Consider the following 227625-nt stretch of genomic DNA (forward strand, 5'->3'; position numbering starts at 1 on the left):
CATGGAACGCCTGCTGAGTGGCGAGCTCAGGCTGGACCGGCGTACGGCCGTCCCGCTCGCGCGCCGGTACCTCGGCGACCTGGCGGCGGCCCGCCACAAGCTGAGCCTGGACGTGCGGCAGAGCCACCCGACGGGGGTCCCGTACCTGCCCGTCACGAAGGGACACACCCGGGAGGCCTTCGCCGACCTGCTGACGCGTTTCTTCCCGGCCGACACGTTCTCGTCCTCGGACACGGCGGCACACCGGATGATCAAGATGCTGGCGGAAGTGCGCCGCATGCGCAGGCATCCGGACAAGATGGCGATCCCGGACCACTATCAGAAGGGCATGGGCATCAGCACGTTCCAGCGGACGTCGCTGCACACCGCCGAGGCCCCGGGCAAAGAGGTCGAGCTGCTCGACCAGGTCGCCGAGGCCGTCAGCGCGGTCGCGCCCAAGGCGCTGGCCGACGATCCGGCGCTCTGGCGCGCGCTCTACGTCGACTTCGGCGGCAAGCGCTGGTGGGGAAAGATGACCAACATGCTCGGCCCGGAAGGCTATTCCAAGAACTTCGGCGACTTCACGGTCCGGGTCACGGCGAGCTTCGACGGCGATCCGGTGCTCCTGCGCCACCTGTACGCCCACGGCCAGATCCTTCAGCACTACACGTACGAGCAGGAGGACGTCTCCCAGAGCAAGAACGTCACCTACGAGGGATCGATCACCGGAAGCATCGCCAAGAAAGGCATTCCGACCCCCTTCGGCCACACCGACGGCAGCGCGCACGGCACGCTCAAGTCCCACCGCTCGCACACCTCCAGCGGCGGCCACACCCGGCAGAAGACCCGGCTTCAAGGCGAGGGAGTGTTCAGGAACGCCGAGCCGGTGATCGAGCACGGGCTCACCCTCAAGGTCGAGGTCGTGCGCAACTCCGTCGACATCCGGGCCGCCCTGGAGGGCGCGAAGCGCCGCCACGAGGTCACCCTGAGCGGAACGGCCGAGCGGGTGCTCCCCGCCGGAATGGCAGCGAAGGCCGGCACGGTCTCGACCTCCCCGGTCGGCCCCGCGGACGCGCGCCGGCTCGTGCCCCCCGCGAAGTCCAGCCCGGAACGGGTGCGGATCGACACGCTCCCCGACGCCATCATCGACGAGCTCGTCCGTCACAAGGTGCTCAGCCGGTCCGAGGCCCGCTCGCACCGGGCCGAGATCGTGAAGGTCACGACCGGGGACTCGCTGACCGCCCGCTTCGAGCGGACGACCGACGCGAACGGTCACCGCATGATCACCCTCCAGGTCGGCAAGGACAAGGTCGTGGAGGTGTGGGTACGGTCCAACCTCTCAGAACCCAAGATCGTGGCCGCCAACCTGAGCGAGACCGAGCTCCGCGACGTCAACCGCCAGCTGGAGCAGGCGAGGGACGAGGCCGATCGCAGCCACCTGGGCCCCGCGACCCACACCTACGGTGGCGGCCCCGACACACTCGGCGTCGGCGCGGAGCTCTCGTTCCACGCGCAGAAGACGCAACACCGCTCCGTCAGCGGCGGTAACCGGAATGAGACGAGCACCTTCGAGAAGGGTTCCGCCCACAAGGTCGAGTTCCGGGTCGACAGTGACATCGCGTTCGTCGTGAAGAAGATCGAGTCCCTCGACCAGGCCGAGGTCGTCGGAACACCGGTGCGCATCGCGCACGCGGCCACCGGCAGCGCGACCCTCACGCTGTTCGGGCACGAGCTGGACACGATGCTCTCCCGGGCCGAGGCCGGGGCGCCGGACCGGCCCGCCTGGAGGTCCGACGAGCCCCAGTCCGCCAAGCCGGGCCGGCGCCGCCCGCACGACCTGCAAAAACTGCTGGACAAGGCCTCGGGCCAACCCGGCTTCGACCCGGCGATGCCGCACCGCGCCGTGGCCGAGGTCCTCAAGGCCGACGGCGCGCGCGCCGGCGTGCCCGTCCGCCTGCGGGCCCACTTCGACCGGGGTGCGCCCAACGCCCAGGTCAACCACGCACGCCTGCTGGCCCGCGAGCTGAACACCGAGGTCCACCTCGACGTCCGCAACACCGACGGCACCGTCACCTCCTACTCGGCGACCTTCGACGGCGAGCTGCACATGCCCTCCGACGAGGGTTTCGCGGCGCGTTTCAACACCCTGCCGAACGACCTCATCGTCCAGGCCGACCGTTTCGGCCTCGACCTGCATGCGCTGGACCTTCGAACCCGATCGCAGGAGGGCACCTTCGCCGACAAGGTCAGGGACGAGCTGAGGCGGCTCGCGATCCCGGGCCACGTCCAGGACCAGCCGGGCTGGCCGACCCAGTCGCCCCCGGACGAGTCCGAGTGGCACGGTCAGAGCTACATGGGCGCCAGCTCGGTCTGACGCCTCTCCGGGGAGGACGCGGGGCGGGCCGGCGATGGTCACCACCGACCGTAGTACTACGCCTCGTAGTACTACGATGGATAGCATGGGGGATGTGAAGGGTCTGGGAGAGCTTGAACGTACGGTCATGGAGGTCCTGTGGCACCGCGAGCACGGTGCCACCGCGCGTGAGGTGAGCCGTGCGCTCGCCGACGATCGCGACCTTGCGCACACCACGGTGATGACGGTGCTCGACCGGCTCGCCAAAAAAGGTTTCCTCGTACGGGAGCGCGAAGGGCGCGCTTGGCGCTACCGTCCGATCGCGACCAAAGAGGCGTACGTGGCCGAGCTCATGCTGGGCGCGCTCAGCATGACCGGTGACCGCGACGCCGCCTTGGCGCATTTCGCACGCTCGGTGTCCGGTGACGAGGCGGAGCTGCTCCGCCGCGTCCTCGATGAGGTGGAAGGGACATAACCGGGATGACCGGCACGGCCCTGCTCGCCCTGGTCGCGACCGGGAGCGCCCTGGGGGCGCACCTGCTGACCCGCGCCCGGTGGACCTGGCGCACCCCCCGCACGGCGATCGCGCTGTGGCAGGCCCTCGGCCTCGCCTGGGGTCTCGCCTCCATCGGCACCCTTCTCGGCTTCGGCGTCGCGCCGTACGGTGACGGCATCGTCGCCGGTGTCGGCCGTTCCCTCAGCGACCCCCGGCCGCTGTCCTCGATCCATCTGGCCGCCCTCGCGGCCGGCCTGCTGCTCGCTCTCATGCTTCTCGGCGTGCTGATGGTCGCCATCGCCGGCGTCGTCCGTGCCCGCCGGCGCCACCGGGCCCTGCTCGCCCTGGTCGCGCACGGCGACCCCGAGGTGCCCGGCACCCTCGTCGTCGACCATCCGGTCGCCGCCGCCTACTGCGTTCCCGGCGTCCGCTCCCAGGTCGTGGTCAGCGCCGGCACGCTGCAGCTGCTCGGCCCGTACGAACTGGCCGCGGTGCTCGCGCACGAGCGGGCGCACGCCCGCGAGCGGCACGACCTGGTGCTGCTGCCCTTCACGTCGCTGCGCCGGATGCTCCCGCAGTCGCGCACGGTCGCCCGAACGCTCGACGCGGTCGAGCTCCTCATCGAGATGGCGGCCGACGACCGCGCCCGGCGGCACCGCCCGGCCAAGGAGCTGGCGACGGCGCTGCTGCGCTTCGCGTCGGCCGGTGCCAACCCGGCGCCCGTGGGCACGCTCGGCATCATCGGCGCCGACGAGACCAATCCGATCCTCGTCCGCGTCCGGCGGCTGCTCACCCCGGCCCCGCTGCCCCGCCCGGTGCGCGGCGCGATGCTCGCCGGCGCCACTCTGGTCGCCACCCTTCCCTTGATCCTCTACGCCATCCCGGCCTGAGCCGCCGCACCCCGCGGCGGCTTGCGTAATCACTGATTACATCGATAATTCATCAGGAGTTGAACCCAGCACCGTACGGTCTCTCGCGGTAAAGCACGGCGTTTCGGTCACTTCGACCGCGCCGCGAAGAACCGGAAAGGTGTAGTGGGATGATTCGCAGAAGACTGGCGGCTCTGGGCGTTGCCGTCGGCGCGACGGTCGCAATGGCCGGCGCGTTCGTGAGCCCGGCGTCGGCCGACCCTCAAACGGTGGTTTTCCAGCAGGACGACGGAAGCTTTGGGCAGTGCATCGATGACAGCTTCGACAACGGGCTCCGTGCGTTCCGATGCAACAACACCGACTATCAGGCATGGGTGGTGACCAGCCTGGACAGCGGGTGGCAGACGCTCAGGAACCGTAATACCGGCCGCTGCATCGACGACAGCATCGACTATGGGCTCCGCGCCGTTGATTGCAACGGGCTGCCCTACCAGAATTGGCATGTCCATGAGCAGGTTCCCCCCGACTTCGTCGTCATGGAGAACGACGCCACCCAGCGGTGCATAGACTTCAGCGCTCAGTATGGGCTCCGCTCCTTCGCGTGCAACGCCGGACAGCCCTACCAGAGATGGTTCGAATACGGCTGGTAAAGCACCGAACGCATTTCCGCCGACCGGCGCGCCGGCCTTCGTGACGCCTCCACGGAACCTTTGAGGGCCGGCGCACCGGTTCAAGCTCGGGGCGGAGAGCCTCTCCCGGCCACACGCTCAGCGCAGGCGGGGGTCGGTGATGCCGCCGGGGGAGGCAAGGCCGGTGACATCCCAGCCCGCGTGGCCCGCGCCGGCCTGGTAGGCGCTCTCGTAGAAGGAGAGCACCGCCGCGCGCGGATCGGGTTCGGCGCGCGCGTCGTCGTAGCGGAGGACGGCCAGGTGGCCACCGCGCTGCTCGATCCACCGCGCGGACGCGGGCAGCAGCGGCTCGGCCGCCATCCCCTCGGGCTCCGGCGCGGTGTAGCAGTAGAACGCCGGCTCGGGAAAGCCCTCGTCACCGAACCAGAACCCGGAGCTCACCACCTCGCGGGAGTAGGCCTCACGCGTCACCGGATCGGCCTCGGCCGGCTGGTCCACGACTCGGTCGGAGAACCTCGTGCAGGCGATGTCGAAGGTGTGCCAGAAGTGGTGGACCGGGCTGACCTTGCCCGAGAAGCGGGCGGCGAACTCCTCCAGCAGCAGGTTCACCTGGCTGAGCACCTGCCAGTAGCGCGTGACCATGACCGGGTCGTAACTCGCGTGCTCGGTGTCCTCGGCGAACGGCCGGACGGAGTCGGGCAGATCGAACGGGTGCGGGTGAGCCAGGTCAACGTGGACGCCCACGCTGTCCAGCGCCCGCATCGTCTCCGTGTAGAAGGAGGCGACCGACCGGCCGGGCAGCGCGAAGGACACCGCCCGTCCGTCGACGGTGCTGACGCGCAGCCGGTGGCCGACGAGGTCGAAGTCGATGGTGAAGATCGGGTTGCCGTCCGCCTGGCCCATCGGACGCGTCGTCAGGCCCTGCCCGGTGAGGTGGAACGGCACGCTCCACCAGTGGTTGCGCCGGACGCCGGAAGCGAGGCGGATCTTGCCGACCACCTGGGCGTACCGATGGAGGGTCTCTTTGGTGTCGTGCCAGCCGGCCAGTGGCATGGCGGGAAAGGTCTCCATGGGGCGGTCCTTCCCCGCCACGGGTCAGCGCACCGGTTCGAGCTCGCGCTCGGCCGGCCGAGGGCTGGGCGGGGACGGGCGGCGGCCGGGGAACCACCAGTTGGCGTGGCCGAGCAGGCTCATCAGGGCCGGGACGAGCACGAGGCGCACCACGGTCGCGTCCACGGCGACGGCCGAGGCCAGGCCGATGCCCATCATCTTCACCATCGAGTCCGGCTGGCCGAGGAAGCTCAGGAAGACGAAGATCATGATGAGCGCCGCCGACGTGATGAGCCGGGCGGTCGAGCCGATGCCCTTCACGACGCTCTCGTGCGGGTCGCCGGTGCGCAGGTACTCCTCGCGCACCCGGGACAGCAGGAACACCTCGTAGTCCATCGACAGCCCGAAGATCAGCGCGAACATGAACAGCGGCACGAACGACACGATCGGCATCGGCTGGTCGAGGCCGATCAGGCGAATGCCCCAGCCCCACTGGAAGACCGCGGTGACCACGCCGTACGAGGCGCCGATCGACAGCATGTTCATCAGCGCGGCCTTGAGCGGCACCAGCACCGAGCGGAACGCGATGACCAGCAGGATCAGCGCGACGCCGACCACGACGACGACCACGTACGGCATGCGCTGCTTGACGATCGTGGCCATGTCGATGATCGCGGGCGACTCGCCGCCGACGTAAGCGCGTGCGCCCGGGTGGGCCTTCACGATCGGCGGGATCACGTTCTCGCGCAGGTTCCGTACGAGGTCGGCGGTTGCCGCGGTCTCCGGCCGCGACGCCGGCACGACGGTGATGATGACGCTGTCACCGGCGACGACCATGTTGTCCACCGCGGCGACGTCGTGGACGCCGCGGAACCGCCGTTGCAGCTCCTCGCCGAGCCGCCGCGCCTGCGGGTTGGGCGCCGGCCGGTCGTCGGGGCTGACGTTCAGCCGCCCGCCCGGCTCGCGGCGCAGCGCCGACCAGCCCTTCGCCGTCTTGGTCGACTCGTCCGCCTGAGGCGGATGCTCCGGCGAGGGCACGGACGCGACCACGGCGAACGGGCTGTACCAGCCGGGCCCGAAGTTCTCGGCGGTCACGTCGTACGCCCGCCGCGCGGTGTTGGAGTGCGGCAGGGTGCTGTCGGCCATGATGCCGAAGCGCAGGCTGAGCACCGGGGTCGCGAGGAAGAGCAGGAAGGCGGTCGCGGCGATCGCGTACGGCCAGGCGTTGCGGTCCACGTGCCGGCCCCAGCGCTCCCAGCGGTGGGTGGACTTGTCCGGCCGCACCCGCGGCAGTTTGTACCGGTCGATGCCCGTGCCGAGCGCGCCGAGCACCGCGGGCAGGAGGGTCAGCGCGCCGGTCACCATGAGGAGCACGGCGATGGCGCTGGCCAGGCCGATGATGCCGATGAAGGTGATGCCGGAGAACCACAGCCCGCAGATCGCGAACACCACCGTGCCGCCCGCGAAGACCACGGCGTGCCCCGATGTCGCCAGCGCCCGCCCGATGGAGGCCTCCACGTCCATGCCGTCGGCGAGCTGCCGCCGATGTCGCGTCACCACGAACAGCGAGTAGTCGATGCCCGCGCCGAGGCCGAGCATGGCGGCCACCATCGGCGCGGTCGGATGCACCTGGACGAGCGACGCGCCGAAGTGGATCAGTGAGTACGCCACGGCGAGGGCCGCGAGGGACACCACGATCGGCACACCGGCGGCGAGGAACGATCCGAAGGCCAGCAGCAGTACGCCGAGCGCCAGGACGACGCCGACGCCCTCCTTGGGCCCGGCCTTGGGCTGGTTGAGGATCATGGAGGCGATGCCGCCGTAGTCGACGTCGACGCCGGCCAGCCGGGCCGGTTCGGTGGCCTCCTCCAGGGCGTTCATGTCCTCGGGCCGCAGGTCGCGTGCGGTGCCCTTGAGGTGGGCGACCGCGATGACGGCGTTCGGGCCCTTGGCGCCGCCCGTGCCGCCGTAGGGGTTCTCGACGGTGGCCACGCGCGGCAGCTCGCCGACCTGCTTGATGGCCTGGCCGACCTGCACCGCGACGCGCCAGTCGTTCAGCGAGACGCCGCGCTGCGGGTGGAAGACGATCGTCGTCGTGGGGCCGGTGACGTCGGGGAAGTTCTTGCGGAGCAGGTCGATCGACGCCTGGGTCTCGGTACCGGGCAGCCGGTCCTGCTGCACGAACGTGCCACCGCCGGCCACCCCGAGGACGACGGTCGCGAGCACGACGGCGGCCCAGACCCCGAACACCCACCGCCGGTTCCGGGCACAGAACCGCCCCAGCCGATCCAGTATCCGTGCCATGGTGCAAGGACAGCACGCCACGGAAAAACGTGCAATGGCTGCAACTTCGCATCGAGTGTATATATTGGTGAAATGGATCACATGGGGCTGAGGGAGCGGAAGAAGCTCCGCACGCGCCGGGCCATCGCCTCCGCCGCCCTGCGGCTGTTCGACGAGCGCGGCTTCGAGGAGACGACGATCTCCGACATCGCCGCCGCCGCCGACGTGTCGCCCCGGACCTTCTTCAGCTACTTCCCGTCAAAGGACGACGTGGTGTTCGCCGAGATGGACGAACGCCTGGCCGACATCCGCGCGCGCCTCGCGGAGCGCCCGAGCGACGAGACCCCGCTGGCGACGTTCCGGCGCGTGGCCGACGCGCTGGTCGAGGCCATCTCGGCCGAGGACGAGGACGGCGCGATCCAGGTCGCCCTCATCCGCGACCGCCCGTCCCTGCAGGCGCAGGCGCTGAAACGCTTCGCGGACGCGGAGGAGGGGTTCGTCGAGGTGCTGCGCGGCATCGCCCCGGACCTGGACGCGGTCACCGCGGCGACGGTCATGGGGGTCGCCTTCGGCGGCCTGCGCGCCGCGATCACCTACTGCCGGGCCGAGCGCTACGACGCCGACCGCACTCGCGAGGCGACCGCCCACGCCCTGGCCATCGTCGAAAAGGTGCTGGAGTCGGTCCCCGCCCTGACCCGCCCGGCCACCGACGGCCACTGACCGCCCGGCCACCGACGCCCGCCGACCGGCCAGCCACCGACGCCCGCCGACCGCCCGGTCACCGACGCCCGCTGACCGCCCGGCCACCGATGCCCGCTGACCGCCCGGGCGCCGACATCCATCGGCAAACGTGAAACTTACTCATGAGTCAGTTGACCCGTTACCAGCGCATTGCGGATAAGTAAAGAGTCCGGGTCAACCAGCCATACCCGCCATCCCGGACGAAAGGAGCCCTCGATGACCAGGTCCCTCGCCAGGCGTGTCGCGGCCACCTCCACCGTCATGGCACTCGGCGGACTCGGCGCGCTCGCTCTCCAGGCGCCCGCCCACGCCTCCGACTTCTCGGCCGCCTACACCTGCAGCATCCCGCTGTCGGGGTCGCAGACGGTCACCATCACCGGCACGCTGACCGCATCCCCCAACCCGTCGACCGTGGGCACCTCCACCCACTTCGCGCTGCACATCTCCAACCTGAGCCTGTCCTCGCCGGTCGCGATCAACTCCTGGAGCGCGACGGCCGCCCTTGACGTGACCGGGGCGCAGACCGCCTCGTTCTCGGTGACCGGCAGCGGCGGCTCGGTGCCCGCCAACCAGCCCATCACCGGCGACCTGAGCGGCGACTGGACGCCGACGGCGGCCGGTACGGACCAGGTCCAGGGCGGCAACGTCACGGTCAAGGCGTCGGTCTCGCTGCTCGGCACCCTGACCATCCCCTGCACCCCGAACAGCCCACGCCCGGTCGCCGAAACCCTAACCGTCAACTGACCCCGGACGGCCGGCCCCGCGACGACGGGTCGCGGAGCCGGCCGGCACGCACTCGCCGATTCGCGGACCACCGCGAGCCATTTCGGCGACCCAGGGCGCGTCTCAAAGCCCCGCTGACTTTGAGACGCGCCCCAGGCGTCTCCCGTCCCTTTTCGTCGAATGCGCAGGTCGAGCAGGTGCGAACAGCGCCGAACAGGGCCGAACACACTATTCATTGCGCCTTGGAAGGTCACCTGACTACACCTGTGACCAACCGATCGCGTCCCGCGAAAGGGACCCGAAAAGGAGACGCCGTGAACGTCGATCGAAAAGTACTCCTGCCCGTGTCGACCGCCGCTCTCGCCCTCGCCGCGGCCGGATTCGCCGGAGCGGGGCTCGCCGGGGACGGCGGCGAGCACGCGGCCGTGCACGCCGGCGCCGCTCCGGCGGCGGCCACCTCCGCCGTCGCCCCGCACAAGTGCGGCAAGACGCCGTCCAAGAACCTCCACCTCTCGCGCACCACGATCCTCAAGCGGGGCAAGAGCTGGGTCACGGCCAAGGTCCCGTACTCCCAGACCGGTACGCCGTACTGCAACTCGTACGGCCGCTACCGCAGGGACTGCTCCGGGTTCGTCTCGATGGCCTGGGGCCTGCACACGTCTTACTGGACCGGCAGCCTGCTCGGTGTCTCCAAGAAGGTGAGCAACGTCAAGAAGGTCGCCAAAGGTGACGCGCTCACCCACTACCCGAAGAGCAGCGCCCGCGGCCACGTCGCCCTCGTCGTCTCGAAGGGCGAGAAGGGCGTGTACGTCTACGCCGAGCCGCGCACCGGCAGCTACGCCCAGAAGCAGTACTGGTCGTGGAAGTACATCAAGTCGAACCACTACTACGGCATTCGCTACAAGAATGTGAAGTAGCAGGTCGGGTGGGGGCCGTTCGGAAAGCGGGGGCGGCCCCCATCACCGCCGTTCGAGGTCGGACTGGTAAAAATGACGGTCGCCGGAATACGACGCGATAGATTTCGTTTCGTGCCTTTAGACAACCATGCTCCGGACCCGCGCGATGCGACGTCACCCGCGGAGTTCGTCGAACAGTTGAGACGGCTCAAGGCATGGTCGGACCGGACCTACCGCCGCCTCGAGAAAGAGGCGGCCCGCCGCGGGCACGCCCTGCCGCACAGCACGATCGCCACGGCCCTGGCCCGCCGGTCGCTCCCCCGCACCGAACTCGTCGCGGCTCTGGTGAGCGCCTGCGGCTGCGACGAGGAGACGGTGGCCCTCTGGGTGGACGCACGCCGCCGGCTGAGCGCGAGTGAGGTGTCCGCGCCGTCCCCGGCCGATCCCGCGCCCGGCGCGGAGGCGGCGATCCCGTCCGCGGACACCGGCTCGCCCGGCACGGAACCGACGCGCCCGCCCGGCGAGGAGACGACGACTCCACCCGGCACGGGAACGGCCCGCCCACCCGGCGGCGAGACGACGGCTCCATCCGGTGCGGTGGCGGCTGCCGCGCGTGGGAGCGGCCGGGTGCGGCGGCTCGGCCGGCCGGCGCGGCTCGCGGCCGTGCTGCTGGCGGGGTTGCTGGTCGCGGGGGCCTCTCCCCATCCGCCGGACGTACGCCGGCCGGTCTCCCGCCCCTCGCGTCCCGATGGCACGTCCGCGCGGTTGTCGGCGAACGGCAGCCGCCTTCTTCCCCTCCCCGCCGCGTGGTGGCGCTTCGAGGAGACGGGCGGTCCGGCCGCGTGGGACTCCTCAGGCCATGGCAGGAACGCGACGATCGGCGGCGACGCGGTCCGTGCCGCGATGCCCGGCGGCGGGCACGCGCTGGCCCTAGCGGGGAACGGCCACGCCGTGACCCATGGGCCGGTGGTCCGGACCGATGAGGCCTTCACCATCACGGCGTGGGCACGCCTCGACGGGAGCGGCGACTGGGGCACGGTGGTCAGCGACCACGGCGCCGGCCGCGACGCCGACGTCGTACTGCTCGACTACGACGCCGATCATCGCGAATGGGCGTTCCTCATGCCCGACCGTCGCAAGGGCTGGGCGATGGGCGACGAGACGGTCTTCAGCGGTCGGCGGCCCGTACCCGGCCGATGGACCCACCTGGCCGCGGTCCACGATCCCGCCGGCCGGCGCGTCTGCCTCTACGTCGACGGCCGGCTGGAGGCCTGCCGTACGCGGGCCTCGCTCACGCGGGCGGCCGGTCCGCTCGACATCGGGCGCGCGCTGGCGGACGGCGAGCCGGTCGACGGCTGGCACGGCGCCATCGACGACGTACGCGTCTTCGCCGGCGCCCTCACCGGCGCGCAGATCCACGAGGTCGCGTCGGACCGCGCATGACCGCGGCCCCGCCCTCCGCGTCGCCGGCGAAGACGGACGAACGCCGCGCCGGCATCCGCGCCCGCGTCACGGACCGGCCGAGAACGCCCGGAACCCATGCCCTGCCGGGCGACGGGCGAGGGTTCCGGGCGGTCGCTCAGGCCGACCGGGCGTAGAAGAGGACCTTCTCGTAGTTCCATCCGTCGGCGACGTCGGCGTTCTTCTCCGCGTCGCCGACCGCGACCGTGTGCAGGCCGCTCTTCTGCAGCCGGTACACCGGGACCAGCCCGGTACCCGTGGCGCCGGCCACGTAGAACTTCACACCCTCGTCGGTGTAGCCGTAGTCGGCGACCGCCGAGTCGCGTTCGGACGTCGTGGTCGTGTAGAGCCGGTCGTGCGTCGTGGCGTTCTGCAACCGGTACACCGGGACCATGCCGTCCGCCTGCGTGCCGGAGGCGTAGAAGGCGGTGCCGTCGGAGACGTAGCCGTACTTCTGCACCGCGTTCGTGGCCTCGGTGCCGCTCGCGGTCAGCAGGGTGTCTCCGTTCTGCGGGTGGTGCAGCCGGGTGACGGGCGTGTCCAGGACCGGCGTGGGCGTGCCGGGAGTCGAACGGCCGGGCCAGGCGAGCGCGCCGAGTGCCACCGGGGTCCCGGACGACACGCCGATCGCGGTGGCGACGTCGGCGGGCAGGGCCGCGCCCGCGGTCTCCGCCGGGCTGCCGGGCACCACCCGGTAGTCGCCGCCGGCGGCGTCGGTGAAGTACGACGCCGAGCCCTCCTGGTAGAGGCCGTGCGCGTCGCGGCCGGTGGCCTGGAACGCCGGCAGGCTCGTATAGGACGTCCCGGCGGTCGCCGACTGCCAGTTGACCAGCGTCCCCGGGGCCGTGGCGCTCGCGCGGTAGTAACCGTTGTGATCCATCTGCGCGGCCGGGATCATCTGGGCGGCACCGACGCCGGTGGTCTTGTTGGCGACGGTGTCGAACAGCGCCGCGCTCTCGCCCGTCGCGCCGGCGAAGATGTTGTTGACCAGTGTCACGTCGGCGGTGTCGTACGTGACGCCGAGCGCCTGGTCCTCCGCCGTCGGGCAGCGGTTCAGGTCGTTGTCGCACGGCTCGGTCGGCCGCGGGTCCTCGGCCACCTCGATCGCCTGGGCGTTGCCGGCGAAGGTGTTGTTGTACGTCCGGACGTGCGCGGAGCCGCTGATCTTCAGTCCGTAGCCGCCGTTGCCGGTGCTGAGGTTGGAGGCGATCAGGCCGTGGGCCGACACCTCGTAGTACAGGCCGTGCTTGCTGTTGCCGCGTGCGACGTTCCGCAGCACCTGGACGTTGTTGCAGGCCAGGTCGCACCAGAAGCCGGTACCGGTGTTGCCGTCGAAGACGTTGTCGCGGACCACCGAGTCGCGCAGCCGGGTGGCCTTCATCCCCGCCCCGGTGATCGCGCTGGAGCCCATCCCGAGCCGCTCGGTGTTGTTGCCGTACACCTGGTTGTCCTCGACGGTCAGGTCGGTGGCCTTGTGCGTGAGGATGGCGTCGTAGCCGTTGCGCAGCAGCAGGTTGCCGCTGACCCGCATGCCCGACTGCAGGCTGAGGCTCAGCCCGCCCGCCGCGTTCAGCGCGATCGTGTCCTTCTCGAACACGGCGCCCTGGGCCTGCGAGATCAGCGCGGCGGCGCCGGTCGTCTCGTCCGGCGCGGAGGCGTAGTGGATGAAGCCGAGCCCGCGTACGACCGTCCCGGCCGCGCCGGCGGAGAGCTGGAGGGCGAGCTTCTTGTCCGCGACCTCCACGGTGTGGCCGGTGGGCGCGGTGCCGATGTACAGCTTGGAGCCCACGCTGTCGTAGTAGAACTTGCCCGCGCCGACCGCCGACTTGGCGGTGACCTCGGTCAGCGGCGTGCCGTCCACGAAGACCATCTCCGGGTCGGCGCCGATCGGGTTCGCCGAGGACAGGCCGTCGGGGTTCACGCAGTTGTGCAGGTCGGCGGCGGGCGGTGTGCCCGACTCGGGCTGGCAGATCGGCGGATCCCAGCCGTCCAGCCGCCAGGTCGCGCCGTCGGCGGTGAACCGGCTCGAAGCGACCACCGAGGCGCCGTTGAACCAGACCTGCTCGCCCGGGTACGGCTGCAGGGTCAGCTTCTTGCCGATGCTGCCCAGCGATTCACGGTAGGTGCCCTGACGGATGACGATCGTGCCGCCGGCCGACGCCGCGGTGACCGCCTTGTGCACCGTCTTCAGCGGATGGGTCTGGTCGCCGGCCGCCGAATCGTCGCCGGACGGGCTCACGAAGAGCGCGCCGGACGGAATCGGATAGTCGGTCGGAACGATCGCCAACGGCGGATCGGCCGCCCCCGCCGTACCGCCGAGCACGCCCAGGTCCGCGACCGCCAGGGCCAGGGCGAACACCAGCCTGCCTGCTTTCGGGCGCATCCGCGCCTCCCTCTCCCGGGCCGGCTCGACCCGAAAACTCATCATGATCACCGAGCCGGGACGTTAACAGGGTGAATCTTGTTCATTACGCCGAATAACCGAAGAACGGCCGGACGGTAACCGGCCGTAAAAAGGGGATGTACGAAAAGGCGCCGCAATTACGGCCGTTTTTCCGGTGCCGGCCGTTGCCCGGCGCCGCCCGGCCGTTCGGTCGTCGCCGTCATCCCTCGGGTGGCACTGCGGCTGCCAGGTATCGCGCGGCCTTCCCCGGCCCGGCCGCCGTGCTCAGGATCGACGCATGAACAGTGTCACCGGTCCTTCCGGAACCGTCTCGAACGTCGGCGCCGGACGGTTCCGTGCGGATGCGGAGCGCCTCGGCTTCGGACGGCGGTTCGTCAGTGCGGTCTCGTTCGGCTCGGTGCTGAACCCGGTCAACTCCTCGATCATCGCGATCGCTCTGGTGGCGATCGGCCACGGTTTCTCCGTGGGGCCGGACGCGACCGCGTGGCTGGTCTCCGTGCTCTACCTGGCCACCGCGATCGGCCAGCCGACGATGGGCCGGCTGGCGGACCGCCTCGGCCCCCGGCGCGTGTACCTGGCCGGGTCGGTGCTCGTGGCCGCCGGCGGCGTGATCGGCTGGGCCGCCGTGAGCCTGGGCATGCTGGTGGTCGCACGCGTGATCATCGGACTGGGCACCTCGGCGGCGTATCCCGCGGCGATGGCCCTGGTACGCCGCCAGTCCGTCCGGCTGGGCCGGCCGGCGCCCGGACGGGTGCTGGGGGTGCTGGCGATCATGGGTCAGGTCAGCATGGCGGTGGGCCCGGTGCTCGGCGGTGGGCTGATGGCGTTGGGCGGGTGGCGGCTGACGTTCCTGGTGAACGTTCCGCTGGGGCTGGTCAGCGCGGTGCTGGCCCTGTCGTGGCTGCCCACGGACGATCCGGTGGACCGCCGCGAGCCGCTGCGCGTGGTCCTCGACGCGCCCGGCCTGGCGCTGTTCGCCGGCGCGTTGACCGCCCTGATGGTCTTCATGATGGGTCTCGCCCACCCGCGCTGGTGGCTGCTGGTCCTGACGGTCGTGCTGTTCACCGCGCTGGCGGTGTGGGAACTGCGGGCGCGTGCCCCGTTCATCGACGTGCGGATGCTCGCTCGCAACCACGCCCTGACGGCGACCTACCTGCGCTACGGCGTGACGATGCTGATCACCTACTGCTTCGTCTACGGGTGGGCGATCTGGCTGGAGCAGAGCGCGGGCCACTCCGCGACCGTCGCCGGTGCGCTGATGATGCCGTCGTTCGCGACCGCCACCCTCGTCTCCCTGTTCGCCGCCCGCCGCCAGGCCGTGTGGGGGCTTCTGGTGGCCGGCGCCGCCGTGCTGACCACGGGCAGCCTGCTGTTGCTGGTCGTGGGCGCCGCCGCGCCGCTGTGGGCGCTGGCCGGGATCGGTGTCGTGTTCGGGGTGCAGAACGGGCTCAACATCACCGCCGGCCAGGCCGCGATGTACGCCCAGGCCCCGGCCGACCAGACCGGTGTCGCCGCCGGGCTGATGCGCAGCTTCATGTACGTCGGCGCGATCGCCTCGGCCAGTCTCATCAACCTCACCTTCGGTGGCGAGGCCACCGATCGGGGCCTGCACACCCTGGCCACCGTGCTCGTCATCGGCTCGGCGGCGCTGCTGGCCGCCACACTGCTCGACCGCACCCTGCGCACCGGGACGTGAGGACACCCCACGGCGTACAGTGCGCCGTCAGGTGCCGGGGTTCTCGGCCGCCGGGGCGGGTTCGGCGGCGGGCGGCGCGCCGCCGGCCGAGCGGGCCAGTTCGAGCAGGGCGCGGTGGTCGGCGGTTCCCGGCGCGGCCTGGTAGACGGTCATCCGCAGGCCGCTGTCGCCGAGATAGAGCGTCTCCGACTCCAGGGCGATGTCGCCGACCGCGGGGTGCCGGAACAGGCGGCGGTCACTGCCACGGGTGGCGATGTCGTGGAGCGCCCACAGGTCGGCGAATTCCCTGCTGTGCTCGCGGAGCTCCTCGATGAGGGCGGTCAGTTCGACAGCGCCGGGGTCCTCGCCGAGGAGCCGGTGTATCCGGGCGACGGTCACTCGCGCGAGCCATTCCCAGTCCGGGAACAACTCCCGGGTGACCGGGTCACGGAACAGATATCTGACCGTGTTGCGTTTCTCGGCCGGCCATTCGCCCAGGCCGACGTGCAGAGCCAGCCCTTCGGGATTGGCGGCGAGAACATCGCTGTACCGCGACAGGACATAGGCGGGGCACGGGCGAATGTTCTCCAGCAGCATCAGGATTCCCGGCCTGAGGGTGTGGTCCGGCCGGATCGGCGGTGGGTCCGCCCGCGCCGCGTGGCGCGCCAGCGCGTACAGATGCTCGTGCTCTTCCTCGTTCAGCAGCAGGGCCCTGGCGATGGCGTCGAGGACACCGTTGCCCGGGTTGGTCTCCCGGCCCTGCTCGAGCCGGTTGAGGTAGTCGACGCTGACGCCGGTCAGTGTGGCCAGTTCCTCACGGCGCAGGCCGGGGGTGCGCCGGCGGCCCGCGCCCGGCGGCAGCCCGACCTGTTCCGGGCGGATCCGCGCCCGCCGTGCCCGCAGGAACGCGCCGAGGCGGTTGTCGTTCTCTGCCACCGCACAAGTGTGGCAAATCCACCAGGGTGGCAGCGACGCTGCCAGGTATGACACGGCCTTACTCGGCGGATCCGCGGATCCCATCCTGAAGACGAAGCGGAGAACACGTTCGCAGGGAGAACACGATGACCTTCGATGCGCACAGCACCGCCGACGACGTGCTTCGGGGCCACGATCTGACCGGCACGGAGGCGATCGTCACCGGTGGCGCCTCCGGGCTGGGCGCCGAGACCGCCCGCGCTCTGGCCGCGGCCGGTGCCCGCGTCGTCCTCGCCACGCGCGATCGCACCCGCGGCGAGGACGCCGCCGCCCGTATGCGCGAGGCGACCGGCAACCCGGACATCGAGTTCCGCGCACTGCGGCTGGATTCGCTGGCGTCGATGGCCACCTTCACCACCGAATACCTGGCCACCGGCAGACCACTGCACCTGCTCGTCAACAACGCCGGCATCATGGGCGCGCCGTTCACACGCACCGCCGACGGGTTCGAGTCCCAGTTCGGCGTCAACCACCTCGGTCACTTCGCCCTCACGGCCGGGCTGCTGCCCGCGCTGCGTGCCGCGGGGACCGCCCGCGTGGTGTCGCTGTCCTCGCGGGCACACCGCCGCGGCGACATCGACTTCGGCGACCCCAACTACGAGCGCCGCCCCTACGACGCCTGGCAGGCGTACGGGCAGTCCAAGACCGCCAACGGCCTGTTCGCCGTCGGTTTGACCGCACGGTACGGCGACGACGGGATCACCGCCAACGCCGTCATGCCCGGCACGATCATGACCGACCTGATGCGGCACATCTCCCCCGCCGACCTGAAGGCCCGGGGCTGGGCCGACGAACACGGCCGGCCGCGCACCGACATGCCCGGGTGGAAGACCGTCCCGCAGGGCGCGGCCACCTCCGTGTGGGCGGCCGTCGCGCCCGAACTCCACCGGCGCGGCGGCCTCTACCTCGACAACTGCGCGATCGCCCGGCCCTGGACCGCCGACGGCGACCCGCCCCACGGCCACTACCTGCCGTACCTGCTCGACCCCGGCCGCGCCGAACGCCTGTGGAACCTCTCGGAGAAGCTCACCGCGTAGAACCGGGGCCGGCGGGCGGCGGCCGGAGTCAGTCCTCGATGCGGATGCGGACGCGGCGGAAGCCCCGGCCCTTGTTCTCCACCTTGGCGACGCGCAGCCGGCCGATCTGGCGGGTGGAGGCGACGTGTGTGCCGCCGTCGGCCTGGGTGTCCAGGCCCACGATGTCGACGATGCGCACCTCCTCCACCTCCGGCGGGACGAGGTTCGTCGCGGTGCGGATGATGTCGGGGATCTGGAACGCCTCCGCGCGGGGCAGCGTACGGACGTCGATGCGCCGGTCGGCGGTGATCTCGGCGTTGCAGGCGTCCTCGACCGCCTCCTTGAAGCCGGGCGGCACCTCGGGCAGGTTGAAGTCCATGCGCGCCACCCCGGGCTCCATGTTGCCGCCCGTGACGAGGCAGCCGTAGTCGCGGAACACGACACCGCAGAGAACATGCAGACCTGAATGTGTGCGCATGAGGCTGGTGCGGCGTTCGTCCTCGATCGCGCCGCGTACCGGAATTCCCGCAGGTGGCAGCGGGTCTCCCTCGACGGGAATCAGATAGAGCTCGTCGCCCTTGCGCACGCCGGCGATGCGCGTCTGGACTCCCTGCCACAGGAGAACTCCAAGATCGGCCGGTTGGCCGCCTCCGCCTGGATAAAATGCGGAACGGTCGAGGACGATTCCGTCAGGACCGGACGAGAGTACTTTCGCATCCCATTCGCGGAGTGTCTGGTCGGTCAGTTCAAGCCGGTGCGTCGTCGCCATAACAGGACCATAGGACGCCCGCTTGCCGGGCGCGGGTACAGGGGGCGGGATGAGACGACGCGTGCTGAACAGCGTCGCCGCCGTCACCGCTCTCCTCGCGACCGCGGGGTGCGGCGGTGCGGCGGGCAAGGCACGGGCCGACAGCGCCCCGACCAAGGCCACGCCGCGGCGCGCGCCGGTCGTGATGTTCCTCGGTGACAGCTACACGACCGGACGCCTCGGGCAGGTGCCCGAGCTGACCTACGCCGCCGACACCGCGCGCACGCTCGGCTGGCAGGTGATCCTCGGCGGCTACCGCGGCACCGGGTTCGTGGCCGAGGGCAGCGTGCACAAGAACTTCGCCGACCTGTTCACCGAGCAGCTCGCCTGGCGCCCGGCACCCGATCTGGTCATCGTCTCGGGCGGCCACAACGACCGCAACCACCCGCCGGCGACGGTGGCCGGCGCGGCCCGGCAGCTGCTGACGACGATCCGGCAGACCTGGCCCGACACGCGCATGCTGCTCATGGGCCCGATGTGGGGCAGCGGCGACCCGACGCGCTCGGTGGAGCGCATCCGTGACGAGCTGGCCAATGTCGCGAGCGAGCAGAACGTGCCGTTCGTCGACCCGCTGCGCGAGCGCTGGATCACCGGCGACCGCGTGCAGGGCACCGGCAACGCGCCGCTGTACATCCTGAGCGACGGGGTCCACCCGAGCACGGCCGGCGCCCGCTACATCGCCGGGCGCTTCGTGGCCGACCTCCGCGCGCTCAAGCTCGCCAGACCGTAGGACCTGTCCCAAGGCCTCGAGACGGGGCCCGGTGATCCGCGACGGCCCGGCTCACCAGGGCCCGTACGGCCCGGAAGAGGAGGACCCGCCCCGGCCGTACTGCCGGACCGCGGGGCGCACGTCGGCGAGGTAGACCGCCGCCGCGATGAAGCCGATGATCGGCAGCATCTGGATGATCGACACCAGCTGCACCGCGCCGGCCAGGCCGAACAGCAGCGCGATCCCCAAAATGATCAACCAGAGCTGCTTGGTGAGCTTGCCCGCGGCCGCGTACGCGCCGGCCGGACGGCGTACGGCGTCGATGAACGCCCACACCTCGATGACGAACGCGACGATCGCCACGGCCCAGAACAGGTAGGCCACGACACCCTGGGCTCCTCCGAGCACGGCTGAACTCCCTGTGGTGGACGGCGCCGGAACGCCGCGACATTGCTTGACAGGCCCCAGCGTATGCGTTTTCCCCGGCGGCACACCCGACTCGGACGAGGAATACGCGCGACGACCCGGACGGGACACCCCGTCCGGGCCGTCGTCGGTGACGTCTTACGGCGCGATCAGTTGCCGACCTTCTTGGAGGCGTCACTGGCGGCCCTGGTGGCCGTACGCGCCGTCTGGCGAGCGGAGCCGGCGGCCGAACGGGCCTTGCGGACCGTGGACTTGGCCTGCGCCTCGAGCTCCTGGGTCGCCTTCTGGCGGTCGACCCGGCTGACGATGCGCTTTCCGCGCTCGGCCAGACCGTCGTACACCTCGGCCGCGCGGGCGCCCACCTGGGTCACGTACGCGACGGCGGCGCCGGGCAGTTCCTTGGGGTCGGTCTTCTCCTGGAACCGGTTGATGCGGTCCGGCATCTCACGCAGCTTCTCGACCGCGTAGTCGCCGGCGCCGGCGGCGGCGTAGAAGGCCTTGCTGTCACGCAGCCTCTCGGTGATGGTCATGTGTTCGTTCCTTCCGTCGGTGGGGTCGTGCGGGTGGCGGCTTCGGCGTCCGGTGCCGCGGTGCTCCCCGTTTCGTTGCGGAACGACTCGTAGATGTCGAGCAGGACCTGTTTCTGCCTCTCCGACAGGCCCACGTCCGCACGGATGGCGGCCTGGACATCCGTGTCCGACTCGCGGTCATCGAGGATCCCCGCCTGGACGTACAAGGCCTCGGCGGAGATGCGCAGACCCTTCGCGATCTGCTGCAGGATCTCCGCGCTCGGCTTTCGCAGCCCCCGCTCGATCTGGCTCAGGTAAGGGTTGGACACACCCGTGGCATCGGCCAGCTGCCGCAGCGAGACCTTGGCCCGCTGGCGCTGCTCCCGGATGTACTCCCCGATGGAGCCGACTTTGGAAGTCGCCATGCCTCTACTGTGCGTCGCCGCGCTTGCTATTGCAAGCGCGGCTGCAAGCAGTGTCGCGTGAAACGAGTCACATCGCGTTGTGACGTGAGGCGGCGCGAGTCGCCTCACGCCGGTCCCTGGCGCCGAGCCGCCGCACGTTCAAGGTCTGGATCTTCGGGGGGTCCTCCGGCGTGAGCCGGATCTCGCAGCGCAGCGAGCCGCGCTCGCCCCTGACCTCCCAGACCGCGTGCGCCGGTGAGTCGGTGCGCAGCAGCGCGTCCGACGGCTCCAGCAGCGGGCCCACCTCCTCGACCAGGCTCTCGATCCTCGCCCGGCGGCGTGCCAGGTCGAGGTCCATCGCCACGTTCTCGGCCAGCCAGGCGGCGGCCAGGGCGCCGTCCCACTCACGCAGCAGGCGCTCGACGGCGGTCCTCGCCTCGGACGTCTCGGGCCACAGCGGCGCGGGGCCGCGCGGGTCGGCGGCCTCCGCCAGCACGGTCCGCAGCGCCTCCGCCACCTTCTCCGAACCGGAGACGTACCGCGCGTTCGTCAGCGCCACGACGCCGAGGCCGCTGTCCGGGTGCCAGCGCATGTGCGAGCCGAAGCCCGGGTATCCGCCGCTGTGCGAGACGACGGTCCCCCACTCCGGCTCGTGGTGGATCACCAGGCCGTAGCCGTACCCGACCGGGCCGTCTCCGGCCGGACGGGCCCGCTGGACCTGCTGCATCGCACGGCGGGACGCGCGGCTCAGCGGCCCGGGGTCCGCACCGTCGCGGGCCGGGAACGCGTCGGCGAGCCAGCGCACCCACAGCGCCAGGTCCTCGACCGTGCTGAACAGCCCGCCGATGGCCGAGAACACGCCCGGCTCGGAGAACGGCAGCGCCTCCCAGCGACCGTCGACGCGGACGTGCCCGGTCGCCACGCCGCCCGGCGCCTTCACCGACGTGTCGTAGCCGGTCGAGGTCAGCCCCAGCGGCTGGATCAGCCGCTCGCGCACGAACGTGTGGAAGCACTCCCCCGAGGCGGCCTCGACCACCCGGCCCAGCAGGGCGTACCCCAGGTTGGAGTACTCGTACGCGGTGCCCGGGACGCTGACGAAACGGACACCGCTCGTCAGGAGCCGCCCGAACTCCTCCCGGCTCATCGACTCCTGCCGGTCCGCCCACGGGTCGTCGGTGGGCAGCCCGGCCGACATCGACAGCAGCATCTCCACGGTGACCTGCGGGGAGTCCGACGTCGGCAGCCGTACGGCGGCGAACTCCGGCACGTGGCGGCTCACCGGGTCGGCGAGGCACAGCGCGCCGCGCTCGGCCAGCAGCATGACCGCGGCGGCCGTGAAGCTCTTGGACATCGAGGCGATGCGGAACGCCGTCGACGGCTCCGGACGCGGGCCTCCCTCGCTGATCACGCCGTGACCGCCCGAGTGCACGAGCCCCGTAGGGTCCACCACGCCGTAGCCGATCCCGAGAGCGGCGCCCTCGTCCACCACCGAGCGGAGCAGCGCGTCGACGTCTTCGGTCATCCATTCCCCTTCACGAAAGGTCCCCGGTCACGAAACGTCGGCGGCCGAGGCCGTCCAGGTGTTGCACGCCGACAGCACGCCGTGGCGATAGCCGCGGACCACCCAGCCGGCGTAGTGCCGCCCCGTACCATGGTCGCGCAGGTCGGGCCGTGACTCGTCGTCGCCGCGGGCACGGTTGTCGGCGATCATCGCCTCGTACTGCGCGCGGGTGATCGGCAGCGTGCGGCGCTCGGCGGACAGGAAGGCGCCCGCGAAGCACTGCGCCTGGAGTTCGATCCGCCGGCTCGCCTCGGTGCGGGCGTCGGTGCCGCCCGCGGACATGAGTTCGTGGCCGTACTCGAGGATCCCCGCGTCCTCCTGGACGTGGTGGCCGTACTCGTGCGCGATGACCCGCGCGTACACCGCGTAGTGCGACACCGGCTCGCCGCCCGCGGTGTCCACGACGTTGCTCAGGCCGACGTACATCGTGTCGTTGGCCGGGCAGTAGAACGCCGACGCGCCGGGCGCGGGGTAGGAACCGCACGGGCTGCTGCCCGGCAGGCTCCAGAAGACGCGCTGCGGCGCGGTGAAGCCCGGGACCCCGGCCTTGGCGAACTGCCGCTCCCAGACCTGGTCGAGGCAGTCGGACAGAGTGTCGAGGAAGCGCAGCATCGACGCGTCGTCGTGCTCGGCGATCTTGGGTAGCCGGCACTCGACCCGGGGCAGGGTGCCGCTGACGTAGAGCGGGCTGGTGAGCGCGGCGGATCTGCTGCCCGACCGCAGCCGGGTGCCGTCGCCCTTGTCGCCCGCCTTCGAGCCGGTGCCGGCCAGCGAGTACCCGAGGACCGCGACGACGAACAGCGCCGCGACGCCCCCCAGAGTGGCAAGGACCACGCCTGTCGCCGTGCGTCTCGGCCGACGGGCCGGCCGGCGGTAACCGTAGTCCGGTGCCTGCGCGGACGGCACGTAGGACGCCGGGCCACTCTGCGAAGGCGATCGACGAGGATCTGCCACTCGCTTCCGTCCCTCCTCGCGGCCGTCCCCGCCGTGCCCCGGTCCCGTACTGGGCAGGAGGCGACCGCGACCAGAATCATCGCATAGCAGGGAAAAAATGCATCACGGCCTCCCCACGCAGGTCATCCCTGTTTAGGCCGGGCGTTCCCCGGTACGCTGTGCGCCCATGCTGGTACGGATCCGGCTCCTCACCGCCGTCGCCGCCGTCGGCGGGCTCCTCACCTGCGCGGCTCCCGCGTACGCGGGCCCGTCGGGTCAGGTCGTCTCCGACAACGTCACGCTGACCTCGACGGCCGACGGCGTCCTGCACGCCAAGGAGACGGTGACGTTCGAGGGCACGGGGGTGAAACGCTCCTTCGTCCGCCTCAAGCACGTCGACGACCGCCGCGACCGGCGGTTCGACCTCGGTGACGTCCACGGCGGCACGGTGACCGTCGACGGCGACCGTACGGTCCTCACACCGTCGGGCGGCGGGGGTCCGGGCCGGCGCACCGTCACGCTGACCTACACCGTGCACGGCGCGATGACGCCGCTGCGGGGGCGCCAGCAGCTCGACTGGGTCGCGGCGGGCGGCTGGAACGTCCCCGTGGCCCAGACCCAGGTGACCGTCGAGAGCGGCGCCGCCGTACAGGACCTCAACTGCTTCGCCGGCGAGCTGGACAGCACGGTCGGCTGCACACAGTTCTTCACCAACCACTCGCACGTCCAGGCGGAGTTCCGGCAGGAGAACCTGCAGCCCGGCGAGTACCTGACCATCGTGATCGGCTACCCGCCCGGCACGACGTCCGGCACGCCGGCGTACGAGCAGCGGCACACGCTGGCGACGGCGTTCACGGTCAACACCGTCACGGGCGCGGCCCTGGTCGGCCTGCTCGTGCTGCTGCTCGGCGGCGTCGCCCTGCTGTACTCCACCCGCGGCCGGGACGCGCGCATCGTCAGCAAGAAGGCGGCCGAGGGCGACCACGCGCCGCTCGACCACGGGGAGTTCTCGCCGCCGGACGGCGTACGGCCGGGGCAGATCGGCACGCTCATCGACGAGCAGGCCGACGTCATCGACGTCACCGCCACGATCATCGATCTCGCGGTCCGGCACTACCTGCTGATCGAGGAGTTGCCCCGTGAGACGTACGGCCGGCTCGACTGGCAGCTGCGGCGGCTGAACCGGCCGGCCGACGAGCTGATGCCCTACGAACGGGTGCTCTACGACGCGCTGTTCGCCGGCCGCGACGTGGTCCGGCTGTCGGAGCTGGGCGGCACGTTCGCGGACCAGCTCGCGGCGGTGCGCGGCGCCCTGTACGAGGACGTCGTCCGGCAGGGGTGGTTCGCGCGGCGGCCGGACTCCGAGCGCACCCGCTGGACCACCGCCGGCACGACCCTCGCGGGTCTCGGCATCATCGGCACGATCGCCCTGGCGCTGTACACGAACCTGGCGCTCATCGGCCTGGCGCTGGTCATCGCGGGGGCGGCACTGGCCATCGGCGGGCAGTACATGCCCGCCAAGACCACGCGCGGGGCGACCGTGCTGGCGCACACGCTGGGTTTCCGCGCGTACCTGTACCGCGGCGAGACGACGGACGCGCCGTCGGGCGACCGGGTGGCGATGTTCTCGCGCTACCTGCCCTACGCGGTGGTGTTCGACTCGGTGGCCCGCTGGGCGGGAACCGTCGCCGACATCGGCGGCGAGGGCGAGCGGGCCGACAACCTCTACTGGTACGAGGGCCCGGCCGAGTGGGACCTGTCCAACTTCGCGGAGTCGATGCGGAGCTTCACGCTGGCGACGTCCGGGGCCATCTCGGCCTCGCGGCAGTTCAGAACTCTGTCCTGACTAAGCAGTCATAGTCCGGAAATATCCGGCTTTATGATGAGCTTACCTGCGCATTGTGTGACCTGGATGGTACGCCGGGATACTGGAACTGTAGAGGACCACGAGAGCGCCGATAGTCGATGTGTCTCGTGCCAATTCCCGGCAACCAAGGAGACGATGTGCGAAAGAAGTTCAGTGCCGCCGCCGGCCTCGTCACCATAGCGGCAGCCGGCGCCCTGATCGCGAGCACGCCTGCGTACGCCATGGAGGAAACCGCCTCGGTCGCACCCGCCGTGACCGCAGGCCTGGTCCCGGCCGGCGTTCAGCAGACGACCTCGACCAGCGCGCGTACGGTCGCCTCGGACCACCACCGGCGCCGCCACCGCCACCGCCGCCACCACCGGCGTCACCGTCGCCACCACCGTCACCACCGGCACCACCACCACCGTCATTACCACCACCGGTACTGACCCGGGGCGGTCACGGATTCGGCGAAACCGGGGACAAGGGCCGGCGGAAATTCCACGGGGTGTGAAAGGCGAACAACCCTCGGCCCTGCCGCACGAATCGGGCGGTTGATTCCCTCGGACCGGGCGCCGGTTCTCACGGCGCCCGGATCACCTTGACAAAGTGCCGGCGGTCAAGATTCCGCGTGCTGAAAGCCGACCGCGCGGATTTCGCCGACCACCGAATCGCCGCCGTGCACCGGCAGAGTGGACAGCTCGCCGAGCGCGCCGTCCACGCCCAGCGCCCGCAGTGTCGCCACCGTGGCCGGCGTACGGGCGCGCATCGCGCCGTCGTCGATCTTGACGGCGCCCGCGCGGCCGTCCGCGAGAGCGAACGCGTCGATGCCCTCCGCGCCGCACTTGACCAGCAGGCCCGGCACCGCGTCCATGAGGCGGCGTTCCTCCCGGTCGGTGCCCGAGGTCCACTCCGGGTACGCCCGCATCGCGTCCGCGACCCGCCGTTCCGGCGTGCCGGGATCGGCGAGGACCAGCGCGCGGAACGCGCGGGACAGCCCGGTCAGGCCGATCGCGAACAGCGGCGCCCCGCAGCCGTCCACGCCCGTGGCGACGACCTGCTCGCCGGTCAGCTCCTCGACCGTCTCGCGCACCGCGACCTGCAACGGATGCTCCGGCGACAGGTACGACCCGGTGGGCCAGCCGTTGACCACACAGGTCGCGAGCATCGCCGCGTGCTTGCCCGAGCAGTTCATCCGCAGCCGCGACTTCTCCCGTACGACGGCGAGCTCGATGTCGAGCGGCCACTGCGCCGGGCAGCGCAACGCGTCGGCCGTCAGGCCCGCCCCGGCGAGGATCTTCTGCGCGCCCTCGACGTGGAAGTCCTCACCCGAATGGCTGGCCGCCGCGAGCGCGAGGAGTTCGTTCTCCAGCCCGAGGCCGTGCCGCACCATCGCGACCGCCTGCAGCGGCTTGTTCGCCGACCGGGGGAAGACCGGTTCGTCCGGACCACCGAGGCTCAGCGCTGGGGAGCCGTCGGCGTCCAGGGCGATGGCGGAGCCGCGATGCCGCGACTCCACGAAACCGGAACGTTCCACCTCGACGAGGACCGGATTCATCTTCCCCCTTAAGAGCGTTGCGAGCCCGGCGGTGACTCGTGACGGCCGGGCTTCGCCTGCTGAACTCACCCCAGAGCGCCGGGTGAGCTGGGCATTCGCCGCAGCAGGGCGATATTCGAGCGAACATCAGCCTATCCGCCCAACGGGCCGGGGACGACGGCGCCGATCCGCGGAGGCTTCACGCGGCCTGGCGCCACCGTGCCTGGTCCTCACCCTCCTTGCGAACGCATTCCATCGGCGTTCCCGCACTCGTGACCCCCGTCGCACCTTCCGGCGAGCAGAACGCCCCCGGCGTGACGACCCGGGCGGACTCGGACGACGTCGGCCGGGTCGTGCTGGGGTGCGGCCGTGGCCTCCGGGACGTCGACGTCGTGGCCGGTGTGTGCCGTGTCCTCCGATGCGATGGCACGCTCGGCGACGATGCTCCGTCATGACGATCGGCCGGACTCCGCGGTACCGCCTCACCCGGCACTGATGGCCGGCTCGACGCTTCGAACGAAGGTGCCGACGAGGGGACGTCGTGTGCGGTCGCGGTCCCGTGCGTGACGACGCCCTGGAGCGCGACGCCGCACGCGACGAAGCCGGCCACCAGCGCTACTCCGACCACGGCCAGCGGCCACTTCCGCCGGGATCGCGCGCCGTGCGTACGCCCCGGGGGCGACGGGGACGATAGGTGGGGATCGCGGGGGCCGGTGGAGCGTCGCTCCGATGCGTCGGGCGGCCGCCTGGAGGCAGGCCGCGCTGGACCCGTCGGGACATACCGCTGCTCTGGGAGCGTGGACGGACGCGTCGGAGCGGACCGCTGCGGGGGCCCCTCGGGTGGCGTCGCAGTGTTCCCGTACGGCTCCATGGCATGCTCCGCCGCGAAGGCCGCGCCGTCGCCCAGAGCGGCGACCGCCGCGACCAGCGCCGCGGCGCTCGGCCGCCGCGCCGGGTCCCGGTTCAGCGCCGGACGCAGCAGGGGCAGCAGCTGCGGGGGAACTCCTTCCAGGTTCGCCCTGCCCTCCACGACGTTGCGGATGACGGACTGGAAACCGCCGGTCCCGTAGGGCGGGCGGCCGGTGGCGGCGAAGGCGACGGTGACCGCCCATGCGTGCACGTCCGTGGCGGGCGACGGCGGCGTGTCGTCGAAGACCTCCGGCGCCATGTACGCGGGGGTGCCGGTGACCATGCCGGTCTGGGTGAGCCGTGCGGAATCAGGGGACTGTGCGATCCCGAAGTCGATGACGACCGGTTCGCCCTCGACCATCATCGTGTTGCTCGGTTTGAGGTCGCGGTGGACGACGCCGGCCTGGTGGATCGCCACCAGGGCCCTCGCCAGGCCCAGCGCGAGTCGTCGCAGCGCGTCCCCACGCAACGGCCCGTCCTCGGCGACCACCTTGTCGAGCTGCCGGCCCTCGATGAAGCGCGTCACCACGAAGGGGCGGACGGCGGTCACGTCACCATCGATGACATCGGCCACGTGCGGGCTGCGCACCCGCCTCATCGTGTCGATCTCTCGCGCGAGTCGCTGCCGCGCCGTCGGGTCGGTCGCCAGTGCCGGCCTGAGCACCTTGATCGCGACATCCCGGCCGGCCGGATCGACCGCGCGATAGACCACTCCCATACCGCCGGACCCGAGCCGGGTGAGCCGACGGTAAGGTCCCAGCTTCTCCGGCGGAGCCTCTTCGTTGTTGACCATGGTCCGGACGACCCTACACAGAGTGGTCACCGACTCGCCCGGAGTGTTCGCTATGCGACTGATTTCAAGTTTTTTGTCGTTTGACGCAAATGATGCGCTATGTCACCAACGTCACGATTCCTTGACGCCAAGGAACGACCGCGCCTCCGCCGGCGGCATCGGCGTCCGCTGAGCGATCTTCGTCAGAGTCACCGCACGGTCGACGAGCTGGGCGTTGGACGTCACCGGCTGTCCCTTCGCGTACGTCAGCGTGTCCTCCATACCGACCCGCAGATGACCTCCGGCCGACAGGGCCGCGTACATCACCGGAAGGGTCGTACGGCCGATGCCCGTCGCCGACCACGTGGCGCCCTCGGGCAGTGCCGCGACCGCGGCCACCAGGGACCTGGCGTCCCCCGGCATGCCGCCCGGCACTCCCATGACGAGGTCGCAGTGGATGTGGCCGCCGTACGGCGCGCCGTAGGTGTCGAGCAGGCGGTGCAGCGCGGCGACGTGACCGAGGTCGAACAGCTCGAACTCCGGCACGACCTCCTTGGCCTGCGTGAGCTGGTACAGCTCGGCCATGAAGGGCCAGGGGTTCATGAACACGTCGTCGCCGAAGTTGACGGTGCCGCAGGTGAGCGAGCAGGCGTCCGGCATGGCGTCGAGGACCTTCAGCCGGTGCTCGTACGGGTCGGTGACCGCCCCGCCGGTGGACAGCTGCACGATCAGACCGGTGCTCTCCCGCAGGGCGGTCACCGTGTCGCGGAGCCGCGACGGGTCGAGCGTCGGCCGGGCCTCCGCGTCGCGGATGTGGACGTGGATGACGGCCGCACCGGCCTCCTCGCACTCCTTCGCCGTCTGGACCAGCTCGTCGAGCGTCACCGGGAGCGCCGGCGCGGCGACCTTGTCGGCCTCGGCGCCGGTGGGCGCAACAGTTATCAGTGTGCTGACCATGGACAACATGATTTCAAGCCAACACCCGAGTTGGCGAGAAAATCTTCGTAATTATCGCGTTGGGCGCGGATGAGGCAGAATGCGGTCCGTGCGAGCGGTGGTGCAGAGGGTGAGCCGGGCGAGCGTCTCGGTCGGCGGCGAGGTCGTCGGGGCGATCGACGAGCCGGGCCTCATGGTCCTCGTCGGCGTGACCCACGACGACACGCCCGCGCACGCGGCCAAGCTCGCCGCCAAGCTCTGGGGCCTGCGCGTCTTCGACGGGCCGCAGGCCGAGGCGTCCTGCTCCGACCTGGGCGCGCCGCTCCTCGTGATCAGCCAGTTCACCCTGTACGGCGACACGCGCAAGGGCCGCCGGCCGTCCTGGCTCGCCGCCGCGCCCGGACCGGTCGCCGAGCCGCTCGTCGACGAGGTCGTCGCGGCCCTGCGGCGCCTGGGCGCACACGTCGAGACCGGCCGGTTCGGCGCCGACATGAAGGTCACGCTGACCAACGACGGCCCGATCACCCTCATCCTGGAGATCTAGCGAGCCTTCCCGGTCAGTAACCTTTCTAACGAAAAAGCCAGATCTGACCGGCATCCGACGCTCCGCGCCGGATGCCGGTCAGAGACTCACGATGCCGACCACAGCGGTGAGGATGGTCACCAGGCTGGCGACCCCCGCGATCGTCAGGATGATCCGGTCGTTCTGCGCCAGCCGCGCGCGTACGTCGGGCGAGTAGACCACGACCCCGGTGTCGCGGTTCGGGTCCTGGGAGGTGGCGCGGGCGAAGGGGTTGGGCAGGCCGGCGGCACGCCAGATCGCGTCGTTCTTCATCCGCTGGTGCGCGGCCGAGCAGGCGAACAGCCTGCCGCGCACCGGCTCGTGGCAGACGAACCCCTGCCGCGTCATCACCCGGCACACGGTGGGGTTGAGCGCGAACTCGTACACGCACCACATCAGCAGAGCCAGGAGCGCGAGCCGCCACGCGCTCAGCAGCACAGAGGCGATCAGTAATGCCGCGATCGCCACCCACCAGACGTACACGGGCTCCCGCCACCGACGCCGCCGTCGCCCCATGTTCCCTTTCCTCGCCGAGGTCTCCGGCGCACCCTCCGGTGCACCATCCGACGAGAAGAACCTTCCCATGAGCGCCGCCCGTTATGATCTTGTTCTGCTGTGGTTTATCGGCATTATCGGCGACGAAGGTCAATCTTGACGGTAGATCCGGTATCCGGGGACACGATGATCTCCTGTGACGCCGCCACGCCTCCGGCGAGCAGCGTCTCCTCGACCGGGGTGTTCCGCTTCACCATGCCGAGTGCGACCGGCCCGAGCTCGTAGTGCCGGGCGGCGGAGCCCACGAACCCGACGGTGCGCCCGCCGAACTCGATCGGGTCGCCGTGCGCGGGCAGGTGGTCGACGCTCCCGTCGAGGTGGAGGAAGACCAGGCGGCGCGGCGGACGGCCGAGGTTCTGCACCCGCGCGACCGTCTCCTGGCCCCGGTAGCAGCCCTTGTCGAGGTGCACGGCGACGTCGATCCAGCCGGCCTCGTGCGGGATGGTGCGGTGGTCGGTGTCCAGGCCGAACCGCGGGCGGTGCGCGGCGATCCGCAGCGCCTCGTGCGCCCACAGGCCGGCGAGGCGCGCGTGCCAGTCGCGGTCGAGCGTGTCGCGCGGCACGATCAGCCCGTCGGTCGTGCGGAGCGCGTCCTCGGGCGGCGCGACGCCGGCGAGCGTGACGACGGCGTACGAGGCGGTCTCGTCGGTGACCTCGACGCGCATCAGGAACCGCATGCGGTCGAGGAACTCCGCGAGCGCCCCGGCCGTGCCGGGCTCGACGTGCGCCCAGACCGCCTCGCCGTCGTCGACGAGGGCCATGTGGTGCTCCACGTGCCCGTGCGGGCTGAGCAGGAGCGCCTCGGTGGGCGTGTGCGGAGCCAGCGACTCGAGGTGCTGGCTGGTGAGGCTGTGCAGGAACCGCAGCCGGTCGGCGCCGGCCACGCGTACGACGCCGCGGTTGCTCCGGTCGACCACGGCCGCGCCCGTCGCGAGCGCCCGTTGCTCGGCGGAGGGTTCGCCGTAGTGCGCCGCGACCTGCGCGTCGGGGGAATCGGCCGGTACGGCCCCGGGGGTGCTCAGCAGCGGGCTTTCCATACCCGAAAGACTACGTCTTGCGGCAGTCGCGGCAGCGCCCGTAGACCGTGAGGTGTTGCACGTCGGTCTCGAAGCCGAAGTCGTCCTCCAGGCGCTCGACCAGACCGTCCGCCACGGAGGGATCCACGTCGTAGACGGCCTCGCAGCCGCGGCACACGAGGTGGACGTGCTCGGCCTCGGCGGCGAGATGGTACGTCGGCGGCTTGTGCCCCAGATGGGTGTGCTTGACCAGGTCGAGCTGTTCGAGCAGTTCGAGCGTGCGGTAGATGGTGGAGATGTTCACCCCGCGTGCCGTGCGCTGCACCTCGGCGCAGATCTCCTCTGGAGTCGCGTGGCTCAGCGCCGTCACCGCCTCCAGCACGAGCTGGCGCTGGGGCGTCACGCGGTAGCCCCGCGCTCGCAGCTCCTTGTGCCAGAGTTCCGTCACGGATCGAGTCTATGCCGCCGCTCGGTACCGGTATGGAGGGAAAACCCACTTGCTTCGGTGCGTGCGCTGATCTAGCGTGCGGGATAAGCGGGAAAGGAGGTGGTCCGAAACTTATGCATAGTACGAGGACTCGTGAGGTGGCTGTCCGCTAGTCGCCGTCCCGCCTTCGCCTCCTCACAGGAGGTAGGCAACCGGCCGAGGACGCGGCCGGCGAAAACCAGGCAGACACCCGACCCCCGTGGCCGGTCGACCCAGTCCTGTCGACCCCTGCTCCGGCAGGAACAGCCCGGGGGTCGTCTACGTCTAATGCCGGTGTCGTGTGAGGGGGCCTCTCAGCCCGCCAGAGCCGGGTCGAGGGGGCCCCTCACACGACACCGACCGCTCCCTAGGCGACGCGCTTGAGCTGGGCGCTCAGGTGGGACTGCAGGCCCTGGCCCTCCGCCGCCATGTCGTAGGCGTAGCCGAGGTCCTCGCCGATGAGGCCGTACAGGCGGTGGCCCGCGGTGTATTCCTTGGCGGTCTCCGTGCGGGCGACGACGTCGGTGCGCAGATCGACCCGCGTGCTGATCGCCTCGCCGATGTAGATCTCGGCGATGCCGGTCGGGTGCGCGAGCACCAGCTCGACCCGTCCGCCTGAGTGGGCGCGCCAGTAACCGCTCTCCTGCGCCAGCGGCTCACCGAGTTCGCCCTCGTCGTCAAGGCGCCACGTGCGGCTCGTGTAGATCAGATACGGCTTGCCGATATGCCGGAACGAGATCTCCTGTCCGAAACGGAAGCTCTCGATGGTGGGGTAACCGCCGACTCCCGCGCCCTCCCAGTCTCCGAGGAGGAACTTCAGGGGCTCGAGGTCGGGGTGCAGCTCAGGCTCCATGTACGGCCAGCGTAGTCGGGTTTGCACGCGATAGCCTGATCAAATCCGCGATCAGGACTTCACCGGTGAACTGAAACCGATCCGGTCGGCGTCACGTCTGATCTTCCTATGGTCGAGGAGGACAACGGTTGTACGCGCTCATGACTTTGCTGTCCGCCGGACTCGAGGCGAGTGCCGGCGTGGTGTCGAAGAAGGTCGGCACGGCACGCCGGCGGCGGGCGATCCACAAGGCCGCGCCGATCACCGGTGACACCGCGGGCCTCCGCGAGATCAACGGGCGCGTCACGGCGGGGCCCGGCGGCCCGGTCACCGCACCGCTGTCCGGCCGCCCCTGCGCCTGGTACTCCGTGACGGTGTACGAGCGCTACCGGGCGTGGCGGCCCGGCCCGTTCGGCCCGACCGACGTCATCCGCGACGCCCGGGTCGCCCAGCAGTTCAGCGGGCCCCTGCACGTGACCGGCGACACCGCCGCCGTACGCGTGGATCCGCGCGGGGCCGCCCTGGAGCTCGGCGACCCGGTGTTCTCCGAGTTCGAGGACAACCCGAGCGGCGCGCTCGCCGCCCGCATCGCCGCGCTGCTCGGCGACCGGCTGCGCCCCCGGCACCGCGACCGCACCCTCGGCTTCCTCGTCGAAGAGCACGTCGTCGCCGTCGACGATCCGCTGTACGTCGTCGGCCAGGCGCGTACGGAGCTCGGTGACCTGGTGATCGGCAAGCCCGCGATGCAGCCGTTCATCATCACGCGGCCCTCGCCGATGCAGGTCCCCACCGGACAGGACTAGTCTGCCGGATATGGCACGATCACTCGTGATCAAGGTGACAGCGGGCGCAGAGGCACCCGAACGATGCAACCAGGCCTTTACGGTCGCGGCGGCCGCCGTGGCGAGCGGAGTGAAGGTGTCTCTCTGGCTGACCGGGGAGTCGTCGTGGTTCGCCCTGCCCGGCCGGGCCAAGGAGTTCGAGCTCCCGCACGCGACTCCGCTGGAGGACCTGCTCGACATCCTGCTCTCCGCCGCCCAGGTCACGGTCTGCACCCAGTGCGCCGCACGGCGCGACATCACCGACGACGAGGTGCTGCCTGGCGTCCGCATCGCCGGCGCGCCGACGTTCGTCGAAGAGATCACCACCGAGGGCGTGCAGGCGCTCGTCTACTGACGTCCACTGACGTCCCTCGCCCGGCGGATAGTGTCGCGGACATGACCGAACCACGCTTCATCGCGCTCGCGCCGCGCGACAGCGGCCACCGGACCGGCGTGGCGACCATCGCCCGGGATGGGCGCCTCCCGGCCCACACGCGTCATGGCTGAGGTCATCGCGCGGGACGGCACGTGGACGTTCGACGGCGAATGCGTGCGGATCGTGCCGGGACACGACCGAGGCGTGCACAAGCTGCGGCAGGCCGTGGGCGAGATCGCAGTACCCCTGCTCGCGGTCGCGGGTATCGCTCACGAGTCGGGCCGCAAGGGCGGCCGGCTACGGCTGCGGCTGCGCGATGGCGCCGACCCGTTCGGCCAGGCGGCGCGCGGGCAACTTCCCGATGCGGCCGACCCCTACCAGCTCGCCATGAGCACCGATCGCACCGGCGTCGCCGAGTACTTCGCCGACGAGGTGCGCAACGCCCTGCTGATCGAGCAGGTGCCGGACGGTCCCAGCGACCGGTACCTCCTGCCGGGGCCGCGCGTGCCGCTGACGGCATCGGCCGGCGACGGCACCGTGAGCTTCGACGGCACTCGGGTACGCCTGGAGTGGAACGGCTGGACGGAAGAGAGCAAGAAGTCGGCCGGGCCTCAGCACCTCTTGCTGGAGGACCTGGCCGCGGTGGAGTGGAAACCCCTCGCCGGCTTTGAGAACGGGCATCTTCGCTTCCGGCTCAGGGGCGCGACCGCGAACCCCCAGCCCAAACACGATCCGCACTGCCTGACGTGGGGAATGCGGGAGTTGGGCGGGACGACGCTGCTGATCGCCGCCGCGGTCGTCGCCCGCCTGCCGCACCCCTTCGGCGCTCCCCCGCCCGCCCCTGACGCACCGGCCGGGGTGGAGGCCGCCCCCGATGCCGGGCGCGGCGAGGATCCCGACGCGCTCCTGCGCAGGTTGCGTGAGCTCGGTGACCTGCACCGCGATGGGGTGCTCACCGACGAGGAGTTCACCGCCGCCAAGCGGATACTGCTGCGAGGCTCCCAGCCCTGAACGCTCCGCGAACCGCCCCCGGCCCCGGGGTGATCGGCCGACCGCCGGCGCGGGCGGCTCATCCGCCGGTGACGCACCCGGCCGGAGCGGGACGCCACATTCCGGCGTGCCCGCGCCGGGCCGCCTCCTCGGCGTCGCGCAGGACGGCCGCGCGCCCGGTGTCCGGTGGCACGGCGAGGGCGCGCGCGAACCCGGCCCGTACGAGCGCGGCGTTGACGAAGACACCCCGGGGCGTCCACACGTAGAGCAGCCGCCGTCCGTACCGGTCGCGCGGCCGGACGTCGCCGGCGACGCGTACGGCCCCGCCGGGCGGGGTCAGGCGGCGCAGCGCCCGTTTCGCCTCCGGGCCGAAGCAGTCGTGCCGCCGCCACGTCTCCGGCGCGTCCACTCCGATGAGCCGCGCCCGGCCCTGCCCGCGCAGGATCAGCGTGTCACCGTCGACCACGCGGGCCACGACCGCCGTCGTCGTCGCCGCCCGCTGCTGGAGCCGCCCCGGCGGGCCCGGGCCGCAGCCCGTGGCCAGCAGGCATCCGGCGGCGAGTGACTTCCTGAACACACCCTCGCACTCTGCCCGGTGCCACCGACGAAAAGCGTCAGGCGCCGAAGAACGGCAGGGCCGGGTCCTCGAAGGCGGCGGTGAACCGGTCGGGCCAGTCGAGCACGTCCTCCAGCCAGGCCACCCGCATCCGTTCGGCGGCGTACGCGATCCGCTCGGGCGGCTCCACCCCGATGCCCACCACGGCGAGGTCGGCCACGACGCTCGCGTGGTCGTCGTCGCCGAGGACGGCCGTGCGCACGGTAGGCCGGTTCGACGCCAGCGCCATCGACAGCGGGTGGCGCCGCAGCGCACGCACGCGGTGGCCGAACAGCGGCTCCGGCGGCTCTTTCAGGCCGGGCAGCTCGTAGTCCATCGGCGGGATCGGATCGTGCTTGTCCGGGACGCCGGGGCCGCGCGGGAAGAGCCGGCTCATCTCGTGCAGCCACCGCAGCTGCGGGATCACCCAGGCGGGTCCGGGTGACGCTTCCGGCCGCACGCCGTCCAGGAGCCGCTCGGCGACGCCCGCCACGCGTTCGGTGAGCTCCTCGGGCGCGTACGCCGCGCGCAGCGCGCCGGACCGCCGCCCGACGGCGCGGTCGAGCACGGTGGCGAGCAGGCACTCGCGGAGCCGTACGGGCCGGTCCGCCCAGGACCGGGCGAGCTCGTCCGGCACCCGCGGCATCGGGCGGTCGACGAGGTGGGACAGCACGAGGGTGTCCGCCCAGACCCGCAGCCACGCCCACTCGGCCGCGGAGGCGAGCAGGTCCGCCTCCCGCAGCTCGTACAGCGTGCAGGCACGGCCGTGGCGGCACTCGCCGCCGCAGGCGGCGGACCGGCGCCCGTCGAGCGGCGGCACCGGCCCGGGCAGGGCGCGCTCGCGGTCGCGCCCGAGCGGTACGCGGATCCGCAGCGGGCGGTCCATGCCGTCCGCGAAGACCGCCGCCACGCCCGGCGGCAGTGACACGACCTCGCGCGACTGGTCCTCGTCGAGATTCATCGCGGCGCCCACGAGCCGGCGGTCGTCGTGCGCGGGCAGCCGGTGCACGACCTTCAGCGCGGTGTTCTTGATGACGTCGGGGACGAGCTTGGTGGGGATCTGCTCGGCCACGACGATGCCCTCGCCGTACGCCCGGATCTCGGCGAGCATGCCCGCGAACAGCTCGACCGCGTGCGCGCCGGCGCTGCCCTCGCCGCGGTTGCGCAGCAGCCGGTGCGCCTCCTCGATCACGATGACGTGCTCGAGGTCGCGGGTGCCGCTCTCGCGGCGGGCGCGCAGCCGCAGGTGCTCGACGATCCGGATGATCAGCGTGCCCATGAGGAACGCCTTGTCCTCGTCGTTGGCGACGTCCTCGATGGCGAGCACGACGTTCTTGCCGAGCAGGCCCTCGATGTCGGCGGGGTGCCCGCCCTCGAAGAACCGGCCGGCCGAGCCGATGCGCAGCGACCGCAGGCGTACGTCGACGAAGCCCTTGACGTCGGCCATCAGCTCGTTGCCGTACCCGACGTCGCCGATCACCTGGAGGGCGGCCTTCTGCAGCTGTTCGAGGGTCGGCACGGCGGGCTCGATCGCCGAGCCCGGGCGGCCACGCCCGGTGACGACGTCCCAGCCGTTGGCCTCGTACACCCGCTGCAGGGCCTGGGACATGATCTGGGGAAACGGCTCCTCGGCGTCGAAGGCGGCCTGGAACAGCGCGCGGACCATGTCGATGTGCGCCTGCACGGGATAGCCCGGCGCGGGCGCTAGAGGGTTCACGGACAGGGGCACCGCGTCCGGGTCGGAGGGGTTCACCACGGTGACGGGCGCGCCGATCCGGCCCGCCATCGTGGCGTACTCCGACTTGGCCGGCTCGATGGCGAGCCACGGGATGCCCGCCTCGGTGAGCTGTTCGAGCAGGTGGCGTACGGTCTGGGACTTGCCCGCCCCGGTCGAGCCGGTGACGAAGACGTGCCGGTTCAGTGTCTGCAGGGGCGCGGTGAACGTGCCGACCTGGCGGTCCTGCCCGTCGAGGACCGCGCCGAGCGCGAGGCTCTCCTCGGCGGCACCGGCCACCTCGGAGGTCACGTCGAAGTAGCCGGCGTCCAGCACCCGCAGGCCGGGCACCTCACGGCGCGGCAGCCCGGCGAGGGCGGCCAGCGCGCCCGCGGTCGCGACGAACGGCGAGCGCAGGTCCTGGTCCTGCGTGTCGACGTGCACGGCCTCGTGGAAGCGGACGGCGCGCTCCCCCGACCGCAGGCGGTACGGATGGTGGCTCATCTCGACCGATCCGACGAGGACGGGCGCGATCTGGTCCAGCTCCCGCGCGGACTCGGCGCCGGCCAGCACGCGCACCCGCCACAGGCCGGCCTCCTGGAAGGCCTCCAGCTCGGCCATCCGGCGTTCGAGGCGCTCGACCGCGAGCTCGTCGTCGCCGCGGCGCCGCACCTGCAGCTCGTACTGCAGGTCGGTGACCTCGTCCTTGAGCACCTGCTCGCCGCACTGCTCGGCGATGACCAGCCAGCCGAACGGCCGGCCCATGAGAGTGACCAGCGTGGACTCGAAGAGGCTGGGCCCGCCGTCCGCCCGCGTGGACATGAGCGGCGGCGCCAGCCGCGCGGGACAGCGGCTCCAGGTCATCGCGGCGGCGTCGGTGAGCCAGGCGTCACCGATCTCCACCCCGCGCGCGCCGTTGGGGAAGAGGAGGCCCTGCTGCGGTTCGGCGGACGGGGTGAGCGGCCCGGCGTTGGTGATGAGTTCGAGCGGCGCGCCGCCTCCGCGCGACATCCATCCGACGACGAACGGCCGGCCGCTCTGCGCCGCGGACAGGACCGCGGGCAACACCGTCACGAAATCCCACTCGGCGGATGCACCACGCGCCGGCGACAGAATCGCCTGAACGCGGTACCACGGCCCCTGAAGTCCCCCAGCAACCCCTGCCACGCATGCAGGTTTACCGCTCCGCGCCCGTTCGTGCCAGAGAAAGCCCGAACCGGGGCCCACCGGAGCGAAACCTCCCACGTCGCCGACCCACGGCTCCGCATTACCGGTCCTTAACTTTCTGTGATGAACCGATTGCGCTCCGCATTTACGGGGGCTAACGTTCTCGCTGTCCGCCCGGCACCACCCTCCCCCGACGGCAACGGCGCCCTCATCGGGTGAGTCCGCCGCGCGGTCCTCACCATCCCCGACACCGACCGAAAGGATCTCTTTTGATCAGCGAACTGGACGACGTCCGCCGGCGCCTGACCGCCGTGGAGGAGGAAACCGCGAGCCTCCGCGAGTGGAGGCAGCAGGCTCAGCACGTGACCGACCTGTTCGGGACGCTCGACAAGGAGCTGGCCGACCTCCGCGTCGCCGCCGGGCAGCAACGGAACGTCCTCAACGCGATCGGCATGACCCACGCCGAACACCACACCCAGTTCCTCCGGCAGGCCGACATTCTCGGCGGGCTGGTGCTTGAGGTCGGCGGCGTTCGCCGCACCCAGGCCGAGCATGGGCAGATGCTCAAGGAGCACAAGCAGATGCTCAGCGAGCAGGGCCGAATGCTGCGTGAGGTGCTCGACCGGCTGCCCGCGTAGAGGCGACCGACGGTCCGGGTGCCCGCCGGCGACGGCGGGCACCCGCTGTCGCCGCGTCAGCGCTTCTTCTTGCGGAAGTCCAGGCGCTCCGGGGGCGGGCCGAGGTTCGGGGTGGTGCGCGGGGAGCCGTCCGGTGGCGTGATATCCGGTTTGGCGTGGCGGGCACGGGTCGGGCCGGTGGCCTCTTCGTACTCCTGGATGTTGGCGGTCGGCAGCGTCATGATGCCCGGGTTGGCGTCCACGAGGATGATGCGGCGGCCCGACGGGTCGGGGTGCGTGAAGACCATGGCGGTCGGCGGCAGTTGCTGGAGCTCGTGGGGTTCGACCGCCAGCTCGCGCGAGCCCTTGCCGGCGTCGGCCGCCCGGGAGGTGTTCTGGCCCCACGCGGTCGCGCGGCCGATGCCCTCGGGAAGCTCGTCCTCCGAGGTGCCGGTGTCCTCGAACACCGTCGGCATGGAGCGGCCGACCGTGCTCACGTACGCGCCGCTCTCGGCGTCGGCCGCGACCGCCTCGCTCATCTTGTCGGTGAGTTCGGCGATCTCGAGGAGCTTGTCGGGGCCGATCTGCTCGGCGGCGACGCGGGCGTCCTCGGCGTTGCCGAGCCGCATGAACCCCACGGCGGCGTCGCCGCGGCCGAGCCGCTCCTTCACGTGCGGCGGGATCGACCGGTACATCAGCACCAGGCCGGTCGAGGTCGCCTCACACGAGTCGATGAGGCGGTCCAGCACGTCGCCGCGCAGCTTCTCCGCGCCGCACAGGATCAGCGTGTGCGCCCACGGCTCGCCCTGCTTGGAGGCGCGGAGCACGTGGGTCAGCGCGGCGGCGACGTACGTGCCCAGCACCCGGTTGGTGAGCACACCGGCGCGGCGGTCGGTGGTGATGACGCGCAGCCGGCTCGGCGGGAGCAGCGTCGGGTTGGATCCGAGCTTCTCCAGCTTGCGCAGCTGCGACTCCAGGGCCCAGGCGCGTTCGATGACGACGCGGTCGGCGGCGCCGCGCCCGAACATCGTGGTGATCTTCGCGAGCTCCTCGTCGGTGATGAGCCCGCTCCGCAGGTCGTCGCGCGGATCGCCCACCTGGGCGAGGGCGCGCAGGGCCGCGGTGATGCGCGGGATCGGGGCCCGGCCGCCGAACACGCTCAGCACCCGTTCGAGGATCGCGTTGTCGAAGGACAGGTCGCGGGTGCTGGACTGTTCTTCGCTCACGCTCACCACGAGGGAGAGCACGTCGGCGAGCTCTTCCGGGCCGAGGCCGTGCGTCAGGTCCAGTTGCGGAAGGTCGCCCGGCAGCACCCAGACGAGCGGCCGCTCGGCCTGGTCGTGTCCGAGCTCGATCAGCTCCTTGGCGACCGCGCCCTCCGACAGGTCCAGGACGGTCACCTGCGAGCCGCTGGCGAGCCGCGCCGCGCCCATCATGGTGACCATCGCCGACCACCCGGAGAGCGTGCCGCCGGCGACGTCCACGCGGCCCACGCCCTGCGGCACGGTGACGGCGTACCACTCGTGCTGCGACTCGAAGGCCTCGCGCCGGTGCTGCCATTCCTGGTACGCGCGGGCGTGCGCGGCGTGCGCCGCCTCCAGGCGGCGGCGCCGCTCTTCCTCCCGGCGCTCGTACCGCTCGTGCTCCTCGGCCAGCCGCGCGCGCAGCGCCTTTTCGCTCTGCCACATGGAGTAGCCGGTGATCGCCGCGACCGCCGCGCAGGCCACGAGGCCCGCGATGGAGAACGCCCACGGGAGCGTGCCGGTGAGCCCGGCCACGATGAACAGGAGCGCTCCCACTCCCGTGGCGAAGCCGACCATCCGCAGCGGCCGGTTGAAGAGGTTCTCCTTCTGCCGCTGCGAGGCCAGCCACTCGTGGTCGACCTTCTCCGACTCGGGAGGAGTCGGGCGTTTCGGTGGAGGCCCGGGGTCGTCGTGGACCTGGGCATAGCGCCAGCCGACGTAGACGCGGCCCGGTTGCAGTAACCGGGCTTCGCGGGCTGTCACATCGACCACGTCCCGTACTTCGTCGGCTTCACTAGGGGCACAGCGTAGAAAGCTTCGCGTGAAGTGGGGTGTGGTTTCAACCGACTAGAGGCGTTGTCGAGTGACCAGGAGTGGCATTACCGGACATATCGCGACAAATGGTAACAACCATCCCGCTACCCCTCACCACGGCGGCTGCTGGTATCCCTGCTGCTGAGGAGGCTGATTGTAGTTCGGAGGCACCTGGCCCTGCGGCTGCTGGTATCCCTGCGGCGCCTGCTGGCCGCCGTACCCGGGCTGCTGCGGGTATCCCTGCTGCGGATATCCCTGCTGGGCGTATCCCTGCTGCTGGGCGTATCCCTGCTGGGGATAGCCCTGTTGCTGGTTGTTCCACGCGGCGTAACCGGGCGGCGGCGCCTGCTGCTGCCACTGCTGGCCCGGCACCTGACCGTACTGGTTCATGTTCTTGCGCCGGGACCGGCGCGCGATCGCGCCGATGGTGGCCACGACGGCGAAGATGATCAGGTAGATGACGAGCCTGCTCGTCGCATAGTAAACGCCGTGTACATATGCGAGCGGCATCTGCCTCACCAATCTCCTGAGAACGGGAGCGTCCAGCCTGGAGGCTCACCAACGTGCCAATCGGACCGCCGGTCATCACGGTCGGTTCCCCTGATAACCCGCCTCACCGCGCATCGTACGCCGACACGGTCACGCGGTACATGCAGCGTCATTCTCCCGATAACCGCCGCACGAAGGGCGCGAACGGCCGACGTCTTTCCCGTCTGACCGCCAGTGGCCACCCGGATTCCGCGGATCCGGCCGGCCGAAGGACTACGGCGTCCCGTCCCGCCGCCATCGGGCACGAGGTCGCTCGATGACCTGCCGTTCAACGGTCGCCTCGGAGCGAGGATCAGCGCCAGTGCCTTCGGAGAAGCAAAGGGGCAGGGCGAACGTCACTCGCCCTGCCCGACATCGCGATATCGGTCAGCCGATGAGCGGCGGAGCCACGTCGTCGTCCGAACCCCAGAGATCCTCGTCCTCGGTCAACCAGGCGCTGCGCTCGCGGTCCTTGTCCTGCCCCTGCTGGCCGCCCATCATCGGCGGCATCATCGGCATGTAGCCGCTGCCACGGGCCGCGGCGCTCGTCGCCGCCGTGTTCGCGGCCGCCTCCTCGGCCGCGGCGGCGGCGGTGTTGACGGCCCCGCGTGAGCCGATGGAGTTGCCCGGCGTCGTGGCGCCCGTCCCGGTCTTGCCGAGGCCGCCGCCACCGAGGCCCGGAGTCTTGATCGAACCGGGTGTGTACGGCGTGAAGGGGTTGCCCAGCCCGGTGGTCGGCCCAGGTCCCAGGTTGGGGTTGGTGAGGCTTGTCCCGCCGCCGTCGCCGACGGTCGGCGGAGTGTTCAGGTTCGTGCCGCTCGTGTTGGGCAGAGTCGGAGTCTTGATACCGGACAGATCAGTTCCAACCGGGGTGTTCACACCATTCGGGTTGGTCGTGTTCGGCGTGCTCGGCATGTGCGGCGTACTCGGCGTGCTCGGCGTGCTCGGCATGTGCGGCGTACTCGGCATGTGCGGCGTACTCGGCGTGCCGGGGTTGCTCGGGTTGTAAGGCGTCGAGGGCGGCGCCTGCGGATGGTCGTGGTCACCCGTGTCCTTGGGCGGATTGTCGGGTGGCTTGGGAACCTCCGTGCCGGGCGGAAACGACAGGTTCAGCATGTACGGCAGGCCGTCGTAGGACGTGGCCACGTCCGTGTTGTGACTCTTGAGCTTCTTTTGCGCCCAGTCATCGCGGAACACCTTCATGGCCGCCTGCTGAGCCTGCCCGAGGTCGAGCTCATCCTGTTTGGTGTGGTTGGCACCCGCCAGCGCGGGGTACTTGTCGCGGTTCTGCGTCTTCCAATCGCCCTCGATGTAGACGCTGGTGGCCTTGTCCAGGGCATCGTCGTCGAACTGCTTCTTGAAGTTGGGCAGCACTTGATCGCCATGCCCCTGGATGGCGTATCCGGCCTGCTGAGCCGTTTCCATAATATCGTGGGCCGATTGCCAGAGAAGCGTGAGCTGACGCTGGGCCTCGGGAGCGGCCGTCGCTCCACCATTCCAGGCCTCGTTCAGTTCCCTCCCGACCTCCATAATGAGCTCGGTCAGGTTCAGACCCTGGCCCGGCCTTTTGCCCGGGGTCTGGCTGTAGTGCAGATTGGTGAGCGCGTTGTAGAAGTCGAGGAAATTCTTCCCCACCCCTGATACGTACTTCGGGTCGGCCGCGTTCGCGAATCCGGTGATCTGCACGGCGTCGTGCATGGTGACATCGTCGGCCGGCGCGTCCTGAGACTTCAGATAAGCCCAGTAGGACTCGTACTTCGACTCTCCCCCGCTGGCATCGACGGAGGTGACGTCGCTGACGTTGTAGCCGGGAAGCTTCGGCTTGTCGGTGGTCATCCCGGGTCACTTCCAATCGTTCGTCTGCTGAACCCGGTGCTTGTTGTCGTCTTCGGTGCTGTAGTGCTTCGACGCGGTATGGTCGACCTTGGTGATCAGGTCGGCCCAGGCGCCGAGAAACGCGGTGAAGCCATTCCGCAGATGATCGCTTGCCTGCTGGGCGTCACCGGCGAGACGCTGACCGGTCGGCGGCCCGAACTTGGCGGCGTCGATCCCGGCGCCCCCGTCCTTCGCCTTGGGCAGGTGGTCGATCGCCTTCAGCAGCGCATCGTGCGCGCTCCTGAGGTTACCCAGGATAGTGTCGAGTTTTTCCTTGTTATAGTTGGCCTGCTTATTCCAGTCCTTCTGGTTCTGACCAGCCTTGGGTTGCAGGCCCGGCCAATCATCGTTACCCCAGGGGTACTTCGGTCCGCTGTTATCGACGTGTGGCATACCGCTTCACTCCCAGGACTCCGTCCCGACTCGTACGGGAGGTGTTGCTATCAGGATTCCTCTTGTATTCGTCCATCAGCGGCCTCACCGCCCGTTCGTCTCGTCCGGCGGAAGGAACTGTGGTCGGCCGACGTGAGGTGACGGATCACCGGTCGGCGCGGTGGGCGGGTGAGAGGTCTGCGCGTCGGTGACCGGGTCACCCGATGACGACTGCGAACGCCGGCGCTCGGCTTCCTTCCGATGGCTCGACCTGAAGTACGAGACCAGGAGGACGCAGACGAACGCCAGGACCGCCACGATGGCGATCCGCCCCGCCCGGCCCGCTCCGGCCTGTTTCCCGCTCGCCGCCGGTGGCGTCGGAGCGGCCGTCGGCCGTCCGCCGTTGCGAGCCTGCCACGCGTCGAAACGCTCAAAGACCGGGTTCGGCTCGCTCGCCGCAACCGGATACTCGTTCTTCATCATCGCGTGGTAGATCCGGATGACCCCGTAACCCGTCGCGCTGTCCCTGCCGGGGTCGCCGACATCCTTGGCCGTCGCGGTGATGCGCTGGACGACCTCGCGAGCGGACATCCGCGGGTTGGCCGAACGGATCAGGGCCACTCCGCCGGCGGTCAACGCCGACGCCTGACTGCTGCCCCAGCCGTTCGGGTAGTACTTCCCGCTCTGCCCGACCCAGCCGACGTGCACGCCGGGCGCGGCGACCGTCACATAGCTCTGGCGCTGCGTGCTCTTCCACGGCTCTGCGTACTTGTCGATGGCGCCGACCGCGAGCACGCCCGGGCACGACGCCGGATACTCCGGGGCGTTCGCGGCGTCGCCCTCGTCACCGGCCGCCGCCACGATGACCACGTCATGCTGGATGGCGTCGGCGATCGCCCTCTTCACGAGGGTGGGGCACTCGTCGATCTCCTGGTCCGCGTCCGCGGCGAGCGAGATGTTGATCACCTTGGCGCCATGGTCGGTCGCGTACCGGATGCCAGCGGAGAAGACCTGCTCGGAGTCGATGGGTCCCGCGCTGTGCGACACACGGATCGGCAGCAGTTTGGCCTCCGGAGCCACGCCGGCGAAACCGGAGCGCCCCCCGCCCTGTCCGACGATCAAGGCGGACATCGCCGTACCGTGGCCGTCGTTCTTCTTGTCGAAGTCGGTACGGCCGTCGGTATTTTGACCTGTGGTGTCGCCACCGGGGAGCACCGCCCCGGCGAGCTCGGGAAGGCGGGCGTTCACTCCCGAGTCCAGCACGGCGACCGTCACACCGGCACCGCGCGTGACCTTCCAGATGTCGCTGATGGCCCACGGGGCGAACCACCATTCGTCGGCACGAGGCCTGGGCGTGACGGCACCGGCCGGCGAGGCCGACAACGCCGTCAGCGCGAGCGCCGCCGCAGCGGCGAGCAAACCTCTCATCGACCGTAGTGCCGAAACCACAACCATCTCACCCCCGCCCGGTCGCGGGTCTCATCCGACAGAAACGAAAGCGTGCCGCCATCGACCGGCAGATGGTCGCACGGCCTGCCGGCACCGGCCTTGTGGCGGAGTTCGGCACCGAGCCACCCGAGGTGGCCGGGGCCGATCCGCGGCCTCCCTTCAGCCCCTGTCCCACGTCGGCGGAGCCGGAAGCTCCACTGCACCATTCGACGGCGGCAAGGCATCCGGGGTTCCGGTACTCCTGAAGCATTGTCGCCCGCGACTCTCGTCCCCGCACCCCGAAGATGCCCACGGTATGACCGGCGGACCGTCGGGCCTCAAACCAGAAGTCGACCTCGACTGTCCAGCAGCCGAGGCCGATATTCCTGTCAGGCGCCCTGCCAGAGCCTCGCGTTGGCCAGCTCCGCCTCCGAGTAGTTCGAGTGAACGTCACGAATCGTGATGCCCAGGGCGTTGAGCGTGTTGGCCATGTCGTCGACCGCCCGTTGCCACTTGAGCATCGTCTGGCCGTACTCGTTGTTCGCGTTACCGATCCAGTCGCCCAGCAGCTTCTTCAGATCCTTGTCGAGGTCGCCGAGCTCATCGGCCACGCCTCGGTAGATCAACTCGAAGTCGGCCTGAGCCTGCTGCATGCCATGGAAGTTGACACTGGTGTAGTCGTCGCTGCCAGCGGTCATTTCAAGCCTCCAGTCTTATCCGTCAGCGGATGGTGCTGATCAGATGGGGTGGGTCACTGAGCGGTTCCAGCGTGGTTGACGTTGTTGTTGATCAGCTGGTGCACCCGGTTGACGATGTCGGTCTGCTGGTCGCGGCTGCTCTCGTAATGCGCCTTGGTGTGGATGAGCTTCTGGTGCATCTCCGCGAGCGCCTGCAACTGCTTCTGGAAATCCTGGTTGAACTCGTCGAAGACGCTCTGGAACGACCGCGAGGCCTTGCTGTCCCAGTTGGCGGCGAGTTCGGCCGCGTGCCCCTGCAGCCGGACCTTGAGACCGTTGATGATGTCGTGGGCGTGGTCCAACCGGGTGGCCGCCTGGGTGGCCTTCCCAAGATCGATGGCTTGGCCGGTGGTCGGGTTGATACCCGTGGTGGGAGCCATGGGATACCTCCATGAGAGACAGGCAACGTGCGGCCCGACGCTCGTCACCGCCCCATTTCCAGAGGCGGCTTCAAGCCCACCGTGACCGCCAAAACATGGATCACCATACGAGACATTGCAGCGACCTGTCCAGTAGATATGGAAAAGTCAATGCTTATCGCCAACGCTACGTAATTGTTATCTTCGAGAAACCAGGGCGCAAGACAGCGGACGCCGCCGCCCGTCACCCACCTGACCTGGGGTAAGACAATGGTTGCATGGCTTGCTTGGGATCCAGCATGGGCCCTTCTGGGATCAAGTGGAGGAGGTTTCCTGGAACCGGAGCGACCTTCTTCACGTCGAAGCCGAGTTTGGCCGCGATATCGCTGGACGGAACGGCGAACCGCAGCCCCTGATCCGTCAGTACCGAGTACGAGCTGATCGACTTGACCTGGCCGGGTGCGGGCAGCAGGCCGAGGAGCGCTCCGTCTCCCGGCGGGAGCACCACCTGGTCCACCACGCCCTTGGCCGCGCCGGCGCCCGGCGAGGCCGAGGGCGGCCCGGCCGGTGTCGGGACGGTGCCGCCGACCGCCACACGCGCGTCCTGGCTGCCCGACGCGGTGTCGGAGTAGACGACGCACAGCGGTGTCTTCGCGTCGTAGGACACCATTTTGGGCATCGCGTCGGGCAGGGCGTCCGCGGAGACCTTGTCCGTCGAGCGCTGCATGGCGTTCGCGGTCGCCGGCGCGATCGGGACGGCCTGGACCTGACCTCCCTTGTAGGCCTTCCGGCTCTCCGGGTCGTTCTGCAGGAGCACGCCCTCGGTCTCCTTGATGGGCGCGAGCCCGTCGCTCATCAGGACGTACCAGCGATCCTGGCCGCCGACCGCGCGCGCGACGTAGATCGTGCCGACCGCCGCCTTCCCCCCATCGGGACCGGTGACCTCCGTACCGCGGTTCGGGATGGGGGGCGGCGCGAAATCGGGGCCCGCCGGCACGGCGTTCAGCCAGGTCGCGGAGACCTCCGGAGGATGGTCGGTGCCGCTGAGCGGGCGTACCTCCTCGGTGGGCAGCTTCATCCGCTGGTTGCGCCAGATCACCCACGACGCACCCGGACCGTGGACGATGACGGCCTGCCCGTCGTTGAGCGACTGCCCGCCGACGCCACTACCGACCACGAGGGAGGCGTACGAGACGGTGCCGCCCGTGGCGTTGTCCGTACTGTGCCCGCATACCGACCACGGCCCGGTCACCTGGTGGTCCGCGGTGGGAAGGGAGTCGGGCGCGCCGAGGATGCCGACCGGCTGCGCGCGGTCGTACTTGGCGAGCGACGACTGCGAGACCAGTTTGCGCTTCACGTCGTTGGTGCCCAGGATCAGCCGGGCGGACGCGTAGTTCGCCACCGGGTACATCTTCTTGTCCTGCTGGCTGTAGATGTACTTGGTGCCGGTCTCCTTCTCGATGATGAGCGTGCCCGGCTCCTCCAGGCCGGTGGCGCCACCGGGCGACAGCAGGCCCCAGACGCCGAAGCCGGCGACGATGAGCACCGCGATCATCAGCCCGGCGAACGCCGAGACGGTCATCCGGCGTGTGGGCGGCTCGGGAAGGTCGGGCTCACCCGCGAGAAGCGCCATGCCGACGCGTTGCAACATCAGACGATGCGCCTGGTACAAGTCACGGCGGCTCTGCACCGGCACCTCCCGATATTTCAAACATTGCGGAACCCCCGGTCCAGCACCGTAATCTAATGGGCATCCGAGAAGTAATGGAACGTGTCGGTCCAGCGGGTGGAGGACGGATGAGCACGCAGTACAACCCCATCGCGGCTTTGCTCAATCCGACCACGACCACCACGACCAACGCGCCCACCACCACGGACACCGGGACCCAGGGGACGGTCGGCTACGACGTCGCGGCCGGAAAGCACGCGACTCAGGCGCAACTCGGCATCGACTCGAGTCCGGACGCACTCATCACCATCGACGGGCACAAGGTCGCGGCCGGCGACAACGGCCTCAGCATCGACGTCGCGCCGGACGGCTCCGCCCACGTCGTTCACGGCCCTCAGGATCCGACGCAGTCCCTCACCCAGGCGAACGACGGCCGGTCCACCCCGTACACACCGGTGGGGTACAACTCGACCGGGCAGGGGCAGGACGGCGGGCAGTACGCCGACGGGACCCAGCAGTACGCCGACGGGAGCCAGACGAACGGCACGCAGCCGACCGGCCACGGCACGCCGCTGACCGGGCAGTGGAACCAGACGGGCATGACCCAGGACGGCACGCAGCCCGCCGGCTACACCACCCAGCCGGCGAACGGCAGCGGCGACGGGGGCCTCACGAGCGGGCAGTACTACCCGGCCGGCAGCACCCAGGACCCGTCGCAGGACACCACCCCGATCGAACACCTGCAGGGCATCGGCGACCACGCGGCCAAGGTGGACCTCGCACTGCACGGGCCGAACTCCAACCTGCCGGACCCGGTCATTCACACGAAGGCCGACGGCAGCCAGGACATCGTGATCCCGAAGGGGCCGGACAACCCGCACGCCATCACCCTGCACGTCCACCCGAACAAGGACGGCAGCTTCGACCTCACGGTCCCCAAGAGCGACACCAACCCGCACGAAGTCAAGATCCACGTGCAGCCCGACAAACACGTGGATCTGAACATCACCCAGGACAAAGACGGGCATATCAAGATCGATGCCCACGACCATCCCGCCGACCAGCAGGACGACTGGTCCGGTCTCCAGGGGCCGGCGGGCCAGAACCCCGGTTACGGCAACGGAACCCCCGTGCCGGGCCAGGGGGACCCGCAGGACGGGTCGGGACAGCAGCCCGGCACCGACGGCCTGCCGCAGACGCCGGACATCCCGACGCCTCAGACGCCCGGCGCGGGCTCGCCGAGCGGCGGTGGCGGCGGGATACCGAGTGGCGGTGTACCTAGCAGCCGCACGCCGAGCGACGGCAAACCCAGCAAGCCCGATAAGCCCGCGCAAACCGTGGACACGGGCAGCATGGATGTCGACGGGCAGACGATCCAGAAGCGAGGATCGGATCTTGCGGCGGGTCCGGTGAAGACTCTGAACACGGCGCTCACACACGCCCAGGGCATCAATGTCGGGTTTCCCGGCTTCGGAATAATAGGCAGCCCGCTGCAATCCGTATATTCGTCGATGTCAGAGTCCGCCGCGACAGAATTGCAGCAGGGAAGCCTCACCCTGAGCGCCAACTCGCAGGGCATGGCGGCAACCGGCAAGGTGTACACGGACACCGCGCAAATCACCAACCAAAGAGTTCAGGATACACCTGGAGCAGGGAGTTAGGCGCGATGGGCATGAGCTGGCGAGACGGACTGGCAGCGCCAAGCATGATTGGCTTTCTTGGCTCGACCTTCGCAGCGGGAGTGGTCCCGGCAGCCATTCCGATCGCCACTATGGCCGGTACTCTCATCTCCGACCCGGGTCAGATTTTCCATGCCGGAAACAGGCACGGGGAAGTGGCGAACACCACCGGACAGGCCAAAGACGACACAGATAAAATCATTGATGATAAAACGGGTTTCCAAACCACTGCGGCGCGCACCGAGTTCGACAATCGCATGAAGCAGTACACCAAGGCGCTCGGGGACACCAAGGACCAGCACAGCAACCTCAACACGATAATGAACGTCCTCGGCGGCTTGTGGACGGCGGCGGGCGCCGCATCGGCCGCGGTCGGCACGACCCTCGCGCTCCTGGCGACCGAGGTCATCTCGACTTCCTGGATCCCCGGCGTGGATGCGGCAAGTTTCGCAGGAGCCAACGGTGCCGCCGGAGGGCTGAACGGCGTACTGAGAACCGTATTGCAAGGCCTCCGGGCGATAATCGGCAAGCTCAAGGACCTACTCGGGGCATTCATGAAGCTCTCGGGCTCGAGAAAACTACTATTCGGCGGCTTGGCGGTCGGCGGCATGTACTTCAAGCCGCAGATAACCAAGGCGGCGACTTCGATCGTGCCGGGCCACAAGACCGTGACCTGGCCGTCGGACAAGCAGCCCTCGCAGGACACTACGACACAATCGCAGGGCACTTCACCGCAGAGCACTCCGACGCAGCCCGTTTAGCGTCTCCCCCGAGCCACCCCGCACGCGGGTCACAACCCGAGCTGCTTGCTGATGCGCGAGAGCTCGGCCATCGCCTCGTCCAGCGACCGGTCGAACATCGCTGCGGCCTGCTCGACCTTTTCCTGAGCCGCCTTCTGGTTCTCCTTGAACGCCAGCGGATTGGCGTCCGCGCCGTAGGTCTCGGTCATGAGCTCGTTGAGCTGACCGTGCAGGTCGGCGTTGGCCTCGTGGATCAGTGTCTTGAGGGTTTCGGCGAACGTCGCCGCCGGCATGCGCATGGCGCGTGGGTCGATGTCGATGTCGGTGACGCCGTCGTTCACCGTGCAGGTCACCTTGATCCTGCGGTCCTTGCTCTCCGCGTGCCCCTTGAGGTCTGCGGAGCGTTCCTGCAACTCCTGTGCCTTCGCTGAATAGTCCTCCGAGATCCGGAGGAGCTTGTCGATATCCAGATTGGCCAGGTCTCCGAACTCACTCATGCTGTGACCCCCTTTCACCGGAATTATGGAGGAAACCGGGTCCCGGCACCACCGGCTACCAGAGAGACGGCTTTCTCCCGGTGTCAACCTCCGATACCGCGCACCTTCGAGTAGATGTCCAGGACGGCGAGGGCCAGCGGCATGAGCGCGATGAGCGCGAACATGTCGATGATGTCCCCGGCCCGGCCCCAGAAGGGGCTGGGCCGGTGGCCGGGCAGCCACATCGCCATGGTCAGCGCGATGGCGGCGACCGCCAGTATCCCCGGCAGCACCAGTGCGATGACCTCCACGGGCGTGGCCCGCAGCGAGAGCGCGACGTCGAGCAGCCCGAGCCCGCCGAGTCCCACGATGAGCATCCAGGCCCGTTGCGAGCGCCCGCGGAAGATACGGGCCCGCAGCAGCAGGGAGAGCGACAGCACGGCGGCCATGATCGGCCCGGACCTGCCCGGGGCGAAGACCAGGAACACCAGCGAGACGGCGGCCACCAGCGCGATCCCGGCGACCAGCCCGGTGGCGAACCGGTCGGCGACGCCCGCGCGGCGCAGGAGCTTCTTGCCGTCGATGACCGTCGCCTCGCTGCGCAGGTCGTCGGCGCTGGTCGGGATCGGCGGCAGCGGCAACCGGGCGAGGCGGAACGACACGGTCGGAATGAGGGCGCACAGCGCCATGACGAGCACGACCGCGCACGCGGCCACGCCCGCCGGATCGGCGCCGTTGAACAGCAGGGTGACGGCGGTGGCGATCGTGCCCACCAGACCGGCGAACCCCACGCCGACGAACCACGGCAGGCCGTCGGCCACGCCGAACCCCGCGAGCACCGCGATCACGGTCGTGGCGGCGAACGCCGCCAGCAGGTGCGGGCCCCCCAGTGCCGCGAGAGGCAGGTGCGTACGCGCGGGCGCGAGAAGGCCGGCCAGGAACCCGTACGGAAGCGCGGCGCAGCCGAGAGCGGCTCCGCCGATGGAGTCCCCGACCGCCCGCGAAAGCGTCACGCCCATCGTCACGAGCACGAAGGCGACGAGCGCCGACGCGATCGCCGCGGCGTGCCACTCTCCGGACCGCAGGATCGGGACGACGCCGAGGACGAGTGCCAGGGCCCCGGCGACCAGCCCGAAGCGGCGTGTCGTCTCGGGACGCCAGCGATCGGCGCGGTCCTTCTTTCCCGTCGCGACCACGTCGGCCACGTCGTCGTAGACGAGCTCGGGAATCAGCGTCATGCGCGGACGGAAATACAGCACCTCGCCGTCGCGAACATCGAGTTGGGCCAGGCTGAGGCCGTTCTCGAAGGGGGGGCCGTCGAGCCGCTGCAGCACCCATCCGGAATGGGCGAGACCCGCGTCGGCCAGGTCGCGTCCCGCGGCGCGGAGCAGCGTCGGCAGCATCTGGACCAGCGGAACCTCGGCCGGCAGCGACAGGTCGATCCGCCGATCCGGCGCGACGATCGTGATCCGGCACAAGTCGGCTCCGGCTCTCGGGCTCACGGTCTCCCCCATCGGCGAATTCGTACGGAACATGGTGAACCGGCTTTATAGGATGGCGGCTACTGACGCTTTATGCCAGCGGCCCGTGGAGGTACTCCGTTGAGCACGGTGATCGTCACCAGACAGGAACGCCGGCCTCCGCCGGAGCTGCCTCGCGGTGAGATCCTTCTCGAGTCGCCGCCGGAAATCCCGGAAACGCAGTCGGCGGGTTTCCAGGCGCTGATGACGTACGTCCCGATGCTCGCGGGCGGCGGGGCGATGGCCTTCATGCTCGTGGTGCCCGGATCGAACCCGATGATGTTCCTGTCCTCGGGCATGATGTCGCTGTCGATGATGGGGATGATGCTCGGCCAGATCACCCGCGGCACCGGCGACCGCAAGCAGCGCCTCAACGGCGCCCGGCGCGACTACTTCCGCTACCTGGGGCAGGTTCGCCAGAAGGTCCGCCGTGCCAGCGCGCAGCAGCGGGAGGCGCTGGAGTGGAACAGCCCCGACCCGGCGTCCCTGTGGTCGCTGGTGATGAGCGCGCGGCTCTGGGAGCGCCGGCCGAGTGACTCCGACTTCGGCAACATCCGCATCGGCAGCGGCCCGCAGCGGCTCGCGATCCAGCTGATCCCGCCGGAGACCAAGCCGGTCGAGGACCTCGAACCGATGACGGCGGGCGCGCTCCGCCGGTTCGTACGCGCGCACTCCACCGTGCCGAACCTGCCCATCGCGGTGTCGCTCGCCTCGTTCGCACGCATCCTGCCCGTCGGGGAGCCCCGCGCCGTACGCGAGTTGGTGTACGCCCTGGTGGCGCAGGCGGCGTCCTTCCACTCCCCCGACGACCTGCGCATCTCGGTGTGCGCGTCGGCCGACCGGATGCCGATGTGGGACTGGATGAAGTGGCTCCCGCACACCATGCATCCGGAAGACACCGACGCCGCCGGCCCGGTGCGGCTGATGGCCAAGTCGATCTCCGAGCTGGAGCAGATGCTCGGGGCCGAGCTGAAGGACCGCCCCCGGTTCACGCCCGGCCTGTCGGCCGATGACCTGCCGTACCACATCGTCATCGTGGACGGCGGGGCCATCAGCATGGACAGCCAGATCAGCGCGGACGGCATCGACGGCGTCACGGTCATCGACCTCACCGGCGCCATCGCGCCGACGCCCGAGTCGACCATGCTCCGGCTCGACGTACGCCCCGACCGGCTGAGCATCGTCAAGCGCGACCGCACCGGCAAGGACGTCTTCCAGCGCCTGGGCAAGCCCGACGCTCTGGAGATGGGATCCGCGGACGGTCTCGCACGGCAGCTGTGCCCGCTGCGCGCCAGCGGCGCGAGCGAGCCCGAGCAGAGCGCGCTGCACGCGAACCGCACCCTGACCTCGCTGCTCGGCATCGGCGACCCGACTCGTCTCGACACCCGCGTCCTGTGGCGCCCGCGGCCGCCGCGCAACCGGCTCCGCGTCCCGATCGGCGTCTCCGCCGACGGCCGGCCGGTCGAGATGGACATCAAGGAGTCGGCCCAGGGCGGCATGGGCCCGCACGGCCTGGTCATCGGGGCGACCGGTTCGGGTAAGTCCGAGCTGCTGCGCACCCTGGTCCTCGGCCTCGCGGTGACGCACTCGTCCGAGGTGCTCAACTTCGTCCTCGTCGACTTCAAGGGTGGCGCGACCTTCCTCGGCCTCGACGGTCTCCAGCACGTCGCGGCGGTCATCACCAACCTGGAGGACGAACTGCCGCTGGTCGACCGCATGTACGACGCGCTGCACGGCGAGATGGTGCGGCGGCAGGAGTTCCTGCGGGCGGCCGGCAACTACGCCTCGCTGCGCGACTACGAGACGGCGCGCGAGCGGGGCGCCCAGATCCCGCCGATGCCGACGCTGTTCGTGGTGCTGGACGAGTTCTCCGAGCTGCTGTCGGCCAAACCGGAGTTCGCCGAGCTCTTCGTGATGATCGGCCGCCTCGGACGATCGCTCGGCGTGCACCTGCTGCTCGCGTCGCAGCGGCTGGAAGAGGGCAAGCTCCGCGGCCTCGACACCCACCTGTCGTACCGCATCGGCCTGCGCACCTTCTCGGCCATGGAGAGCCGCGTCGTGCTCGGTGTGCCCGACGCGTACGAGCTGCCCTCACAACCCGGCAACGGCTACCTGAAGTTCGACACGACCGGCATGACGCGGTTCAAGGCGGCGTACGTCTCCGGCACCTACAAGCCGGAGGACGGCGTGGAGGAGGGCGGCGGTCCGCGCGTCGTTCCGCAGATCGTGCCCTTCATGCCCGACTACCTGGCGCCGCAGGTGATCGCGGATCCGGAGCCGGAGCACACCCACGACGCGAACGAGTCGAGCGTCGAGGACAGCCTCTTCGACATCGTGGTCCGGCAGCTCGCCGGCCAGGGCCCGCCCGCGCACGAGATCTGGCTGCCGCCGCTCGACGACCCGTCAACGCTCGACCAGCTGATCCCCGGGCTCCAGGCCACGCCGGAGCAGGGCTTCACCTCGCCCGGTTGGGAGGGCCGGGGCCGGCTCTGCGCCCCGGTCGGCATCGTCGACCGCCCCTTCGACCAGCGGCGCGATCCGATGTGGGTGGACCTGAGCGGCGCCGCCGGGCACGTCGCGGTCGTCGGCGGCCCGCAGAGCGGCAAGTCGACGATGCTCCGCGGCCTGATCGCCTCGCTCTCGCTCCTGCACACGCCGCAGGAGGTGCAGTTCTACTGCCTCGACTTCGGCGGTGGCACGCTCTCGTCCCTGGCGGGACTGCCGCACGTCGGCGGCGTCGCGTCCCGCCTCGACGGCGACCGCGTCCGGCGTACGGTCGCCGAGATCAGAACCCTCCTCACCCAGCGGGAGCGGGAGTTCACCGAGCGGGGCATCGACTCCGTCGCGACGTACCGCCGGCTGCGCGCCGAGGGCAAGGTGCCCGGCGACGGGTTCGGCGACGTCTTCCTGGTCGTCGACAACTGGCTGCTGCTCCGCCAGGAGTTCGAAGCGATCGAGAGCGGTATCACCGACCTCGCCGCGCGCGGCCTGGGCTTCGGCATTCACGTGGTGGCCTCGACCAACAAGTGGTCGGAGTTCCGGATGAACATCCGGGACCTGTTCGGCACCCGTGTGGAGCTGCGGCTCGGTGACCCCTACGAGTCGGAGATCAACCGCAAGCTCGCCGACAACGTGCCGCACAACTCGCCTGGGCGCGGGCTGACCCGTGACGGCCTGCACTTCCTCGGCGCGCTACCGCGTGTCGACGGCAGGCCGACCGCGGACGATCTCGCCGACGGGGTCCGGTCGTTCGTGGACACGGTCGCGAGCGCGTGGAACGGCCCGGCCGCGCCGCCCGTACGCCTGCTGCCCGCCAGGCTCGAACTCACGACGCTGCCGCCCCCCGCGGCGTCCGGCAAGCGGATCCCGATCGGCATCGACGAGGACACCCTGTCGCCCGTCATGCTCGACTTCGACAACGACGCGCACTTCGTCGTCGTCGGCGACACCGAGTCGGGCAAGTCCAACATCCTGCGGCTCATCGCGGAGGGCATCATCGCGCGCAACACGCCGGAAGAGGCGCGGCTGATCTTCCTCGACTACCGGCGTTCGCTGCTCGACACCGCCGACACCGAGCATCGGATCGGGTACGCCGCGGCGAGCACGTCCGCGACCTCGCTGCTCGAGGACGTGCACGGCGCGCTGGTCACCCGGCTGCCGACCTCGGACCTGACGCCGGAGCAGTTGCGCAACCGGTCCTGGTGGCAGGGTTCGGACCTCTACCTCATCATCGACGACTACGACCTCGTGGCCACGTCGAGCAACCCCCTGGCGCCGATCGTGGACCTCCTTCCACAGGCCCGCGACATCGGCCTGCACGTGGTGCTGGCCCGCGCGATGGGCGGCGCCGGACGCGCGATGTTCGACCCGGTGATCCAGCGCATCAAGGACATGGCCAACCCCGCTCTGATTCTGTCCGGGAACAAGGACGAGGGCGCCCTGTTCGGCAACGTGCGGCCGACTCCGCTGCCGCCGGGCCGGGGTCACTTCGTCGAGCGGCGCACCGGCAACCGCCTCATCCAGACCGCGTACGTCGGGGGCGACGAGGAAGGCTGACCCGCCGCGTAAGGGAACCGGTCGCGGCGGAGTCCTCCGGGCGGGACCGCGGAGACCGCGGGGAACCCCTGCCCTGCCGCGAGGATTCGGTAGGGACTGTCAGGTGTCGTTGGCGTCGGAGCCGACGGAGCGGCGGCCGGGTTGCCAGCCCCGGCGGCGGCCCATCGGGACGAACACGCCGGCGGCCACCGCGATGACGACCGCGCCCAGCGCGGCGCCCGTCACCACCAGGGCGACCGAACGCGTCCGCCGGTCCGGAGGCTTGCGGTAGGCGATCTGGATCGCGTGCCCGCTGCCCGGCTCCGTGGCACCGGGCGGCGCGCCGGCCGAGCCGGAGTCCTCACCCGGCAGCAACTCTGTGACCGCCTGCCATGGATTGATCATGCCGGCTCCGGAACCGACACCGGCCGAGCCGTTGGCCGTGGCCTCGATCCTGGCCTTGACCTGCTTGTAGTTGAGCTTGGGATGGTAGGCGCGGACCAGAGCCGCCGTGCCGGAGACGAACGCCGCGGCGAAGCTGCTGCCCTCCTCGTTCGGCGCGTAACCGCCGGGCCAGGTGGTGGCCACGGCCTGGCCCGGGGCGCTCACGCTGACCTTCGTCGTGGTGTTGGAAGTGTCGGCCACGGCACCGCCGGAGGTGAGCGAGCCGACGCCGATGACGTCCGGGTATTCGGCGGGATAGGCGGGGCCGACCGTGCCCCTGTTCTGGTCGGTGACGTTTCCGGCCGCGGCGACGACGACCGCGTCGCGCGACTGCGCGTACTTGACCGCCGCCTTCAGATCGGGGGTGTCCGGCGCTTGCACCGAGACGTTGATAACCTTGGCCTTCAGCGCCGCGGCCTCCCGGATCGCCTTGGCGAGGTTGGGGTCGGAGCCCTGGATGTGCTCCTGATTGGTGAACTTCACCGAGAGCAGGCGCACGTCCGGCGCGACACCGACGAACGGCACGTTCTGCGATCGCCGGTCCTGGGCGGCGATGATCCCGGCGACCGCGGTGCCGTGCCCGATGCAGTCAGTGGTCCTCGTGTGCGTGAGGTCCACCGAGGTCACGCGCCCGGCGAGCTGCGGGTGGGTCACGTCGATGCCGCTGTCGACGACCGCGACGGTGACGCCCTTGCCCTTGGTCATGTTCCAGGCCCGGGTGAAGTCGAGCTGTTGCTGCGCCCACGGCTCGGTGGTCAGCGACGCGACCGCCTGCGGCGGATTGCACTGGATGGTCGGGGAGGGCGCGACCGTGGGCGTGGACTTGGCCGGCGGCTTGCGCGACTGCGTGGCACGGGGGCTGGTTCTGGGCGTCGGTTTGAGCGCCACGGCGGGAGGTGCGCTGGTGAACGCCACGAGGCCCAGGGCTCCCGCGACGGCGAGGCCGCCCAGCTTCACTGCCCTCACGCATCCCCCTTCAGCCGGTCCGAGTCCGGTACCCGCCGGTGGGTCAGGTACAGCACACCGGCAAAGGTGGCACAAAAGGTGATGTTACTGCGAATGGTCGCACGAAATACGGCGCGAATTCGACGCGCGATGGGCTCGCCCCGACCGGTCCGTACGAGCGGCTCACCCGGCCCGGACGAGCGCCTGGTGCCTGCGCTGCAGGAACGTGCGTTCGGACGCGTTGCCGGTGCGGGCGATCGCGGCTTCGTACGCCGACGCCGCCTCGGTGCGCCGGCCGAGGCGGCGGAGCAGGTCGGCGCGAATGGCGTGGAAAAGGTAGTAGCCGTCGAGGTCGAGGGCGTCGACGAGGGTGAGCGCCGCCCGCGGTCCGTCGACCTCGGCCACCACGACGGCACGGTTGAGAGCCACGACCGGGCTCGGGGCCAGCGACAGGAGGTGGTCGTACAGCCGCAGGATCTGCGGCCAGTCGGTGGTGGCCGCGGTCGGCGCGTCGCTGTGGACGGCGTTGATCGCCGCCTGGACCTGGTACGGGCCGGGCCGGTCGCGCTGAAGACATCGCCGGACGAGGGCCTGGCCTTCGGCGATGAGGTTCCGGTCCCACCGGCCGCGGTCCTGATCGGCCAGGAGCACCAGCTCGCCGTCCGCGGTGGTGCGGGCGGCCCGGCGCGACTGGGTGAGCAGCATGAGCGCGAGCAGCCCCATGACCTCCGGTTCGTCGGGCATGAGCTCGGCGAGAAGCCGTCCGAGGCGTACGGCCTCCGCGCAGAGGTCCGCCCGGACGAGCCGCTCGCCCGAACTCGCCGTGTACCCCTCGTTGAAGACCAGGTAGATGACGGCCAGAACGGCCCGCAGGCGGTCGGGCAGGTCGGCGTCGACGGGGACACGGTAGGGGATCCGCGCGTCGCGGATCTTGCCCTTCGCGCGGGCCAGCCGCTGGGCCATGGTCGGCTCGGACACCAGGAAGGCGCGTGCGATCTCCGCGGTGGTGAGCCCGCCCAGCAGCCGCAGGGTCAGCGCGACGCGCGCCGCCGGGGCGAGCGCGGGATGACAGCAGGTGAAGATCAGACGCAGCCGGTCGTCGCGCACCGGGCCCTCCTCGGACGGTTCGCCGGAGCTGTGCAGCAGCGCCGCCTGGGCGTGCCGGTCCGCACGGGAGGCCTCCCGGCGGAACCGGTCGATCGCCCGGTTGCGGGCGGTGGTGACGATCCAGCCCGCCGGGCTCGGCGGCACACCGGTGGCCGGCCACCGGCGTACGGCCTCGGTGAAGGCTTCCTGGACCGCCTCCTCCGCGGCGCCGATGTCACCGAAGGCGCCGGTCAGCACGGCCACCGCGCGCCCGTACTCCTCGCGGAAGACCCGCTCGATCACCGCCGTGGCCACCCGTGGCGCGTCAGCCACACGATCCGTCCCGCAGCGGGGTGACCTCGATGGGAAGGGTGGTCGCCCCGGCCAGCTTGCGGCCCCACTCCAGGGCTGCGTCCAGATCGGGCGCCTGGATGACCGTGAACCCGCCGAGGTGCTCCTTGCCCTCGATGTACGGGCCGTCGGTCGTGAGCGTCTCATCACCCTTCCGCCGCACCACGGTGGCCGTGCTCGCAGAATGCAGGCCGGCGCTGAACACCCAGGCGCCGGCCGCCTTGAGCTCGGCCTTCACGGCCTCCACCTCCCGCATGATCGGCTCCAGGTACTCGGGCGGCGGAGGGGCGTCCGTGTCGGGCTGGTAGATGGCGAGCAGGTAGTGCTTCACGATGATCCTCCCTGTGTCACCGCCGGCGCCGTGCCGGCCTCACCCTCCATACGAACGGTTCGGCCCGGATTCGACACCTCGGTGTGTCGACTTCGCCGCGGCCCGGCGAGGACCGGCGGTCGCGGGCAAGGCCATCTCCCCCTTACCGCGCCGGAGCCCCCGGACACAAAGCCGCTGTAGGTTCCGCATGTCTGCTTTATGCTCGATACTCCATGTCCGGCCGGAATGCCGCCGGGAACCTGCCCTACGAGTTCAGCGTCCCACTTGTTCGTGCCGACGACGAGCGAGTGAACCCGGAGGTAATGGATGAGCGCCGAGCCTGACGCGCCCCTCGGCATTCCCGGTGACGACTACACACGGCGCATCGAGCAGCTGAAGGAGATGCGGCGCGAACTCGCCGAGGTCGGTGCCACGGCGAAGCGACCCGACGGGCTCGTCACGGTGGTCGTCGGATCGCAGGGGCAGGTCAAGGACATCCGGCTCGACCCCCGCGTCTACCGGAAACTCGACAGCGGCGAACTCGCCGCCGCCATCATGGAGCTGATCTCCCAGGCCACCGCCGAGGTCTCCGAGCAGATGAGAACAATCATGATGCCCTTCGTCCCGGGCGGCGACTCGAACGACGGCATGGACCTCACCGGCTTCCTGCCGAAGGCGGAGGACGCCGAGGACACGAGGCCGCGGAATGGATGACGGGACACGCGCGTCGCTGCACCAGATCGAGGACCCATGACCGAGCGAAGCGAGGGAATCGAAGACGCGCCCCTGTGGTCACACCCTCCGACGCAGGAGGACTCATGACCGAGCGAACCAACAGGAACGGCGCGCCTGGCCCTTATCCCGGCGGAGAGGGGCCCATCAACGTCTACTACGACCAGCCGGTGGCGCCGCGCCCGCCCGCCGAGGCGAAGCCGCGCCGGCGGCTGCGGGTGACGTTGATCATCATCGGGGTCCTCGTGGTGCTCACCGCGGTGACGGCCGCGGCCGGGGGGTTGCGGGCGCAGCCGAATGGGCCGGTCCAGAGCGTCGCGGGGCGCACCGTGAACCAGGGGTTGTTCGACATCCAGATCCTCGACGCGCGCTCCGGGCGGATGAAGCTGAGCTCCTTCGACCCGGTGGCCAACCTCCTCATCGTGCGGATGCGGGTCACCGACCTGGGCGACAAGTCGTACGGCGTCGGCTCGTTCGTCGAGGGCATCACCGCCGAGCCCAAGCCCGGCAAGTACGCCGAGCCCGACCTCATGGACACCCAGGGCGACGTCAACGGGCAGGTCACCAGCGAGATCCATCCGCGGCTGCCCGTCGTCGTGCAGGTCGTCTGGAAGCTGGGCAACGCCACCGCGCCGCGTACGCTGACCGTGGCACTGCGCCTGTGGGAGTACGGCCAGAGCTTCACCACCGACGAGTTCTACTGGAGCGTGACCAAGCAGTCCCCCATCAAGGCCGAGGTGAAGGTGCCGGTACGCCTGGGAGCGACGTCATGAGCGCGGCGCGGAAGGCCGTGGCGGCCGTGCTGACGGCCGGCCTGGCGGCGCTGACGATGTGGCTCTACACCGTCAAACCGCACATCGAGGACCGCCTCCAGGACCCCCTGCTGAGCAAGGGACGCATCGGCGCGGCCGTCGACACCCCGGACTTCAGCGTGAAGGTCGCCAAGGTCGACGTGGCGAGCGCGATCAGCAAGCCGTCGTTCCTGGGCACCAAGGGCAAGGTGATGAAGAGCCTTGGCCTCTTCGTGATCGTGCAGGCCCAGATCAAGAGCAACAAGAAGCCGTTCACGCCCGGCCACGTGCGGCTGGTCACGCGCGGCGGCGTGACGTACGACGAGAGCGGGCGGGCGGACCTTCCGGACAACAGCAGCGGGTTCCAGCCGATGCTGTGGGCGCCGGCGACGTACATCTTCGAGATCCCCAAGGACCGGCTCGCCGGCGCGCGCATCGTGATCGGGACCGCCGACCTCTACAACAACCTGAGCGGTGAGACATCGATCGACCTGGGCATCGACGGTGACCGGGCCGCGCGACTCGCCGCCCATCCCACCCCCGACTACGCGCTGAAGACCTCATGACGTATGACCCGATGGAGTGGACGATACGGGATCCGCTCGAAGAGACGGTCCCGGATCCGGTCGAGCGGCGCCGCCGGCTGAGCAACGGCACGCGGCGGGCGATCGAGGTGGCGGGGGTGATCCTGCTCGTCCCCGGGTTCCTCACGGTCCAGTGGATCGACACCGACCACCAGTCGCGGGGGTACCAGACGAGGGAGCGCGTGACCGTCGTACGCCGCGGCGGCACCGGCACGCTCGGACGGGTGCGGCTGCGGCTGCTCGGCCGTGACACGACCGGGTCGGCCAAGAGCACCGGTGCGCCGGCCGGGTCCGTGCACCTCAAGCTCATCGTGGACGCGCAGCCCCTCGACGCCCAGGGCGTCAAGCAACTGTCGGCCATCGCCTACACGGTCCGCGACCGCGCGGGGCACGTGTGGTCGGCCGGCGGGGAGACCGATCCCGACCGCGAGCCGACGGCCGGCACCGTGTCGCAGGTGTCGGTCGGCGCGACCGTGCCCGCGAACCTGGTCAGTTCGGTTGTACTCGAGGCCCGGCCGGGCGGACTGCAGACGCGGAAACCGTCGGAACCGACGCCGGTGTTGCGCTTCGCCCACTGACCCGGGTGACGACCATGTCGAACGCCGCGGCCATCAGGCAGACACGCAGGATCTGGTGGAGGAGCTCGGCGAAGAAGTAGATGACCTGGAGCGTCGGCATCCAGTAGGCGATGGGGTGCGGCCCGAGCAGGTAATAGACGCCGCGCTGGAGCAGGAGCGCACCATCGTCCAGCCCGGCGAACAGGACGCAGAACACCATGAACGGCAGCAGGCCCGAGCGGAAGACCATTCGGAATCCGTAGACGGTCGGGAGCCACTTGTCGCGCCACTCGCGCGTGATGACCTCCCACGGCGTGTGCGGCCGGTCCATGCCGCTGGCCGACGCGAGGCCGCGGCCGACCCTGCCACGGCCGAGCTGGGTCTCCTCGTCGGCGTCCACGCCGAGCACGACGCCGGCGATGACCAGCCAGACGAGACCGCCGAGCACCGCCTCCTTGAACGAGGGCCACAGCGCGTCGAACCAGCCGAACGCCGGTCCGGTGATCTCTCCGAGCCAGTGCCAGAAGACGCGGCCCGTGATCCAGTCCGTCAGGCCGTTGCGGGCCTTGTTGACGCTGAAGATCCCGAACAGCGTCCAGTTCACCTCGAACAGCGCGATCGCGATGCCGCCGAAGCGCGGCCATCGCGGCTCGACGAAGCGCTCGGCGATGAACTTCAGCACCAGGAAGGCCGCGGTCAGCCCGATCGCCACCCAGACGTGGTGATCGAGGGCGACGGTCAGCTTCATCGCCTGGATCTGGCCGAAGACGCCGCCCTGCGCGTTGCCCCGGCCCGCCGCCGACTGCTCGAAGTCCTGGGCGTCCTGGGAGTACCAGCTCCAGGCCAGATAGAAGATCATGAACGGCAGCATGGCGCGCGTGACCGCGTCGAGGATCGTCTCCTCCTCCGCCGCCGTCCAGGAGGTGAGGGACTCGTCGAGCTCGCGCTTCTTGACCCCGGGCAGGCCGTCCTTGACGCTGTGCAGCATCGCCACGGTGACCCCGAGCGTGACCATGACGATCAGGCTGATGACGAAGATCGGCACGGACGCGTGATGCATCCCGAAGTGGTAGCCCCCGAGGAACAGCAGATAGCGCAGGACCTGGCCGATCGTGAACCAGAGCGCCAGCGGCACCGCGAAGCGCCCGGCCAGCCGAAGCGTGGTCCAGGGCAAGGTCACGGGGGACGAGCGCAGCACAGTACGCGATCGTAGCGGGTACTCCCTGGTCACCCGGGTCACGATTTCACGTGATTTGAAGTAAAAGATCCCGCCGTCCGGGCGGACGGCGGGATCTCGTCGTGCTGTCGGCGTCTAGATGGCGACCTTGACGTTGGCGACCTCACCGGTCTGCGCCGTGACCGCCGAGTCGATGCTGACCCCGCCCGGCGCGAGCACGCGCACGGTCCAGTCACCGGGCGCGGCGAAGAACCGGAACACGCCCTCGTCGCTGGTCACGACCTCGCCGGTGAACTCGCCGGTCGCGTCGAGCAGCCGTGCGTACGCGCCGGAGACGGCGTCGCCTCCGCGTACGACGGTGCCCTGGATGACCGCCTCGTTCGTCAGATCCACCGTGGCGGGCAGGCTCGCCGTCTGAGCCGGTGCCCCGCAGCCGTCCGTCATTTCGCCTCCCCCAGCTCGATCGGTACACCGACGAGCGATCCGTACTCGGTCCAGGATCCGTCGTAGTTCTTCACGTCCGGCAGGCCCAGCAGCTCGTGCAGGGCGAACCAGGTGTGGGACGACCGCTCGCCGATGCGGCAGTAGGCGATCGTCGGCTTGGACAGGTCGACGCCGGCCTCCTCGTACAGCGCGCGCAGCTCGTCGTCGGAGCGGAACGTGCCGTCGTCGTTGGCCGCCTTCGACCAGGGAATGTTGCGGGCCGTCGGAATGTGGCCACCGCGCTGCGCCTGCTCCTGCGGCAGGTGGGCCGGGGCGAGCAGCTTGCCGGTGAACTCGTCCGGCGAGCGGACGTCGACGAGGTTCTTGTCGCCGATCGCGTCGACGACCTCGTCGCGGAGCGCGCGGATCGCGGCGTCCTGCTCCTTGGCGGTGTAGTCGGTCTTCGGCCGGGACGGCGTGTCCTGGACGAGGTCGCGGGAGTCCAGCTCCCACTTCTTGCGGCCGCCGTCGAGGAGCTTGACGTTCTGGTGGCCGTAGAGGCGGAAGTACCAGTACGCGTACGCGGCGAACCAGTTGTTGTTCCCGCCGTAGAGGACGACCAGGTCGTCGTTGGCGATGCCCTTCTCCGAAAGAAGGTTCTCAAAACCGGTCTTGTCCACGAAGTCGCGGCGTACCGGGTCCTGCAGCTCGGTCTTCCAGTCGATACGGACGGCGCCACGGATGTGACCCTTGTCGTACGCGCTGGTGTCCTCGTCGACCTCGACGAGGACGATCCCGGGGTCATCGAGGTGCGCCTGCACCCAGTCGGCGTCGACCAGGACGTCGGAGCGGCTCATGCTGTTGTCCTCCTAGTTGGAGTGGCATTACGGGTCTTACGGGCACTCGCGGCATGGTCACGAGCCGGGCGAACTCCGTATCAGGACGTCGCTCGCCCAGGGGTGAGCCGGCGGATGAGCAGATAGGCCTCGCAGCCCAGACACAGCCCGAAGGCGGCGTTAAGGAAGGCCGCCACCAGCGCGAACGCGGTAGCGATCATCCCCAGCGCCGGGATACCCAGGGCGTACCCGACCACTCCTGCCAGGGCGAACACCGCACCCACCCCCTGCGCGAAGCGGGGCGGGGCCTCCGGCTCGAGCTCCGTGGGCGGGCCGAGCCGAGGGCGGACGAGCGCCCGGTAGATCAGGCCGTACGGCGCACTCCGGAGACCGAACAGGACTCCGACGAGGAACACCACGGCCTGAACCGCCAGCAGCAGCCAGCTGCTGGTCACCAAGACGACGATCAGGACGATGGATGTGAGAACCGCGGCGAAACGCTGGCCTCTAGGGTCGACCTGCATCGGAAGATGCTCCTGATGACGGCGGCGAGTGAGACGGGCTACGAGAGGGCCAACCAGCTCAGGCCGTACGACAGAGCGCCGTCGCGACGCGGCAGAAGTCGACCGCCCGCCGCTTGGTCAGCAGCTCTGTCCAGGATCGCACGACACGATAGTAAGCGGCGTCTCGCTCCGCGTAAAATGCCGTCTCGCCGATCGAGATCACAATTTCCCCACCGACCTGCGACGTCGGCGCCGAGGGATTCATCGTGGGCAACCGCTCAGGCGACGGCTTCGCCGAGGGCGGCGACGATGTCCGCCTTGCGAGGAAGGCCCGAGCCGCGGCGGACGATGTGCCCGTCGGCGTTCAGAATGAACACGGTCGGGGTGCGCAGCACGTTGAGGCGGCGAACCAGGTCCAGGTGCGACTCCGCGTCGATCTCGATGTGGGCCACGCCGTCGACCAGGCCGGTCACCTCGGTCAGGACCCGCCGGGTCGCGCGGCACGGAGCGCAGAACGCCGACGAGAACTGCACCAGCGTCGCCCGCGCGCCCAGCGCCGCACCCAGCTCCGTCTCGCCGAGACGCTCCACCTCGCCGTCCTTCCGCTCCGGGCTCTCGCGCAGCACGCCGTTGCGCCTCCGCCACACCACGCCGAGCGCGGTGGCGGCGGCGAGTGCCGCCAGCGCGACGTAAAGACCGATCATCACCTACTCCAAGGAGTGTGCCGCCCCCGGCATTCCCTCAGAGTTTCACGAGTACCAGCCGCCGTCCCTCGGTGGTGAGCACCTCGACCGACGCGAGGTCGTTCTCGTGGATCATCGACGCGCCGGCGAAGCTGGCGGAGCCGCCCATGTACTGCACCTCCCAGCCGCCGGCGATGTCCTTGCGGCCCTTCTTGTCCGTGGCGACCAGATGGCAGTGGGAGCCCTGCGGCGCGCCGCTCACCCGTACGTTGAACGCCGTGCCCCACAGCTTGGGCTGCAGGTCGATCCGGGCGCGGACGCCCGTGGCCGGGTCCTTGGCGCTCACCGTCCGGATCGGGGCGGTGGTCGTGGCCGGCGGACGGGGCGGGCGCGGGGAGCGTTCGGCGACGGTGCCGCCGCCGCTCCCCACCATCGCCCGGATGCCGACGCCGACGATGACGATCAGCGCCGCCGCGGCGGCGATCCACAGGGCGCGTTCCCTGCGGCGCCGGGCGCGGTTCTCGTTCGCGGCCTTGCTCAGGACCGACTCCAGGAGCTCCGCGGGTGGCGGGGTGAGCTGCTCGATCTGCTCCTCGGTGACCCGCCCCAGCATGGCGGGCAGGCCGGCCAGCGACGCGAGCTCGTCCCGGCAGCGCCCGCAGACGCTCAGGTGGGCGTCCACTTCGGCGCGTTCCGCGGGCTCGATGGCGCCGAGGACGTACACACCGAGCGACAGCCGCAGCCGCGAGCATTCGGTGCTCGATGTCATGGCGCCAACCCCCGTTCTTCCAGTGCGAGTTTGAGCGCGCGCAGCGCGTAGTAGGACCGCGACTTCACCGTGCCGGGCGGCACGCCGAGCGTCGCCGCCGCCTCGGCGACGGACCGTCCCCGGTAATAGGTCTCGATGAGCACCGCCCGGTGCTCGGGGCTCAGGTCGGCGAGCGCCTCGGCGAACGTCCACGACTCCAGCGCACGGCCGATCTCATCGGTGGCCGGAACGGCCGCGAGCCCGGCCTCACCGGTCTCGGGCGGACGCGACCGGCGCGCCCGGTGGGCGTCGAGGACGAGGTTCTTGGCCACCGTGAACAGCCACGGCCGGATCGGCCGGCCGTCGAGCGCCTCCGGATGTCGCCACGCGCGCAGCAGCGTCTCCTGGACCACGTCCTCCGCCTGGTGCCGATCGCCCTCGGTCAGGCGCAGGACATAACCCAGGAGCGGCCCCCCGTGTTCGGCGTACAGGGCGCGGAGAAGGCCCTCGTTCGCAGTCGGTCCCACACCTCAGACACGTACCAAGACGCCGGTAGGTTCACCATAAGGCGCTTGATTCCGGACCGCTCCAAAAACGATCGGCCCGGGCGGGCCGGATCTCACGCGATCGGGAGCACCGGCGAGCGCGGGAGCCCGCATCCGGGGTCAGTGCTGCTCGGCGAGGCTCTCGAGGTTGACGTGCTGTCCCGTGGTCGTGACGCGCAGGCCGTCCGGCTGGACCTCGACGTCGCTGATCGTGGTGTTCGCCGGGAGGCCCTTCACCGGCAGGGTGAAGGTGAAGGCCTGCTGGACCAGCGTGACGGGAATCGCCGTGCCACCGGCGTCGACCGTCTGCGGCACCACCCGGATCTTACGCCCGGACGGCCGCACGGACACGGTGGCGCTGAGCGTACGGCTGATGCCGAGGACGGTGACCGGACCGCGCACCTGCAGCGCCTTGCCCTTGGCCGAGACCTTCATCCCGTGCGGCGCCTGCTTGTTGACGTCGTCGTAGGAGACGGTCGCCGTGGTGGTCGCCGTGTCGGCCACCATCTTCGAGGCGTCGCCGTGGAGAGCGTCGGACAGCGGCGCGTCGACGCCCTTCAGCGTGACCTCCGTATCGGTCAGGTGCACGCCCAGCTGGGTCACGTCGCCGACGTTGATGTCGATCTCGCCGTACCTGCCGTTCAGCGCCTGGTTCAGGAACGGGAAGCCCTTGATCTTGACCTTGGGCTTGTGGTCGAGGTCGTACTGCGACGCGGCCTCCTTGGCTATCTGGTCCTGCGCCACCCACAACCCGATCCGATCGGCGGCGATGACCAGCCCGATCAGCAAGATCAGGAAGATCACCAGTACCTTGCGCATGTCTCTCCCGTCGCCGATTCGTGATCACATTACCGGCGCCCCGGGCCCCGGCGAGTCACCTCCGGTAATGACGTTCGCGGGGGCGGGATCGCTCCACCGGGTTACTCGCGTGCCCCCGGTCAGACCGTCGGTGGGATGTCGCGGACGCCGCGCGCTCCGCGGCGGCTATCCGCCGGCGAACGGAGGCAGGACCTCGACCGTGGCGCCGTCGGGCAGGAGGACGGAGGCCGGGTCGCGGGTGCCCGCGGGGTCGCCGTCGACGAGGAAGGAACAGCGGGCGAGCACACGCTGGAACTCGTCGCCACGGCCGGCCGCCGCGGCCGTCAGCGCCTCCCCCAGTGTCGCCGCGTCGTACGGCTCCTCGGCCACACCGGCCGCCGCCCGCGCGGCCGCCCAGTATCTGATCAGGCCCTTCGCCATGGATGCCCCCTTTTTATGGTCTACACCACTCGGTAGTGAGCTGCCGTCGGTCATTGGATATCCTCCCGTAGTAGGGATCCGGGCAGCGCTGCCCTCGGGTCCTCGACGTCTTTTTGGGGGCCGCCAAGCGAGGAGGCCGTATTGAGCACTCTGCTTCTGCTGACGAACGTGCTCGAGCCGTCCGATGAAGTACTCCCAGCACTCGGACTGCTGCTGCACTCGGTCCGCGTGGCTCCTGCCGAGGGGGTGGCGCTGATGGACGCGCCCCCGTCCGACGTGGTGATCGTTGACGCTCGCCGCGATCTCGCGCAGGCCAAGAGCCTGTGTCGGCTGCTGCGCACCACCGGACTGGACGTACCTCTGCTCGCCATCGTGACCGAGGGCGGTCTCGCGGCGCTCACCCCGGAATGGGGTCTGGACGACGTGCTGCTCCAGACGGCGGGCCCGGCCGAGGTCGAGGCCCGGCTGCGGCTGGCCGTGGGGCGCACCACGGCCGCCGAGCCGGACGACGTGCCCGGCGAGATTCGCCGCGGCGAGCTCACGATCGACGAGGCCACCTACAGCGCCCGGCTGCGCGGACGCGTGCTCGACCTGACGTTCAAGGAGTTCGAGCTGCTGAAGTACCTCGCGCAGCACCCGGGCCGGGTCTTCACGCGGGCCCAGCTGCTCCAGGAGGTCTGGGGCTATGACTACTTCGGTGGCACCCGCACCGTCGACGTGCACGTACGACGACTGCGAGCGAAACTCGGCCCGGAGTACGAATCGCTCATCGGAACGGTCCGTAACGTCGGTTACCGGTTCGTCCCCGACCACCGCGCCGAGGAGGCGCCGGCGCCCCACTGACCGTCGGCGGCCCTGCGCCGACCGGGGTACCGGACGGTTTCCTCAGAGGTCCTTCAGGCACAGCACGTACTTCGGGTGGTTGAACCAGACCGCGTACGTGTAGTCGGTCGAGTCGCACTTCTTGATGTCGGTGGTGCCGTCGATGCGGTCGACGATCTTGTAGCGACCCGGGGTGCACGCCGAGATCACCAGACGCGGTTTCGCGGGAGTCCCCGTGTTCTTCACGCACTGTCCCGGCTGCGGGTCGAACACCGGCGCCGCCGTCGACGGCGTGTCGGACGGCGTCTCGGAGGGCTCCGGCGGCGGGCTGTAGGCGGGCGGGCTGTAGGCCGGGGGCGTGAGCGTGGTCGGCGGACTGTACGAGGGCGAGGCCGCCTTCGGTTTCTCCGGCTTGCCGGACCCGTACATGAACGCCAGACCGATCCCACCGCCGATGAGCAGCACGAACACCACGATGACCACGATGACCACGACACCGCCGCTCTTCGGCCCGGGCGGGTCGGGCGGGTCGGGCGGCGGTGGTCCCCATTCAGGCGGCCTCTGCGGACCCGACGGGCCTTGAGGGCCGGACGGGCCCTGCGGGCCGGACGGGCCCTGCGGCAGCGGTGGGCCTTGGGGTCCAGACGGGCCCATCGGACCGGAGGGGCGTTGTGGGCCAGGCGGCCCCACTGGGCCCGGAGGCCAGGATGGCCCAGGTGGCCCCGGCGGGCCGGGCGGAGGACCGAAACCCGGACCCGAAGGCCCGCCGTACGGCGGCTGCGGGGGTTGCACAGAGACCCACTCCCCAAAGGGCGCGCGTTGATTCCGGGGTCGATCGTAGCGACTGTGAATCCCTACGATCCGCGGCAAAGCGATCGGACGAACAGGTTTGTTCTTTCAATCGCGAAGCCGCCCTGTTCGCCGTCACCGCGGCCCGTGGCCACCCTCCCCCGGCGGTGGCCACTCTTGTCCAGGTGGCGGCCCGTATCCCTGGGACGCGTACGGAGGGGTCTGCGGCCCGTACGAGCTCTGTCCGGGCGGATACGGGTATCCCGGCGGTCCGCAGGGCGGCGGCGCCGGCTTGCCACCGGCGCGGAACCGGGCCCACAGGAGCGTCAGGGCGAACACCGCGAGGATGAGCAGCAGCGGCAGTACGTAGATGAGCAATGACACTCCCGGCTCAGGCTTCCTACTGCTGGCGGTAGGGGCCGTAGGGGAAGGCGCCGGGCGAGGAGTCCTCGTGCTCGGGCTGACCCGGGCGGCCGTACGGGTCGTGCTCGTACGGGCGGCCGTACGGGTCCCGCCGCTCGGGCCGGGCGTAGGACTCCGGCGGAGGGGGCAGGTAGGCGGGTCGCGCGGGCGGCAGGGCCGGCGGGCTCTCCACCGGCGGCAGCGCCGGCTGCCCTCCGTACGGCTGGGACCGAGGCTGCGGCGGCCGCGCGGGCGGCAGGGCGTGCTGGGAGCGTGCGGCCGGCGGCAGGGCGTTGCGAGGCTGTGCGGCCGGCGGCAGAGCACTCTGGGACCGCGGAGCCGACGGCAGGGCGTGCTGGGGCCGCGCGACCGGCGGCAGGGCGTGCTGGGGCCGTGGGGCCGGCGGCAGGGCGTGCCGGGGAGCGGGCCGCTGCTGCGCGGGGCCGTGGCTCTGGGCGGACGACATCGAGGCCGGTGCGGGCGGCGGCTCGTAGTACCCCCACGGCTCCGCGTACGGCACCGGCTCGTCGAAGTCGTCCTCGAAGGGCGCGTCCGCGAGCGCGGCGGGTGAGATCCACCGGCGGCCCATCAGGGCCAGCACGATCACGAACAGCAGCACGCCGACGGGCACGGCGAGCAGCCCCGCCATGATCGGCATTCCGGGATCGCCCACGACGACCGCCTTCCGCGCGCAGCCAGTGCGCCCAGATGCTATGGCACCGGACCACGCTCACGGGAGGAGGCGCATACACCCTGAAACCACATCGTGACAGGAGACCTCGGAACAGGCCCCGCGAACCCGGCTATGTAGGCTCCGGGCATGAGCCTGGTCGTACGGAACGAACTGACGGACGACGAGGTGGCGGCGGTCCTCGCCCTCACCGCGGAGGCCGCCCGCGCCGACGGCGTGCGGCCGGTCGGCGAGAGCGCCCTGCTGCGCCTGCGGGACGGCGGCGGCGCCGTCCTCGCCTACGACGGTGACGCGCTGGCGGGCGTGGCCGTCCTCGACGGCGACGCGGGTGAGCTCACGGTGCACCCGGCGTTCCGGCGGCGCGGGCACGGCCGCGCGCTCGTCACCGCGCTGGCCGGTCAGGTGGAGACGCTGAACGTCTGGGCCCACGGCGAGTTGCCCGGCGCCATCGCGCTCGCCGAGGCGGTCGGCTTCGAACGGTTCCGTGCCCTGTGGAAGATGGAGCGCCCGGCCGGTGCCCCGCTGCCCGAGGTCGCCCCACCGCCCGGCGTACGCCTGCGCACGTTCACGCCCGGCCGCGACGAGGACGCCTGGGTCCGCGTCAACGCCCGCGCCTTCGCCCACCACCCGGAGCAGGGCCGGTGGACGCGCGCCGACCTCGAACGCCGCGAGCGCGAGCCGTGGTTCTCCGCGGAGGGCTTCTTCCTCGCCGTGCGCGACGACGCGGCCGAGGACGAGGCCGGCGGCGGGCTGCTCGGCTTCCACTGGACGAAGGTGCACGACGACGGCCCGATCGGCGAGGTGTACGTGGTCGGCGTCGACCCGTCCGCCCAGGGGCTCGGGCTGGGCCGCGTCCTGACCGTCACCGGGCTGCGGCACCTGGAGAGCAGGGGCCTGCCGGCGGTCATGCTGTACGTCGACGAGTCGAACACCGCGGCCACGGCCCTTTACACGAGGCTCGGCTTCGAACTCCGCTCGACCGACGCCATGTACCGCAACTCGCGGTCAACCAGGTAGTCACCGGAGCGTCACCAGCCCCGACGCGCCCGGATGTGGGGCCGTTAACCGTACGGTCGCCTCACGTAACACCTACTTTTCCCAGACATCACACCTGAGTTCATTCCGCGTTCACCTAGATCAGAGTGAGTGGACACCTCTTCTCCTTAGCGTCGGCATCGACGGTGGTCCCAACCTGGACAAATGCCCGGCGGGCCGCCCAACTACCTTGAGGAGAAGTTTCGGTGAAGATCGGCACACGGCTGGCCGCCCTCGGCGGCGTGGCCCTTGCGGGTGCGCTCTCGCTGACCGCGTGCGGTACGGACGACAACGGTGGGAAGACCACCGCCGCCAGCGGTGACTGCGTGAAGTCCACGGTCAACGCGGCCGGGTCCACGGCTCAGGCGAACGCCATGAGCGAGTGGATCAAGGGCTACCAGCAGAGCTGCCCCGGCTCGAACGTGAACTACAACGGCAGCGGCTCTGGGGCGGGTGTCCAGGCGTTCACCGGTGGCCAGGTCGCCTTCGCCGGCTCGGACTCGGCGCTCAAGCCCGAGGAGCACGGCCCCGCCGACGCCCGCTGCAAGAGCGGCAAGGCGCTCGACCTGCCCATGGTCGGCGGCCCGATCGCGATCATCTACAACCTCAAGGGCGTGGACGGCATCCAGCTGTCGCCGAAGACGCTCGCGAGCATCTTCGCCGGCAAGATCAAGACCTGGAACGACCCGGCGATCGCCAAGGACAACTCCGGCGTGAAGCTGCCGGCCACGCCGGTCAAGCCGCTGCACCGCTCGGACGACTCGGGCACGACGGACAACCTCACCAAGTTCCTGCTCGCCACCGCACCGGACGTCTGGAAGTTCGAGGGCGGCAAGACCTGGCCGTCCGCGGCCGGCGGCCAGGGCCTCAAGGGCTCCGACGGCGTCTCCACCGGCGTCAAGCAGGGCGACGGCACCATCGGCTACGCCGAGCTGTCCTACGCCACCAACGGCAAGCTGCAGACCGCCAAGATCCAGAACGGCTCCGGCCAGTACAGCGAGGTCAGCTCCGACACCGCCTCCAAGGCGATCGCGGGCGCGCAGGTCTCCGGCCAGGGCAACGACCTGTCGCTGACGCTCGACTACAAGGCCAAGGACGGCTACCCGATCGTCCTGGTCACGTACGAGATCGTCTGCGAGAAGGGCCTCCCCGACGAGCAGGCGAAGTTCGTCAAGTCCTTCCTCACCTACACCTCCAGCCAGCAGGGTCAGTCGATCCTGAGCGGCCTCGGGTACGCGCCGATCCCCGACGCGATCCTGACCAAGGTCCAGGCGGCCGTGAAGGGCCTGTCCTGACCGAGACGGTCTTCGAGCCGGCGCGGATCGACCGCGTCGGCTCGGCGGCATACCCAGCCCCGAGAACGAGGAGTGCGAACGAGTGACCAGCGAGACCCTTGAGCAGGGCGCCACCGGCGCCCAGAGGGGACGGGGACGCAGGATCAGCACCGGCCGCCTGGGGGATCGCCTGTTCGGCATCTCCGCCCGCGGTTCCGGCATCCTGCTGCTCCTCATCATCGCGGCGATCGCGGTGTTCCTCATCGCGAAGGCCGTCCCGGCTCTGAAGGCGGACAAGGCCAACTTCCTCACCTCACAGGAGTGGAGCCCCGACGCGGCCCAGCCGCGGTTCGGCATCCTGCAGCTCACGTGGGGCACGCTGCTGTCGTCCTTCATGGCGCTGATCCTCGCCACGCCGGTGGCGATCGGGATCGCGCTGTTCATCGCCTTCTACTCCCCGCGCCGGCTGGCGTCCGGCCTGGGCTACGTGGTCGATCTGCTCGCCGCGGTGCCGAGTGTGGTGTACGGGCTGTGGGGCCTGCAGTTCTTCGTGCCGAAGATGGCCCACGTCGCGAACTTCCTGCACGACCACTTCGGCTGGATCCCGCTCTTCGGCGGCGACAGCGTGGGCGGACAGTCCATCCTGACCGCCGCCATCGTGCTGGCGATCATGATCCTGCCGATCATCTCCTCGATCTCGCGTGAGGTGTTCCTCCAAGTGCCGCGGGCGAACGTCGAGGCGGCCCTGGCGCTCGGCGCGACCCGCTGGGAGGTCATCCGGATGGCCGTGCTGCCGTTCGGCCGCTCCGGCATGGTCAGCGCCGCGATGCTCGGCCTGGGCCGGGCGCTCGGCGAGACCATCGCGGTCGCGATGGTGCTGTCCACGGCCGCCGGCATCTCGCTGCGGATCCTCAAGCCGGGCGGCAACACCTTCGCCGCCAACATCGCGAACACCTTCGGCATGGCCGGGAACATGGGCCGCGGCGCGCTCATCGCCTCCGGCCTGGTGCTGTTCGTGATCACCCTCGTCGTCAACATGCTCGCCCGGGCCATCGTCGCCCGCCGCAAGGAGTTCGTGTGAGTTCCCTCAACCAGCCCACGCTGAGCGGGGTCTCCGCCGGTCGCAAGGCCAAGGACCGGATCGTCCAGGTCTTCGTCTACGTCGCATTCCTGCTCGCGGTCATCCCGCTGCTGTCCGTGCTGTGGACGGTCCTGTCGAAGGGCATCAAGCGGTTCGACCCGGAGTTCTTCACCCACTCCCTGAACGGCATCGGCGCCAACGACGTCGGCGGCGGCGCGTACCACGCGATCATCGGAACCGTCGAGCAGGTGCTGCTGGCGAGCGTCATCGCCATCCCGATCGGGGTGCTGACCGCCGTCTACCTGGTGGAGTACGGCCGGGACAGCAGGCTGGCCAAGCTCGTCAGCTTCTTCGTGGACGTCATGACCGGCCTGCCCTCGATCGTGGCGGGCCTGTTCATCCTGGCGTTCTGGCTTCTGCTGCTCGGCTTCAGCTTCTCCGGCTTCGCCGGCGCGCTGGCGCTGTCGATCCTGATGATGCCGACGGTCGTCCGCGCCGCCGAGGAGATGCTCAAGCTGGTCCCGAACGACCTACGCGAGGCCTCGTACGCGCTGGGCGTGCCCCGGTGGCGGACGATCTGCTTCGTCGTGCTGCCGACGTCCTTCACCGGCATCATCACCGGCATCATGCTGGCCATCGCCCGCGTCATGGGCGAGACGGCTCCCCTGCTGCTGACGGTGTTCGTGACCTCGGCGATCAACAACAACCCGTTCCAGGGACCGCAGATGGCCCTGCCGCTCTTCATCTTCGACCAGGCGGGGCGGCCGAACGACGCCGCGATCAACCGGGCGTGGGCGGCCGCACTCACCCTGATCGTGATCATCATGCTGCTCAACCTGGTGGCGCGCGTCATCGCCCGCCTGCGCAAGCCCGTTTCCCGATAGGAGTAGTGCCCCCATGGCCAAGCGGATCGAGATCTCCGGGCTGAACGCCTACTACGGCAAGACCCGGGCCATCGAGGACATCTCGATGACGATCGAACCCCGCTCCGTGACCGCGTTCATCGGCCCCTCCGGGTGCGGCAAGTCGACACTGCTGCGCACGCTGAACCGCATGCACGAGGTGATCCCCGGCGCGCGGGTCGAGGGCAAGGTGATGCTCGACGACCTCAACCTGTACGGCTCGGACGTGGACCCGGTCGCGGTCCGGCGCGCGGTCGGCATGGTCTTCCAGCGGCCGAACCCGTTCCCCACGATGTCGATCTTCGACAACGTCGCCGCGGGCCTGAAGCTGAACGGCGTCCGCGGCCGGAGCCGGCTCGGCGAGATCGTAGAGAAGTCCCTGCGCGGCGCGAACCTGTGGAACGAGGTCAAGGACCGCCTGAACCGGCCCGGCGCGGGCCTGTCCGGCGGGCAGCAGCAGCGGCTCTGCATCGCGCGGGCGATCGCGGTCGAGCCGCAGGTGCTGCTCATGGACGAGCCGTGCTCGGCCCTCGACCCGATCTCCACCCTCGCCATCGAGGACCTGATCGCGTCGCTGAAGGACCAGTACACGATCGTGATCGTCACCCACAACATGCAGCAGGCCGCCCGCGTGAGCGACACCACCGGGTTCTTCAACCTGGCCGCCCAGGGGCAGCCGGGCCGCCTGATCGAGATCGACGATACGAACAAGATCTTCACGAACCCGAGCGAGAAGGCCACGGAGGACTACATCACCGGCCGCTTCGGGTGACGTGCGCAGAGAAGGTGTCCGGACGGAGCCCCAGGAGAGGCGAGGCGACGAGCGAGCGGAGCGGCCGGTGAGGGACGAGCCGTCCGCGTAGCGAGTGAGGAGCCGAGCCCGACCATCGTTGCGCACCGTCCGGACACCGGCGTACGCGCGGTGACTCACAAGGGGAGACCGGGAGCCGGGACCGACCGGCATCCGGCGTTCCGTCCCGGATGCCGGTCGGTGGAACGGGCTTCAGTGGAACAGGCTGATGATCCCGTACGCGATGGCGGCGACGATGCCCGCGGCCGGGATGGTCAGGATCCAGGCCACCACGATGTTGCCGGCGACGCCCCAGCGCACCGCCGACAGCCGCTTCGTGGAGCCGACGCCCATGATCGCCGCGGTGATCGTGTGCGTGGTGGAGACCGGCGCCTGCCAGATGAAGGCCGTGGCGTACAGGACACTGGCCGCCGTGGCCTCGGCGGCGAAGCCCTTCGGCGGGTCGAGCTCGATGACACGCCGGCCGAGCGTCCGCATGATCCGCCAGCCGCCGGCGTACGTGCCGAGGGACAGCACCGCCGCGCAGACCAGGATGACCCAGACCGGCACATGGGAGTCGCCCGCGTCCTGGTAGCCGGTCGTGACCAGCGCGAGCACGATGATGCCCATGGTCTTCTGCGCGTCCTGGAGGCCGTGTCCGAGCGCCATCGCCGCCGCGCTCAGCGACTGGGCGATGCGGAAGCGGCGGCCGACCCGGCCCGGGTAGGAGTTGCGGAAGATCCACAGGAAGCCGGTCATCACCAGGTAGCCGAGGATGAGCCCGATGATCGGCGACAGCACCATCCACAGGACGACCTTCTTGAGCACGTCCGCCCACAGGACGCTGCCGGACGCCGCGAGCGCGGCGCCGATCAGCCCGCCGACCAGCCCGTGTGTGGACGAGGACGGCAGGCCGAAGTACCAGGTGATGAGGTTCCACACGATCGCGCCGGCCAGCGCGGCGGCGACGATCGTCAGGCCGTGCAGGTCCTTGGGCGGATCGATGATGCCGCTGCCGACGGTCTTGGCCACTCCCGTGCCCAGGAACGCGCCGACGAGGTTCATCACGGCGGCCATCGCCAGCGCCGCGCGGGGGGTCAGCGCGCGGGTGGAGACCGAGGTGGCGATGGCGTTCGCCGCGTCATGGAAGCCGTTGGTGTAGTTGAAGAACAACGCGATGGCGACCACGACGATGAGAGCCGTCAACTCCACTCTCGCGTGTCCTTCCCCTCGATGGCCACGTCGGCCCGGCGCGCGGTCACGATTCCTTGACCGCGATGGACTCGACGGTGTTGGCCACCTTCTCGAAGGCGTCGGCCGCCGCTTCGAGCTGGTCGACGACCTCCTTGAACTTCAGGACGGTCAGCGCGTCGTACTCACCGCCGAACAGCTCGGCGAGGAGACGGCGGTAGACCTGGTCGCCCTGGTTCTCGAGACGGTTGATCTCGATCCAGTACTCGCTGAGGTTCTTCATGCCGCGCAGGCGCGGCATCGCCTCGGCGGTGAGTTCGGCGGCGCGTTCGAGCACCTCGACCTGGTCGACGACCTCGCCCGGCAGCTCATCGATCTTGTAGAGCACCACGAGGTCGGCCGCCGCCTCCATGAAGTCCATGACGTCGTCGAGAGAAGACGCGAGCCGGTAGATGTCCTCTCGGTCGAAGGGCGTGATGAAGCTCTCGTTGAGCCTGCGCATGATCGCGTGAGTGAATTCGTCGCCCGCGTGCTCGCAGGCGCGCATCTTCTCCGCGATCCCCTCACGGTTGCCGCCGTCGCTGATGAGCTCCACGAGCAACCTGGCGCCGGTGACCAGATTGTTCGCGGAGTCCGCGAACATGTCGTAGTAGCTGTCCTCACGCGGCGTGAGTCGGAATCGCACGTCCTTCTCCTGAAGTGCGGGAACAGTCCGGAGAGGATGGTACGGCTAACCAGCAGGAAAGCGAACCTTCGCCCCCACGCTACCGACCGCATGCTCCTCAAGGGGGCACGTTCATCCTGGTCCGAGGTGATCACTGACCGTGCCCGCGTGCTTTACCCCGAATAGTGTGAATCAAACGATCTGTTGCCAGTTACCCCACAGGGGTATACGCTGCGGCTCATGCACGGCTACGCGAAGGACAAGGACGCCTACCTGACCCGCCTGCGGCGGATCGAGGGTCAGGTGCGTGGTCTCCAGCGGATGGTCGCTGACGATGAGTACTGCATCGACGTTCTGACGCAGGTCTCGGCGGTGACCCGTGCGCTCCAGTCGGTCGCGCTCGGGCTGCTCGAAGACCATCTCGGCCACTGCGTGGCGCAGGCCATCGACGAGGGCGGCCCCGAAGCGGAGGCGAAGGTCAAAGAGGCCTCGGCCGCGATCGCCCGACTCGTTCGTTCGTGAAAAAGCTCACATTCCGCCGCGGTCGCCGTGGCCGCCTCCGTGCCCCCACGGAGACTTCCGACCACGGCGGCCCTCACGACTGGGCTGTGTGACCGATCCCGAGCACCATGTCGATCTCGTCGACCGTCAGCGGCCGCTCGGCCGAAGCGACGGCACTGAGCATCTCGGAGTAGAGCTCGATCTCATCAAGCGCGACCCGGTCGTGGACGCGCAGATCCACATTTGCTTGACGCACCGCGTCCACCTCCGCTCGTCCCCACCTGCCATCGAGGCTACGCGTCACCGACCGATCGGGACATGACCCAAGAGGGCCATTCGGCGGCCATCTCCCGAGTGGTCCCCATGGTCTAGTCGCATGGTTCTTCCTCGTACGGGCCCCGGCGACCCGTACGACGTGCTCCGGCCGCCGGCACCGACGATCTCGTCGACCCCCACGGCGAGAACGCACCGTGCGGCACGCCGCGCCCTAGGCGTGAGGCGGGCGGCGCCGGTCGGGGTGGAGCTCGTGCAGCAGCTGCCCGGCCTGGGAGTCCGGCAGGTCGCCCACGCTCAGCCGCGCCACCGCCGCCGGGTCGACGCGCGACCCGGAGAGCCGCGCCGCCTGGCGGGCGACGATCTGGTCGAACAGGCGGCGTACGGTGTCGGCGAACGCGAACTCCGGGTACCTGCGCATGCCGGCGAACCGCTCGATCAGTTCCACCCGCAGCTCCTCGTCGAGCATGTAGAGGTCGCGCTCGGCCAGCCGGGAGAAGAGCTGTACGAGCTGCCGCTCGGTCGGCTCGCCGAACTCGATGATCGCTCCGAACTCCGCGCGGAAACCGGGGTTGGCGAGCAGGAAGCCCTCCATCTCGTCGGGCAGGCTCGCGCAGATGACCATGAACTTGTCGCGCCGCTCCCGCATGAGGCGCGACAGCTCCTCCACCGCGGCCGGCATGCGGTCCAGCAGGTAGGCGTCCTCGACGAACAGGACGCCGCCCATGGCCCGGTCCACCGACGCCGCGACCTTGGCCGCCGTGTCGCCGACCGCGAAGTCGCGCGCCCCGCACACGACGAGCTGCCCGGTGTCGAGGAGGTTCAGCGCCGCGTAGATGCCGCCGATCAGCCCGGCGACGGTCGCCTTCCCGGTGCCCGGCCGGCCGAGGAAGATCAGATGACGGCTGGGGTTGCCGGACGGGAGCCCGCGGACGGCCCGGTCGGCGGCCATGCGGGCCTCGGCGACCAGCCCGCCGACGGTCCGCTTGACCTCGTCCAGCCCGACCATCTCCTCGAGCCCACGCAGGTAGCCGTCCACGTCACGAGGAGGCCGGAGCGCCGGCTCGATCTCCTCGGCCACCCCGACGAAGTCGACCGGCACGAGGACCATCCGGTCACGCGGGGCGCCGGCCCGGTCGATGTGCCGGGCGACCGCGCGGTCGAGGTACGCCTCGACGAGCCGCGCGCCGACGAGGTCGCCGTGGCCGGTGAGCCGCGTCAGGTCCGCCCGTACGACGTCGAGCCCGGCGGCACTGATCGTCACCCGCCGCTCGTCGGCCAGGACGTGTAGCAGGGCCATCCGGGGCTGGGTGTTCGTCAGGTCGGGCAGCCGGAAGACCTGGAAGACCCGGGTCAGCTCGGCGGGCAGCCGTTCGTACGAGGCGGGGTCGCAGGTGGCGATGAGCGCGGCCTTGTTCTCGCGCGCGCCGGTGACGGCGGCCACGACCCTCGCGGGATCGGCGGCGTCGAGGACGGCGCGGTCCAGCCGCTCGAACAGCAACGGCGGCCCGGCGCCGCGCAGGATCGCGGTCACCGCCGTCACGTGGTCGCCGCGCAGCTCCGAGCCGTCGGCCGTACGGACCGAACCGTCGCCCACCCCGGCACCGGCGAGCGTACGGGCGAGGAGCCGGGTGAGCCGCCGCTGCCCGGTGTGCGGATCTCCGACGATGAGCAGCGCCAGGGGCCGGCCGGACCGGGGTCCGCGATACAGCCCGTTGAACAGCTCGGTCGCGTCGTCCGCCCCGCACAGGAACCGGATGCCGAACCGCTCGACCACCTTCGGCATCGGCGCCGGAGGGGGCGGCGGGGCGATCTGCTCGACGGGGCGCTCGGGCATCGGCGCGCTGCCGAACAGGTCCGCCTCCGACATGATGCGCGTCCCGGGCCGTTCGGCCGGCTCGGGCTCCTGCTGCTCGATCATGCGGGTACGCGGCGGCCCGGGAGACACGGGTGAGGGCGGCAGGACGATGGGGATGGACCCGGCGTCGGCGCGGGTACCGCCGATCCAGTCGAGGTAGGTGGCGTTCTTGGCCTGCTCGATCGCGTCCAGGCTGGTGGCGTGGTTCACGTGCTCTTCGAGCGAGTCCATCATGGTGACGCCGAGGGCCTGGTCGTCGACGGTGTCGTCCTCGCCGTCCTCGACGGTGGCGTCGTCCTCGACGGTGGCGTCGTCCTCGACGGTGGCATCGTCCTTTTTGGCGCTCGGATACTTCGGATACTGAGGCACCCGGGGATCCGCGATCGTCTGCCCGTGGAACGAAACGCTCGCGAAGACGCCGGGCCGTGGAGCCGGGGAACCGTCGCCCGCGGCAGCGTGAGCGGCGACGGCCCCAGACGCGGCCGTGGAGGCGCCAGGAACCTCGGAGGCCTCCGCAGCCACAGGAGCGACGGAACGGCCCTCAGAGGCCTCCTGGACGGCCTCGTCGGCGTCCTTGGTGCTGCCGGTGCCGCCGGTGCCGTTGGTGTCTTCGGTGTCGCCGTCGCCGGTGGTCTTGGTGCCCTCAGTGCCCTCAGTGTCGTCGGTGTCGTCGGTGTCGTCGCCCGTGCGCCCGGCGCCGGCGGTACCGGCGACCGGGGAGCCCACAGCACCGCCGCTCTCGGCACGCGTCTCTTCCGGCACGGCGGCCGGACCATCGGGCGGAGAAGACGCACCTTGGTCCGCCACGTCGCGCGCGGCGACCGGTGAGTGCCCGGCGCCGATCCCTTCGGCCGGAGACGACATCCGGACCGCGGACGGCGAGCCCTCGCCTTCCTCACCGGCATCGGCCCGCACCGCGCCCGGGTCACCGCCGACGGCGGCGTCTCTCCCGCCGACCCGATCCTGCGCCGACGCGCCCTCGCCCATCCCCGGCCCGCCAGATGCCGCCGTGCCTTCCCCCGTTTCCGTCTGCGCTGCCGACGGCGACCCTGACAGGGCGTCCTCACCACTCGAAGATCCGGCGCCGGACGCCGCCTCGACGCCCTCGGCAGGCGACGCGCCCTCCTCGTTTCCTACGGGCGTCCCGGCCTGCGATCCGGTGCCCGGCACGGAGCCTTCCGGTTCGCCGCCCTGCTCCGCCGGCGCCGGGGAAAGGCCTGCCGCGGCCTCACCCGCGCCCGCCTCCGCCGGGGAGGGGGACACCGACGGACCGGTACCGGCACCTTCCTCGTACGGCTCAGGCGACGAGTAGGTCGCATCCCCGCCGGGCCCCGCCTGGGCGGCAGGCTGCCGTCCTTCCGCGTCCGCACCGGCCGCCGGCCAGGCCTGCGCCGCGATCGGTGGAGTCAGACCGCCCGCCGGGGAATGCTCCGGGCCCGGCTCGGTCGATGGCGCGGAAGTGGCCGGCTCAGCGGGCCGAACCTCCGCATCGGACACGCCGGAGTGCCCGCCGCCTGCCCCCGACCATGCCTGAGGTGTGGGCGGCGACGCGGGTCCATCCGTACCGGGGTCGTTCGCACCGCCCTCCGCGCCGGTCGCGGGCGGCCTCGGCCCAGCCTCGCTCGATGGGCCGGAAGTGGACAGATCAACAGGCCCGGCCTCCGCATCGGACGCGCCGGGATGTCCACCGTCCGTCCCCGGCCACGCCTGCGTCGCCGGAGGCGAGCCACCCACGCCACCCGGCCCCTGTCCCATACCCGAACCGGGGTCGGTACCCGGCCACGCCTGGGTCGCCGGAGGCGAACTTCCCGCGCCACCCGGCCCCTGACTCTCGCCCGAACCGGGGTCGGTACCCGGCCACGCCTGGGTCGCCGGAGGCGAACTTCCCGCGCCACCCGAACCCTGACCCACACCCGAACCGGGATCCGTACCCGGCCACGCCTGCGTCGCCGGAGGCGAACTTCCCACGCCACCCGAGCCCTGATCCGTGCCCGGCCATGCCTGGGTCGGCGGAGGTGGGGGCGGCTGTGGGGCGGGATCGGTGCCGGGCCAGGGCTCCGTTCGTGGAGGTGCCGGCGGCTCCGGGGTGGGAGGCGTCGGCGCGGCCGGGCTCGGGTCCGCGCCTTCGGCGGCGGACCAGGCCTCGGTCGGCGGGGGGCGGGACGGTGTCTCGCCGCTGCCCGCTCCCGGCCATGACGCCGGTGCGTCTTCCGTACCGGGCCAGGCCTCGGTTCGCGGCGGTGTGCTCGCGGGGAGGTCGGACGCTCCCTGCCACGCCTCGGTCGCCGGTGGCGGAGCGCCCTTGGGCGTCTCGCGTGCGGGGGTGGCGGGCCAGGGCTGGGCTCCGTCCCACGCCTCCGTGGCGGGAGGCGGCGCGCTCGCCGTGCCGGCACCCCCAGCGCCGCCGCCCGCCTCGCTCGACGCGGGTGACGCCCAGGCCGGGGCCTGGCCCGGCGGGCCGGTCGGGGGCTGCTGGGCCATGGGTACGCCCGGCGTCTGTGGTGACGCGGCCGGGTTCGCGGGGTACTGGTGCGCGAGCGGGGCGATGCCCGGGGTGTGGGAGACCGGCTCGGACGCGGTCGCCGACGTGGCGCGGGTCGGGCCGATGATCTCGGCCAGGACCGCCACCGAGGACGGGAAGCCGCGTGGCCGGGCCGGGATGCCTCCCCCGAGGCGGCACCACGCGAGGTCCGCGGCGTACATCGTGGCGAGGAGCGTGCTGCGGACGGCCGGTTCGGTGGCCTCCATGCCGTCGCGCAGCGACCGCGGCAGCCGGTCGCCGTCGGGCCAGAACGGGCGGAGCGGATGGTCGCGTTGGATCAGCATCGCCCGCATGGCGTCGCTGACCTGCGGGTCGAGCCAGCCGATCACCTGGCCGGAGACGTCCTGGCGCACGACCGCGAGATCGGCGGCGAGCAGGGCGGCGGCGATCAGCCGGGGCTCGACGTAGCCGCGCGAGGCCGGGTCGCCGGCGATCGGGGCGACCGCGAGCGCGAGGTCGTAGTAGGCGTTGCGGAAGTGTTCGCCGGCCGAGGCCTCGACGCGCAGGGCGGGGGCCAGGGACGGCGGGCAGCGGGTGAGCCACTGCTGGACGACGGCCTGGTCACCGTAGGACAGGGCGCCGTAGTCGACCGTGGGGTTCTGCAGGGTCACGCCGAGCATCGCGATCAGGGCGTCGGCGCGCGGCTGGAACCGCGAGTCCTCGCGCAGCGCGCCCGCCATCGCCCACATCGTGCGGAGGATGACCACCGCCGCGTCGACGCGGCCGGAGCGCAGCCGCTCGGTGTAGAGGCCGACCAGCGCCTCCAGCGGCGGCGGCGTCAGCCAGCGCGGGCCGTCGATGTCCGGCAGCGGCCGTGCCCGGTAGGACGACCACAGTGCGAGCATCTGCGCGTCGAGGCGCGCGTCGAAGACCGGAGCGGTGGCGCACCACAGCATCACGCCCCAGGTGACGGCGACCGTGCTCGGGACGCCGGAGGAGAACAGCCCCCACCAGTGCGGATAGTCGTGCGTCGGAAGGGCGGCGGCCGACTCGACGGTGGCGCGTACGCGGGAGGTCACCTCGGGCCGGATGCCGGCGTCGACGAAGGCCAGCGCCGACGGCGGCGCGTACGCGAGGTCGGGGCCGGTCGGGACGACGTGCGGAGGGACCGGCGGCACGGGCATGCCCTGCTGGAGCGGGCGCGCGGACCCGCGGGTCATCGCCAGCTGCGGCGGCGGGCAGAGGTGCCACTGGGCGTCGGCGGGGGTCAGGCGGTACCAGCGGCCCCAGGCGCCGAAGATCCACCACGAGCCGTCGGGGAGGGCGAGCATGCGGCCGGCGATGAGGTGCTGACGCTGCTGCGGCGGTGTGCCGGACCACCAGCCGGAGGAGACCATGGCACGGATGTCCCGCTCGGCCACCGCAAAGGGATCATGTGCGGCGGACGAGGGAACATCCCCATATGCCTGCCCCCAGACCACCACGCAATGGTAAACGGATCACCAGCGTGAAGGCGATCACGAGTAATTTTCAGATCCAGCGGGCCTCGCGGTGCACGCGGGTCTTCTCGACGTACGCGCCGGGGGTGTAGGCGAGTACGGCACGGTCGTCGCCGGTCAGCTCACGTACGACCTTGCCGGGCACGCCGGCGACGAGGACTCCGGCCGGGATGGTCTTTCCCGGGGGTACGACCGCGCCCGCGGCGACGAGCGAGCCGGCGCCGATCCGCGCGCCGCCGAGCACGATCGCGCCGATGCCGATGAGCGATCCGGTCTCGATGTGCGCGCCGTGCACCATCGCCTTGTGCCCGAGGCTCACGCGGTCTTCGAGCACGGCGGGCTCGCCGGGGTCGGCGTGCAGGCAGGACAGGTCCTGGATGTTGCACTCCTCGCCGACGAGGATCTCCTCGTCCTCGCCGCGCAGCACCGAGCCGTACCAGACGTTGGCACGTGCGCCGAGCGTCACGCGGCCGACGACGACCGCGCCGGGCGCGACCCACGCCTCCGGGTGGATCTTCGGTTCGTGTTCGCCGAGCGCGCCAAGGAAGAAGTCAGCCACGGTGGTCGAGTCTAGAAGCGACCGGCAGGGAACCGGCGATCCACCCCCGGCGGCGGACGGCGCGGGGGGGTTCGTCCGAAACATCGCCTCCGGATGGACGGGTTCTGCCTCCCGAAACGGCCATTTGACGATATAAATCGTCTGCAAACCCCCGGCACGCGACAACGGAGTGTCACCGATTCTTACCAGACGCCGCATTCCCCTTGCGCGAAGGGATGGAAGCGTCGAGAGTCGTCCAGGACCTACCTTCAACCCCTTGGGCCTATGAGCAACGAAGCCGAGATTCTGCCAAACCTCCTCCGGGAGGAGTCGTTCGAGATCGTCATGCGCGGCTACAACCGCCGCCAGGTCGACGAATACATCGCCCGCACTCGTAACCAGATCCGCGAGCTTGAGGCACGGCTGTCCCGGGCCCTCGACGAGGTCGAGCGCACCCGCCGTGAGATGGCCGAGGTCCGCGAGAGCCGCCGGCCCACCGGTGACGACCTCAGCGAACGCCTCCGCCAGATCATCAACCTGGCCGAGGAAGAGGCTCAGTCGAAGCTGGGCGACGCCGACCAGAAGGTCAACCAGATCCGCCAGGAGGCCGAGCGGGAGGCCAAGCGGGTCGTCGACGAGGCCCAGGGCAAGTCCGAGCGGACCGTCGCCCAGGCCCAGGAGAACGCCAACCACATGCTGGCGGCGGCCAAGCAGGAGTCCGAGCGCATCCGGTCGAGCGCCAAGCAGGAGGCCGACCAGCTGCTCCTGGACACCCGCAACGAGGCCGAGCGCACCCTGACGAGCGCCGAGCGCCGCGCGTCGGCCATCAACGAGGACGCCACGGAGCGGCTGACCCAGCTGACCCGGCAGCACTCGCAGGCGCTGGGCCGGCTCAGCGAGATCAGCGAGACGCTCTCGGTGCTGCTTCGCGCCGAGGAGAGCGCCGGTCCGCTGGAGAAGATGGTCGAGGAGATCGCCAAGGCCTCCCGCCACGACCGCCAGGAGCGCCCGGACCACCAGCCCGACGCGCCCCGGGCCCATGCCCAGCCGCAGGCACCGCACCCCCAGCCTCCGCAGCAGCCGCCGTTCCCGCCGCAACCGGTTCCGCCGCAGCCGCACGGCCAGCCGCAGGGGGCGCACGCGATGCCGCCGGCGAACATGCCGGAGCCGCCGCACGTGATCCCGATGCCGCCGGCCGGCGAGCCCGCCGAGTGAGCTCCCGCATCACCCCGGTGGCCTCTCGGCCGCCGGGGTGATCGCCTGGTTCGGTGTTCGCGCCGCGGGCGCACTAAGGTCTTGATTTCGTGGGAGCTGAACGACGTCGCCGCCCGGGCCCGGGCACGGTACGCCCGATCCGTTACATGGGCGATCCCGTGCTGCGCGTCGAGTGTGACAAGGTCACGACGTTCGACGCCGACCTGAAGCGGCTGATCGATGACATGTTCGCCTCGATGTACGCCGCCGACGGCGCCGGTCTCGCGGCGAACCAGATCGGGGTGTCACTCCAGGTCTTCGTCTACGACTGCGCCGACGACGCCGGACGGCGGCACGTCGGGCACGTGGTCAACCCCACGCTCGTCGCGGCCGACGGTGAGCTGCTCGACGACGACGAGGGTTGCCTGTCGCTGCCCGGCCTGCGGTTCGCCACCCCGCGCCACGCGCACGCCGTGGTCGAGGGCGTGGACATGACGGGCAAGCCGCTGCGCATCGAGGGCACCGGCTACTTCGCGCGCTGCCTCCAGCACGAGTCCGGCCACCTCAAGGGCCAGCTGTACGTCGACACGCTCAAGGGCGCCACCCGCAAGGAGGCGCTGCGCGCCGTACGCTCGGCCACCTGGAGTTCGTGAAACCGGCCGGAGAAGGTTGAGCCGGAACTAGTCGTCGAACCGGCCCGAGCGGCCGCGCTTGAGCTCGCCTCGGCGGCGTTTGTTCTCCAGGCGGCGGGCCTGCACTCGGCGGCTCGGTTTGGTCGGGCGACGGGTCTTGGGCGGCGGCGCGGTCGCCTCGTTGAGCAGCGCCGCCAGGCGTTCCTTGGCCGCCTCGCGGTTGCGCAGCTGGGAACGGTGCTCTTCCGCCCGGACCGTGAGCACGCCGCCCACCAGCCGGCCGCTGAGACGGTGCAGCGCGCGTTCTCTGTACGGCTCCGGCAGCGCGGGCGAGCCCGCCACGTCGAAGGACAGCTCGGCGGCGGTGTCGCTCGTGTTGACGTGCTGCCCGCCCGGCCCCGACGAACGCGAGAATCGCCAGCTCAGCTCGGAGTCGGGGATCACCACCGAGCCGCGGACACGCACTGGGCCGGACATAGCTCCGATTATCCCCAGTCCACGCCCCGGATGTCGTCCGCTTTTCCCGCCCGGCGCGTCGCGACGTACCCAGTCGTGACGTACCCAGGCGTCCTCCGGCATCCCTCGGACGCGCTCTGGCCAGCCAAGCAAGTGGTTACTTACAATGAGGCAATGTTCCCCGACGACCTCGCGACCGGCGGCGTGCCGGGCGGTCGCCCGGCTCACGGCGCCACGAGCGACGCCCCCGGTGACGCGACGGCCGGCTACGACGGCCTCTTTCGCGACGACGACCTGATCCGCATGATCGGCCGCGAAGGGTTCCTCATCGCGGCGGGCGGCGCGGCCTCGCTCCTCCAGACCGCCCATCCGAAGGTCGCCCAGGGCGTCTTCGACCACAGCTACACCGCCGAGGACCCGTTCGGCCGCCTGCGCGGCACCATGCAGTGGGTGTACGCGGTCGGCTTCGGCACCCGTACCGAGGCCGAACGGCTCAGCCGGATCGTCCGCGGCATGCACGACCGGGTCACCGGGCCCGGCTACAGGGCGAACGACCCGGAGCTTCAGGTGTGGGTTGCCGCGACGCTCTTCGCCACGGCCGTGCACGCGTACGAGCTGCTCTTCCGTCGTCTCTCCGATGACGAGCGGGCGGCCTACTACGAGCAGACCAAGATCTACGCGACCATCCTCGGCTGCCCGTACGCCATGATGCCGGCGACCTACTCCGACTTCCGCGCGTACTACGCCAGGACGCTCGCGTCCTTGCGGATCAGCGACGCGTCGCGGGCCGTCGCCCGCCAGGTGCTGCACCCGCGCCTGCGGGGCGGCGCGCTGAACGAACCCGGGCTGGCCGCGATCCGCCTCATCACCGCCGGGCTGATGCCCGAGCCGATCCGCCGGCAGTACGGCTGGCGGTGGGACCGGGCGCGGCGGGCCCGCTTCCACCTGCTCATGTCCGCCCTGCGGCTGGTGTACCCGCGCCTGCCGCTGCGCGTCCGTACCTTCCCGCGCGACCACTACCTGAAGGACCTGCGCCGGCGCATGCCCAAGAACGTCTGAGGACGGCCCGGAGCGGGCCGCCCTCAGGCAGAGACGTTAGAGCCCGCGCGGGCTCTTACTCGCCGGACCAGGACGGACGGCGCTTCTCCGCGAACGCGGCGGCGCCCTCCACCGCGTCCTTGGACCCGAAGACCGGGTTGATGATCTCGCCCTGCTTGGCGAACTGCTCCGCGCTGTCCCAGTCGGGCGACTCGACGATGACACGCTTGGTGGCCGCGAGGGCGAGCGGCGCGTTCTCAGCGATCTTGGCGGCCAGCTCGCGCGCCGTGGCCAGGGCCTCACCCGGCTCCGCGATCCGGTTGACCAGGCCGAGCTCGGCCAGCCGCGACGCCGGGTAGTGGTCGCCGCTCAGCGCCAGCTCCATCGCGGCGTGGTACGGGATCCGCCGCGGGAGGCGCAGCAGGCCGCCCGCGCCGGCGACGAGACCGCGCTTGACCTCCGGCAGCCCGAACTTCGCCTCCGAGGACGCGACGATCAGGTCGCACGCCAGGGCCAGCTCGAACCCGCCAGCCAGGGCGTACCCCTCGACGGCGGCGATGATCGGCTTGGCCGGCGGGCGCTCGACGATGCCGCCGAAGCCGCGGCCCTCGGCGAGAGGGCTGTCCCCGGTCAGGAAGCCCTTGAGGTCCATGCCGGCGCTGAACGTGCCGCCCGCGCCGGTCAGCACGAGAACCGACACGTCCTTGCGCGCGTCGAACTCATCCAGCGCGCCCGCGATGCCCTTGGCGACCGCGCCGTTGACGGCGTTCCTGGCCTCGGGGCGGTTGATCGTGATGACGGCGACGCCGTCGCCGACCTCGGTCAGAACTGCATCCGACATGGCGCGGACCTCACTTGGGCTGGAAGCGGATACCGCCGTCGAAGCGGACGGTCTCGGCGTTGACGTAGTCGTTCTCCACGAGCGAGCGCACCAGGTGGGCGAACTCCGAGGCCCGGCCCATGCGCTTGGGGAACACCACCGGCGCGGCGAGCTTCTTCTTGAACTCCTCGGCCTGCTCGCCCTGCCCGTAGATCGGCGTGTCGATGATGCCCGGGCAGATGGTGTTCACGCGGACGCCGATGGCGGCGAGGTCGCGAGCGGCGGGTACGGTCATGCCGATGATGCCGCCCTTGGAGGCGGAGTAGGCGACCTGCCCGGTCTGGCCCTCGATGCCGGCGACGGACGCGGTGTTGATGACCACGCCGCGCGTGTTGAACTCGTCCAGCGGCTCGGTCTTGGCGATCGCCGCGGCGCCGATGCGCATGCCGTTGAAGGTGCCGATGAGGTTCACCTCGATGACCTTCTTGTACGACGCGAGGTCGTGCGGCGAACCGTCCCGGCCGACGGTGCGCGACGCCCACCCGATGCCGGCGCTGTTCACCACGACGCGCAGCGGCGCGCCGGTGGCGACGGCGGCGTCGACGGCGGCCTGCACCTGGGCCTCGTCGGAGACGTCCACCTTGACGAACACACCGCCGATCTCGTCGGCGATGGCCTTCCCGCGGTCCTCGTTGAGGTCGGCGATGACTACCTTGGCGCCATGTGCGGCCAGGTCGCGTGCGGTGGCCTCACCCAGCCCGCTCGCGCCGCCGGTGACGATGGCTGCAGCTCCGTTGACATCCATAAGCAGGAGGTTACCGGAGTAGACCGAACCGCATTCTGGTGACGTCGATCACTCGGCGGCTCACCCGACGACGCGGACGTCCGGGGCGTGACCGTTCCAGGTCGCGAACAGGCTGGAGCTTTGGAATCCCTTGGTGAAGTCGACCCGCAGCCAGCCGTCGCCGTGCCAGGTCCGCATCTCGTATCCGGGGTTCGGGGTGGCCGAGACGAGACGCGCCGCCGTCGCCGTCACCGACAGCACGACCTTGCCCCCGTGGATGGCATAGGTACGGTCGCGCGGCGTCGGCGAGGGGGCCCGCGACGGCGTCGCGACGGTGGAGGAGTCGGAGGGCGGCGAGGCGGTCACCGGCGGCGGGGTCACCGGTTGCCGCCCGCCCACGAGAGGCCGGGTGGCGGGCGGTTCACCGAAGACCGCGTTGTGCAGCACCGGACGGGCGCCGAACCAGACGAGCAGGATGGCGAGCGCGGTTGCTCCGCCCCACACGGTCACATAAGTCATCACACGCCGCACGGGTGCCATGGTGCCCCTTAGGCTACGGAATATGGCGAATGTACTAGTCGTCGAAGACGACCAGTTCGTACGCTCTGCACTCATTCGTGAGCTCACCGAGCGCTCCCACACCGTCCGCAGCGCGAGCACGGCGCTCGACGCCCTGCGCGAGGTGTCGCAGGACGCGCCGGACGTCGTGGTCCTCGACCTCGGATTACCGGATCTGGACGGAGCCGAGGCGCTGAAGATGCTGCGCGCGGTCTCCGACGTCCCCGTCGTCGTGGCGACCGCCCGCGACGACGAGACGGAGGTCGTCCGGCTGCTCAACGCGGGCGCCGACGACTATCTCGTCAAACCCTTCTCCGCCGAGCACCTGATCGCCCGGCTGTCCGCCGTCCTGCGCCGCGCCCGCGGCCGGTCCGCTCCCCCGCGTACGTGCCAGGTGGGCGGGCTGCGCGTCGACCTCGAGGCGCGCGAGGCCTTCCTGGACGGCACGCCGCTCGACCTGACCCGCCGTGAGTTCGACCTGCTCGCGCACCTGGCGTTCCGCGCCGGTCAGGTGGTCTCCCGGCGCGAGCTGCTCACCGAGGTCTGGCGCCAGTCGTACGGCGACGACCAGACGATCGACGTCCACCTGTCGTGGCTGCGCCGCAAGCTCGGCGAGACCGCCTCCCGCCCCCGCTACCTGCACACCGTACGCGGCGTCGGCGTGAAGCTGCTGCCGCCCGCATGAGCCCGTGACGAGCATCGGATGAGCCGCCTATGAGACGGTCCCTCGCACTCGTGTCGGCCGCCGTCACGTCGATGGTCGCACTCGCCTTCCTCGTCCCGCTCGGGCTCATGGTGCGGGAGATCGCCCGCGACCGCGCGCTCGCCGACGCCGAACGGCAGGCGGGCTCGCTCGCCCCCGCGCTGGCCATCTCCACCGACCGCGCCGCGATCGAACGAGCGGTCGCGAGCACCCAGGCCGGAGAGGCCGGCCGGGTGGCCGTGCACCTGCCCGGCCGCGCCACGATCGGCACCACGCACGCGCACCTGGCGGACCTGCAGACGGCCATGGCGCGGGGCCGGTCGTTCTCGGCGCGCGCGGCCGGCGGCTACGTGCTGCTCCAGCCGGTCGCCCTGGACCAGGACCGGACGACGGTGGTCGAGGTGTACCTGCCGAAGGAGGACCTGACACGCGGGGTGCGGTCGGCCTGGATCGTGCTCACCGGCGTGGCCGCCGCGCTCGTCCTCGGTTCCGTGGTGGTCGCCGACCGCCTGGCCGCCCGCGTCGTCGGCTCCGCGCGCACCCTCGCCAAGGCGGCCACGATCCTCGGCGGCGGGGACCTGCGGACCCGGATCGACCCGCAGGGACCACCCGAGCTGCGCGAGGCCGGCCGCGCCTTCAACACCATGGCCGACCGGGTCGAGGCGCTGCTCGCCGCCGAACGGGAACTGGTCGCCGACCTGTCCCACCGGCTGCGCACCCCGCTCACCGCTATGCGCCTGAACGCCGCCGCCCTCGGCCCCGAACCGGCGGCCGAGCAGACCCGCCTGGCGGTCCAGCGTCTGGAGGAGGAGGTGGACCGGATCATCGGCGCGGCTCGCCGGCCGAAGCAGCAGCGCGCGCTGTGCGACGCCGCCGAGGTCCTGCGCGACCGGATGGAGTTCTGGTCGGCCCTGGCCGAGGACCAGAACCGCGACTGCGAGCTGGTGGGCGCCGAACACCCGGTGGCGGTCCCGGTCGCCCGGGGCGAGCTCAGCGCCGTACTGGACTCCCTGCTCGGCAACGTGTTCCGGCACACGCCCCAGGGGACGGCGTTCGTGGTGACGCTGTACGAGGGCGTCGGCCGGGTGGTCATCCTGGTCGCCGACGCCGGCCCCGGGATCGACGACTCGGACACGGCCCTGCGCCGGGGGGCCAGCGGCGGCGGCTCGACCGGCCTCGGACTCGACATCGCGCGCCGCATGGCCAAGGCGGCGGGCGGTGACGTGCGCATCGACCGCTCGACGCTCGGCGGCGCCCAGATCCAGATCTGGCTCCCGGCGGCGGACGCGCGACGGCTGTGAGCCGCGTCCGCTATGTCTCACTTAGATCCTCCTTAACGGGACCTTAAGGAGGCGGACGAAGGCCGCCGGCGGCCCTAACGTGAGGGACGTTCACAAGGGCTGTTCCACATCCGGGGAGGTGCGTCGGCGATGAGCTCCCCCAGGGCAAGCGCTCACCCGCCAGAGCGTTCGCCGCGTCGTCGCCGACGCACCTCACAGTGAAACCTCCCGAGCCGTACGCGACCCCCCGTCACCGCACGGCCTCCCGAGCCAACCCGGATACCCGCCCCCGGGGGCGGGCCCTGCGCTGACCCACGCACGGCCCGCCCCCCTTTCACGCCCGCTCCGCACAGTCACGCTCGCGCCGTTCCGCCGCGAACCGTGCTTCGTCGCTCGATCAGAGCGCGACTCCCAGACGTCGGACAGGCCGCCCCTTTTCGGGGTATTTGACCGAACAAATACCCGCGCACCCGAAATAACGACGCTCGACGTTCACCCAGGTCAGGGAATGGTTCATAACCATCTGCAATAGGGCGATTACCCAGTGGAACCATCCCGGTGACGTAGTTCGGTTGCGTCAGCCGGGGGAGGGTTTTCCGTACCCCGCGCCCGACGATCGATGGTGTCAGCCCGCACGAGCCTCGGCTGGAGAACCCCGGTTCTCCGAGCATCGATCTGCCAAACGGGGGCACCCAAATGCACGAGCCGGACTCTGTCCAACTCACCGACGGCATGCAATCCGGCGCGGTCCTGCACCACCTCGACGCCGCACGCCACCGCGCTTCCTGGCCGACGGTCTCCGCCGTCATCCCAACGCTCAACGAGGCCGAGAATCTTCGATGGCTCTTGCCCCGGCTCTCCGGGGTGAACGAGATCATCATCGTCGACGGCGAGTCCGACGACGGCACCACCGACATCGTCCGCAAGCTACGCCCGGACGCCGTCCTCATCGAGCAACCCCCCATCGGCAAGGGCGCCGCGATGCGTGCCGGCTTCCAGGCCGCCACCAGCGACGTGATCGTCTCGATCGACGCCGACGGGAGCATGGACCCGAAGGAGATCGATGCGTTCGTCGCGCTGATCTGCTGCGGGTTCGACATCGTCAAGGGTTCCCGCTACTGCGTCGGCGGCGGCTCGGACGACCTCACCCTCCTCCGCCGGGCCGGCAACCTGTGGTTGACCCGGCTCGCCAACGTTCTCTACGGCGTGCGCTGGACCGACCTGTGCTACGGCTACATCGCCCTGCGCCGCTCGGTGGTCGACCGGCTCGGCCTCGAGGCCGACGGCTTCGAGATCGAGACCGAGCTGTGCGTCAACGCGATCACCGCCGGCCTGCGCGTCGCGGAGGTGCCGAGCCACGAGCTCGACCGCAGGTCGGGCGAGTCGAAGCTCAACGCGCGCCGCGACGGCCTGCGGGTCCTGCGCACGATGATGCGCGGCCGCCGCACGCCCCCGCCCCCGGTCCTCCCCCGCTACGAGCCCGGTTTCGAGGAGGCGGGCTGATGAGGATCGAGGTCATCCGTCCCGAGGAACTCGGCGAAGCCGAGCTGCGCCGATGGCGCGGCCTCCAGGCCTCCACCCCCACCCTCGCCAACCCCTTCCTGTCCCCCGAGTTCACGCTGGCCGTGGGCCGGTTCCGCGCCGGCGCGCGGGTGGCCGTGCTCAGCGACGGCGGCGGCGTCGCCGGCTTCTTCCCGTACGAGCGGCACGTGCTCGGCATCGGCCGGCCGATCGGTGCCGGGCTGACCGACTGCCAGGGCCTCATCGCCCCCTCCGACCTGGAGTTCGACGTACGCGCTCTGCTGCGCGCCTGCCGTCTCTCGGTGTGGGAGTTCGACCATCTGCTCGCCGAGCAGACCGCCTTCGCGCCGTACCACGCCGAGACCCGCGCCGAGCCCGTCATGGACCTTCGTGAGGGCTTCGCGGCCTATGCCGACGAAGCGCGCGGACGCTCGCCCAAGACGATCAAGACGGTGCGCTACAAGGAGCGCAAGCTCGGCCGCGAGGCCGGCGAGGTCACCTACACCTTCGCGGAGACCGACCCGGCCGAGCTGCGGCGGCTGATGGCGTGGAAGTCCGCCCAGTACCGCCGCACCGGCCGTACGGACCGGTTCGCCGAGGCGTGGATCGTCGCGCTCGCCGAGCACCTGCACGCCACCGGCACCGGCGTGCTCAGCGTGCTGCGCGCCGGCGGTCGCCCGGTCTCGGCCCACCTCGGGCTGCGTACGGGCAGCGTGATGGCCGGCTGGTTCCCCGCGTACGACACGGAGTTCGCCAAGTACTCCCCCGGCATGATCGGTCACCTGCGGATGGCCGAGGCCGCCGCGGAGGCCGGCGTCACGCAGATCGCGATGGGCCGCGGCGGACGCGAGTACAAGGACTGGCTGAAGAACGGAGAGTTCCCGATCGCCGAGGGACGCGTGGCCCGCGCCTCGGCCGCCGCCGGGCTGCACTGGGTCAAGGGCACCCCGGTGCGCCGGGCGCGCAGCGCCGTCCTCGCCCATCCCGCCCTGTACGCACGGGCCGACCGGGTGCTGAAGACCTACGCGCGGCTGCGTGGTCACACCGGGGACGCGGCGTGAAGATCTCCGTGGTCATCTGCGCCTACACCGAGAAGCGGTGGGACGACGTGCTGGCCGCCGTCGCCTCCGTACGGGCCCAGAGCCTCGCGGCGCACGAGGTGATCCTCGTGGTCGACCACAACCCGGCGCTGCTCGGCCGGCTCCGGCCGGCGCTGCCGGACGTGAAGGTGATCCCCAACTCCGGCCCGCAGGGCCTGTCCGGGGGCAAGAACACCGGCGTCGCGGCGTCGACCGGCGACGTCGTGGCCTTCCTCGACGACGACGCCGTCGCCGAGGCCGGCTGGCTGGCCGCGATGGCGAGCGGGTACGACGGCGCGAACGTCGCCGGGGTCGGCGGCCTGACCCTTCCCAAGTGGGACGGCGCGGTTCCGCGCTGGTTCCCCGAGGAGTTCGCCTGGGTCGTCGGCTGCACCTACCGGGGCATGGTCCGCGGGCCGATCCGCAACCTCATGGGCGGCAACGCCTCGTTCCGGCGCGAGGTCTTCGACGTGGCCGGCGGCTTCCGCAGCGGCATCGGGCGCACGGCGAGCGGACGGCCGCTCGGCTGTGAGGAGACCGAGTTCTGCATCCGCCTGCGGCAGGCCGCGCCCGAGACCGTCCTGCTGTACGACGACAACGCGGTGATCTGGCACCGCGTCCCGGCCGAACGCGCGCGCTTCGCCTACTTCCGCAGCCGCTGCTACGCCGAGGGGCTGTCGAAGGCGCTGGTGACGCGGAGTGTGGGAGTCGGCGACGGCCTGGCCAGCGAACGCCGGCACGCCATGGTGGCGCTGCCCCGTGGCGTCGTCCGCGGGCTGCGCGCGGCGGTCACCGGCGACCCGTCGGGGCTCGGTCGCGCGGCCTCGATCGTCGCCGGACTGACGTTCACGACGTTCGGCTACGCCGCCGGGTCGCTCCTGGCGCGCGACGGCCATCCGCCGTCGATGAGCATCCGCACCGGCCGGGGGGGCCGGCGCGAACGGGAGGCACAGTGAACGACGCGACACGAGCCGGCGCGGTGCCGGTGCTGATGTACCACTCGATCGGCGGCTCCGACCGGCTGTCGGTACGGCCCGAGGCGTTCGCCGAGCAGATGGCCTGGCTCAAGGAACACGGCCACACGCCGCTGCCGTTCGGCGAACGCACGCGTCCCGCCGTACGCCCCGTGGTGATCACCTTCGACGACGGCTACGCCGACTTCCACGAGCACGCGCTGCCGGTGCTCGAACGGTACGGCTTCGCCGCGACGCTGTTCGTGACCACCGGCTGGCTGAACGACGCCGGGCGCCACGCCGCGGGGGCGCCGCCCGGCCGCATGCTCACCTGGCGGCAGACCGCCGAGGTCGCCGCCGCCGGCGTGGAGATCGGCGCGCACGGGCACAGCCACGCGCAGCTCGACCAGCTCGGCGAGACGGCGCTGCGCGACGAGCTGCGGCGCAGCCGCGGGCTCCTGGAGGAGCGGCTCGGCCGCCCGGTGCACGCGATGGCCTACCCGTACGGCTACTCCAGCGCGCGGGTCCGCCGCGAGGTACGCGCGTGCGGCTACACCTCGGCCTGCGCGGTCGCCAACGCGGTCATGACCGGACGGGACGAACGATTCGCCGTGCCCCGGCTGACCGTACGCGCGACGACCTCTCTCGACGGGTTCGAACGGGCCCTGCAAGGCCGGGGATTCCGTACCGACCACCTGCTGACCAAGGGGTACGCCGTCGTACGCCGGTCCCGGTACGCCGCCCGGCGGTTGCGGGGAGTCGCGTGACGCGGCCGCGGGTCCTTGCGCGTTCCCGGGAGGACACCAGACTGAAGCGCATGATGGCGCTCCGGGGTGAGCTGTCCAACCCGCTGTTCCGCAACGCGTACGCCCTCATGATCAACGGCGGCCTGACCGGTGTCCTGGGGCTCGGCTACTGGCTCCTCGCCGCGCGGATCTACGACCCGGCCGAGGTCGGGCGGCAGTCCGCGCAGAACCAGGCGATGATGTTCCTCGGCGGGCTGACCGCGCTGAACTTCATCCTCATGCGGTTCATCCCCGAGATGGGCCCGCGCACCCGCGCCCTGGCGCTGCGCACCTACCTCGCCGGCGTGCTGGCGGCGGCCACCCTCGCCGTGGGGTTCCTGCTGACGCTGCGCTGGTGGGGCCCGTCGTTCTCGCGCCTGGCCACGCCGCGCCACGGGCTGTTCTTCGTACTGGCGGTCGTGTCCTGGAGCCTGTTCACCGCCCAGGACGGCCTGCTCACCGGGCTACGGCGGGCGACGTGGGTGCTGGGCAAGAACACCCTGTTCGCGTGCCTGAAGATCATGCTGCTGGTGGCCCTGGCGAGCTCGTTGCCGGGCGACGGGATCACGGTGTCGTGGGTGGTCTCCGCGGTGGCGGTGCTGCTGCCGGTCGAGGCGCTCGTGCAGCGTCGGCTCATCCCCCGGCACGTCGAGGAGACGAGCGGCGACCGGCCGATCCCCTCGGGCGGGCAGATCGGCCGCTACCTCGCCGGTGACTACACCGGCACGCTCTTCTACTACGCGCTGTGCAACCTCGTGCCGGTCGTCGTCGCGACCACGCTCTCGGCCAGCGACAACGCGTACTTCTACATGTCCTGGGTGCTCGGCGCGACGGTCGACGTGCTCGCTGTGAACATGGCGATGTCGCTGACGGTCGAGGGCGCCTTCGACGCCGACGGGCTGGCCGTCGCCACCCGTTCGGCGATGCGGCGGATGGCGCTGATCCTCGTGCCGATCACCGCGGTGATCTTCTTCGCCGCCGAGCCCGGCCTGTCGCTGTTCGGTCCCGGCTACGCCGAGCAGGGCGCGCCGCTGCTTCGCCTGCTCGCGCTCGCGGCACTGCCGAAGGCGCTGATCGAGCTGTTCATCGGGGTGCTGCGGGTGCAGCGCCGGACCCGCCTCATCGCCCTGCTGCAGGCCGTGCGCTTCGCGGGCGTCCTGGCGCTCGTGCTCCTGCTCAGCGACCGGCACGACGTCGCCGGTCCCGGGTACGCCGTGCTGGCCGTCACCGTCGCGATCGCCGTCGCCGTGCTGCCTGCGCTGCTGCGCGCCGTCAAGCCGATCCCGGCCGCGCCGGTCGCCCTGCTGGAGGACGAGGACGACACGCTCGCCCAGCCCGTGCCGCTCGCCCAGTCGGGCGCCTCCGTGAGCATCGTGCGGGACGAGCCCGGCGAGCCCGGCGACGTGCCGGAGTCCGCCGAACCCGCGGGCCGGCGGCCGTGGGGGGCGTTGATCGCCTGGGCGCTGTTCCTGACCGGCCTCGGCCTCTACTGGGTGCCGCTGCGCCACGTGAACATGCTGCGCATGGACGGGTACGGCCTGGTGTCCGTACTCCCGATCGCGACGTTCGTCGGCGGCGGGCTGCTCGTCGCGGCGTTCATGTTCACACTCTGGCTGCGCCGCCAGTACCGCGTGCTGCTGTTCCTCCAGCTCGTCGCGATCATCGTGTCGCTGCACGGCCTGGCGCCCGCCCTCGAGACGTACGCCCGGCCGGAGACGGCCTGGCAGCACAACGGCTTCGTGGAGTACATCAGCCGTACCGGCGCCGCCGACTACGCACTCGACGCGCGGTTCAGCTGGCCGGGCTTCTTCGCGCTGATCGCCTTCGTCACGCGCGCCGCCGGGATTCACAACATCGAACCCCTCCTGCACTGGGCGCCGGTGGCCAGCCAGCTGCTCTACCTCGCGCCGATGTACCTCATCCTGCGCGTGATGCGGGCGAACTGGCGCGCGCAGTGGCTCGCCATCTGGCTGTTCGCCGCGGCCGACTGGGTCGGCCAGGACTACTTCTCGCCGCAGGGCTTCGGCTACCTGCTGTACCTGGTGTTCATCGGCATCCTGCTCAACTGGTTCCGGCCGCAGGCCCGTCCGGCGGCGTGGGCGGCGGGCGGCGGAAAACTGCGCTCGTTCGTCCGCGGTCCCTTCGCCCCCGGCGAGCGGCCTCCCGCCGCGAGCTCGGTCGGTGAGCGTACGGTCCTGCTGTTCGTGCTGGTCGCGGTGTTCGCCGTCACGACCGCCAGCCACCAGCTGACCCCGTTCCTGATCCTGTTCGTGTGCGGCGCGCTCGTGCTCGTACGGCGGAGCACGCTGCGCGGTCTGCCGATCCTGCTCGGCGTCATGGCGGCCGCGTGGGTGAGCTTCATGGCCACGGCGTACTGGGCCGGGCACGTCGGCGACCTGTTCTCCGGCATGGGCGCGCTGCTGTCGAACCTCACCGGCGGCGTCGCGGGCCGGGTCAGCAACGGCAGCGAGAGCCTCGCGACCGTCCAGACCGGCCGGATCCTGATCGCCGCCACCGTCATGATCGTCGCCGCGCTCGGCCTGTTGCGGCGGCGGCTGCGGCGGATCGACGACCGGGTGGCGCTGGTCCTGCTGGCCGTGCCGTTCCTCGCGGCGGGCCTGCAGAACTACGGCGGCGAGATCGCCCTGCGCGTGTACCTGTTCGTGATCCCGGGCGCCTGCGTCCTGGCGGCGTACCTGTTCTTCCCCACGACGTTCACCGCCCCGCGCCGTACGCTCGCCGTGCTCACCGCGACCGTCTGCGGGCTCCTCATCGCCGGCGGGTTCCTGTTCGTTCGCTTCGGCAACGAGAACTTCGAGGAGGTGCACCCGGCCGACGTCCGCGCGTTCAACACGATGCTGAAGGAGACGCCGCGCGGCATGATCAACGTGGTGTGGCTGGCCGACCCCACGGACGACGCCGGATACTTCCCGATGATGCCGTGGGGCGCCACGAAGATGGAGCACTTCGACTACTCCGCCGTGAAGGCACCGGCCGACCCGTCCGACCTGACGGACATCGTGCACGCGCTGCTGGACCGGCCGGGCGGCTACTTCATCACGACGCGCGGCAACGAGGCGTACAACCACTTCAACTACGGCCTGCCGCTGTCGTACGCCGACCGGATGCGCGCCGCGCTGGCCTCCTCGCCGCAGCTGCGCCCGGTGACGGTGAGCGAGGACGCGGCGGTGTACGCGCTGCGCCAGCCGCCGCCGGGAGCGTCAGCGCCGCCGGCCAGGGCCCCGCACTTCGGCGTCCGGCACACGACGTGGACCCCGATCGGCCTGTGCGCTCTCCCGCTGCTGATCGTCATCCTGGTCGCCCGCGAGGTGCTGCGGATCCGGATCCGTCCCGGCGAGACGTGGCGCCTGCAGCCACTGACGGTGTGGTCGAGCTTCCTGGTCATCGTCCTCGCCGTCGTCATCGTCGAGCGATTCCTGATATTGGGGTAGTGATGCGCGCTCTGCTGCTGCTCGGCACTCTCGCGGTCGCCGGCCTGACCGGCGCGGCCCTCACGCTGGCCGGGGTACGGTCGCCGGTGACCGGCCCGCTGACGCTGGTCTTCGTCCTGTTCACGCCGGCGTTGTGCGTGGCGCTGCTCCTGAGCGGCCTGGACCTCCTCGCCCGCGCGATCGTGGCGGGCACGGCGTCCCTGGCGCTGGCGGGGGCGATCGCCGAGGTGATGCTGGTGACCGCGGGCTGGTCGCCGCGGGGTGGCGTCGTCGCGACCGCGATCGCCTGTGCGGCCCTCGGCGTCGCCGCCGTCGTGCTGCGGCGTCGCGCCCGGCCGGTCGAACCCGCCATCGCCCCGCCTCCCGGGGAGCCCGCTCACGAATCCTGACCGCCCGGGAGTCCCCTTCTCTCGGCGATTCCCATAACGCTCATTTTCGGACATTGTGCGCTAGCTCGTACGATAAGCGGCTAGATCTCTCATTTCAGCAATTCGCTGCCCTTTGTTGTCATCTTACCTTGTGATTATCTTGCCGAGAAAGGGGCGGGGAATGCTATAAAGCACGGCACCGTTCCTGGACATTCAGGGAGTGCCGGTTCGTGAGGGCCATTGTGCCATTCCGACCAAAAAAGGAGACCGACGTGCTGAAGAAGACGTGCGCCATCGGTGGTCTGCTTCTCACCACCACCGCCGGCGCTCTGCTTACTAGCTCGCCCGCGTCTGCTCAGGTTCCAACATGGGGCGGCGGTGGCTGCTGTGGCGCACACAGCTCCTTCCGTCACTTCTCTCGGCATCACAACCGCAACTGGAACGGCAACGAGAACTCGAACCTGAACCACATCCGGCTCCGTATCCACAACCGGAACAACAACGTCGCCGTCGCCACGAACGGCCGCGATGGCCGCCGCGATGACGGTCTTGGCCTGGGCCTCGGCGGCGGGCTCGGCCTCGGGGGCCTCGACGGCTGACACAGGGACGACGGACGCCGCTGTCACTCCAGCCGCGTCGCGACTCTTCGCATGAAGTGGCCGACCGGCCACTGAGTCGCCAAGTCGCCCGCGAACATCGGGCGCCGGGGTGACGACTCCGGCGCCCTTCGCTCGCCACCGCGAGCGACCGGACAGCCGATCTCGGCGGTAAGGGGGCGGACGTGCTCACAAGGACAAAGGCCTCTCTCCCGCCGGCCGTCGCCGCAGCCGCCGGCGCTCCGCTCACGAGCGCACCGGTGTACGCCCTGACGAATCTTCTCCAGGGCCGGTACGACCACGATCGTCACAGTCATCGCTCACACGGCCGGGACCGGAACCCGAACCGCGACCGGCACCGCCCCCGGATCCTCATCCGAACCCACGAATACAACAGCAACGGCAACCGGGCTCGGACCGTGATCGCCCGGCCCTGCCGTCGAGAAGTCCGGCCCGGAATGCCCGCCGGGGACACGGCCCCGATCGCGGGAGACCGCCCGAGAGCCGGCACAGGCGCCCCGGCGCGGAACGCGGACACGACCGCGGGCCGCGCGGACAGCGGGACCGCAGGCGTGGCCGCGGGCCACCCGGGCAGTGCGACCGTGGGCACGGGCGCGACCCCGTGTCACCCGGGCGATGGGGCCCAAGGGCGACCGCGACGCGCCTCAGCGGTGGGACCGCAGGCGCGGACGGCACACGCCCCGGCACCGCCGGCGTAGCCGCGGGTGCGGGCAGCACGGGCCCGGGCGCCACCAGCGCGGGCGGCGCAGGTGTCGGCCGGGGACGCGACGGCGCGCCTACCGGCTGAGCAAAGCTCGGCGAGCCAGGAGAATCACGCGCTCCGCCGCACTCGCCGCCCGGACGCCGACTTCATTTCATAAACTCCTGCAAATCTCGCTCAACCCATAGAATCCGCGTATATCGGGCGCCGGAGTAAATACTCCGGCGCCCTCGCACTTAGCGCTACGTAAGCTCTTTATAAACATCATCTTACCCGTCGATTATCTTGCCCAGAAATCACCGGGGAATGTTAGAAAGCGCGGCACTCCCGGAAAGATCCGAGAGCGGCTATTCGCGAGATTCATCGCACCGTTCCGACATAGAAGGAGATCGAACGTGCTGAAGAAGACGGCCGCAGCTGCCGGCCTGCTGATCACCGCAACCGCCGGCGTCCTTGTCACCTGCGCACCCGCGTTCGCCGCACCGGCGCTCGCCGGGCACTCCCAGACTCACCTGGTGATGAACCACAACAGGAACTGGAATGGGAGCGAGAACGAGAATCTCAACCACATCAGGCTTCGCCTCCACAACCGCAACAACAACGTCGCCGTCGCCCGGACGCGCGGCAACAACCGCCGTAACGATGGCGCTGAAATCATCAATCCCACGATGAACGGCGGCTGAGATCAGCACCACTAGGGACAAGTCGGATATCTCGGGGTAGCAGTCCGTGCATTCGCGGGCCGCCCCGGCCGGTTAACTCGCCCGCCTCGGAATTCGGGCACGGGCGCCACTTTCCCACGCTCTCTTCGGCTTTGGCGGTTCGCACATTATTTACCACGCATCAAGCGTGACCGCACTATCACCGGAGCAGGAGGGAACGAAAGAAGAAGCGGCACTCCTCGCGCCAAACAAGAGTGTCGGCCCGCGAAAGCCATCGCACCATTCCGAGAAAGAAGGATATCGACCATGCTCAAGAAGACGCTCACGGCCGGCGGTTTTCTTACCGTCACCGCGGCCGGGGCCATCATCGGCAGCAGCCTCCCGGCGCTCGCCCAGGCTCCGATGTGGGGTGGTGGCTGCTGCGGCGCTCACTCCCGCAGTCACATCTTCCATCACCACCGCAACCGGAACTGGAACGGGAGCGAGAACGAGAGCTTCAATCGAATCCGGCTCCACATCAACAACCGGAACAACAACATCGCCGTCGCGACCACGACCGGGCCCCGCCGGGATCAGCTCAGCGATCTGCTTGGTCGGTCCGGCATGGGCGACCCGCCTGGTGGTGGGGGCGGCGGTGGCGGTGGCGGCGGCGGTGCCCGTGGCGGTAACGGCGGCGGTGGCGGTAACGGCGGCGGTGGCGGCGCTAACGGCGGTGGCGGCAACGGCAGCGTCGGAGCACCCAGCAATGGCAACATCGGAGCGCCCGAATACAGTACCGGCGACGCATCCGGCGACAACCGCGGCCGCGGCGAAGACCGCGGGCGCAATGACGACCGCGGACGCGGCGAAGACCGCGGGCGCAATGACGACCGCGGACGCGATGACGACGCTGGACGCAACGACGACGCCGGGCGCAACGACGACGCCGGACGCAACGACGACCGCGGACGCAATAACGACCGCGGACGCAACGACGACGCCGGACGCAATAACGACCGCGGACGCAACGACGACGCCGGACGCAATAACGACCACGGGCACGGCAAGAGCGCCGGACACGGCAAGGGCCGTTGACGCGGCGATCCAGCGCCTAGGAAAGCCGAAGCCCTCCGGTCAGCCGTTCAACATCTAACCGATTCTCGATCTTTATCACCTCGTACACAGCAGCCTATTGCTGCGTACCCAGTCAACGTGATGGCGGATAAAGCTCTCCAATACGCCGGAGCGCTGGTTCGCCAAGAAGCCATCACGCCATTCCGATAACAAGGAGATACGACATGCTCAGCAAGACAACCCTGGCCAGCGGTCTGTTGGTCGCCACGGCGGCCGGCGTCGTGATGACAAGCGTGCCTTCGTTCGCGCAGGTCCTCACGGGCGGCTGCGGCTCCTCCTGCTCCTCATTCGGTCACGGCAACCGGAACAGAAGCTGGAACGGAAGCGAGAACGAGGGCTTCAACCACGTCCGGCTCCACCTTCGCAACCGGAACAACAATGTCGCGGTCGCGCGCACTCGGCAAGAGGACCAGCGTCCGATTATCGTGGAGCAGCAGCAGGAGAAGGGCAAGTAACCGGTTCTCGAAAACCCGTAGGAAAGCGACCGGACGACGGCCGCATGTACGATTCCGTTGATGCCCGGTCACCAGGTCACCGCCGGCCAGTCTGATCGTCGTGGCCGGTGCCCACCAGAGGCATCACGATTTGACCGCACCGGCAGCTCGGCGCGGCATATCTAAATCGATGGGTCATCACATACAGGGCGCCGGAGGCTCACTCCGGCGCCCTTCAATTTATTCCCTATCGCTCTTTGTTGTCATCTTACCCGACGATCATGTTGCCGCGAAGACGCCTGGGAATATTAGAAAATGCGGCGCTCATCGGAACAATAGGAGCGCCGGCTCATGAGGCTATCGCGCCATTCCGATCAAGAAGGAGACCTTAAGGTGCTTAAGAAGGAAAGCATCGTCACCGGGTTGCTGATCGCCGCAGCCGGCGGTGCCGTCGCCACCAGCGTGCCTGCGTTCGCGTCGATGCCCGCGTGGGGCGGTGGCGGCTGCTGCGCCAGCTCGCACTCCAGCTTCTTCCACCACGCCCGGAACCGGAACTGGAACGGCAACGAGTCCGACAACCTCAACCACATCCGGCTCCGCCTCCACAACCGCAACAACAACATCGCGGTCGCGCGCAACGACGAAGAAGACCGGCGCCCGCTCATCATTGAGCGCCAGCAGGAGAAGGGCAAGTAATCGAGATCTGACGGCGGAACGACCGACGTAGCTGTCACACAGCCTCGTCAGTGACTCACGCCAAAAAGGGCGGCCATGCGCCGCTGAGTCGCTAAACCGCCCACGTGGAATGGGCGCCGGGGTAACAACTCCGGCGCCCTTCCCGGAGCCTATCGAAAGGGCGCCTTCATCAAGGTGCTGATTCACGAGCTCAAGGGCGGATCGAGCAATAAGGAGAACCGACGTGCTGAACAAGACAAGCGCCTATATCGGCCTGGTGATCGCCACAGCCGCCGGCGCCCTGCTCGCAAACTCGCCCGCGAATGCTCAAGTCGATCTCGTGCGCGGTTCGCATCACCATCGTCATCATTTTCGTTTTCACCACCGCTCACACAACCGGAACTGGAACGGAAACCACAACCGTCCCCGCATCTTCATCCGGATCTACATCTACAACAAGAACAACAACCGTGCGATCGCGATAGCGCGCCCGGAGCGCGGACGCTTCGACGGCGACCGGATCTCAGGACGGCGCGACCCGGGTGACCCAGGCGGTGGCGGCGGAGGTGGCGGCGGCGGAAGTGCCCGGAGCCGTGACGCCCGCGGTGGCGGGAGCGGCGACGCCCGCGGTGGCGGGAGCGGCGACGCCCGCGGTGGCCGGAGCCGTAACGCCCGCGGTGACCAGAGCTACGGAGCCGGCAGTGGCCGGAGCGTCGGGGCCAGGGAGGGAACCTCTGACCGTTCGACGAGCCGGGGTGACGCTTACGACCGGGGCGCGGCCTCCAGAGACGACGGCGGCTCACGCGCCAACGATCGGCAGAACGCCCCGCGTGACTACCAGGGTGCCACCGGCGCAGGCAGCCGGGGCAACGACGAGAGTTTCAGCGACGGTACTCCGACGTCATGACGACGCCCCGCGCCGGCGAACGACCGGCGCAGACTGAGGAGCACCTACACCTGACCAGCTGATGTTCGGGCGCCGGAGACCGACTCCGGCGCCCTACTCGATGTCTCGTTCTCCGCGTCCGCCGATGGGGATGGACGGCTCGCGAACGGGCTTAGGCGGAGACGCCCCGGGCCGGATCGTCGGCCTCGGAATCGCCGTGCGGAACGAGGACGCCCGTGTCGCCGACCGCCTTCGGATAGAGCAGGACGGCGAGCACGCCACCGATGAGGGCGCCGACGAGCTGGGCGAGGACGAACGGTCCCACCGAACCCGGAGCGATGCCGGTCGACGTGTCACTGAGGGCCCGGGCGATGGTGACGGCGGGGTTGGCGAACGAGGTCGACGACGTGAACCAGCCGGCCGCGCCGATGTAGACGCCGACCGCCGCGGGGGCGAGGTTCGTACGGCCTGAGCGGGCCAAGGCGAAGATCAGGGCCACCAGGCCCGCGGTGGCGACCACCTCTCCCAACCACAGGTGTCCGCTGAAACGGTCCTTCGACGAGGCGCTGACCGGCCGGAGCGCGAACATCACGTTGGCCAGGATCGCGCCACCGATCCCACCGGCGATCTGGACCGGCAGGTAAACCAGCAGGTCCAGGCCGGACAGGCCACCGCGGGTCTTACGGTCCAGCGCCCAGTCGATGAGGGAGACGACCGGGTTGAAGTGGGCACCGGACACCGGCCCGAGGAACAGGATGAGCGCGGTCAGCCCGGCCGCGCTCGCTGAGGCGTTCTCCAGCTGTGCCAGACCCGGGTCGGACGACAGCCGTGCGGCCATGATCCCCGAGCCGATGACCACCGTGACCAGCAGCCCCGTACCGACGAACTCGGCCAGGGCCCGCCGCCACAGCCCCCCGCTCACCGCACGCCTACCATCGCCGCCACCTCAATGCTTGCCCAGGAGGTGCAGACTGAGCCAAAGCGTCAGCACCCCGACGATCAGACAGGCCGGCACGGTCAGCACTCCGAGCCGCAGGAAGTCCCGTACGTCGGGCGGGTGGTCGTGCGAGCGGAGGAGCTGGCGCCACAGAAGCGTGGCGAGGGAGCCGACATAGGTCAGGTTGGGACCGATGTTGACGCCGAGCAGAACGGCCAGCACCAGAGTCGGTGAGTTCGAGACCAGCGGCACGAGGACGAGCGTCGTCGGCAGGTTGTTCAGCATGTTGGCGAGGATCGCGGCGATGATCGTGACGGTCAGCAGTCCGAGGAAGCTCCCGTGGTGCGGCACGATCCGGGCGACCAGTTCGCCCGCGCTGCTCCGCCGTACGGCGAGCACGACCAGGCCGAGTGCGATCACGAACAGCAGGAAGGCGGGATTGGCCGCGACGGCCATCGACTTGACCACGCTCAGGCGCTCGCCGGTCCGCAGTCCGCGCAGCCGCCGGACGGTGAGCACCCCGGCACCGGCCAGTGCGACCAGGCAGGGATGGATGCCGAAGGGCTGCAGCAGGCCGAAGCCGAGCAGGGTGAGGACGAGCACCACGATCGCCACCGTCGGTGCCTTCGTGCGCACCAGGGTCGACGAATGCTGCCGGGCATCGAGATCGGCCGCGAAATACCAGCGGAAGATCAGATATTCGACTCCGACGACCGCGAACCACGGGGCGATCATGAGCAGGCTGTAGTCGCCGAAGCTGAGACCGCTGGCGGAGAACGCCAGCAGGTTCGTCAGATTGGAGACCGGCAGCAGCAGCGACGCCGAGTTCGCGAGGTGGATGCACGCATAGACGTACGGTCGCGGCCGGACGCCCGCCGTGGCGGCCGTCGCGAAGATGACGGGAGTCAGCAGGACGACCGTGGCGTCGAGGCTGAGCGTCGCCGTCACCGCCGCGGCTATCGCGAAGACCCTGGCCAGCAGGCGTTGCGGGGAGCCTCGGCTCCAACGGGCCGCCACGGCTCCGGCGTAGGCGAAGACGCCCTCGCGATCGGCCAGGTGGGCGAGGACGAGTACGGCCGCGAGAAACCCCACCGTCGGCCCGAGCGCACCCATCTCCCGCCAGGCCGCATGCGTCGGCACCAGCCCGAACGTCACGACCAGGACCGCCGCCGGCGCTGCGGCGGTGGCCTCCGGAAGACCTCCGGGACGGGCCACGACGAAGCCTAAGACCGCTATCAGGAGCACGATGGAAATCGCGGTGTTCATGTCGACCTCACGATCAGTCTCTGGGTCTGATGAATGCACCTGTCGCCCGAGCGACTCAAAACCACGGTCTTGAGGCGATCGCATTTGATGCGGGCAGGCTCGTACGCACTCTGGGCGTATTGAATGAGACGTCTGCACGATTTTCAGTCACGACGCTCAACGGAGCTCTTAATGAGTTCGAGCCGAGCACCCGTTCGACTTACGCCGTGACCACAGAGCTCTCCGGCGATGAACGTCCGTTTCTCTCCGTCTGATCGCCACACCCGTCCAATGGATGGCGATCCTCAGCATGTCCTCCAATGATTCTCAGGCTCCGCCCAAGTCTCTCACCTGCGAAGATCCTTCGAAACGGGATGCCCTACCTCACGGAAAGCGCATTACCTCCGCCGCGCCGATCGGCCGGATCGCCGAACGGCGCCTTCTCCGCGAAAACCGGCCATGGACGCTATGTCGTCTTATAGCACGCCACGCGGATCCCCGATCCGCCACATAGCTCGGATATCGACCAGGCAATCAGCCACCGAAAAGCGACAAAAGGCGCGCTCTCCACAGGCCCTGCCGACAACTTTCAACCCGCCGTTTTATTTAGCCGGTGATGCCGCCCTGACTGATTTGGTCATGCACTTGTCGACAGTTAGTCATCTCGCCACCACGGCAAACGCGACCCGACGGATCGCTTCGAGCGATACGCCCGCGACCGCGGAAGATGATCGACGACACGCACGGGACCACGACGGCCGGACGAGCCGCGACCGACCCCGGCGATCACACCGCGAGAAGCCGCGACGGAGCTCGGGGCGGCTCATAATATCCACTTAGGTCAGGGGATTAATAGCCACTAAAAAGCCCCCGGCGACACACTATGCCCCTTTTGTTATAACATGTACACCTCTTGCGTTCGATTATTTCACGCGTTCGCTTGCTTTCGCGCCGATTGATGTCAAATTGAAGGTATGGCAAGGCAGGGCGAGTGATCGACCGCAGACCGGGCATCTCCCCCAGGCCGGCCGGCCACATGACGGGTTCGTCGATTGTCATTCTCGGAGCGCAGATGACTCACTGGAAAGCGCCACGTGAATCCGAAAATCCCGGCCCCCGCCCCGGACAGGTCCACGTCGGACCACCCCGCAAGCAACCTCCACCGCACTTCAAGACCTACGAAGGGCTCGAACACATCAGCCGGCAGCTCGAAGAGCTGGCCGACCAGGTGAGACGGCTGGCCGATGAGATCGCGAACCTCAGACTCGGCGGAGGCGAGGAATGAAGTCACGGGAGACGGCGGCAAGGTTCCTGTCCTATGGGCGTTCGCTCATCCTGTGGATCGCCTGGGTGCTGCTCCTCGCGATCTGGGTCTCGACGCTGCTGCGGCACCTGGACGAACACGACTCGACTCCCCTGCTGCTGGCCGTGACGACGGTCGCCCTCCTCGTGCTCCTGTCCTTCGCGGAGGGCATGGAGCTGGCGGTCGCGGACCTGCTCGACAAGGACGCCTCTCAGGTCAGTGACCGGCGAACGCGGGAACTCCTGAGCGCGATACAGCGGCGCTCGGGTTTCTTCTTCGCCCAGCGGCAGGTCTTCGTCGTGCTCATCGTGTCGTTCGCCAGCCTGGCGACCTCCTACGACTGGATCTATGTCCCGTTCTACGGCGAAACCCGTAATCACTCGGTGACCTTCTGGTTCAGCCTGTGCTTCGTGACGCTGACCGTGCTCTGGTTCTCCCAGGTCACCCCCAAGAGGCTGGCGGTCGCGAACTCCGAGGCCTTCCTCGGATACAGCAAGTTCGTGTGGACCGCGATCCGGGCGATCTCCCTCCTCGGCCTGCCCGGCCCCACCGACCAGCTGTTCGGGCTCGCCCGCAGGATCACGCCGTTCCGTCACGAGAGGATGCTGCTGCCGAGCAGGTCCGCGCACTACAACACCTCTGCCCACCTGTACGGCTTCGCCCTGGACAAACTGTCGACGAACCTGTCGATCGGGCGGAGCGGAGCGGCCACGATCCGCAAGAAGTTCCTGATCCTGTTCCTGTACGGACGCCACGCGCACGTGTACGGATACGTCGACAGCAACTCGATGTTCAGAAAGCCGCCGGTCATCACGCTGAAATCCATGCACGTGCTGCCGACGCCAGAGCGCCTGGAGTCCATGACCGGCACGCTCGATGCGATCTTCGACGAGGACACCAGTGCCCTCAACCGGCTCGGTCTGAAGAACAGGATCTCCGAGTGGGTCGGCAGTGTCGACGTGTCGATCGAAGAATCGGACTGGGAGGGAAACGGCCAGCACGCGATCTGGCTGATCCAGGGGCAGCCCCTTCCGGAGAGCTGCTGGCCCGAGGCCGAGGACGACATGCCGGTCCGCCCCCTGGTGGCCTTCCTGTACGAGGTCGAGGCCGAATCCGACACGGGGGCGTTCGCCGAGCTCGATGGATGCTACATGTGGCAGGAGACCATCGGTCTGCCCTGCCGGGAGTACGACATCGCCGTCGTGTCCGACCGCGAAGCCGACCTGGGCATCGCCATCCGTGAATGCAGAGTCGCCCTGGTCGGCCCCGGTACGGAGATCCCGGAGGAGACGGTGAAACTCACCCGCACCGCGGTCTCCGGAAAAGACCGATTGCGAGTCATCTACCCCGTCCAGGGGGCGGAGTACTCACTTTTGTGGTGGGAATTCAAAAGAGAATCGGAGAACTCCTGGTGATCGTAGCTGGGTGAACGCCCCGTCAGCCGCGGAGATCCTCGTCGTGAGAGCTCCGCAGGAGCCGGGCGAAGACCCCGTCGGACGACGCCAGTTCGTCATAGGTTCCCTGCTCCGCGAGCCGGCCGTCCTCGAGTACGCAGATCCGGTCCGCGCTCCGCAGGGTGTCGAGCCGGTGGGCGACCTCGATGATCGTGATCCCCTCGAGCTCCTCGATCGCCCGTTGCACCGCGCGTTGTGACTCGTTGTCCAGTGCCGAGGTCGGCTCGTCGAGGAGGAGCAGGTCCGGCCGGCGCAGCAGCGCGCGGGCGAGGCAGATGCGCTGCGCCTGGCCGCCCGAGAGACTGTCGCCCCGCTCGTGCACGAGCGTCTGGTAGCCGTCGGACAGGTTCTTGATCACGTCGTGGACGTTGGCGCGGCGCGCGGCGTCTTCGACCTGCGAGGGTATGACCTCGTCTTCGAGGCCGAACACGATGTTGTCGTAGATCGTGCCCCGGTAGAGGAAGTAACGCTGGCTCACGTAGCCGACGCGTCTGGCCAGTTCCGCCCGGCTGTAACTCGACAGCGGCACGCCGAAGAGCTCGATGTCGCCGACATAACCGTGCTGGAGCCGGTCGATTATCTTCAGTAACGTCGACTTTCCGCAGCCGGACGGTCCGGCCAGCCCGACGCGCTCACCGGATCGGACGGAGAGGCTGACGCCGTCGAGCACTCGGCTGCCGTCGCCCCCCGGGTAGGAGAACATCACGTCGCGCACCTGCACGACCTCGTCGCAGAACGCACCGGCGTTGGGCCCCTTCACCCCTGCTCCGACCGGTACGGCCTCACGGGCGGCTTCGCGCACGACCGCGCGGCGGTTGCTCACGCTGAAGCTGACGTCCTTGGGCCGATCGAGCAGGTTGGCGAGGTCGCGCGCCTGCTGTCCGCTCTCGGCGGCCTCGTCCAGCATGCGGTGAAGGTCGCGCAGCGGAGCGATGATGTTGTTGAAGAGCAGCGCGTAGGCCAGCACCTCGCCCGGCCCCAGCCGGCCGACCGTCACGAGCCCGATCGCGAAGCTGAGGACGAGGACGTACCACAACGCCTCGTTCGCGTATTTCGCGGCGTCGAACCATGCCATCGCGCGGTGGTGCCGCATCTCGGCGCCCCGCAGTTCGCCCGCCGAGACGGCCACGCGCGCGCTGAAGTAGTCCTGCGCGTTGTAGGCGCGCACGGTCTCCAGCGCGGGGAGCAGCTCGACGACCTGGCCGTCGATCTCCTCTTTGTGGTTGCGGACCGCGACGCGTATGCCGGCCTGGCTGTGGATCTGCCATCGGACCAGGAGCAGCCCGGTCGGGATGACGCACGCCATGACCAGCGCCACGCTGACATTGCGGCTGAAGGAGATCGCCACGGCGGCGAGCGCCAGAGCCCCGGTCGGCAGGAAGTCCATGAAGCTCAGCTTCAACAGCCTGGTCGAACCTTCGATGCCGCGGTTGATCCGACCGTAGATACCGCCGATCTTGCCCTGCTGAACGTAGCTGAGGTCCTGGTGAAGGACGTGCTCGTACGCCAGCTCGCGAGTATCGCGTTCAAACGCCGTCGAGACCGACTCGACGAGCTGTCTGCGGATGACCTGCAGAAGCTGTGTTATCAGCAGCACGGCGGCGACGGTGATCAGTCCGGTGAGGAGAGCCCGATGGATGACGTGCGGTTGTGCCACGACCTTGTTCACGAGCTGGCCCAGCACGACGGGCACGATCGCGGTGAGAAACGCAGAGGCCAGCATCGCCACCGCTGCCATCGCGAGGAAGACGCGCTGCCTCACGTGCAGCTGGCACAGCGCACGCCAGGCGAGCCGAGCCGCGCTTATCTCCGGTGATCCTCTACTCTTGCGCATATAAATGCTCCCCTCAAATGCGATACATAATGAGCACATATATGACGGCGACTATGAATTGAATCGATGCGTTGAGCAGGCCCCATGGCAGGTAGGCGCGTGCCGTGAACGCGACCGGCCGTCCGCTGTCGTCCCGCAGCCCGGCGCTCTGGACCTTGCGAGCGATCAGCGGCCCGGCGGTCGCGGACCACAGGAGGGCGCTGGAACCGGCGCAGATCGCGCCGGCGAAGGCCACGGCCAGCAGGTTGCCCTTGCCCGCGAGCACCGCGCCCGGCGCTACCAGGGCCTGGCAGAGCGGCAGCAGCGTGGCCGCCGTCGGCCCGGCCGACAGGAAGGCGGTCATGACCGCCACGACCGCCATGAGCGCCACGATCATCAGCGTCGGCGTGTGGAGATGGTCCTGGAGCAGGCGCGCCAGGAACTGGAGGAGCCCCGTCGTCGACAGATAGGTCGCGCCGGCCAGGAACGCACCGATCTTCAACGCGGGATACAGATCCGCGGCGTCCACGCGTGCGGCCGACCGCACCCGGGGAGCGACGACCGAGCCGAGGGCCGCGCCCGCCCACGCGACGACCCACGGCGGTACGGAGTGCAGGAAGACCCAGCCGCCGAACATGCCGGCGAGAACGGCGAGGAGCGCGAGCAGCGAGCGCTTGTCGACCTGCGCGTGCCGGTACCGCGCCTGCAGCAGGACGACCCCCGCGTCCTGAAGATCGGTGTCCGCGCCGGCCGCTCCCGCCCTCGGCCGCAGCAGGGCCAGGTAGAGGACCAGGAGCGTGCCGGCCGTCAGGATCGCGAACAGCGGGAACGCGAGCGCCAGGTACGCGTTGAAGCTGGTGATGCCCGACGCGAGGATCGTCAGTGCCGGGAAGTCGCCGACCGGCGTGCTCGCACCCGCCAGATTCACGACCGTCATCACGCAGGCGAAGTATCCGACGAGGTAGCGACGGTCCACGCTCAGGGTGCGCAGGAGCACCAGGAGGATGGGCAGAACCAGCCCGACGTGGGTGAGGTTGTTGCCCATCGCACACGTCGCGATCAGCACGATCACGCTGGTGACGAGCGTCATGCCACGGCTCGCCCGCCCCCATCGGGCGAGGCGTACGGCGAGCGCGCTGGCCACACCGGTGCCGATCACCATCGCCGTGTAGAACTCGAGTGCGATGAAGATCGCCAGAATCTCGAACGGGAAGCGCCGCGCCGCGTCGGCCACATGACCGATGTGAGCCGCCGAGAGCCCCGCGATGACCACCGTGACCACGGCGAGCGGAAGGAAGGGGTTCTCCACAAGAGCCGAGAACCGTCCGCCCTGCGGCGAGGCGCTCTGCGGGTGCGGTTGCCGTTCCGATGGCAGAAGGGTCACCGTCATGACGCTCGCCTTCCACTCTCCAGATCCGTCGGAGCAGAGGAGTACACGTGGGTGAAGTACTTGTGCGTCCAGATGGCCGGCCAGCCGGCGGGTACGGCGGCCGGGTCGCCGTCGGTGGGATCGATGAGCACCACCTCACCGCGTACACGACTGTCGAAGTAGCTGAGGAGCGGGCGCACGGCAGGCGCCACGTAGCTGAGGCCTGACACGTGGAGTCCAAGCGTGAGGAGAGCCGGGCAGGACCCGCGAGGCGTCGGGAGCTCGGGCGCCATCACCACGTTGGCGTCGAGCCCGCGAGGGATGTTGCCGCGGACGCCGGACGCGACCTCGTTCGTACATCCGGCGTCGAGCCAGATCGTCACGGGCGGCGGTGCCGGCGCCGTGTCGGCGAGGGCCTCGAGCAGTACCTGTTCGGGACCGGCCACCAGGAGGTGACCGATCCGGCAGTCCGCCATGAGCTTGGCGAGCACGCTCGTGATCCGGGTACGGAAGTCGCGGCCGGCGGTGGGATGCGCGGGAAGGCCGATCTGGGGCCTTCCCTGCAACTCGTAGGCCACGGTGAACGGTCCCAGGTGTTGAACGTGATCGACCAGGCTCTGGGGAACAGACGTGGCCGGGAACATCAGAACGTCGCCGCGTTGTCAGGTGGGCGCTCCTGCTTCGGGCCCTCGTGCCCGTTGGCCTGCCAGCGCTCGAGCTGAAGCCGGACGAGCAGGTCGACGATCACGCGCATCTCGTCCGGGGCCCGGTCCAGCACGAGGCGCGCCGTGTGCGCCACGTCCTCATCGCCGAGGACGGCGACCAGTGAGTCGAAAGACGGGCCCGGATATCCCCATGGCGCGCCGGGATGGGGATGAGGGTGGGGATGCGAATCGTACTGCGGCGGGTGTACGTGGCGCGGAAACTCGTGAGGCGGCGGGTAGCCGGGCCCTTGCTGCGACGGACGAGGCATCATTTCTCCTCACATGGCGGTTTTACATACTGGTTCGCTGATATCACTGAATGTTATTCATGCGTCAAGGTGGCTGTCAACCTGATGCGCGCTTTTGTCAATTGATTGACAAGGCTTTTGTTCGCCACGATATCGCCAACTCACGGTGAAGTTTTGTTGGGAATTATCTAGCGGCGAAATGGCCGTACGGGACGTTGGCCGTGGTGGGGCGGAGCGGCGGCACCGCGGTGTGCGCCCGGGTCGTCAGAACGTCGGCTCGTCCTCGGCGCCGGGGACGCGTCGCCCCTGGTCGGCGACTGTTCTCTGGTCGAGCTGGAGCCGGATGAGCAGGTCCACGATCACGCGCATCTCGTCGGGCGCCCGATCCAGCACGAGCCGTGCGGTGTGGGCGGCGTTCTCGTCACCGAGCACGGTGACCAGCGATTCGTGCGACAGCCCTGGATAGCCCCACGGCATGGCCGCGCCGGGGTGTGGATGAGGATGAGGATCGTGCTGCTGCGGGTGGACGTGACGCGGACGCATATGAGGCGGAGTAAAGCCGAACCATCGCTGCAACGGACGAGACATCATCACTCCTCAGATTGTCGATCCTCCTCGGTTGCCGGTGTCACTGACGGTATGGCCGCTCACCGCTCCTGCCAAACCACCGAAGACATCCATTAGCAGATTGACAATCTCTTCTCTTGCCATGTTGCGCTCAGTCAGAATCGGGTTACTGTTGAGAAAACACGGGGGTGAGGAAATGAAGTCCGAGATGTCCGAGTGGGTCACTGTCGTCGGAGCCGCGTTGCGCGAACGGAGGGTGAGCAACAACGCGGCGGCTCAGATGGTGGGTGTCAGCCCGGCGACGTTCGCCGCGTGGATGAGCGGGGCCACGCGGCCGAACGTCGAGGCCCTGCCGGCGATCGCCAAGGTCTCGGGCCTTGCGCTGTGGCGCCTGCACGAACTCGCCGGTTACCTCCCGGAGAACTACTCCCCGGCCGTCATGGCCACGCAGGCGATCGAGTCGCAGCAGCGCCTGTACGCGGACGTGCGGCGGTGGTCCGAGCAGGCGCTCACCGCCTCCGGTCTCGGCGCCGCCGCCCGCGCGGCCGGCCTGATCCTGCAGCGGGACCCCGGCTGGCAGGTGACCATCCGGCCCGAGCTCCGCGGCATCGAGCACGCTCTCGCGCCGCACACGGTGATCGGGCTCGAGCGGTCCCGGCCCAGCGGCGAGTCCCTGCTCGCACTCCGGCAGAAGATCGAGAACGACCTCGGCGCGGCCTTGGCCGCCCTGGGTGTCATCTGGCGTCATCACGACGTCCCCGGCTGGCGGGAACGCCCGGCCCTGCTGCTGGAGGTGCCCGAGGACGAGCAGACACGCGGGCGGGGGCTCGCCCCGATGACCGACTTCCCGAACACCATCGTCACGCTCGGGATCCCCTGGACCCACGCGGAGCTCGTCGGCTCGCTCATCGCGGACGCGATCGACTACGGCTACCGCAACATGAAGACCGACGCGTGCGCCGAGGCGGGCCTGCTCATGGGGGCCGACCAGGAGACGGTCGGCCGCGCCGCCGCACAGATCTTCACGGCCTCGCTGCTCCACCCTCGCAGCCGGCTGCTCGACCGGATGGTCTGGTCGTGCGCCTTCCCGGACGCGCTCACCGACGTGCCGCAGCTCCTCCCCCGCGCCGACCACGAGACGTTCGTCATCTACGTCCGCGTCGGGCCGCAGCTCGTCCAGCGCTCGGCCGAGGTCTCGGGCTATGACCCCGACAAATGCCTGCTGACCGCGAAGAAGCTGGAGAGTGCCTGCGAGGAACTACCGACCCAGCGCGGCATGATCGTCGACATCTCCGACGCCAGGGTCTTCAGCGACAACGACTTCGAGCTCTTCCAGCACCGGATGACCGATGCGGCCGTCGACGCCGCCCTGACGTGCCTGCGTCACCTCCTCCAGGTCCGGAACCTGCCGGAGCCCAGGAAGTGGCACGGCTACCTCGGCCGGATCTGAGCGCGGCGAGCGCTCGGCGGGCTCCGCTGTCCAGTGAACGCCGCGGGCTCCGCGCCCTGCCGGACGGGAGCCCGCGTCGTCACGACCGATGCCCTGGACGGACCGCCTCGCTCAGCCGAGGTCCAGGACGCCGAAGAGTGAGGAATGGGCGTCGGTCCAGACCGGACCGCCCGCCGGCGGCGCGTGCCATCGCCAGGACTTGGCGCGCAGTGGCCGTAGGTCGGCGTCCTTGCGCGCGATGGCGACCCAGCGCGAGTGGTAGTAGATCTTCTGCGGATCCTCGGCGCCGGTGCCGGTCATCGACACCAGGCCGGCCGCACGAGCGGTGGCCGCCAGCATGGGCGCGAGGTCAAGGCTCCGGTTGGTGACGTTGAACGCCAGCACGCCGCCCGGCGCCAGCTTGCGCATGTACAGCTGAAGCGCCTCGTACGTCAGCAGGTGCGGCGGCACCGAGTCGGACGTGAACGCGTCCAGGACGATCATCCCGTACGACCCGTCGGGCACCTTCTCGAGCTCGAGCCGTCCGTCGCCGATGATGGCGTTCACATCGGCCTGGCTGTCGCTCAGGTAGCTGAACCAGTTGGAGGCGATCTTGAGGACCACGGGATCGATCTCGTAGAAGTCCATCGTCTGGCCCTTGTGCCCGTACGCCGCCATGACACCGGTGCCCAGGCCGACGATGGCCACGCGACTGCTGTGTTCGCCGTACGCGGCGAAGAGATCGCCGAACGGTCCGGAGCGCCCGAAGTAGGCGACCGGAGTGGTCCGCAGGGACCCGCCCGTGAACTGGAAGCCGTGCACCGTCGAACCGTGGCCGAACATCCGCCGGCCGCTGCCGTCCATGTAGACGTGGTAGTTACCGAAGAAGGTCCGCTCCCGGATCGAGTCCGTCGGCATCCGGAACCACAGGAGCAGCGCGGTCGACAGCGCGACGCCGATCGCCATCATGCGGGGCCGCCGTATCGCGAGGACGCACCACGGGATGCCGACCAGCAGAGCCACGGGGATGAACGAGGACGCGTCCAGCCGGAGAACGATCGTGGCGGCCAGCAGGACGAGAGGTCCGGCGAGCACGAACGCCTTGACCGACGCGGCCAGTCCGGGCAGGGCCCAGCGCGTGGGCGCGTCCGACTTCCGCAGCAGGATCGGCAGGAGCGCGAGGCTGGTCACCACGAGCGGGAACTCCGCCGTCCAGTTGAAGAGCACCGGGGCGACCAGCGTGTTGAACGCCCCACCGAATGCGCCACCGAGCGAAACGATCAGGAAGAACTCGGTCAGCCGGCGCGGGTCCGGCCGGTCCTTGGCGAGAAGGCCGTGACAGGCCAGTCCGGCGACGAGGACGAGCGTCAGGGCGAGCAATATCCCGATGAAGTCGGGACCGATGATGTAGAGGGTCCACGGAATCACCGCGGCGGAGAGCGCGGCGACGGTGACCATGTACTTCAGCCAGCGGTGCTTCTTCGACCCGAAGGCGACGATGAACGTCGCCAGGTAGAGCGCCAGCGGCACCACCCACATCAACGGCACCGGAGCGATGTCGGTCGAGATATGGGTGGTGGCGCCGAGCATGAGGGACGACGGAATGAAGGCCAGGCCCAGCCAGCGCATTCGGCGCCGCCAGGTGATCTTCTCGGCCACCGCCTCGGCCGCCGTCTCACTCTCGGCCGGCGTTTCCGCGGGCGCCCTGGACGTACGGAATCGGATGACCAGCACGCACGCGACCACCAGGACGACGAATACGCGATAGCCCAACGCCCACCAGCGCGCCTGAGCCTCCAGATCCGCCGCGGGTTCGATGACGAATGGATAGGCGAGTAGCGCGAGCATGCTGCCGACATTGCTGGCGGCGTAGAGGAAGTAAGGGTCTTTGGACCGCGGCAGGCCGGCCCAGGAATACCAGCGCTGGATCAGCGGGCCGATCGTGGACAGCACGGTGAACGGCGCGCCGACGACCGCCGTCAGTACGAGCAGCAGCCACAGGGCGACCGGCGCCGATCCACCCTCCACCGACCAGCCGGGCAACGACATCGGCAGCACCAGCAGAGGCGCCACCACCAGCAGGATGTGAACCAGGGGCTGCCAGCGAGCGCCGAGCAGCCGCTGCGAGAGATGCGCGTAGGTGTAACCGAGGAGGAGCGCGACCTGGAAGAACAGCATGGAGGTGTTCCAGACCATCGGCGATCCGCCGTAAATCGGCAGCAGCATTTTCGCTACCATCGGCTCCACCGTGAACAGCAGACTCGCAGCCACCAGTGTCGTTAAGGTGAAGACCACGATCGCGACGCCGACGGGCCCCCGTCTGGGTGGCGCCCCCTTCGTGACATCGAGGTCTGGCTTGATTTCGGCTACGCTCATAGCTGTTCTCCCAAGGCGGCCTAAAGAATTCGATGCGCCGGGCCGCGACACTGGCGGGTGCGTGCGTTTTTTCGCGTTCAATTCTGCACAGTAGGCGCTGCAGCTTCCGCTATTCCCCTGCCTCGCTCGGCGGAAACTCATCTGGACAAACGTGACATCGGCCCGCTCCGAGGCGGATGACCTTTATCGCAAGACGTACTGCGACATAACGCCGAAGTCACACATTCGACTACTCTCCCGCACCCGGAGCCGCGCCGCCGAGCGGCACGGCGAAGCGCACTTTCGTCCCGATATCTAATGACACATACGCTCTTTGCGCTCATCTTACTTGGCGATTGTCTTCACCGACGAGCGCGCGGGAATATTAGAAAGCGCGGCGCGCAGATATACGGCATTAATTATCGACCATGTCTTCTTTGTGGCCGCCTTACTCGTTCCATATTTTGCCGCGATGGGGCCGGGGAACATTTCATGACGGGCGCTCTCAATAACTTACGGGAGTGCCTGTTCGTGAGAGCCATCGCTCCAATTCCGAACAGCGAAGGAGACTTACCGTGCTCAAGCAGATCATCGCGGCCGCCGGTGTCCTGGCTTCGGCAGCCGCCGGGACCGCCCTGCTCAGTGGAACCGCGTCCGCCCAGACTCCGGCGTGGGGCGGCTGTTGCGCCAGCTCCCACCGGGCTTTCGGCGGGGCGAACCGCACCAGGAACTGGAGCGGTAACGAGAACGAGAACCTGAACCACATCCGGCTGCGGCTGCACAACCGGAACAACAACATCGCCGTCGCCCGTCCGGGCGGCCGTGGCGGTCGCGACACCGGGCTCGGCGTCGGTACGACCACCGGCGGCGGCCTCTGATCGGACCGGCCTTGAGAGCGGCCGAAGAGGCCGTCCCGGCACAGTGCGACGGAACACGCCCCAGGGAACGCCTCCCTGAGCGGTCGAGTCGCCTGGCAGAAAGGTGTGGCAGAGCCATCGCTCTGCCACACCTTTTTCGTCTGCCGCCCGGCGAGCACGGCGTCGCGACGACGCGAGAGAACCGCCGGGCAACGCCCGCTCCGGCGCTCCGCCCCGTCCGGGACCTCCCGGCAGAGTGACGCGAGCCGCCACTGCCGAACCGCCACCCCATCCCCCGGCACCGCCCCGCCGACCGGCCCGCGCCACCACCAAGCCGCCAGCCACCGGCCCGCCGAACGCCCCCGAACCCCCCACCGTCGACCCCCGGCACACGCGATGCGAAATCGTTACACCACACCCCCAAATCCGCCGATTTCACCACTCTTTGTCGGCGTCTTACCCCGTCATATCCACGTCTCGAAACTGGCCGGGAATGTACGCCATGGCGCCCAAATCGGGCATCACTGGCCTTCGCGCCATTTCTCGCAAGAAGGAGACGACGTGCAGAAGAGGACATACGCCCTTGCTGGTCTGGCCGTTGCCGCAGCGGGCGGCGTGTTGATCACTGGCTCTCCCGCGTACGCCGGGGCGCTCGTTCAGGGTCATCGGCACCACCACCACTATTCGAGCCACCGCAACCACAACCGGAACCTCAACTTCAATCGCAACCACAACCGGGTCCTCGTGCGGGTGAACGTCCGCAACCGCAACGTCAACACGGCCTGGGCCGGCGGCGGGTTCAACCGAGGGTTCCGCGATTTCGACCGCGACAGCGACTTCGGTCTGTTCCGTCACCGCTGCCGCTTCGGCTGCGGACGATTCGGCTTCGACGACGACTTCGGCCGCGACCGCGACCGCGACGATGACGACCGCGGCGACAACATCATCGTCGGCAACGACTTCGGCGCGCGGCGCTAGGGCGTGTCTCAAAGTCCCCGTCCGTAGCGAGCGCAGGCGTCGCGTCGCAAGGCGGAGGAGGGAGTCAGCCCGGGTTTGGCTGGCGCCTCTTCCCGGGGTCCCCGCGGAAGCGTGCCGGGCGGCGGAGCCGTTCGGCACGGTTTCGTGGGGTGGGGACGACAACGCGGCGAGGCGGCGTCTGGACGCCGCGCAGTAGGACAGCGGGGCTTTGAGCTACGCCCTAAGACCAGGGCCCGTCTCGACGTTCCCATCCGGGGGCGGTGAGACGGGCCCCTGAGCGGCGGACGCGGCATCCTGAGCGATCGCGTCGGCGACCCTGGTCAGGAACGGTCGCAAAGACCGCCGGGTCGCGGAGCCGCCCAGAGTGGACCGGGTGCGGGGATCACCCCCTCACCCGGTCTCGCTCGTCCGGCCGCCGGACCCGTCCCAGCCCCCGTCCGGCGAGGCGGGCGTCTGAGGCGCCCGGCGGACGGCTACGTACGGTACGGGAGGCGTTTGATGCCGTTGTCGAAGTTGGACAGCAGCAGCTCCGGCTCCCCCGCCGCGCGGATGCCGGGGATCCGGGTGAACAGCTCACGGAACATCGCGGCGAGCTCACGCCGGGCCAGGTGCGAGCCGAGGCACACGTGCGGGCCGGGCCCCCCGAACCCGACGTGGGGGTTCGGCTGACGGGTGATGTCGAACCGGTCCGGCTCGGCGAAGACGTCTTCGTCGCGGTTCGCGGACAGGTAGAACAGCACCACCTTGTCGCCCTTGCGATAGGTGTGGCCGTTCATCTCGTAGTCGCGGGTCAGCGTCCGCCGGAACTGGATGATCGGCGAGGCGTAGCGCACGATCTCCTCGATCGCGCCGCCGACGCGGCGGTCGAAGTCGGCCAGCAGGATCGCCCGCTGGTCGGGATGGTCGGTGAACAGCTTCAGCCCGTGCGCGATGGCGTTGCGGGTCGTCTCGTTGCCCGCCACCAGCAGCAGGTCGAAGAAGGCGCCCAGCTCGCGCACGGAGAGCCGCTCGCCGTCGACGTCGGCGGTGACGAGCGCCGAGATGAGGTCGTCGCCCGGCGCCTGGCGGCGTTCGCGACCGAGCTGGGCGACCAGGCGGTGCAGGTCGACGATCGCCTTGACGTTGGCGCCGAAGAGCCGGAGCGTACGGACCCGCGCGACGTCACCGCGGACGCCGGAGTACTCGGTCATGGCGTCGACGCAGGCGGCGACCAGCGCGTGGGAGTGTTCGGGGACGCCCATCATGGCGCAGATGACCTTGATGGGCAGGCGGGCGGCCACGTCGGCGACGAAGTCGCCGGACCCGCCGCGCAGGACGTCGTCGACGATCTCGGTGGCGGTCTTGGCGATGTGCTCGTCGATCTGCTCGAGCCGGCGCGGGGTGAACGCGCGGGACACGATGCGCCGCAGCCGCGCGTGCCGCGGGTCGTCCATGTTCACCATCGGACGCCCGAACAGCAGGGACACCCACGGCGGCGGCTCGGGCGAGGTCGCGGCGGGCTCGCTGCTGAACACCTTGGCGTTGCGGCTCGCGTGCACGACGTCCTCGTGACGCACGAGCGCGTAGAAGCCGCGGCCCGCCCGTACGAAGGGGATCCGCTGTTCGGCGAAGAAGGCGGGCCGGTCCCGCGCGCGCAGCCGGGCGAACACGCGCAGCCGCTCCTCCGGGGGCCGGGCCCAGAACTCCAGTGTGGCGAGATCGTCGCTCATCGGACCTCATCGCGTAGGGGTGTCAACTGGTTGGACGCCGGTGGCCGTGGGGGCGGTCACGCGCGGCACCGGCCGGATCGCGCCACTCTCGGCGCCGATGCCCACACGCGACCTCACGGGTCGGCCGGGAGAGTGTCCCGGCATCCTCTTCGGTGACTCATCAGCATCGCGTAATCACCGAGCGTTGCCAAGCACTGGTCACGGGCCGGTCTCCCGCGCGGCTCTCCGGCGACCGGTCAGGCGACCACGACGCGTACGCGGGGCCAGGCGTTGTTGACGTAGCCGCCCGGGTTCCACAGAGAGGCGGCGGACTCGGGCTGGCAGGCGCCGTCGGTGTCCCAGGCCCTCGCGACGAGGGTCGACTCGCCCACCGGCAAGTCGAGGACCGCGCGCCACAGGCGCCACGCCCACCGCCCGTACGCCGGGTCGAGGTCGGCCTGGCGCCAGGAGAGACCGCCGTCCGAGGACACCTCCACCCGGTCGACACCGCGGTCCTCGCCGCCGAAGGCGTACCCGTGCACCATGACCGGCCCGGCCGGCAGCACCGCGTTCTCGCCGGGCGCCAGGATGTCGGAGCCCGGCGCGACCGGTCCGAGCGCGCCACTCTCGGGCAGCCGGTACGCGACGGACTGGAAGTAGTTGTCCGAGGGCCGGTCGCGTACGGTCACCCCGGTCACCCACTTCACGCTGCGGGCGCCGACGTACCCGGGCACGACCACGCGGACCGGGCCGCCGTGCACGGCCGGCAGCGGACGGCCGTTCATGGTCCACGCCAGCAGCACCTCGCCGGCCGTGGCCTTGGCCAGCGGGATCGACCCGCCGTACGCCTGCGGCGGCCGTGCCTCCGGGGAGACGTCCGGCGCGGTGAACTCCACGTGCGCGGCGTCCGGCCGCGTCACCGCGTGGGCCAGGACGTCCGCCAGGCTGACGCCGGTCCAGCGCGCGGTCGAGATCGCCCCGGAGCGCCAGGGCGTCTTGCCGGGGATGGGGCGCACCGTCTGGAGGCCGACGCGCCGGTTGCCCGCGCACTGGAGGGTCGCGACGACGTCGCGGCGGGGGAACCGGACGTGCAGATCGTCCAGCGACAGCGTCATCGGGTGCTCGACCAGGCCTCCGACCGACAGGCGCCACGCGTCCGGGTCCAGGGTCGGGATGGGGCCGTGGCCGCGGACGAAGAAGGTGTCGACGGGGGTCAGCGTCCGGCCGGCGAGCGCTTCGGGCGGCGGTTCCGCGTTGTACGGCTCCGTGTCGTGCGTGATCATGTCGTCGCGCTTGCCCCACGGCGCCATAGGACACCCCTCCCTCAGCGGAGATACCCGAGCCGGCGGGCCGGAGAACGCGGGCTCTCGACGTGATCGTCGCAGGTCAGAGGGCATATTGGGGTCGCGCGAAGCTATCTGGACGTGTAATGTCCAGGTATGCGCATGGGCGAGGGAGTGGAGTGGTCACTGCACTGCCTCCTCACGCTCGGCTGGCTCGAGAGTGACGAGCCGGTGCCCACGGCGAAGCTCGCGGCGGTCTTCGAGCTTCCGCCGGCCTATCTGAACAAGCGTCTTCAAGCGCTGGTCCGTGCGGGCGTGCTCAGCTCGACCCCCGGAGCCCATGGCGGGTTCCGGCTCGCCCGATCCCCCGAAAAGATCACCGTCATGGAGGTCGTGGCGGCGATCGAGGGCGCCGAGTACGCCTTCCGCTGCACCGAGATCCGGCAGCGAGGCGCGGGGAAGGGCCGGCCGCAAGATTTCCAACGACAGTGTGTGATCACCACCGCGATGCGGAAGGCGGAACTCGCGTGGCGGCGCGAACTCGCCTCCCACACGCTCGCCGACCTGCTGGCGGCGGCGCCGGGCGTGGCGGCCGAGCGGACCCGCGACTGGTTCGCCTGCGTCGACTGACGCCGTCGCACGGGGGTCGCACGGGTACGAGGAGAACTTCCGATGTCCTGTATCTCGTCTTCGCCGAGCCGGTCTCCCGGCCGCGGCCTGGCGGCACCGGGCGAGCTGAGCCCGACGCTGGTCCTGGTCCTCGGCACGTACGCCGTCGGCGCCGACGCCTTCGTCATCGCCGGGTTCCTGCCGTCGATCGCGGACACGCTGCACGTGTCCACCGCCGAGGGCGGCCGGGCGATCACCGTCTTCGTGCTCACCTACGCGGTCCTCGCGCCGGTGCTCTTCGCCACGACCGCACGCGTCCCGCGCCGGGTGCTCCTGGCCGGCGCGCTGGTCGTCATCGGCCTGGCCAACCTCGCCTCGGCGCTGGCGCCGACCCTGCCGGTCCTCATCGCCGGCCGGATGCTCGCCGCCGCCGGTGCCGCCACGTACACGCCGATCGCCGCCCAGGTGTGCACCACCCTCGTACGGCCCCGGGCTCGCCTGACCGCGCTGATCGTGATCATCAGCGGTATGGCGGTCGCCATCACGCTGGGACTGGCCCTCGGCGAGGTCGCCGGCCGCTGGCTCGGCTGGCGTGCCGTGCTCGGTACGGTGTCCCTGGTCTGCCTGCTCGCCGGGGCCGGCGTGGCGCTCACGTTGCCGTCGCTGCCCGGCCGGGCCCGCGCCCGCATGCGGCCGCTGCTCCGGCCCGGCCTGCCCGCCGTGGTGCCGATCGCCGTGCTCTGCGTCGCCGTCGCCTATGGCGTCTACGCCTACTTCGTCCCGCAGCTGAAGGCGATCGGCCTGCCGGACGCCGCCGCCGTGGTGGTGCTCTTCGCGTACGGGCTGGGCGCGATGTTCGCCAACTTGGTGACCGGGCTGCGCCGCGCCGGCGAGGAGCGCCGCCGCATCGCCCGTGAGCTGCACGACTCGCTGACGCACAACATCACGCTCATCAAGGTGCAGGCCGGTATCGCGGTGCACCTGGCCCGCCAGGGCGACGAACCCGTGCCGGAGAGCCTCCTGGCCATCGAGGAGGCGAGCGCGGAGGCCATGCGCGAGCTCCGCGTGGCCCTGCACCTGCTCCGCGACCCCGACAGCGAGCCCGCCGGCAACGGCCTCGACCAGCTGTCCGGCCTGATCGACCGGGCCTGCTCGGCCGGGGTGCCCACGGCGGTGACCGTCAGCGGTGAGCGCCGTCTGCTGCCCGGCGAGGTGGACCGTACGGCGTATCGCATCGTCCAGGAGGCCCTGACCAACGTCTCCCGGCACTCCGGCGGCGCGTCCGCGCTGGTGCGGATCGCCTACCGCCCGGACCACCTGACGGTGCAGGTGGACGACGACGGCCTGGCCAGGCCGGGCACGCCGCCCGAGCCGGGCATCGGCCTGACCGGCATGCGTGAACGGGTCGCCGCCCTCGGCGGCCGGCTGCACACCGGCCCCCGCCGTGACGGCGGCTTCACCGTCCAGGCCGAACTGCCCCTGGACGCCTCCGCCACGCCCGCGCGTACGCGGGTCCGCTGAGCCCTCTCCGCCGTTCGCCCATCAGCGAACGGAGTGCGCGAATGTCCGGGACAACGTCGTAGCCTTGATCGGGTGATTGCGGCATTCGGCGAGCCCACCGGTCAGGGCATGGTGCAGATCGGTGAGCTCCTGATCGCCCTGGTCCTGTCCGCCGCGATCGGCGTCGAACGCGAGATCCGGCAGAAGAGCGCCGGGCTGCGCACGCACACGCTCGTCGGCTTCGCCTCCGCGCTGATCATGCTGGTGTCCAAGTACGGCTTCACCGACGTGCTGGACGGTCACATCGTCCTGGATCCCTCCCGGGTCGCGGCACAGATCGTCTCCGGCATCGGCTTCATCGGCGGCGGGCTGATCTTCGTCCGCCGCGATGTGGTGCGCGGCCTGACCACCGCGGCGGCCGTGTGGCTGACCGCCGCCGTGGGCATGGCCGCCGGGGCCGGGCTCTGGCTGCTCGCGCTGCTCGTCACGGCCGGGTACTTCGTGGTCATGGTGGTGCTGACGCCGCTGGCGGCGCGCCTGCCCCGGTCCAAGTACGCGCCGGCGCTGCTACACCTCACCTACCTCGACCGCCACGGCATCCTGCGCCAGGTGATCGAGTACTGCACGGAGCACGGCTTCATCATCGGCCGGCTGTCCGTCGACCAGAGCGACCCCGCGTCCGGCACGGTCTCGGTGACGCTGGCCGTCCAGGGCGGCGGCTCGGTCAGCGGGCTGGCCACGAGGCTGTCGGAGATCGACGGCGTCCTCACCGTCTCCAGCGACGACACGAACGCCCCGCAACTCTAGGGACGGCCTCAGGCGCCGCTCACCTGGAGAGCCAGTCGACGATCTTCTGGGAGATCTCCTCAGGCCGCTCCAGGTGCAGGAAGTGCCCGGCGCCCTCGATCAGCTCGATGCGCGATCCCGCGGGAAGGTGCTGCTCGGCACCCGCGGAGACGTCGGCGCCGATGCACTCGTCGCCGGTGCCGTGCAGGTACAGGACGGGACACTTCCCGACGCCCTGTTCGGCCGCCTGCTGTTCGGCCGCGTACGCCGCGACGTGGACCGAGGGGTCGAACAGGGCACGGTAGTAGTTGATCGCGGCGGTGAGGTTGGCCGGCTCGCGGAGGCAGTCCTTGGTGCGGGCGATCTCCTCGGGCGCCTCCAGGCCGGGCGACCAGTCCCGCCACAGCCCGTCGATGAACGCCAGGTCGTTCATTGACACGGCGGGCTCGGCCAGTGGCGTCTGGAACAGGAACATGTAGAACGAGCGCTTGAGCTGGGTGTAGTCCAGGCCGAAGAAGCCGCCGTCGAACGCCGTTTGCAGAGGCGGTACGGCCATGGTGACGGCCCGGCGCCAGCGGTCGGGTGCGTGCGCCACGGCGCCGTAGACGGTGGGAGCGCCCCAGTCATGCCCGATGATGACGGCCTCGTTGGTGCCCCCCAGCACTTCGTGCAGCGCGTTGGCGTCGGCGACCAGCGCACCGATCTGGTAGGCGCCGTCGGAGGGAATCTCGGTGGGGGCGTAGCCCCGCATGAAGGGTGCGACTGCGTGAAAACCCGCGGCGGCCATTTCCGACAGCAGATTGCGCCATGAATGCGGAGAGTCGGGAAATCCGTGAAGAATGAGCGCGAGAGGCCCGTCCGAAGGCCCTTCTTCCAGGTAGCCGAACTTCAGGCCGTTCGCCGTAATGGTTGTCATTTGAGTCACGGACCGAAGATACTATTTCGGCTCACATTTTGCGGCCGATTCCGCCGTCCAGAAGCCACTTTCGGTTCTTCCGATCCTTGATCACCGCGGCGACCTCCCGGCTCGGCTCACCCAGCCTGTCGTTCGTCTCGTCCCAGGTGGGCACGGCGACGAGGTGAGGCACCTCAGGCCGCCAGTCCGTGACCGGGACCAGACCGGGCTCGAGGAGTTCGAGGCCGTCGAAGAAGCGCAGGATCTCGTCGTACGGCCGGGAGGTCAGCGTGCAGATGACCTCCCGGCAGATCGCCTCGACCGGGCGCCGGTAGGCCAGATCCTCCTCCGGATCCGGAATGGCGCAGTGGGAAAGGACCAGGTAGCTGCCCTGTGGCATCGCACGCTTGTACCGGGCCACGGCGCCGTACGGATCCTCGTCGTCGGTGATCCACTGCAGGACATTCGTTATGAGGATCGCCACCGGTTCGTCGAAATCGATGAGCTTCCGCAGCTCCGGGTGGTGGATGACCTCTTCCGGTTCGCAGAGGTCGCCTTCTATCATCTCCACCTTGCCGCCCACCGCCAGCAGCGCCTGCCCGTGGCTGACGGCCACCGGGTCGTTGTCGACGTAGACCACCCGGGCGTCGGGATCGATCCGGTGCGCCACCTCGTGCACGTTCTCCGCGGCGGGCAGCCCCGAACCGAGATCGATGAACTGGCGGATGCCGGCCACGCGGGAGAGATACCGCACCGCCCTGCCGACGAAGGCCCGGCCCTCCAATGCGGTCAGCGGCGCGAACGGGTAAACGGCCTTGATTCGCTCCGCGGCGGCCCGGTCCACGGCGAAGTGGTCCTTTCCCCCGAGAACGTAATCGTAGAGCCGTGCGGCGTTCGCTCGTGTCATGTCGACGGCCGCGCTCCGCGGTAGCGTCATTGACTGGCCTCCAAGAAAACGGCCGGGGCTGTCAAGCCGTTATGGCGCAGGATTTAACCGAGAGTATCGATATTTACCATTATATCGCGACGTTTATTACTCTGAGTATGTTTCGCCGGTTATGATGTTAGCGGACGGCAAACCCGCATGCCAGGCAACGAGAACAGTTCCCCTCGAAAGTAGGGCGAATGCGCAGGTACGCGTCCCGTACCACCACGACGTGAGCGCGACCCGGGCCCGGCGTTTTCGCCACGGCCAGGTGCGCCCCGGTGAGCCGGTCGGCGCCTCACCGTCGTGAGGAGAGGGCCTCTTCGGGCCGGCTCAGGTGGGCGTCGACCAGGCCGGTCAGGGCGCGTACCGCGGCGGTCGGCTTGCGTCTGCGGGGTGTCGCGAGGTGCAGCGACCACTCCATGCTCTCGTCCTTGACCTTGACCATGCGCACGGCGTCGTCGCCCCGGACCACGAACGGCGGGACGATCGCGACCCCGACGCCGTGCCGTACGAAACCGGCCGCGGCGTCGAGCGCGTCGACCTCCACGGCGATCCGGCGTTCGATCCGCGCGGCGGCGAAGACCCGGTCGGTGACCGCCCGGGCGGCGTGGCCGATCGGGAAGTCGACGAACTCCTCGTCGGCCAGGTCCGCGACGGAGACGACGCGCCTGCGGGCCATCGGGTGCTCGGCGGGTACGGCGAGGACCTGGGAAACGCGAACGAGCTCGCGTCCCTCCAGCTCCCGGTTGAGCGTGTCGGCGACGCCGAGGAGGCCGACGTCCACCTCGCCGCTGAGCAGGGCGGCGGCGATCCCCGCCGAACCGCCTGACTCCACCCGCAGGCTCATCTCCACCTCGGGGTAACGACGCCGGAAGTCGCCGGCCAGCCCCGGCAGGTCCACCAGGCCCAGGCCGGCGAGCATGCCGACCCGCACGGAGCCGCGCACGCCGCGGCCGAGCTCGTCCACGGCGTCCCGTGCCCCCTGCGCGGCGTCCAGCACCGCCAGCGCCTCCGGCAGCAGGGCACTGCCGGCCTCGGTGAGCACGACCCGCTGGGCGTTCCGCTCGAAGAGCGTGACCCGGAGATCGCGTTCGAGAGACGCGATCGCCGCCGACACGGCACTCTGCACGACGTGCAACCGTTTGGCCGCCAGAGTGAAACTCTTCTCGTTCGCCACAGCCACGAAGTAGTTAAGCTGCCTCAACTCCACCTGAAAAGTGTGCCAGCCCGGCGGCGTCCGCTGGTAATGGACCCCGTGAACATCGATGACGAGCAGACGGCATAACGTCGTTTCTCAAGGTAGGCGGTGTTTCCCCCGGCGTGCCGGGCGGGCGGCGGAGGCACCCGGCCCGGCCGGACGGCCCGAGTACGGCGACCGATGTGGTAGTGGGCGCAGGCGGGCGTTGGGCGCCACCCGTTCCCGGTCGCGCGTACGCGGGCCGGGGCCCTGTGAAAACAGCGGACACCGCTTCCGCGGCCGAGCCGGAAAGGTCCGGGCGGCTTACGTCGAACTGCTGGCAATTCTTCCGAAAGGACGACCGGAAATTAAAGCAGCGGACGCACCTTGTTGACACTGGACGAGGTCGTTCCGGGCCTCCAGTAAATGCACGTCGTGGATGGGTGAAGTTTATCTTCACTCTGCGGTTGGTTACCGGACACCAATCGAAGTGCGCGTTCGTGACTCACCCCGAGCGGCCCTTCGGTGGGATCGGTGTTGCGAGCTGGTCGAACGAGCCAGTAGATCGTGCCTGTGGCCTCAGGTGACGCGTTCGAATACGGCGGCCAGGCCCTGGCCGCCGCCGATGCACATGGTTTCCAGGCCGTAGCGCGCTTCTCGGCGGTCCATCTCGCGTAGCAGTGTCGCGAGGATCCGTGTGCCGGTGGCACCGACCGGGTGTCCCAGTGAGATCGCGGAGCCGTTGACGTTGAGGCGTTCGAAGTCAAAGTCGGTGAACGCCCACTCACGGGTGCATGCGAGTACCTGGGCGGCGAAGGCTTCGTTCAGCTCGATGAGGTCCATGTCGTGCAGGTCGAGGCCTGCACGTTGTAGGGCGCGTTGGGTAGCGGGTACCGGTCCGATGCCCATGGTGCGGGGTGGTACTCCGGCCACTGCCCAGGACACGAGCCGCGCCAGCGGGCGCACGCCGAGCCGTTCGGCGCGTTCCCGCGTCGTGACCAGGCAGACGGCCGCGCCGTCGTTCTGGCCGCTGGCGTTGCCCGCCGTCACCGTGGCTTCGCCGTCGGCGTCCAGCATGACGGGTCTGAGGGCGGCCAACCTGTCGAGGGTCGTGTCCGCCCGCGGGTGTTCGTCGCGGTCGACGACGACGGCCCCCTTCCTGGAGGGGACGGTGACCGGGACCATCTCGTCGTCGAAGCGTCCCGCGGCGGCGGCGGCGACGGCACGCTGGTGCGATCGGAGAGCCAGCCGGTCCTGTTCCTCGCGCGGGATCGTGTATTCGCGGCGAAGATTCTCGGCGGTTTCCAGCATTCCGCCCGGGACGGGGTGACCGGCTCCCCCGGCCGTGACCCGGGCGCGGGCGAGCCGGTCGTGGAGCCGCACGTCGGGTCCCTTCGCGCCCCAGCGGACGTCGGTGGCGTAAAACTCGGCCTGGCTCATGCTCTCGACGCCGCCCGCCAGGACGACATCGGCGCCTCCTGTCTGCACCTGCATGGCGGCGCTGATCACCGCCTGCAGCCCGGAACCGCAGCGGCGGTCCACCTGCAGACCCGCCGTGGTGACCGGCAAGCCGGCGTCCAGAGCGGCGACGCGGCCGATCGCGGGTGCCTCACCGCTCGGGTTGCAGTGTCCGAGCAACACGTCGTCGACGTCATCACCGGGCAGTCCGGTGCGGTCGAGCAGCGCCCTGATCACCGTGGCGGCCAGGTCGGCGGCCGGGACCGAGCGGAACGCTCCGCCGAACCGGCCGACCGGGGTACGCAGCGGCTCGCAGATCACCGTTTCACGCACCATGTTCTCCTTCAATGACAAGAGGGATATCGAGGCGCAGGGCGAGTTCGTCCCCACCGACGCCGAAGGTCTCGACCAGGCGGACCGCCGCCGAGTCGATGTGGAAGACCGCGTGACGGGTGTAGACGCGGGTCACGCAGGCGCGTCCGGTGAGCGGGTAGGTGCAGGCGCGGACCAGTTTGGGGGTGCCGTCCCGGGCGAAGAGGTCCATCATCACGTAGACCGACTTGGCACCGATGGCGAGGTCCATCGCGCCGCCGACAGCCGGGATGGCGTCGGCCGCACCGGTGTGCCAGTTGGCCAGGTCGCCGTTCACCGCGACCTGGAAGGCACCGAGGATGCAGACGTCGAGATGCCCGCCGCGCATCATCGCGAACGAGTCGGCGTGGTGGAAGTAGGCGGCACCAGGCAGTTCGGTGACCGGAACCTTCCCCGCGTTGAGTAGGTCGTGGTCGATGTCGTCGCCGTGGGCTTCGGGGCCCATGCCGAGCATGCCGTTCTCGGTATGCAGGACGATCCCGGCCGATGGGTCGAGATAGGACGCGACCGTCGTCGGAAGCCCGATCCCGAGGTTGACATAGGCGCCGGGCGGGATGTCGCGCGCGATGCGGGAGGCAAGCTCCAGACGATCCAGGGGCCTGCGATCGGAGTTCATGCCGGCTCCTGCACGGCCCGGCTCGTGACCACGACGCGGTCCACGTAGATCGAGGGGGTGACGACGGCCTCCGGGTCGAGCGTCCCGGTGGGGACGACCTGGTCCACCTCAGCCACGGTGAGGGCGGCGGCTGTGGCCATGATGGGCCCGAAATTGCGTGCGGTTTTGTAGTAGACGAGGTTGCCCATCCGGTCGGCCCGGTGGGCGCGGATCAGCGCGATGTCACCGTGGATGGGGTGTTCGAGAACGTGTTCACGGCCGTCGATCATGCGAGTCTCCTTGCCTTCCGCCAGGAGGGTGCCGGCGCCGGTCGGTGTGTAGAACGCGCCGATGCCCGCCCCTGCGGCGCGGATCCGTTCGGCGAGGTTGCCTTGCGGCGCCACCTCCATCTCGATCCGGCCGGTGCGGTACAGCTCGTCGAAGACGAACGAGTCGCGCTGCCGGGGGAAGGAGCAGATGATCCTGCGGACCTGCCCGGCCGCCAGCAGGGCGGCGAGGCCGGTAGTGCCGTTGCCGGCGTTGTTGCTCACCACCGTCAGGTCGTGGGCGCCGCCGCGCCGGAGCGCGTCGACCAGAGCGACGGGCAGGCCGGCGGGTCCGAACCCGCCGATCAGCACCGTGGAGCCGTCGGTCACCCCGCGGACGGCCTCGTCCGGGTCGGCAGCGATTTCCAGCCGGTCGTTCACCGTCGCGTTCCTCCTATTTGATCGCCATGGCGTTGGGCGGCGATCCGACGCCGCCGATGAGGTTCAGCGGCTTGGCCGTCAGCATGAACTCGTAGGTCCGGTCGGCGTGGCAGTCCTCGGCCAGCGCCTCCAGGTTCCACAGCTCGCCGAGGAACAGACCCAGCAGCGCGATCAGCGGGCGGTGCATCATCCCGTTGTGGACGACGCCGCGTTCAGGCGGAGGTTCGTCCGGGTCGATCAGGCCGGAGTGCGGGTTGACCGGGTGGGCCTCGACACCGAGGTCGTCGGAGGCGACCATCGCGAAGCGGTGGTCCCAGAGCCACTCGATCATCTCCTGTGACTGAACGAGGCCGGGGTGCTGGATCTTGGAGCGGAAGGCGTGCCGGTCCTCCTCACCAACCTCGTTGAGCCAGTACGGAGCCCATCCGACGCGCAGCAGGAGCACGTCGCCCGGCCGGAACTCCACGTTCTGCGCGGCGGCGGCCGCGTCCAGGTCGACCGGGGTGATCATGTAGTTGCCGGCCGGGTCGAGCGGGGTGCCGCGGTCGGTGAAGTGCCGGGCCAGGTCGAGCAGGACGCCACGCGCGACGATCCCGCGTTGCGCCACCGTCTGGATGCCGAGGGCCGGTGTCTCCTCGGCGATGTCCTCGTCGGGCACGCCTCCATAGAAGCCGTGGCGTGGGTGGCGGATGTGGCGGAGCCCATCGATCTGGGACGTCGACTGCAGGTAGAAGGAGTCCAACCAGTCGTCACGGTGGTTGGGGTTGTTGGCGAAGATGCGGTGCACGGTCGCCGGGCGCGTCCCGGCGGGTGGCGGCACGAAGGTGTTCAGCGGATAGTCGAGGTTGAACACCGCACCGCGCCGGACGAGCCCGACCGCGTCCCTCACCTGGTCGGGACCGATGAAATTGAGCGTGCCCAGCTGATTGGCCGTACCGAAGATCCCCCAGGACGAGCCGGGCGGCGCGTCCTGGCGTTCGAGCAGCTCCCGGTAGGTCGGGATGCCGTCCCGCGTGTCCACCTGCGTTCCCCTTTCCGTCGGTTTCAGGACTCGTCCAGCTCGGGCAGGACGGCCTCCCCCACCAGCTCCAGCGTCCGTCGCGCCACCTCCGGCGGCGTCCCGTGCGGGGCGACCCGGAGCTGGACGGACGTGACACCGGACGACGCGTACCCCCGCAGGGCCGCCGCGACATCGGCAGGGCTCCCGACCAGCGGGAACCGGGGCGTCACCGCTCCGTCCAGCCCCATCCACGCGCGCCGGCCGGTGTAGTAGTTCACAACTGCGGCGAAGTACCCGGCCGCCATCCGGCGGGCGTCGTCGGCGTCCGGGGCCACCAGGCACAGCCGGGTGACCGCGACGTCGCCGCTTGCGTTTCCTCGCGCGTCCCAGTATTCGGCGGCTCGCGCGGTCAGCAGGTCGTCGTCGTAGTTGGTGGCCGCGTAGTAGCCGTCACCGATGGTCGCGGCCCTGAGCGCCGCCGCGCGCGTGCGCCCGCCGAGGAACATCGGCGGGCCGCCCTGCCGCGCGGGCGGCGGGGCGACAGGCTGGGCACCGGGCCCACCGGCGGCCGAGGCCGACCAGGTCTCGCGCAGGACGGTGACCATGGCGGCGAACCATTCGCCCGGGCTCCGGCCGTCCGTGCCGCCGCCCACCCGCTCCGCCAGATCGGCGTTGCCGAGGGCGAGGCCGAGGGTCAGGCGTCCGGTGCATAGCTGATCCAGGAGTGCCGCCTCGTAGGCGAGCCGCCGGGGTTCGTACGCGCGGGCCAGGAGCACTGCCGTGCCGAGTGGCAGGTTCGTGCGCCCGGCCAGGTGCGCGAGCACGATCAGCGCGGCGGGCAGGTGGAACACCTCAGGCCGGACGTGGTAGCTCTCGCCCAGCCAGGCCGACGAGAGCCCGTTCGCCTCGGCCGTCTCCAGCAGTCGTGTCGCCCTGTCGACCTGGGGACGCGTTGCCGCGGCCGACCCCAGGTCGATCGCCACACCGAGCCTCATGCCGGCCTCACGTCCGGCCCCGCATCGGGGCGCATGTCAAGCGCCATGCGAGGCCGCCTTTTTCGCCTCGGTGCGGACCTCGTCGTAGGAGAAGGCGTTGATCTTCGCTATGAGGTCGTCGGTGTAGATGTCGGTGGCCGGGAACTCCTTGTCGATCAGCCCGGCGGTGGTCATGAATCTGAGGGTGCCGGTGACGGCGGCCGGGTCGATCGCGCCCCAGCGGTCGCCCTCGCCAGGGCCGACCTTCTGGCCGTCCAGCCGGACCTTCAGGACCTTGACCTGCCCGGCCAGCAACTGGTCCTCCGGGATTGAGGACGCACCCTTGGTCTCGGGGTGCAGCTTCCACAGGTCGCCCACCGCGGCCTCCGGGGCGGCCTCGGAGAACGCCACACCCTTCGCGAACGCCCTGCCCAGCCGGACGAGCAGGTCCTGCTTCTTGCGCAGGTCGTCCTTCCTCACCGCGAACCCGCCGCCGAACAGGTTCTCGGTACCGGGCACCGGCAGCGGCTTCAGCTTCGCGCCAGAGTTCTCGACGATCTGGTACTGGGTATCCCACAGCGCCAGCGCGTCGACCTTGCCGCTCTTGATCGCGTTGAGCTGCTCGGCACCGGCGCCGATCGGCACCAGTTTGACCGATTCGGGGTCGAGACCCTGCATCTTTATCGCGGTGCGCGCGAACGTCCCGCCGGAGCTCGCCACGGCGGTGACGCCGACGCGTTTGCCCTTGAGGTCAGCGGGGGAAGTGATCGAGGAGTTCTCCGGGATCTTGAGGCTGTAGATCCAGCGTGTCCAGTACTGCGCGAAATAGGTCAGCCCGGTGTTCTTGGCGTGCCCGATCACGACGGGTTCCGGAGTCACGAGCCCGACGTCGATCTGCCCGGAGACCACCTGCTGGGCGACCTGGGTTCCGGACGGGAACAGCTGCACGTCGACGTCCAGGTTCTCCTTGGCGAAGTAGCCCCTGGCCTCGGAGACGGCGAGGGTGGCGTATCCGGCGTTCCAGCTCGGCGAGCCGATGCCGAGTCGGATCCGGTCGCGTCCGTCGGCCGACTCGCCGCCGGACGAGCCGCCGCATCCGGTCAGTACCAGCGCCGCCACGGCGAGCGCCACCAGCGGCGCCGGCCTGCGATGTCCGTTGAGTTTCACGAGGTCCCCCTGGCTGTGGACTGCTCGGGTGGGGTGGAGTGGTGGCGGGGGAACTGCACACCGTTCACGGCGCTGTGCCGTTCACTGCGCGCCCTTCGCCGCTGCGCGGACCTCGGCGAAGGAGAACTTGTTGATAGCGGGGATGAGGTCGTTGGTGTAGATGTCGGCCGCCGGGAACGCCTTGTCGATCAGCCCTGCCTGCCGCATGAACGACACCGTGGCGGTGACGGCCTTCTCATTCATCTCGCCCCACCGGTCGTGGCCCGGCTCGACACCCTGGCCGTCCAGCCTTACCTGCAGGACCTTGACCTGGCCGGCCAGTACGGTGTCCTCGGAGCCGGACACCGTGGGCTTGCTCTCGGGGTGCAGCCTCCACATGTCGCGGACCGCGGCGCTCGGGTTCGCCTGTGCGAAGACCATCGCCTTGGCCATGGCCCTGCCGAAGCGTGTCAGGTCGTCTTGCCTCTTCTTGAGCATGTCGGGCTTGACCGCGAAGCCGCCGCCGAAGATCCCGGCCGTGGAGGCGACCGGTATCGGGGTGAGGCTGATCCCCGCGTTCTTCACGATCTGGTACTGGGTGTCCCAGAGGCCGAGCGCGTCGACTTTGCCGCTCTTGATCGCGTTGATCTGCTCGGACCCGCCGCCGATCGGGATGAACTTGACCGTAGCGGCGTCCAGCCCCTCCATCTTCATGGCGGTGCGGACGAACGTCGTGCCGGAGCTGGCCACCGCGGTGACGCCGACGCGCTTGCCGGGCAGGTCCCGGATGGTCCGCACGCCCGACCCCTTGGGCACCTGGATGTTGGAGATCCACTTGGGGTAGTAGCCGGCGAAATAGACCAGCCTGGTGCCTTTCTCCCGTCCGATGCCGACCGGCTCGGCCGTCATCAACCCGATGTCGGACTGCCCCGCGATGACCTGCTGCGCGACCTGGGTGCCGGACGCGAACGTCGAGACCCGCACGTCGACCTTCTCCGTGGCGAAGTACTTGCGCGCCTCGGCGACCGCCAGCGTCGCGAAACCGGCGTTCCAGGTCGGGGTCGCGATCGCCAGCTTGAGCACGGTCCGGCCGTCGGACGTGACCTCCGGGTCGGACGACCCGCACGAGACGGCAGTGCCGGCGGCCAGGACGACCGCCGCCAGGCCCGCCAGGGACTTGCGTTTCATGTTCCGTCCTCCCGGGTCAGGATGGGGTGGGGTAGTCGTCGGCGTTGAGGACCAGGCCCGGACGTGCGGAGAAGTCGGCCCGCGGCGGGCAGAAGATGTCGATCAGCTGGTTGCGGCCCGGCCCCACGGACTGGGTGGTGTGCACCGCCGTCGGCGGGATCACCGCGATCGATGGGCTGCCACACGCGTAGTGATCGTCGGGGAGCCAGTCGCTCATCCGGCGCGTCCACGGGGTGCGGATGTGGTGGACGAAGTCGCCCTCGACCGCCAGGGAGCACTGCTCGAAGTCGTCGTGCTGGTGCGGGGAGAGCGCCTCGGGGTCGCGGACGCCCATCCGCGGGTTCAGAAAGTTCACCATGAACGTGCTGCACCGGAAGATTCGTCCGAACCGCTCAGGATCGACGGGCACCTCCGACAGCGGGTACGCGCGGATGCGGTGGCCCTCGGGCGGGTCCGGCCACGGCTTGAGCGGGGTGACACGGGGGTTGGGTTCGGCGTAGCTCTCCTGGTTGACGCTGTCGTGCGCGAGGGGCCCGGCGGACGCTACCGTGAACAGCCGCACGAGGTCACAGTCGGCGTCCGCGACCACCGCGGACCGTCCGGGCGGCATGACGATCACCGCCTGGCCCGTCACCGACCGCTCGTCGTCGTCGGTGCGCACGGTCGCCGCGCATCCCTCGTGGGGTAGGACCACGACGTACTCGTCTGCCTGGCCGTCCCGGGCGAGCTCGTCACCCGCGACGGCGCTGGAGTAGGCGATGACGAAGTTCTGACCGCGTGCCAGCCAGGTCCGGGTGCCGGCATCGGACTTCGTGCTCGGTTCCAGGCCGGGGAACTCGATGTAATGCGCTGGCACGCTGGCCGGTTGCTGCGCTTGCACTGGAGCCTCCTGTTCTGTGGTCGTGCGCCGGTTCGTCAGTCCGGGCCGGTTCAGTCGTCCAGGCCGAGCAGGTGGGCGGGGTTGACACAGGTGATCTGACGTAGGGCCTGTTCGCTCAGCCCAAGGTCGAGCAGCGCCGAGCCGACCCGGATGAAGGCGTCGACGGGCAGCGGCCGGTTCGCCTGGCCGAGGTCGGAGGCCAGCACGGTGTGCTCGGGCCCGATCTTCTCGATCCAGGTGAGCAGGTCCTTCGGGTCCCACTTGCGGTATCCCTCGGGGTCGTACATGCCGACCTCGTGTTCGACATAGGCGCCCCCGCGCACGAGTTCCAGGCACTGCTCCGGCTCGGCGCCGATGACGAAGTTCGGATGGTTGATGACCATCCGGGTGACGCCGCGGCGACGGCCCTCGTCGAAGAGCTGGGCGATGGTTTCGGGCGGGAGGTGACCGCCGCTGAGCATCGCGCCGCTCTCGGCGATGAGGTCGAGGACCTCGTGCACCTCGGGGATCAGTCCACCGGCGTCGTCGTGGACGTCCACCCGCGCGGACGGGACGTCGACGGTCGCGGTCGGGAACCCGCCCCCCTCTGGATGGCACTCGATGTGCCGGCCGGAGGAGAAGGTGGGGAACCACACGGCCTTGCCGCCCATGCGCAGGCACATCGCCACGGCGAACGGGTTGATCCCGCCGACCTGGCTGTTGAGCGCGATCCCCCCGAACACCCGGGTCGAGCTCTTGGCCAGCCGGTCACCCATCGCCAGCAGGTCCATCACCGTGTTGTGGTGGTGCGATTTGACCAGGATCGCCCGCATTCCCAGCCGCTCGCCGTCGAAGGCGGCGTCCGCGTGGTCGAAGCGTCGGGGGAACGGGTTCGGTCCCGAATGACAGTGCAGGTCGATCGCGCCGCGCAGCACGGTGGTGATCGCGCTACTAGGTCCGGGCATCGGCAACCTCCTCGATGTTCGCGATGCACACTAAATGACCACTTTGTGAACGTCAATGATCAACCTGCGAATTCGCGGCCCACCCGGTCGGCCAGCCACCTCTTCTCAGCCTTGTCGGCGCAAGCTACGACTTCGGCGCACTGACCTGATCGATCCCCCAGCGATTCATCGACAGACCAGTCAAGACCTGGTTGCCGTTGTGTGACTCAGGTCACTTTGATGTCCTCGTTGATGATGCGTAATGTGAACATCAAGTTCAGATCTTGACCAGGACACCGGAGTGTGTCGCCAAGGGGGAAGCGCATGGCAGAGCAGGGCCAGTCCGACATCCAGGCCGTAAGCCGGATGGCCCAGATGCTCGGTCTGTTCGGGCCAGAGGCCCCGGAGTTGTCGGTGTCGGAAGCGACGGAGCGGCTGCGCCTCAACCGGACCACGGTGCACCGGTACCTCACCTCGATGACCGCGGCCGGGCTCCTCGAACGCGGCGGCCAGCCCGCCAGCTACACACCGGGCAGCCTGATGATCCAGCTCGGCGCCTTCGCCATCGGGCAGCGGCGCATCATCCAGCTCGCCCCCGACCACCTGCGGGAACTGACCGAACGGACGGGCGTCACGTCCGTGCTGTCACTGTGGGGGCTGTCCGGCCCGGTGGTGTCACTGGTCGAGGAGGACGCCGTGCACGGCACGATCGTCACGGTACGCGTCGGCTCGCAGCTCCCCCTGCACACCGCGCAGGCCATCGCGTTCCTGGCCTACCTTCCCGACCAGCTCCAGGTCGACCGGCTACTGGCGTCCCTGCCGACGACCCAGCGCGCCGGGCTGGTCGAGCGCATCGAAACCACCCGGACGACCGGGCTGAGCATCTACCCGGCCAACCCGCGCGGCATCAGCGTCATCGCGGCACCGGTGTTCGCCGACTCGGGGGTCTGCGCCACCATCGCGGCGATCGGCACCGACCGGATGCTGCCGTCGGCCCCCGACGCCCAGGCGGCCGTCGCCGCCCGGGAGACCGCCATGGCCCTGACCAAGGAGATGGGCGGAACGTGGCCGGTCCCGAGAGCCACCCGAGCGAGTAGCCCAAGCGATTAGGACGAGAGCATGCCCACCCCATCGCACCCGCCCACCGTCACCGACACCGCCGTTGAACTCCACCACATCACCATGCGCTACAAGGCCAAGCGGGGCAGGACCGTACTGGCGCTGGACGGAGTCAGCCTGACCGTCCCCGAGGGCCAGTTCCTGTCAATCGTCGGCCCCAGCGGATGCGGCAAGAGCACCCTGCTCAAGATCATCATGGGCCTGACCCGGCAGAGCGAGGGGGAGGTGGCCTTCGGCCCCGCGCGCGACCACGAGAACCTGCTGGGGATGGTCTTCCAGCAGCCCCTGCTGCTGCCATGGCGCACCGTCGCGAAGAACATGACGATCTCCCACGACGTCGGGCCACGCCGCCCGCGCGCCGACCTCGAAGAGCGCGTCGCCGAGCAACTGGACATGCTGGGGCTGCGCGACTTCGCCGACCAGTACCCCAGCGAGCTGTCCGGCGGCATGCAGCAGCGGGTCGGCATCGGCCGCGCGCTCCTGCACGACCCGCGGATCCTGCTGATGGACGAGCCGTTCGGCGCCCTGGACGCCATGACCCGCGACCAGATGGGGCTGGACCTGCTCGACATCTGGGAGCGGGATCGCAAGACCGTCCTGTTCGTCACCCACAGCATCCCCGAGGCCGTGCTCCTGTCCGACCGGGTCGTGGTCATGACCCCGCGGCCGGGCCGCATCGCCGAGGTCATCGACGTCGGCCTCCCCCGACCCCGCCGCCTGGAGGTCATCAACACCCCGGAGTTCGGCGAGATCGCCTCCCGCATCCGCGTTCTTCTCAACTCCGAACACAGCGCGCACTAGGGAGTGATCATGAAGCTTGGCAACACGCGGGCGGACGAGCGAGTCGTGCCCGGCACGGCTGCCGGCGACGGCGCGGACCGCACGCCGGCACGCCGGCCGAAGGCCGGGCCGGCTCCCCGGCGGCAGATCCCCGGGTTCGTCCTCAGCTGGGGGCTGTTCCTCATCCTCGTCGGCATGTGGCAACTGGTCGTGCGCGCCTTCGGCGTCTCGATCGTGCTCGTACCGGCCCCGTCGGACGTCGTGCGCTCGCTGGTGGACGGCCTGCAAAGCGGGTTCCTGCTGGAGCACATGTGGATCACGCTGAAGGAGATCCTCATCGGCTTCGGCCTGGCGATCGGCCTGGCACTGGTGTCGGCGGGCCTGATCACCCAGTTCCGCATCGTCGACAAGGCGTTCCTGCCGATCCTGGTGTTGATTCAGACCATCCCGAAAGTCGCGATGGCGCCGCTGCTGCTCATGTGGTTCGGCATCGGGATGACCTCCAAGGTCCTGACCATCGCGCTGATCGCCTACTTCCCGCTCCTGGTCAACTCCATCCTCGGACTCCGTTCGGCCGAGCACGAGCAGATCGAGATGCTCAGATCGTTCGGCGCCAGCGAGTTCCAAATCATGCGCCGCCTGCGGGTGCCCTTGGCACTGCCGCACATCTTCGCGGGCCTGGACGTCGCCGTGATCCTCTCGGTCACTGGTGCCGTCGTCGCCGAGTTCGTCGGCGCCACGGGAGGCCTCGGCTACACGATCCAGGCCACCAACTTCAACATGGACGTGGCCAGGACGTTCGCCGTCGTCGTGATGCTCTCGGTCATCGGCATGAGCCTGCACGCCGTCGTCGTCACGGCCAACCGGTGGCTGGTGTTCTGGGCGCCGTCCGGGAAGGAGCACGCACGTGATCTCTGAACTCCCGGACCTGTTCGCCGCAGTGCCGTCCTCATCGGCGCCGCAGACCTCGCCCGAGCAGCCACAAACCTCATCCAGCAGATCCGCCGGCCCGAGCGCACTCCCTGAGGACGGACGGCGCCGAGCCCAGCCCGCAGGTCACCGCGATGTCCTGTGACCGTGACCGGTCAGCTGCTTGGCATGCCGAAGGCGCCCGGCCTTCGGCGGGCGCCTTCGGTATAGGACAGATCAGGGGGTGTTGTTGGCCAGGGCGAGGAGCCGGTCGTGCGAGCCGTTGAACACGTCCTGGTCACCGGGGAAGGTGCCCGAGTCGGCCCACTGCCAGAAGGTGTAGAAGCCCCAGCCCGCGGGGAGGGTGCCGACGCTGCTGGAGTAGCGCGCGATGGCCAGCGGGTCGTTGCTCGCGTAGGCGCTGGTGTTGCCGGTGCAGGTCGTCCACCAGTCGGTGGTCGTGTAGATCGTGGCCCAGCGGCCGGTCTTGGCGTGGTACTCGTTCAGGAAGCTGGTGATCCAGGAACGCATCGACGCCTGGCTGAGGCCGTAGCAGGTGGAGCCGTTCGGGTTGTACTCGATGTCGAGCATGCCGGGCAGCGTCTGGTTGTCCGCCGACCACGCGCCGCCGTGGGCGGCGAAGTAGTCGGCCTGGGCGGCGCCGCTCGAGCTGGCGGGCTGCGCGAAGTGGTACGCGCCGCGGACCAGGCCGGCGTAGTAGGCGTTGGTGTAGTTGGCGCTGAAGTTCGGGTCACGGTAGGACGTGCCCTCGGTCGCCTTGATGTAGGCGAACTGCGCGCCCTGGTTCTTGACGGTGGTCCAGTTGATGGTGCCCTGCCAATGGCTCACGTCGAGTCCGGGCAGGCCTCCGGGAGCCAGGAGCGGCGTGGCGCCGGCCCGGTGCTCGTGGGCGGCGACGGTCGAGCCCATGTAGTCGCGCTCGGGGTGGGCCATGGGGTTGGGCGTGGCGGCGTGCGCGGGCACCGTGAGGCCGACGGTCGCGGCGCCGATGGCGGCGGCGACGGTGATGAGGGACCTCAGGCGGCGGGTGACGCGGGGGGATGCGGCCATGGGGGGCTCCTTCAAGGGGCGGGTTCCAAGAGGACTTGGCAGCACCTCGATTTCGACAGATTCTGACAACCTTTGCAATGGCGCCGAAGGTATTTTCCTTACCCCGGATTTACCCACCAGTGAGTTTCGCCTCGTGAACGGCGCCTCCCCCGCCATCCGGCCTCATCCGGCCAGGCGTACGGCCTTGACGATCCGCGGTCGGTCGGGGCGCCCAGGCCATCCCGGACGATTGAACGATCCTTGAACTTTCGGCTGCGCTGTCAGCGATCAACCCGCCGGAGCCCGCCCCCGGCGCGCGACAATGCCGCTCATGACCGGAGAAGGTGAGGGTACGGCGCCGCGCTCGCGGCTCGACGGCGCGATCCGGCTACCCGACGGCTCGTGGGTACGCGGTCGCGGCCTGCGCTACCCGGCGCCCGATGGCCCGCGCCCGGCGTTCGGCCTCTATCTCGGCTCCGGCCGGCTCCGCCGCCGGCACGACGCCGCGCTGTCCTGGCCGCACTCCTGGATCGACTGGCCCGACTTCGGCGTGCCGCGCGACCGGCACCTGGCCGTACGGGAGATCCGCGCGTTGCACGAGCGAGCGCGGGCGGGCGCCCCGGTGGAGGTCGCGTGCGGCGGCGGCGTGGGCCGTACGGGGACCGTCATCGCGTGTCTCGCCGTGCTGAGCGGGCTGGACCCGTCCGAAGCCGTCGACTGGACCCGCGCCAACCATCACCGCCGGGCCGTCGAAACGCCCTGGCAGCGGCGCTGGATCGCGCGTTTCCCCACCCCCTGACGGCCGACCGGGCGGTTGAGCAGGGCCGCGATCGCCCCGGCGGCCTCACGGCCGGCCGCGGGTTTCAGCAGGCGCCGTCGGAGTCGTCGTCCGCGCCCTCGGTGCAGATGACCTGTGTGCCGTTGACGGCCTGCTGAAGCAGGCCGTAGAGCGTCTCGCGCTGGGCGTCGTCGAGCGAGCCGAGCACGTCGTTCTCGACCGCCGCGAGCGCGCACTCGGCCCTGGCGAGTACGTGCCCTCCCTTCTCGGTGAGCACGACGACGTGACGCCGGCGGTCCTGAGGTGAGCGCCGGCGCTCGATCAGGCCGTCGGCCTCCAGGTCGTTGAGCAGCCCGACGACGTTGGTGCCGTCCATCTCCAGCGTGTCGGAGAGCTCCTGCTGCGGGCAGCCGCCCTGCTGGCGCAGCACCGTCAGCGTCACCAGGTGCCGCGGGCGCAGGCCCAGCGGCGCCAGCACCGACTCCGCACGCAGCCGCATGCGGCGCGCGAGGTAGTCGAGGAGCGCGCCGGACCGGTGCACCGGCTGGTTCACGACGGAGTGCTCGACCACGAACAAGATTCTAGCCGAAACCGTCATCGATCCATGTGATACAAATAGCTTGCCCTACACAAACGATCCACCAGGGACGAACTACAATGGCTCATCTGCTGCACATCGACTCGAGCATCAAGGGCGACCAGTCCGTCAGCCGGAAGCTCAGCGCCCGCGCCGCCGACGTATGGCGCGCGGCTCACCCCGGGGGGACCGTCACGTACCGCGACCTCGGCGCGCATCCGCTCCCCCACCTCGACACCGCGGGCGGCCTGGCCCGGATGGTTCCGCCGGAAGACCACACGCCGGAGCAGGCGGCGTCGTGGCGGCTCACCCAGGAGGTGATCGAGGAGGTCAGGCAGGCCGACACGATCCTGCTGGGCCTGCCGCTCTACAACTACGGCGCACCGAGCAGCGTCAAGTCCTGGGTCGACCACCTGATCGGGCCGGGGTCGGTCGACTACGAGAGCGGGACGGGTCTCCTCGACGGTCGCGAGTTCATCGTCCTGGCCAGCCGCGGCGGTGGCTACGCCCCCGGCACGCCCCGCGACGGATGGGACCACGCCGAGCAGTGGCTGCCGCACGGACTGTCGATGACCGGCCTGGAGCCGCGCTTCATCACCGCCGAGCTGACGCTCGCCGAGAGCACGCCCGCGATGGCCGAGCTGATCCCGCTCGCCGAAAAGAGCCTCGCCCAGGCCCTGGAGGCGATCGACCGGCTCTGGACGCCGACGTCCGTCGCGGTCTGATCGCCGGAGCCCCGGCCGGTACGGCGGGGCCCCGGGGTGCCGTGGCCGGCGTGGGGGACGCCGGCCACGGCACCACATTGACGCCCGCGAGTTCGCCGGACCTCGGCCGCACCTCGCGGGCCTTGACCCTGGCCACGACGACGCCCGACTGGGCCAGGCCGTCGCGGGAGACGTTCAGCGCACTGGCCGGGTCGACGATGCCGAGCTACACGAAGTCGTACTGCGCGGCGACGTCCGCGATCCACGCGGCGCGGGGGTCCTTGCGGAAGTCGCGGTCGCAGGTGTCACCCGCCGGGCAGCCCATGTCGCCCTTCGTCGAGGCCAGGGCGTGCCGTTCCACCCGGGGGAAGACGAGGGGGTGGCGGGGAGGCTCGGCGGACTCCGCGGCGGAACGGACGATCGATGATCTCCCGAGTGCGCGAGATGGTTTCGCGGCCCCCGCGCGGCTCCGGGATCCCGGGCGAGACGTCGCGCACCCCTCGTGCGTGGCCCCTGGGAACGAGGACTAACGTCCTGGTAGGGGACCTGATCAACAAGGAGACACCGGATGAGACTTCCGATGAGGGCGAGGACCCTGCCGGGCCGGGTGACCACCGGCGGATACCTTCTGCACAGCGGGCTCGAGCACTGGAACGGCGGCGAGGAGCAGGCGGAGGGCCTCCACGCGATGGCCTCGAACGCGTTCCCGTTCCTCAAGAGCATCCCCGCGCGCCGGTTCCTGCGCCTTCTGTCGGCCGCGGAGATCGCCACGGGCACGGCGCTGCTCGCTCCGGTCGTCCCGCCGGCCCTGGCCGGCGCCGCGCTCACCGGCTTCTCCGGCGGCATGCTCGCCCTGTACGCACGCACCCCGGCGTTCCGCAAGCCCGGCAGCATCTGGCCGAGCCAGGCGGGCCTCGGCGTCAGCAAGGACGTCTGGATGCTGGGCATCGGCCTGGACCTGCTCGCCGGCGCCGTCGCCGACCGCCGGAAGCGCTGACCCCTCCTCCCGTACGGCCGACGGGCGGCCCGCGAGCCGGCAGCCGGGGAAGGCCGGAGGATCGGCACCGCCGGAAGACCCGAGCACTGGGGCGGCCGGAAATGAGCGGTGTCGACCGGCATGCCGGTGTTACGGTGCCGGGGCCGGCCGCGGGACTCCGGTGCGACTTCCGGAACCCGCCTTGTAAGCGATGATTCGCAGCTCGTGCCCCCATTCCCCGGCCGGCCCCGGTGCTCGAGGGGGATTCCGATGGAGACCATGGCGGATCTGATCGCCGCGGACGACGTCCTGCTGTTCGTCAACGCGGCGATCACCTCCACGGGCCAGCGTGAGTTCCACTCCGGCATGGAGGAGCAGAGCCTCTCGCTCGGTTTCCTGCACCGCTACCTGCTCGTCAACTACCGCGACCTGTACGCGGCCACGCTCGCGCTCGACATCAACGACCACAACGCCGCGCTGATCGTGCGGAACCTGCTGGTCACGGCGGCCGAGGTCGACGTCGGGCGGCGGCGGGCCGAGGGCCGCCTCATCGCGCGGCGGCTGGAGCTGCTGCCGCCCCCGCGCGTGTACGCCCTGTTCCGCGAGCTGCGCCGCGCCAGGGTCAACAACCGCCGTACCCGGGCGATCATGCGGGACTGGCTCGCCGCGCGTCCCGACCCGGCGTTCGACGCGGTCAAGTACCGCGGTGCGGTGAAGGACGCCGTACGCCACGCGCACCTGCGCCCGGACCGCGAGGAGGACGGCGAGCTCGGACCGTTCCTGTTCGCGTTCCGGCGGCCGGCCGCGTACCGGACGCCGATCCTGGAGACCTGGCGGCGGGCCCACTACGAGCAGGCCGCGCTCTACGACCTGCCGTACACGGTGGCGGAGGGGTTCGCGGCCAAGCACCGCATCCCGCGCGCCACGTTCCTGGAGCGGATCGCGCCCCGGCTCACCCGGCTGGAGCGGCTGCGCCTGCAGGAGTCGGCGCGCGCACGCGGAGCCGGCGCCGTACGGGCCGATCTGACGACCATGCCGCTCACCCGCCTGGCCTCGTACGTGCTCGGTCTCTCGATGGACGAGCGGGCGCGCCGGCGCGGCGAGCTGACCGGGGCGCTGCGCGCGTCCGCCCGGCGTACCGCCGGTGACCAGGCCGGACGCTGGGGCCGGGTGGTCGCCGTCCTCGACGACAGCTTCTCGGCGTACGGGTCGGGCACCAAGCGCCGCCGCCCGCTCGCGGTCGCGCTCGCGTGCCACTTCCTGCTGGAGGCGCTCGCCGCCGACTACACACCGCTGTGGGTGTCGGGCCGCGACGACGCGCTGCTCGTCCACCCGCACGGCGCGACGCCACTCGGCGAACGCATCCTCGACGGGCTCGACCGCGGCCCCGAGCGGCTCGTCATCGTCTCGGACGGCTGGGACAACGCGCCGCCGGGCCTGGCCGGGGAGGTGCTCCGGGTCTGGCGCACCCGGCTGGACCCCGGCCACACCTGCGGCATCGTGCATCTCAACCCGGTCTACGACGCCGCCGGCTTCGACGTACGCCGGCTGGCCCCCACCGTGCCGACCGCCGGCATCCGCGACGCCGAGGACCTGGTCGCCCTGGCGGAGCTGGCGCGGTTCGCGGAGGGACGCACCGGGCTGCCCGCGCTCCGCGCCCACCTGGACCGCCGCGTCGCCGCCTTCCTCGGGGAGCAGACGTGATCGAGCTGACCGGCCTCACCACCCGTCCCGCCCAGGTCTGGGGCGGCGTACGGCTCGTTCCGCTGGTCCGTGAGACGCCGATCGAGGATCTGCGGCTCGACGTCCGGCTCTACGACGCCGACTTCGGCGTGGTCGCGGTCGACCCGCGGACCGCCTACTACTCCTACATCCCCCACGGGTACGTGGCGACGTGGGACCACGCGCCCGCGGCGGCGTACGGGACCCAACTCCTGGACCCGGCCGAGCGGACGCGGGCGCCCGACCGGATGACGTTGCGGTTCCACCGGCGCATGGCACGCCGCGTGGACAAGAACCGCCTGCGGTTCCTGCCGCTGCACCTTGCCCTGGAGGGCTACCTGGCGCTGCACTTCGGCGGACCGGAGATCGTGTGGGAGGAGTGGTCGCAGCGCGCGATCCGCCACGGGCTCTCGCCTCGCGTCGAGGAGGCCTACACCGGTGCGCTGGTGCGGGGCCTGGACGACGCCCTCCGCGTCTTCGAGATCCACGCCGGTCAGTGCGGCCTGCTCGTGTACGTCGCGGACGCCCTCGCCTCCGCGTTCGTCGTGCCGCACCCCGCCGACTACCGCGCCCTGCACGCCACTCTGCTCCTCGACCTGTACGGCGAGCTGATCTACCACTACGCGATGCTGAGCATGCCGGTGCCCGACTTCCGCGCGCGCATCGCGGACGCGAACGTGCGCTCGCTCGCGGACCTGCGGGCCGAGGCCGCGCGGCAGCACGAGGAGTGGGCGGCCTTCCACGACGGGGCCATGGCGGCCGGGCTGCTGGAGGCGGACTACACCTACGAGCGCGTGTACGACCTGGGCCCGTACCGGCTGTCCCGGTTCCTGCCGCCGTTCGAGCGGCGGCGCGACAACCACGTCGGCGAGGTGATCACCGACGAGAGCGGGCAGGTCGCGTACCTGAAGACGTTCCGGCTGTCGGAGAACCAGGTCCGCCGTGGCCGCCTGCTGACCGCCCTCGCCGCGAACGACTGGAGCCTGCCCGGCACCGCCACCGCGCTCGGCGTGACCGAGCCCGAACTCGCCCGCCGCATCGAGAACGCCGGCTTCGGCCACCTGCTCCGCCAGGACGTCCGCGACCACTACCGCGCCCGCCGCCGCGCCGGCTGAGATCGCGGCGCGAGGCCTCCCGGAGACCCCTGCGTCCCTAAGGTGTCCCCATGAGATCGAGGTGGCGGCGGAACGCCGACGGTGATGGACGGGCGGCGCTGTCGGAACAGGCGGTGCTGGCGATCGTCGCGGAACAGCTGAGCGAGATGTCCGGCCGTCCCTTCGAACTGGAGAACGGCCGCGTGAAGGGACCCGGGTCGACCGCCGTCGTTCTCGCGAAGCGGCCGGACCATGCGGGCGGCGACGGGCACCTGGACCTCGACTTCGTGCTCAACGTCGACCGCCCACAGGACACCACGATCACCGACTGCGTGGCCGGGTACGGCGAAAGTCCCGAGGCCAAGGTTCGCCAAGCGGTCGAGATGTGGGCGGGCACCACGGTCTCGGCGGTACTGGAACTCCTGGCGCAGAACGGCCGGTTCGCCGCCCACCTCGCCCCCGACGATCCCGACGGGCTGCCCGGCTGGCACGCCATCCACGGCGGCGTCATCGGCTGGGGCACGGGCGAGCGATACGAAGCCGCGTCGCAGTGGCTGGGCGACCACGCGGTCCTGCCCGACCTGGCGCCCGCCCTGACCGGCGAACCGTTCGAGCGCCACCATCTCATCGGAGTCAAGGTCTTCTTCGGCAGCACCGACGGCACCGATACCGCGGAAGTACGCGTCAACGGCAGAGTCCACCCGGCCGCCTCCCAGGCTCTGCGGGACATCGCCTGGCCCCGCACCGCCGGCAGCGCCTACGCGCGCACGTTCATCCTGCTCGTCCACGGCCCCGAAACGCACTGATCCCCGGCACCGCCGACGTCGGCGCCCGTCCGTGAGGCCGGCGCTCACCTTCGTCTTCCCCTGCGCCGACCAGCCGCTTCCTACGGTTGTCCACACCACGAGCGGGGGGACGGCCGAATGCACAAGACCGCACGACCGCGCCGGCGTACGGCCGTGCCAGAGGCCGCCGAACCCGATCGGCGGCTCCGTACCGTGTGGTGGGTCCTGTGGGGCTGGACGGCGGTGCGCCTGCCGGGCGGCGGTGGCGCGTGGCACTACTTCACACAGGGCAGCCGGCTGCTGTTCGGCGACGACCGGGGGCAGGGCCTGCAGTTGTGCGCCGCCCACCCCGATCTGCGGATCGGGCCGGTCGCCTTCCTGGTCGTCACGCCGCTGCGGCTGCCACACCGGGGCGACCAATGGCCATCGTCGCGATGAGCGCCACCGGGCCGCTCTTACTCTGCGCGCTGAGGCGGCTCGTCCCCGACAACGCGCGGCGGCCGTCGAGGCTGCTCGCCGACGGGCTGTCGTTCCTGCCGGTGTGGGCGGGGCTGGTCAGCCACGCCGGCCAGCTCGACGACGTCCTGACGCTGACGTTCGCGGTCGCGGCGCTGCACGTCGCCCGGCCGGTCGCGCACGTCGCGCCGATCTCCCTGCACGTCCTGGCTGCCGCGTGTCGGGTACGTCCTCGTCATGGTCGCCGTCGTCCGGCTGCCCGACCGGCACGGCCGGCCGTGGCCTGACCGAACGCGTTACCCTGCCCCGCGTGAGCGAGGACACGGCCACCACCGAACACGATGATCTGCTGTTCTTCCTGAACCGCCTGCGCGACGCCGTCGTCCGCACGTCGGAGGGGCTCACGGACGGCGAACAGCGCGCTCCGGGCGTGCCGTCGGGCACGAACCTCCTCGGGCTGATCCGGCACCTGACCGCGATGGAGGAGCGCTGGTTCCGGCATCTCTTCCTGGGCGAGCCGGCGGGCGGCGACGGTTCCATGCGGGTGCCGGAGGCCGTGACCCGCGACGAGGTGGTCGCCGCGTACCGCCGGGCGTGCGAGGAGAGCGACCGCGTCGTCCGTGCCTGCCCCGATCTGTCGGCCCTGTCCCGGGAGCGGGTACGGCTGCCCGCCTCGACCTCCAGGGACGCCGACCCGGGCGAGCCGCGCGTGGTGACGCTGCGCGCGATCGTGGCCCACATGATCGAGGAGACGGCCCGGCACGCCGGTCACGCGGACATCCTCCGCGAGCTGATCGACGGCGAGACCGACCTGTGACGCACCCGACCGCGCGGAGTCGCGCACCCGCGTCGGGTTTCCCGGCGTCCCCGTGGTGGGACGTACGTGAGGACGCCGCAGCGGGAGATGGGTCGTGTCGATAACGGGCGAGGTCCGGCAACAGGTCGTCGGCGTGATGGAGCTGTCGGCGCAGGCGCGGGAGTCCGTGGAGGAGGCCGGCGAACTCATCGATTCGGCGGCTCGACGCCTGACCGCCGTGCTCACCGCCTCCCGTGATCCGCAGGCCGAGCAGGCCGTACGCTCGCTGCTCCTCGCGCAGGAGCGCCTGGCCGAGATCGCCGGGCTGTTCGGCTGGGTCGCGAGCGAGCTTCCCGTCTTCTTGAACCGCCTCGGCCAGGCGCCGAGCGTCGCGGCCGGCGACGGCCCGGTGGTGACGACCTCACACCGCCGCAGCGGCGAGAAGGGCACCGCGGTGTCGAGGCCCGAGCGTCCCGAGCAGCCCGAGGCCCCCGAGGAGAGGCCGTACATGGGCTGGTGGGGCACGAGGTCACGGGAGGTCGCCGACGCCGGCACCGCCGAGAGCGTCATCGGGGAGGCCGCCGACCGCCTCCTGACCGGCGGGCCCCGCGGGGTCGCGATCCGCTTCGGCAGGGGCGAACGCGAGCAGGCGCCGCTGCGGATCTACATCGACACGTCCGCGGGGCGGGCCGCCGTCTCGTGGCAGGGCAGCGCGGGCGTGGAGTCCGGCGTCGACCCGGACGAACCGCTGGTCGTCGAGGAACACCCGAAGCGCCCGCCGGTCACCATCCCGCCGGAGCGCGCCCGCGTCACCCCGGCGACCGCGATCCGCGCCGCCCGCGAGTACGTCGAGACGGGCCGGCGACCGACCTGCCTGAGCTGGAACGCCGACCCGCCGCCGTCCCGGGCGGAGGAGATCCGGACCGGGGAGGCGCGCTAGCTGAGCGCGTCGGCGAGGAACGTACGGATGGCGGCGAACGAGCGTTCGTCGGTGGGCCGGTCGTAGGCGACGCCGCCCGATCCCGGTACCGCGTTCCGGTGGGTGAAGCCGTGCTGGGCGCGGCCGTAGACGGTGAGTCGCCAGTCGGCGTCGGCGCGGTTCATCTCCTCGGTGAAGGCGACCACGTCGTTCATGGGCACGTGCGGGTCCGCCGCGCCGTGGCAGACGAGGATCTTCGCCTTGACGGCCCCGGTCTCGGCGGGCCGGGAGGTCGCGAGGGTGCCGTGCACGCTGACCGCGCCGGCGAGGTCGGCCCCCTCACGCGCGAGCGTCAGCGCGGCCATTCCGCCGAAGCAGAAACCGACGGCGGCTCGACCCGGTCCGGCTTCGGGGCACCCGGTGAGGGCGTCGAGCCCGGCCTGGGCCCGCCGCACGAGATGGCCGGGGTCGTCGCGCATCGCCATGATGGTGGCCATGGTCCGCTCGCGGTCGCCCCTGACGCCGGCGCCGAACATGTCGCAGGCGAGGACGGCGTACCCCAGCTCGGCGTACCGTCGCGCCTGGTCACACGCGTGGTCGTCGAGGCCGGCGCCGCCGTGGATGAGGAAGATGCCGGGCCGGGGACCGTCGCGGGTCTCGTCCCAGAAGAACCGGCCGTGCAGCTCGACGTCTCCGTCGGAGTACGGCAGATCGCGCGCCGCGGTGGCGGGGGAAGTGGCTCTTTCCGGAGTATTCAACATGCGATGGAGACTAACACCGGAAATTGCTTCTATTGCTTCAACATATCATAATTAATTGAATTTTGATAGCAATTCCCAATTGCGATTACATCTCAATGGAGAAGGGGCGGACGCCGCGCGTCCGCCCCCCTTCCGCCTCACGTTCTAGTGGTGGTGCGACATGCCGGGGCCGCCGTGGTGGGCCGGAGCGCCGGGCCGGTTCGAGCCGCCGCCCTGGTGGTTCCAGGCGCCTCCCGAGTGGCCCGGCTGGTTCCAGCCGCCGCCCGGATGGCCTGTGTGATTCCAGCCGCCTCCCGGGTTGACCGTGTGGTTCCAGCCGTTGCCGGGATGGACCGGGCGGTTCCAGCCCGGGCGGCCCGGCCGGGCCCACACGGGCCGGTGCAGCACCATGCCCCGGTGGTACCAGCCGCCGATGTGGAAGATCGGGACGGCCGGGCGGACCCAGGTCCCCTGGTACGGCGAGGCGACGCGGAGCACCTCGGCGACCGCGGCGTCGGCCGGAACGCACTGCACCGGCACGCTGCCCGCCTCCGCGCTGTTGGCGGTGAGCTCGATGCCGCCGACGCTCAGCAGGTCGGTACCGCCCATGACCGGGGCCCAGTCGCCGACCATGTCGCCGGCGAGCGTTCCCTGGGCCGGCACGGCCCCGCCGCCCCCGGTGACCTGGAAGGTCGAGCGCTCCGCGCCCCGTACGTTGATCCACGCCGCCCCGCTCCAGGACGAGATGGGAAGCGGCGCCTGCAGGCTCAGGCTCGAAATGTGCAGACGGAACCGGGACGGGCCGTCGAACGTGGTCCCGGGCGAGGCGAGCCATCCGTTGAGGACCGCGGCGGTCTGCCCGAGGTTGCCGATGTTGCAGGTGAAGGCGGCGGAGAACGCGGAGGCCTGGGCAGGCGCCTGCCCCACGGCGACGCCGAGGCCACCGACCGCGAGGGCCGTCGTGGCGGTCACGGCGCGCCTGCCGAGCGACTTGATCATCTGAGCTCCTTGTAGGTAGATCTCAGAGACCGACGTCATCACCCGCCCAAGTGCGCCACGGGCGCGCCGCAGGCCCTTTTGCCAGGTCCGATGACGATCAGTACCGGGCCATGGCCGAACCGGCGCCGTACGCGGCGGGGCGGGTCGGAGCACCCATCCGATCGCCGGGACGGCCGTCCCTCGCCGCGACGTATACGACGTATGAACGCAGGTGAACCGGCGTCGAGGCCCCTGGCCAACCCCGAAGGACGGACCGTAACGTGGGTTCTAGCACGGCTGCAGGGGGTGCAGTGATCGTGTCCGATGCCACGACCCTCGGTGACCGGCTGAAGCTCCTCCGGCACGAACGCTCCATGACCCGGGGAGAGCTCGCCGACCGGTCCGGGGTGAACACCGATGTGATCGAGAAGCTGGAGCACGGGCACCGGGAGACCGCCCGTGTCACCTGGCTGATGAAGCTCGCCGGCGCGCTGAGGACGGAGCTGTCCGGCCTGCTCGGCGGGCCCCGCCACTCCGGCACCGCCGTACGCGACGCCGTGACCGCGCCGGAGTCCACTCCCGGCATGGATCCGGACGACGCGGGCGAGACCCCCGACCTCGGCGAACTGCGCCGCGCCGTCGACGGCACGTGGCGCGCCTACTGGTCGGGCGACCTGCCGCACGTGGCGATGAGACTTCCGGGCCTGCTCGGCGAGACGCGTCTCGCCCACCGCGGCCTGGGCGCGCGCGCCGCGACACCGCTCGCCGACGCGCACCATCTGGCCGCGCGCCTGCTGTCGAGCCTGGGCGAGACCGACCTTGCGGCGCTGGCCGCGCGGGAGGCGATCGAGGCCGCCGAGAGCGGCGACGACGAACTGCGATGGACGGCGCTGCACGGCTCGTACTGCTCGGCGCTCCTGCACCAGAACCGCTGCCGGATCTGCGAGGACCACGCCGTGCACATCGCCGAGGACACCGAGCCGCCGCTGGGGGCCGCCGAGCTCCGCCGCCTGACGGTGTGGGGCAACCTGATCCTGACCGCGATGGCCGCCGCGGGCACGACCACGCGGACGGGCGCGGTGAACGACTACGTCGGCCTGGCCCGCTCGGCGGCGGACCGCTTCGACGGCGAGCGCCTCGACTACCACGTACGGTTCGGCCCGTCGGAGGTGGCGATGCACGCCACGCACGCGTACGCGCTCCTGCGGGAGCCGGGACTGGCCCTGCAGGCGGCCGGCGCCGTGCACCGAGAGGACCTCCCGCGTGCGATGTACGGCCGCCACCTGCTCGACGTGGCCCAGGCCCAGGCCCAGCTCATGGACCTGCGGGCGGCCGAGTCGACGCTGCAGGAGGCCGAGAGCCTGTCCCGCCGGTCGTTCCGCGACCACGGCCCCGCGTACCCCCTGGTCGGTGAGCTGATCGAGGAGATGGCCCACGTCTCCCCCGACCTGCGCCGCATGGCCCAAGAGGTCGCGCTCGAAGGCTGAGAGCGCGGACTCTAGGGCAGCGGACGTGCGTCGGCGGACGCCTGCCCCTCACCCGCGCTCTGCGCCGCCGGCTGTTCGGTGCGGTGTACGCAACGACGCACGTCCACGATCGCCCTGACGACGCATACCCCGGCCGTGATCCAGGCGATCAGGGTGCCGCCGGCCAGGACGGCGTAGCACGCGGCGGCCACCAGCGCCACGGCGGTCGTGAGGTGACACGCGACCGTCAGGGAGCGCGGGACGGCGTTCAGCGCCTCGGTCCCCCGCGCCGTGCCGAAGGCGCCCGCGCCCAAGGCCACTCCGACGGCGGCGAGGACGTACGCCACGATCTCCGCGACGCCGTGGGACCCGGGGGCCGCCGCCACGACCACCACCCGGACCGCGGCCAGCCAGGACAGCAGCCCCAACGCCGTGAACAGCACCCGGCCCGTCACGGGCGGCTGCGGCAGCGCGGCCCCGAACCGCCACGTGAACGCTCCCCAGCAGGACAGGAACAGGGTGAGGTTCAGCAGCCCGGACCAGGTCGTCGTCGACATGGTCGACTCCACCGCGGCTCCCGCCAGCGACAGCAGGGCCGGCAGGCCCCAGCGCCAGGCCGACGGCGCGCTGTCGGTGCGACTCACGGTGGGTGCCGCGATGAGCGCGTAACCGGCCACGGCGGCCAGACCTCCCACCACGGTGGGAAGCTCCAGCCTCAGAGGGTGGGAGCTCACGGCCAGGACGACGGCCAGGAGAACGACGACCTGGCCCAGGGCGGCGGCGATGCGCTGCCGGGTGACCTGCCCGGCCGCCGGTTCGCGCAGGGGCCGGAGCCGCCAGGACTCCCACGGGTCGTCGGACTCTCCCTTGTCGAACCGCTCGTGCGCCTCCCGCTGCTCCGCGGTCATGCCCCGGGACGTCTGCTGGGGGCTCTCCTGCCGAGTCGGCGCCTCGGGCCGCCCGGCGCGCGCCCGCTCGGCCTTCCGTCGCTCGGCCTCCCGCCGCTCGTCCCGCGCGACGTCGCTCTCACTCGCCGCCGGTGCGACGGTCCCGAGGGTGCCCAGGAGCACGACCAGGAGTGCCAACACGGTGGGATAGGGAAAGTGCAGGTACTTTCCCAGGTTTCCCACCGGGACCGGGGACGCCTCCTTCGTGCGCTCGTACATGGGCCACAGCATGATCGCGACCGCGGTCAGCGGAAGCGACGCGACGAGCGGCACCAGTACGCCGCGGATGCCGCGGGACAGGCGCGCCGCGCTGGTCGCCGTGCCCACTCCCAGGAACACCAGCACGGCGCCGACGCCTCCGAGCACCTCCGCCCCGGCCCACTGGTTGGTCTTGGCGTCCGCCCGGCCGTTCCTGATCGCCTCCTCGTACGTGAAAGTGCGGTTCTGCCAGGCACGCGTGCCAGTGACGATGCAGCGGTCCCCCGGGCTCATCTGCTTGCCGTCACAGCTCGGCGTGCCGGTGTATTCGGCTCTGGGCGCGTCATGCCCTGATTGCACCGCGTGGCTCACGATCAACCAGCCGGCGACCAGCATCAAGACGCCGAACAGCACGCCGAGCCAGCCGATCTTCTCCTTGCGCATGCGCTTCCCATCACCGCGGTCACGTCGGATCCCGTTGGGGTCCGATCGAGTCTCCTACGAATCAGGGCGGCCGTACGCTGAAGGAACGCTGATTGTGGATAATCCACGTCCGACGCCGACGATGCTTGACGACCTCAGCGGTGGTCCGCGGCTCTTCCCGGCGCCGAAGGACCGCATCGGCATGACGCTGACGGGCTCGTACGGCTCGGCCCTCGCGCGGCCGGTAACGGACTCCGCCTGCCCCGCCGGAACCAGATGGCAACGGATATCGTCCGAACCGAACGGGGAATGGCTTTTCAGCGGTAAGGGTTCCGACGTACGACAGGGGGATGCGTGGCCGGCGGTCTCGCTCGCGGTAGTGCGGGGATCTTCGAAAAAGTCGTCACCAAGTTCTTCCGTCGAGCTCCCAGGAGCGAGGGACTCAACGCGTACCGCAGTGTCTCGCAGAGCGTTCCGGGTGGTAAGAGCGGGCCACCCATCAGTTTCAACCAGCTGAGGCACGAACTGGGCCAGACCGGCCTGTGGCACCATGTCAAGGACTACGACCTCGTGTACGAGCCGAAGATCGAGGGGCCTCCGGGTCGGAAGATCTACGGCAACAGTCCGTACAACGTCGATGGCACTCCCAAGCTCGGCCCGACCGGCCGACCGAAGATCGAGTTCTCCGACGACGCCCTGTCCGACATGGAGCAGGCCGTACGGACCGCCATGCACGAGAGCTGGCACCAGCGAAACCTCGCGGCGCGCGGCGTGCCGGGCCTCGAGAACGAAGCCGTCAAGTATGAGGATCAGATGTACCAGGTTTACCTGAGCAGGAAACGAGGACGAGGACTGTGAGCTCCAACCGGTGGCGCGGGTATTCCTCCGACGAGATCGCTACCCTGTCGGACTGGGACATCTTCTCCCCGGCGCTGTGTGAGCACCGCTGCCCCCACTGCAGCCGGATCATGCTCCGCATCTACATGTACACCTCTCGGCTGACCGGCGATCTGTCCACCCAGATCTGGTGCTCCAACTGCCACAGCTATTCCGGCTGGACGGGCCCGGCGCCCGATGACGTCATCGTGCACGATCCGCTGGCGCAACTGCCTGCGGAAGAGTTCGACGCTCTCAACAAGGACGAGGACACCTTGTTCGGCTACCTCGACCGGCTGTGGGAGCAAGGCACGCTTCCCCAGCGGATCACCCCTCGTTGAACACGGCGTTCACCAACGTCAGAGGTTGACGGCCGCTCCGCCGGGCGGCCCGATGTCCGGGGCACCCTCCACATGGTGAGATCCTTGGCAGCCCGACATTGCATGATCATGCATTAGCGTGCATACTTCTACTCATGTCCAAGGTGCTGACCTCTCTGCCTGTCGGCGAACGTGTCGGGATCGCCTTCTCCGGCGGCCTCGACACATCGGTAGCGGTCGCGTGGATGCGCGAGAAGGGTGCCGTGCCGTGCACCTATACCGCCGACATCGGGCAGTACGACGAGCCCGACATCGCCTCGGTGCCCGGGCGCGCCACCGCGTACGGCGCGGAGGTCGGCCGGCTGGTCGACTGCCGGGAGGCTCTCGTGGAGGAGGGCCTCGCGGCCCTGGCCTGCGGGGCGTTCCACATCCGCTCCGGCGGCCGTGTCTACTTCAACACCACCCCGCTCGGCCGGGCCGTCACGGGCACGCTGCTGGTCCGCGCGATGCTCGAGGACGACGTGCAGATCTGGGGTGACGGCTCGACCTTCAAGGGCAACGACATCGAGCGGTTCTACCGCTACGGCCTGCTCGCCAACCCCTCGCTGCGGGTCTACAAGCCCTGGCTCGACGCCGACTTCGTCAGCGAGCTCGGCGGCCGTACGGAGATGTCGGAGTGGCTGCTCGCCCGCGGCCTGCCCTACCGCGACAGCACCGAGAAGGCCTACTCCACCGACGCGAACATCTGGGGCGCGACCCACGAGGCGAAGGCGCTCGAACACCTCGACGCGGGCATCGAGATCGTCGACCCGATCATGGGCGTACGGTTCTGGGACCCCGAGGTCGAGATCGTCACCGAGGACGTCACGATCGGCTTCGAGCAGGGACGGCCGGTCACGATCAACGGCAAGGAGTTCTCCTCCGCCGTCGACCTGGTGCTGGAGGCCAACGCGATCGGCGGCCGGCACGGCATGGGCATGTCCGACCAGATCGAGAACCGCGTCATCGAGGCCAAGAGCCGTGGCGTCTACGAGGCCCCGGGCATGGCGTTGCTGCACGCTGCGTACGAACGGCTGGTCAACGCGATCCACAATGAGGACACCCTCGCCAGCTACCACAACGAGGGCCGGCGGCTGGGCCGGCTGATGTACGAGGGCCGCTGGCTGGACCCGCAGGCGCTGATGCTGCGCGAGTCGCTGCAGCGCTGGGTCGGCACGGCGGTCACCGGCGAGGTGACCCTGCGGCTGCGGCGCGGCGAGGACTACTCCATCCTCGACACCTCCGGACCGGCGTTCAGCTACCATCCGGACAAGCTCTCCATGGAGCGCACCGAGGACTCCGCCTTCGGCCCGGTGGACCGCATCGGCCAGCTGACGATGCGCAACCTCGACATCGCCGACTCGCGTGCCAAGCTCGAGCAGTACGCCGGGCTCGGCATGGTCGGCAGCCAGCAGCCGATGCTGATCGGCGCCGCCCAGGCGGCCTCGACGGGCCTGATCGGCGCGATGCCCAAGGGCGGAGCCGAGGCGATCGCCTCCCGCGGAGAGGTCACGGGCGACGATGAGCTGCTCGACCACGCCGCCATGGAGGCCGGCAACGACTGATCCCACCGGCGGCCGCAGGGTTCCCGCGTCTCGGGGGCGCGGGAACCGATGCCGAGCCGTGCAGGTCAGCCGACGGCGCCGCGGGCGCCGTCGGCCACGGTGATGCCCGAGGCGAACTTCACCATGGTCGTGACGTTCCAGTTGAGCGAGTGCGGCAGCTGGACCATGACGTTCAGCGGAACCTCGGCGAGCCCGGGAGCGGGGCGGCCCCGCTGGTCGGTCCGGAAGATGAGGGTGACCGACTGGCCCGCGCTCTTGTGGGCGAAGAACCATCCCTTGTGCCCGTTGACCTCGACGGCCTGATCACCGGACTTGGGGAACGGGTTGAGGTCGCCCTCGACCACGATCTTGTCCTCGTACGAACCGCCCTTGGGCGTGCCGACCCGGTGCAGGACCAGGGCGATGCTGTCCGCGGAGGCGACCTCCCAACCCTGGGGAATCGACCGGAGCGTGTAGCCCTTCGGCTGCGCGCCCTCGTACGCGACCAGGGCGACGCCCGTCGTCGCCGGGCCGCCGGTCGAGGAACCGGGGCCCGCGGACGGACGGGAGTCCCCGGCGGGAGTGCCCGCCAGCAGGAGCACACCGGCGAGACCGGCGGCGACCACACCGGTTCCCGCGGTGAGGGCGGCACGGCGGCGGCGCCGCCGTGCCAGCAGGGCGCGGCCCCGGGCGATGTCGGGCTCGGCGTCCGGCCAGGGACCGGAGGTACGGATGTCCTCCGGGACGACCTCCGACAGCAGGGAACGCACGTCGTTCATCGAGAATCCTTTCGACCGACTCGGCCACCGCCGAGTCGAGAGTTGGCTGAGGAAGGGCCCACCGGGACGGATCAGGACGGGGCGGCGACCAGTGAGGCGCGCAGGCGGTCGAGGGCCTTGGCGTTCATGCTCTTGACCGTCCCCTTCGCGCAGCCCAGGGCGGAGGCGGTGTCCTCGATGCTCAGGTCGAGTTCGTGACGGAGCACGACCACGGCTCGCATCCGTGGCGGCAGGCCCGCGAGCGCCCGTCGTACCGCACCTCCGTCGAGTTGGCCGTCGACGTCGCCGAACGCGTCACCGGACGCGGCCGTGTCGGGCAGCTCGCCGGTCGTCTTCTCCCGCCGCCACCACGGCCGCCGCGTCTCGTCCAGGAAGGCCGAGACGACGGCTCTGCGGGCGTACGCCTCGGCGCTCTGCCGTATCCGCGGCCAGGCGACGTACACCCTCGCCAGCGCCGTCTGGACGACGTCCTCGGCGAGAAACCGGTCACCCGCCGTCAACATGCAGGCGGTGCGGAGCAGACTCACCCGGCTCGCACCGACGAAATCCGAGAACTCACGGTCCCGGGCCGTTCGGATCATGTGTACCTCCTCACGGCCTAGACGGAACACGACGGCGAAAAGGTTCTACGGCGGCGGCCCGGGCTCGTCGTCCCGGCCGGTGTGGCGCAGGCCGTCGAGCAGCAGGCGTACGACGGTGTGCGCCTCGGCCTCCCAGCCGGGCTGGTCGTGGGAGGCGCAGATGCCGCCCATGGCCAGGAAGAAGGTGCGCGGCGCGATGTCGGCGCGGATCGCGCCGGCCGTCGCCGCAGCGGTCATGAGCGTGGCGATCGCTTCGACCATGTCCGCTCTGGCCTGCGCGAAGACCGCCGACCGGCGGTCCATGAGCGTCTGGAGGGCGACCGCCATGCCCTGGCTTTCGGCCGCGTGGGCGATGAGCTGCTCCAGGAACGCGCGGAGCGCCTCGTACGGCGGGAGCGTGGCGAGCAGGTGCGGCGCCATGGCACACAGGTCGTCCACGCGTCCGCGGTACACGGCCTCGATGAGGGCCTCGCGGGTCTCGAAGTGGCGGTAGAGCGTGCCGACACCGACGCCCGCCCGACGGGCGATCTCCTCGATGCGCACGTTCACCTCGCCGGCGGTGAACGCCTCGCGCGCCGCGGCCAGGAGCGCGTTGCGGTTGCGCAGGGCGTGCGCGCGCAGCGGCTTGCCGGACGCCGCCGACCGCGGCGCCGAGTCCGAAGTGTCCATACCGGGCCTCCTCCGGTGCGCATCGGTTCGGCCTGCGACCCGAGCTTATCGGAATCAGATTCCGGTATGCTTGCCGGAATCTGATTCCGGTTTTGTCACTCCAGTGGAAGGAAGACCGGCTCATGCACTACGCGACCTTCGGCCGGCGCACCGGCCTGCGCGTCTCGGAGTACGCGCTCGGCACCGCCAACTTCGGCCCCGCGCCCGCCGGCGCCGGGCCGGAGGGCTCACGGAAGATCTTCGAGACGTTCGCCGAGGCGGGCGGCACGTTCATCGACAGCGCCGACCGTTATCAGGGCGGGCAGGCCGAGATCCTGCTGGGCGAGCTGCTCGGTCCCGACCGTGACCACTTCGTGCTCGCGACCAAGTACACGTGCGGCGCCGCCGGCCGGGGCCGGGTCGGCGAGACCGGCAACAGCCGCAAGACCATGGTCCGTTCGCTGGAGGCGAGCCTGAAACGGCTGCGCACCGACTACGTCGACCTCTACTGGGTCCACCTGCCCGACACCCTCACCCCGGTCGAGGAGATCGTCGCCGCCTTCGACGACCTGGTCCGCGCCGGAAAGATCCTCCACGGCGGCCTGTCCAACTTCCCCGCCTGGCGGGTCGCGGCCGCCGCGACCGGCGCCGAGCTACGCGACCGGGCACCGATCATCGGCATGCAGGCCGAGTACAGCCTCGCCGAGCGCACCGCCGACCGCGAGTTGCTGCCGATGGCCGAGGCGTTCGGCCTGGGCGCCGCCCTGTACTCCCCGCTGGCCGGCGGCCTGCTCACCGGCAAGTACCGGCACGGCGACGAGGGCCGCCTGACCACCCGGGGCGTCGGCGTACGCGTCGAGGACAACGAACAGAGAACCGCCGTACTCGACGCCGTCCTCGCCGTCGCCGAGGAGAGCGGCGCCACCGCCGCGCAGGTGTCGGTGGCGTGGCTGCGGGGCCGCGCCGCACGCGCCGCCACGACTCTCGTCCCGGTCATCGGCCCGCGAACGTTCGCCCAGCTCGAGGAGTACCTGAAGGCGCTCGACCTCGACTTGACGGACGAGCAGTACGACCGCCTCGACCGGGTCAGCGCCGTCGCGCTCGGCGTCCCGCACGAGTCGGCCACCGCGGCACTTCCCGCGACGCTCGGCGGCGACGCCGGCCGCGTCCGGCGCCACGCCGTCCCCGTGATCTGACCTCCGCATCCGTAAGCCGGACAACACCACGGCGGTGGACGGGAAGCGCCTTTGCGCACCGGCCGGCGGGAGCGACCATGGGCTCCATGACGGAACGCCGGAGCGGCACGGGCGGGCTCGGCCCGCTCACCCACGTTCGCTGGATCGCCGGCGGGACCGGGGCGGGCAAGAGCACGGTGGCCGCCGCCCTGGCGGAGCGGTACGGCGTCCGGGTCTACGACGGCGACCGTGCCGAACACCGCTGGCTGGCGCGATGCACACCCGACCGCCACCCGCACCTGCACGCCGCGCGGGACCGGCCGCCGGGCGCCCTGTGGGCGGAGCGCTCGCCGCGGGAGATCTTCGCGGGCATGGCGAGTCTGCACGGAGAGACCGTCGGATTCCTGGCCGAGGATCTCGCCGCCGCGCCGTCCGATCGCATCACCGTGGTCGACTACTTCGGCATCCTGCCCGGCCATCTCCTGCCGCTGTTGCACCGGCCCGACCACGCGGTCTTCCTGGTGCCCACGGCCGGGTTCCGGGCGAGGAAGCTCCGGGAGCGCTACGCCGATCCGGCCCGCGCCCGCGCCAACTGGGGCGACCAGGATCCCGAGGCCATGCTGGCCAAGCGCCTCGCCCGCGACGCCCTGTGGGACGACGAGGTCCGCCGTCAGGCGCGGGCCCACGGGCTGGACGTGATCACGGTCGACGGCCACACGCCCGCCGCCGACATCACCCGCCGGCTGGCAGGCCGGTTCGGCCTGGAACCCGCCCGTCGGTAACGCCGGCGCCCGGGAGGAGACGTCCTCTCGCGATTCTGCCGAGGGCGGCGCACCGACCCGGTGGCGGATCGGGGACATCGCGCTCGCGATCGCCACGGCGCCGGCCGCCTCTGAACCCTCACCCGGGTGGCCGGAGCCGGTCGGCGGTCGTCATCGGCTTCGGGACCCGTCCCGAGAATTTGGGCGGACAATCGGCATGGCTCGCGCCCGTACCGGGACAGGAAGTGACGACGATGGATTATCCGGTGTATGCCGCACCGCCCCCCGCACCGCCCCCAGCGCCGCCGCCCGCGCCGCGGGCGTGCGATCCGGCCGCGGCCGCCCTCGGCAACGCGTCCCTGCTCGGCATCGGTTACCTCATGCTGGGCCGGCGCAGGCTCGCCCTCGCCGCCGTGCTGGTCACCATCGTGCTCGTGTCCGTGCTGGTCTCGGTCGCCCGTACCTGGTTCGAGGTCCTTGTGCTGCTGTGGTGGGCGGCGGTCATCGCGCACGGATGGTTCCTGGCGCGCGGGCGAGGCGACGCCGGGAACGCGGTGCGCAGGCAGCGTCTGATCGCGCTCGGGGTCACGGTCGTGGTCCTGCTGGCCGTGGGGCTGCTGCGGTTCGACGCCTCCCGGATCCACCACAGTGTCACCGAGGCGCGGGAGAGCGGCGACTGCGCGCGGGTGCTGAGCGCCCACGGCGGAGTGTGGATCGGTGTCCGCATCGCCGACGCCCCGCTGACCGGGCGCAGCGACGAGGCCGCCCACGCGTGCCGCCGGCTGCGGGCGGCCAGGACCCAGCTGGCGACCGGGCTGACCGGCGACACCGGCGCGCTGAAGGCGGGATTCGCCACTCTCGGGTCGGTCCTCGACGAGCCCGGCAACGCCAAGACGGTCGAGACGGTCCTGAACGGGTTCCTCGGCGGCCTGCCGGCCAAGGATCCGTGCCATACCGCGGCGGTCACGGACTGGCTCCGCGACCGGCAGCCGACCCACGACGCGCTGGACCGGTCCGCCGGCATCGTCGGGCAGACCGCGCCCGCCGCGCTCGTCGGCTGCGGCGACAGCCTGATGGCGGCCAGAGCCTGGGCGAGCGCGCGGACGCGCTATCAGCAACTGCTCGACCGGTATCCCGGCGACCAGCTCACGAGCAGGGCCCGCGACGGAGTCAAGAAGGCCACGCAGACCATCGAGCTGGAGAACGTCCGCAGCCTGCTCGACGGCTCGACCGACGACCAGCCCGCGTACTGCTCCAAGCCGGCGAAGTACAGCGGTGCCGCGTCGTACGGGAAGGGCACCAATCGCGCGCTGTTCTACGGCAACGACACCTACCGCGACAAGCTCCCGGGCTCATGGCGGACCACCGACCCCGCCCACGCCGTGCTCGTGATCTGCGTGGGCGAGCGGCACTACGGGAGCACCGTCCAAAGGTGCCCGTACCGGAGCAAATTCGGGACCGGCGCCCTGACGTACGTGGCGTTCCGCAAGATCGCGATTCCGGTGAAGGTGTACGAATTGCGGACCGGAAAGCGTGTGGCCAAGCGCGATATACAGATCAGCGGTGCGAGCTGTCCCAGGGTCATTCACTACACCAATTACATCGGCGTCGACGTCGGCCCGCCTTCCAAGCAGTACGTCAAAGCGTCCGCGTCCGACGTGCGCGCCGGCTTCCGGTCGCTGATCAAGCGGTGAGCGGAAAGGGGAATCTCACCGCGAACCTTCGTCCCTTCATGGAGGTCTAACTGGACATGTAAGCAACCGTCCGGGGAGGTCTTACAAGTGAAGCTCAAGCGCCTGCACACCACCGCCGTCGCGGCCTGTGGCGGCGGGATGATCGCTCTCGCCCTCACCGGCTGCAACTCCAGCGGCGACACGTCGGCGTCATCCGGCTCGCCGCACCCCTCCGGCTCGGCGGCATCGGCGGGAGCGGTGTCGTCCAAGAGCGACGGTGCCCGCGGCAACGGCGGCCGGACGCCGCACGCCGGCCGGAGCGACACGCCAGGCTGCATGGCCGCCGAACTCCGCGCCGAGCTTCAGGTGCGGACGTCCAACTCCGAGGAGAAGGGCATCGGCACGCTGATCCTGAGGAACAGGTCGAACCACAGCTGCCTGCTTCCGGCCGGCTGGGCACCGATCGGCACCGGCGGGCCGTACGACTACACGCCGCTTCCCGCCACCCGGGTCGACTATCCCGGCCGCGGCACGAACATCACCCTGCACGCCGGCGGATCGGCGTTCGCCGGGATGAGATGGCACACCGGCTCCGGCTGCGGCACCACCTCCGGACTCGGCGTCGCCTGGCACAGCTCCTGGATTCCGCTGCGGTACCTCGGCCTGAACGGCAACAGGCCGCCGATCTGCGACTCACTCGTCCTGGGCACGCTTCAGCCCACCATGAACGGCGTCAACTTCACCTGACCGGTCCGGCCGACGCGCGTACGGCAGGACGCCCCCGGGAGCGGGAACCCCCGAGATCCCGCTCCCGGGAGGGCTTGCGGCGGCGCCGCTAATCCTCTACACAATGTAGTACTACACGTTGTCGTGGAGGTGGCTCGATGCGGGTGGTCATCGTCGGAGCGGGGATCGGCGGGCTCGCCGCCGCCCGTGGTCTGCTCGCCGCCGGGCACGAGGTTACGGTGCTCGAACGCGCGTCCGAGCTACGGACGGGCGGCGGCGCCATCACCCTGTGGGGCGGCGGACCCGCCGTCCTGGCCGACCTGAACGTCGACCTCCACGGCGCGGGCCGGCGGCTCACCGCCATCGAGGCCCGTACCGCGTCGGGACGCCTGGTCTCCGCGGTCGACATCGACCGGCTCCGGGCCGGGCTCGGCACTCCGGCGGTGGTCATCCCCCGCGGCTCCCTGCTGGCCCGGCTGGCCGAGGGCCTGCCCGAGGGCACGGTCCGGTTCGGAACGCGCTTCAGCCGCCTTCGAGAGTCCGGCCCGGAGGTACGGGTCTGGACCGAGGATGGCGCCGTGCGCACCGCGGACCTGCTCATCGGCGCGGACGGGGTGCGTTCCCGCGTGCGCGTCGCGCTCGGCGGCGACGCCGAGCCGCCGGTGACCGGGATGGCCAGCTGGCAGGGGCTGATCCCCGCGCCGGTCGATCTGGGATCACGCGGGCTCATGATGGTGGGCCGGGCGGGTGACGTCGGGCTCAGCCCGGCCGGCGACGGACTCGCGCAGTGGTTCTGCGACGTCCCCTGGCCGCCGGCCACGGCCTGCGACAAGCCGTTGGAGATGCTGAGGGAGCGGTACGGAGACTGGGCCTCGCCGGTCCCCGAGCTCCTGGAGGCGCTGTCCGGCGTGGAGCTGGAGGCGTTCCCCCATCACCGGCTCAGGGTACGGCGCTGGAGCCGGGGCCGGTGCGTGCTGCTGGGCGACGCGGCCCATGCGATGCCTCCCACGTTCGCACTGGGCGCGAACCAGGTGCTGGAGGACGTCTGGGTGCTCCTGCGCCGCCTGTCCGCCGACCCGGCGACGGCACCGCGAACCTACGAACGCGACCGCCGCAGGCGAGCCGCGCTGGCCTCGCTGATCGCCACCCGGAGCCTGGCCGTCGCCGGACCGATGACGGTGTTCCAGGGCGAACGACCGATGCGCATGGCCGGCGCCGTCCCCTCCCGGATGGCCACCCGCGGCGTCGCCGCCCTCCATCACAGGATCAGCAACCGGCTGCGATCCGAGAGCCCCGGCCACGATCACGGGTAACGGTCCCGTAGGGACTCGCGGGATCACGACGGAGGGAGCGCGGCCGCCACGCACACGCGCGGCCGGGCCATCCGTCATTCGCCGGGCGTCGGCCCGTCAGAGTCGGACGGCCGTGGCCTCCGCGGCCTTCCGCCGAGCCGGACGGCCTCCCGTGCGGCCTCGGTGTCCCCTCTTCTCGCGGCATGACGGAAAAGCGACAACGCTTCGTACGGCCGACCGGTCTCCTCCAGGCAGTGCCGCCTCGCGATCGCCGTCCTCGATGACGATCGCGAGGTTGATCATCGCGGCGATGTTCCCGCGTTCGGCCGCCACCCGGTACCACCGGATCGCCTGGTCCTTACGGCCCGCGGCGTCATGCAACCGCCCGAGGCGGCAGGCGGCCTCGACGTGGCCCGCTTCGGCGGCCTGGCGTAGAAACGACTCGGCCTTGTCCGGCAGACCCGCGAAATACGCGTCCTCTCCCCGCAGGTACAGGGCATCGAGATCCACGAACCCATGATGGCCGAACCGAGCTCACGGCGACTGTTCGGCGGCGGCGCCTCCCGTCGATCGACTTCGGATGACAGAGACCCCCTAGTACCTTGCAGCCGCCAGGCGAGCTTATTCTCTTGCGGCTTGTAGGTACGGATAGTACCTTAACTGCCATCCGCGGTACCTTGCTGCGGATGGCAGCGAAGGAGCGAGCCGATGGACGGATGTGCCGTGGACCCGCGGTCGGTGGCCGTGGTCGGGATGGCCTGCAGACTTCCCGGAGCGTCAGGGCCCGAGGAGTTGTGGGAGCTGCTCAGTGACGGCGCCGACGCGACCGGTACGACCCCACCCGAGCGGTACGACGTGGACGCCGTGTACTCCGCGCGGCGGGCGCCCGGAAAGCTGACCGCCCGGCGCGGCGGCTACGTGGAGGGCATGGCCGACTTCGACGCCGGGTTCTTCGGCATGTCCGCCGCCGAGGCGGTCGAGCTGGACCCGCAGCAGCGACTGCTGCTGATGGTGGCCTGGGAGGCGTTGGAGGACGCGGGCCAGCGTGCGGACCTGCTGGCCGGCAGCCGGACCGGGGTCTTCGTCGGTAACTCGCGCTCGGATCATCTGGAGAACGTCTTCCGGCAGGGCCTGGAGGCGGCGACGGCCTCGCAGTTCAACAACGTCCGTTCGCTGCTCCCGGCGCGTCTGTCCTATTTCTTCGACCTGCGGGGGCCCAGCGTCCTGGTGGACACGGCCTGTTCGTCGTCGCTGGTGGCCGTGCACGAGGCGGTGCTGAGCCTGCGCGCCGGTGAGAGTCCCCTCGCGCTCGCCGCGGGCGTGAACATCCCGCTCAGGCCGGACGAGAGCGTCATGATGGCGCAGGCCGGCACGTTGGCCGGCGACGGCCGCAGCAAGTTCGGGGACGCGCGTGCGGATGGGCACGCGCCGAGCGACGCCGTGGTCGTCATCGTGCTCAAGCCGCTGGCCGCCGCTCTCGCCGACGGCGACCGGATCCGCGCCGTCATCGTCGGCAGCGCGATCGGCAACGACGGCCGTACGAGCGACTCCGTGCTGAACCCGTCGCTGGCGGGCCAGGTGGAGGTGCTGCGCTGGGCGTACGAGGACGCCGGGGTGGCGCCCGCCGAGGTCGACTACGTGGAGGCGCACGGGGCCGGGTCGCCGCTCCTGGATCCGCTGGAGCTGAACGCCCTGGGGCTGGTCCTGGGGGAAGGGCGGCCGTCGGACCGGCCGCTGCTGGTCGGCTCGGTCAAGTCGAACATCGGCCACGCGGAGGCCGCCGGGGGTCTGGCCGGCCTGATGAAGGCGGTGTTGTGCCTGGAGCACGGCAGGGTCCCGGCCAGCCTCCACGCCGAGACTCCGCGTCCCGGCGTGGCGTGGGAGGACCTGCCGGTGGCCATACCGTCGGCGCTCACGGACCTCCCCGACCTCGGCCGGCCGGCCGTCGCGGGTGTGTCCGGGCAGGGCTCCTCGGCCCTCAACGCCCACGTGGTCCTCCGGCAGGCGGACCCCGTCGCGCCCTCGGCCGATGACGACGGGAGCGGCGCGGCCTACCTCCTGCCCCTGTCGGCCCGCACCCGCGAGGCCCTCCGCGCTCTGGCGCGCACCTACGCCGCCTACCTTTCCCCCGGCGGTCCCGGTGCGGTGTACGCCGTGCGGGACATCTGCCGCAGCGCCGCCCTGCGCCGCCAGCACCTGGAACACCGCCTGGCCGTCGCCGGCACCTGCCACGAAGAGCTGGTGGCCGCGCTCGACGGGACGGGCGAGCGCCCCGGGGACCCGGCCCTCGCCGAGGTCGCCGACCGTTACCGCGCCGGCGGGACGGTCGACTGGGCGGCGATGTTCGGCCCGGACGGCCGGTACGTGCCGCTGCCCACCTACCCGTGGCAGACCAGGCGCTACCGGCCTGGCGAAGAAAGCGCGGAGGAGGACGGCGGTGACCTCGCGGCCTGGATCCTGCGTCAGCACGCGCGCACCCACTTCCACGCCGAGTCCACCCTCGCCGACATCGGCATCGACTCGCTGGCGAAGCTGCAGCTGATGATCGAGCTGCGGAAGAGGACCGGTCGCGACCTGGACCCCGAGGTCATCGGGGGCCTGCGCACCGTGGCAGAGCTCCGCCGGTGGACGCGGGAGCTGGAGGCGGTGGCCCGATGAGCGATCCCCAGAACGCCTACGGCTGGTTCGCCCGCTCGGCCGACGCGCTCGGCCACGACCACGCCGCCCTGGAGGTCGGCGGGGAGCGGTTCACGTACGCGGAGCTGCGCGATCGGGCGGAGCGGCTCGCCGCCCGGCTGAGCGGGGCGGGCGGCGCACCGCCACGGCGGGTCGGGCTGCTGGCGAGCCGCTCGGCGACCGCGTACGCCGGTTATCTCGCCGTGTTGCGCGCCGGTGCGACGGTCGTACCGCTGAATCCGGAGCACCCGGTCTCCCGTACGCGCGGCATCGTCGAAGCCGCCGGGATCGACCTGGTGCTGACCGACGCCGCCAACGCGGGCGCCGGGCTCGGCGCACCCGAACTCGTGGCGGACGCGGAGGAGGCCGGCGACGGCCCGGCGGCGCCGGAGTTCCGCGACGCCGGCCCGGACGACATCGCGTACATCATCTTCACGTCCGGGTCGACCGGTGTCCCCAAGGCGGTGCCGATCACGCACCGCAACCTCGGCTCGTACCTGGGCCAGGTGGCGTCCCGGTACGAGATCGGCCCGGGCAGCCGGGTCTCGGGGAACTTCGATCTCACCTTCGACGGCTCGGTGCACGACCTGTTCGTCACCTGGGCGCGGGGCGGAACGCTGGTGGTGCCGCAGCGCGGCCGGCTCCTCTCTCCGGTGCAGGCGGTCAACGCCCTGCGGCTCACCCACTGGTTCTCGGTGCCGTCGCTGGTCTCCTTCGCCGCGCGCCTCGGCACGCTGAGGCCGGGCAGCATGCCGACGCTGAAGTGGAGCCTGTTCGGCGGCGAGGCGGTCACCCTCGAGGCCGCGCGCCAGTGGCAGGTCGCCGCGCCGGACAGCAGGCTGGAGGTCCTCTACGGGCCGACCGAACTCACCATCGCCTGCACCGCCTACCGCCTGCCGCCCGACCCCGCCGACTGGCCGCGCACGCCGAACGGCACGGTCCCGATCGGCACCTGCCACCCGACGCTGGAAGGCCTGGTGCTCGACGAGAACGGCACCCCGGCCGACACCGGCGAACTGTGCGTACGCGGCCCGCAGCGCTTCGCCGGCTATCTCGATCCGGTGCACGACGCGGGGCATTTCCTGCCCCCGGGGACGCCCCAGGAGGCCTGGTACCGGACCGGCGACCGGGTGACCTGGCAGGACGGCGTCATGGTCCACCTCGGACGGATCGACCACCAGGTCAAGATCCGCGGCCACCGGATCGAGCTGGGCGAGATCGAGACGGCGCTGCGGCGGCTGCCCGGCGTCCGCGACGCGACCGTCCTCACCGTGCCGACCGCCGGCGGCGAGCCCGAGCTGGCCGCCGCCGTCACCGGCGGCGGATGTGTCCCCGAGCGGCTGTACGCCGCGCTCTGCGACCGGCTGCCGCCGTACATGCTGCCGCGCCGGATCAGCGTGCTGGGCGAGCTGCCGCTCAACGCCAACGGCAAGCTCGACCGGCGGTCCCTGCTCATGGAACTCGGGCGCTGACCCGGCATCACCCCTACGTCTGTTGCGAGGCACCCATGTTCGACGCCATCGTGGTCGGGGCCCGTTGCGCGGGCTCCCCCACGGCGATGCTGCTCGCCCGCGCGGGACACCGGGTCCTGCTGATCGACCGGGCCGCGTTCCCGTCCGACACTCTGTCCACCCACCTGATCCATCAGCCGGGAGTCGCGGCGCTCGCCCGCTGGGGCCTGCTGGAGACCCTGCGTGCCTCCGGCTGCCCGCCGCTGAACCGCGCGGTGTACGAGGTCGCCGACGTCCGCCTCGAAGGCTGCGCCCGTGGGGTGGACGGGCAGCGTGCCGGATACTCTCCGCGCCGTCACGTCCTGGACACCATCCTGGTGAAGGCCGCGACCGCGGCGGGCGCCGAACTCCGGGAGAACTGCCGCGTCACCCGCCTGCTGTACGACGACACCGGACGCGTCATCGGGGTGGAGGGCCACCACGGTGGCCGGCATTTCTCCGAACGGGCCCATCTGGTGATCGGCGCCGACGGCATGCGATCCACCGTCGCGCGGCTCGCGCGGGCCCCGTACACGGTCCGGGACCCGAAGCTGACCTGCGCCTACTACTCGTACTGGGCGGGCGTTCCGGCGGCCCTGGAGCTGTACGAGTCGACCGGGAGCTGGGTGGCCGCCGTCCCCACGCACGACGACGCCACGCTGGTCCTGACCTACTTCCCGCAGTCGCGCTTCGAGGAGGTCCGCGTCGACGCGGACCGCGCCCACCGCGACCGGATACGGGCCACCGCGCCCGCCCTCGCCGAACGGCTGCGCGGGAAGGAACAGGTCGAGCGGCTGCGCGGCACCGGCGACCAGCAGAACTTCTTCCGGCAGGCGGCCGGCCCCGGCTGGGCCCTGGTCGGCGACGCCGGGCACCACAAGGACTCCATCACCGCCCGCGGTATCAGCGACGCGTTCTTCCAGGCCGAGGCGCTGGCAGGGCGGGTCGGTGAACGGCTCGGCGGCGACCCCGCCCTGCTGGACCAGGCACTGCGGCGGTACGCGGAGGACCGCGACGCCACGCTGATGCCGGGGTATGAGTCCACGCTGGCGGTGGCCCGCCTTGCCCCACCGCACGACCGGCGCCTCGCCCTGCTGCGGGCCGTTCAGACGGTGCCGGAACTCACCTCGATCTACTTCGACATGGTCGCCGGCATCGTCACCACGAGCGCCCTCTACACCACGGAGCTCCTGGAACGCCTGGCCGGCTGACGCTCAGGACGCTCGTGCCGTTCAGCGAGGGCAGCCCGACATCAGGCGCCGGTAGTAGGCGGCGGCGTCGCCGTGCGATTCCGGCCGCGTCCGCTGCACCCAGAGCATGACCTGGCCGGGCGCCCACGGGTCGGCGGTCGTCACGTACCAGGTGCCGGGGATCTTGTCGCGGCCCACGTTGTGGGCCTGGCCGCCATTGCCTCCTTCTTCGTAGTGGAAGATCGGCGCCGTCACCTTGTGCCGCCGGAGCGTCGCGAGCGCGTCATCGACGGTGCGGCCCCGGATGTCGACGCAGTGCAGTGCCTCTCCGGGCGCGAACGCGCTGTTGGTGCTGGTGTACTGCTCGCCCGGTCGCGCGGCACGGCCGAAGGTGATGCTCGCGCTGCCGTGGAAACCGATCGGGATCCTCACGCCGACCGGGCAGGAGCCGCCCCCGGAGAAGCACTTGCCCTTTCCGCTGATCATCTGGATCCCGTCGCCGCCGTCCGCCTCGACCACGGTGCCGGCCACCGACGGCGAGGCGGGGACCAGGGTGAGCCGGATGTTCATCCCGTGAGCCGCGAACTCCCTCCTGTACCGCGCGGGGTCGGCGAGCGGGTCCTTGACCTTGACGACCAGGTACTTGCCCTGGGTCGAGAAGGTCAGCACGGCCGGCTCCGCCCTCAGCGGAGGGCGTCCCGGGGAGGCGGGAGGCCCGGTCGTCGCGGCGACGACCACGGCCGCCGTGCCGACGGCGGCCACGGCCAGCGGCACACCGATGACGAGGCCCCGCCGGCGCCGCCGTGCCGGGGCCGGTTCGACGGGGGTGCTCATGATGTGCTCGGCCAGCTCGCTCCTGGTCCGCGTGCTCACCATGCCGGCGACCTCGTCGTCAGTGGTGGTCGCGAGGCTCGAGATCAGGTCGTCGTGGTTCATGCGTGTTCTCCTTTCGCGACACGCGCCCGGACGGTCGGTCCTCCCACCGCCCGCGCCTCCAGCTCACGGGCGAAGCGCCTGCGCGCGCGGTGCAGCCGTATGCGTACGGCGTTGCGTGAGCAGCCGAGCGCGGTCGCGATCTGCCCCGGGTCCAGGGACTCCCAGCCGACCAGCGAGAGCAGTTCCCGGTCGTCTTCGGACAGCGCGCGGAAGGCGGCCGCGACCGCGGTCAGGTCGTCGTCGTGTTCGACGGGCCGGTATGAGGCGGCGAGCTCGGCGCGCAGGCGCTCGGTGAGCACCAGCCGCCGGCGTACGCCGCGGTAGTGGTTGGCCAGGACGCGCCGCGCGATCCCGTACAGCCAGGGCCGTGCCGCGTCGCCACGCGGCATGTCCTCCAGCCGCCGCCAGGCGGTCAGGAACGTCTCGGCCAGGATGTCCGCGGCGTCGTGAGCGTTGTCGGCGCGCCGCAGAACGTACCCGAGGACGGGGTCGTGGCAGGCCTCGTAGACCTGTTCGAAGGTTCGGCGTCTCTCATCGGGGGGTCGCAAGCCCTCTCCTCTCGCTGGACGCGTGGTGCGTCGTACCCCCTACGTGTCCGCACCCGCCGGGGCATTTCGCGCGAAATTTCCGCCTCGGTGCGGACACCTACGGCGTGGGCCCGCCATCCGGGCGCGACCCCGATGAGAGGAGATGCCATGGTAGGCAGACGAGCCGCCGTCGTCCTCGGAGCCCTGGCCGTGCTGGCCGCCGGCACCGCCCAGCCGGTCCACGCCGCACCCGCGCCACCCGCACCCCGGCGGACCGGCCTTCCGTACGGTCTCGCCAGGTCGCGCATCGTCGGCACGCCCATGCGCCAGGCGAGACCGCTCAGTACGCGATCGTTCTCCGCCACGGCCCCCGAGGTGACCATCGACGTCCTCGACCGAAGCGGGAGGCCGCCGACCACCGACGAGACCGATTCGGTGCTGTTCATACCGCTCGACGGCGGTGACTGGCTGAGCGCGGAGGTACGGGACGGCCACGCCGAGGCCGCGGTGCCCGCCGGCGCGTACGCGGTGTCGGCGTACGTGATGTCCACCGGTGCGAACGGCGAGACGTCCACCACTCTCATCTACCGGTCGAAGGTCTCCGTCACCGGGGACACCGCGCTGACGCTCGACGCCCGCACGGCACGGCCGATCCGGGCGGCGGTCGACCGGGCGGCCGCCCGGACCGTCGGCATCGCCGCCGTCCTCACCCAGAGGCTCGGCTCCAGGGTGGAGACCGTCGCCTTGCTGGACGGCCCGGACAACTTCGTCACGCCGACCGGCGACGACTCCGAGCTCACCTTCCGGCTCCAGGCGCAGCTCACCAAGGACGGCGCGGCCACCAGCCCGTACCTCTACGCCATCGGCGCCGCACGCGACGGCATCCCGGCGGATCCCGGCCTCAGGGTCCGCACCCGGGACCTCGCCGCGGTACGGACGGGGTACGCCGGCGAGGGCGGCCCGGCCTGCGTCGGGACGTCGGCGGGCGTGGACTGGGGCACCGGGCTGAGCGTCGAGGGATGGACCGGCCAGGGACCGCTGCCGGCCACCCGCACCGAATACCTCTCCCCCGGGCTGAACTGGCTGCGCTCGGAGTACGTCACCGGCACCGACTGCGGGTTCGCCTTCGACGACACCGACGTACGGAGCCGCACCGAGCGGTACCCGGGCGCCGGATCGTACGCACGGCGGTGGAGCGCGGCGCCCGCCGGTCCCGCGGCCGGCTCGCTGCACTGGCAGACCGGTCAGGAGCCGGCCCTGGTCGTACGGATGCTGTCCTCCCAGGACGCCCAGAGCTCGATCGCGCCGTACGCGCACATGACCGGCACCTCGACCCTGCGCGACGCGACCGGCCAGGTCGTCGCCACGAGCGACCAGCCGGGCAGCGCGAACGACTGGACGCACCCTGCGCCCGGGAAGTACACGCTCACCGTGGACGCGAACCGCGACGCGCCCTGGTCCGACCTCGCCACGCGACAGCACGTCGTCTGGAACCTCACCGTGGACGACGCCGCGCGGGTGGCGCTGCCCGTGCTGCGATACGCCACCGCGCTCGACGCCGACGGCCGCGCCCGCGCGGGCCGGAACCAGACCATCACCGTCACACCCGACGGGACGGGCGGAACCCCGGCGCTGCAGGTCTCCTACGACGACGGCGAGAGCTGGACCAGCACGCCCCTCCACAGGAGCGGGAACGGCTGGACCGCGCAGGTCCGCAACCCGGCGTCCGGCTACGTGTCGCTCCGCGGGACCGTCGCCGGCGTCGTGGACCAGACGGTCATCAGGGCGTACGGCGTCGGCTGACGCATCGCGGATCGGCCTCTGCGGCCTCTGCCGGACGACGTCTTGCCTGCTCAGGCCTATTGCTTGAGTAGCTTGCCCGGTAGTATCCGGTTCCTGCCGTTATGCGTGCGGTGTCCGGATAGAGGCGATCTAGTTGGGACGGAGGTGCCGATGGCCCTGACCGAGGCACTACGGGCGGGTGCTCCCCAGGCGTTCGGCGCGCTCTATGACGAGCACGCCGCAGCGGTCTACGCCTACTGCTATGTCATGGTCGGCGATGAGGCGGGCGACGCGCTGCGCGACGCCTTCGTCACGGTCGCACGCCGCCCGGACTCCGTCCCCGGCGACGACGCGGAGCTGGCGGTGTGGCTGCACTCACTCGCAAGGGCCGGGTGCGTGCGGCGCGGCGCCTTCCGGCGCGGCGTCGTGGCGACGACGTCGACCGACCCGCTGCGACGCGCGCTGGCCCTCCTGAGCCCCGAGTACCGCGAGGTCCTGGCGCTGTCGAACGCTCTCAGCCCGGCGGAGACCGCCCAGGTCCTCGGCGTGGCGCCGGACACCGCCGAGCCCCTCGTACGGGAGGCGCGGTGGCGCCTGCAGCAGGCCGCCGCATCGGTGGGCGGCCGGGAGACGCGGGACTCGGCGCCTCTCACCGCGCTGAGCGGGGAGGCCCTGCACCGGCTGGTGACGCTGGGGTACGAGCCGCCGGCGGGACAACGGGAGCAGGTGCTGTCCTCGTGCGCGGCGGCCGTACGCGCGCGCGGCGGGGCGGCGGTGTTCGGCGCCGACGGGACACCGCTCGCGCCGGACGCGTTCTCCGCGCAGGCCGATGACGCCACCCACCAGTTCTCCAAGATCTCCCCGGACGAGCCCACCACGCCGCCGCACCCGATCGACGCGACCTCCGCGGACACGCGGCCGGATCAGTCCACACCCGACGGCTCCCCGCCCGCCGAGCCCCCGTATTCCGGGTTCCCTGAGGACGGGTTCGTCGAGGCGACGCTGGTCGGCCTGGAGTCCGTGGGCTCGGGGCCGGACGAGTACGCGAGCGCGGACGAACAGCCGCCGCCCGCCCGCGGCACGCACGCGAAGCGGAGAAAGCCGGTCGCCGGCCGCCGGGCCCTCGCGGCCGTGGGCCTGGTGGCCTGCGTCGCCGCGGCGACCGGCGTGGCGCTCGCCTGGCCCGGCTCGAACGACGCGAACCGAACCAGCGCGATCGTCCATCAGAGCCCCGGCTCCGGCCGCCCGGTCCAGCCGGCGCCGTCGAGCGATTCGACGCCCCCGCCACCGCGGGAGGCCGGCTCGGACCCGGACACGACGCCGACCGGCGGCGCCGCCGCACCCAAGGCCACGAAGTCCGCCGGCAGCAGCGCCTCCGCGGACGACTCGGCCTCCGCGTCCCCGAGCAGCAGCCCCTCCACCAGCGACTCGGCCTCGGCGTCCCCGACCTGTAGCCCCTCCCCCGACGACTCCGGCTCGGCCACTCCCAGCAACAGCCCCTCCCCCGACGACTCCGGCTCGGCCACTCCCAGCAACAGCCCCTCCCCCGACGACTCCGGCTCGGCCACTCCCAGCAACAGCCCCTCCCCCGACGACTCCGGCTCGGCCACTCCCAGCAGCAGCCCCTCCCCCGACGACTCCGGCTCGGCCACTCCCAGCAGCAGGCCCTCCTCCGACGACTCGGCCTCGGACTCGGCGAGCCCCACTCCGACGGCCCGGCGGACCCCCAAGCCCAGGCGGACGCCGAAGCCGAGGCGGACCCCGTCGCCCCACCGGACCCCGTCGTCCGAGCCGGCCTCACCCGCCGAACCGACCCGCTCGGCCAGGGCGACCGCACGCCCCGACCGGCCGACGACCAGGCCGAGGCCGCGTCATACCTCCGCGCCGTACGGCATGCCCGGCGACGGCCGCGGAACCGCAGGTCGCCGAGACCCCGATCGCGCGTGCGGCGGACAGTGCGCTCGGCCGCGCCCCTGGAATCCCGGCGGCGGCGACGGCGGTGGCCGACCGGCCGGCCCCATGGCTCCGGGCGACGGGCGGCGCGGCCCTCAGCGGTGACACTCCGGTGACGCGCGCGGGCGCCGTCCGCCACGATGGGCGAGCGGCGCCCGGATCGCTATCCGGCCTCGGCCGGACCGCCGCCGGGGAGGACGCCGAGACGGAGGATCGCGGTGAACCGCTGGTCGGCGCGGTCGAGCTGGTCCGTGATGCGGTGCTTGATCCGATCCGGCAGCGGAGTGTCGCGGCGGTTGATCAGCTCCTTGAGCCCCGGCACGAGCGGGCGGTACTTCATGGCCAGCTTGCGGACCTTCGGCCCGGTGGTGTGGATGAGCCCGACGCCGTTGTCGGTGAAGTCGGACACCTTGATGATCCGGGCCGTCGGATGACGGTCCAGGCTAGCGATGACGTGGGCGCGGTACTGGGCGTGGACGTCGCGGGTGCGGTCGTACACCGGGTTCGTCACGGCGCGGACGAGTCCGGCGACGCGCGGACCGAACTCCCCGGACAGCGTGGACAGGGCCGCCTCCGCCGGGTCGTCGTGATCGTCGCCCGCCAGCTCGACGGGATGGTCCTCGACGGAGTCGTGCAGGAGGGCCGCGACGAGGACGTCGACGTCGTCGACCTCGTAGTGACACATCACGCGCAGCGTCACCCGGAGCAGATGGTTGACGACGGGTTCCCGGGCCCTGCGGTCCTGGCGGTGCAGGTCGCTCGCCAGGGCCAGCGCCTTGTTGAGCCGGCGCCAGTCGCGCTCTTCGAATCGTTCGACCTCACGGGAGAACCGGTCGCGCAGGCCGGCCTCGCCGTAGACCTCGGTGATCGTGTGCAGTGGCAGCGTCTGTAGGTAGCTGGGCACCGTGTTCCTCTCCCACGGCGGCGCGCTCCCCGCCTGAGAGCGGTCACCCCTCCCGTGTGGACATAGGACGCCCCCGAAGATCACCGGGTTCCGGCCGGGGCGCGGTCCCGGCGCCCGCCCGCGCCGGCGCCGGGTCCTCCCTCGTTGCGGTGACCAGGTCTCCTACCACGGAACAGACGTACCGTCCCAGGAGAAGAACTCTCCCGAGGGGCCGTCCTCCGGCAGCAGCGCCAGCCGTACGGCGCCCGCCGCGGCCTCCGCCGGGTCGCCGTCGCTGGCGGCGGCGGTGGCGTTGAGATCGGTGCGGCGGAGGCCGGGCGCGAGCGCGTTGACCTTGATTCCGTCATCGGCCAGGGCGTGGGCGTAGAACACGGTCAGCGCGTTCAGCGCCGCTTTGGACGACCGGTAGGCGGCATACGTGCCCTGGTGCGGGAACTCCGGTCCGGTCGACCAGGTCAGCGATCCGGTGCCGCTGGAGATGTTCACGATCCGGGGGTGCTCCGACCTCCGCAGCGAGGGCAGGAACGCGTTGGTCGTCGTGACGACCCCGAAGACGTTCGTCTCGTAGATACGGCGGAAGGCGTCGGTGTCCTCGCGCTCCGGCGTTCTGTTCTCGCCGGAGATGCCGGCGTTGTTGACGAGGATGTCCAGCGCGGCGACCTGTCGTACGGCCTCGGCGACGCTCGCAGCGTCGGTCACGTCGAGGACGAGCGGCCTCGCGTCGCCGCCGATCTCCTCGGCGGCGCGTTCTCCGCGCGCGGCGTCGCGCGAGCCGACGTAGACGGTGTGTCCCGCGTCGGCGAGCCGGCGCGCGATCTCCTTGCCGATGCCCTTGTTGGCACCGGTGACCAGTGCGATCGAGTTGTCCATGCCATCGAGGGTGCGTGCCGGCGAGGCCGCCGATCCAGGCACAATCGATACCAGGGAGAAGGAGGACGAACCCGATGGCACGAGCCGAGCTGGCCCACTTCCTGCGCGACCGGCGGGAGGGGCTGCGCCCCGAAGACGTCGGCCTGCACGCGGGACCCCGGCGCCGTACGCCCGGCTTGCGCCGCGAGGAGGTCGCCGACCTGGCCCGCATGTCGGTCGACTACTACGTCCGGCTGGAGCAGGCACGAGGCCCTCGCCCGTCCCCGCGGATCTTGAGCTCCATGGCGGACGCGCTCCGGCTCTCGCCGCCCGAGCGGACGCATCTGTTCCGGCTGGCCGGTGTGCCCCCGGAGCCACCGGCCGGACCGCCACGGCACGTCCGCCCGTACGTCGCGGGCCTGCTGCACCGGATGCCGGAGACCGCGGTCGTCGTCACCGCGGCCACCTACGACGTCATCGCCTGGAATCCGCTGGCCGAGGCGCTGCTCGGTGATCTTCGAGGGCAGCCCAACCTGGCCCGCCGGCGCTTCCTGCTCCGCGACGAGGTGATGACCTCGGGCCACGAGGAGTTCGGCGACTACGCGGTCGCACGGCTGCGGGCGGCCGCCGACCGGTATCCGCACGACCCGGGCCTGGCGGCCCTGCTGGCCGAGCTCAGGGCGGGAAGCGCGGAGTTCAACCAGATCTGGGCCACCAACCCGGTACGCGCCCCGGGTCACCGGACGAAGACGATGGCCCATCCGGATTTCGGCCGGCTGCACATCGACTGCGACGTCCTCGCCGTCCCCGAGGACGACCAGCAGGTCGTCTTCATGACCGCCGAGCCGGACACGCCGACCGCCCGAGCCCTGCACCACCTGGCCGCCCGGCTCTCCTGACCGGTCTGCGCGTGCCCGCGGGTGTCCCCGCTCACACCCGGGCGCCGGCACGTGGGCCGGCGGCGGGCACCTGCTCGGCCTCTTCCCGGACGCCGAAGCGTGCGTGCAGCCGGCGCATCGGGGCCGGCGCCCACCAGGCGCGGGACCCGAGCAGGGCCATTGTGGCGGGGACCAGGAGCATCCGGACGACGGTGGCGTCGATCACGACGGCCAGGGTGAGTCCCAGTCCCACCTGGAGCACCGGCGCGAAGCCGCCGGTCATGAAGCAGGCGAAGACGATGACCAGGAGCAGCGCCGCGCAGGTCACGACCCTCCCGGTCCGGCTGAGGCCGTCCACGACCGCCCGGCGAGCGTCGCCGGTGGACAGCCAGATCTCGCGCATCCGGCCCAGGATGAAGATCTCATAGTCCATGGCGAGGCCGAAGGCGATGGCGACGATCACCGGCGGCATCGGGGCGTTCAGCGCCCCGACGCCCTGGGTTCCGAACAGGCCGGCCAGATGACCGTCCTGGAAGATCCAGACGACGATGCCCAGGGCCGCGCTCAGGCTGAGCAGTGTGGTGGCGATCGTCTTGATCGGGATCAGCACCGAGCCGGTGAAGGCGAACAGCAGCAGGAGCATCGCCGCGAGTACGGCCGCCAGCGCCCACGGGAGCCGGTCGGCGAGCATGGCCCGGTAGTCGGTCATGTGCGAGGCGTCCCCGGCCACGAGCACGGGCTGCGCGCCTCGCATCGCGCGGATCCGCCGGACGAGCCGGTTCGCCACCGGCCCGTCCGACGGCCCGGAGGGGGTCAGGGCGAGGACCGAGGTGCCGTCGGCGTACGTACTGCTCTTCGCGCCGACGATGCCCGGCAGCGCCCGCATCCGCCCGGCCAGCGCCGGATCGGCGCCGGGGCGCAGGATGACGGTGACCGGGCTGCTGGAGGACGCGGCGGGAAAGTGCCTGGTGAGCGCGTCGTACATCTGCCGCGACTCGGAGCCGTGCGGCAGCGAGCGGGCGTCGGCGTCCGCCAGCCTCATCCCGGTGACCGGCAGGGCGAGCACCGCCAGGCCCGCGCCGACGATGAGCAGCCCGGCGATGGGACGGCGCGTGCAGCCTCTGGCGATCCGGGCGAAGAAGCCGCCGTCCGCGGCGACGACCCTCGGCGGGATCGTGCCGCCGAAGCGGGTGAGCAGTGCCGGCAGCAACGTCACCGCGGCCAGCATGTCCACGACGATGACGGCCGCCGCGGCCATGCCGATGCTGCGCAGCGCCGGAGCGGGGAAGACGAGCAGCCCGGCCAGGCACGCGGCGACCGTGAGACCGGAGAAGAGCACGGTACGGCCCGCGGTGGTCACCGTGCGGCGCACCGCCTCGGTCACCTCGGCGCCCTCGCCGCGTTCCTCCCGGAACCTGGTGAGGATCAAAAGCGCGTAGTCGACCGCCAGCCCGAGGCCGAGCATGGTGGTGACCTGCATCGCGGCGGCCGAGACCTCGGTGAGGCGGCTGAAGCCGTACAGGATCAGGAGGGCTCCGGCGATACCGCCGATCGTCATCGCGAGCGGCAGCAGCGCGGCGCGGAAACCGCGGAAGACCAGCACCATCAGGATGAGAACGATGGGCAGCGACAACAGCTCGGCGGTACCCACGTCGTTCTTGGCCCGCTGGTTCAGTTCGTGGTTGAGCAGCGAGCCACCGCTGACCCGTACGGACGGCGCCTTGATGCCGTGCAGCAGGTCGTACGCACGGTCGTAGTTGTGGTCATGCGCGTCCGGGCCGAAGGTGACCTCGATCAGTACGGCCTGTCCGTCCGGCGCGACCAGGCCGGGTGTCGTGTACGGATCGGTGACGTCGGTCACCTCCGGCACGTGCCGGACGGCGTTCGTCACCTGGGTGATCTGGTGTTTCAGCCCCGCGACCGGGGTTCCGGACACGACGGCGGTGATGGTGTCGGACGACGGCTGGAGCCGGTCGAGCAGGTCCGAGGCGCGCTGCGATTCGCTGCCCGGGACGGAGGTGGCGTGGCCCTGCATGTTCGCGAGCACGCCGGAACCGACGCCGAAGCCGATGACGATGAGGACGAGCCAGGCGAGGCAGACGGTGAGTGGTCGGCGGGTCGCCAGGCGCGCGAACGCCTTGAGCACGGTCTCTCCTTGGAGTGCGGGATGCCCCCATGCTGGAGAACCTCGCGTTCGAGTGGATCACCGACGCGATGGGTCTTCACGCCTCACCCGTACGAGGGAGTCCACGCGTCATCCTCCCTCCAGCGCGGGATGGAAAGGACGTGAGCAGCCTGGCCCTCCTCGTCGGCACGGACGGGGTGGAACACGTCCGTCAGGCCAATAAAACCGTGCGCAAAGTGGCGAGCCGCCATGCGCGCATTGGAGACCTGAGTTCGACGAACTCTCTTACCCTCGACCTGCGTTGAATCCGGCGGGCGGCAGGGGAGGCCTCAGGGGACGTGGCACCGAAACAGTATTCGTACAAAGATCTTCTACGTCCGGACGGAAGCACCGCACCCGACGCGGAAGATCACCCGCCGAGCGAATTCGGCACGGACACGAAAAAGCCCAACACCTCCGCCTATCCCTCCGCGCCTCCCGGCCGGCCCACCAAGTGGCCGTGGGGAAACTCCAAAGACGGGGAGATCGAGTTTCACCCCAGCCCCATACGAACCGTCATCAATGCCCTGAAAGTCGACCGAGCGCGCTATGACAAGGGCGACGGGAACGTCCACGACCTGCAGAACAGGGGCGACGTAAGCGACGCCAACGCGGTCGGCGGAGGCTTCGACGACAGGACCGGGTACCCCGCGGGCAGGGTACTCGCGGTTTATCTGCAGAACGCTCAGGCGAACATCGCCCCGAAGAGCGGCTCCGGGTTCTACGCGAGTTTCCTGCAGTCCTACGACGCGGTGATCAAGACCCTCAGCGACTCCATCACCAACTACAACGAGGCCGAGGACGCCAACCTGATACAGGTCAGCACCGGAACCGGATCCGCGGACCAGGCGGCGAACACCGGATCCGGCGTGACACCGGCCGATGTCTCCTTCCAGGTCAATAACGCCGCACACCCCAAGGGGAAATGGAGCGGAGAACTCGAGGACTTCAGGGCCCTCGCGAAAAGTGTCGATCCGGGCACCGTACGCGCGGCGAGCAAAGCCTGGCTGGGCGCGCAGTCGAAGCTCATGGACTCGTGGGATGTGCTCTACACCCAAGGATCCGCACTCGCCGACGCGTGGAAGGGAAAAGCCGGCGACGCGATGCAGCAGAGCCTGAAGAACCTCTACTTCAGCAGCTGCGCACTGGCCGACGCGACCGGACAGGTGGGGATCGCGGTCGAGGCTCACGCCGGGGATCTCGACAAGCTCGTCAAGCAGGCCGACACGATAAAGCAGACGCCACGAAACGATTGGCAGCACTTCAAGGACGGTTTTCTCGCCAACAACTGGGGCATGGCCGGGCCGTGGGGAGAAGCTCCGTTCGGAGCACGCAAGACCGACTACGAAAAGCACTACAACGCCGCGCTCAACAAGGCTCGCGACTGGATGAACGCCACGGGTCAGCACGAACATGACGGGCTGGCGCGGTCGACGACGAGCTACGTCCTGCCCGAACTGCCGAAGAAGGTGAAATTCACGCTGCCCAGCCCTTCGGCCAGCCCCGTCGATCCGTCCTCTTACGACACCACGGGCCTGACCGGCCCGGGCATCGATCCCAGCGCGCTCGCCAACGGCGTCCGTTACCCGGACATGAACGGTTCAGCCGGCCCGTCCGGCACCGACCTGTCGGGCGTGAACGGTGACAACCCCCTGGGCGGCAACGGGATCGGGAGCGGAAACGGGACCGGCACTGACCTGGCGGGGACCGGCAACGGCCCTCTGCCGAACGGCGGCACCGGCACCGGCTTTCCCGGCGGCGGCCTGCCGTACGTCGCGAGCGGCCGCGACGGAGGGCTCGACTCCCGTGCCAACGGCGCGCTCAACGCTGCGGACCGGGCGGCACAGGAGGCGGCGGCCCTGCGCAACGCCGCCGCGGCCCGGGGCATGGCGGGGATGCCGATGCCGATGGGCGCGGCCGGATCCGACAAGGACAAGGAACGGCAACGCACGACGTCCCTTGTGGAGGAGGATGACATGTTCTCCCCGGACGACGAGGTGTCACCGCCTCTGATCGGCTGACCTGCGCGAGGCTCCTCCGTCCGACGCGACCGGCCACCCTGCCCGTACGGTCCTCGTGTCGTCGTCCCTCCCTCTGACACGAGATGATGCGCGGACGGCCAAGGCCGGGGCGCGGCGGAGCGCCCGGGCCAGAGGGTGTAGGCCTAGAAGGAAGCCTTGCGGGAGGGACGAGTCGACGGTGAGTGAAAACGTGTCCGATGGCGCGACGAGCTTCGCGGACCTGGGGTTGTGTCCGGAGCTGCTGAACGCGCTGTCCGGCCTGGGCTACGAGGAGCCCACGCCCATCCAGCGGGAGGCGATCCCGCCGTTGCTGGAGGGAAGGGATCTCATCGGGCAGGCCGCCACGGGCACGGGAAAGACGGCGGCGTTCGCGCTGCCGGTGCTTCAGCAGCTGTCCGGCGACGGCGGGCGCACCGACCCGGCGGCCCTGGTCCTGGTGCCCACGCGGGAGCTGGCCGTCCAGGTCTCCCAGGCGTTTCACCGGTACGGCCGCGGGCTGGGCGTGCGCGTCCTGCCCATCTACGGCGGGCAGCCGATCGGCTGGCAGATCAAGGCGCTCGAACGCGGCGTCGACGTCGTGGTCGCCACCCCTGGGCGCGCGCTCGACCACATCGGCCGTGGCACGCTCCGCCCGCAGCAGGTGGAGGCGGTCGTGCTGGACGAGGCGGACGAGATGCTCGACATGGGTTTCGCCGAGGACATCGAGGAGATCCTGCGGGCGACCCCCGACGATCGCCGTACGGTGCTGTTCTCCGCGACGCTGCCGCCTCGGATCAAGGGGCTCACCGGCCGCTACCTCCGTGACCCGGTGAAGATCCAGATCGGCCGCGAGGAGGCGCCCCCCGGCGAGGCCCCGCTGGTACGGCAGAACGCCTACGTGGTGGCACGGGCGCACAAGCCCGCGGCGCTCGGACGCCTGCTGGACGTGGAGTCGCCCACGGCCGCGATCGTCTTCTGCCGCACCCGCGAGGAGGTCGACCAGCTGACGGAGACCCTCAACGGACGCGGCTACCGCGCCGAGGCGTTGCACGGCGGCATGAGCCAGGACCAGCGCGACCGCGTCATGGGACGGCTGCGCGGCGGCACGGCGGAACTCCTCATCGCCACCGACGTGGCCGCGCGCGGGCTCGACGTCGAGCAGCTGACCCATGTCGTCAACTACAACGTTCCGTCCGCGCCCGAGTCGTACGTGCACCGCATCGGCCGGGTGGGCCGCGCCGGCCGCGAGGGCGTGGCCATCACCCTGGCGGAGCCGCGCGAGCACCGGATGCTCAAGACGATCGAGCGGGTGACGAAGCAGCGCATCACCGTCGAGAAGGTCCCCACGGTCGCCGACCTGCGCGCGCGGCGCCTGGAGCTGACCCGGGCCGCGTTGCAGGAGAGCCTCATGGAGGACGACCTGACGCACTTCCTGGCGGTGGTGGAGCCGCTCACCGAGGAGTTCGACGTCATGGAGGTGGCGCTCGCCGCGGTGAAGCTGGCGTACGAGTCCAGCGGGGCGGCGGCCGACGAAGAGGAGATCCCGCAGATCGCCCCGAAGCCGGACCGGGAGGGACGCGACCGCCGAGGCGCCGGAGGACGCCGCGACCGGCGCGGCGGCACGCCCGCCCAGGGCATGACGCGCCTGTTCGTCGGCCTGGGCCGCAGCGCGGCGATCCGGCCGCAGGACCTGGTCGGCGCGATCACCGGCGAGTCACGCCTGGCCGGCCGCGACATCGGCGCGATCGAGATCGCCGACCGGTTCTCGCTCGTCGAGGTCCCGGAGGCCGCGGCCGATCAGGTGATCAAGGCCCTGCGACGCACCACGATCAAAGGCCGCAAACCGACGATCCGCCGAGAACGCGACGCGGCCGGCCGCCGCCCACGCTGACCCGCCGCCTACCAGGCCGGGCCCGGGTCGAAGTCGAAGACGGTGCCGTCGACCACGCCGACCTCCGAACGTGCGTACAAGTACAGGGCAGCGGGGTTCTCGGCGTACCGGAACCACGGGAGGTTCTTCGGAATGGACCAGGGGCTCACCCGCGACAGGTGACGCCGCGCGCGCAAGATGTCGCCGCCGAGCCAGAACGCATGACCGAACAGGTGGTGCGCCTCGGCGGTCCGTACGCCGCCGTCCGGCTTCTCACACCACGCGTCGGCCGCGGTCGCCAGCTCCTCGCGTACGGAGTTCTGCATGAAGTAGAGGTTCGGGTCGGCCTCCTGGTCCGTCGCGAGTTCGATGTGCATGGTCACCAGCAGCGCCGGTAGCGGACTGCCGGCCGGCGCATCGGCCGCGGCGGCACGCGTGAACGCGGTGAGCTCCTCCTTGGAGCCCTGCCACTTCGCGCACAGCACCTGCAAACGCGAGGCGTGACCCGCGAACAAGACCGGGTCGCGCCGCTGGAGCTCGGCCCAGAAGTCGTCCAGCTCCTGGCGTGGACGCTGCGCGCCCAGGCCGTACCACTGCAGGCGCTCCCACGGGTTCGGGTCGCCGGGCCGCAGCTCGGCCGCCCGTGCCAGCGGCTCGTACGCCCGGCCGAGGATCAGCCAGAACTCCTCGAACCTACGCCGCTCCGTGTCTTTCGCCAACGCGCTGCCGCGGACCTGCCAGCCGTGCTGGATGTGCGCGTCGCCCAGCCACAACGCGAGGTCGGCGTCGTCGGGGTTCTCCCGCTGAAGGAGACGCCGGGCGTGGAAAGCGGAAGCCGGTTGCGGTTGATACCCCTGTGACCGCCATCCGCGCTATGGAAAGGCACCACATGACAGGGGATCCTCCGCCCCATCCGGCCGAGTCATTCGACGAGGTCTTCGACGCGTACTTCGCCGAGATCCACCGGTATGCGGCCAAGCGGCTCGGCCCGGACGCCGCCGCCGACGTCGCGGCGCAGGCGTTCCTGGAGGCGTTCCGGCAACGCCACCGCTACGACCCGGAACGCGCGGGCGTGCGCACCTGGCTGTACGGCATCGCGACCAAGGTCCTCGGCAGGCACCAGCGGACCGAGACGCGCGCGCTGCGGGCGCGCGCCCGCCTCGGTCCGGGCCGGGGCGCCGAGGAGCACACCGAACGGGTCGACGCGCGGGTCAGCGCCGAGGGCCTGCGCGGCGAGCTCGCCGGGGCGATCGCGGCGCTGCCACGCGGGCAGCGCGACGTGCTGCTGCTCGTGGCCCTGGCCGACCTCAGCCACGACGAGGTCGCGGCGGCACTGGGGATCTCCTATGGCACGGTCGGCTCCCGGCTGAACCGTGCCCGAACCACACTGCGCAAGGCGCTCGGCGGGACCAATCCGATGCTCACTTTGGAGGAACAACATGGATGAGGTGCGGATGGTCCGGGACTCCTACCCCGAGCCCGCGCCGCCCACCGCCCGGGAGATCGCCCGGGCGAAGGCACTGCTGAACGACCCGCCCCGCCGCTCACGGCCCCGGCTGCTGTGGGGGCTGGGCGGCGTGGTCGCCGCGGGTGCGGCGGCGGCCGTGGCACTCACGGTCGTCGGCGGGAACACGCCCGCCCCGCCGCCGTCCGGCCCGGTACACCTGGACGACAGGGCGCTCGTCCTCGCGGCGGCGGAGAAGGCGGAACAGCAACCGACCGGCGAGTACTGGCACGAGGACCGGATCGACGGCCAGTCCTACATCATGCGGCCGAAGACCGGGACGTACGCGATCACCGGGGCGACCACGGAGTCGTTCGCCTGGTGGGGCGCCAAGCGCGGCATGGGCGAGGGTTACTACGGCCGCGACCTCCCGGCCCACCCGTCGACCGCGCGGGACACGGCGCTGTGGCGCAAGGCCGGGTCGCCGTCGCGCTTTCGCGTCTGGTCCAGCGACCACTACCACACCTACACCGCCAAGGCGCAGAAGTGGCAGCTGGACGGCCCGAACCGGGGGACGAACCCCCGCGGCGGCGGAGAGTTCGTGGGCGGGGTGTCGGCCAAGGACCTGCCGAACCTGCCGACCGACAAGACCAAGCTCGCCGAGATGTTCATGGGCGACGAGGAGATGAAGAAGCTGACGGGCCCCAAGTTCGCCGATAAGGGGGTGACGTCCCGCCTCAAGCTCATGAGGGTGTCCGCGCTCCTGTCCGCCCCGGTGTCCTCGCAGGTCCGGGCGGGCCTGATGCGCGCGCTGGCCGACCAGCCGGGCATCCACTCGATCGGCCAGGACACCGACCCGCTGGGCCGCTGGGGCGTCGCCCTGGCCTCCGACGACCGCACCACGACGGTCACCGGTGAGTTCGGCGAGCCGAAGGCCGAGCGAGGGACCTACCGCTCTCGCACTGTGATCATCTTCGATCAACGCACCGGGGCACTGCTGTCGGTTCAGGACGAGGTGACCATGCCCGGCGGCCCGTACGCGGAGATGAGGCCCGGGTTCATCGTCAACTACCTCGCCGAACGCTCGTCGGGATGGACCGACACCAAGCCGACCCCACCGACCGCCCTCCCCTTCCACTGACCCGCGCCTCGCCGCCCTCGCCGCCCGGACGTCACGGCGCGGGCGGCGAGGGCAGGGTGATGATCCGGTAGCCGACTCCCGGTTTGGTGATGATGACGGGTGGGTGGCCGAGCTTGCGGCGTAGCCGGCCGATGGTCACGGTGACCGTGTTGGTGAAGGGGTTGGCGTGCTCGTCCCAGACCTGTTCGAGCAGGTCCTCGGTGCTGAGGAAGGCCGGACCGGCGCGTAGGAGCGCCTCCAGGATCCCGAACTCCTTGACCGACAGGTCGAGCGGGCGGCCGTCGCGGGTGACGGTGCGCAGCAGCGGGTTGAGCTCGATCCCGGCGGCGCGCAGCGTACGGGCCCGCGCGGTGGGCCGGCGACGGGCGAGGGAGCGGATGCGCAGCACGAGTTCGGGAAAGTGGAACGGCTTGGCGAGGTAGTCGTCCGCCCCCAGGCTCAGTCCGCTGACCCGGTCCCCGGGCGAGCCGGCCGCGGTCAGCATCAGGACCATGGCCCGGTCGTCGCGTTCGGCGATCATCTCGCAGAGGGTGTCGCCGTGGATTCCCGGCAGGTCACGGTCGAGGACGACCACGTCGTAGGCGCCCAGGTCGAGCTTTGCCGCGGCCTCCAGCCCGTCGTACGCGACGTCCACGGCCATGCCCTGGTCGCGCAGGCCCTCGACCAGGACGTCGGCGAGGGACCGGGCGTCCTCGACCACCAGCACCCTCACGACCGGAGCTCCACCGGCGCCGGCAGCGCGATGGCGACCCGCAGACCGCCCTCGGGACGCGCGCGCAGGTCGAGCTCGCCGCCGTGCGCCGCGGCGACGGCCGCCACGATCGAGAGCCCGAGCCCGGCCCCGGTGCCGGTACGGTCGGCGCCGAGCCGGCGGAACGGCTGGGCCAGCTCCGCGACCTGCCGCGCGTCGAGCACCGGTCCTCCGGTGTCGACGGCCAGGCGCACCGTCGTGCCGTCGGCCGCGAGGGCGAGACGGATCCAGCCTCCGTCGTGGTTGTGCGCGATCGCGTTGTCGATGACGTTGTCGACCATGCGGCGCAGCAGCGTACGGCTGCCGCGCACCCGCCCCTCGTCACGGCCGATCGTCTCGTGCACGGTCAGGCCCTTGGCGGCGATGTCCGCGGCGCGGGCGGACAGGGCCTCGGACACCACGGTGCCGAGCGAGAGCGGCGTGCGGTCGGGGAGTTCACCGTGCCGGGTACGGGCCAGGACGAGGAACCCGTCCAGCAGCTCGTCGACCTGGTCGAGTTCGGCGCGCAGCCTGCCCGCCAGCGCGGTCGTCTGCGCCGGAACGTGCCCCGGCTTGCCCACCGCCACGTCCAGCGACGCCCGCATGGTGGCCAGCGGGGTGCGGAGCTCGTGGGAGGCGTTGGCGACGAAACGGCGCTGGGCGTCGAAGGCGTGCTCCAGGCGTTCGAGCAGTTCGTCGATGGTGTCGGCGAGGTCCTTCACCTCGTCGGCGGGGCCGGGTACGGCCAGCCGTTCGTGCAGGTTGTCCGCGGAGATCCGCCGGGTCGCCGCCGTCATCGTCCGCAGCGGGCGCAGCACGCGGCCCGCGATGAGATGCCCCAGGACGACCGACACCACCGCCATGACGCCCAGCGCGATCAGCGACGCGATCAGGAGCCGGCGCGACTGGTTCGCGTGCGCCTGGGCCAGTTGGTCCTGCAGCTGGTGGATCCGGGGCAGGGCGTTCGCCGGGGTCTGCCCGTTCGCGGGCGGTCCGGCGGGCGCGGATTCGCTGACCCGCGTGCCCCCGGACACCACGACGGCCACGATGGCGAGCAGCCCGGCGCCGGACAGCAGGAACACGACACCGTACAGCGCGGTGAAGCGCGACCTCACGGTGCGGCGCGACAGTCCCAGCCGCATTCTCATCGGTCCTCCCCCGCGCTCGTCCTGACGTTCCAGGATGCCCGGAGCGACCTAACAACGAGATGACGGCCTCCGTTCGGCCCACGTTATGGCGTTCGGCGCATCGTTCGGTGTCGCCCCGTCAGAGCCGAACGAACAGGACACGTCACGTTATGAGCACCAGAGCAGCCATCGAGGTCAACGGCCTGCGCAAACGCTTCGGGCCGACCGTGGCGCTGGACGGGATGTCCTTCGCCGTCGCGCCGGGGCGGGTCACCGGCTTCGTCGGTCCCAACGGCGCGGGAAAGTCCACCACGATGCGGGTGATCCTCGGCCTGGACGCGGCCGATGAGGGCCACGCGCTGGTCGGCGGGCGGCCATACGGGAGCCTGCGCCGCCCGCTGAGCGAGGTCGGAGCGCTGCTGGACGCCGCGGCGCTGCAGCCGAGCCGCAGCGCCCGCAACCATCTCCGGTGGCTGGCCCACTCCCAGGGGCTGACCGCCGGGCGCGTCGATGAGGTGGCCGAGCTGGTCGGGCTGCGGGCCGTGATCCGCCGGAGGGCGGGCGGCTACTCCCTCGGCATGCGGCAGCGGCTCGGGATCGCCGCGGCGCTGCTCGGCGACCCGCCGGTGCTCATGCTCGACGAGCCGTTCAACGGCCTGGACCCCGAGGGCATCGTGTGGATCCGCGGTCTCCTGCGGTCGCTGGCCGCCGAGGGGCGTGCGGTCCTGGTGTCCAGCCACCTGATGAGCGAGCTCCAGGACACCGCCGACCATCTGGTGGTGGTCGGCCGCGGCCGGGTCATCGCCGACGCCGGCGTGGCGGAGCTGCTGGCCGCCACCGCCGGCGACCGGGTGACGCTGCGCACCACGGCGGGCTCGGTGGCCGCGAGCGTCCTGGAGCCCGAGGGCGCCACGGTCACCGCCACCGGGTGGGACACGCTGACGGTCTCCGGGCTGGCGGCGGAGAGGGTCGTGGCCCTCCTCGGCGCCAGGGCGGTGCCGTTCTCGGAGGTCGCACCGCATCGCGCGACGCTGGAGGAGGCCTACATGGAGCTCACGCGCGACGCGGTCCAGTTCCGCGCCGCCACCGCCCGGAGGGAGGCACGATGACGAGCGCCACCGTCACACCCGACCGGCCGGGCGTGCGGGCCGGCTTCGTCCACCTGCTGCACGCGGAGTGGACCAAGTTCCGTACGATCCGCGGCTGGGTGATCGCCATGGCGGTCGCGGCGCTGGTCACCGTGCTGCTCGGGCTGTTCTCCGCGCAGGGCAGCCACTCTTCGTGCGCCGGCGGCCCGGCCGGGACCGCCTGCCCCGCCGTTCCGGTGGGACCGGGCGGCGAAGCCGTGAACGACCGCTTCTTCTTCGTCCACCGGTCGCTCACCGGAGACGGCTCCATCACCGTACGGCTGACCTCGCTGACCGGCATCATCACCTATCCCCCGCCGAACCACGACGCGATCGTTCCCGGCGTCGTGCCGTGGGCGAAGGCCGGAGTCATCATCAAGGACGGCACCCGGCCGGGATCGGCCTACGCGGCCGTCGTGCTCACCGGCAGGCACGGCGTGCGGATGCAGCACGACTTCACGGAGGACACGGCCGGTCGCCCGGGCGGTGTCTCCGCGGCGTCCCCACGCTGGCTGCGGCTGACCCGCTCCGGCGACACGCTCACCGGCGATGAATCGTCCGACGGCACGCACTGGACCAGGGTCGGCACGGCTCATCCGGCCGGGCTGCCGTCCACGGTGCAGCTCGGGCTCCTCGTCACCTCCCCCGGCGACCTGACGGTGAAGCAGGGCGCTCTCGGCGGCAGCATCGAACAGGAGCGCTTCACCCAGGCCACCGGCGTGTTCGACCACGTCACGGTGCGAGGCGAGACGCCCGGTGGCGCGTGGAGCCACGACGAGGTGGGGGCCACCGACGAGAAGACCGACTGGGAGCGGTACCACCGGCCGACCGGCGTCGAGGAGTCCGGCGGCACGTTCACCGTCACCGGGAGCGGCGACATCGCGCCGCGCGGCTCCGGTGGGGGCATGCGCATCGAGAACACCCTCACCGGCGTGTTCGCCGGGATGATCGTGCTGGTCATCGTGGCGGTGCTGTTCATCACGGTCGAGTACCGGCGAGGCCTGATCCGTACCACCCTGCTCGCCGGCCCGCGGCGTGGCCGCGTGCTGGCGGCGAAGGCCATCGTGATCGGCCTGGTCGCCTTCGTCACCGGGCTGGTCGCCGCCGTGGTGGCCGTCCCGGCGTGCACGCACATCCTGCGCGCCAACGGCAACTACGTGCTTCCGGTGACCCGGCCGACCGAACTGCGGGTGGTGGTGGGAACCGCGGCGCTGCTCGCCGTCGCCGCCGTCTTCGCCCTGGCCCTCGGCGCGTTGTTCCGGCGGAGCGTCGCGGCGGTGACCGCCGCCGTCGTGGTGCTCGCCCTGCCCCACGTCCTGGCCACCGCCTCCATCCTGCCCGAGGGCGCGGCGCAGTGGCTGCTGCGGCTCACGCCGGCCGCCGCGTTCGCGGTCCAGCAGAGCATCCCGGAGTATCCCCAGGTGACGGGCCACTACGTGCCGCAGGACGGCTACTATCCGCTGGCGCCGTGGGCCGGCCTCGGCGTGCTCTGCGCCTACGCCGCGCTCACCCTCGGCCTGGCCGTCCTCCGGTTGCGGCGGAGGGACGCATGAGACGCCACCTGCACGCGGAGTGGACGAAGCTGCGCACCGTGCCGGGCACCGCCTGGCTGCTGCTCGCCGTCGCCGGGCTGACGGTGGCGCTGAGCGCCGTGGCCGCCGCCGCCGCGACCTGCCCATCGACCGGCTGCGCCACGGACACCACCAAGCTCGGCCTCACCGGGGTCCAGCTGGGCCAGGCCGCCGTCGCCCTGCTCGCCGTGCTGGGCGTCAGCGGCGAGTACGGCACCGGCATGATCCGTACCACGCTCACCGCGATGCCGGGCCGGGCCGCCGTCCTCGCCGCCAAGGCGGCCGTCCTGTCCGGCCTGACGATGGTCGCGGCCACCGTCGGCGTCCTCGGGTCGGTGCTGGCCGCACGGCTGATCCTGCCCGGCAGCGGCTTCACCCCGGCGCACGGCCACCCGCTGCCGTCCCTGGCCGACGGGGCGACGCTGCGCGCGGCCGGCGGCTCGGTCCTCTATCTCATGCTGATCGCCCTGCTCGGCCTCGGCGTCGCCACCGCCGTACGGGACTCCGCGGCCGCCGGCGGATCCGTGCTCGGCCTGCTCTATCTCTTCCCGATCGTCGGCCACGTGGTCGCGGACGCGCACTGGCAGCGGCGGCTGTGGCAGATCTCGCCGATGGATGCCGGGCTGGCCATCCAGGCCACCACCGATCTGCGGAGCCTGCCCCTCGGCCCCTGGGCGGGCCTCGGCGTCCTCGCCGCCTGGAGCGCCGCGGCCCTCCTGTGCGGCGGACTGCTGCTCCGCCTGCGCGACGCGTGACCCCGCCCGCCGTACCGCGCATCGCTATTCGGCGCGTGGCCGGAACAGTTCGAGGGCGACCGCGCCGCAGTCGAGCCGTTCGGCGCCGTTGTATCGCAGGTCGATGGTCAGGTCGTGGACCGAGGAACGGTCGGCTCCGAGCGCGACGGTGAAGCGGCCGGTCTGGCCGGGTGTCAGCGACTGGGAGATCTGCGTGGCGACCGTGTAGCCGTCGCCGTCGGCGCGGAGCCGTACCTGGTGCCTGGCTGCGGTGGCCGGACGGGGAACGTCGAGGGGAGGCAGGGAGAAGTCGATGATCCCCCGGTACGGGTGGACGCGCCGTGACCGGCTTCCGTCCGGTTCGGCCTGGGTGAATTCCAGCGTCCCGACGACGGCGATCTCGCCCGAGGTGAAGGGGCCGAGTGCGCGGCGCATGGCACGGCCGATGTTGTAGCGGAACTTCTCCACCATGGCGACGTTCACCCCGGCCTCGGCGAGCGCGTCGTCCATGGGGGTCCGGTCCGTGGGCCGGCCGTCGCCGTTCAGCGGCCAGGTCCGCTCGGCGGTCCGTGGCGTGCCTTCCCTCGGGTGTTCCAGATGGAATCGCAGGACGCAGTCGTCCATCGGCCCCCAGCCCAGGTTCTCCAGGGTCAGGCCCGGCCCCTTCGCGCTGCCGAGGATCACCGGAACCGGCCGCGGATCGGTACGGGAGGAGGCGATGGTGAAGAGCGCCTCGTGGAAGTGCGCGACCTCGCGCGTGTTGTTGACGACCGTGAGGTCGAGTGTGGGCCAGTCGAAGGAGCGGACCCACGGCAGCCGCGCGTACCGGTCGGTCGACAGCGGACCGCCGGATCGAAGCAGGCTCAGGTGGTCGGCGTGCGGCGCGATGACCAGGCGTCCGTCGTCCTCGTGGCGGCTCGTGTAGGAGAAGGGGGCGTCCGGTTCCGGGGCGTGGACCGCCGGCACCGCGATGAGCCTCCCGCCGGCGGCCTCCGACCCGGTGGTGATGGTCGCGCCGCGGAGGTTCACGTCGCGGGCCTGGAGGATGACTCCGCGAGCCTGACCGTCGAACAGGTTCTCCGTGGGTGCCACCGCCGGCGCCGGAGACGTGCCCGGCTCAGGCCGTTCGCCGATGCCGTCGTCGTACTCGCCGTCGCGTACGTCGCGGAGCGCCTGGGCGTAGCCGACCTCGATCAGACGGGTGAACATCCGCATGACCTCGGCTGGAGCGTCGCGGAGTCCGGAGCCGTCCACCAGCGTCTCCGCCGCACGCCCGGCGTCGCGGGCGAACTCGTCGGAGACGGTGCTCTTGTGGAGACTCGCCGTCGCCCGGATCCACCCGCTGATGTCGTCGGTGAAGGCCATGCGCGTCAGTATGCGCAGCTCGGGACCGAGAGGCATCACCGGACGGCCCCGCGCGGCTCTACCCGGATGCGGCCGGTCCGTGGCTCAGGGCGTCGAGGTGGGCCAAGGCGTCGGAGACGGAGCCCGCCGGGTCGGAGATCGGGTACAGGACCGCGCGGATCGTACGGGCGCGGTCGATGACCAGGGTGAGTCGTTTGAGCCGGTCGACGCCGGCGGCGCGGAAGGTCGGTAGTCGCAGCGCCGTGGTCAGCTCCAGGTCCTGGTCGGACAGCAGCGAGAACGGGATGCGGTGATGCTCGGCGAACGCGTCGAGCTGGTCGGGCCGTTGTGTGCTCACCCCGTGGACGGTCGCCCCGCGGTCGGCGAAGCCGGGGAGCCGGTCGCGGAAGGTGCTCGATTCGAGCGTGCAGCCGGGCGCGCCGGGGATGGTGTCCCAGCCCGGGGGGTTCCCGGGAGTGGTGCCCGGCGCCCAGGCGCCGGGGAAGCAGTACAGCACCGTCCACTCGGTGCCGGCGACCGGGTCGGTACGGCCGTTCCGGCGGTCGGCCAGCAGTTGCGGCGGGACGCGATGACCGACGAGGCCGTGCACGCGTACGGCTTCCGCCGATCCGGCCGTGGTGGTCGCGGTCAGGGATCCGTCGCCGAGCAGAAACCGGCCGCCCCAGTCCTGCAGGGCGACGAGTACGGGCAGCAGGCCACGCCCCTTCTCGGTGAGGTGGTACTCGTAGCGGGGCGGACGGTCGCTGTACGGTCGGCGTTCGACCACCTCGTGCTCGACCAGGGCGCCCAGCCGCTCGGTCAGGACCTTGCGGCTGATGCCGAGCTCGTCGGCCAGGTCGGAGAACCGCGTGATGCCGCCGGCCAGATCGCGGAGCACCAGCAGCGTCCACCAGTCGCCGACCACGCCGAGAGCCTGGGCGATCGCACAGTCGCCGTCGGCGACATCGGGGTACCGCATCCGGCCCAGCCTTCCGTGGTGTGATCGCCGTTCACTATAGTCAGTTCCGATTCGGAACTGACTCGGGACGGGACGCATGGCGGAGAAGACGGCACCGCCGGCCGGCGAGCCGCGGCCACAGCCCGAGCCGGAAGCGGCTTGTTACCCGTCCACCTGAACAGGAGACTCCTCGTGAGCGGACCGATCGCCGGTGACTTCGACTACGAGACCCACGGCGCCGGATACGCCGTCCAGCGACGCACCGATCCTCGCATCGCCGCGTACGTCCACGCGGCGCTCGGCGACGCGCGCACCGTGATCAACGTCGGCGCCGGCGCCGGGTCGTACGAGCCGGTGGACCGCCAGGTGACGCCGGTCGAGCCCTCCGCGTCGATGCGCTCGCAGCGTCCCGGCCACCTGCCCGCCGCGGTCGACGCCACCGCGGAGGATCTGCCCTTTCCCGACGACGCCTTCGACGCCGCCATGGCCACCGTCACCATCCACCAGTGGTCCGACACCGACGCGGGCCTGCGCGAGCTGCGCCGCGTCAGCCGCGGGCCGGTCGTCATCCTGACCTTCGACGGCGACGCTCTGGACCTGCTGTGGCTGGCGGAGTACACCCCCGAACTGATCGCCGCCGAACGGCGCCGCTACCCGGACATCGCCCACGTACGGCAGGTGCTCGGCGGCACCACCACCGTCACCCCGGTCCCGATCCCGATCGACTGTGTCGACGGGTTCACCGAGGCCTACTACGCACGGCCGGAGCGTTTTCTCGACCCCCTCGTCCGCAGGTCGCAATCGGCCTGGGGGTTCGTCGACCAGGCGGCGACCGACCGTGCCGTCGAACGGCTGGGGACCGACCTCGCCGACGGCGCGTGGGATCGCCGTCACGGTCACCTGCGCCGGCAGCCGTACTTCCTCGGTTCCCTGCGCCTCATCACCGCACTACCCGGCTGACGTCGTGACCGGCGGCAACAGGTCACGGTCGCGCGCCGGATCCGTCGCCCGCCACCGGTGACTCAGGCCACGGGGCCGAGGTCACCTTCCAGGATGGTCTGGGTGATCGGGGGACGATCCCAGAGGGCGAGGAGTTCGTTGGCGATGCCCACGACCGGAATCGGGTGCCGATCGCCGTGCACCACGATCGCGGCGGCGGACAGGCCGCGCGGGACGGCTCCGGCGTCGAGGAGGACGCGCCACTCCTCCGGCCCGAGCTCGAGGAACTCCAGTCCGGTCAGCTTGGCGATCTCCAGGGGGTCGGCGAGCGTACCGGGATAGGCGGTGAGGGTCCGCAGCCGGGGCAGCCCGATGACAGGGGCGAGGCCGAGCGGCTCGCTCTCCCAAACGCCGATGCTCAGAACCTCCAGTTGGGGGTGGGCGGCGGCCTGAACGCTCGTCAGGCTTCTGATGTTGACCCTGGCCACGACCGGCGGCTCGTCCCTGCGACGGCCGGAATACCAGTCCCTGCGCCGGTTCACCACCAGGTCCGTGAGGGAGTCGGCGAGCAGGTCGGCGCCGATGCTCTGCTCGTGATCGAGCACGATGATCTGCCCCAGGTGCCCGCGCGGGCCCGGGGTGAGGTCGATCGCGACCCGATCGCCACCGCCGGTGTCACCGAAGGCGATCCAGCCGGGAGAGCCGACCAGCCCCTGCACGGCGGCGTCGGGCGGGGTGACGACCGCCTCCATCGCCGCGAACCGCCATGGGCAGAAGCGAGACGGCGCGTCGGCGATGTACAGCTCATCCAGCGGGAAGAGCTCGCAGCCGACCGCCTCGGAGACACTCCGCGCTGCCGCGCGGTCATCTCCCCAGTCCTCCCACCGCCCCCGCGTCACCCGGTAGAGCACTTCGAGCTCGTCGGGCAGCGCGACGCCGAGGCGCGCTTCCACGGCGGCGATCTCGGCGTCGGTCGCGCCGGTGGCACCGGGTATCCGCTCGCGAAGCGTCCGTTCCAGCAACGCCAGGTCCGCCGACGAGGCGGCCGCCGCGGGTAGCGGCTCGGGAAGGCGGCGCCAGGGCTCGGGAACGGCGTTCTCGACCAGGAGGAGCGAACCGGGGTACGCCCCAAGGCCGGCCTCCACGGCGGGACCGGTGGTCAGCAGAGAGAGCACGGTCCGCCCGTTCGGCGAGATCTCCGCCACGAAGGAGATGCCGTCGGCGCCGTCGTCCGCCAGCGCGTTCTGCACCCGCTCCACCGCGTCGAACTCGTCCTGCATGTCCTCCACCTGGAGGGCTCGGCCCGGCGGCGGGAACCGCGGCGGCAGCGGGACGCTCCACCCGGCGCGGCCGATCCGTCCCGCCACGTGACCGCCGGGGGCGGCAAGACTCTCCGCGTTGCCCGCCCACAGGAGCCTCAGCAGCGGTTCCCAGGTCGCGAGGTCATGGATCGAGGGCAACGGTGGCCTCCAGTCATTCCGGCGATCGTGAGAGCGATGATTATTGCGGAGAACTACCGCCAAATGGACATTCTCCCTGCTCTCAAGTGCTCTCCCCTTCGCCGCCCTTTGTGGTGGAATATCCGGAACAAATCAGAGATCGCTTCGGGGGAGACACATTGCCGGGTGAGCTGAGCCTGGAGGCGGGGCTGCTGCTGGCCCAGCGGTACCGGCTGGACGCTCCCATCGGCGCGGGCGGCATGGGGCAGGTGTGGCGCGGGGTCGACCTCGGCCTGAACCGCTCGATCGCGATCAAGATCCTCCCTGCGCAGATGGCGCAGGACCCGACCGGCGTCGCGCGGTTCCGCCGGGAGGCCGAGTCCGCCGCCGGCCTGCAACACCCGGGCATCTGTTCGGTCTTCGACATCGACACCCACGGTTCCGTGATGTTCCTGGTGATGGAGCTCCTCCAGGGCACCGATCTGGCCAGGCTCCTCGCGGCGAATCCCGGTGGGCTTGCCGATCGACCAGGCGGTCGGGCTGGCAGAGCAGATCACCGATGCGCTCGCGGCGGCGCACGCACGCGGGGTCGTTCACCGGGACATCAAGCCGGCCAATCTCTTCCTGCAGCAGGACGGCCGGGTGAAGGTCTGTGACTTCGGCATCGCCCGGCTGGTCGACCGTACGACGCTGACCGCCACCGGCGGGCTGCTCGGCACGCCTCGCTACATGGCTCCGGAGGAATTCCGCGGTCAGCCGGTCGACCACCGCGTTGACCTCTACGCGCTCGGCGGGGTGCTGTACGAGCTGTTCACCGGGGTGCCCGCGTTCGACGCGGACGACCCGGGACTCGCCGCGATCATGTACAAGCACCTCAACAGAGACGCCGCTGCCGCCGCGTTCACACCGTCCGGACATTCCCGCTCATCTCGAACGGCTGGTGCTGGACCTGCTGGCCAAGGAACCCGACCGGAGGCCCGTCGGCGCCGCCGCCGTACGGGACTTCCTACGCCGGTCCGGGCACACCGCCACTTCTCCCCCCGGCCCGCCACGGTACCTGCGCCCCGTGGAGCGGTCCCAGGAGGCGACGACGGTCACCGCGTCTTCCGTCGTCGAGGCACCGAAGATCCGGAAGGGCCTCGTCGCCGCCGCCGTCGGTGGCGTGCTCGCGGTGGCACTGGCCGGCGCCGGGGCCTTCGCGCTGCTGAACGGCTCCGGCGGTGCCGGCGCGAAGGCGAAGACCACGCCGCACGCGTCCTCCACCGGAGTGCCGATGCTCCGGCCGGTCGGTGAGAACGTGCCCGGTCAGGCCCGGGCCGGTGACCGGTACCCGATCGGCCGGATGGCCATCGTGCCCGTCATCCACAGGACGCGCACGGACGCGGTGGGGGTGACCGTCACCTCGCTCGGCAAGGGATCCAAGGCCGACCTGGCCGGCCTGGCGCTGAACGGCCGGGACAGAACAACACCCCGTACTACGTCCATTTCACGCTGACCAATCTCGGTCCCGACGACCCGTACATGGATTTCGATCCCGCCGGCAAGATGGTCGGGATCGACTCCGCGGGCATTCCCATCATGACCACCATCGCGTCGGACGACCCGAAGGCCTACCCCGGCCAGTGCCGCCCGGTCGCCATCAAAGACGGGGGGCTTCCATCACGGAGCCCGCTACGACACCTGCACGGTCATCTTGGCGCCCGGGTCCCGGGACATCACCACCGTGCAGTGGTGGGAGAAACCCTACGGCCTTGGCAACGACCAGGGCGTCTACTGGAAACGATGAGGGACGATCGTGCACAGCACCCTCGGACAGGTACTGGCCGGGCGATACCGTCTCGACGCGGCGATCGGTGCGCTCGGCACCGGAGCCGGTGAGGTATGGCGGGGGTACGGCCTTCGGCTGAACCGCGTCGTCACCGTCAAGGCGTTCGCCACGCCGGCAGCCGCCGACCAGGCGGGCGTCACGGCGTTCCGGCAGGGCGCCGAGAAGGCGGCGGCCGTACGGCATCCCGCGGTCGAGACGGTGCTGGACATCGGGACCGCCGAGTCCCCGGTGTTCCTCGTGACCGAGTATCTCGAAGGGCAGGATCTGGATGCGGTCCTGGCCGCACAGGGCGGCGGGCTACCGCTCGGTCAGATCACCGCCGTGGCCACGCGGGTCCTCGATGCCATGACGGCCGTGCATGCCCAGGGTGTCGTTCACGGTCGTCTCACAGCCGCCGACCTGTTCCTGCTCCGAGACGGAGACGTGAAACTCCGCAACCTGGCGGTCAACGCCACCGGGACGGATCCAGCCGATCCCCGGGCGGATCTGCGCTCCCTCGGACACGTCCTCTACGAACTGCTGACCGGTGCGCCGCCGGCAGAGTCGCATCCGGCTCCGCCGGCGTCCCGCCGGGCCGATGTGCCGCCGTACCTCGACCGTCTGGTGCTGGATCTCCTCGCGGAGAGGCCGCCGAGCGCGTCCGCCGCGCTCGCGGCCCTCCGCGAGGGGATGGGACCCGCTCCCCGGCCCACGACCGACTGGCCGTCGGCGGATCCCTCATCGGCGGACTCGACCGTCGACGACCACGTGCCGGACGACACGGCGAGGAAGAGCGGCCGAGGGCGGCTGGCCGCGGAGATCGCGGGCGCCGCCGTACTCGTGGTGGCCGCGGCGACCGCCGGCCATCTCGTGCACGGCGGTACGGCGGCCAGGACGCCGCCGCGCCCGGTGGCCGGCAGGCCCACCGCGGATACCACGGCCTCGGCGCCGCCCGGCGTCAGCCCGAAAGCGCCCCCGGTGGTCAAGGGCTGGCAGGTCGTGACCGCTCCCGACTTCGGTGTGGTCTACGACGTCCCGCCGGGTTGGAAGGTGGAGGATCCGGCCACGGGTGTCGGCCTCGCCGACGCCAGCGGGAACGTCGCCCTCGGTTCCAACGGCGTGGCCGACATCAGCCGGAAGGGTCCCGACGGCAGAAGCTGCTCGGTGGTCCAGTCGGGGCTGTCCGGCGGCGTGGGCATCACCTCCGCCTCCTCAGGGGAGCTGAGTTCCCTCGACGTGACCGCCGCTCACAACGCGCTCCATGGGCGAACTTCGGTTTCCAGCTCGGAGGCGTGCTTCCCCGTACGGTGCTGAAGCCCGGGAGACGTTCCACGATCGGCGGCCTCAAGGCCGTGGTCCAGGGGGTCGTCGTGAAGACGAAGGGCGGCAAGGGGACCGCGTGCGAGCCGAACGGGGGCACGCTGTACGTGGCGGAGTTCGCCGCACGCCAAGGCGCGCCGGTCACCTTCTACGTCTTTTCCAACAGCACCGGCCCGGGGAACGTGAGCGACGCGACGCTGCGGCGGATCGTCGACACGATTCGCCCCCTGGCCTGAGTCGAGGACCCCCGTCACCGCGCCGTCCGGGTGCGCGCGACGGGGCGTCCCAATCCGCTTGTCCGCCGTTCCGGCCCGGCACTACCGTGCCGCCGTGGATCTCTTCTCGCGTTCCTGGACGGCGTTGCGTACGGCGGTCGCCGAGGTCCCGGACGAGGACTTCGAACGGCCGTCCGGCTGTACCGGCTGGCTCGTACGCGACCTGGTGTGCCACCTGGTCATCGACGCCCAGGACGTCCTGATCACCCTCGTCACGCCCGCCGAAACGGCGCCGACCGTCGACGCGGTCACCTACTGGAGCCTCGTCGAACCCCCGACCGGCGAGGACCCGCTCGACGCGCTGATCCCCCGGCTGGCCGCCGCGTACGGTGAGCCGCGATTGCTCAAGTTCCATCTCGACGACGTCGGTTCCGCCGCGGGCCGCGCGGCCGGGCTCGCCGATCCCACCGTCCGCGTCAGCACCAAGGACGAGGTGCTCACCGTCGGCGACTACCTGTCCGCGTACGTGCTCGAATGGACCTTGCACCACCTCGACCTGATCATGCATCTGCCGTCGGCCGCCGCGCCTCCCGCCGAGACCCTCGCGGCGGCACGCGCGTCGCTGGAGAAGATCGCGGGAGCCCCGTTTCCCGGCTCGTTCTCCGACCAGGACGCGCTGCTGATCGGCACCGGACGTCGCACGCCGGCCGACGCGGAGAAGGCCGCGCTGGGCGACCTCGCCGGGAGGCTCCCGCTCATCCTCGGCTGAGCGGTCCGGTCCCAGCGCCCGGCTGATTCCGCTGTGCGGGCAACCTCCGGACGTACCTCGCCGGTAGTACCGGGCAGAGAGACGAACGGAAGGTTGGCCTATGCGAGATCGGGCGGAGTTCACCGCCTATGTCGAGGCGCGGTCGCCCAGGCTCCTGCGCATCGCGTACCTGCTCTGCCGCGACTGGGCGCAGGCGGAGGACCTGTTGCAGACGGCGCTGGTGAAGGTCTGGCGGGCCTGGCGGCGGATCGGCGACGATCCCGACCCCTACGTCTACCGGGCCCTGGTCAACACCCATGCGTCGTGGTGGCGGCGCCGGTGGCGTGGTGAGATTCCGACATCCGCGCCACCGGACACCGTCGACGCCCGCGACGCGATGGGAGCCGCGGACAGCCGGGCCCTGCTGTGGGAGGCCCTCGCGAGACTCCCGCGCGGGCAACGTGCCGTGCTCGTGCTGCGGTTCTTCGAGGATCTCAGCGAGGCTCGGGTCGCCGAGATCCTGGACTGCTCGGTGGGCACCGTCAAGTCCCAGACCAGCAAGGCACTGGCCAAGCTGCGCGTCGATCCGCAGATCGTCACCGCCACCGCGAATTCGGGGAGGAACTGAGATGCCGACGGTCGAAGAGCTGCGCCAGGTGCTGGACCAGGCGAGCGCGGACGCCCCGGACCGGACCGGCCGGGTGGCCGAGGTCCGGCGGCGGATCCGCAGGGGGAACCGGATGCGGGTGGCGGGCGGAGCGGTCGCGGGGGTCGCCGCGCTGGGAGTCGCCGGCCTGCTGGTACCGGGCTCGGGCGCCGGACCGGGCGACACCGGCCCCGCGACGATCGACGTCGCCGCCGTGATGTCGGCGTCGAGCGGCACAGCACTGCCCGACGAGCACCTGGGGATGCGGCGCGTCGCGGCCCAGCGGTTCTCGGTGAGCGGGAGGAGGATGCGGATCACGTTCACCCCCACGGGCCCCAACACCGAGACCACGATCCAGTGCCGCCCCGGATCCATCGCCGTCACCTGGACCAACGGTCATCTTTCGGGCTATGGGGACTGCAACAAGCGGGGCAGTCTCCTGGGCTCCACGGCGATCAGCGCTCCGGACGCGGGGCCCCTCCCCGTCGGGAAGCCGGTCGTGCTGGACATGGTGGTACTGCCCGCGACGGTGCAAAGGACGGTGGCCATCGTCCCCGACGGCCTCAGCGCCGAGAAGATGCGCATCGAGGGCTACGCGGGCAAGAAGACGATCAGCCGGTATCTGAAGGACGCACCGGTGAAGAAGGCCGATTGGTCGGCCGCCGTTTACAGCGGAACCTGTAAGGGCGACGGCTGCCCGCCGGCCTTGCCGCCGTCGGTCACGCCGACGAGGTGACGCCGGCCTTCTCCGGCCGGGCCGATCCCGGCTCGGCCGGAGAAGCCGAGCCGCCCGGCGCGTACGCCGCCGGGCCCGGGGCGGCTGCCTTTTCGGGCTTGGGCGGGTCAGCGTCCGGTGGCGCCGTCGATGAGTTCGCGCAGGATGTCCGCGTGCCCGGCGTGGCGCCCGGTCTCCTCGATCAGGTGAGTGAGGGTCCAGCGCAGGGACGGTGCCGGGCCGGGCCGTCCGCCCGGGCGCGGTCCGGCCGTGGCGAGGTCGGGGCAGGTGGCGATCACCTCGTTCGCGCGGGCCGCGGTTTCCCGATAGGCAAGGACAATGTCGTCGGCGCTTTCGTACGGTTCCGGGCGGAATGTGGCTCCCCAGTCGGAGATCGAATGGCCGAGCAACCAGTGGCGTTCGACGTGGGTGAGGTGCTTGACGAGGCCGAGCAGATTCGTTCCCGACGTCACGCCGGGCGTACGGATCTGCGGTTCCGGGACGCCCTGCGTCTTGGCGATCACCGAGTCGCGCAGGTAGTCGAGGAAGCCCAGCAGCACGTCCTTCTCGCCGGGTCCGGTCTTCGGGGGCCCGGCGTCGCGGCGGCGCGCGGCGGAGCGGTGCGTTGACGGCATGGTCGTCCTCTTCGATCAGGGGGCTTCCGTCCGGCGGAGACCCTCACGCCGGGTACGGCGACCACTCTCGCCCGGAGCCGCCGCGGATCGCACGGAAAATTGCCGAACCGGCAAATCCGGGACCCGAGTCAGGAGACTCCACGTCTCCCCGTGGCGCCCGCATGAATGCCTTACCGATTGAAGCTTTGCGGCACTGCCATTGGGAAATCAGCGTGAAAGGCTCTATCGGAGGTTCAACGATAGCGTCAAAGATATGGATATCAAGGACATGGCCCGTGCACTCGACGGCGCGGGCGTCTCGGCGTTCCTCCGGTCGCTGCCCGCCAAGCCCCTGCTGCTCGGCCTCGGCGAGGCCAGGCACTTCGTGGGAGAACTGGGCGAGGTGCGCAACGAGATCTTCCGGCATCTGGTCGAGCACGAGGGCTACCGGGCGTTCGCCATCGAGAGCGACTGCCTCATGGGTCTCGTCGTGGACGACTACGTCACGACGGGCGCGGGCACGCTCGATGACGTCATGGCACGCGGCTTCAGCCACCGCTTCGGCGAGTCACCGGCCAACCGCGAGCTCGTGCGCTGGATGCGCGCGTACAACGAGGAGCACGACGAGAAGCTCCGTTTCTTCGGGTTCGACGGCCCTCTGGAGTACTGGGCGGCGAGCCCGCGCCAGGCGCTCACCGCGCTCTACGCCCTGCTCGACGGACCGCTCCTCTCCACCGTGGTCAGCAGAGAGACCCTCGACACGCTGCTGGGCCCGGACGACCGGTGGTCGAACGAGGCCACGGCCATGGATCCGTCCCAGTCGATCGGCCAGTCCGCCGACGCGCAGCGGCTGCGACTGATCGCCGACGACCTGGTGGCGCTGCTCGACATGCGGAAGCCGCAGCTGAGCGCGGAAGACAGGGCGCGGGCGGCACTGTACGGACGCACCGCCACCGGCCTGCTCCGCTACCACTACTGGCTGGCCGACGCGTCCCCGGCACGGTGGACCCGGCTGTCGGCGCTGCGAGCCACGATGATGGCCGCCAACCTGCGTGCCATCGCCGAGCAGGGCCGGGCCCTGGTCTTTTCCAGCAACCTCCACCTGCAGCGGGCCAAGAGCGTCATGTCGTTCGGCGACCATGTGGTGGAGTGGTGGAGCGCGGGAGCGATCGCCGCGACGCACCTGGGCGACCGGTACGCCTTCCTGGCCTCGGCCCTCGGCACGGCCGGCGGCGACACCCCGGCCCCGGACACCGTCGAGGGCATCCTGTCCACGCTCCCGTGGGAGCGCTCTCTCATCGACGCCCGCCGCCTGGCCGAGGCCGTCACGAAACCCGCCCCGCGCGTCTCCCGCGACTTCGCCTATTTCCCGCTGGACCCGGCCCGGCTCGACCTGATCGACGGCATCGTCTTCCTCAAGCAGGCCGTCGACCTGGGTTCGCCGTGGTGACAAGGCACCGTCAGGGCTCGCAGATCGTACGGCCGACAGGACCTGACCGGCCCCGCTATCCCTGGTACGCGCCGCCGGCGGCCAGGCGCCTGCGTTCCCTCCACAGCCCGGAGAGGCCGGTCACCCTGTAGGTCTCGACGTGACGCCCGTTGTAGAACAGGTCCAGCCGGTAGGAGATCGCGCCGAGCAGCCGCAGCACCATGGCCACCGGGGCGAAGAGCAGGCGCAGAACGAGCTCCACCAGCCACAGGGCCAGCACGACGAGGAGAACGGCCACGCCCGGAAGCGCGATGATCGCGGAGATCGGATCATCACCGACCCCGCTGGGCATCATGTCGGCGGCCGCTCCGAGAGGCATTTTCGCGGGCCAGGCCAGCCGACGTTGCCGGAGCCGCCATTTGTCACCATTACCGTCCCGCCATCGCATCGCCGCGAAAACTATCAGAACCGGTTGTTCCGCAACGTTTTCCGGGAGTAGCCCCATGGCCCGCAGTTGGTCATCGGTCACCGCGCGCCCGTCCTCCTTTCGCGAGGGTCCCAGGTTCGTGGTGACGACGATGCCCGGGTGCACGGCATAGCCGCGGATTCCGTCTTCGGCCCACCGCCGGTCCAGCTCCACGGCGAACAGCACGTTGGCGGTCTTGGACTGGCCGTAGGCGAGCATGCCGTCGTAGCCGGTGGTGAAGTGCGGGTCGTCCCAGCGGATGTCGGAGAGCCGATGGCCCCCGGAGGTCACGTTGACGACCCGGGCGCCGTGGGCGGCGCGCAGTGCGGGCGGCGAAGGCGTCGATCGGCGCCGGGTCGAGCAGGTCCAGCCGGCCGATCTCGACGCGCTCGATCCCGGCCAGCGCGGGGGCGGCGCGGTCCGGGTCGCGCGAGCCCACGGTGACGGACGCGCCGGCCTTGCTGAGCGCGCGGGTGGTCTCCAGGCCGAGGCCCACGTGACCGCCGGTGACGACGACGTTCTTGCCGGACAGGTCGATGCCCTTGAGGACATCATCGGCCGTCGACGCGGCGGTGAATCCGGATCCGATCGGGTGCTGTTTCTGTGTCATGCCACCAGGCCGCCCCCGGCCTCCCGGACTCTGAATGGTTGTCAGTTCGCGTTTCTTGCGCGATAGTACGGACATGTCCGGTGATCAACTATCTGAGGTGTTCGACGTCGTCGAGGTCCGCGGTGTGCTGTCGGGCGGTTTCGCGGTACGCGGCCCCTGGGTGTCACAGACCCCCATCGCGGACCCGCTGAAGTTCATCGCGCTGGTGTGCGGCCGGGCCCGGCTGACCACCGACGCCGGCCACGGGCCGATCGAGCTGGAGCCGGGCGACGTCGCCATCATCAACAACCGATCATGGCTGAAGCTCGAGGGCGGCACCGGCGACGGGCCGCCCCGCGACGTCATACCCGAGGAGGGCTTTTCCTCCCCCGGCCTCATCGGCGCCGACTCCGACACGGACGACGTGGTCATCGGCGGTCGCGTCGACCTCAACGCGGCCGGTCAGGCGCTGCTGTTGCAGGCGCTGCCGCCGGTGGGGCACGTGCGGGCATCGGCCGCCGCGGCGACCAATCTGCGCGGCAGCCTCGACCGGCTGTTCGACGAGGTGACCGGAGACCGGATCGGGGCGGCGTTCGCGATCCGGCAGTACGGCCAGCTCCTGCTGCTCGAGGTGCTGCGCGCCTATGTCGGCCAGGCCGAACTCCCTCCGGGATGGCTACGGGTGCTGGCCGACGAACGGTTGCGCCCGGCGCTCAGCCTCATGCACGCCGAACCCGGGAGGCCGTGGGGCCTGGAGGAGCTGGCGCGCGCCGCGGCGATGTCGCGCACGTCGTTCGCCGAACGCTTCCGGACCATGGCCGACATCTCGCCGCTGGCCTACCTCAACCGCTGGCGGATGCTGCTCGCGCGGCGCGCTCTTCGCGACAGCGACGTCCGCGTCGGGTCGCTGGCTGCCGAGCTGGGCTACGGCTCCGAGAGCGCCTTCAGCACCGCGTTCAAACGGGAGGTGGGCGAGTCACCGCTGCGCTACCGGTACCGGGTGCGCAACGCGTCGTCGGCCCGCGGCGAGTCGGCATGAGCTCCACCACGAGTGCCCTCCTCATCGCGTTCCTGGGCATTGTGGGCACTCTCGCCTCGGCGCTGCTGACGCAGCACAGCGCCAACAACAGCAAGCGGCGAGAGCTCGAGCACGCGGACCGGCAGCGAAGAGAAGAACGCGAATACCAGGCCCGGCAGGAGGCCGTTGAGGCGCGCCGCGCGTGCTATGTGGCACTGAACACGGCGGCCCGGCTCTTTCTGACAGAGCTGGCGAATTACCTCTATGACCTGCAGGCGGGAAAGCCGACCGACGCGGTTCGCGAGAAGGTCGAGGAGGCTCGGCGTGAGCATCGAGCGCGGCACGCCGAGGCGCAAATGATCGTGCCCGACCCGGTCCTGACCGCCGCCCGCGAGGTCAACAGCAATCTCGGCGCTCTTTACGGAGTACTGAAGCGCATTGACAGTGGAAGTCCCGAAGAAGGAGAAACGGTCGAGGAGGCGGACGACATGCGCCTCAGGGCCTGGGAGCCGATCGCGACCATGAGAACCGTGATGCGGCGTGATCTGGGTATCGCCCCCTGACGGTTCGGCGCTCACGCGAAGACGCCCCCGACCAGGTGATAGACGTAGGCGACCGTCATGAAGGCGGCGGCGCCCAGGGTGAGCAGCGTGTACGCGACACGTCCGGCAGGCCGCCACCAGCGCCGCAGCCACGCGGTCGCGGCGAAGGCGACCAGACCGGCGGTGAGCACGAACGCCGTCGAGGAGGCGACCAGCGCGCCGGTCAGCACCGTCGAGCCCAGGAAGATCGCGTCTCCGGCGTTGTCGGAGTCGACGATGAACAGCCAGGCGATGCCGGCCGCGAACGCCAGCGCGAGCGCGCTGGTCAGCCAGGCGAGCCACCAGGCCGACCGGTGCGTGGCGCGGTGACCGCGCAGGCGGCGGACGAGCGCGATCACCGGGATCGCCGCGAACGCCACGAGGAAGGCGGTCAGGCCGGCGTACAGCATGATCTGGTGCAGGACCGGTGAGGCGATCCCCGTCCGGCGCTCGTACGCGGACGCCTCCTCAGTGTGGCCTCCGGCGAGATGCCCGTGGCCGTCGAAGGCGATGCGTTCCTGGCCGCCGCGTTCGGCGAACAGGCCGGGCCCGATCCGCACCCAGTCCTGCTCGGGCCGGTCGGGATCGGGCGACAGGCCGCTGGTGTGCAGGGTTCCGTCGCCGGTCGACGTCACGGTGACCGGCGAGAAGAGCGTGCCGAACCCCAGCATGTCGCCGCGGACCCGGCTCGGCACGTACGTGCCCGCGTACGCCGACGTGTCGCCGCCGGCCGGCGCGGGCCGCTCCCCCGGACGGGCGGGGAAGTAGCGGTCGACGATCCGGTCCACCAGCCGTTCGGCCAGGACGGTCGCCTCCCCCATCGAGCGGCCCTCGCCGTTGTAGACGACGTAGATCCCCACGCCGTCGTCCGGCAGCAACGCCATGACCTGGTGGAATCCGGACACGTCACCGCCCTTGTAGACCCGGCGGTGCCCGTTGCGCGGCCACTCCTCGAAGCCGTAGCCCATGCCGGGCAGCCGCGGATCCTGGGCGTACTGGCGGGCCTGCATCTGCCGGGCCACACCGCGGCCGAGACGCGGGTCGCCCTGCAACTGCGCGATCATGTAGCGGCCCATGTCCGCGGCCGTGGTGACCGGGCCGACCCCGGACGGCGTGGCGCCGTAGTAGCGCCGGTACGCGCTGAAGCCGTCGCCGTCGGGCCGGTAGCCCGCGGCGAGTGCGGCGTCGACCGCGGGCGGGTGCGGCAGCGCGAACGTCGTGCCGCGCATGCCCAGCGGCGCCAGGACGTTCCGCTCCACGTACCGGTCGAACGGCTCGCCCGAGACCGCCTCGACCAGGTATCCGGCCAGCGTGTAGCCGTAGTTGTCGTAGGCGACGAGCGTGCCCGGCGGCCGTACGCGGGCCGGCACGCGCCGGGCGATGCGCTCCAGGGACGGGACCTTCGCCGGATCGTCCCACGACCTGCCGAGGACGTCGTCCTCGAACCCCGCCGTGTGGGTGAGCAGGTCCCGCACCCGGACCGGGCGGCCCGGGTACGCATCCGGGATCCGGAACCGCCGCAGGTAGGTGTTGACGTCGGCGTTCAGGTCGAGCTTTCCGTCGGCGGCCAGGCGGAGGACGGCGTTCGCGGTGATGGTCTTGGCCATCGAGCCGGTGAAGAACTCCGTACGGTCGGCGCTCACCGGGACGTGCCGCTCGACGTCGGCGAGCCCGTACCCCTTGCCGAACACCGTCCGCCCGCCCGCGACCACGGTGACCGCCGCGCCGGGGATCCGCTCCCGTACGAGCTGCCCGGGGACGATCCCGTCGACGAGCGCGCCGACGCCGCGAAGGTCCGTACGCGAGGCCGCGGTCGCGGGCGTGGGCAGGCCGAGGACCATCATGATCGCGAGCAGCATCGCCGCCGGGCGGCTCACGGGGCGACTCCCGGACCGACGATGACCGGCGTCGCGGTGACCGGGACGACGACCTCGTCGCCCCGCGACCGTACGGGCACGTCCTCCCCCAGAGCGGTGACGCCTCCCGCCCGGCCGGTGGAGCGCCAGGGCACCGGGATGTGCGCGGTCTCCCCGTCACGGCTCCAGGCGACATAGGCCGGGCCACGCGTCTCGCGACGGATCTCGTACAGGTGGAGGCCGGGCCGGTCCGTCGCCAGCCGGCGGACCTCGCACGCGTCGGCCAGCTCCCGCGCCATCAGCGCGAACGTCTCGGCCGCGGGACGGCGGGCGCTGATCGTCCCGTTCTCGTAGTCCATGAGGGCGAAGGCGTCGAACATCAGCGACCGCACATTGAGACGCCCGCCCGTGTCCGGTGCCTCCGGCGCCAGCTGGAAGCACGCGACGCGCCTGACCCCGCCGGCCAGCAAGAGGACGGTGCGGATCACCAGCTCCTCCCGGAGGATCCGGTCGCGCCGCTCCGCGAGTTCGGCGGGGCAGCCGGCCATGAACATCCGCAGCGTCGGCGGCAGGTCGTCCATCCGCCGGTAGAGGTCGGCCACGGCGGGAGTCTCCCGGTCGAAGTCCAGACCGCCGTCGGGCAGGGTGGTCCGCCCGAGGAAGACGTTCCGGTGCTCGGCGAGCACCGCGCCGAGGTGCGGGAGGTTCTGCGGAAAGGCGGTGGGCATCGGGCCGTTGTGCTCCCCGACGACGATCGGCCGTACGGCGCCGTGGGCGGCCAGCAGAGAGCCGCACGCCTCGATCAGCGCGGGTATCGCGTACGGGTCGCCGTACGGGTGCACGTCGAACAGGTCGAACTGATCGCCGCCCCCGCGCACGATCCGCTCGAAGTAATCGGCCCGTCGTTCGTCACCGTCGGACTCCCGCGCGAACATCGCGGCGGGTACGGCGGCGCCGAGCACGACGAGGGCGTCCGGCGACGCCTTCCGTACGACCTGGGAGAAGACCGTGAGCTGGGCCAGGTACTCATCCGCTCCGCCGACCCACAGCAGCGGTACGCACGGTTCGTTCTCGCACTGCCAGAAGTGGACGGCGCCGCCGCAGTGCCGGACGAGCTCCCCCACGAAACGCCGGTACTCGGCGAGGTCGCGGGCCGGGGAGGACGGCAGGAATCGGGTCGCCCGGCGCGTCGCCCACGGCGAGCTCGAACACACCGTGACCCACGCCTCGTCGCCGGGGTCGAGCTGGCCGAGGAACGCGTCCACGACGTCCCAGGTGAACCGCCCGGGCTCCGGCTCGACCTGCGACCAGTACAGGTTCACGCGGACGAGCCGGGAGCCCAGGGACCGCATCGCCGGCATGAAGTGCTCGGCGGAGTCGAGCAGGCCGTACGAGATGCCGCGGCACAGCCCGATGCGGATCCCGGCGAGTGGCGGGGTTGGAGGTGAAGGCATGGATGGCCCTTTCAGGGTGTTCCGGGGGCCGGCGTCAGGGCAGGCGGTCGGCGAAGGGCCGATGGGGAGGTGTTCACCGGCCCGTGGTGCCCTCGGCGGCCCGCGCGGCGGCTTGGGCGGCGCTCTGCAGCCGGGCGCGGTACCAGAGCAGCACGGCCAGGCCGAGGCCGAGGATCGCCAGGCCGACCAGGCGGGACAGCGCCAGCGTCTCGGTCGTGGAGAGCACCAGCGCGAGCACCGTCAGCGCGGACGCGTGGACGACGAGCGTGCCGCCCATGATCGCGGTCAGCACCGTGGAGGCGTGGCGGCGTCGCCGTTCGGCCTCCGCGCTCACCGGTGAGCCGCGCCGGTTCGCCAGACGGGCCGCGAGGAGGAGAATCGGCCGGCGCATCGCGGCCGAGAGCAGGAACACCAGCCCGAGCGGCCCGGTGACGACCGCCTCCTGGAGCTTGAGCACGAACGGGTCGCCGCCGGACAGCAGTACGACGATCAGCGCGACGCCGTACGCGATCACCGCGATGGCCCCGATGGCGTCCACCCGCCGGCGCCACGCGAACGCGCCGACGGTGCAGACGACGGGAACGGCCATCGCGAGTGCCAGTGCGACGGCGTCGCCCGGCAGGTACGGGCGTGCGAGCAGGTAGACGAGGAATGGGACGACGCCGTTGAGCGCGACGCTCGGCAGGACGGCCCGGAGCCGGCCTCCTCCGGTGGGCGCCGCTTCGCCGGTGGAGGGGCCGGGCGCTCCGTGCTCGCTCATGGGCCTTCCTTTCGTCTGCGTCGTGACCGGGCGCACGGTGCTCACGCTCTGCTCGCTCATGACGCCTTCCTCCGCGTCGTGCTCCAGACGACTCCGGCCGCGACGAGCGCGACCGCGCCGGCCACGGCCGTGATCGGGCCGATGCCGCCGAGGTCAAGGACGCCGACGACGATCAGGACGACGCCGGCGAGTGCCAGTCGAATTGCCACGGCTCCCCCTAATGGGTACTCGAAGTTCCTTACAAGGTACTGTAAGTACCTCCAATGGGCAAGGGGCGTACCTTCGGCCGCGGAGATCCTCGGTTGATATGTCCCGCCTCCGGGCGGGAAGTAGGGTTGCGCGATGATCGAAGCAACGGGGTTTGACGCCGCCGTCGAGGTGGGGATCGCCGCGTTCTGCGCGGGTGCCGAGCCGCCGGGTGACGATGAGGTCTGGGAGCGGCTGACCGGAGCCGGCGTCGAGCCGTGGCTGGCCGAGCGGCTGCTGCTCTTCCTGCCGCTGGCGTACACGCGGCGGTTGCTTTCGGACGTCTCGTACCAAGACGCGCTGGCGACCCCCGGCGGGCGGGTGAGCCTCTCGGCCGAACCGGTGTTCGTGGCCGCGTCGGCCCGCGCGCGGCAGGCCGGCCGCGACGAGATCCAGCGGATCGCGATGCGCAGCAGCGAGTTCAACGCGATCAACAACGCGCTGCACGCCGGATCGCAGCTGTCGGACCTGGTGATGGGCGAGCCCGCGCTGGCCAGGGACCTCGCGCCGGCCGGGCAGGGCGACGGCGGCGTACCCTCGCCGCGGGCCGCGTTCGAGAGCTTCCTGCGCGGGCACGGCGTGCCGCTCGGCGGCGAGACGAGCGTGGACGCGAAGCTGTTCGTCCACCCCGCCCCGGCCGGCGTGGTGATGGCTCAGGTCGACTTCGCCTTGTCGCACCCCGCGCTGGCCCGGCCATGGCTGGTGGAGAGCTTCGCCGGGCACGGCACCACCTGGCGCGACGCGATCGGCGGGGCGGTGAACAAGTTCAGGCTCGGCGCGCTGCACCCGATCGTCGAGGGCCTCCTACGCCCCGGTGCCGCCCCCGACCAGGTCGAACGGGAGCGTTACGAGCACCCGGGCGGCGCGTTCGAACTGGTGCTGGGCGCCCAGATCAACCTGTTCACCGACCGGTCGGTGCCCTCCGCCGGGCCCCTGTTCGACCGGCTTCTGCAGGCGCTGCGCGCCGAGCCGCTCACCCGGGCGGTGCACGGGCTCCGCCTGTTCGTCGCGTACCACGAAGGCCGGCTCGAGACCAACGAGGTTCTCCTGGACGGCGAGCAGTGGCCCCGCGGCGAGGCGGTGGTCGCGGACGGCGGTGCGCCGTTGCCCGACGGGAGAGTCGCGGTGCGCGTCTTCGGCCTGCTCGTACCCGTCGGGAGCGCGTAGCCGCCCACCGCGCTCGGCCGGCGGCGCCGGGTGGACGTCGGCAGGCCGCAGGGCCACCGGAACGTCCAGGGACCTCCGCCGATCGCACCGCGCCTCGCGACATGATCGTCGTTTTGTCCAGGGGAGCCGTTCCTTCAGACATGTCCGCCCGGCGAGACGCTCCTTATGCTCTGGATCACATCGGCCGGATCACGCATCGACGAGACGGGAAGACACCGGTCCGGCCGGGCCTCCGCGGCGATCAACGTTCTGGAAGCCTCAGACTCCCGAGAGGAGCAAAGGTGATCCGCCCGACCCGCCACACCTCCCTCATCACCTCGCTCATCGCCATCGGCGCTGCGCTGGTGGCCACACTGGCACTCGCGAACCCCGCCTCCGCCCGCCCGCTCGGCCAGACGCCCCGAGCGGCCACCGCCGCCCCGGTGGCCGCCACGCCCCCGATGGGCTGGAACGACTGGTACACGTTCTTCTGCGACGTCAACGAGCAGCTCGTCGAGCAGACCGCCGACGCGATGGTCAGCTCGGGGATGCGCGACGCCGGCTACCGCTACGTCAACCTCGACGACTGCTGGGCCGCCTCCACCCGCGACGCGAACGGGCATCTGCGGGCCGACCCCACGAAGTTCCCGCACGGAATGAAGGCCGTGGCCGACTACGTCCACGCCCGTGGCCTGAAGCTCGGCATCTATGAGGACGTCGGCACGAAGACCTGCGCCGGCTACCCCGGGAGCTACGGTCACGTCCAGGACGACGCCGACACCTTCGCGTCCTGGGGCGTCGACTTCGTCAAGGTCGACTGGTGCAACGTGCCGTTCGGCGACTTCCCGGGCCTGTCGCAACAGCAGGTCGCGGTGAAGCTGTACACCGCCTACAGCCAGGCGCTGAAGGCGACCGGCCGGCCGATGTTCTTCAGCATCTGCGAGTGGGACCCCAAGCTGCGGCCGTGGACCTGGGCGCCGGCCATCAGCAACATGTGGCGCACCAACAACGACTACGGCTCGCAGTGGAGCCAGACCCTCGCCAACCTCGACCAGGAGGCGCCGCTGGCCCAGTACGCCGGGCCCGGGCACTGGAACGACCCGGACATCCTCATGGTCGGCAAGATGGCGAACGACACCGAGAGCCGGGCGCACTTCAGCGCCTGGGCGATGCTCGCCGCCCCGCTGCTCGCCGGGAACGACCTGCGGAACATGTCCGCGGCCACCAAGGCGACCCTCACCAACCGCGAGGTGATCGCCGTCGACCAGGACCCGCGGGGCGCCCAGGCGACGCGCCTGTCGCACACCGACGCCGCCGACGTCTGGATCCGCACCCTCGCGAACGGCGACCGCGCCGTCATGCTCCTCAACCGGGGCGACACCACGACGCGGATCTCCACCACCGCCCAGGCCGCCGGTCTGCCCTCCGCCGGCGCCTACGCCGTCCGTGACCTGTGGGCGCACCGGACCGCCGAGTCGGCCGGCGTGATCGCCGCCTCCGTACCCGCCCACAGCGCCGCGCTGTACCGCGTCTCGCCGCTGAAGGACGGGGCCGGCGACTACCCGCCGGCCACCGAGGTCGACGTCGACCCGCAGGTGCCGCCGGCCTATCCCGGCTCCGACCTGCACGTCGCCAAGGCCGGACAGACGATCACCACGGTGGCGGGCTTCGGCGACGACGGACGGACGGCGGTCACGGACGCGACGCTGAACCTGACGGGTCCGTCCGGCTGGAAGATCGACGGCAGGCCCGTCAGCGCGCCCGCCGTGTCCACGGGCAAGCGCCTGTCCGGCACCTGGCAGGTGACGGTGCCCGCGGACGCCGGCCCCGGGTCGTACACCCTGACCGGGACGGCGACCTACCGGTGGGGCGACGGCGCGCACGCGGCGACGGCGCGGACCGAGAGCACCGTACGGGTTCTCGTGGGGCCCACCGGGTCGCCCTACCTGAGCGACCTGTCCTGGCTGTCCGCGACGAACGGGTACGGGCCGGTGCTCGTCGACAAGAGTTACTTCGGCGGGCCGCTGACCATCCACGGGACGACGTACCAGCACGGTCTGTGGACCAACGCGGTCGCCTCGATCGAGTACTACCTCGGCGGGCGGTGCTCGCGGCTCACCGCGGACCTCGGCCTGGACGACTCGGTCCAGGGGCAGGGCTCCGTGACGTACCGCATCAGCGCCGACGGCCGGTCGATCTACGACAGCGGCGTCGTGACCAACGGCACGCCGACCGCGCACGTCGACGTGCCGCTGACCGGCGCACAGGTGGTGCGGATCGACGTCGGTGACGCCGGTGACGGCGTCACCTACGACAACGCCGACATCGCCCAGCCGCGGCTGACCTGCGCGGATTCGTAGTAGTTCGGCCTCCGCGGCCCTGGCGAACACCGCCGGGGCCGCGGTCGGCGTTTCGGCCTACTCCTGCCGGTGGGTGGTGGCGAAGCGCCTCCGGTAGTGGGTCGGCGTGGTGCCCAGGTGGCGCGCGAAGGCGCGGCGGAGGGTCTCGTCGGTGCCGAGCCCGCTGTGCACCGCCGCCGAGGTGACGCTGTGGCCTTCGAGGAGCAGCTGCTGGGCGCGGTCGAGGCGGACCCGCTCGACCCAGCGCGCGGGTGTGGTGCCCAGTTCGGCGCGGAACAGCCGGGCGAGGTGCCGGGTGCTGACGGCGGCGGCCGCGGCCATGGCGGGCAGGCTGTGATCGGCGGCCGGATCGGCGAGCACGGACGCGATCAGCGAACGCAGCAGGTCACCGCGGGCAGGCGGGGTCGCGATGGCCGTGGAGAACTGTGACTGCCCACCCGGGCGCTGCATGAACACGACGAGTTCTCGTGCGATGTCCCTCGCCACGTCGGCCCCGTGGTCGTCCTCCACCAGGGCGAGCGCCAGATCGATGCCCGCGCTGATGCCCGCGGAGGTGACGTACCGCCCTTCGCAGATGTGCATGGCGTCCGGCTCGACGCGCACGCGCGGGTAACGGCGGGCGAACATGGCCGCGTGGCGCCAGTGCGTCGTCGCGCGGCGGCCGTCGAGCAGGCCCAGCTCCGCCAGGACGAACGCCCCGGTGCACACCGAGGCGACCCGTGGCGCCCGCGCGGTGAGGGCGCGGACCGCGGCCAGCAGCCCGTCCTCGATCGGCTGCCGGGCCAGCCGGTCGCCTCCGGCGATCATGACCGTGTCGACGGGGCCCGCGTCGGTCTCGGGGACCGTGCCGGTCAGCGCCAGCCCGGCGGAGGTGGTGACCGTGCCGCCATGCGGGGAGACCAGCACCAGCTCATAGCCGGGAGAGAGCCGGCCCGCCTGGTGGAGCACCTCCGACGGACCGCTGACATCGAGCATGGTCACGCCCTCGAAGACCACGATGCCAACCCGATGTGTCATGTCCGAATCCGTGGTTTTCCTGGCAGTAATGACATGGCCCAGTTTACGTCACCGGGGAACCCTGGAAGCAGATGACCGATCGAGGAGAGACGATGAACGACCTGATCGCGGGCGTGGAGATCCCGGACACCGCCCTGGCACGAGAGGCGACCGAACTGGTCCGCGAGGCCGCCCCGCCGCTGCTGTTCCACCACTCCCGGCGGGTCTTCCTCTGGGGATCGCTGCGCGGCCGGGAGCAGCGGCTCGACTTCGACCCCGAGCTGCTGTACGTCGGGGCGATGTTCCACGACCTGGGGCTCACGAGGCGCTTCCGCCGTACCGACCAGCGCTTCGAGATCGACGGCGCCGACGAGGCCCGCCGATTCCTGGGAGCCCATGGCGTCACCGGAGAGGCCGCCGACCGCGTCTGGACGAGCATCGCCCTGCACACCACCCCGGAGATCCCGCTGCACATGGCGCCCGAGGTCGCCCTGGTCACCCGCGGCGTCGAGCTGGACGTCCTGGGCATCGGCTACCACGCGGTCACCGACGAGCAGCGCGCGGCGGTCGTCGCGGCGCACCCGCGCCCGGACTTCAAGAACCGGATCCTCGCCGCGTTCACCGAGGGCATCAAGGACCGCCCCGACACGACCTTCGGGAACGTCAAGGCCGACGTGCTGGCCCACTGCGTCCCCGGCTTCCGGCGCCGGGACTTCGTCGAGGTGATCGAGAACTCCGACTGGCCCGAATGATCTCGTACGCCGCACCGAACACCGCGCGCCTGCGGGCCCTGCTGGTCGACGACAACGACCACTTTCTCCGGGCCGCCGGTGACCACCTCGAACGCGACGGAATCGACGTCGTCGGCGTCGCCACGACGTCCGCCGAAGCCCTCCGCCGGACCAGAGACGCCGGCCCGGACGTCGCGCTCGTCGATGTCATGCTCGGCACCGAGTTCGGCTTCGACCTCGTCGACGCCCTGACGCAGGCGGTGGCGAAACCGCCACGGGTGATCATGATGTCCACCTACGCGGCGACCGATCTCGCCGAGATGGTCGCCGCCAGCCCGGCGATCGGCTTCCTGCCCAAGGCCCGCCTGTCCGCCCTCACCATCCGGGCCCTGGTGGCCCAGGCCGCGTGAACGGCGGCACGAGCTCGACCGAGTCCCCTCCGCCGAACACGGCTCGACCGAGCGCGAACTGGTCGACGTGGCACGAGGACGGCTCACGCAAGCGGATCCGCGCGTGGCTCACGGCGACGTCAGGCGAGCGGCAGGGTGACTTCGGCCGGCCGGGGGCGAGTCAGTGCCGCCCTGGCCTTGAGATGGAGCAGGGCCGTACGGGTGAGCATCATGACCACCGCCATGAAGATCAGGGCGTCGGTGAGCGCGTCCTTGGAAACGGAATGGGCGGCCATCCATTCGCCCAGTTGCCGGCCGAAAACGTGCGCACTGCCGTAGGAGAAGGCGAGGCGTGCGCCGACCACGGCGATCCACGTCAGCGCATAGCCGATCCCGGCACGGGACTTCGCGCAGCGGCGGCCGTTGACCATGCCTTCATGGACGGGCATGAAGGCACTGGCGAGCAGTCCCGGCAACAGCCCGGCGGCGATGCCGGCGATTTCCAGCATCAGGCCGTATCCGCTGGTGGCGAGGTCGCCTATGAAGATCGGCACGATGGCCGCGGCGGTGATGACCGGGCGGAGCACGCGAAGCCTGGTGACCTTCCGCGTGCCGAGATCGGACTCGAGCACGACGAAGAGTACGGCCAGATTAAGAATCCATACACCGATGTCCATGACTGTGGCCTTTCGGTTTCGCGATTTCCTTTTGCTGCGGCCACAATTTAGGAATTGGAGTACGTGCCCCACATCGGTCGGTCGACCGAGATGGGGTGGAGGTCGGGTGGGGTCGGGTCTCTCCACCCGGTCTCTTGACGGTCGGGAAGAACTCCGGTGCGGGTCAGCCTGAGCGTCCGTCTTTCCGCCCGCTCCCGGCGAGGGTGAGGGCCAACCGTACGGCCTCGGCGCGAGAGTGCAGGTCGGCCTTGGTGAACAGGTTGTTGATGTGGGTCTTCACGGTGGCTTCGGTGATGTACAGGCGCCGGGCGATCTCGTTGTTGCGCAGGCCCTGGCCGATGAGGTCGAGGATCTCCCGTTCGCGTGCGGTCAGCGGCACGGCCGTGTCCGGCTCGGGCGCGGGGGTGCGGGTGGCCAGGGTGAGGAGCCGCGACTGCACGTGGGGGTCGAGGACCGCTTGCCCGGCGTGTGCGCCGCGTACGGCCTGGACGATCTTCGTGCGGTCCGCGTCCTTGGTGAGGTAGCCGCGGGCGCCGGCGCGCAGCGCGGCGAGGATCGACTCGTCGTCCTCGAACGTGGTCAGCACCACGACCGGCAGGCCGGGCCGGGCGGCCTGGATCCGGCGGGTGGCCTCGACCCCGCCCATGACCGGCATGTGCAGGTCCATGAGGACGACCTGCGGGTCGTGCTCTTCGACCGCGGTGACCGCCTGCTCGCCGTTGGCGGCGGTGCCGACGACGGCGATGTCCGGGTCGAGGTCGAGCATGACCGCGAGCGCGTCCCGGACCGCGGCCTGGTCGTCGACGACCAGCAACCGGATCGAGGTCATCTCGGCAACTCCAATCGCACTGTCCAGCCTGAGGCCGGTGGTTCGGCGGGGCCGGCGTACAGCGTGCCCCCGAGCAGGCCGGCACGCTCACGCATCCCGATCAGGCCCATCCCGCTGCCCGCGCGGTCCGGGCGGGCGCCGGGCCCGGCCGTTCCGGTGTCGGTGACGGTGAGCCGGATCAACTCGTCGGTGTAGTCGAGCAGGAGGTTCACCTCGGCGCCGGGCGCGTGCCGATGCGCGTTGGTGATCGCCTCCTGTGCGGCGCGGATGACGGCCTGGGCGACCTCGACGCGAACCTCGCCGGGCTCACCCCGGATCTCGAATCCGGCCGTGCCCCCGTGGGCGATGCGGGCGATGGTCTCCGGAAGCGGCAGCGTGTCCTCGCGCAGTGCGTGGATCGCGCGGCGGGTCTCCCCGATCCCCGACACCGCCAGGGCTCGTGCTCGCCGTACGGCCGCGTTGGCGTCCTGGTCGCGGCCCCCGGCATGCAGGGCGTCGGCCATGTCCAGCTGCAGGGCGATGCCGGACAACGCGTGACCGAGTACGTCGTGGATCTCCCGGGCGATGCGCCCCCGCTCCTCCAGCGCGGCCTCCCGGGCCTCGGACGCGGCCGCGCGCCGGCTCTGCCGGGCGGCGAGGTCGGAGGCGGCCAGCGCGTCGGCCCGTTCCCGGCGCGCGAGGCCGATGTAGAGGGGCAGGCCCACGATGAGCGGAACCCACCAGGGCGACTCGTTCGGCAGGTGCAGCAGGGCGGTGGCGCCCCAGGTCACGACGGCCGTGACGACGGTCCCGGCGCCGACGATGGTGCACGCGGCCCGCCGCGAGGCCAGTTTCTCTCCGGCGGTGACGGAGGCGAGGAACACCAGTGCCATGGCCGCCGTGTCCTTCGCGAGCGGGAAGAACAGCGCGGCGGCGGCCATGAACACCGCCACCAGCGTTGTCCGCATCCGACCCGGCAGGCGGCGCCAGGGCACGACCGATGACGCGATCCCCGCGGCGATGGCGACCGCCGCCAGGCCCCACGCGAGCCAGGCCAGCCGGGCCGGCGGGTGCTCGGCGTACTGGACCAGGGTGAGCAGCGAGACGGCCCCGATGACGGACGGGCGGATCAGTTCGTCGGCGAACCGCGCCGGGGTTCCCGCCGACGCGTCGTCGACGGGAACCCCAGCCGGGCGCGTGTCGTCAGGTTCGGCGTTCATCGCCCGACATTGTCCGCCCATGCCGGTCATGGTCATCGGTCACCGCCGTCGAGGCAGCGCGGTGATGACGGCGAGGACCGCTCACCGGTCCCACCTCCTCCGCCGGGTACGTCGTCTGGACGCCGTAACGCTAGGGGGCCGGCGGCCCGCCGTCGTGGGTCGGCCGCCGTATCCCGGGTGGACATCCGGCTCCACCCGGTGCCCGCCGGCCGCGGGGATCAGACGAAGCGGTACGGCGTGAGGTAGCGCGGGACCACGACCTTGGTGCGCGGGCTGACCTTCCGCACCGTCGCGACGAAGGCGTCGAGGTGCGGCTTGACGTCCGGATCGGGCTTCGGCGGGTTCGTCAGCGCGGTCTCGAAGTTGTCCCAGTGGACCGGGACGACGACCGACGGCCTGCCGAGGGCGGTGATGATCCGTTCAGCGTACGCGTGGGTCGAGTCGCTGGCCTGCATGGCGATCATCGCGATGTCCGGGGACAGGCCGGTCACGTTGCGTTCGACGAAGTCGCTGCCGCCCATGAAGAACACCGAGGGGCCGTCCTTGACCGTCACCTGGTAGGCGAGGGTGTCGCCTTCGGGCAGATCGGCCACGGTCCGCGGCTTGTCCGGCCGGGTGAGCCGTACGCCCGGCAGCGCGACCGAGTACGCGGCGTTACGGCTGTGCAGGGAGGCGATGACCTCGACGGTGTAGGCACCGAAGTCGAGCACCTCGCCGCCCTTGACCAGCCCGACCCGGTCGGACGGCACCTCGGAGGCCAGCGCCAGGTTGTAGGTCGTCATCGTGCCGATGACCCGCGCCCCGGTCTTCCGTGCGATGTACGGCACGTCGTTGAAGTGGTCCCAGTGCGAGTGGGTCACCAGGACCGTCTCCGGCTTGCCGACGTGCCGGTCGACGGTTCCGGTGTCCACCGTCAGCTCGGTCGTCGGATCGAACGACCCGGTGTACATGCCGGTGTCGTACCGGCTGAGGTACGGGTCGACGAGCAGGGTCCGCGACCCGACGTCGATCCTCCACCCCGCCGTCCCGAACCAGCGGAACGTCGCGGCCGTGCTCCTGCTGTTCGCGCTGGGCACCGCCGCCCGCTTCTCATCGGTCGCCGACGCCGCGTACGCTCCCGCGCCCGCCACCGACACGACGGTGGCGCCGACGGTCGCGCCTCGCAGGAATCGCCGCCGGTCGACTCGCTGTCCGGACACGTTAGATCTCCCCCTTGTGATGGGCGCATGCTGATCAGGCCGCATTCGACCACCGGGCCGGCGCCCGCGTCCAAGATCAGCGAGGCGGACCGCTCATAGGAGAACGGATATGAGAGCACGTCGGCACGGGGGCGGATCGCCGATCGTGCCCGTCATTTCGCCGCTGTCGCGGATCTCGGCGCGCGCAGCGCCTCGACCGCGGTGTGGGCGGCCTCCCCCATCGCCAGGTCGACGTCGATGCGGCGCGGGGCGAGCCGCTCGGTCCGCGCGAAGATCGCGATGGCGTACCGGCGGCCGTCGGGATACTCGGCGACCCCCGCCTCATTGTGCAGGCCGGGCAGAGTGCCGCTCTTCGCGGCGACGCGCACCGCCGGCGGGAAACCGCTGGGGATGCGGGTCCAGAAGACCTGGTGCGTCATCAGCTCCCGTGCCATGGCGCACGCCGCTCGCGGACCGGCCTCGTCGCGCCAGATGAGGCGCAGCAGCCGGGTGATGTCCCGCGGCGTGCTCGAGGTGGTGCGCTCCGGGTCCAGCACGCGCAGCGCCCGTACGCGCTCCTCCGGAAGGGTCGGAAAGATCGCCGCGAACTCCGCCTCGGACCGCGCGCCGACGTCGTCGAACACCGACGCCAGGATCTCCCGCGGCCCGCCGACCACCCGGGTGCGCGTCAGGCCGAGCTCGTCGGCCAGCAGTTGGAGGGTGTCCGGGCCGATCCGGCGCATGAGCAGGTCGGCGGCCGTGTTGTCGCTGATCGACATCGCGAAGTAAGCGAGGTCGCGGAGCGACGCCTCGACGTCGTCGGCGCACCCTGCCATGCCCCAGCCGCCGAGCCGGTCCTCGGCGCGTACGACAAGCCGCTCGGTGGGATCGATCTGGCCGGCCGCGACCTGCCGGGCGAACTCCAGCACGAGAAGGATCTTGAACACCGACGCGATGACGACCTGCTCGTCCGGCTCGACGCCGACCTCCCGGCCGTCATCGACGTCGACCACATGGAGCCCGGCGGTGACGCCCACCGAGGTGAACGTCCGGGCGATGAGATCCTCCGTACGCACCCGCTCACGGTATCGCCGTACAGCGCGTGGCCCGCCTCACCGTGGCGGCACCGGTGGTCGTCGCCGTACGGCCGCGGCACCGGTCGCCGTATCGGCCGGACGGCTCTCATACGCGATCCCGTATCGTGGCGGCGTGGATCTGTCGCGGCACCTGCGGTACTTCATCATCACGGCCGAGGAGCTCCACTTCGGCCGGGCCGCGGAGATCATCGGCATCGCCCAGCCGCCGCTCAGCCAGTCGATCCAGCGGCTCGAGCGGGAGCTCGGCGTCACGCTGTTCGACCGCTCCCGGCGCCAGGCGGAGCTGACGACCGCCGGTCGCCTCCTCCTCGACGAGGCGCGCGACCTGCTGGCCCGCGAGCAACGGCTGCGCACCCTGATGCGGAAGGCCGCCGACGGCGCGCTCGGCACGCTGCGCGCCGGCGTCCCACCGGAGACGCCGGCGGTGTCGCTGCAGGCGTTGTCCCGCCGGCTCGGCGAAGAGGTCCCCGAGCTCGAGGTCGACCTGCAGGAGCTGACGACCGCCGAGCAGCTGCGCCTGCTCGCCTCGGGCCACCTCGACGTCGGTCTGGTGCACCACCCGGTGGAGGCGGCCGACCTGCGGTTCGGCCCGGCCGTCGACGTGCCGCTGGGAGTCGTCCTGCCCCGCACGTCACCGCTGGCGCGGCTACGCGAGGTCGAGTTCGGCGACCTCGCCGGCCACGGCCTCATCCTCGCCCCGCGGGCGACGGCACCCGGCTGGCACGACCACGTACTGGAGGTCTGCCGGAAGCACGGCTTCGCCCCGTCGGTGCTGCGGCACGCGCGCAACCCGGAGTTCCTGCTCGGCCTGGTGCTCGGCGGTCACGGCGTGGCGTTCGAACAGGAGTCGATGGCCCGCCGCGAGCCGCGCGTGGCCTGGCGCCCGCTCGCGGACCGCCCTCTGCTGCGGAGCGTGTCGGCCGCCTGGCCCGCCGACACGGCACACCCGGCGGCAGCGAGGTTCGCGTCGATCGCGGCGGACGTCCTCGCCGCCGACCACGCGCCCCCTCCGCCCGCCGCTCCGGTCATGTCACGACCGTGGTCGGTGGTCTACACCGCCAGCCGGTGACCGCTCACACACCGCTGAAGAGAATCTCGCCATGCGGACGTGCGGGCCGCCCGGCTGCCGGGCGGCCCGCACGATCTCACGGGGAACGGGTCAGAACTTGCCCGCTTCGACGTCGGCAAGCGTCACCCGGGAGGTGTGGTAGTAGGTCGTGCTGGGACGCACGTCCGAGCCGCTGCTGGACAGGGCGACGGGACGGCCGGTGCCGGCGTTGATGACCAGCTTTTCCGCGAACTTCCCGGCAACGGGCCAGCCGTCCGCCAGCGTGAGCGTGGGCTGTCCGGCCGTGGTGGTCTTCGTGACCTTGACCTTCGGCATCGTCGCCATGATGCGGAGCACGCCGGCCCGTACCTGGGGATTCTCCGGCGCCGCGATCAGCGCGTCGATGGCGTTCGCCCAGATGTGGTTGTCGGTGATCTCCTTCTGCTGCTCAGGGGTCCGCGGCTTCGGAGGCACGTACTTCTTGCCGCGCGCCTTGGCGAGGGCCTTGAGCTTTTCCTCCCTGGCCCGCTCCGGGTCCGGGTGCGTGCCCGGGGCGATGTTCGCAACGGCCATCCGGGCACGCGCGGTGTCGACATCGCCCTTCACGGCGGAGAGCGCCGCCGCTATGTCGCGCTTGAAAACGTCGTCGCCCCCGCTCTTCGCGACGATGGCCCGCCGCAGGGCGCTTTTGTCGTTGCCCCAGTAGTAGGTGCCGTCGTCGGTGAACAGGCCGATACCGTTGCCGCCCAGCGCGTCACTGGTCGGCGACTGGTTGCGGATCTCCAGCGTCGCGTCGCCCGGCGCCTTGGCCCGCAGGGGCGAGATGTCCGCGGCCAGCTTGGCCAGGATGGGGTTCGCCGCCGCCTTCGCGGGAGGCTTACCGGGTGTCGACGCGGACGTGGCGACCAGCACCGCCGCCGCGGCGGCCGCGGCGGCCAGGGCAGCGGCGCTCAGGCCCACCGTACGGCGCATGCCCCACCGGGACCGGCGGCGAGGCGGGGTCTTCGTTTCCGGCACTCCTTCTACGGCCATCGCCGCCCGCAGCACGGCCCTGGCCTCCTCGAAGGCGTGCGGCCGCACCGGCTCGGCGGCCTTCAGTCCATTCAGCAAGTCCATCTCGTCCACCATCAGTTGGCCTCCTTCACCGTGTTCTGATCGGCCAGCAGCGCGGCCATCCCCGGCGCGTTCCGCAGCGCCATGCGCGCCTCATGCAGGTAGCGGCGTGCCGTTCCCGGCGGTATGCCGATCGCGCGCCCCGCCTCGGCGACGGTCAGGTCCTCCCAGGCGACCAGGGTCAAGATCTCCCGCTGCTGCGGCCGGAGCAGCGCCAGCGCCTGCCGCAGCACCGACTCCGCGTTGACGCGGTCGTCCACAGCGGCCCACGGGTCCCACCCGGAGGCCATACCGGTCACGTCGGCCACCGGCTCCTCGTTCGGGCGCGACCGCCAGTGCCGCCGGAGCGTGTTGTGCGCCACCCCGAACAACCAGGGGCCGGCGTCGGAGAACGAGCGATCGTAGGACGCCCGGGATCCGAGCGCCGCCACCCACACCTCGCCGAGCAGGTCCTCGGCCGGTCCCCGGCCGACCCGCCGCGCGAGGTAGGCCCCCACCCTTGCCTCATGACGCCGGACCACCTCGACGAATGCGTCCTCGTCACCGTCGAGCGAACGGGCGATCAACTCCCCATCATCCGGATCAGCTGTCATGATCCTCCTCGTTTCTGGATCGCCTTACATCCAGCTATTGCCGACTGATGGGCAAAGCGTTCAGCGCTGGTCAGGAGCCCCGTCCACGGCCGGCCAAGCGTCCGATACGGCCTCGGCCCGCGCGGCAAGGAGAATACGGATCGGGTACAACGACGACGGTCATCCATCGCGGCACCGGTTGGAGGCGTGAATCGATGGGCGCTATCGGAATTGTGCGGGCGCCATTCCCGCGTTACTGGTTGTCGGCGTTCCTGGCCGACTTCGGGGATGGCGTTCGTTTCGCGGCGTTCCCGCTCCTGACTCTCCAGGTGACGGATTCCCCTTCAGCGGTCGCCGCGGTGACCGCTCTGCAGGGGCTGCCGTGGATACTGATCGGCCTCGGCGTCGGTGCCGTCGTCGACCGATGGGACCTTCGTAGAACGATGGTCGGGGTCGATGCGTTCCGGACGATACTGATCGCCGCGCTGGCCGTCGCGGCGGCCTTCGACGCCGTGGATCTGCCGCTGATCTACCTGACCGCCTTCGTCACCGGCATCGGGTCGATGGTGCGGGACACGGCGGCCACGACCGCCCTGCCCCGGCTGATCGACCGCGACGAACTCGAACGCGCCAACGGCCGCCTGGTCGCCGGCGGGATCGTCGGCAGCGAACTCGCCGGTCCGGCGATCGGGGGCTGGCTCTTCGGCATCGCCGCGACGCTGCCGTTCGCCCTGAACGCGAGCAGCCTCGGAATCGCGGTCCTGCTCCTGCTCAGCCTGCCCGGGGTCTTCCGCCCGCTGCCGCGGCGACCAGGGTCGGCGACCGGCCTCCGGGCGGCAGGCGGAGACATCCGCCAGGGACTGGCATGGCTCCGGCGCGACCGTTCCGTCCGGAATCTCGTGATCGCCGTCGGCGTCGTCGCCGCGGCCGACGGGGCCTACCTGGCGGTTCTCGTCCTCTACGTGACGCAGGTCCTGCATCGCGGTTCGACGGCTTATGGTCTGCTGCTGGCGTTCGGCGCGGTAGGAGGCATCGTCGCCGGGGCGAGCTGCGCCCTGCTGACCCGCTGGATCGGTGCCCCGCGGCTGCTGACCGCGACCGTGGTCGTGATGGCCGGCACCCAACTGGCGCTCGGGCTGACCAGCGACCTGGCCGTGAGCGCCGTCGCCCTCCTCTGCAGCAGCGGAGCCTTCGCCGTCTTCAACGCCACGTCCAGAAGCATGCGCCAACGCCACACCCCGCCCCACCTGCTCGGCCGCGTCAACAGCACCTACCTCACGGTCGGACGCGGCGCGGGAGCCCTGGGCGCGCT

The 227625-nt window shown here is 70.7% G+C and carries 222 protein-coding genes and 2 pseudogenes (2 of these 224 cut by a window edge); 112 read left to right on the forward strand and 112 right to left on the reverse strand.

Features of this window, described 5'->3' with window-relative positions:
- The 4 genes from OG417_RS46760 to OG417_RS46775 all read left to right on the forward strand — a co-directional run.
- Positions 1-2353 carry the 3' end of a WXG100-like domain-containing protein gene (locus tag OG417_RS46760; protein WP_329243890.1) on the forward strand. Its footprint begins 7478 nt before the window's first position, so only the last 2353 of its 9831 coding nucleotides appear in the window; the start codon falls outside the window, past its left edge; the stop codon is at positions 2351-2353.
- Between the two features lie 94 nt (positions 2354-2447).
- Positions 2448-2807, forward strand: a complete 360-nt coding sequence (locus tag OG417_RS46765; RefSeq protein ID WP_329263044.1) for a BlaI/MecI/CopY family transcriptional regulator — start codon at positions 2448-2450, stop codon at positions 2805-2807.
- Between the two features lie 5 nt (positions 2808-2812).
- Positions 2813-3718: a M56 family metallopeptidase gene (locus OG417_RS46770; RefSeq protein WP_329243892.1), complete on the forward strand. Its 906-nt coding sequence runs from the start codon at positions 2813-2815 to the stop codon at positions 3716-3718.
- A 149-nt stretch (positions 3719-3867) separates the two neighbouring features.
- Positions 3868-4347 (forward strand): RICIN domain-containing protein, encoded by a 480-nt coding sequence (locus tag OG417_RS46775; RefSeq protein WP_329243895.1) that lies wholly within the window; start codon positions 3868-3870, stop codon positions 4345-4347.
- 117 nt (positions 4348-4464) lie between these two features.
- Here the strand turns inward: OG417_RS46775 and OG417_RS46780 are convergent, their stop codons facing one another.
- On the reverse strand, positions 4465-5397 hold the full coding sequence (locus tag OG417_RS46780; protein WP_329243898.1) for a DUF5996 family protein: 933 nt from the start codon (positions 5395-5397) through the stop codon (positions 4465-4467).
- Between the two features lie 24 nt (positions 5398-5421).
- A complete protein-coding gene (locus OG417_RS46785) occupies positions 5422-7680 on the reverse strand; it encodes an MMPL family transporter (protein WP_329243901.1) in 2259 nt (752 codons plus the stop codon).
- Between the two features lie 72 nt (positions 7681-7752).
- Here OG417_RS46785 and OG417_RS46790 point away from each other — a divergent pair, with 72 nt between their 5' ends.
- From OG417_RS46790 to OG417_RS46805, 4 genes are all read left to right on the forward strand, one after another.
- Positions 7753-8379 carry a TetR family transcriptional regulator gene (locus tag OG417_RS46790; RefSeq protein ID WP_329243904.1) on the forward strand — a complete coding sequence of 209 codons (627 nt, stop codon included), beginning with the start codon at positions 7753-7755 and terminating at the stop codon, positions 8377-8379.
- Positions 8380-8616: 237 nt separating this feature from the next.
- Entirely contained in the window at positions 8617-9144 is a 528-nt protein-coding gene (locus tag OG417_RS46795; protein WP_329243907.1) for a hypothetical protein, read from the forward strand.
- A gap of 293 nt (positions 9145-9437) precedes the next feature.
- Positions 9438-10040 carry a hypothetical protein gene (locus tag OG417_RS46800; RefSeq protein ID WP_329243910.1) on the forward strand — a complete coding sequence of 201 codons (603 nt, stop codon included), beginning with the start codon at positions 9438-9440 and terminating at the stop codon, positions 10038-10040.
- Positions 10041-10151: 111 nt separating this feature from the next.
- Positions 10152-11462, forward strand: coding sequence for a LamG-like jellyroll fold domain-containing protein (locus OG417_RS46805; RefSeq protein ID WP_329243913.1), 1311 nt, complete (start codon positions 10152-10154; stop codon positions 11460-11462).
- A 136-nt stretch (positions 11463-11598) separates the two neighbouring features.
- Here OG417_RS46805 and OG417_RS46810 read toward each other — a convergent pair whose 3' ends face one another.
- Positions 11599-13863, reverse strand: a complete 2265-nt coding sequence (locus tag OG417_RS46810) for a right-handed parallel beta-helix repeat-containing protein (RefSeq protein WP_329243916.1) — start codon at positions 13861-13863, stop codon at positions 11599-11601.
- Between the two features lie 298 nt (positions 13864-14161).
- Here OG417_RS46810 and OG417_RS46815 point away from each other — a divergent pair, with 298 nt between their 5' ends.
- Positions 14162-15580, forward strand: a complete 1419-nt coding sequence (locus OG417_RS46815; protein ID WP_329243918.1) for an MFS transporter — start codon at positions 14162-14164, stop codon at positions 15578-15580.
- 27 nt (positions 15581-15607) lie between these two features.
- Here OG417_RS46815 and OG417_RS46820 read toward each other — a convergent pair whose 3' ends face one another.
- Positions 15608-16495, reverse strand: a complete 888-nt coding sequence (locus tag OG417_RS46820; protein ID WP_329243921.1) for a helix-turn-helix transcriptional regulator — start codon at positions 16493-16495, stop codon at positions 15608-15610.
- Between the two features lie 125 nt (positions 16496-16620).
- Here OG417_RS46820 and OG417_RS46825 point away from each other — a divergent pair, with 125 nt between their 5' ends.
- The gene (locus OG417_RS46825; protein ID WP_329243924.1) at positions 16621-17571 is read left to right on the forward strand and encodes an SDR family NAD(P)-dependent oxidoreductase; all 951 of its coding nucleotides are present in this window, start codon (positions 16621-16623) and stop codon (positions 17569-17571) included.
- 28 nt (positions 17572-17599) lie between these two features.
- On the opposite strand, the gene OG417_RS46830 is transcribed toward OG417_RS46825, so the two are convergent.
- Positions 17600-18136 (reverse strand): alanyl-tRNA editing protein, encoded by a 537-nt coding sequence (locus OG417_RS46830; RefSeq protein WP_329243927.1) that lies wholly within the window; start codon positions 18134-18136, stop codon positions 17600-17602.
- 232 nt (positions 18137-18368) lie between these two features.
- Between OG417_RS46830 and OG417_RS46835 the strand changes: the two genes are divergently transcribed.
- A complete protein-coding gene (locus OG417_RS46835) occupies positions 18369-19088 on the forward strand; it encodes an SGNH/GDSL hydrolase family protein (RefSeq protein ID WP_329243929.1) in 720 nt (239 codons plus the stop codon).
- A 51-nt stretch (positions 19089-19139) separates the two neighbouring features.
- On the opposite strand, the gene OG417_RS46840 is transcribed toward OG417_RS46835, so the two are convergent.
- From OG417_RS46840 to OG417_RS46860, 5 genes are all read right to left on the reverse strand, one after another.
- Positions 19140-19475, reverse strand: a complete 336-nt coding sequence (locus OG417_RS46840) for a DUF2516 family protein (protein ID WP_329243932.1) — start codon at positions 19473-19475, stop codon at positions 19140-19142.
- Between the two features lie 167 nt (positions 19476-19642).
- Complete coding sequence (locus OG417_RS46845; protein ID WP_329243936.1) at positions 19643-20023, reverse strand: hypothetical protein; 381 nt, start codon at positions 20021-20023, stop codon at positions 19643-19645.
- Complete coding sequence (locus OG417_RS46850; protein WP_329243939.1) at positions 20020-20427, reverse strand: helix-turn-helix domain-containing protein; 408 nt, start codon at positions 20425-20427, stop codon at positions 20020-20022. Before OG417_RS46850 ends, OG417_RS46845 begins: the two co-directional genes overlap by 4 nt.
- Before the next feature lie 67 nt (positions 20428-20494).
- Positions 20495-21928: a serine hydrolase domain-containing protein gene (locus OG417_RS46855; RefSeq protein ID WP_329243942.1), complete on the reverse strand. Its 1434-nt coding sequence runs from the start codon at positions 21926-21928 to the stop codon at positions 20495-20497.
- A gap of 27 nt (positions 21929-21955) precedes the next feature.
- Positions 21956-22801, reverse strand: a complete 846-nt coding sequence (locus OG417_RS46860) for a neutral zinc metallopeptidase (protein ID WP_329243944.1) — start codon at positions 22799-22801, stop codon at positions 21956-21958.
- A 286-nt stretch (positions 22802-23087) separates the two neighbouring features.
- Between OG417_RS46860 and OG417_RS46865 the strand changes: the two genes are divergently transcribed.
- Together OG417_RS46865 and OG417_RS46870 are read left to right on the forward strand one after the other, a co-directional pair.
- Positions 23088-24746, forward strand: a complete 1659-nt coding sequence (locus tag OG417_RS46865) for a DUF2207 domain-containing protein (RefSeq protein WP_329243947.1) — start codon at positions 23088-23090, stop codon at positions 24744-24746.
- A gap of 158 nt (positions 24747-24904) precedes the next feature.
- Positions 24905-25195 carry a hypothetical protein gene (locus OG417_RS46870; RefSeq protein WP_329243949.1) on the forward strand — a complete coding sequence of 97 codons (291 nt, stop codon included), beginning with the start codon at positions 24905-24907 and terminating at the stop codon, positions 25193-25195.
- A 170-nt stretch (positions 25196-25365) separates the two neighbouring features.
- On the opposite strand, the gene OG417_RS46875 is transcribed toward OG417_RS46870, so the two are convergent.
- The 3 genes from OG417_RS46875 to OG417_RS46885 form a co-directional block, all read right to left on the reverse strand.
- Positions 25366-26304: an asparaginase gene (locus OG417_RS46875; RefSeq protein ID WP_329243952.1), complete on the reverse strand. Its 939-nt coding sequence runs from the start codon at positions 26302-26304 to the stop codon at positions 25366-25368.
- A gap of 178 nt (positions 26305-26482) precedes the next feature.
- A complete protein-coding gene (locus tag OG417_RS46880) occupies positions 26483-27985 on the reverse strand; it encodes a protein kinase domain-containing protein (RefSeq protein WP_329243955.1) in 1503 nt (500 codons plus the stop codon).
- 111 nt (positions 27986-28096) lie between these two features.
- Entirely contained in the window at positions 28097-28921 is an 825-nt protein-coding gene (locus tag OG417_RS46885) for a 3-keto-5-aminohexanoate cleavage protein (protein WP_329243957.1), read from the reverse strand.
- Positions 28922-29009: 88 nt separating this feature from the next.
- Between OG417_RS46885 and dtd the strand changes: the two genes are divergently transcribed.
- The gene (gene dtd, locus OG417_RS46890; RefSeq protein WP_329263048.1) at positions 29010-29444 is read left to right on the forward strand and encodes a D-aminoacyl-tRNA deacylase; all 435 of its coding nucleotides are present in this window, start codon (positions 29010-29012) and stop codon (positions 29442-29444) included.
- Positions 29445-29522: 78 nt separating this feature from the next.
- On the opposite strand, the gene OG417_RS46895 is transcribed toward dtd, so the two are convergent.
- Entirely contained in the window at positions 29523-29978 is a 456-nt protein-coding gene (locus OG417_RS46895) for a hypothetical protein (RefSeq protein ID WP_329243960.1), read from the reverse strand.
- On the opposite strand from OG417_RS46895, the gene OG417_RS46900 reads away from it, so the two are divergent.
- The gene (locus OG417_RS46900; RefSeq protein WP_329243963.1) at positions 29977-30117 is read left to right on the forward strand and encodes a hypothetical protein; all 141 of its coding nucleotides are present in this window, start codon (positions 29977-29979) and stop codon (positions 30115-30117) included. The genes OG417_RS46895 and OG417_RS46900 overlap by 2 nt on opposite strands.
- Here the strand turns inward: OG417_RS46900 and ygfZ are convergent.
- From ygfZ to OG417_RS46915, 3 genes are all read right to left on the reverse strand, one after another.
- Positions 30092-31054 carry a CAF17-like 4Fe-4S cluster assembly/insertion protein YgfZ gene (gene ygfZ, locus OG417_RS46905; protein ID WP_329243966.1) on the reverse strand — a complete coding sequence of 321 codons (963 nt, stop codon included), beginning with the start codon at positions 31052-31054 and terminating at the stop codon, positions 30092-30094. The genes OG417_RS46900 and ygfZ overlap by 26 nt on opposite strands.
- Positions 31055-31064: 10 nt before the next feature.
- Positions 31065-31481, reverse strand: coding sequence for a Fur family transcriptional regulator (locus OG417_RS46910; RefSeq protein WP_329243969.1), 417 nt, complete (start codon positions 31479-31481; stop codon positions 31065-31067).
- Positions 31482-31866: 385 nt separating this feature from the next.
- Entirely contained in the window at positions 31867-32352 is a 486-nt protein-coding gene (locus OG417_RS46915; protein ID WP_329243972.1) for an FABP family protein, read from the reverse strand.
- A gap of 128 nt (positions 32353-32480) precedes the next feature.
- Here OG417_RS46915 and OG417_RS46920 point away from each other — a divergent pair, with 128 nt between their 5' ends.
- The 3 genes from OG417_RS46920 to OG417_RS46930 all read left to right on the forward strand — a co-directional run bounded on the left by OG417_RS46920 (position 32481) and on the right by OG417_RS46930 (position 34539).
- Positions 32481-33134 (forward strand): GIDE domain-containing protein, encoded by a 654-nt coding sequence (locus OG417_RS46920; protein ID WP_329243975.1) that lies wholly within the window; start codon positions 32481-32483, stop codon positions 33132-33134.
- Positions 33135-33144: 10 nt separating this feature from the next.
- Positions 33145-33507: a DsrE family protein gene (locus OG417_RS46925; RefSeq protein WP_329243977.1), complete on the forward strand. Its 363-nt coding sequence runs from the start codon at positions 33145-33147 to the stop codon at positions 33505-33507.
- 144 nt (positions 33508-33651) lie between these two features.
- Complete coding sequence (locus tag OG417_RS46930; RefSeq protein WP_329243979.1) at positions 33652-34539, forward strand: DUF4429 domain-containing protein; 888 nt, start codon at positions 33652-33654, stop codon at positions 34537-34539.
- 58 nt (positions 34540-34597) lie between these two features.
- Here OG417_RS46930 and OG417_RS46935 read toward each other — a convergent pair whose 3' ends face one another.
- Both OG417_RS46935 and OG417_RS46940 read right to left on the reverse strand, forming a co-directional pair.
- The gene (locus tag OG417_RS46935) at positions 34598-35095 is read right to left on the reverse strand and encodes a thermonuclease family protein (protein ID WP_329243981.1); all 498 of its coding nucleotides are present in this window, start codon (positions 35093-35095) and stop codon (positions 34598-34600) included.
- A 37-nt stretch (positions 35096-35132) separates the two neighbouring features.
- Positions 35133-37901: an ATP-binding protein gene (locus OG417_RS46940; RefSeq protein WP_329243984.1), complete on the reverse strand. Its 2769-nt coding sequence runs from the start codon at positions 37899-37901 to the stop codon at positions 35133-35135.
- 362 nt (positions 37902-38263) lie between these two features.
- On the opposite strand from OG417_RS46940, the gene OG417_RS46945 reads away from it, so the two are divergent.
- Positions 38264-38632, forward strand: a complete 369-nt coding sequence (locus tag OG417_RS46945) for a hypothetical protein (protein WP_329243986.1) — start codon at positions 38264-38266, stop codon at positions 38630-38632.
- 56 nt (positions 38633-38688) lie between these two features.
- Here the strand turns inward: OG417_RS46945 and OG417_RS46950 are convergent, their stop codons facing one another.
- The 8 genes from OG417_RS46950 to eccB form a co-directional block, all read right to left on the reverse strand.
- Positions 38689-40626, reverse strand: a complete 1938-nt coding sequence (locus OG417_RS46950; protein ID WP_329243989.1) for a hypothetical protein — start codon at positions 40624-40626, stop codon at positions 38689-38691.
- Between the two features lie 153 nt (positions 40627-40779).
- Entirely contained in the window at positions 40780-41178 is a 399-nt protein-coding gene (locus tag OG417_RS46955; protein ID WP_329243992.1) for a hypothetical protein, read from the reverse strand.
- Between the two features lie 405 nt (positions 41179-41583).
- Positions 41584-43032: a hypothetical protein gene (locus OG417_RS46960; RefSeq protein ID WP_329243995.1), complete on the reverse strand. Its 1449-nt coding sequence runs from the start codon at positions 43030-43032 to the stop codon at positions 41584-41586.
- A gap of 6 nt (positions 43033-43038) precedes the next feature.
- The gene (locus tag OG417_RS46965) at positions 43039-43464 is read right to left on the reverse strand and encodes a hypothetical protein (RefSeq protein ID WP_329243997.1); all 426 of its coding nucleotides are present in this window, start codon (positions 43462-43464) and stop codon (positions 43039-43041) included.
- Between the two features lie 84 nt (positions 43465-43548).
- Entirely contained in the window at positions 43549-44871 is a 1323-nt protein-coding gene (locus tag OG417_RS46970) for a S8 family serine peptidase (protein ID WP_329243999.1), read from the reverse strand.
- A 389-nt stretch (positions 44872-45260) separates the two neighbouring features.
- Positions 45261-45569 (reverse strand): WXG100 family type VII secretion target, encoded by a 309-nt coding sequence (locus tag OG417_RS46975; RefSeq protein ID WP_329244002.1) that lies wholly within the window; start codon positions 45567-45569, stop codon positions 45261-45263.
- 53 nt (positions 45570-45622) lie between these two features.
- Positions 45623-45988 (reverse strand): WXG100 family type VII secretion target, encoded by a 366-nt coding sequence (locus tag OG417_RS46980; RefSeq protein WP_329244005.1) that lies wholly within the window; start codon positions 45986-45988, stop codon positions 45623-45625.
- Between the two features lie 223 nt (positions 45989-46211).
- Complete coding sequence (gene eccB, locus OG417_RS46985) at positions 46212-47663, reverse strand: type VII secretion protein EccB (RefSeq protein WP_329244008.1); 1452 nt, start codon at positions 47661-47663, stop codon at positions 46212-46214.
- Between the two features lie 101 nt (positions 47664-47764).
- Between eccB and OG417_RS46990 the strand changes: the two genes are divergently transcribed.
- Together OG417_RS46990 and OG417_RS46995 are read left to right on the forward strand one after the other, a co-directional pair.
- Positions 47765-49297, forward strand: coding sequence for a hypothetical protein (locus tag OG417_RS46990; protein ID WP_329244011.1), 1533 nt, complete (start codon positions 47765-47767; stop codon positions 49295-49297).
- Between the two features lie 5 nt (positions 49298-49302).
- On the forward strand, positions 49303-50076 hold the full coding sequence (locus OG417_RS46995; RefSeq protein ID WP_329244014.1) for a hypothetical protein: 774 nt from the start codon (positions 49303-49305) through the stop codon (positions 50074-50076).
- Positions 50077-50105: 29 nt separating this feature from the next.
- Here OG417_RS46995 and OG417_RS47000 read toward each other — a convergent pair whose 3' ends face one another.
- Together OG417_RS47000 and eccD are read right to left on the reverse strand one after the other, a co-directional pair.
- A complete protein-coding gene (locus OG417_RS47000; protein ID WP_329244017.1) occupies positions 50106-50552 on the reverse strand; it encodes a YbaB/EbfC family nucleoid-associated protein in 447 nt (148 codons plus the stop codon).
- Between the two features lie 83 nt (positions 50553-50635).
- Positions 50636-52045 (reverse strand): type VII secretion integral membrane protein EccD, encoded by a 1410-nt coding sequence (gene eccD / locus OG417_RS47005; protein ID WP_329244019.1) that lies wholly within the window; start codon positions 52043-52045, stop codon positions 50636-50638.
- Between the two features lie 96 nt (positions 52046-52141).
- Between eccD and eccCa the strand changes: the two genes are divergently transcribed.
- Entirely contained in the window at positions 52142-56107 is a 3966-nt protein-coding gene (eccCa, locus tag OG417_RS47010) for a type VII secretion protein EccCa (RefSeq protein WP_329263049.1), read from the forward strand.
- A 99-nt stretch (positions 56108-56206) separates the two neighbouring features.
- On the opposite strand, the gene OG417_RS47015 is transcribed toward eccCa, so the two are convergent.
- The 3 genes from OG417_RS47015 to OG417_RS47025 form a co-directional block, all read right to left on the reverse strand.
- Positions 56207-57496 carry a S8 family serine peptidase gene (locus tag OG417_RS47015; RefSeq protein ID WP_329244022.1) on the reverse strand — a complete coding sequence of 430 codons (1290 nt, stop codon included), beginning with the start codon at positions 57494-57496 and terminating at the stop codon, positions 56207-56209.
- Positions 57497-57658: 162 nt separating this feature from the next.
- Complete coding sequence (locus tag OG417_RS47020; RefSeq protein ID WP_329244026.1) at positions 57659-58894, reverse strand: RNA polymerase sigma factor; 1236 nt, start codon at positions 58892-58894, stop codon at positions 57659-57661.
- A complete protein-coding gene (locus tag OG417_RS47025; RefSeq protein WP_329244029.1) occupies positions 58887-59243 on the reverse strand; it encodes a YciI family protein in 357 nt (118 codons plus the stop codon). The genes OG417_RS47020 and OG417_RS47025 overlap by 8 nt, the downstream gene beginning before the upstream one ends.
- A 306-nt stretch (positions 59244-59549) precedes the next feature.
- On the opposite strand from OG417_RS47025, the gene OG417_RS47030 reads away from it, so the two are divergent.
- The 4 genes from OG417_RS47030 to OG417_RS47045 all read left to right on the forward strand — a co-directional run bounded on the left by OG417_RS47030 (position 59550) and on the right by OG417_RS47045 (position 61907).
- Positions 59550-59936 carry a YbaB/EbfC family nucleoid-associated protein gene (locus OG417_RS47030; protein WP_329244032.1) on the forward strand — a complete coding sequence of 129 codons (387 nt, stop codon included), beginning with the start codon at positions 59550-59552 and terminating at the stop codon, positions 59934-59936.
- A gap of 104 nt (positions 59937-60040) precedes the next feature.
- Positions 60041-60727, forward strand: a complete 687-nt coding sequence (locus OG417_RS47035; protein WP_329244035.1) for a hypothetical protein — start codon at positions 60041-60043, stop codon at positions 60725-60727.
- On the forward strand, positions 60724-61311 hold the full coding sequence (locus OG417_RS47040) for a hypothetical protein (protein WP_329244038.1): 588 nt from the start codon (positions 60724-60726) through the stop codon (positions 61309-61311). Before OG417_RS47035 ends, OG417_RS47040 begins: the two co-directional genes overlap by 4 nt.
- Positions 61308-61907 carry a hypothetical protein gene (locus OG417_RS47045; protein ID WP_329244041.1) on the forward strand — a complete coding sequence of 200 codons (600 nt, stop codon included), beginning with the start codon at positions 61308-61310 and terminating at the stop codon, positions 61905-61907. Before OG417_RS47040 ends, OG417_RS47045 begins: the two co-directional genes overlap by 4 nt.
- On the opposite strand, the gene OG417_RS47050 is transcribed toward OG417_RS47045, so the two are convergent.
- The 10 genes from OG417_RS47050 to OG417_RS47090 all read right to left on the reverse strand — a co-directional run bounded on the left by OG417_RS47050 (position 61819) and on the right by OG417_RS47090 (position 68040).
- Positions 61819-63084 carry a hypothetical protein gene (locus tag OG417_RS47050; protein ID WP_329244044.1) on the reverse strand — a complete coding sequence of 422 codons (1266 nt, stop codon included), beginning with the start codon at positions 63082-63084 and terminating at the stop codon, positions 61819-61821. The genes OG417_RS47045 and OG417_RS47050 overlap by 89 nt on opposite strands.
- A gap of 114 nt (positions 63085-63198) precedes the next feature.
- Positions 63199-63507 (reverse strand): DUF1416 domain-containing protein, encoded by a 309-nt coding sequence (locus tag OG417_RS47055; RefSeq protein WP_329244048.1) that lies wholly within the window; start codon positions 63505-63507, stop codon positions 63199-63201.
- A complete protein-coding gene (locus OG417_RS47060; protein WP_329244051.1) occupies positions 63504-64343 on the reverse strand; it encodes a sulfurtransferase in 840 nt (279 codons plus the stop codon). Before OG417_RS47060 ends, OG417_RS47055 begins: the two co-directional genes overlap by 4 nt.
- 80 nt (positions 64344-64423) lie before the next feature.
- The gene (locus OG417_RS47065) at positions 64424-64846 is read right to left on the reverse strand and encodes a DUF4395 domain-containing protein (protein WP_329244054.1); all 423 of its coding nucleotides are present in this window, start codon (positions 64844-64846) and stop codon (positions 64424-64426) included.
- 58 nt (positions 64847-64904) lie between these two features.
- Positions 64905-65090, reverse strand: coding sequence for a putative leader peptide (locus OG417_RS54690; protein ID WP_442875621.1), 186 nt, complete (start codon positions 65088-65090; stop codon positions 64905-64907).
- 13 nt (positions 65091-65103) lie between these two features.
- On the reverse strand, positions 65104-65529 hold the full coding sequence (locus OG417_RS47070) for a thioredoxin family protein (protein ID WP_329244057.1): 426 nt from the start codon (positions 65527-65529) through the stop codon (positions 65104-65106).
- 37 nt (positions 65530-65566) lie between these two features.
- A complete protein-coding gene (locus tag OG417_RS47075; RefSeq protein WP_329244060.1) occupies positions 65567-66277 on the reverse strand; it encodes an anti-sigma factor family protein in 711 nt (236 codons plus the stop codon).
- Positions 66274-66783 (reverse strand): sigma-70 family RNA polymerase sigma factor, encoded by a 510-nt coding sequence (locus OG417_RS47080; RefSeq protein WP_329244062.1) that lies wholly within the window; start codon positions 66781-66783, stop codon positions 66274-66276. Before OG417_RS47080 ends, OG417_RS47075 begins: the two co-directional genes overlap by 4 nt.
- Before the next feature lie 138 nt (positions 66784-66921).
- Positions 66922-67620 (reverse strand): LmeA family phospholipid-binding protein, encoded by a 699-nt coding sequence (locus OG417_RS47085; RefSeq protein ID WP_329244065.1) that lies wholly within the window; start codon positions 67618-67620, stop codon positions 66922-66924.
- A gap of 165 nt (positions 67621-67785) precedes the next feature.
- Entirely contained in the window at positions 67786-68040 is a 255-nt protein-coding gene (locus OG417_RS47090) for a MoaD/ThiS family protein (protein WP_329244066.1), read from the reverse strand.
- Positions 68041-68181: 141 nt separating this feature from the next.
- Between OG417_RS47090 and OG417_RS47095 the strand changes: the two genes are divergently transcribed.
- Positions 68182-68883 carry a winged helix-turn-helix transcriptional regulator gene (locus tag OG417_RS47095; RefSeq protein WP_329244068.1) on the forward strand — a complete coding sequence of 234 codons (702 nt, stop codon included), beginning with the start codon at positions 68182-68184 and terminating at the stop codon, positions 68881-68883.
- Positions 68884-68925: 42 nt separating this feature from the next.
- Here the strand turns inward: OG417_RS47095 and OG417_RS47100 are convergent, their stop codons facing one another.
- From OG417_RS47100 to OG417_RS47110, 3 genes are all read right to left on the reverse strand, one after another.
- A complete protein-coding gene (locus OG417_RS47100; RefSeq protein WP_329244071.1) occupies positions 68926-69354 on the reverse strand; it encodes an LppU/SCO3897 family protein in 429 nt (142 codons plus the stop codon).
- Between the two features lie 432 nt (positions 69355-69786).
- Entirely contained in the window at positions 69787-70029 is a 243-nt protein-coding gene (locus OG417_RS47105) for a hypothetical protein (protein WP_329244074.1), read from the reverse strand.
- 22 nt (positions 70030-70051) lie between these two features.
- Positions 70052-70726: a hypothetical protein gene (locus OG417_RS47110; protein ID WP_329244076.1), complete on the reverse strand. Its 675-nt coding sequence runs from the start codon at positions 70724-70726 to the stop codon at positions 70052-70054.
- A gap of 147 nt (positions 70727-70873) precedes the next feature.
- Here OG417_RS47110 and mshD point away from each other — a divergent pair, with 147 nt between their 5' ends.
- From mshD to pstB, 5 genes are all read left to right on the forward strand, one after another.
- Positions 70874-71761, forward strand: a complete 888-nt coding sequence (mshD, locus tag OG417_RS47115; RefSeq protein WP_329244078.1) for a mycothiol synthase — start codon at positions 70874-70876, stop codon at positions 71759-71761.
- A gap of 224 nt (positions 71762-71985) precedes the next feature.
- A complete protein-coding gene (gene pstS / locus OG417_RS47120) occupies positions 71986-73074 on the forward strand; it encodes a phosphate ABC transporter substrate-binding protein PstS (protein WP_329244081.1) in 1089 nt (362 codons plus the stop codon).
- Between the two features lie 82 nt (positions 73075-73156).
- Positions 73157-74134: a phosphate ABC transporter permease subunit PstC gene (gene pstC / locus OG417_RS47125; RefSeq protein WP_442875622.1), complete on the forward strand. Its 978-nt coding sequence runs from the start codon at positions 73157-73159 to the stop codon at positions 74132-74134.
- Positions 74131-75018: a phosphate ABC transporter permease PstA gene (pstA, locus tag OG417_RS47130; RefSeq protein ID WP_329244084.1), complete on the forward strand. Its 888-nt coding sequence runs from the start codon at positions 74131-74133 to the stop codon at positions 75016-75018. The genes pstC and pstA overlap by 4 nt, the downstream gene beginning before the upstream one ends.
- A gap of 13 nt (positions 75019-75031) precedes the next feature.
- A complete protein-coding gene (gene pstB, locus OG417_RS47135) occupies positions 75032-75808 on the forward strand; it encodes a phosphate ABC transporter ATP-binding protein PstB (RefSeq protein ID WP_329244086.1) in 777 nt (258 codons plus the stop codon).
- 231 nt (positions 75809-76039) lie between these two features.
- Here pstB and OG417_RS47140 read toward each other — a convergent pair whose 3' ends face one another.
- Together OG417_RS47140 and OG417_RS47145 are read right to left on the reverse strand one after the other, a co-directional pair.
- Entirely contained in the window at positions 76040-77038 is a 999-nt protein-coding gene (locus tag OG417_RS47140; protein ID WP_329244089.1) for an inorganic phosphate transporter, read from the reverse strand.
- Between the two features lie 46 nt (positions 77039-77084).
- Positions 77085-77702, reverse strand: coding sequence for a DUF47 domain-containing protein (locus tag OG417_RS47145; RefSeq protein WP_285620872.1), 618 nt, complete (start codon positions 77700-77702; stop codon positions 77085-77087).
- A gap of 219 nt (positions 77703-77921) precedes the next feature.
- On the opposite strand from OG417_RS47145, the gene OG417_RS47150 reads away from it, so the two are divergent.
- On the forward strand, positions 77922-78203 hold the full coding sequence (locus OG417_RS47150; RefSeq protein ID WP_329244091.1) for a metal-sensitive transcriptional regulator: 282 nt from the start codon (positions 77922-77924) through the stop codon (positions 78201-78203).
- Between the two features lie 73 nt (positions 78204-78276).
- Here the strand turns inward: OG417_RS47150 and OG417_RS47155 are convergent, their stop codons facing one another.
- From OG417_RS47155 to OG417_RS47165, 3 genes are all read right to left on the reverse strand, one after another.
- Positions 78277-78447, reverse strand: coding sequence for a hypothetical protein (locus OG417_RS47155; RefSeq protein ID WP_285568121.1), 171 nt, complete (start codon positions 78445-78447; stop codon positions 78277-78279).
- Between the two features lie 222 nt (positions 78448-78669).
- Positions 78670-84216 carry a hypothetical protein gene (locus OG417_RS47160; protein WP_329244094.1) on the reverse strand — a complete coding sequence of 1849 codons (5547 nt, stop codon included), beginning with the start codon at positions 84214-84216 and terminating at the stop codon, positions 78670-78672.
- A 109-nt stretch (positions 84217-84325) separates the two neighbouring features.
- Positions 84326-84853: a gamma carbonic anhydrase family protein gene (locus tag OG417_RS47165; RefSeq protein ID WP_329244097.1), complete on the reverse strand. Its 528-nt coding sequence runs from the start codon at positions 84851-84853 to the stop codon at positions 84326-84328.
- Between the two features lie 264 nt (positions 84854-85117).
- Between OG417_RS47165 and OG417_RS47170 the strand changes: the two genes are divergently transcribed.
- Both OG417_RS47170 and def read left to right on the forward strand, forming a co-directional pair.
- On the forward strand, positions 85118-86047 hold the full coding sequence (locus tag OG417_RS47170) for a DivIVA domain-containing protein (protein WP_329244100.1): 930 nt from the start codon (positions 85118-85120) through the stop codon (positions 86045-86047).
- Positions 86048-86136: 89 nt separating this feature from the next.
- On the forward strand, positions 86137-86679 hold the full coding sequence (gene def, locus OG417_RS47175; protein WP_329244103.1) for a peptide deformylase: 543 nt from the start codon (positions 86137-86139) through the stop codon (positions 86677-86679).
- Positions 86680-86706: 27 nt separating this feature from the next.
- On the opposite strand, the gene arfB is transcribed toward def, so the two are convergent.
- The gene (gene arfB / locus OG417_RS47180; protein WP_329244106.1) at positions 86707-87135 is read right to left on the reverse strand and encodes an alternative ribosome rescue aminoacyl-tRNA hydrolase ArfB; all 429 of its coding nucleotides are present in this window, start codon (positions 87133-87135) and stop codon (positions 86707-86709) included.
- Positions 87136-87288: 153 nt separating this feature from the next.
- Between arfB and OG417_RS47185 the strand changes: the two genes are divergently transcribed.
- Complete coding sequence (locus OG417_RS47185; protein ID WP_329244109.1) at positions 87289-88173, forward strand: oxygenase MpaB family protein; 885 nt, start codon at positions 87289-87291, stop codon at positions 88171-88173.
- Positions 88174-88228: 55 nt separating this feature from the next.
- On the opposite strand, the gene OG417_RS47190 is transcribed toward OG417_RS47185, so the two are convergent.
- From OG417_RS47190 to OG417_RS47200, 3 genes are read right to left on the reverse strand one after another with little or no spacing between them, the layout of a single operon-like run.
- Positions 88229-88993 carry a crotonase/enoyl-CoA hydratase family protein gene (locus OG417_RS47190; RefSeq protein ID WP_329244112.1) on the reverse strand — a complete coding sequence of 255 codons (765 nt, stop codon included), beginning with the start codon at positions 88991-88993 and terminating at the stop codon, positions 88229-88231.
- A 10-nt stretch (positions 88994-89003) separates the two neighbouring features.
- Positions 89004-89777 (reverse strand): SDR family NAD(P)-dependent oxidoreductase, encoded by a 774-nt coding sequence (locus OG417_RS47195; protein ID WP_329244114.1) that lies wholly within the window; start codon positions 89775-89777, stop codon positions 89004-89006.
- A 60-nt stretch (positions 89778-89837) separates the two neighbouring features.
- Complete coding sequence (locus OG417_RS47200; RefSeq protein ID WP_329244117.1) at positions 89838-90287, reverse strand: hypothetical protein; 450 nt, start codon at positions 90285-90287, stop codon at positions 89838-89840.
- Positions 90288-90318: 31 nt separating this feature from the next.
- On the opposite strand from OG417_RS47200, the gene OG417_RS47205 reads away from it, so the two are divergent.
- The 14 genes from OG417_RS47205 (at position 90319) to OG417_RS47270 (ending at position 105563) form a co-directional block, all read left to right on the forward strand.
- Complete coding sequence (locus OG417_RS47205; protein WP_329244120.1) at positions 90319-90999, forward strand: response regulator transcription factor; 681 nt, start codon at positions 90319-90321, stop codon at positions 90997-90999.
- A gap of 29 nt (positions 91000-91028) precedes the next feature.
- On the forward strand, positions 91029-92318 hold the full coding sequence (locus OG417_RS47210) for a HAMP domain-containing sensor histidine kinase (protein ID WP_329244123.1): 1290 nt from the start codon (positions 91029-91031) through the stop codon (positions 92316-92318).
- Between the two features lie 675 nt (positions 92319-92993).
- Positions 92994-93800, forward strand: coding sequence for a glycosyltransferase family 2 protein (locus tag OG417_RS47215; protein WP_329244126.1), 807 nt, complete (start codon positions 92994-92996; stop codon positions 93798-93800).
- The gene (locus tag OG417_RS47220; RefSeq protein WP_329244128.1) at positions 93800-94879 is read left to right on the forward strand and encodes a GNAT family N-acetyltransferase; all 1080 of its coding nucleotides are present in this window, start codon (positions 93800-93802) and stop codon (positions 94877-94879) included. Before OG417_RS47215 ends, OG417_RS47220 begins: the two co-directional genes overlap by 1 nt.
- Positions 94876-95853 carry a glycosyltransferase family 2 protein gene (locus tag OG417_RS47225; RefSeq protein WP_329244131.1) on the forward strand — a complete coding sequence of 326 codons (978 nt, stop codon included), beginning with the start codon at positions 94876-94878 and terminating at the stop codon, positions 95851-95853. The genes OG417_RS47220 and OG417_RS47225 overlap by 4 nt, the downstream gene beginning before the upstream one ends.
- Positions 95850-96617 (forward strand): polysaccharide deacetylase family protein, encoded by a 768-nt coding sequence (locus OG417_RS47230; RefSeq protein WP_329244133.1) that lies wholly within the window; start codon positions 95850-95852, stop codon positions 96615-96617. Before OG417_RS47225 ends, OG417_RS47230 begins: the two co-directional genes overlap by 4 nt.
- Before the next feature lie 50 nt (positions 96618-96667).
- On the forward strand, positions 96668-100087 hold the full coding sequence (locus OG417_RS47235) for a hypothetical protein (RefSeq protein ID WP_329244136.1): 3420 nt from the start codon (positions 96668-96670) through the stop codon (positions 100085-100087).
- A gap of 2 nt (positions 100088-100089) precedes the next feature.
- Positions 100090-100476: a hypothetical protein gene (locus OG417_RS47240; RefSeq protein ID WP_329244140.1), complete on the forward strand. Its 387-nt coding sequence runs from the start codon at positions 100090-100092 to the stop codon at positions 100474-100476.
- A gap of 251 nt (positions 100477-100727) precedes the next feature.
- Positions 100728-101054, forward strand: coding sequence for a hypothetical protein (locus tag OG417_RS47245; protein ID WP_329244143.1), 327 nt, complete (start codon positions 100728-100730; stop codon positions 101052-101054).
- 1113 nt (positions 101055-102167) lie between these two features.
- Positions 102168-102455: a hypothetical protein gene (locus tag OG417_RS47250; RefSeq protein ID WP_329244146.1), complete on the forward strand. Its 288-nt coding sequence runs from the start codon at positions 102168-102170 to the stop codon at positions 102453-102455.
- 285 nt (positions 102456-102740) lie between these two features.
- Complete coding sequence (locus OG417_RS47255; protein ID WP_329244149.1) at positions 102741-103508, forward strand: hypothetical protein; 768 nt, start codon at positions 102741-102743, stop codon at positions 103506-103508.
- 203 nt (positions 103509-103711) lie between these two features.
- Positions 103712-104002 carry a hypothetical protein gene (locus OG417_RS47260; RefSeq protein ID WP_329244151.1) on the forward strand — a complete coding sequence of 97 codons (291 nt, stop codon included), beginning with the start codon at positions 103712-103714 and terminating at the stop codon, positions 104000-104002.
- A gap of 372 nt (positions 104003-104374) precedes the next feature.
- Positions 104375-104677, forward strand: a complete 303-nt coding sequence (locus tag OG417_RS47265; protein ID WP_329244153.1) for a hypothetical protein — start codon at positions 104375-104377, stop codon at positions 104675-104677.
- A gap of 223 nt (positions 104678-104900) precedes the next feature.
- Positions 104901-105563, forward strand: coding sequence for a hypothetical protein (locus OG417_RS47270; RefSeq protein ID WP_329244157.1), 663 nt, complete (start codon positions 104901-104903; stop codon positions 105561-105563).
- Between the two features lie 151 nt (positions 105564-105714).
- On the opposite strand, the gene OG417_RS47275 is transcribed toward OG417_RS47270, so the two are convergent.
- Together OG417_RS47275 and OG417_RS47280 are read right to left on the reverse strand one after the other, a co-directional pair.
- The gene (locus tag OG417_RS47275; protein ID WP_329244160.1) at positions 105715-106464 is read right to left on the reverse strand and encodes an MIP/aquaporin family protein; all 750 of its coding nucleotides are present in this window, start codon (positions 106462-106464) and stop codon (positions 105715-105717) included.
- Positions 106465-106488: 24 nt separating this feature from the next.
- The gene (locus OG417_RS47280) at positions 106489-107745 is read right to left on the reverse strand and encodes an SLC13 family permease (RefSeq protein WP_329244163.1); all 1257 of its coding nucleotides are present in this window, start codon (positions 107743-107745) and stop codon (positions 106489-106491) included.
- A gap of 970 nt (positions 107746-108715) precedes the next feature.
- Between OG417_RS47280 and OG417_RS47285 the strand changes: the two genes are divergently transcribed.
- Positions 108716-109009, forward strand: coding sequence for a hypothetical protein (locus tag OG417_RS47285; RefSeq protein WP_329244166.1), 294 nt, complete (start codon positions 108716-108718; stop codon positions 109007-109009).
- Positions 109006-110442: a hypothetical protein gene (locus OG417_RS47290; RefSeq protein ID WP_329244169.1), complete on the forward strand. Its 1437-nt coding sequence runs from the start codon at positions 109006-109008 to the stop codon at positions 110440-110442. Before OG417_RS47285 ends, OG417_RS47290 begins: the two co-directional genes overlap by 4 nt.
- Positions 110443-110464: 22 nt before the next feature.
- On the opposite strand, the gene OG417_RS47295 is transcribed toward OG417_RS47290, so the two are convergent.
- From OG417_RS47295 to OG417_RS47315, 5 genes are all read right to left on the reverse strand, one after another.
- On the reverse strand, positions 110465-112315 hold the full coding sequence (locus tag OG417_RS47295; protein ID WP_329244171.1) for an ABC transporter ATP-binding protein: 1851 nt from the start codon (positions 112313-112315) through the stop codon (positions 110465-110467).
- A 13-nt stretch (positions 112316-112328) separates the two neighbouring features.
- The gene (locus OG417_RS47300) at positions 112329-113684 is read right to left on the reverse strand and encodes an SLC13 family permease (RefSeq protein ID WP_329244173.1); all 1356 of its coding nucleotides are present in this window, start codon (positions 113682-113684) and stop codon (positions 112329-112331) included.
- Positions 113681-114241, reverse strand: coding sequence for a hypothetical protein (locus OG417_RS47305; protein WP_329244176.1), 561 nt, complete (start codon positions 114239-114241; stop codon positions 113681-113683). The genes OG417_RS47300 and OG417_RS47305 overlap by 4 nt, the downstream gene beginning before the upstream one ends.
- A 65-nt stretch (positions 114242-114306) precedes the next feature.
- Complete coding sequence (locus tag OG417_RS47310; RefSeq protein ID WP_329244178.1) at positions 114307-114462, reverse strand: hypothetical protein; 156 nt, start codon at positions 114460-114462, stop codon at positions 114307-114309.
- Between the two features lie 417 nt (positions 114463-114879).
- Entirely contained in the window at positions 114880-115158 is a 279-nt protein-coding gene (locus OG417_RS47315) for a hypothetical protein (protein WP_329244181.1), read from the reverse strand.
- Positions 115159-115378: 220 nt separating this feature from the next.
- On the opposite strand from OG417_RS47315, the gene OG417_RS47320 reads away from it, so the two are divergent.
- Positions 115379-116632, forward strand: coding sequence for a helix-turn-helix domain-containing protein (locus OG417_RS47320; RefSeq protein WP_329244184.1), 1254 nt, complete (start codon positions 115379-115381; stop codon positions 116630-116632).
- A 111-nt stretch (positions 116633-116743) separates the two neighbouring features.
- Here OG417_RS47320 and OG417_RS47325 read toward each other — a convergent pair whose 3' ends face one another.
- Positions 116744-118987, reverse strand: coding sequence for a fused MFS/spermidine synthase (locus tag OG417_RS47325; protein WP_329244187.1), 2244 nt, complete (start codon positions 118985-118987; stop codon positions 116744-116746).
- A gap of 554 nt (positions 118988-119541) precedes the next feature.
- On the opposite strand from OG417_RS47325, the gene OG417_RS47330 reads away from it, so the two are divergent.
- Positions 119542-119844, forward strand: a complete 303-nt coding sequence (locus tag OG417_RS47330) for a hypothetical protein (RefSeq protein WP_329244190.1) — start codon at positions 119542-119544, stop codon at positions 119842-119844.
- Positions 119845-120219: 375 nt separating this feature from the next.
- A complete protein-coding gene (locus tag OG417_RS47335) occupies positions 120220-120801 on the forward strand; it encodes a hypothetical protein (RefSeq protein WP_329244193.1) in 582 nt (193 codons plus the stop codon).
- Positions 120802-121274: 473 nt separating this feature from the next.
- On the opposite strand, the gene OG417_RS47340 is transcribed toward OG417_RS47335, so the two are convergent.
- Complete coding sequence (locus tag OG417_RS47340; RefSeq protein ID WP_329244195.1) at positions 121275-122510, reverse strand: cytochrome P450; 1236 nt, start codon at positions 122508-122510, stop codon at positions 121275-121277.
- 236 nt (positions 122511-122746) lie between these two features.
- On the reverse strand, positions 122747-123799 hold the full coding sequence (locus tag OG417_RS47345; RefSeq protein ID WP_329244198.1) for a sulfite oxidase: 1053 nt from the start codon (positions 123797-123799) through the stop codon (positions 122747-122749).
- A gap of 129 nt (positions 123800-123928) precedes the next feature.
- Here OG417_RS47345 and OG417_RS47350 point away from each other — a divergent pair, with 129 nt between their 5' ends.
- From OG417_RS47350 to OG417_RS47360, 3 genes are all read left to right on the forward strand, one after another.
- A complete protein-coding gene (locus tag OG417_RS47350; protein WP_329244201.1) occupies positions 123929-124402 on the forward strand; it encodes an RrF2 family transcriptional regulator in 474 nt (157 codons plus the stop codon).
- Positions 124403-124444: 42 nt separating this feature from the next.
- Positions 124445-125902, forward strand: a complete 1458-nt coding sequence (locus OG417_RS47355) for an MFS transporter (RefSeq protein ID WP_329244204.1) — start codon at positions 124445-124447, stop codon at positions 125900-125902.
- A gap of 72 nt (positions 125903-125974) precedes the next feature.
- On the forward strand, positions 125975-126688 hold the full coding sequence (locus tag OG417_RS47360) for an MgtC/SapB family protein (protein ID WP_442875623.1): 714 nt from the start codon (positions 125975-125977) through the stop codon (positions 126686-126688).
- 19 nt (positions 126689-126707) lie between these two features.
- Here OG417_RS47360 and OG417_RS47365 read toward each other — a convergent pair whose 3' ends face one another.
- The 12 genes from OG417_RS47365 to OG417_RS47420 form a co-directional block, all read right to left on the reverse strand.
- On the reverse strand, positions 126708-127583 hold the full coding sequence (locus OG417_RS47365; protein WP_329263058.1) for an alpha/beta fold hydrolase: 876 nt from the start codon (positions 127581-127583) through the stop codon (positions 126708-126710).
- A 31-nt stretch (positions 127584-127614) separates the two neighbouring features.
- Positions 127615-128499, reverse strand: a complete 885-nt coding sequence (locus tag OG417_RS47370; RefSeq protein WP_329244208.1) for an SAM-dependent methyltransferase — start codon at positions 128497-128499, stop codon at positions 127615-127617.
- A gap of 286 nt (positions 128500-128785) precedes the next feature.
- Positions 128786-129700, reverse strand: coding sequence for a LysR family transcriptional regulator (locus tag OG417_RS47375; RefSeq protein ID WP_329244210.1), 915 nt, complete (start codon positions 129698-129700; stop codon positions 128786-128788).
- A 546-nt stretch (positions 129701-130246) separates the two neighbouring features.
- The gene (locus tag OG417_RS47380) at positions 130247-131458 is read right to left on the reverse strand and encodes an acetyl-CoA C-acetyltransferase (protein WP_329244213.1); all 1212 of its coding nucleotides are present in this window, start codon (positions 131456-131458) and stop codon (positions 130247-130249) included.
- Complete coding sequence (locus tag OG417_RS47385) at positions 131451-132113, reverse strand: 3-oxoacid CoA-transferase subunit B (RefSeq protein WP_329244217.1); 663 nt, start codon at positions 132111-132113, stop codon at positions 131451-131453. The genes OG417_RS47380 and OG417_RS47385 overlap by 8 nt, the downstream gene beginning before the upstream one ends.
- Positions 132110-132799: a 3-oxoacid CoA-transferase subunit A gene (locus OG417_RS47390; protein WP_329244220.1), complete on the reverse strand. Its 690-nt coding sequence runs from the start codon at positions 132797-132799 to the stop codon at positions 132110-132112. Before OG417_RS47390 ends, OG417_RS47385 begins: the two co-directional genes overlap by 4 nt.
- A gap of 13 nt (positions 132800-132812) precedes the next feature.
- A complete protein-coding gene (locus OG417_RS47395) occupies positions 132813-133820 on the reverse strand; it encodes a cyclase family protein (RefSeq protein WP_329244223.1) in 1008 nt (335 codons plus the stop codon).
- Between the two features lie 23 nt (positions 133821-133843).
- Positions 133844-134794, reverse strand: a complete 951-nt coding sequence (locus tag OG417_RS47400) for an LLM class flavin-dependent oxidoreductase (RefSeq protein ID WP_329244225.1) — start codon at positions 134792-134794, stop codon at positions 133844-133846.
- 36 nt (positions 134795-134830) lie between these two features.
- Complete coding sequence (locus OG417_RS47405; protein WP_329244229.1) at positions 134831-135940, reverse strand: ABC transporter substrate-binding protein; 1110 nt, start codon at positions 135938-135940, stop codon at positions 134831-134833.
- A gap of 81 nt (positions 135941-136021) precedes the next feature.
- A complete protein-coding gene (locus OG417_RS47410; RefSeq protein ID WP_329244232.1) occupies positions 136022-137107 on the reverse strand; it encodes an ABC transporter substrate-binding protein in 1086 nt (361 codons plus the stop codon).
- Positions 137108-137123: 16 nt separating this feature from the next.
- Positions 137124-137963, reverse strand: coding sequence for a hypothetical protein (locus tag OG417_RS47415; protein WP_329244234.1), 840 nt, complete (start codon positions 137961-137963; stop codon positions 137124-137126).
- A gap of 74 nt (positions 137964-138037) precedes the next feature.
- Positions 138038-138931 carry a DUF6282 family protein gene (locus OG417_RS47420; RefSeq protein WP_329244236.1) on the reverse strand — a complete coding sequence of 298 codons (894 nt, stop codon included), beginning with the start codon at positions 138929-138931 and terminating at the stop codon, positions 138038-138040.
- A 303-nt stretch (positions 138932-139234) separates the two neighbouring features.
- Here OG417_RS47420 and OG417_RS47425 point away from each other — a divergent pair, with 303 nt between their 5' ends.
- Genes OG417_RS47425 through OG417_RS47435 form a run of 3 tightly spaced genes read left to right on the forward strand, consistent with a single transcriptional unit; the run spans position 139235 to position 141727 of the window.
- A complete protein-coding gene (locus OG417_RS47425; RefSeq protein WP_329244239.1) occupies positions 139235-140020 on the forward strand; it encodes an IclR family transcriptional regulator in 786 nt (261 codons plus the stop codon).
- Positions 140021-140029: 9 nt separating this feature from the next.
- Positions 140030-140830: an ABC transporter ATP-binding protein gene (locus OG417_RS47430; protein ID WP_329244242.1), complete on the forward strand. Its 801-nt coding sequence runs from the start codon at positions 140030-140032 to the stop codon at positions 140828-140830.
- 9 nt (positions 140831-140839) lie between these two features.
- Positions 140840-141727 carry an ABC transporter permease gene (locus OG417_RS47435; protein WP_329244245.1) on the forward strand — a complete coding sequence of 296 codons (888 nt, stop codon included), beginning with the start codon at positions 140840-140842 and terminating at the stop codon, positions 141725-141727.
- A gap of 228 nt (positions 141728-141955) precedes the next feature.
- Here the strand turns inward: OG417_RS47435 and OG417_RS47440 are convergent, their stop codons facing one another.
- Positions 141956-142789, reverse strand: coding sequence for a GH25 family lysozyme (locus OG417_RS47440; RefSeq protein ID WP_329244248.1), 834 nt, complete (start codon positions 142787-142789; stop codon positions 141956-141958).
- Between the two features lie 310 nt (positions 142790-143099).
- On the opposite strand from OG417_RS47440, the gene OG417_RS47445 reads away from it, so the two are divergent.
- Positions 143100-143567 (forward strand): protein-tyrosine phosphatase family protein, encoded by a 468-nt coding sequence (locus tag OG417_RS47445; protein ID WP_329244251.1) that lies wholly within the window; start codon positions 143100-143102, stop codon positions 143565-143567.
- A 64-nt stretch (positions 143568-143631) separates the two neighbouring features.
- Here OG417_RS47445 and OG417_RS47450 read toward each other — a convergent pair whose 3' ends face one another.
- Complete coding sequence (locus tag OG417_RS47450) at positions 143632-144117, reverse strand: MarR family winged helix-turn-helix transcriptional regulator (protein WP_329244254.1); 486 nt, start codon at positions 144115-144117, stop codon at positions 143632-143634.
- Positions 144118-144203: 86 nt separating this feature from the next.
- On the opposite strand from OG417_RS47450, the gene OG417_RS47455 reads away from it, so the two are divergent.
- Positions 144204-144848, forward strand: a complete 645-nt coding sequence (locus tag OG417_RS47455) for an FMN-dependent NADH-azoreductase (protein WP_329244257.1) — start codon at positions 144204-144206, stop codon at positions 144846-144848.
- A gap of 205 nt (positions 144849-145053) precedes the next feature.
- Here the strand turns inward: OG417_RS47455 and OG417_RS47460 are convergent, their stop codons facing one another.
- Complete coding sequence (locus OG417_RS47460; RefSeq protein ID WP_329244260.1) at positions 145054-145188, reverse strand: hypothetical protein; 135 nt, start codon at positions 145186-145188, stop codon at positions 145054-145056.
- 207 nt (positions 145189-145395) lie between these two features.
- Between OG417_RS47460 and OG417_RS47465 the strand changes: the two genes are divergently transcribed.
- The 8 genes from OG417_RS47465 (at position 145396) to OG417_RS47500 (ending at position 151596) form a co-directional block, all read left to right on the forward strand.
- Positions 145396-145824, forward strand: a complete 429-nt coding sequence (locus OG417_RS47465) for a hypothetical protein (RefSeq protein WP_329244263.1) — start codon at positions 145396-145398, stop codon at positions 145822-145824.
- 258 nt (positions 145825-146082) lie between these two features.
- Positions 146083-147507 (forward strand): hypothetical protein, encoded by a 1425-nt coding sequence (locus tag OG417_RS47470; protein ID WP_329244265.1) that lies wholly within the window; start codon positions 146083-146085, stop codon positions 147505-147507.
- Complete coding sequence (locus OG417_RS47475) at positions 147504-148640, forward strand: ARPP-2 domain-containing protein (RefSeq protein WP_329244269.1); 1137 nt, start codon at positions 147504-147506, stop codon at positions 148638-148640. Before OG417_RS47470 ends, OG417_RS47475 begins: the two co-directional genes overlap by 4 nt.
- Before the next feature lie 50 nt (positions 148641-148690).
- Positions 148691-149425: a DUF6348 family protein gene (locus OG417_RS47480; RefSeq protein ID WP_329244271.1), complete on the forward strand. Its 735-nt coding sequence runs from the start codon at positions 148691-148693 to the stop codon at positions 149423-149425.
- 117 nt (positions 149426-149542) lie between these two features.
- Complete coding sequence (locus OG417_RS47485; protein WP_329244273.1) at positions 149543-149842, forward strand: hypothetical protein; 300 nt, start codon at positions 149543-149545, stop codon at positions 149840-149842.
- Positions 149824-150147, forward strand: a complete 324-nt coding sequence (locus tag OG417_RS47490) for a hypothetical protein (RefSeq protein ID WP_329244275.1) — start codon at positions 149824-149826, stop codon at positions 150145-150147. The genes OG417_RS47485 and OG417_RS47490 overlap by 19 nt, the downstream gene beginning before the upstream one ends.
- 23 nt (positions 150148-150170) lie before the next feature.
- Positions 150171-150677: a DinB family protein gene (locus OG417_RS47495; RefSeq protein WP_329244278.1), complete on the forward strand. Its 507-nt coding sequence runs from the start codon at positions 150171-150173 to the stop codon at positions 150675-150677.
- 94 nt (positions 150678-150771) lie between these two features.
- A complete protein-coding gene (locus OG417_RS47500; RefSeq protein ID WP_329244280.1) occupies positions 150772-151596 on the forward strand; it encodes an Imm1 family immunity protein in 825 nt (274 codons plus the stop codon).
- On the opposite strand, the gene OG417_RS47505 is transcribed toward OG417_RS47500, so the two are convergent.
- On the reverse strand, positions 151593-152336 hold the full coding sequence (locus OG417_RS47505) for a dienelactone hydrolase family protein (RefSeq protein ID WP_329244283.1): 744 nt from the start codon (positions 152334-152336) through the stop codon (positions 151593-151595). The genes OG417_RS47500 and OG417_RS47505 overlap by 4 nt on opposite strands.
- Before the next feature lie 144 nt (positions 152337-152480).
- On the reverse strand, positions 152481-153314 hold the full coding sequence (locus OG417_RS47510) for a hypothetical protein (protein WP_329244285.1): 834 nt from the start codon (positions 153312-153314) through the stop codon (positions 152481-152483).
- Between the two features lie 296 nt (positions 153315-153610).
- Between OG417_RS47510 and OG417_RS47515 the strand changes: the two genes are divergently transcribed.
- Positions 153611-154780, forward strand: coding sequence for a helix-turn-helix domain-containing protein (locus OG417_RS47515; RefSeq protein ID WP_329244288.1), 1170 nt, complete (start codon positions 153611-153613; stop codon positions 154778-154780).
- Between the two features lie 11 nt (positions 154781-154791).
- Here the strand turns inward: OG417_RS47515 and OG417_RS47520 are convergent, their stop codons facing one another.
- Complete coding sequence (locus OG417_RS47520) at positions 154792-156348, reverse strand: hypothetical protein (RefSeq protein ID WP_329244291.1); 1557 nt, start codon at positions 156346-156348, stop codon at positions 154792-154794.
- A 333-nt stretch (positions 156349-156681) separates the two neighbouring features.
- Here OG417_RS47520 and OG417_RS47525 point away from each other — a divergent pair, with 333 nt between their 5' ends.
- From OG417_RS47525 to argG, 3 genes are all read left to right on the forward strand, one after another.
- Positions 156682-157185 (forward strand): hypothetical protein, encoded by a 504-nt coding sequence (locus OG417_RS47525; protein WP_329244294.1) that lies wholly within the window; start codon positions 156682-156684, stop codon positions 157183-157185.
- Positions 157182-157544: a hypothetical protein gene (locus tag OG417_RS47530; protein ID WP_329244296.1), complete on the forward strand. Its 363-nt coding sequence runs from the start codon at positions 157182-157184 to the stop codon at positions 157542-157544. Before OG417_RS47525 ends, OG417_RS47530 begins: the two co-directional genes overlap by 4 nt.
- Before the next feature lie 134 nt (positions 157545-157678).
- Entirely contained in the window at positions 157679-159127 is a 1449-nt protein-coding gene (gene argG, locus OG417_RS47535) for an argininosuccinate synthase (protein WP_329244300.1), read from the forward strand.
- Positions 159128-159192: 65 nt separating this feature from the next.
- Here the strand turns inward: argG and OG417_RS47540 are convergent, their stop codons facing one another.
- From OG417_RS47540 to OG417_RS47550, 3 genes are all read right to left on the reverse strand, one after another.
- The gene (locus OG417_RS47540) at positions 159193-159885 is read right to left on the reverse strand and encodes a hypothetical protein (RefSeq protein WP_329244303.1); all 693 of its coding nucleotides are present in this window, start codon (positions 159883-159885) and stop codon (positions 159193-159195) included.
- A 71-nt stretch (positions 159886-159956) separates the two neighbouring features.
- Positions 159957-160466, reverse strand: a complete 510-nt coding sequence (locus tag OG417_RS47545) for a SigE family RNA polymerase sigma factor (RefSeq protein ID WP_329244306.1) — start codon at positions 160464-160466, stop codon at positions 159957-159959.
- Between the two features lie 45 nt (positions 160467-160511).
- Positions 160512-161135 (reverse strand): TetR/AcrR family transcriptional regulator, encoded by a 624-nt coding sequence (locus tag OG417_RS47550; protein WP_329244309.1) that lies wholly within the window; start codon positions 161133-161135, stop codon positions 160512-160514.
- 122 nt (positions 161136-161257) lie between these two features.
- On the opposite strand from OG417_RS47550, the gene OG417_RS47555 reads away from it, so the two are divergent.
- From OG417_RS47555 to OG417_RS47575, 5 genes are all read left to right on the forward strand, one after another.
- Positions 161258-162310 carry an aldo/keto reductase gene (locus OG417_RS47555; protein ID WP_329244312.1) on the forward strand — a complete coding sequence of 351 codons (1053 nt, stop codon included), beginning with the start codon at positions 161258-161260 and terminating at the stop codon, positions 162308-162310.
- Positions 162311-162396: 86 nt separating this feature from the next.
- Positions 162397-163071, forward strand: a complete 675-nt coding sequence (locus OG417_RS47560; RefSeq protein ID WP_329244315.1) for a hypothetical protein — start codon at positions 162397-162399, stop codon at positions 163069-163071.
- 233 nt (positions 163072-163304) lie between these two features.
- The gene (locus OG417_RS47565) at positions 163305-164744 is read left to right on the forward strand and encodes a tetratricopeptide repeat protein (protein ID WP_329244318.1); all 1440 of its coding nucleotides are present in this window, start codon (positions 163305-163307) and stop codon (positions 164742-164744) included.
- An 87-nt stretch (positions 164745-164831) separates the two neighbouring features.
- Entirely contained in the window at positions 164832-165470 is a 639-nt protein-coding gene (locus OG417_RS47570) for a hypothetical protein (protein WP_329244320.1), read from the forward strand.
- Positions 165471-165607: 137 nt separating this feature from the next.
- Positions 165608-166762, forward strand: a complete 1155-nt coding sequence (locus tag OG417_RS47575; protein ID WP_329244323.1) for an FAD-dependent oxidoreductase — start codon at positions 165608-165610, stop codon at positions 166760-166762.
- Positions 166763-166858: 96 nt separating this feature from the next.
- Here the strand turns inward: OG417_RS47575 and OG417_RS47580 are convergent, their stop codons facing one another.
- A complete protein-coding gene (locus OG417_RS47580) occupies positions 166859-167251 on the reverse strand; it encodes a hypothetical protein (RefSeq protein ID WP_329244326.1) in 393 nt (130 codons plus the stop codon).
- Positions 167252-167449: 198 nt separating this feature from the next.
- Between OG417_RS47580 and OG417_RS47585 the strand changes: the two genes are divergently transcribed.
- Genes OG417_RS47585 through OG417_RS47595 form a run of 3 tightly spaced genes read left to right on the forward strand, consistent with a single transcriptional unit; the run spans position 167450 to position 172118 of the window.
- Positions 167450-169399 carry a beta-ketoacyl synthase N-terminal-like domain-containing protein gene (locus OG417_RS47585; RefSeq protein ID WP_329244329.1) on the forward strand — a complete coding sequence of 650 codons (1950 nt, stop codon included), beginning with the start codon at positions 167450-167452 and terminating at the stop codon, positions 169397-169399.
- A complete protein-coding gene (locus OG417_RS47590) occupies positions 169396-170889 on the forward strand; it encodes an amino acid adenylation domain-containing protein (protein ID WP_329244332.1) in 1494 nt (497 codons plus the stop codon). Before OG417_RS47585 ends, OG417_RS47590 begins: the two co-directional genes overlap by 4 nt.
- A gap of 35 nt (positions 170890-170924) precedes the next feature.
- Positions 170925-172118 carry an NAD(P)/FAD-dependent oxidoreductase gene (locus tag OG417_RS47595; protein ID WP_329244335.1) on the forward strand — a complete coding sequence of 398 codons (1194 nt, stop codon included), beginning with the start codon at positions 170925-170927 and terminating at the stop codon, positions 172116-172118.
- A gap of 21 nt (positions 172119-172139) precedes the next feature.
- Here OG417_RS47595 and OG417_RS47600 read toward each other — a convergent pair whose 3' ends face one another.
- Together OG417_RS47600 and OG417_RS47605 are read right to left on the reverse strand one after the other, a co-directional pair.
- Positions 172140-173033, reverse strand: coding sequence for a hypothetical protein (locus tag OG417_RS47600; RefSeq protein ID WP_329244338.1), 894 nt, complete (start codon positions 173031-173033; stop codon positions 172140-172142).
- A complete protein-coding gene (locus tag OG417_RS47605; protein ID WP_329244340.1) occupies positions 173030-173581 on the reverse strand; it encodes an RNA polymerase sigma factor in 552 nt (183 codons plus the stop codon). The genes OG417_RS47600 and OG417_RS47605 overlap by 4 nt, the downstream gene beginning before the upstream one ends.
- Before the next feature lie 147 nt (positions 173582-173728).
- Here OG417_RS47605 and OG417_RS47610 point away from each other — a divergent pair, with 147 nt between their 5' ends.
- A complete protein-coding gene (locus OG417_RS47610) occupies positions 173729-175363 on the forward strand; it encodes a hypothetical protein (RefSeq protein ID WP_329244343.1) in 1635 nt (544 codons plus the stop codon).
- 150 nt (positions 175364-175513) lie between these two features.
- Positions 175514-177400: an RNA polymerase sigma factor gene (locus OG417_RS47615; protein WP_329244346.1), complete on the forward strand. Its 1887-nt coding sequence runs from the start codon at positions 175514-175516 to the stop codon at positions 177398-177400.
- A 58-nt stretch (positions 177401-177458) separates the two neighbouring features.
- On the opposite strand, the gene OG417_RS47620 is transcribed toward OG417_RS47615, so the two are convergent.
- Entirely contained in the window at positions 177459-178199 is a 741-nt protein-coding gene (locus tag OG417_RS47620; RefSeq protein ID WP_329244349.1) for an HD domain-containing protein, read from the reverse strand.
- Between the two features lie 162 nt (positions 178200-178361).
- Complete coding sequence (locus OG417_RS47625) at positions 178362-179069, reverse strand: SDR family oxidoreductase (protein ID WP_329244352.1); 708 nt, start codon at positions 179067-179069, stop codon at positions 178362-178364.
- A gap of 74 nt (positions 179070-179143) precedes the next feature.
- Between OG417_RS47625 and OG417_RS47630 the strand changes: the two genes are divergently transcribed.
- The gene (locus OG417_RS47630) at positions 179144-179947 is read left to right on the forward strand and encodes a helix-turn-helix transcriptional regulator (RefSeq protein ID WP_329244355.1); all 804 of its coding nucleotides are present in this window, start codon (positions 179144-179146) and stop codon (positions 179945-179947) included.
- A gap of 31 nt (positions 179948-179978) precedes the next feature.
- Here OG417_RS47630 and OG417_RS47635 read toward each other — a convergent pair whose 3' ends face one another.
- Positions 179979-182072, reverse strand: coding sequence for an MMPL family transporter (locus OG417_RS47635; protein ID WP_329244358.1), 2094 nt, complete (start codon positions 182070-182072; stop codon positions 179979-179981).
- A 29-nt stretch (positions 182073-182101) separates the two neighbouring features.
- Here OG417_RS47635 and OG417_RS47640 point away from each other — a divergent pair, with 29 nt between their 5' ends.
- From OG417_RS47640 to OG417_RS47650, 3 genes are all read left to right on the forward strand, one after another.
- On the forward strand, positions 182102-182356 hold the full coding sequence (locus tag OG417_RS47640) for a hypothetical protein (RefSeq protein ID WP_329244361.1): 255 nt from the start codon (positions 182102-182104) through the stop codon (positions 182354-182356).
- Positions 182357-182389: 33 nt separating this feature from the next.
- The gene (locus OG417_RS47645) at positions 182390-184111 is read left to right on the forward strand and encodes a WXG100 family type VII secretion target (RefSeq protein ID WP_329244364.1); all 1722 of its coding nucleotides are present in this window, start codon (positions 182390-182392) and stop codon (positions 184109-184111) included.
- Between the two features lie 178 nt (positions 184112-184289).
- On the forward strand, positions 184290-185981 hold the full coding sequence (locus OG417_RS47650; protein ID WP_329244366.1) for a DEAD/DEAH box helicase: 1692 nt from the start codon (positions 184290-184292) through the stop codon (positions 185979-185981).
- A gap of 8 nt (positions 185982-185989) precedes the next feature.
- On the opposite strand, the gene OG417_RS47655 is transcribed toward OG417_RS47650, so the two are convergent.
- Positions 185990-186733 carry a hypothetical protein gene (locus OG417_RS47655; RefSeq protein WP_329244368.1) on the reverse strand — a complete coding sequence of 248 codons (744 nt, stop codon included), beginning with the start codon at positions 186731-186733 and terminating at the stop codon, positions 185990-185992.
- A 116-nt stretch (positions 186734-186849) separates the two neighbouring features.
- On the opposite strand from OG417_RS47655, the gene OG417_RS47660 reads away from it, so the two are divergent.
- Both OG417_RS47660 and OG417_RS47665 read left to right on the forward strand, forming a co-directional pair.
- Positions 186850-187407 carry an RNA polymerase sigma factor gene (locus OG417_RS47660; protein ID WP_329244371.1) on the forward strand — a complete coding sequence of 186 codons (558 nt, stop codon included), beginning with the start codon at positions 186850-186852 and terminating at the stop codon, positions 187405-187407.
- A complete protein-coding gene (locus OG417_RS47665; RefSeq protein WP_329244374.1) occupies positions 187400-188545 on the forward strand; it encodes a hypothetical protein in 1146 nt (381 codons plus the stop codon). Before OG417_RS47660 ends, OG417_RS47665 begins: the two co-directional genes overlap by 8 nt.
- Before the next feature lie 31 nt (positions 188546-188576).
- Here the strand turns inward: OG417_RS47665 and OG417_RS47670 are convergent, their stop codons facing one another.
- Positions 188577-189257 carry a response regulator transcription factor gene (locus OG417_RS47670; RefSeq protein ID WP_329244377.1) on the reverse strand — a complete coding sequence of 227 codons (681 nt, stop codon included), beginning with the start codon at positions 189255-189257 and terminating at the stop codon, positions 188577-188579.
- Positions 189254-190423 (reverse strand): sensor histidine kinase, encoded by a 1170-nt coding sequence (locus OG417_RS47675; RefSeq protein WP_329244379.1) that lies wholly within the window; start codon positions 190421-190423, stop codon positions 189254-189256. The genes OG417_RS47670 and OG417_RS47675 overlap by 4 nt, the downstream gene beginning before the upstream one ends.
- Positions 190424-190572: 149 nt before the next feature.
- Between OG417_RS47675 and OG417_RS47680 the strand changes: the two genes are divergently transcribed.
- From OG417_RS47680 to OG417_RS47690, 3 genes are read left to right on the forward strand one after another with little or no spacing between them, the layout of a single operon-like run.
- Positions 190573-191511, forward strand: a complete 939-nt coding sequence (locus OG417_RS47680) for an ABC transporter ATP-binding protein (RefSeq protein ID WP_329244382.1) — start codon at positions 190573-190575, stop codon at positions 191509-191511.
- Positions 191508-193082 carry an ABC transporter permease subunit gene (locus OG417_RS47685; RefSeq protein WP_329244385.1) on the forward strand — a complete coding sequence of 525 codons (1575 nt, stop codon included), beginning with the start codon at positions 191508-191510 and terminating at the stop codon, positions 193080-193082. The genes OG417_RS47680 and OG417_RS47685 overlap by 4 nt, the downstream gene beginning before the upstream one ends.
- Entirely contained in the window at positions 193079-193855 is a 777-nt protein-coding gene (locus tag OG417_RS47690) for an ABC transporter permease (RefSeq protein ID WP_329244388.1), read from the forward strand. Before OG417_RS47685 ends, OG417_RS47690 begins: the two co-directional genes overlap by 4 nt.
- 24 nt (positions 193856-193879) lie before the next feature.
- Here OG417_RS47690 and OG417_RS47695 read toward each other — a convergent pair whose 3' ends face one another.
- A complete protein-coding gene (locus OG417_RS47695) occupies positions 193880-195199 on the reverse strand; it encodes a hypothetical protein (protein ID WP_329244391.1) in 1320 nt (439 codons plus the stop codon).
- Between the two features lie 58 nt (positions 195200-195257).
- The gene (locus OG417_RS47700; RefSeq protein ID WP_329244394.1) at positions 195258-196157 is read right to left on the reverse strand and encodes a winged helix-turn-helix transcriptional regulator; all 900 of its coding nucleotides are present in this window, start codon (positions 196155-196157) and stop codon (positions 195258-195260) included.
- 171 nt (positions 196158-196328) lie between these two features.
- Between OG417_RS47700 and OG417_RS47705 the strand changes: the two genes are divergently transcribed.
- On the forward strand, positions 196329-197096 hold the full coding sequence (locus OG417_RS47705; protein ID WP_329244397.1) for a class I SAM-dependent methyltransferase: 768 nt from the start codon (positions 196329-196331) through the stop codon (positions 197094-197096).
- Between the two features lie 62 nt (positions 197097-197158).
- On the opposite strand, the gene OG417_RS47710 is transcribed toward OG417_RS47705, so the two are convergent.
- The gene (locus OG417_RS47710) at positions 197159-198535 is read right to left on the reverse strand and encodes an SMI1/KNR4 family protein (protein WP_329244401.1); all 1377 of its coding nucleotides are present in this window, start codon (positions 198533-198535) and stop codon (positions 197159-197161) included.
- 158 nt (positions 198536-198693) lie between these two features.
- Between OG417_RS47710 and OG417_RS47715 the strand changes: the two genes are divergently transcribed.
- The 8 genes and pseudogenes from OG417_RS47715 (at position 198694) to OG417_RS47745 (ending at position 203986) form a co-directional block, all read left to right on the forward strand.
- Positions 198694-199170, forward strand: coding sequence for a protein kinase domain-containing protein (locus OG417_RS47715; RefSeq protein ID WP_329244404.1), 477 nt, complete (start codon positions 198694-198696; stop codon positions 199168-199170).
- Positions 199067-199297, forward strand: a pseudogene (locus tag OG417_RS54695) (protein kinase domain-containing protein); the annotation flags it as partial. The gene OG417_RS47715 and the pseudogene OG417_RS54695, both read left to right, overlap by 104 nt.
- 157 nt (positions 199298-199454) lie before the next feature.
- A complete protein-coding gene (locus OG417_RS47720) occupies positions 199455-200009 on the forward strand; it encodes a hypothetical protein (protein ID WP_329244407.1) in 555 nt (184 codons plus the stop codon).
- A gap of 300 nt (positions 200010-200309) precedes the next feature.
- A complete protein-coding gene (locus tag OG417_RS47725; protein ID WP_329244410.1) occupies positions 200310-201635 on the forward strand; it encodes a serine/threonine-protein kinase in 1326 nt (441 codons plus the stop codon).
- Complete coding sequence (locus OG417_RS47730) at positions 201614-201877, forward strand: hypothetical protein (RefSeq protein WP_329244413.1); 264 nt, start codon at positions 201614-201616, stop codon at positions 201875-201877. The genes OG417_RS47725 and OG417_RS47730 overlap by 22 nt, the downstream gene beginning before the upstream one ends.
- Positions 201878-201971: 94 nt before the next feature.
- Positions 201972-202625 carry a maleylpyruvate isomerase N-terminal domain-containing protein gene (locus OG417_RS47735; RefSeq protein WP_329244415.1) on the forward strand — a complete coding sequence of 218 codons (654 nt, stop codon included), beginning with the start codon at positions 201972-201974 and terminating at the stop codon, positions 202623-202625.
- Between the two features lie 100 nt (positions 202626-202725).
- Positions 202726-203232, forward strand: coding sequence for a SigE family RNA polymerase sigma factor (locus tag OG417_RS47740; RefSeq protein WP_329244417.1), 507 nt, complete (start codon positions 202726-202728; stop codon positions 203230-203232).
- Position 203233: 1 nt separating this feature from the next.
- Complete coding sequence (locus OG417_RS47745; RefSeq protein WP_329244419.1) at positions 203234-203986, forward strand: hypothetical protein; 753 nt, start codon at positions 203234-203236, stop codon at positions 203984-203986.
- 107 nt (positions 203987-204093) lie between these two features.
- On the opposite strand, the gene OG417_RS47750 is transcribed toward OG417_RS47745, so the two are convergent.
- Entirely contained in the window at positions 204094-204600 is a 507-nt protein-coding gene (locus tag OG417_RS47750; protein WP_329244422.1) for a DinB family protein, read from the reverse strand.
- 253 nt (positions 204601-204853) lie between these two features.
- Between OG417_RS47750 and OG417_RS47755 the strand changes: the two genes are divergently transcribed.
- Positions 204854-206029, forward strand: a complete 1176-nt coding sequence (locus tag OG417_RS47755; protein WP_329244424.1) for an erythromycin esterase family protein — start codon at positions 204854-204856, stop codon at positions 206027-206029.
- A gap of 55 nt (positions 206030-206084) precedes the next feature.
- On the opposite strand, the gene OG417_RS47760 is transcribed toward OG417_RS47755, so the two are convergent.
- Together OG417_RS47760 and OG417_RS47765 are read right to left on the reverse strand one after the other, a co-directional pair.
- A complete protein-coding gene (locus tag OG417_RS47760; RefSeq protein WP_329263178.1) occupies positions 206085-206765 on the reverse strand; it encodes a hypothetical protein in 681 nt (226 codons plus the stop codon).
- 91 nt (positions 206766-206856) lie between these two features.
- Positions 206857-207159: pseudogene (locus OG417_RS47765) on the reverse strand (hypothetical protein); the annotation flags it as partial.
- Here OG417_RS47765 and OG417_RS47770 point away from each other — a divergent pair.
- Together OG417_RS47770 and OG417_RS47775 are read left to right on the forward strand one after the other, a co-directional pair.
- Complete coding sequence (locus OG417_RS47770; RefSeq protein WP_329244427.1) at positions 207158-208102, forward strand: AraC family transcriptional regulator; 945 nt, start codon at positions 207158-207160, stop codon at positions 208100-208102. The pseudogene OG417_RS47765 and the gene OG417_RS47770 sit on opposite strands and share 2 nt — an antisense overlap.
- Positions 208099-208644: a hypothetical protein gene (locus OG417_RS47775; RefSeq protein ID WP_329244429.1), complete on the forward strand. Its 546-nt coding sequence runs from the start codon at positions 208099-208101 to the stop codon at positions 208642-208644. The genes OG417_RS47770 and OG417_RS47775 overlap by 4 nt, the downstream gene beginning before the upstream one ends.
- Positions 208645-208655: 11 nt before the next feature.
- Here the strand turns inward: OG417_RS47775 and OG417_RS47780 are convergent, their stop codons facing one another.
- From OG417_RS47780 to OG417_RS47795, 4 genes are all read right to left on the reverse strand, one after another.
- Positions 208656-210539: a serine hydrolase domain-containing protein gene (locus OG417_RS47780; protein ID WP_329244433.1), complete on the reverse strand. Its 1884-nt coding sequence runs from the start codon at positions 210537-210539 to the stop codon at positions 208656-208658.
- Complete coding sequence (locus tag OG417_RS47785; RefSeq protein WP_329244436.1) at positions 210536-211972, reverse strand: hypothetical protein; 1437 nt, start codon at positions 211970-211972, stop codon at positions 210536-210538. Before OG417_RS47785 ends, OG417_RS47780 begins: the two co-directional genes overlap by 4 nt.
- Before the next feature lie 73 nt (positions 211973-212045).
- Positions 212046-212732, reverse strand: coding sequence for a VC0807 family protein (locus OG417_RS47790; RefSeq protein ID WP_329244438.1), 687 nt, complete (start codon positions 212730-212732; stop codon positions 212046-212048).
- Positions 212733-212788: 56 nt separating this feature from the next.
- Positions 212789-212941 (reverse strand): hypothetical protein, encoded by a 153-nt coding sequence (locus tag OG417_RS47795; RefSeq protein ID WP_329244441.1) that lies wholly within the window; start codon positions 212939-212941, stop codon positions 212789-212791.
- 133 nt (positions 212942-213074) lie between these two features.
- Between OG417_RS47795 and OG417_RS47800 the strand changes: the two genes are divergently transcribed.
- Positions 213075-214145 carry a DUF6348 family protein gene (locus tag OG417_RS47800; RefSeq protein ID WP_329244444.1) on the forward strand — a complete coding sequence of 357 codons (1071 nt, stop codon included), beginning with the start codon at positions 213075-213077 and terminating at the stop codon, positions 214143-214145.
- 281 nt (positions 214146-214426) lie between these two features.
- Complete coding sequence (locus OG417_RS47805) at positions 214427-216484, forward strand: NPCBM/NEW2 domain-containing protein (protein ID WP_329244447.1); 2058 nt, start codon at positions 214427-214429, stop codon at positions 216482-216484.
- 57 nt (positions 216485-216541) lie between these two features.
- Here the strand turns inward: OG417_RS47805 and OG417_RS47810 are convergent, their stop codons facing one another.
- On the reverse strand, positions 216542-217501 hold the full coding sequence (locus OG417_RS47810; protein WP_329244451.1) for a GlxA family transcriptional regulator: 960 nt from the start codon (positions 217499-217501) through the stop codon (positions 216542-216544).
- Between the two features lie 92 nt (positions 217502-217593).
- Here OG417_RS47810 and OG417_RS47815 point away from each other — a divergent pair, with 92 nt between their 5' ends.
- Both OG417_RS47815 and OG417_RS47820 read left to right on the forward strand, forming a co-directional pair.
- Positions 217594-218232, forward strand: a complete 639-nt coding sequence (locus OG417_RS47815; protein ID WP_329244453.1) for an HD domain-containing protein — start codon at positions 217594-217596, stop codon at positions 218230-218232.
- Positions 218229-218621 carry a response regulator gene (locus OG417_RS47820; protein WP_329244456.1) on the forward strand — a complete coding sequence of 131 codons (393 nt, stop codon included), beginning with the start codon at positions 218229-218231 and terminating at the stop codon, positions 218619-218621. Before OG417_RS47815 ends, OG417_RS47820 begins: the two co-directional genes overlap by 4 nt.
- A 119-nt stretch (positions 218622-218740) precedes the next feature.
- Here the strand turns inward: OG417_RS47820 and OG417_RS47825 are convergent, their stop codons facing one another.
- From OG417_RS47825 to OG417_RS47845, 5 genes are all read right to left on the reverse strand, one after another.
- The gene (locus tag OG417_RS47825; RefSeq protein WP_329244459.1) at positions 218741-219277 is read right to left on the reverse strand and encodes a hypothetical protein; all 537 of its coding nucleotides are present in this window, start codon (positions 219275-219277) and stop codon (positions 218741-218743) included.
- A 163-nt stretch (positions 219278-219440) separates the two neighbouring features.
- The gene (locus tag OG417_RS47830; protein ID WP_329244462.1) at positions 219441-220106 is read right to left on the reverse strand and encodes a response regulator transcription factor; all 666 of its coding nucleotides are present in this window, start codon (positions 220104-220106) and stop codon (positions 219441-219443) included.
- A complete protein-coding gene (locus tag OG417_RS47835; protein ID WP_329244464.1) occupies positions 220103-221305 on the reverse strand; it encodes a sensor histidine kinase in 1203 nt (400 codons plus the stop codon). Before OG417_RS47835 ends, OG417_RS47830 begins: the two co-directional genes overlap by 4 nt.
- A gap of 218 nt (positions 221306-221523) precedes the next feature.
- Positions 221524-222504, reverse strand: coding sequence for an MBL fold metallo-hydrolase (locus tag OG417_RS47840; RefSeq protein WP_329244466.1), 981 nt, complete (start codon positions 222502-222504; stop codon positions 221524-221526).
- Positions 222505-222656: 152 nt separating this feature from the next.
- On the reverse strand, positions 222657-223559 hold the full coding sequence (locus tag OG417_RS47845; protein ID WP_329244469.1) for a serine hydrolase: 903 nt from the start codon (positions 223557-223559) through the stop codon (positions 222657-222659).
- 133 nt (positions 223560-223692) lie between these two features.
- Between OG417_RS47845 and OG417_RS47850 the strand changes: the two genes are divergently transcribed.
- Positions 223693-224649 carry a LysR family transcriptional regulator gene (locus OG417_RS47850; protein WP_329244472.1) on the forward strand — a complete coding sequence of 319 codons (957 nt, stop codon included), beginning with the start codon at positions 223693-223695 and terminating at the stop codon, positions 224647-224649.
- Positions 224650-224739: 90 nt separating this feature from the next.
- Here OG417_RS47850 and OG417_RS47855 read toward each other — a convergent pair whose 3' ends face one another.
- Together OG417_RS47855 and OG417_RS47860 are read right to left on the reverse strand one after the other, a co-directional pair.
- Positions 224740-225744, reverse strand: a complete 1005-nt coding sequence (locus OG417_RS47855; RefSeq protein ID WP_329244475.1) for a hypothetical protein — start codon at positions 225742-225744, stop codon at positions 224740-224742.
- 11 nt (positions 225745-225755) lie between these two features.
- A complete protein-coding gene (locus tag OG417_RS47860; protein ID WP_329244478.1) occupies positions 225756-226334 on the reverse strand; it encodes an RNA polymerase sigma factor in 579 nt (192 codons plus the stop codon).
- A 194-nt stretch (positions 226335-226528) separates the two neighbouring features.
- On the opposite strand from OG417_RS47860, the gene OG417_RS47865 reads away from it, so the two are divergent.
- Positions 226529-227625: the 5' portion of an MFS transporter gene (locus OG417_RS47865; protein WP_329244481.1), read on the forward strand. The gene runs 133 nt beyond the window's last position; the window shows 1097 of its 1230 coding nt (coding positions 1-1097); the start codon lies at positions 226529-226531; its stop codon lies off the right edge, out of view.

It is taken from the genome of Actinoallomurus sp. NBC_01490 (assembly GCF_036227085.1).
In the GTDB taxonomy this organism is placed as follows: Bacteria; Actinomycetota; Actinomycetes; order Streptosporangiales; family Streptosporangiaceae; genus Actinoallomurus; species Actinoallomurus oryzae.

What these genes read in the sequence shown, in the direction of transcription:
- OG417_RS47680 (WP_329244382.1), top strand. Translation starts at nt 190,573, where the DNA reads ATGAGCACCAGAGCAGCCATCGAGGTCAACGGCCTGCGCAAACGCTTC.
- OG417_RS46895 (WP_329243960.1), bottom strand. Translation starts at nt 29,978, where the DNA reads ATGGGGCGACGGCGGCGTCGGTGGCGGGAGCCCGTGTACGTCTGGTGG.
- OG417_RS47465 (WP_329244263.1), top strand. Translation starts at nt 145,396, where the DNA reads ATGAGACTTCCGATGAGGGCGAGGACCCTGCCGGGCCGGGTGACCACC.
- OG417_RS47060 (WP_329244051.1), bottom strand. Translation starts at nt 64,343, where the DNA reads ATGAGCCGCTCCGACGTCCTGGTCGACGCCGACTGGGTGCAGGCGCAC.
- OG417_RS47040 (WP_329244038.1), top strand. Translation starts at nt 60,724, where the DNA reads ATGAGCGCGGCGCGGAAGGCCGTGGCGGCCGTGCTGACGGCCGGCCTG.
- OG417_RS47235 (WP_329244136.1), top strand. Translation starts at nt 96,668, where the DNA reads ATGATGGCGCTCCGGGGTGAGCTGTCCAACCCGCTGTTCCGCAACGCG.
- OG417_RS47860 (WP_329244478.1), bottom strand. Translation starts at nt 226,334, where the DNA reads ATGACAGCTGATCCGGATGATGGGGAGTTGATCGCCCGTTCGCTCGAC.
- OG417_RS46990 (WP_329244011.1), top strand. Translation starts at nt 47,765, where the DNA reads ATGAGCACGCAGTACAACCCCATCGCGGCTTTGCTCAATCCGACCACG.
- OG417_RS47410 (WP_329244232.1), bottom strand. Translation starts at nt 137,107, where the DNA reads ATGAAACGCAAGTCCCTGGCGGGCCTGGCGGCGGTCGTCCTGGCCGCC.
- OG417_RS47480 (WP_329244271.1), top strand. Translation starts at nt 148,691, where the DNA reads ATGAGATCGAGGTGGCGGCGGAACGCCGACGGTGATGGACGGGCGGCG.
- OG417_RS47335 (WP_329244193.1), top strand. Translation starts at nt 120,220, where the DNA reads ATGCGAAATCGTTACACCACACCCCCAAATCCGCCGATTTCACCACTC.
- eccD (WP_329244019.1), bottom strand. Translation starts at nt 52,045, where the DNA reads ATGGGGGAGACCGTGAGCCCGAGAGCCGGAGCCGACTTGTGCCGGATC.
- OG417_RS47625 (WP_329244352.1), bottom strand. Translation starts at nt 179,069, where the DNA reads ATGGACAACTCGATCGCACTGGTCACCGGTGCCAACAAGGGCATCGGC.
- OG417_RS46925 (WP_329243977.1), top strand. Translation starts at nt 33,145, where the DNA reads ATGGCACGATCACTCGTGATCAAGGTGACAGCGGGCGCAGAGGCACCC.
- OG417_RS47385 (WP_329244217.1), bottom strand. Translation starts at nt 132,113, where the DNA reads ATGAACTCCGATCGCAGGCCCCTGGATCGTCTGGAGCTTGCCTCCCGC.
- OG417_RS47240 (WP_329244140.1), top strand. Translation starts at nt 100,090, where the DNA reads ATGCGCGCTCTGCTGCTGCTCGGCACTCTCGCGGTCGCCGGCCTGACC.
- OG417_RS47615 (WP_329244346.1), top strand. Translation starts at nt 175,514, where the DNA reads ATGGCCCTGACCGAGGCACTACGGGCGGGTGCTCCCCAGGCGTTCGGC.
- OG417_RS47510 (WP_329244285.1), bottom strand. Translation starts at nt 153,314, where the DNA reads ATGATCAAGTCGCTCGGCAGGCGCGCCGTGACCGCCACGACGGCCCTC.
- OG417_RS47800 (WP_329244444.1), top strand. Translation starts at nt 213,075, where the DNA reads ATGATCGAAGCAACGGGGTTTGACGCCGCCGTCGAGGTGGGGATCGCC.
- OG417_RS47665 (WP_329244374.1), top strand. Translation starts at nt 187,400, where the DNA reads ATGGATGAGGTGCGGATGGTCCGGGACTCCTACCCCGAGCCCGCGCCG.
- OG417_RS47070 (WP_329244057.1), bottom strand. Translation starts at nt 65,529, where the DNA reads ATGATCGGTCTTTACGTCGCGCTGGCGGCACTCGCCGCCGCCACCGCG.
- OG417_RS47545 (WP_329244306.1), bottom strand. Translation starts at nt 160,466, where the DNA reads ATGATCCGAACGGCCCGGGACCGTGAGTTCTCGGATTTCGTCGGTGCG.
- OG417_RS47595 (WP_329244335.1), top strand. Translation starts at nt 170,925, where the DNA reads ATGTTCGACGCCATCGTGGTCGGGGCCCGTTGCGCGGGCTCCCCCACG.
- arfB (WP_329244106.1), bottom strand. Translation starts at nt 87,135, where the DNA reads ATGTCCGGCCCAGTGCGTGTCCGCGGCTCGGTGGTGATCCCCGACTCC.
- OG417_RS47660 (WP_329244371.1), top strand. Translation starts at nt 186,850, where the DNA reads ATGACAGGGGATCCTCCGCCCCATCCGGCCGAGTCATTCGACGAGGTC.
- OG417_RS47190 (WP_329244112.1), bottom strand. Translation starts at nt 88,993, where the DNA reads ATGTCGGATGCAGTTCTGACCGAGGTCGGCGACGGCGTCGCCGTCATC.
- OG417_RS47205 (WP_329244120.1), top strand. Translation starts at nt 90,319, where the DNA reads ATGGCGAATGTACTAGTCGTCGAAGACGACCAGTTCGTACGCTCTGCA.
- OG417_RS47340 (WP_329244195.1), bottom strand. Translation starts at nt 122,510, where the DNA reads ATGAGCGACGATCTCGCCACACTGGAGTTCTGGGCCCGGCCCCCGGAG.
- OG417_RS46995 (WP_329244014.1), top strand. Translation starts at nt 49,303, where the DNA reads ATGGGCATGAGCTGGCGAGACGGACTGGCAGCGCCAAGCATGATTGGC.
- OG417_RS46970 (WP_329243999.1), bottom strand. Translation starts at nt 44,871, where the DNA reads ATGAGAGGTTTGCTCGCCGCTGCGGCGGCGCTCGCGCTGACGGCGTTG.
- OG417_RS46965 (WP_329243997.1), bottom strand. Translation starts at nt 43,464, where the DNA reads ATGCCACACGTCGATAACAGCGGACCGAAGTACCCCTGGGGTAACGAT.
- OG417_RS47035 (WP_329244035.1), top strand. Translation starts at nt 60,041, where the DNA reads ATGACCGAGCGAACCAACAGGAACGGCGCGCCTGGCCCTTATCCCGGC.
- OG417_RS47150 (WP_329244091.1), top strand. Translation starts at nt 77,922, where the DNA reads ATGCACGGCTACGCGAAGGACAAGGACGCCTACCTGACCCGCCTGCGG.
- OG417_RS46980 (WP_329244005.1), bottom strand. Translation starts at nt 45,988, where the DNA reads ATGGCTCCCACCACGGGTATCAACCCGACCACCGGCCAAGCCATCGAT.
- OG417_RS47300 (WP_329244173.1), bottom strand. Translation starts at nt 113,684, where the DNA reads ATGACGGTGACCCTTCTGCCATCGGAACGGCAACCGCACCCGCAGAGC.
- OG417_RS47815 (WP_329244453.1), top strand. Translation starts at nt 217,594, where the DNA reads ATGAACGACCTGATCGCGGGCGTGGAGATCCCGGACACCGCCCTGGCA.
- OG417_RS47600 (WP_329244338.1), bottom strand. Translation starts at nt 173,033, where the DNA reads ATGAACCACGACGACCTGATCTCGAGCCTCGCGACCACCACTGACGAC.
- OG417_RS47315 (WP_329244181.1), bottom strand. Translation starts at nt 115,158, where the DNA reads ATGCGTCCGCGTCACGTCCACCCGCAGCAGCACGATCCTCATCCTCAT.
- OG417_RS47585 (WP_329244329.1), top strand. Translation starts at nt 167,450, where the DNA reads ATGGACGGATGTGCCGTGGACCCGCGGTCGGTGGCCGTGGTCGGGATG.
- OG417_RS46810 (WP_329243916.1), bottom strand. Translation starts at nt 13,863, where the DNA reads ATGCGCCCGAAAGCAGGCAGGCTGGTGTTCGCCCTGGCCCTGGCGGTC.
- OG417_RS47810 (WP_329244451.1), bottom strand. Translation starts at nt 217,501, where the DNA reads ATGACACATCGGGTTGGCATCGTGGTCTTCGAGGGCGTGACCATGCTC.
- OG417_RS46790 (WP_329243904.1), top strand. Translation starts at nt 7,753, where the DNA reads ATGGATCACATGGGGCTGAGGGAGCGGAAGAAGCTCCGCACGCGCCGG.
- OG417_RS47045 (WP_329244041.1), top strand. Translation starts at nt 61,308, where the DNA reads ATGACGTATGACCCGATGGAGTGGACGATACGGGATCCGCTCGAAGAG.
- OG417_RS47075 (WP_329244060.1), bottom strand. Translation starts at nt 66,277, where the DNA reads ATGACATCGAGCACCGAATGCTCGCGGCTGCGGCTGTCGCTCGGTGTG.
- OG417_RS47575 (WP_329244323.1), top strand. Translation starts at nt 165,608, where the DNA reads ATGCGGGTGGTCATCGTCGGAGCGGGGATCGGCGGGCTCGCCGCCGCC.
- OG417_RS47825 (WP_329244459.1), bottom strand. Translation starts at nt 219,277, where the DNA reads ATGGACATCGGTGTATGGATTCTTAATCTGGCCGTACTCTTCGTCGTG.
- mshD (WP_329244078.1), top strand. Translation starts at nt 70,874, where the DNA reads ATGAGCCTGGTCGTACGGAACGAACTGACGGACGACGAGGTGGCGGCG.
- OG417_RS47425 (WP_329244239.1), top strand. Translation starts at nt 139,235, where the DNA reads ATGGCAGAGCAGGGCCAGTCCGACATCCAGGCCGTAAGCCGGATGGCC.
- OG417_RS47365 (WP_329263058.1), bottom strand. Translation starts at nt 127,583, where the DNA reads ATGACAACCATTACGGCGAACGGCCTGAAGTTCGGCTACCTGGAAGAA.
- OG417_RS47210 (WP_329244123.1), top strand. Translation starts at nt 91,029, where the DNA reads ATGAGACGGTCCCTCGCACTCGTGTCGGCCGCCGTCACGTCGATGGTC.
- OG417_RS47485 (WP_329244273.1), top strand. Translation starts at nt 149,543, where the DNA reads ATGCACAAGACCGCACGACCGCGCCGGCGTACGGCCGTGCCAGAGGCC.
- OG417_RS47770 (WP_329244427.1), top strand. Translation starts at nt 207,158, where the DNA reads ATGTCCGGTGATCAACTATCTGAGGTGTTCGACGTCGTCGAGGTCCGC.
- OG417_RS46855 (WP_329243942.1), bottom strand. Translation starts at nt 21,928, where the DNA reads ATGACCGAAGACGTCGACGCGCTGCTCCGCTCGGTGGTGGACGAGGGC.
- OG417_RS47695 (WP_329244391.1), bottom strand. Translation starts at nt 195,199, where the DNA reads ATGGCCTTCACCGACGACATCAGCGGGTGGATCCGGGCGACGGCGAGT.
- OG417_RS46915 (WP_329243972.1), bottom strand. Translation starts at nt 32,352, where the DNA reads ATGGAGCCTGAGCTGCACCCCGACCTCGAGCCCCTGAAGTTCCTCCTC.
- OG417_RS46825 (WP_329243924.1), top strand. Translation starts at nt 16,621, where the DNA reads ATGACCTTCGATGCGCACAGCACCGCCGACGACGTGCTTCGGGGCCAC.
- OG417_RS47055 (WP_329244048.1), bottom strand. Translation starts at nt 63,507, where the DNA reads ATGACGGACGGCTGCGGGGCACCGGCTCAGACGGCGAGCCTGCCCGCC.
- OG417_RS47370 (WP_329244208.1), bottom strand. Translation starts at nt 128,499, where the DNA reads ATGACGCTACCGCGGAGCGCGGCCGTCGACATGACACGAGCGAACGCC.
- OG417_RS47320 (WP_329244184.1), top strand. Translation starts at nt 115,379, where the DNA reads ATGAAGTCCGAGATGTCCGAGTGGGTCACTGTCGTCGGAGCCGCGTTG.
- OG417_RS46865 (WP_329243947.1), top strand. Translation starts at nt 23,088, where the DNA reads ATGCTGGTACGGATCCGGCTCCTCACCGCCGTCGCCGCCGTCGGCGGG.
- OG417_RS47090 (WP_329244066.1), bottom strand. Translation starts at nt 68,040, where the DNA reads ATGGCGAAGGGCCTGATCAGATACTGGGCGGCCGCGCGGGCGGCGGCC.
- OG417_RS47550 (WP_329244309.1), bottom strand. Translation starts at nt 161,135, where the DNA reads ATGGACACTTCGGACTCGGCGCCGCGGTCGGCGGCGTCCGGCAAGCCG.
- OG417_RS47565 (WP_329244318.1), top strand. Translation starts at nt 163,305, where the DNA reads ATGGATTATCCGGTGTATGCCGCACCGCCCCCCGCACCGCCCCCAGCG.
- OG417_RS47260 (WP_329244151.1), top strand. Translation starts at nt 103,712, where the DNA reads ATGCTCAGCAAGACAACCCTGGCCAGCGGTCTGTTGGTCGCCACGGCG.
- OG417_RS47085 (WP_329244065.1), bottom strand. Translation starts at nt 67,620, where the DNA reads ATGCGCAAGGTACTGGTGATCTTCCTGATCTTGCTGATCGGGCTGGTC.
- OG417_RS47505 (WP_329244283.1), bottom strand. Translation starts at nt 152,336, where the DNA reads ATGTTGAATACTCCGGAAAGAGCCACTTCCCCCGCCACCGCGGCGCGC.
- OG417_RS46795 (WP_329243907.1), top strand. Translation starts at nt 8,617, where the DNA reads ATGACCAGGTCCCTCGCCAGGCGTGTCGCGGCCACCTCCACCGTCATG.
- OG417_RS47700 (WP_329244394.1), bottom strand. Translation starts at nt 196,157, where the DNA reads ATGCGGTACCCCGATGTCGCCGACGGCGACTGTGCGATCGCCCAGGCT.
- OG417_RS47345 (WP_329244198.1), bottom strand. Translation starts at nt 123,799, where the DNA reads ATGGCGCCGTGGGGCAAGCGCGACGACATGATCACGCACGACACGGAG.
- OG417_RS47350 (WP_329244201.1), top strand. Translation starts at nt 123,929, where the DNA reads ATGCGCATGGGCGAGGGAGTGGAGTGGTCACTGCACTGCCTCCTCACG.
- OG417_RS47790 (WP_329244438.1), bottom strand. Translation starts at nt 212,732, where the DNA reads ATGAGCGAGCACGGAGCGCCCGGCCCCTCCACCGGCGAAGCGGCGCCC.
- OG417_RS47435 (WP_329244245.1), top strand. Translation starts at nt 140,840, where the DNA reads ATGAAGCTTGGCAACACGCGGGCGGACGAGCGAGTCGTGCCCGGCACG.
- OG417_RS47490 (WP_329244275.1), top strand. Translation starts at nt 149,824, where the DNA reads ATGGCCATCGTCGCGATGAGCGCCACCGGGCCGCTCTTACTCTGCGCG.
- OG417_RS47440 (WP_329244248.1), bottom strand. Translation starts at nt 142,789, where the DNA reads ATGGCCGCATCCCCCCGCGTCACCCGCCGCCTGAGGTCCCTCATCACC.
- OG417_RS46845 (WP_329243936.1), bottom strand. Translation starts at nt 20,023, where the DNA reads ATGACCATCACCGAGAGGCTGCGTGACAGCAAGGCCTTCTACGCCGCC.
- OG417_RS47630 (WP_329244355.1), top strand. Translation starts at nt 179,144, where the DNA reads ATGGCACGAGCCGAGCTGGCCCACTTCCTGCGCGACCGGCGGGAGGGG.
- OG417_RS47170 (WP_329244100.1), top strand. Translation starts at nt 85,118, where the DNA reads ATGAGCAACGAAGCCGAGATTCTGCCAAACCTCCTCCGGGAGGAGTCG.
- OG417_RS47325 (WP_329244187.1), bottom strand. Translation starts at nt 118,987, where the DNA reads ATGAGCGTAGCCGAAATCAAGCCAGACCTCGATGTCACGAAGGGGGCG.
- OG417_RS47830 (WP_329244462.1), bottom strand. Translation starts at nt 220,106, where the DNA reads ATGACCTCGATCCGGTTGCTGGTCGTCGACGACCAGGCCGCGGTCCGG.
- OG417_RS46930 (WP_329243979.1), top strand. Translation starts at nt 33,652, where the DNA reads ATGGCTGAGGTCATCGCGCGGGACGGCACGTGGACGTTCGACGGCGAA.
- OG417_RS46835 (WP_329243929.1), top strand. Translation starts at nt 18,369, where the DNA reads ATGAGACGACGCGTGCTGAACAGCGTCGCCGCCGTCACCGCTCTCCTC.
- OG417_RS46850 (WP_329243939.1), bottom strand. Translation starts at nt 20,427, where the DNA reads ATGGCGACTTCCAAAGTCGGCTCCATCGGGGAGTACATCCGGGAGCAG.
- OG417_RS47555 (WP_329244312.1), top strand. Translation starts at nt 161,258, where the DNA reads ATGCACTACGCGACCTTCGGCCGGCGCACCGGCCTGCGCGTCTCGGAG.
- OG417_RS47255 (WP_329244149.1), top strand. Translation starts at nt 102,741, where the DNA reads ATGCTCAAGAAGACGCTCACGGCCGGCGGTTTTCTTACCGTCACCGCG.
- OG417_RS47195 (WP_329244114.1), bottom strand. Translation starts at nt 89,777, where the DNA reads ATGGATGTCAACGGAGCTGCAGCCATCGTCACCGGCGGCGCGAGCGGG.
- OG417_RS47855 (WP_329244475.1), bottom strand. Translation starts at nt 225,744, where the DNA reads ATGGACTTGCTGAATGGACTGAAGGCCGCCGAGCCGGTGCGGCCGCAC.
- OG417_RS47030 (WP_329244032.1), top strand. Translation starts at nt 59,550, where the DNA reads ATGAGCGCCGAGCCTGACGCGCCCCTCGGCATTCCCGGTGACGACTAC.
- OG417_RS46775 (WP_329243895.1), top strand. Translation starts at nt 3,868, where the DNA reads ATGATTCGCAGAAGACTGGCGGCTCTGGGCGTTGCCGTCGGCGCGACG.
- OG417_RS47685 (WP_329244385.1), top strand. Translation starts at nt 191,508, where the DNA reads ATGACGAGCGCCACCGTCACACCCGACCGGCCGGGCGTGCGGGCCGGC.
- OG417_RS46785 (WP_329243901.1), bottom strand. Translation starts at nt 7,680, where the DNA reads ATGGCACGGATACTGGATCGGCTGGGGCGGTTCTGTGCCCGGAACCGG.
- OG417_RS47745 (WP_329244419.1), top strand. Translation starts at nt 203,234, where the DNA reads ATGCCGACGGTCGAAGAGCTGCGCCAGGTGCTGGACCAGGCGAGCGCG.
- OG417_RS46770 (WP_329243892.1), top strand. Translation starts at nt 2,813, where the DNA reads ATGACCGGCACGGCCCTGCTCGCCCTGGTCGCGACCGGGAGCGCCCTG.
- OG417_RS47355 (WP_329244204.1), top strand. Translation starts at nt 124,445, where the DNA reads ATGTCCTGTATCTCGTCTTCGCCGAGCCGGTCTCCCGGCCGCGGCCTG.
- OG417_RS47610 (WP_329244343.1), top strand. Translation starts at nt 173,729, where the DNA reads ATGGTAGGCAGACGAGCCGCCGTCGTCCTCGGAGCCCTGGCCGTGCTG.
- OG417_RS47295 (WP_329244171.1), bottom strand. Translation starts at nt 112,315, where the DNA reads ATGCGCAAGAGTAGAGGATCACCGGAGATAAGCGCGGCTCGGCTCGCC.
- OG417_RS47755 (WP_329244424.1), top strand. Translation starts at nt 204,854, where the DNA reads ATGGATATCAAGGACATGGCCCGTGCACTCGACGGCGCGGGCGTCTCG.
- OG417_RS47590 (WP_329244332.1), top strand. Translation starts at nt 169,396, where the DNA reads ATGAGCGATCCCCAGAACGCCTACGGCTGGTTCGCCCGCTCGGCCGAC.
- OG417_RS47455 (WP_329244257.1), top strand. Translation starts at nt 144,204, where the DNA reads ATGGCTCATCTGCTGCACATCGACTCGAGCATCAAGGGCGACCAGTCC.
- OG417_RS47690 (WP_329244388.1), top strand. Translation starts at nt 193,079, where the DNA reads ATGAGACGCCACCTGCACGCGGAGTGGACGAAGCTGCGCACCGTGCCG.
- OG417_RS47220 (WP_329244128.1), top strand. Translation starts at nt 93,800, where the DNA reads ATGAGGATCGAGGTCATCCGTCCCGAGGAACTCGGCGAAGCCGAGCTG.
- argG (WP_329244300.1), top strand. Translation starts at nt 157,679, where the DNA reads ATGTCCAAGGTGCTGACCTCTCTGCCTGTCGGCGAACGTGTCGGGATC.
- OG417_RS47640 (WP_329244361.1), top strand. Translation starts at nt 182,102, where the DNA reads ATGCTGGAGAACCTCGCGTTCGAGTGGATCACCGACGCGATGGGTCTT.
- OG417_RS47740 (WP_329244417.1), top strand. Translation starts at nt 202,726, where the DNA reads ATGCGAGATCGGGCGGAGTTCACCGCCTATGTCGAGGCGCGGTCGCCC.
- OG417_RS46780 (WP_329243898.1), bottom strand. Translation starts at nt 5,397, where the DNA reads ATGGAGACCTTTCCCGCCATGCCACTGGCCGGCTGGCACGACACCAAA.
- OG417_RS46815 (WP_329243918.1), top strand. Translation starts at nt 14,162, where the DNA reads ATGAACAGTGTCACCGGTCCTTCCGGAACCGTCTCGAACGTCGGCGCC.
- OG417_RS46975 (WP_329244002.1), bottom strand. Translation starts at nt 45,569, where the DNA reads ATGACCGCTGGCAGCGACGACTACACCAGTGTCAACTTCCATGGCATG.
- OG417_RS47215 (WP_329244126.1), top strand. Translation starts at nt 92,994, where the DNA reads ATGCACGAGCCGGACTCTGTCCAACTCACCGACGGCATGCAATCCGGC.
- OG417_RS47775 (WP_329244429.1), top strand. Translation starts at nt 208,099, where the DNA reads ATGAGCTCCACCACGAGTGCCCTCCTCATCGCGTTCCTGGGCATTGTG.
- OG417_RS47400 (WP_329244225.1), bottom strand. Translation starts at nt 134,794, where the DNA reads ATGAGGCTCGGTGTGGCGATCGACCTGGGGTCGGCCGCGGCAACGCGT.
- OG417_RS54690 (WP_442875621.1), bottom strand. Translation starts at nt 65,090, where the DNA reads ATGAATCCCTCGGCGCCGACGTCGCAGGTCGGTGGGGAAATTGTGATC.
- OG417_RS46955 (WP_329243992.1), bottom strand. Translation starts at nt 41,178, where the DNA reads ATGCCGCTCGCATATGTACACGGCGTTTACTATGCGACGAGCAGGCTC.
- OG417_RS47540 (WP_329244303.1), bottom strand. Translation starts at nt 159,885, where the DNA reads ATGAACGACGTGCGTTCCCTGCTGTCGGAGGTCGTCCCGGAGGACATC.
- OG417_RS47750 (WP_329244422.1), bottom strand. Translation starts at nt 204,600, where the DNA reads ATGCCGTCAACGCACCGCTCCGCCGCGCGCCGCCGCGACGCCGGGCCC.
- OG417_RS46900 (WP_329243963.1), top strand. Translation starts at nt 29,977, where the DNA reads ATGTTCCCTTTCCTCGCCGAGGTCTCCGGCGCACCCTCCGGTGCACCA.
- OG417_RS47560 (WP_329244315.1), top strand. Translation starts at nt 162,397, where the DNA reads ATGACGGAACGCCGGAGCGGCACGGGCGGGCTCGGCCCGCTCACCCAC.
- OG417_RS47065 (WP_329244054.1), bottom strand. Translation starts at nt 64,846, where the DNA reads ATGCAGGTCGACCCTAGAGGCCAGCGTTTCGCCGCGGTTCTCACATCC.
- OG417_RS47835 (WP_329244464.1), bottom strand. Translation starts at nt 221,305, where the DNA reads ATGAACGCCGAACCTGACGACACGCGCCCGGCTGGGGTTCCCGTCGAC.
- OG417_RS47290 (WP_329244169.1), top strand. Translation starts at nt 109,006, where the DNA reads ATGAAGTCACGGGAGACGGCGGCAAGGTTCCTGTCCTATGGGCGTTCG.
- OG417_RS47445 (WP_329244251.1), top strand. Translation starts at nt 143,100, where the DNA reads ATGACCGGAGAAGGTGAGGGTACGGCGCCGCGCTCGCGGCTCGACGGC.
- OG417_RS47785 (WP_329244436.1), bottom strand. Translation starts at nt 211,972, where the DNA reads ATGCCTTCACCTCCAACCCCGCCACTCGCCGGGATCCGCATCGGGCTG.
- pstB (WP_329244086.1), top strand. Translation starts at nt 75,032, where the DNA reads ATGGCCAAGCGGATCGAGATCTCCGGGCTGAACGCCTACTACGGCAAG.
- OG417_RS47470 (WP_329244265.1), top strand. Translation starts at nt 146,083, where the DNA reads ATGGCGGATCTGATCGCCGCGGACGACGTCCTGCTGTTCGTCAACGCG.
- OG417_RS47675 (WP_329244379.1), bottom strand. Translation starts at nt 190,423, where the DNA reads ATGAGAATGCGGCTGGGACTGTCGCGCCGCACCGTGAGGTCGCGCTTC.
- OG417_RS47820 (WP_329244456.1), top strand. Translation starts at nt 218,229, where the DNA reads ATGATCTCGTACGCCGCACCGAACACCGCGCGCCTGCGGGCCCTGCTG.
- OG417_RS47430 (WP_329244242.1), top strand. Translation starts at nt 140,030, where the DNA reads ATGCCCACCCCATCGCACCCGCCCACCGTCACCGACACCGCCGTTGAA.
- OG417_RS46885 (WP_329243957.1), bottom strand. Translation starts at nt 28,921, where the DNA reads ATGGTCAGCACACTGATAACTGTTGCGCCCACCGGCGCCGAGGCCGAC.
- OG417_RS47520 (WP_329244291.1), bottom strand. Translation starts at nt 156,348, where the DNA reads ATGCGCAAGGAGAAGATCGGCTGGCTCGGCGTGCTGTTCGGCGTCTTG.
- OG417_RS47420 (WP_329244236.1), bottom strand. Translation starts at nt 138,931, where the DNA reads ATGCCCGGACCTAGTAGCGCGATCACCACCGTGCTGCGCGGCGCGATC.
- OG417_RS46880 (WP_329243955.1), bottom strand. Translation starts at nt 27,985, where the DNA reads ATGGTCAACAACGAAGAGGCTCCGCCGGAGAAGCTGGGACCTTACCGT.
- OG417_RS47280 (WP_329244163.1), bottom strand. Translation starts at nt 107,745, where the DNA reads ATGAACACCGCGATTTCCATCGTGCTCCTGATAGCGGTCTTAGGCTTC.
- ygfZ (WP_329243966.1), bottom strand. Translation starts at nt 31,054, where the DNA reads ATGGAAAGCCCGCTGCTGAGCACCCCCGGGGCCGTACCGGCCGATTCC.
- OG417_RS47000 (WP_329244017.1), bottom strand. Translation starts at nt 50,552, where the DNA reads ATGAGTGAGTTCGGAGACCTGGCCAATCTGGATATCGACAAGCTCCTC.
- OG417_RS46875 (WP_329243952.1), bottom strand. Translation starts at nt 26,304, where the DNA reads ATGAATCCGGTCCTCGTCGAGGTGGAACGTTCCGGTTTCGTGGAGTCG.
- OG417_RS47185 (WP_329244109.1), top strand. Translation starts at nt 87,289, where the DNA reads ATGTTCCCCGACGACCTCGCGACCGGCGGCGTGCCGGGCGGTCGCCCG.
- OG417_RS46960 (WP_329243995.1), bottom strand. Translation starts at nt 43,032, where the DNA reads ATGACCACCGACAAGCCGAAGCTTCCCGGCTACAACGTCAGCGACGTC.